We start from the raw sequence: 220,973 nt of genomic DNA on the forward strand, positions 1-220,973 counted from the left end.
GAACTCGATCACCGGCCCCTCGAACATCTTGAGCGCATCGAGCAGGGCAATGGAGGTGAAAGTGAAGGCCGCAGGATTGATGAGGATCCCTGCCCCCTCGTCAATCGCCTCATGCACCCAGTCAATCAGCTGTTCTTCGCTGTTGGTTTGCCCAAAGACGACCGGACGCTCGCCCGCGGCGCTGCGGCAGATCTGCTCCACTTCCGCGAGGGTCGTCGTGCCATAGATCGCCGGTTCGCGCTTGCCCAGCCGGTTCAGATTGGGGCCGTTTAGAACATAGATGGGCTTCATTGCACGGCTCCATAGCCAAACATCCTGGGCAGCCAGAGCACGGTGTCGGGCACGAAGGTAAAGAGGATCAGCGCGCCGATCAGCGTCCACAAAAACGGCATGACATCGCCGATGATCGCCCGCATCGGTGAGCCCGAAATGCGCGTCATGATGAACAACAACATCCCGTAAGGCGGGGTGATGAGCCCGAGCATGATGTTGACCACGGCAACGACGCCGAAATGCACCATGTCGATGCCCAGCGCTTGCGCCGTCGGGATCAGCACCGGCACGATGACGAGGAGGATCGTCGTGCCTTCCAGCACGCAGCCCAGCACCAGCAGGATCAGGTTGACGATGATGAGGAAGGTCACCGCGTTCAGATCCCACGACAGCAGGATGGTGCTGATCGTGCGCGGGATGTTTTCGATGGTGACGACATAGTTGAACACCAGCGCCCCCGCGATCAGCATGCCGATCGAGGCCGTGGTCTTGGCGCTAACCAGCACCGATTGGTAAAGGTCCTTGGACTTCACCGCCCGGTAGATCAGCACCGACACCAGCAGCGCATAGGCTGCGGCAACAGCGGCCGCTTCGGTTGGCGTCGTGATGCCCCCATAGATGCCATACATCAGCACGACCGGCATGAAGAGGACGGGCAAAGCCTGCCAGGTCATGCGCGGCAGCTGGCGCACCGGCACCGGCGGCTCGATGGGGAAATTCTTGACCCGTGCCGTGACGGCAATCAGCACCATCATGAAACCGGCCATGAGAAGGCCAGGGACCACGCCGCCCAGAAACAGGTAGCCAATCGAGGTATCGGCCACCAGCGCGTACAGCACCATCGGAATGGAGGGCGGGATGATGGGGCCGATCACGGCAGTGACGGCGGTGAGCGCCGCGGCATAGGACGGGGTGTATTTGTTGTCCTTGGTCATCATGTACTGCATCATCTTGCCCGAGCCGGCAGCGTCCGCCACGGCCGAGCCGGACATGCCGGCAAACACGATGGATTGCAGCACATTGACCTGCGCCAGCCCGCCACGGAACCGGCCGACCAGCGCGTCGCACCATTTCAGCAGCCGCTCGGACAAGGTGCCTGAATTCATGATCTCGGCCGCCAGGATGAACAGCGGCACCGCAAGCATGATGTAGTTGGAGTACATGCCGTTGAGAAACTGCTCGGCGACGATGCCGGGGTCCTGCCCTTTCATCAGCAGATAAAGGATCGAGCCACAGATCATCGCCAGCCCCATGGGCAGGCCGAGAAAGGCCAGGACCGTCAACAGCCCCAGCGACAAGCCGAATGCCAGGGAAATGGTCATATGCCCGAACTCACCTTGGTGTAGTCGAAATCGTCCGCGCTCCGGCCCCAGGCCGCCTGCCAAGCGAGGTGGAGCTGGCGCACGATCATCGCCACGGCAAAAATGCCGTAGATGGAATAGAGATAATCGAATCGGATCTTGAGATAGGCCGTCTTCTCGACCTTCATGAAGGCGATGTAGTCGACCACCGCCGGCAGCGAGAGGGTGAACAGCACAACGAGGGTGAGCGAGGACACCAGCACCATCGCCCGCTTCACCTTGCCACGCGCCGCGCCGTAAAAGATGTCGAAGCGGATATCCTCGTCGTCGCGCACCACGAAGGCGGTGCCGAACAGCACCATCCACAGCCACATCACGACGCTGATTTCATGCGTCCAGCCGATGGGCAGGTTGAGCAGGTAACGAAAGACGATCTGGATGATGAAGACCACGAACATGGTGGCCAGCATGGCGGCCAGCAGGTTTTCGGCGCGCGCATGCAGCCACCGGCCGATGCTGGAGAAAGAAGAAGGCATGGCGCAACTCCCGGTGCGCAGCCGCAGCGGCTGGCCAGACATGGATGCTGGGGCGGCACCCCTTGGGAGTGCCGCCGTCGTGAAGTGTGCGGCTAGAGCGCGTTGATGCGGTCGACCACGCCTTCGGGCCAATCCCTGGCCAGATCCGATTCCAGGTATTTCTGCTGGGCAAAGGTGCGGAACGCCTCGAGGTCTGGCTCATAGACGTCAAGTCCGGCCGTCTTGAAGCGCTCGACGAGCTCGGCTTCGCGCGCCAGATGCTCCTTTTGGCTGAAGTCGATCGCGTCCTTGGCGGCGGCGTCAAAGGCAGCCTGCTGCTCGGGCGTCATCGCGTCCCAGCTCGCCTTGCTGATCACCAGCAGGTCAAAGCCCACCAGATGCGAGGTCAGCACGATCTGCTTCATGACTTCGTAGAACTTCATGTTCTCGACATTGGGCAGCGGATTGTCCTGGCCGTCGATGGCCCCGGTCTGCAGGCCGGTATAAACTTCGGCATAGGCCATCGGCGTTGGATTGGCGCCGATGGAGGTGCCGAGGAACTGCCAGGCATCGCCACCGGGCATACGCAGCTTCACGCCGGCCATGTCCTCTGGCGTATTGATCTTCTTGTCGGTGATCAAACCAACCTGGCGGGCGCCGAAATAGGTCGGCCCAAGGATGCGGATGCCAAGCTGGTCTTCCGCCATCTGCTTGAACTCGGCACCGACATCGCTGTCAAAGAAGGTGCGCAGGTGATCGGCGTCGCGGAACAGATAGGCCGAGGTCAGTACCGACCAGGCCGGAATCTGGTTGGAGATATCCTGGGGCGCGATATTGCCCATCTCGAGATTGCCACGCTGCAAGGCCACCAGTTCGGTGCCCTGCTTGAACAGATTGCCCCCGAAATAGGGCTCGATGGTCGCGATCTCGGCGATACCCTCGCTCAAGCGGCTCATCATTTCGGCTCGAATGTCCTGTTCGGTGAACACTGCCGAAAACCGGAGCACAGGCTTGCTCTCCTGGGCTGCCACCGGCATGGCCACTGCCAACAACAGGCCGCCGAGCACCACTGCGCGACGCGTAAATCCAAAACGCATAGTCATCCTCCCATGTGGTCGCCCGCTATCAGGCGTAAAGGACGCACGGTTTGCCACCGTCGTTTGTTCGTCCTCGCTGCACAATGTACGAAACAGTTCGTTCATGTCAATGCGGCTTCTGATGCATTCGAAGCTAACCGGTTAAATCGTCTTTGTCATTGATTTTTCTTTTCGTATGATGATCATGAGGTCAGAACAACGCGGGAGACGACGTGGCAGGCGAAGGGCAGCAATTGGATGAAGGCGTAGCGGACCTCACCTTCCGTCGAATTCGCGGCGACATCATCGCCGGCACGCTCCCCCCTGGCCGCAAGCTCAAGCTCGACACCCTCAAGGCACAATATGGGGCCAGCGTCAGCACGCTACGCGAAATCCTCAACCGGCTTGCGAGCGAAAGTCTCGTCGTCGCCGAGGGGCAGCGCGGCTTTGAGGTGGCGCCCGCTTCAGCCGAAAATTTGCTTGAGGTGGCCGACCTGCGCCTCCTGCTCGAGAGCCACGCCATCCGCCTGTCGCTGGCCAGCGGCGATCTCGATTGGGAGGGCCGCGTCGTCGCTGCTCATCACAAGCTTTCGGTGGTCGAGGCGCAGTTGCTGCGCGGGGAGATCGAGCGAACCGCCCAATGGGTGCGCTATGACTTCACCTTCCACAATGCGCTGATCTCGGCCTGCGGCTCCCAGACGCTGCTGGCGCTGCATGCCTCCGTGTTTGACCGCTTCATTCGCTATCATATGCTGGCGGCAAGCTTTCGCGGCGCTGATGTGATGAGCGACCACAAGGCGCTGTTCGAGCTGGCGATGGAGCGCAATGCCGACGCCATTGTCGCCAAGCTCGCGACCCATATCCGGAGCGGCGTCGATTATGTGCTCTCGACCGGCCGGATCTAGCCGGTAATGGCAGCGTTGAAGCTGTCCGCCATGGCCCGGGGGTCGGGCTGGCATCCGCTAAACAGCGCAAAAGCGCGCACCGCCTGGTAAACCGCCATGCCGCCGCCCGGCATCACCGCGCAACCCTGCGAATAGGCATGCCGGATCAACTCGGTTTGCAGCGGGAAATACACCACATCGGCAATCCAATGCCGCGACGAAATCAAGGCCGGATCGATCGGCATGCCTGGCAGCTTGGTCATGCCCACCGGGGTGGCGTTGACAATCCCATCCACCCGCCCCGCGACCTCTGCCACATCGCTGATGGCATGGACATCGGCATCGAGCCGCTCACGCAAGCGGCTCACCGTCGCCTGCGCCCGCGCGGCATCGGTGTCGTAGATATCGAGCCGCCCGACCCCGCATTGCAGCAGCGCCTGCGACACCGCGGCCCCCGCCCCGCCGGAGCCGAGCTGAAGCACCCGCTGGCGTGCGGCCGACGGCAGATTGCGCCGGAAGCTTTCGGCAAAACCCCAGCAATCGGTGTTGTGCCCGACCATACGATCACCCAGCACCACGGTGTTAACCGCGCCGATTGCGGCGGCATCGGGCGCCAGGTCATCAAGCAGCGGCAGCACGGCCTGCTTGAAGGGATAAGTGACGTTGAGGCCGGCAAAGCCCAACTCCCGCGCTTCGGCGAGGACTTCCGGCAATTGCGCGTCAGTCAGGCCAAGCTGGTCAAAATCGATCAGGTGGTAGCGGTAATTGAGCCCCAGCCTTTGCCCTTCACGCTCATGCATCAGCGGCGACAGGGACCCGCCAATGCCGCGACCCACCAGGCCGATGGTGATCCCGTCGCGCGCGGGGAGTTCCCCGTTCAGCACCAGGTGGGCCAACGGCTGTGCCGGACTAATGGCGATGTGCAAAACCCGTCTCCCCGCCCGCCACTTGCCGTTGCAACTGGGAGTGGCCTTGTGTTTCACGCCGGCCAGCCGATAAATGCTGTTGAGCGATTTGCGGCAGAATGTACGAACCGGTTAGTTTAGTCAATTGCCGCGCCGGAGGAAGGTGTTGCTGATATGAGTACCCGGCTCGAAACCACCAAGACCCGCGCCCGGGCCGCGCCAAGCCGCGCGCAGGATCCCGAGGGCACCCGGCAGAACATCATTGAAGTGGCGGCGCAGGAATTTGCCCTCAACGGACTTTCCGGCGCCCGCATCGACGAGATCGCCGCCAAGACGCGCTCCTCCAAGCGCATGATCTATTATTATTTCGGCAGCAAGGAAGGGCTCTATCTCAGCGCCCTTGAAAACGCCTATCGCCAGGTGCGCGAGGGCGAAGCCCAACTCGACGTGGCGGGCCTGCCCCCGCTCGATGCGCTCAAGCGCCTGGTGGAATTCACCTTTGACCATCACCATCAGCATGAGGAATTTATCCGCATGGTGATGATCGAGAACATTCATCATGGCGAGTTCCTCGAGCGCTCCGGCGTGATCCGCGAACTCAACGTCACCGCCATCGGCAATATCGAAGCCATCTATGCCAAGGGCCTGGCGGACGGCGTGTTCCGTCCCGGGCTCGACCCGCTCGAAGTCCACTGGCAGATCAGCGCCTTGTGCTTTTTCAACGTGTCCAACCGCGCCACCTTTTCCAAGATCTTCGGCAAGGATGTGGGCAGCCCCGCCGCCCAGGCCTCGCTGCGCCAGCAGGCCGTCGAGATGGTGCTGCGCTTCGTCACGAGGCCCGACAAGCTCCCCTGACCCCAGCATCGCCACCGCTTCGGCCACCATTCGAACCTGCATTGCAAATGTACTAACTAGTTCGTACTCTCCTCTCAGAATGGGGAGAACGGCCATGAAGACCTCGATTGCAACCGTGTCGATCAGCGGCGATCTGCGAGAAAAACTCGAGGCGATTGCCGCCGCCGGCTTTGCCGGGGTCGAGATTTTCGAGAACGATTTCCTCGCCTATGACCATTCCCCGCGCGATGTGGCGGCGATGGTGGCCGATCTTGGCCTCAGCATCACCCTCTTCCAGCCGTTCCGAGACTTTGAAGGCTTGCCCGAGCCGCAGCGCAGCCAGGCGTTCGACCGGGCCGAGCGCAAGTTCGACCTCATGGAGCAGCTGGGAACCGACCTGATCCTCGTCTGTTCCAGCGTTTCCCCCCTTTCGCTCGGCGGCATCGACCGCGCTGCCGCCGATCTGCGGGAACTGGGTGAGCGAGCCGGGCGCCGGGGCCTGCGCATCGGCTACGAGGCACTAGCCTGGGGCCGCCATGTCAACGATCATCGCGATGCCTGGGAAATCGTGCGCCGCGCCGATCACCCCAATCTGGGCATCATCCTCGATAGCTTCCACACGCTGTCGCGCAAGCTCGACCCCAATTTCATCCGCTCCATTCCCGGCGACAAAATCTTCATCGTGCAACTGGCCGATGCCCCTCTGATCGACATGGACCTGCTGTATTGGAGCCGCCACTTCCGCAACATGCCCGGCGAAGGCGATCTGCCGGTCACCGAGTTCATGCGCGCCGTCGCCGCCACGGGCTATGACGGCCCCATTTCCCTCGAGATCTTCAACGACCAGTTCCGCTCCGGCTCGCCGCGCACCATCGCGCTCGATGGCCATCGCTCGCTGGTTTACCTGATGGATCAGGTCCGCCAGGCCGAGCCCGATATCGCCATCGCCGTGCCCACACTGCCGCCGCGCGTCCACGTCAAGGGCGTCGCTTTCGTGGAGTTTGCCGCCGACGAAACCGAAGCGGGCGTGCTGGCCGGTTATCTGCGCCAACTTGGCTTCCGCCTCACTGGCCGGCACCGGGCCAAGGCCGTCGAGCGCTTCACCCAGGGCGAGATCAACATCATCATCAACACCGAACGCGAGGGCCTTGCCCACTCCGCCTACCAGACCCACGGCACCTCGGCCTATGCCATTGGCCTCCTCGTCGATGACGCTGCCGCGACGGTCGAACGGGCCCGGGCTCTGGACGCCCAATTGTTCAACCAGCGAGCGGGACCCGACCAGCTCAGCATTCCCGCCATTCGCGGCGTTGGGGGTGGGGTGATCTATTTTCTCGACACGAGGAGCCGGCTTGGTCAGGTCTGGGACATCGAATTTGAGACCGTGAGCGATCCCGACCCGCTGGAGGGCGCCGGCCTCGTGCGCATCGACCACCTGGCGCAAACCATGAACTACGAGGAGATGCTGACCTGGATCCTGTTTTATCGGTCCATCTTCGTGACCGACAAGAGCCCGATGGTGGATGTGGTGGATCCCTCGGGCCTGGTGCGAAGCCAGGTCATCGAAAATGACAGCGGCTCGTTGCGGCTGACGCTGAACGGGGCAGAAAGCCACCGCACTCTCGCTGGCCGCTTCATCGCCGAAACCTTCGGCTCGAGCATCCAGCACCTGGCTTTCGCCACGCACGACATCTTCGCCGCCGCCGATGCGCTGCGGGCCAACGGCATGGCGACGCTGGAAATTTCGCCCAATTACTATGAGGATCTGCGGGCGAGACTGGGGATCGAGCAGGCCATGCTTGATCGCTTGCGCGCCAGCAACATTCTTTACGACCGCGACGCAGACGGGGAGTTCTTCCAGCTTTATTCCCGCAATATCGGTGAAGGCTTCTTTTTCGAGATCGTGCAACGCCGGGGCAGCTATCGCGGCTATGGCGCCGTCAACGCCCCATTCCGCATTGCGGCGCAGAAACGGGCGATGGCAACGCTCGGTGGCACTTGAAGGCGGGCGATCTGCATTGCCGGCGCGTGTGCCGAGTGCGCTCGCTTGTAGTTGTGAACTTCGCCCCGCGCCGACAATCTACTGTTCCGTTGATTCACTCGACCGTATCAAAGGCGTTAGCTCAATATGTCGACGCCAGAAACAGCACGGAGATCATCGGCAGGGTGATACAGCTGCTGCGAGGTGAAGAGGTCATCTGCTGGGAACGCGACCTAATCACCATTACGGACTGGGACCGACTGGTTGAGATCGGCGAGCTCGAACCAACCTATCTTCGGATACCGCAAGGAGATGTCGTCAAGCCCACGGTGATTTCTTCGGCAGCGAATTGACGTTCTTAACCTTTGCAAATGCGCAAGGTCACGACTGCCGTCAAAGAGGTTCCCAGATGTGGAGGCTACCATGATTGAGGTCACACCAAGGCTTGCTCAGGCCATCGATGCCGCTATTGCTGACAATCTGCAGTCCACAAACAGTCCTCATGCCGTCGTTTCCGTCCACGGCGTCGCACAGGCGGTCATGAATGCATCAGGTGCTTCGGAGGACGATCTGCCGGCGATCCTGCACTTGATCTGCGAGGGCAGCATCTATCGTGGACATGTGCTTGCTTTTGCAAACACGCAAAGCGGGGCCCTGGACCTGCGTTCCTGAAGCCGCGCGGGATTTTCGCATTTGTCGTCACTGCCCGTCACGGTGCAGTCCCCGGACTACGTCGGTAAGCTGACCAACATGAGTCGGAAAGAGGTCCGCTTTCCAGGTTCGCGGGCTGGTGCCGTTCGGCTATCGGGTGGAAAACCGCAAGCTCCGGGTGCGAGAAGACGAAGCTGAGATCGTCCGCACCATCTTTGCCCGCTTCCTCAAACTCGGCTCCGCCACACTCCTTGCCGATGAACTCGGAGAGCAGAACCTCTGCACCCGTTCGGGCAAACCGATCGACAAGGGGTACATCTACAAACTTCTAGGCAACCGCACCTATCTTGGCCTGGCCGTCCACAAAGGCACTGCTTATTCCGGCGAGCACGAGGCGATCATCAGCCAAGAGCTGTGGGACAAGGCGCACGCTATCATGGAAGAAAGCCCCCGCTCCCGTGCGTGCAAAACCAGGGCGCAAACCCCTGCCCTGCTCAAGGGCTTGGTGTTCGCGCCCAACGGGATGGCGATGACCCCAACCCACACCCGCCGCCGCGGCAAGCTCTACCGCTACTACGTGACGATGTCGGTGCTGAAGCTGGGACCTGAGACCTGCCCCATCCGGCGCATTAGTGCTGCCGAGATCGAGCGCGTGGTCATCGATCAGCTGCGAGGAATCCTGAGGTCACCCGAAATCATCGCCAAGACAGCAGCGGCGGCACGGCAGCAGAATCCAAGCGTGACAGATGATGAGGTTACGCTCGCCCTACAGCAGTTCGAAAGCGTGTGGGATCAGCTGTTCCCGGCCGAGCAGGCCAGGATCGTGCAGCTGCTGGTTGAGCGAGTGGACCTGAGCACCGAAGGCGCAAGGATTCGGATCAGGAGCGAGGGACTGCAAACCGTCGCAGCCGAACTGCCGACTACCAGCAAGCACCAGCAGGCAGCATGAGCAGAACACATCAGAACGAGGCGGCAGACACGCTCACAATTGCCGTTCCGCTAACCATCCGCAGACGCGGCGGGCGCAAGCTGGTGCTGTCGCCAGCAGGAGAAGAAATCACCACCTCTGCCCGCCCGCGGATCGACAACACTCTAGTCAAGGCCCTCGCGCGAGCCTTCCGGTGGCGCAAGCTGCTGGAGAGTGGGGCCTACGCCGCCGTGGCGGAGATGGCGGATGCAGAGGGGATCGATAGATCCTATGTTAGCCGGGTGGTTAGGATGACCCTTCTCGCGCCCGAGATTATCGAGGGCATCCTGGAAGGACAGCGAATTGATCTGCTCCTGCCAGCGCTGCTGTCGCTCAAGACCGAGCTGTGGCATGAGCAGGAGCGGAGCTTGGCCGGCTAATCGATCTGCTCGGTCTCGTATTCCTGCACATCTGAAATCTTTGCATATTCCCGCCAGTCGGCTCCATGCAGGCTACCGCGCCAAGTGCGGAGTTCGTCGCGGCGGTCCTTGGCGACTTGAGCATTATCGTGGCTGAGAGTGGTGAACCGCTGCCGCACCTCAGACTCTCGGATCTGTGGGGAGAGGTGACCGTACGTCCTCAGAACCGTGGTAGGGTCAGCATGACCTAGCTGCTCGGCCACCGCGTACACGGTTGCTCCGGCTTGGATGAGCTGGCTGGCATAGGTGTGGCGCAAGCCATGAAACGTGAACTCTTCTGGCAAAGCAGCAGCGCGGACAGCCGCCTTGAACAGGTGCTTGTAGTTGCCGAACCAGGGTTTGCCGCTGTCGCGGATAAACACCAGGTCTGAGCGCTTGCGGTCCTTGGTGAGGTCCAGAAACCAGGCCATGGCTTCATCGGGCAGGAACACGAACCGGGGCTTGTACGTCTTGAGCGGCGCCACATAGATGCCGTATCCGTCGCGCCCGACATCGCCGCAGCGCAGGCGCAGCAGTTCAGTAGCGCGGCAGCCCGTGTACAGAGCGCCCAGAACCAAGCGCTCCACGTCCGGCCGGCACTGCGCCAGAAGTTCGCGGCATTCAGGTCGGGATAGATGCAGCACGCGAGGCCGGTCCACCGCAGGGATGCGCCTCAAGCACCGCCAGGATCGATCGCTTTCGACCTTCCTGCTTTCCCACGCCATCTGGAAAGCGACGCGGAGAATGCCAATCAGCGTGTTGACCGTCTTCTTCCGTTTACGCAGTTGCTCATCATCAAGGTTATCGATGCTGCGCTTCTTGCCCACAGCCTGATTGCCGCGCTTGGGTGGCGTTTCCAGCACCTGCTTGATGAACATCCGGAGGTGCTCGCCGGTGAACTCGGCAACGAGCACATGAGCGAGACGTGGAACGATGTGGTGGTTGATAAGGGACAGATTTGTCTCGAAATGGCTCTTGGCCGCAGCCAGCCGCTTCCACTCCACGTAGTCGTTCATTGCATGGGCGACGCTATAGAGCCCCGGCACAGGGCAGACCACAAGCTCTTGCCGAACCCCAATGCGCTTCTCATCCGCGGCATGGGCGTGAACGACGGGACGAGCGAACCACTGCCGAGCAGCAGCTAAGGCGTCCGCATAGGTCAGTCCCGAGCCAGTGCTGTCAACAGCTGGGCCGATGCTCCGCCGGTAGTACCCCCCTGCCCTGGTGCGAATGCGGGCAACCCAGTAGTCGCCCTCTGAAGATCGCCTCAGGCCGATGTGCCGGCCATAGCCGATCAGGTGGTAGTATGGGGTATCGCGAACGGCCAGCTGTGTTCTCACCTCCTCACGGCTTAGGTCGGGGCGATTTAGACGGGTAACGCTCATGGGGAATCCTGCAAAAGCAGGCTGCATCACGGGTCGTGAACAAAGGCGTGGTTACCAGCTTGGCGGAAACCCTCGCTTTCCCCGAGAACCTCACTTCCCCTGCCGGATAATTTCTACCGCCTGCCAGTGCAGCAGCAGGCTGCCTGCCGCCGCGGGTACAATCACCCAGATCGGAGCGCCTCCGAAACCTGCTGACAGGCTACTCCCCAGCAAAGTTACTGCTATGCCGTTGAGGTACTGGGCTCGGGTGCGACTAACTTCTTGTGACATGGCGACCTCCTGTATGGAGGTAGAGTACCCCTGTTTCTGGCTGCGGGGATAAGCAGGGCTGATTTGGGGCAGGAAGCGGTCTGTCAGCTCTGGGCGGCGGCGGTGTCGAAAGCAGCAGTTTGGCTTGCCCACACGTCCATGGCTCATTTGGGGACGGCAAGTGACCGGCCGCATCCGCGACCGTCAATCCGCCGTTCGCATGGCGACGTGGGGTCGCGCTTCTGTTGCATGTTGTTCCTGTTACTCTGCTTTATACAGCTGACGTGGCTGGGAGCTGATGTGCAAGCGCAGTCTCACCGTCTCGGAACAAAACAGCCGGAGAGCCAGGTGCCAAGGAGAGGGGCAGGCCCCGGCTAAGCCATAGGAAAATGTATGAGCAAGCGCCTCGAGCACGATTCAATTGGGGAACTGCCCCTTTCAGCCGATTCCCTATATGGTATCCACACCGCGCGGGCGGTGACCAACTTTCCCATCACGGGCGTGAGGCTGTCGCACTTCCCTGAGCTACCGCGCGCATTGGCTATGGTGAAGAAGGCGGCGGCGCTGGCAAACGCCCAGGTGGGAGCGCTGGCCCCCGAGCTCGCCGAAATCATCGCCGCTATCTGCGACGAGATCATCGACGGGATCGTTGCCGACGAGACGCGAATTGCGAGCCTTTTGAGCAACAGCCTCGTTGCTGTAACAGCTTTAGTGCCTCGTATCGGCTACGAGAACGCGGTCGCCGTTGCGAAGGCGGCGCAGGGGAGCGGACATTCCGTCGAGGCGACGGTGGTCGCTCTAGGTTTTCTAACTCACGAGGAGTTCGCAGCCTTGATGCGGCTCGAACCTCTCACAGAGTCCGCAGCGAGAGCTGACAACAAGCGAAAGGAGGAGAAAAGCTAGCCGGTGTTGCGGTTAGTGGAGAGCTTTGTCAGGCAGCCCCGTTTTCGAGTGGCACTTTGGGGGCCGACAGCGGTCTGTCTGCTTTTGGTCTAGGCTCGATGGAAAGCAGCCATTCGGGGGTGGGGGCCATCTCCAGACTGTCCGGTTGTGGTGAGGTTATTAGGTGAGCTGCCGTTTTGCGGTCGACCATCTGACCGCCGCCTCCTTACAAAGATCATCGAACTGCCGTAGCTCCCAGGCAGCTTTGTACCGGACAGCCAAACGCTACTTAGACTGGAGGATGCTTTGCTGCCCGGGCGGGGCCAGAACCAACCTCGCTAAAAAATTCCGAAACTGCTCTCACGATCGGGGGCCAACCAGACGAAAGCGTGAGGATCGAGGTGCTCTTCTATTTGGGCGTGGTAGCGGCGTTTGACCGCCACCTTGGGCTGGTCGATGCGCCTTCTGGATTGGGAGCGCCGTTCGTTGAGAGCAGGCAAATGCGGGCGAGTTGATCTGCCGCGCTATGTGCACAAGGTCACCAAGACCCCAAAGCACGGCAGGCAGCAGGACTACTACTTCTATACCCGGCACCGGAACACGGCCGAGGCATGGCCATCCACGCCCTCTACAAGCTCAGTGATGAGCTGTACCCTGTGGCGCCGTCCAACATGCCGCCGTACAACATCGCGCCGACTCAAGACGTGCAGTTTGTTCACCTCGACAAGGCCGGCAACCGGGAACTGGACCAAGGTCGCTGATGGCTGGTCCCGTTCTGGGCCAAGGAAGTGCCAAAGGCCACGATGTTCAACGCCCGTCTCGAGACGATCGACACCTCTCCGGCGTTCCGTGAGCCGTTCAAGAAGCGCCGCTGCCTGATCCCAGCCGACGCTTATATCGAGTGGACCACGAACCCTGCCCTTCGCCTCGTGCTTGTCGCTGACGGGGATGGTGGAGGGCTGCGGCTCGGGCGCGAGCGGCGGGGATACAGGTTCCGGCATAAGCACCCCTGCCGACATTGCCTCGCGCAGGATGGCCTCCACTGCCTCGGGCTTCACCAGCGACTTGTTGAGCCCGTCACCGGCGTAGTAGCTCTGGCCCCGCACAACCTGACGCGAACCGCCCTTGGTTGCCGCAAGGACCGGTAGTGACGCCCATTCCTGAGCCCGGCGCTTACCGAACTCGAGGCCGTCCATCTTGCCCGCCATGAACTGCTCATAACCGCGGCGCTTGAGCAGGTGATAGGCGAGTCGGTCCTGCAGATCGGGGCCGAAAATCTGCTCGCCACGCAGCCCGAGCTCCTTCTTCAGGTCCTTGAGCGTGGCGTTCATGAACTGGTAGGGGGCCTTGGGGGAAGCGCGGATAGTGTGAGCTAACTCAGATCGATACGGTGCGCCTAAATGGAGTAGCCGCATTACCGCTTGCCCCGGAAGGACAGGTTCATGACCACCGAGACTCAAGCGACGCGTGCTTTACGCAGAGACTGGCACCTGCGCCTAAACATAGCGTCCGCGCTGAGTGCAATTGCCCTCGGCGCACTCCAGTGGACTGTTCCCTTAGGCGGACTTGCCGTACTCATTTTCTTGATTTGCGGCGGACTGCTGATGGCTAGCATTCCGCAGCACACCATTCGGGCGATAGTCCGGTTTTGGTATGTGCTGTTGCTACCCGTATACTGCATGGTTTCAACTTTGTGGTCGGAAGCGCCATCACAGTCCTTTAGAGGATCAATCCAACTTACGCTAACATTCGTCCTTAGCATAACGATCGCCGCCCGAGTTCCGCCGCGCTCGCTGCTCCGCGGAATGTTCATTGGACTTTTTCTTACAATGCTAGCTTGTGTGCTTTTCGGTCGTGTTCGGGCTGATATCGGAGCCTGGGTGGGTATCTACGGCAGTAAGAACGCCTTTGGGGCCGTTGTAGCTCTTTTCTCGCTGGCATCACTCGCGACCTTTGCGGATAGTGACGCCAACCCTGCTGAACGGCTATTCGGGTTAGCGGGACTGCTGTTGTCAGCGGCGTTGATAACATTTGCGCAGTCCGCCACCGCAATCATCGTGGCACTCCCCGGTGCTGCAACGATAGCAGCCGTACTCGGTCTGAGGTGGCTGAGGCCCACGCATCGCCTTGTAGCCGTTGTTGGATTTCTTATGGTGGGCGTGCTGCTTTGTTTAGTGTTGGCTGCTTACTCGGCTGAGTTGCTGCACTTGGTGCTGGAAACCTCCGGCAAAGATGTAACACTGACAGGCCGGACCGATCTCTGGGCCACTGCACTCGATCTTATCAGCCAGAAGCCTCTGTTCGGCGTTGGCTACCAAGCGTTCTGGGTGCAAGGCTTCGCCCCCGCCGAAGCTATTTGGTATGAATTCGGAATTGCCAGCCGAAGCGGATTTCACTTCCACAACATGTACCTATCGAACGCCGTTGATATTGGGCTTGTTGGAGTCGGTCTTCAAGCTGCCCTGCTGCTCTCGGCTTTGACGCTTGTTCTTAGATGGTGCCTATTTGCCCCTTCCTCAGCCAATGCATTTCTCGCGGGATTTATTGTTATGACTATCATCACGAGTTGGGTTGAGGTCCCGTTGTTTTCTCAGTTTGGTCACGGGACCATCTTGGTGATTTCGGCCTTTGTATACTCCGTGCGGTATCGATCATAGGTTGGCACATTGGGATCTTTGTTAACGGCCAAGCCGACCGGGTTTGGCTCGGAGCATTGCTGCCAAACAATGACTAGAGCAAATTCGAGATCCAACGCTTGGCCGCAGGAGTGGGAGCTTCTGTAGCCCAAGAAAACGGAATGGCCAGGACAACTGCCGCAAGTCCGCATTAGAGGGATGCTTATCATGCAGCTAGATTGCGGATCGGATATCGTATAACGGAGGCGCAGCGAAAATGCTTACAATATGTATAGCAGAAAACCGCCCGACCTGCGAGCCAGCACTTCGCATTTTGATTGCAAGCTTAGCAGAGCATTGTCCGGGAACTCGGTCCTTAGTTTTTTGCCCAACTCCCAGCGCTTCTTTTAGGGGATGGATCGCCCGTTATCAAAATTGTGCTCTTAACCCTTGTCCTCTCGACGGGCCGTGGACAAAGTACGACATTAAGCCACTAGCGTTACTGACCGCGCTTCGCTTTGGTGCCGAAAACGTGGTTTGGATTGACTCTGATATCCTCATAGCGCGCGATTTTCGGCCTCTATTTTCTACCTTGTCAAACGAAACAATCGCGGTAACCGAAGAGGCGCTTAGTGGCACCTACGCGGACCCGGGGGCGCTGCGGGCCCGAATGTGGGGCATGCCTGTCGGCCGCATCCTTCCATTTTGCGCGAATACCGGAGTTGTTCGCGTTACTCGTGCCCATATCGATTTGCTTAAGACTTGGAATGAGCTGTTGCAAAGCCCAGAGTACCGAGAAGCGCAGGTGAGGCATTGGACTGAACGGCCAACACATCTTGCTGGCGATCAAGAGGTTTTAACGGCACTATTGTCGAGCACTCGTTTCGCGGATCTGCCGATCAAACATTTACGACGAGGTCCCGACATCATTCAGTTCTTCGGTCCATCAGGATACACGGTAGTTGAACGCTTGGGTCACCTACGACGCGGTCTCCCCTTTTTTGTTCATTCCCAGGGTTATCGCCCTTGGTGGCCCAAAGGCGAAATGCCGGCTGGCTGGACAGCGCGCTTCCAGTATAATTACAATCTTCGGTCCCCATACACAACGCTAGCACGAAGCTACGCGAGCGAACTGGAAGACGATAGTTGGCTTAGGTCAACTAGTCCCTTCGGGCCATCAGGTTTGGCCAGAACTGGCCATAATGCGCCGTTGACAGGTCTCCCCCTGGCAGTTGTAGCGGACGCTGTTCGGGGTGCGAAATCCCTTGTTGCAAAATTAAGAGGCTAAATAGGTACCTTCTACAGCCTTAATATCGCTACATTGCTGCCACCGCTTAACGAAGCGGCAACGCGCGTTGCGGCAGGGGCCATGGTTACTGAGAGTGTCCCCCCTCCGACCAATCCATCCATTTGGCGTGATGCTCGGGATGTATGGGCCTGACAGCTATCCATTGATTTTTGGCTACACCGCGCGGATTGACGCCGCCACGCGTGCGAATCACCTGATGTGAGGGCGTGGCGGTGGGTGATACCCCAAGTAGGAAGCCTATCTTGGCGGCACTAGGGTGTCCGCCGGAGGGCCTGAAAATGGTTGCACAACTAAAGGTGCTTAAACACGCCGTAATACGAATGCTGTGGCAGCGGCGAGGAGCGAGCGTCGGTCACGGTACCCGGTTCTATGGCCGCCTACCCAAACTTTCCCTCGACGGCGAATTGATCATTCAGCGCGGAGTGACGTTCGTCGGAACCTTGCATAGACCCAGCTTGCAAATACGGCGAGGAGCCGCGCTCGCAATTGGGGAGAGAACATTTATCAACTCAGGGGTCCAGATCAATGTCAGTGCGGCCGTCACCATCGGGCAGGGCTGTTTGATCGGTGACGAGGTAGTGATCCAAGACAACAGCTTTCACGAGGTAGACGAAGGATCTGTGCCCAAGGTCGCTAATATTGTGATTGGACGAAACGTTTGGATTGCTCGCGACTGCATCATCCTTCCCGGAGTGACGATTGGTGACCACAGCGTTGTTGGTGCAGGTTCAGTGGTCACCAAGAGCGTCCCCGAGCGAAGCCTCTATGCCGGTAGCCCGGCCGTTTATAAACGAGCGGTGCACGCGAGTGACTCATTTTCGCGCTAGCTTCCCGATGCGAGGATATGGGGGTAGCGCTAAGTAGCACCCGAACGGGCAGCTCGATACGCTGCAGCAAACAGAGGAAGCTGCATGGCCCCCCGACATCTAGAAAATACCATCTTAATCTTCTTCAAGGATTATGAAGCCGACAAGTTCTTTCTTGGAGATCGCTACCTTAAACGGATCGTACGCCCGCTCTATGAACGGCTACATCACCGGCAGAAGATCACTGGGTTCGGTATGTCGTTCCAGTTACTTAAGAGCGCCCTTGAAGGCCACGGCTTTGAAGTCCGTGTCAACGACTATGCTTTCGCCAAACGCCACCCAGAACACCCTGTCGGTGTGATTGGCTTCCCGTTGATCCTAGATGGCTGGGAATTGCCAAACCCAGCGCTGTTGGGTCCATCCCTTTATGACCACCCGGGGATGCGACCCGGCCTGTTTAATGATCCGCGCTTCAAGAAGTACCTTGTACTTGCGGACTGGACTTTCGACATGTTCGCGCCCGTGTATGGACCAGATAGATGCATCCCCTGGTTTGCTGGGATAGACACGCACCAGTGGCCGGATCTCTCAGCCGAGCCAAAGTCCGTCGATTTCCTCATCTACGATAAGGTTCGATGGGAGCATGACGCGTTTCAAAGCTCTCTCATTGAGCCGATCCGCGCCGAACTCACAAAACGAGGTCTGTCGTTCGAGGTAATGCGGTACAAATACCATGATCACGCCACCTACCAGCAAGCTCTTGCCCGGTCCCGCGGTATGATCTTCTTTTGCGAGCACGAGACTCAAGGGCTTGCCTATCAAGAAGCGTTGGCCTCTGGCCTGCCCATCCTTGCTTGGGACCGTGGCTATTGGGCTGACCCGCTTTGGCAGAAATTTAGCGGTTCAGCGCCCAAAGCGTCATCAGTGCCGTTTTTCTCCAGCGATTGCGGGGAGCGGTTTGCATCGTTACCCGAGTTTGCCTCGACACTCTCGTTATTCATAGAGCGGCGGAGCGATTACACACCTCGTGCTTATGTACAAAAGAACCTCTCACCGAAGACCTCGGCACACATCTACGCTGCGGCCTACTTCAACTGCTCATCTCAAAGCGCATAAGCCCCATAGTCTTCGAGGGCCTCCTGCCCCGCTGTTCCCCATCCATTTATTAGGACGCCACAGCGGGTGGACGACGGGGGCGGACTCGCGACCACGATAGCCTCAGCGTCATACGCGGCCTGGGTCAGCTTCACCCCGACCACGTAGGTGCCACCGGTCGGAGCCGGATCCCCCTTGAGCGCTTCAGCAAAAGCCTTTGCTTCCCCGGACAGATCAACTGGCGGGCGCTCGTATGGCGCACCATTCAGTTCCAGAATGCTAGCACTGAAGAGCGTACCGTCTTCACCGCCGACAACATCAACGATTTCGATTTCTGATCCAACATCGCAACCATCGCGGCCGCTCCCTGGGAGCGGCCCGTCTTTCTTCGAGGATTTTACTATGCAAAGCCGTTGGCGCGACACGGATGCGGAAGAGTTTGCCGAGCAAGCCCGCAGCGACGGCCACGATCCCCAGCTCGGACTACGCATCTACACGTCTCGCCTGATCGGGCAGGATCCGGATCTTGTACTGCATGGCGGCGGCAACACCTCGGTGAAACTCAAGGCCGACAATGGTGAAGCGCTGATGCATATCAAAGGCAGTGGCTGGGACCTTGACACCATCGCCGCTGCAGGGCTACCGGCCGTGCGTCTTGCTCCCATCCTTGCCGCGCGGACGGGCCCAGCGCTGACCGATCCGGAAATGGTGGGGCTGTTGCGGGCCAACCTCGTTGATCCGTCAGCGCCGAACCCTTCTGTGGAAGCGTTGCTGCACGCTTTCATCGACCATGCATTTGTTGATCATAGCCACTCGAGCGCCGTGCTTGCGCTCGCGAACCAGCCGGATATGCGTGACCGCGTTGCCTCTATGTATGGATCGCGCGTGGCCTTCGTTCCCTATGTCATGCCCGGCTACGACCTCTCTATGTAGGGCGCCAGGATTTACGACACCAACCCGGGTTGCGAAGGCCTTTGGCTCGAAAATCACGGCATCTTCTCGTTCGGACCGGACGCACGCACATCCTATGAGCTGATGACCGAGTTCGTGACCATCGCCGAGGCTGAACTTGCGAACAGCGACGCTGCCCTCGTGCCTCAGCAACAATCGGATCGTGCAGCGCCGGCCGGCCTGCTGGTAAGCCTCGGGCGCGAGCTCGACCAGCGCTCAGGCGCCAACAAGCACGTTTGGGACTTTCGCTCCAACGAAGCCATCCGCGAATATCTCGCGCTGCCCAACCTCGATGAAATCGCGCACCGCGGCACCGCAACGCCCGACCATGTGATCCGCATAAAGCCATTCCCATTGATCCTGGACGCCGATGACGGGGAAGCGCACATCGCCGCGGCTCTCGACAGCTATGCGGCGCGGTATGGCGCCTATTTCAGCCGCAACGCTGCACGGGCCAGCGAGGCCAAGACCATGCTGGACCTGCTTCCTCGTGTTGTCCTTGTGCGCGGACACGGGCTCGCCGGCATCGCGACATCATTCAAAGCGGCCTCCATCGCGGCGGACCTTGCCGAGCAGACCTGCCGCATCGTCTTGTCCGCCGAGCGCTACGGTAGGTTCACTCCGCTCGATGAAGCCGCCTTGTTCGATATGGAATATTGGCCCCTTGAGCAGACCAAATTGCAAACGAAAAGCCAAGGTTATGAGTGCGGATGACATCGTTTGCTAAAGTGCTCTTGGACTGTGGCACGTTTGAAGCTGTGTCCGCTTTTGGCTCGTCGGCTCATTTGGATCCACGACCGAAATGGGCGCAAAGCTGCCCTCGGAGCTACATGCCCCGCACCGCTTCAAGCGCGCGAACACGCGATGTATGCAGGTCAACGATTGGCAAAGGGTAATTGAAGCCCAACTCGACCCCTGCCCTGCTCAGTACCTCCGGGGGCGCTTCGCTCGGCCGATGCACCCATTTGTCAGGCAGGAAGAGCAACTCCGGTACCCGGCGGCGGACATACTCACCGCCGCCATCGAACTTTTCCCCTTGAACTACCGGGTTGAAGATACGGAAGTACGGGGAGGCGTCGAGCCCAGAGCCGGCGATTCACTGCCAGTTCCCAGGATTGTTCGCCTCGTCAGCATCAAACAGGCAATCCCAAAACCACTGCTCCCCGCCTCCAGTCCACCAGGAGGTTCTTGGTCAGGAAAGACGCCGTGAGCATTCGCACCCGGTTTTGCATGAAACCTGTTGCCCACAACTCCCGCATGCCAGCATCAACAATTGGGATGCCGGTCAGGCCGCGGCTCCAGGCCTTGAACTCTTCCCCACCCTCTCGCCACTGCATTCCTCCATACTTCACCTGCATAGCGATAGTTTCGATGTCTTCCCGATGGTACAGCTGGTGATAGTTGAAGTCCCGCCATGCTAATTCGGAAAGCAGCTTGTGCACGGCGTCCCCCTTGTCTGGATGGGCATGACTGAAAGCCTGGGCCGCATGCCATATCTGTCGGGACGTGATCTCACCAAAGCGTAGATGCGGTGATAGCCTTGTGGTACCCTCCCGCTGAGGAAAATCCCGTCCGAGCGGGTAATCACCAAGAGCGTGCTCCAGAAAGCGGTGCAACTTGGCGTGCGCTGCGGCTTCTCCGACTTGGCTAGAGCCGGCGAACTTTTCGGACCAGCGTGGAGCACGATAGGCTTGGTCGACCGCAGCGGGTCGCAGCGGCTCATGACGCTCAGGCAAGCCGACCGGAACCGTAATATGCTTCTGCTTAAGCGCATTCCAGAACGGCGTGTAGACCGAGTAAGGTCGGCCCTGCCCTGTAGCCACGGTCCACGGTTCGGTGAGAACATTGCCCGGAAATGACTCCGCTAGGATGCCCTGCGCTGTCAGCTTGTCCTTGATCCTGGCATCAACAGCGGACGCCGACGGCGCGTAGCGACGGTTCCAGAACACAGCTACAGCACCATAATCGGAAACGGCTTCAGCAAGGACCTTCTCGGTGTCACCGGTGCGGACATCCAGAATGATGCCGCGCTCGGCAAGAGCAGCACTGAGCTCTTGCAGACTCTGATGCAGCCACCAGAGTCCCGCGGCCCCCACCGACCGAATGCCGCTGGTTGTTTCGTGCACATAGAGCGCTATGACCTTGCGGCCACCGCCGGCCGCGCGCATCAGCGCTGGGTTATCCGCCACCCGCAGATTGTTACGCAGCCAAGCAATTGCTGTTTGAGCCATAAACACCTCCGCTAGGCCATACGCCTGAATCCGCCGGGAAGTTTCAGCTCACATGGAAAGCGGTCCAGCAATGCTCCCTCCCTATACTCTTTGCTGCGTAAGAGATTGGCTGTCGCTCGAATGCAATTCAGCGACAGCACCGGCATAGAGCTGACTTGGGAGGGGCAAATTGCCCGTGCTCCTGTACTGCATCCACTATCGTGCACGTGCACGTTTGGGGTTGGCTGCTGCCAGTTAAGTGCGACGCTTCGTTGTTCGCAAGCGGCACTAACTGCGAAAGTTCTACGCCAAGCTCTGCTGCCATCCAACAGCCGGCTCTCCAACTCAAATCAGGGGCCCGGCCTAAGTACCTGAGATGCCACGGCTAAAAAGCTGGGGACTAAAATGCGGAAGTCCCCAGCTTTGGAGAACAAACAGGTCAGAGAGAGCATTTCGGGCGTTTAGGCCAGATGGGCAGTCACCAGGTACACCCGCAAAGGCGCACAGAAGCTGGGGTTCTCACCCCTGCCCTACGCGTTGGAGAATGTTTGCTACTATGGAATTGGCGGGTAGGGAGGGATTCGAACCCCCGGAACGCTTTCACGTTCGCCGGTTTTCAAGACCGGAGCAATCAACCGCTCTGCCACCTACCCGACGCGCCAGCGTTTAGCCGCTGGCGGTTTGGCTGTCCATCCCCCTATGGCAGCAGGATCACCGAGCCGGTGGTTTGCCGATCCTCGAGCGCGCGATGTGCCTCGGCTGCTTGCGCGAGGGGGAAAGTGCGTCCGATATTGACCTTGATCGCCCCCGACCTGATTGCCCCGAACAGGGCCTCGGCGCCCTCGAGCAGATCGCGGCGTTGGGGGAAATAATGCACGCTGATCGGCCGGGTCACGAACAGCGAGCCCTTACGTGACAGCACGGTGAGGTCGGGAATGGACACCACGCCCGAGGCATTGCCGAAGCTGACCATCAATCCGCGGGGGCGAAGGCAATCAAGCGACTTGTCGAACGTGGCCTTGCCGACGCCGTCATAAACCACATCGACGCCGCGTCCCTCGGTTAGCTCCCGCACGCGGGCGGCAAAGTCCTCGCTCTTGTAATTAATGACCGCATCGCAGCCGTGCTGTAGGGCGAGGGCGACTTTTTCCTCACTCCCCGCCGTGCCGATGACGCGCACCCCCAGGGACCTGGCCCACTGGGTGGCGATCTGACCCGTGCCGCCTGCGGCAGCGTGCCATAGAATGGTTTCTCCTGGTTGGACCGGCCAAGTCTTGAACAGGAGATAAAAGGCAGTAAGCCCCTTGAGCATCACCGCGGCCGCGGTTTGGTCGTCCACGCCATCTGGAATGCGCACGATACGGTCCGCAGCCAACAAGCGCTGCTCGGCATAGGCGCCGACCTGCCCCTGGTAAGCCACCCGGTCACCAACGGCGAGGCCCTGCACGCCTGGGCCAACTTCGGTAACAACGCCGGCGCCTTCATTGCCCGCAACAAACGGGGTCTGCAGCGGATAAAGGCCCGAGCGCTGGTAGGTGTCGATGAAGTTGAGGCCGATCGCGGTTTGGCGGACGGCGACCTGCCCCTCGCCCGGGCTGGCCACAGGCCAGTCCGTCCACTCCATGACCTCTGGGCCACCGGTATTTCGAACGACGATCGCCTTGCTCATGCTCAGCTCCGAGGCTTGCGGGGCGCAGATTTGGGGCGCGACTGCGCGCGGCTCACGGGCGTTGACTTGCCCGGGGAGCGAGTCGTTGCCGCAGCCGCGCCAGAGTTGCCGCTGATTGCGCCGCTAGGTCCGGTGAATGGAGCCACGGGAGCGGCACTCTTGGCCTTGCGGCTCTTGGCGATGATATTGATCGCCTCAACCAGCACCGAGAAGCCCATGGCCGAATAGATATAGCCCTTGGGAATATGGAAGCCGAACCCGTCGGCGACCAAGGACATGCCGATCAACAGCAGGAAGGCCAGCGCCAGCATTTTGGTGGTGGGGTGATCGGCAACAAACTTGGCAACCGGGCCGGATGCGACAAACATCACGCCCACAGCCACGATCACGGCCGCAATCATCACCTCGACATGGTCCGCCATGCCAACCGCCGTGACGATGGAATCGATGGAAAAAACCACGTCGATTACGATGATCTGCCCAATAATCGCAGCGAAGGCCGCGGTAGCCTTCTGCGCGAGATCGGCCTCATGAGGCTCCTCGATGGCAGCATGCATTTCGTGGGTGGCCTTGTAGACGAGGAACAGGCCACCGGCGATGAGGATCAGGTCCTTCCAGGAAAGCTCAAGTCCGAAAGCGCTGAACGCAGGCTGGGTGAGGCTGATGATCCAGCTGATCACCAGCAGCAGCAAGATGCGGAAGATGAGAGCCAGCGCAAGACCGATCTTGCGCGCCCGGTCCGCCTGCTCCTTGGGCAGGCGTGACACCAGCACGGAGATGAAGACGATGTTGTCGATCCCCAAGACGATTTCCATCGCCGTCAGGGTACCAAATGCGATCCATACATTGGGATCGGCGAGCAGCTCCAGCATTCAAGACTCCATCTCGGCTGTCAGGCCACCATATCTAGGCTGCTCCGCTCTCCTAGAGAAGTGCAAGTCTGTGTTTTCCCGCTCCTGCTGGTTAGGCAGCAGTTTGCGGGAGCGCTGGCTTCACCGGGCCGGAAAGTGCTAGTTCAGCCTAACGTCGAACCGAGGTTTCTTATGTCCGACCTGCCAAATCCGAGCGCGTCAACGAGTGCCGATGCCGATGCCATCGTTGTTGGTGGCGGGCTTGTTGGCTTAGCGGCGGCTATCGCCGTTGCAAAAACGGGTCTGCAGGTCATTCACCTTGCGCCTCCTGCCCCCGTCGATAATCGCACCTCCGCCTTGATGATGCCGAGCGTCGAATTTCTGCGCTCAGCGGGTTTGATCGAGCAACCAGAAGCCTTGGGGCATCGGCTGAGCGAAATTCGGATCATCGATGCAACAGGCCGCTTGATCCGGGCACCCGAGACCTTGTTCGAAGCGCGCGAGTCCGGATTGGAGGCCTTTGGCTGGAACTTCGCCAATCAACGCTTGCTGGCCCAGTTCCGGACCCGAGCCGCCGAGTTGCCAAACCTGGAAACTCGCCCGCTCGGGGTTGCCGAATTTGCTTTCGAGGCGATTTTGCCGGAACTCACACTCACCGGTGGATCACGGCTGCGCGCTCCTTTGATCGTGGGCGCAGATGGCAAGAAGTCATTGATCCGGTCGGCGGCCGGATTTCGCGCACGCGAGAACGGTTTCACCCAGGCGGCGCTGGTGTGTGACCTCGAGTTAGCGCGACCAATCGGCGGCATGTCGGTTGAGTTTCACTACCCGCAAGGCCCATTCACGCTGGTGCCGGCCGGGGACAATCGCGCCAATCTTGTCTGGATCGATGATCGTGAAGTGCTGCGAGGGGCCCAGGCAGGCGGGGCTGAGCGGCTGATACCGATCTTCCAAGCAAAATCGCAGCACCTGTTCGGCCCGATCACGCTGGCGACACCCACGCATGTGTTTCCGCTCAGCACGCTGAGTGTCGAGCGGGCGGGCTTCCGCGGAGTGGTGTTGGTGGGGGAAGCTGCTCACGCATTCCCGCCGATTGGGGCGCAGGGACTAAATCTCGGGCTGCGCGATGTAGCTGATCTGGCGGCGGTGCTGAAGGGCGTTGCCACGACGAACCCCTCTTGGGCTGAAGCGGTCAGCAACGCCTATTCTGATCGACGGGCGGCGGATTTGGCCCGCACCGGCGGCATGGTGGATGCGTTGTTCCGGTCGCTGTTGGCAGACATGCTGCCGGCCCAGGCGATGCGTTCAGCCGGACTGTGGGCGCTCAAGCTGCTCCCAGGGTTGCGCCGGCAGGCATTCTCGCTCGGCATGGGCATTCGTTAGGCTGAAAACACAAACGGCGCGGTTTGCCCGCGCCGTTTGCTTGTTCTGAGTTGCAGATTACTGCGCTGCTGCTGGAGCGGGCGCAGCATCTGCGGCAGGCGCGGCACCGTCGGCGGGTGCGGCGGCGCCACCATCAAGCTGCTGGCGCAACTGCTCGGCGCGATCCTGCAGAACCTGCTCCAGGGCGTTTTCGCCGCTGGTTTCCTGGCGGAACTGGTCAAAGGTCAGCGAAGCGTCGCCATCATAGGCGGCGGTGAAGCCGGCGAGGTTGATCTCGATCACCAGATCTTCGTTCTGGCGGTTCTTGGCGGTCAGCTTGAGCGTGCTGCCCTTCTTCAGGGAATTGACATAGGCCTCGTTGATCACGAGCTGGGTCGCGCAAGAGGTGGGGTCACACAGCATGAACGGCACGCGTACCGGCTTGGAGCCGTCGATCTGCCAGGTCAGGCCGAAAGGGAGCAGCACGCCGAGCGGCACGGCTGCGACGGCCAGCAGGCGGCTTTCCTGACCGGGATCATCACGCAGCAGGAAGGAACCCAGGAATTGCCCGTTTGCCAAGACGACCTGACGCATAATGCAGGCCTTCTGGTTGTTGGGCAGCGGATCGCAAACCTTGAGCCAGTTCTGCGTGGGACCGCCCGCTGCTGGAGCGGTTGCAGCTTCGGCGGGAGCTGCCGCATCCGGCGTAGCTGGAGCTTCGGCTGCCGGAGCAGCTGGAGCGGGAGTCTCCTGCGCAAAGGTGGAGAGAGGCGAGAGCAGAAGCGCTGCCGCGGTAATTCCGGCTACGAGAGGTTTCCTGAAGATCATAAACGTTCCTTGGCTTTCTGGCGGAGCCGGTGACGAGGGTGCCACCCAATTCTTGGTAGCCCTTCAAGTGCTGAAATCGGGCAATAACATGACGTTCTTGCCAAAGGATTATGCGGCGCCTCTCACCCTTGGGCTGCGGCGAGCTTGGCGAGGCGAGACAGGATGGCCGCAGCACCCTTGAGGCGAGCCTCGGGAGTGGGCCAGTTGCGGGCGAAAACGAGTTTTTGGTCGGGCTTGACGCGAACCTGACTGGCAGGATCGGCAACCATTCGCACCAAAGCCGTTGGATTGGGGAATTCGTTGTTGCGCAAGGTTAATACCGCGCCCTTGGGACCGGCATCAACCTTTTCCACATTGGCCTGGCGGCACAGAGCCTTGACCAGAATGACCTTGAGCAGCGCTTCGACTTCCTCGGGCAAAGGACCAAACCGGTCAATGAGTTCGGCGCCGGCGGCGTCAATCTCACGGATGTCGGTCAGGTCACCCAGACGCCGATAGAGCTGCATGCGCAGCTGCAGGTCAGGGACATAGTTTTCCGGGATCATCACCGGCATGCCCAGCGAGATCTGTGGGCTCCACTCGTTGGTGTCCTCGTAATCGGCGTCGCCGTTCTTGAGATTGGCGACAGCTTCCTCAAGCATAGCCTGGTAAAGCTCGAAGCCGACTTCGCGTATATGGCCCGATTGCTCGTCGCCGAGGAGATTGCCGGCGCCACGGATGTCGAGATCGTGACTGGCGAGCTGGAAGCCGGCGCCCAAGCTTTCGAGCGACTGGAGCACGCCCAGACGCCGCTCGGCAGTGTCAGTCAGCTTTCGATCGGGCGGCACAGTGAAGAGTGCATAAGCGCGCGCCTTGGCCCGGCCGATACGGCCGCGGATCTGGTAGAGTTGGGCGAGGCCGAAATTGTCGGCGCGGTGCACGACCAGCGTATTGGCATTAGGGATATCGAGTCCCGATTCGACGATCGTCGTGGCGACCAGCACGTCGAACTTGCCATCGTAGAAGGTGTTCATGATGTCGTCGAGTTCACCCGGCGCCATCTGGCCATTGGCCACGACGAAGCTGACTTCGGGCACCTGTTGGCGAAGGAAATCAGCGATTTCCGCCTGATCCTTGATGCGCGGCACGACATAGAAGCTCTGGCCGCCGCGGTATTTCTCGCGGAGCAGTGCTTCGCGGATCGACAGGGGATCGAAGGGCGAAATGAAGGTGCGGATCGCGAGGCGATCCACCGGTGGGGTTGCGAGCAGTGACAGGTCGCGCACGCCCGTCAGCGCAAGCTGCAGCGTGCGCGGGATGGGCGTTGCGGTGAGCGTCAGGACGTGGACATTGGCTTTGAGCTCCTTGAGGCGCTCCTTGTGGCCGACGCCAAAGTGCTGCTCTTCATCGATGATGAGGAGGCCCAAATCCTTGAACTTGATGGTCTTGGACAAGAGGGCATGGGTGCCGATGACGATATCGACCTGCCCATCGGCGAGCCCTTCCTTGGTCGCCTTGAGCTCGGCGGCCGATACCATGCGCGAGGCGTGGCGCACCTTCACCGGCAGGCCGGCAAAGCGCTGCGAGAACGTCTTGAAGTGCTGGCGAGCGAGCAAGGTCGTGGGCACAACCACGGCGACCTGCTTGCCCGAGAGGGACACCGCGAAAGCGGCGCGCAGCGCCACTTCTGTCTTGCCAAAGCCCACATCGCCGCAGACCAGGCGGTCCATGACCCGACCGGAGGTAAGATCATCGAAGACTGCCTCAATGGCGGCCATCTGGTCTTCGGTTTCCTCATAGGGGAAGCGCGCCGCGAACTCGTCATAAGCGCCCGGGTTGATCTCGACCACATCGGCATGGGTGAGCTGGCGCTCGGCCGCAATCTTGATGAGCTGTTCCGCCATTTCGCGGATGCGCTTCTTGAGGCGACCCTTCTTGGCCTGCCAGGCCACGCCGCCCAGCTTGTCGAGCGCGGTGTTCGCATCGTCGGCGCCATAGCGCGACAGCAGCTCAATATTCTCGACCGGCAGGTAGAGCTTGGTGTCGCCGGCATATTCCAGCTCCACGCATTCGTGCGGCGCGCCGCCGGCTTCAATGACCTTGAGGCCGAGGAACCGCCCGATGCCGTGATCCACATGCACGACAAGGTCGCCGGCCGCGAGGCTCGCCGCCTCGGTTAGCGCGTCGCTTGCCTTCTTTTTGCGCTGAGGCCGCAGGATGCGCTCGCCCAAAATGTCCTGCTCGGACAGAACGAGCAGGTCCTTGGTTTCGAACCCGGTTTCGAGCGGCAGCACCACAAGCGAGGTCGTGGCGGCGCTAGTGGTTTCGGCGTCGCGCCAGTTCTCGGCGAGGCGAGGGTTCGTCAGTCCATGGTCCTTGAGCACCTGGGACATGCGGTCGCGCGTGCCCGCGCTCCAGCAGGCAATGACCGTGCGACGACCCTGCCGGCGTTCGGCTTGGAGGCGATCCACCACGGCCTGGAAGAGGTTGGTGTCGGTGGCCTGCCGCTCGGCGGCAAAGCTGGGTGCGATATGGCCGCCTGCATCGTCGGCGCCCTTGGTGTTAGGCGACAGAAAGGGCGAGAGCTGGATAACCGAGGCGCCGGCGAGCTCATAGGGATGCTGGTCAACGGCATAAAGCAGCTCGGGCTTGACCGGCTTGTAGGGCGCCCCTGCCCCGGCTACCGGCTTTTGCGTGCGAGCTGATTCACGCGCCTCGTAGTAATCGCGGATCTGGGTGACGCGCTCGCCATAGGCTTCGGCCGCCTGGTCATCAAACACAAAGGGCGCGTCCCCCGTAAAGGCGGAGAGCATTTCCAGGTGCTCGTAGAAAAACGGCAACCAGTGTTCGGTGCCCGAATAACGCGCGCCGCCGCTGACGCTGGCATAAAGCGTGTCGTCGACCGTGTTGCCGCCAAAGGCGGCGGTGTAATTCTGCCGGAAGCGACGGATTGTTTCTTCGTTGAGCACCAGTTCGCTCATCGGCGTCAGATCAACGCGCTTGAGCGTGCCGGTGGTGCGCTGGGTGTCGGCATCGAAGGTGCGGATGGATTCGAGCTGGCTGCCGAAGAAGTCGAAACGCAAGGGCGCTTCGGCACTGGCGGGGAACAAGTCCACGAGGCCGCCCCGGACGGCGTATTCGCCCGACTCCCGGACCGTTGGGACACGCAGATAGCCATTATTGGCAGCCCAGGCGATGAGCTTTTCGCTATCGACGATGCGACCGGTCACGGCCGAAAACGACATGCCGGCAACCACGTCCCGGGGCGGCAGGCGCTGGATCAGGGCGTTCACGGCGGTAAGCACCACCACGCCACGCTCATTGCCGGCCGTGAGTGCGGCCAGCGTGTTCATGCGGGCGGCGATGGTCACATTGTTCGGCGATACGCGGTCGTAAGGCAGGCAGTCCCAGGCGGGGAGTGTCAGCACGGTATGACCGGGCAGCATGGGCCCCAGAATGTCGGCGATGCGCTGCATGCGGCGGCCATCGCGGGCCACGAAAACCAGGCTCGTGCCGTCCTCGGGCGCAGCCTTGAGGCGCTGCTCGACCAGCTTGGCCAGCACCATGGGCTGCATGCCATCGGGCACATTGGAGATGATACGGCTGGGACGAACCACGGGTTTTTGTTCGTTCATTTGGCCATGCGGCTCCTGTGATCGGCGATAACCCGGCCTAAAAAGTCGAGGTCCACACCGGCCGGCGGGGCTTCCTGGTCGAGCACCCATTTGAGCAAAGGGGGATCTTCCTCATCGAGGAGCGCTTCGAAGCGGTCGAGATCCTCGGCGCTCAGCGTATCGACATGCCGATCGGCAAAGGGGCCGAGTACAAGATCCATCTCGCGGGTGCCGCGATGCCAGGCGCGGTAGCGGATCTTCTTGCGGCGCATGGAAATGTCCTCACCGGCAGTCATTTGAGCGCCATGATCCTGGTTGCGGTTGATTGAGCGGGCTTCTTATCGTCAATAGGGTGGCTTGTCAGCAGGACTCGTCCCTCGCGCTGTTTCAGGAATTCGCCGTTGTCCCGTCCAAGTTCGCTTGATCCACTGTTTCGCTCGCTCCACGCGATCAAGGGCGTCGGCGACAAGCTGGCGGCTTTGTTGTCGCGCTTTTTCGGGGCGCCGGAGGGGCAGGAAGCGATCGCGCTCGATATCCTAATGCATATGCCTTCGGGCGTCGTGGACCGCTCCCGACAAGTAGGTATTGCCGAGGCCTATCTCAACCAGATCGTCACCTTGCGCCTTCACATCGACCGGCACCAGCCCCCGCCGCGAGGCAAGCCGCATGTGCCGCACCGGGTATTTGCCCATGACCAGACCGGGGATGTGCAACTGGTATTCTTTCGCGCCCAAGGCGGCTGGGTGGAAAAGGCGCTGCCCGTGGGTGAGGAGCGCTTCGTTTCCGGGCAGATCGGGTTTTTTAACGGCGAAAAGCAGATCACCCATCCCGACTATATCGTGGAAGCCGACAAGTTCGACACGCTGCCGCTGGTCGAACCGGTGTACCCCCTCACCAATGGGCTGAGTTCCAAGGCGCTGGCCAAGCTGGTGCGGCAAGTGGTGGAAACGGTGCCGGCGCTGCCGGAGTGGATCGATGATGCCACGATAGCCGGGCGGCTCTGGCCCAGCTTTGGCGAGGCAATGCGCGCGGTGCATCTGCCCGCCAACCCGGCTGAAGCGGAATTATGGTCCCCTGCCCGCATGCGGCTGGCTTATGACGAGTATCTCGCGGGCCAGCTGACGCTGCAACTGATCCGCTCCAGCATGGTCGCCGCGCATGGGGTGGCACGCCAGTTCACCGGCGAGATCACCGAGAAGGTCACCGCCGCCCTGCCCTTTTCGCTGACCGAAGGCCAGCAACTGGCAGTACAGGATATTCGCGCGGACCTCGCCAAGCCCGAGCGCATGTCGCGGCTGCTCCAGGGTGATGTGGGCGCGGGCAAGACGGTGGTGGCGCTGATGGCCATGGCGGCGGCGGCGGAAAGCGGCGCCCAGTCGGCGATGATGGCACCGACCGAGCTTCTGGCGAACCAGCATTTCCGCACCCTCAAGCCGCTCTGCGAGGCGGCGGGGCTGGGATGTGAGCTGTTGACGGGCAAGATGCCGGCTGGAGAGCGGCGGGCCATCCTCGCCCGGATCGCAAGCGGCGAGACGACTATTGTCGTCGGCACGCATGCCTTGTTCCAGTCGGGGGTGGTGTTCCACGATCTTGGACTGACCGTGGTGGACGAGCAGCATCGCTTTGGCGTGCACCAGCGGCTCGCCCTGTCCGACAAGGGGCGCCACACCGATCTGCTGGTGATGACGGCGACGCCGATTCCGCGCACGCTGGTGCTCACCCATTTCGGCGACATGGCGGCGAGCGTGCTGCGGCAAAAGCCCAAGGGGCGGCAGCCGATCGACACCGCTGTGCTCCCGATCAAGGATTACGGGCGGGTGGTGGCACGGCTCCAGGCGCGACTGGCCGAAGGGGCACAGGCCTTCTGGGTTTGCCCGCTGGTGGAGGAAAGCGAACATCTCGAGGTCGTGGCGGCCGAAGACCGGTTTGCCGAGCTGCGCAAGGTGTTCGGCGATCAGGTGGCGCTGGTGCATGGCCGCATGAGCGCGGCAGCAAAAGACGAGGTGATGAGCCGCTTTGCCGCCAATGAACTCAAGCTCCTAATCGCAACGACGGTGATCGAGGTGGGCGTCGATGTGCCCAATGCCAGCATCATGATCATCGAGCATGCCGAGCGGTTTGGGTTGGCGCAATTGCACCAGCTGCGCGGGCGCGTGGGGCGGGGCTCGCAACGCTCGGCTTGCCTCTTGCTCTACAAGGAGCCACTGAGCGACACGGCACGCGCGCGGCTCGATACGATCAAGAGCACGGAAGACGGCTTCGAGATCGCCGAGCGGGACCTGGAATTGCGGGGGCAAGGCGATGTGCTGGGCACGCGGCAATCAGGCATGCCGGGTTATCGCCTGGCGGTGCCCGATGTGCACCGCCACCTGCTGGATTTTGCCCATGAGGATGCCAAGGCGGCGCTGGCGGCCAATCCTGGACTTGTCGGTGAGCGCGGCGAGGCACTGCGCACCCTGCTCTACGTGTTCCGCAAGGATCAGGCGATCCAGCTGATCCGGGCGGGCTAGCCTTATTCCACCGTTACCGACTTGGCGAGGTTGCGGGGCTGGTCCACATCGGTGCCCATGAATACGGCGGTGTGATAGGCCAGCAGTTGCACGGGAATACAGGCGAGGATTGGCGCGACGAAGCCGTCGACATGCGGAATCTCGATGATGTCGGCCACGCCGTGACCGACAGTTTTGGCGCCCTCCGCATCGGTGATCAGAATGATCTTGCCGCCGCGGGCCGCTACTTCCTGCATGTTGCTCAGGGTCTTGTCGACCAGCTCGTCCGACGGGGCGACGACGATCACCGGCATGTCCTCATCAACCAGGGCAATGGGGCCGTGCTTGAGCTCGCCTGCCGCATAACCTTCGGCGTGGATGTAGCTGATTTCCTTGAGCTTGAGCGCGCCTTCCATGGCGATAGGGAACATGGGACCGCGCCCGAGATAAAGCACGTCCTTAGCCTTGGAGAGACGCTTGGCAATGTCGTTGATCTGCCCTTCGGCAGCCAGGGCGTGCGAGACGGCGGCAGGCAAGCTGATCAGGGCGCGCACGAGCTCGGCTTCACGGTCGGCGCTGAGCACGCCACGGGCACGGCCGGCGGCGATGGCAAGGCTCGCTAGCGCGGTCAGTTGCGCGGTCAGCGCCTTGGTGGAAGCCACGCCGATTTCGGGGCCGCAGAGGATGGGGAACACCACGCCCGATTCCCGCGCGATAGTGGATTCCAGCGTGTTGACCAGCGAGGCGACATGCTGGCCCTCACGTGCGCAATAGCGCAAGGCGGCCAGCGTGTCGGCGGTTTCACCGGACTGGGAGATGAAGAGGGAGAGCCCGCCCTGCTCCAGCGGTGGTTCGCGATAGCGGAACTCGGACGCCACATCGATGTCGACCGGCAGGCGGGCAAAGCGCTCGAACCAGTATTTGGCGACGGCCCCCGCGAGATAAGCCGTGCCGCAGGCGCTGATGGTGAGGCGGGTCAGGTCAGCGAAGCTGAACGGCAGGGTTTCGCGCAAGGAGACCGCTTCGGCGCCCATATCCACATAGTGGCTGAGCGTGTGGGAGATGGTTTCGGGCTGCTCGTAGATCTCCTTGGCCATGAAGTGGCGGTGATTGCCCTTGTCGACCAGGAGCGCAGAAGTTTGGGAAATCTGCTGCTCGCGCTGCACAATGGCGTCGCGCCCGTCGCGGATGGTGACGCCCTCAGGAGTGATCACGGCCCAATCGCCGTCTTCGAGATAAGTCAGGCGCGAGGTGAAAGGCGCCAGCGCCATGGCGTCGGAGCCCAGATACATTTCGGTCGTGCCATAGCCGATGGCGAGGGGCGCGCCGTGCCGCGCGGCGATCAGCAGGCCGTCGCGATCCTTGAACAGGAAGGCCAGCGCAAAGGCACCGCGCAGCTGCTTGAGCGTGCGCGCTACCGCCAATTCAGGATCGGCACCATTGTCCAGCTCGCGGCTGGTCCAGAGCGCCACCGACTCCGTGTCGGTCTGGGTTTTGGGCAAATAGCCGTCCTTGGCGAGATCGGCCAGCAATTCGCGAAAGTTCTCGATAATGCCGTTATGGACCACCGCGACGCGGTCGGTGGCATGGGGATGGGCATTTTGCTCGGTGGGTGCACCATGCGTGGCCCAGCGGGTGTGGCCGATGCCAATCCGCCCACCTAGGGGCTCAAAGGCGAGCTTTTGCGCGAGATTGCCGAGCTTGCCTTCCGCTCGCCGCCGGGTGATCGCACCCGCTTCCAGGGTGGCGACGCCGGCGCTGTCATAGCCGCGGTATTCGAGGCGTTTCAGCGCATCCACGAGCCGGGTGGCGACGGGTTCGCTGCCGACAATGCCGACAATGCCGCACATGCTATTTTCCCTTTGCCCCTTTTTTGGCGAGCGCCTGCTCGCGCAGCCGCGGCGCATAGCCGGGCTTGTTTTCCTGACGGGCGCGGCCAAAGGCCAGCGCCTCTGCGGGCACGTCCTCGGTGATGACGCTCCCCGAGGCCGTGTAGGCGCCATTGCCGATGGTGACGGGGGCCACCAGGGAGGCGTTGGAGCCGATAAAGGCATTGTCGCCGATCACCGTCTTGTCCTTGTTCACCCCGTCATAATTGCAGGTGATTGTGCCCGCTCCGATATTGGTGTTGGCCCCAATCTCCGCGTCTCCTAGATAGCTAAGATGGCCAGCCTTGGTGCCTGGGCCGATCCGCGATTTCTTGACCTCGACGAAATTGCCGAGATGAACCTTTTCCCCGATCTCGGCGCCGCCGCGAATGCGAGCAAACGGGCCAATGCTGGCGCCCTCGGCAATCACCGCATCCTCGATGTCACAGAAGGCGCGGATTTCCACATTACTGGCGATCTTGACCCCGGGGCCGAAGACCACATTGGGGAAGATCGTAACGTCCTGGGCGATCTCGGTGTCGTAGGAGAACCAGACGCTGTCGGGATCGCGCAGCGTAACGCCGGCCCGCATGAAATCGTCGCGGCGTACCTGCTGGAACAGCTTTTCCGCATGCGCCAACTGGCGGCGATCATTAACGCCCATAACGTCGTTTTCCGGCGCCACACCGAAACCGACGCGTTTGCCGGCCTTGTTGGCCAGCTCCACCAGATCGGTCAGGTAGAACTCACCCTGGGCATTGTTGGTCTCGACCTTGTCGATGAGGTCGCGGAACACTTCAGCCCGGAACGCCAGGATGCAGGCATTGCAGAGGCCGATGCGGCGCTCTTCTTCCGTCGCATCCTTGTGCTCGCGGATCGCGACCAGCTGATCGCCCTCAGTGATGAAACGGCCGTAGCCAGTGGGGTCGGCGGGCTCAAAGCCCAAAACGGCCACGTCGAGCCCGGCATCAAGGCGATCTAGCACGAGGCGGAAGTTTTCTCCGCGCAACAGCGGGTGGTCGCCATACACCACGGCAACATAGCCTTCGGCGCTGTTGAACAATTCGCGCGCCATTGAGGCGGCGTGTGCGGTACCCCGGGGCACGTCTTGCTGGAAATGAGTGACTTCAGGATCGATGCGCGACACCGCATCGCGGATCGACTGGTGTCGCGGCCCGGTGACAAGCGCCATCCGCTGGGATCCGGCCGCACGGGCGGCGCGCACCACATGGCCGACTACGGGCAATCCCCCCACGGGGTGTAGAACCTTCGGGATTGCCGAGCGCATTCGGGTCCCCTCGCCCGCCGCAAGAATGATCGAAAGCAGTTCAGTCATGATCGTCTTCTCCGGACCGCGTTGTTGGGAACACGCGTTGGCAGGAAATTATGGCAGGCAAGCGTTGGCGAAGCGATAACAGCGCCGCAGTGCTAAGCTCCATTAACCGCGCGATTCGGCGGGCGGCAAGAGGGCTGAAGTGGCTAACCCTTCCGGGCATTTTCGGCAATCGGACGTAACACGCTGGGCTATCATAGCCCTGGTGTGCAGCGCCCTGGCCGTATTGGCCGCGAATGTGTCGGCCCTGTTGCCCCCTAGCGTGCTCAACGGCCTGCATAAATCGCGGCTTGGGGGCGCCAGTCTCGAGCAGTTGCAGGACCAGGTTGCTGAGCTCAATTCCGAGACCGTGCGGCTGCGCCGCGACAATGGAACGCTGTTGAACCGCTTTGCCCTGCAAGAGCAAGCGGACCGCCAAACAGTTCAGCGCGTTGGGGCACTTGAGGTCAGCGTGCCCAATCTCCTCGAAGCTCTGCCGGCAGGATTGGGCATTGATCGCGAGGCGGTCACTGCCTCGGTAGGGGAGGATGGAAGCGTTGTAGAGGAAGCCCAAGGCGGCTCAGTGCGCATCCGGCGAACCCCGCTCCCGGCGCTGCCGAGTTTATCGCCCAACCAACCCTTGCCGGAGCCGCTCGGCGTCCAGCAAGCCGCCACGGGCGAGGGGTCGGCGTTCGGCGTGGCTGTGGGGGATGCGATCGCGCCTGCCGAAGCAAACGCCGCCTGGCGCGAACTGCAAGATAAGGTGGGACCGCTGTTGCTCGGCCTTGTTCCGCTGCTGGGACAGCAAGCGGGGAGCGAACAGGAGCGCATCATTGCGGGTCCGATGGGCGAAGAAGGCGAGGCAGCGGCGCTGTGCGCTCGTCTGCAACAGGTATCCATTGCCTGTTCACCGGCACCATATCGCGGTACAGGTTTGTGATTGCGGTTGACAGCGGGCAGCCACTGACTATGTTCCGCCGCAACGCCGCAAGGCGTCCCCTTTGGTTTGTGCCGGTAGCTCAGTGGTAGAGCATTCGACTTTTAATCGAATGGTCGAGGGTTCGACCCCCTCCCGGCATACCATCTTTCTTATCCACGTCACTTATATGCTGAGTTAAGCTCGGTGTGCATAGCCGAAGGGCTAGGCGCAATGTGTTTGGCGCGCGTGGACGTGCTCATTGAACGGAGGCGTGCGTGGCGACGATGTATCTGGTGCAGGCGTTCAAGCAGGTCGGCAAAAAGCTCGTGGCCGAGCCGGTGCAGCAGGTCAAGAGCGAGGACAAGGCCTTGTTGACAGCCGAACGGCTGGCCCCTTCACGCGCTGGGGTCATTGCGTTTTCCCAAGAAGTCGACATCGAAACCGACACCTATGACGAGCCCCGCGTGCTGGTTCGGCTCGGCACCCTGCCCCCGGGGTTGCTTGAAGGCTAAGTGTTTTGGCAGCCTTGATTTGCGGCGCAGGAAACTTGAACGCTCGTTTCCCGTTGTGTCGACAACAAGCAGAAAGGCATGTGCATGAACAGGCGTGTGATCGGGGCGATCATTGTTGTTGTGGTTATCATTGCGGTGGCAACATTGGTGTTTACCGGTGTGAACCAGGCTCCCAGCGGCGGCGCGGGAAATACTGAACTCGAAAATGTCGAAGCCGGCGAATCCGAAGGCCCCTCCAATCCCGGTGGCCAGTAGCGGCAGCCTACCAGAGCCGCGCTTTACCTCGCGGTGAGATTCGGCTGCTAGAGCTGGGCGGGTATTGATCGGCACTTCGATCAGCATCCCTCCATCAGCCGGACTTCTCCGTGTCGCAGGAAAATATCGAACTGATCAAAGTCTGGGTGGCGACGGCGCTGGTTTTCGCCGTCGGCACCCTGGTCATGCTGTATGTCATCCTGCTGCTGAGGCGCTACGGCGGCGACCTGCCACTCATCGGCAACCTGCCCCTCGCGTCTCCTCCTGGAATGGTGCCGCTGCTGGCGGACCCACGGCTGTTCGTGATCCTGGTCGCGGCCCATGTCAGTGCCAGCGGCGTGGCCCTGTTGCTGGCGAGCCAGACGATCGATCTGGCCCTTTTGATCGCGGCGAAGGCCATGACGGTGCTGATCGTGGCCCTGCTTGGTTGCTGGGCCGGGCAGACGGCCTATGAGCAACTCACGTACGGCGCGGCGATATCCACAGCTGGGCTACTGCCAATGGCGATTGCGCTAGCTGCATTCGCCGCGCTGTCGACAATTCTCAGCATGGCGTCGCTGCGAGCGCTGGGCAATCTGCGGTTTCTGGTGGCAATTGCTGCTATCCTCGCTGCCCCGATGATCCTGAACGCCGTATAGGCTCAGGCGGCCAGCGTCACCACCAGCGCACCGCGGGGCGTGGCTACCACTGTATGCTCATATTGCACGCAGGGGGCCGACGGTTTGCTGACCAGCGTCCATTCGTCGTCTTCGGATTTCTGCTCCGCCCAGCGGCCACCGAGCGACAGGAAAGGCTCGATGGTGAACACCAAGCCATTGGTGATGCGGCGGCGTTCGGAGCGGTCCGGCCAGGTGGCGATTTCACCGGGTTCGTCGTGCAGGCTATCACCCACGCCGTGGCTGGCGAGATTGCGGATCAGGGTGTAGCCGCCTTTCTTCGCGAACTTGCCGATGGCATTGCCGATCTCGTTGAACCCGGCGCCGGGCTTGACGGTGCGGATGCCGGCCCACATCGCCTTCTTGCCGTCGCGGCAAAGGGCATCGAGCCGGGCGTCCCCCTTGCCCAGCACGAAGGACGCGCCAGTATCGGCAAAAACGCCGTTCTTTTCGGCCGAGACGTCGATATTGACGAGGTCGCCCTCGCGCAGCACGCGGTTGCCCGGGATGCCGTGGGCGATTTCCTCGTTGACGGAAATGCAGGTGGCGCCGGGGAACTCATAGGTGATCTCGGGTGCCGAGCGCGCGCCGTGCTCGGTGAGAACGGCGCGGCCGATATCGTCGAGCTCAGCCGTGGTCATGCCCGGCCGCATCGCCGAACTCATAGCGTCGCGGGTGATGGCGCAGATCCGCCCGATCTCCTTGAGGGCTTGCAGCTGCTCTTCGGTGCTGACGGTCATGCCGGTCCGCCCTTGTTGGCGTGGAAATAGGCGAGCAGGCCTCGGGTTGAGCTGTCATGGTCCTCGGCGCCGCTGGTGCCCTCTACCTTGGGCAGCAGGGCCTTGGCGAGTTGCTTGCCGAGCTCGACGCCCCACTGGTCATAGGAGTTGACGTTCCAGATCACACCTTGGGTGAAGACCTTGTGCTCGTAAAGAGCGACGAGCGAGCCCAACATTTCGGGGGTGAGCTGGGGATAAAAAAGGGTGTTGGACGGTCTATTGCCCGGGAAAACCTTGTGGGCAGCCAAAGACTTGATGGCTTTTTTGTCGAGGCCCTGTGCCTTGAGTTCAGCCACAACCTCTTCTTCGGTCTTGCCCAGCATCAGCGCTTCGGACTGCGCCAGCACATTGGCGACGAGCTTGGCGTGGTGGGGCGGCATGGACTCGTGTGGGCGGGCAGCGACGAGGAAGTCGGCGGGCACGACATCGGTGCCCTGGTGGATCAGCTGGTAAAAGGCGTGCTGGCCGTTGGTGCCGGGCTCACCCCAAACGATGGGGCCGGTGGACCACGCCACGGGCTTGCCGCTGAGGGTCACCGACTTGCCATTGGATTCCATATCTTGCTGCTGCAGATAGGCGGGAAAGCGTGACAGGCGCTGGTCATAGGGCAAGACGGCGTGAGTGGAGAAGCCCCAGACATTGCGGTACCAAACACCCAGCAAGCCCATGATAACAGGCAGGTTTTTCTCAAGCGGGGCGGAGAGGAAGTGCTGGTCCATGGCGTCGGCCCCGCGCAGAAAGGCCGAGAAATTGTCGTATCCGACCGCTAGAGCAATGGGCAGGCCGATGGCCGACCAGACGGAATAACGACCGCCGACCCAGTCCCAGAAGCCAAAGATGCGATCCTCCCGGATGCCGAAGGCGGCGCAGGCGGGGATGTTGGTGGAAACGGCGGCGAAGTGGCTGGGGACGGCTTCCTCGCCCAGCGATTCGGCCAGCCATTTGCGGGCGGAGCCTGCATTGGTCATGGTCTCGTCGGTGGTAAAGGTCTTGGAGGCAACGATAAAAAGCGTTGTCCCCGGGTTGAGGCGCTTGAGCGTGTCGTGAATATGGGCGCCATCGACATTGGAGACGTAGTGCGCGCGCAAGTCGGGACGGGTATAGGGCTCGAGCGCGAGGGTCACCATGGCGGGGCCGAGGTCGGAGCCGCCGATACCGATATTGACGACATCGGTGAATTGCTCGCCGGTATGGCTGCGGATCTCGCCGGAGCGGATGGCGTCGGTGTAGGTCTTGATGGCCGCAAGCACTGCGCGCACGTCCGGCATGACGTCCTTGCCATCGACAGGAACAGGCCTATCCCCTTGATATCGCAGGGCCATGTGCATGACCGCGCGGTTCTCAGTGAGGTTGATATGCTCGCCCTCGCACATCTGGGTGCGGCGCTCTTCGAGGCCGGCGGCGCGGGCGAGGTCGAAGAGCGCGGCCATGGCTTCTTCGTCGATGCGGTTCTTGCTGTAGTCGAGCAGCAGGTCGCCCGCACGGGCGGAAAAGCGCTCAAAGCGGTTGGGATCCTCGGCGAATTGCAGCCGCATGGGCTGGGTTTCAAGCCGCTTGCGATGCTTGCCGAGATCGGTGAAGCTGGCCTTGCGCCCTGATTTCGCCATGAAGATGAACCCTTTCTGAACGTCAAATAACCTGCAGATCGCCCGCAGCCCAAGCAGCGCGAGTTTCGGCGGCAAAATCGGCGAACCGACCCGCCTCGATTGCCGCGCGAGCACCACTGACCAGTTCTTGATAGTAGGCCAGATTGATCTGCGAAAGGATCATGGCCCCCAAAATTTCCTCCGTCCGCACCAGATGGTGAAGATAGGCTCTGCTCCAGCGGCGGCAATTGCGGTTGGGAGACTGCTCGTCGATGGGACGAGGGTCATCCTTGTGGCGGGCATTCTTGAGATTGATGACGCCAAAGCGCGTGTAGACATGGCCGTGGCGGCCGGCGCGGGTGGGATGGACGCAATCGAACATATCGATGCCCCGGCCGATGGCGCCCAGGATGTCGTCGGGCTTGCCGACGCCCATCAGATAGCGTGGACGGTCGGTGGGCAGTTCGGGGGTGATTTCGTCGAGGACGCGGAACATCACTTCCTGCGGCTCGCCGACGGCGAGGCCGCCGACGGCGTAACCGTCAAAGCCGATGCTGCGCAGCCCCGCGGCGGAGCGGGAGCGCAGCTCGGGGGAGTCGCCGCCCTGCACAATGCCGAAGAGGGCGCGGTTGGCCTGGTTGTTGAAGGCGGTCTTGGAGCGGTCGGCCCAGCGCAGGGACAGCTCCATGGCGCGTTCCATCTCCTTGTACTCGGCGGGCAGCGCAATGCACTCGTCGAGCTGCATGATGATGTCGCTATCGAGCAGCGTCTGGATCTCGATCGAGCGCTCGGGGGTGAGCTGGTGGGCGGAGCCATCGATATGGGATTTGAAGGTGACGCCCTGTTCAGTCAGCTTGCGCAGCTGGGCCAGCGACATGACCTGGAAGCCACCGCTATCGGTAAGGATGGGGCGCTGCCAATCCATGAAGTCGTGCAAACCACCCAGCGCGGCCACGCGCTCGGCGCCGGGGCGCAGCATCAGGTGATAGGTGTTGCCCAGCAAAATATCGGCGCCGGTTTCCCGAACCTGATCGGGATACATGGCTTTGACGGTGCCGACGGTGCCCACGGGCATGAAGGCGGGTGTCTGGATGTCGCCGCGGGGCGTGTCGATGCGGCCCCGGCGGGCGGCGCCGTCGGTGGCAGCAAGGGTGAAGGTGACCTGTTTCATGGCGCTGGGTTGTAGTGGGTTGAACTGCGAGTGGGAAGAGCCCGTCGTCGTGCCACGCCCTCGTGGTTCGAGGGTCGCTGCGCTCCCGCCTCACCATGAGGGCTACGGAAGCTGAAGACCACGGGGTTCAAAATTCCCGAGTGCCCTTAGGGTGAGGCGCTAATTCTGTACGAGCCTGCAGCAGGAGGGGCGTGGAACTCGGGCGAGCACTATTGCGCTCGCAGCAGCAGCGATGAGTCGCCGTAGGAATAAAAGCGATAGTCGCTCTCGATGGCGTGCCGGTAAGCGGCCTGCATGGTGTCAAGCCCGCTAAAGGCGCTGACCAGCATGAAGAGGGTCGATTTGGGCAGGTGGAAGTTGGTCATCAGCAGATCTACGCAGCGGAACTGAAAGCCCGGGGTGATGAAGATATCGGTATCGCCCACAAAGGGGGCCAGCGTGCCGGTGGGACGGGCGGCGGATTCGAGGAGGCGCAGGCTTGTGGTGCCTACGGCAACCACGCGGCCGCCGGCGCGCTTGGCCGCGAGGATGCGCTCGACGGTCGGGGCGTCGATCTCGCCCCATTCGGCATGCATCACATGGTCTTTGGTGTCTTCCGCCTTCATCGGCAGGAAGGTGCCGGCGCCGACATGGAGGGTGACGGGCTCGATGGTGACGCCCCTGGCCTGGAGCCGGTCGAGCAGGTCCTGGGTGAAATGGAGCCCGGCGGTGGGGGCGGCGACGGCGCCATCCTCGGCGGCATAAATCGTCTGGTAGTCGGTCTTGTCGCGCTCCTCGAGCGCGCGCTTGGCGCCGATATAGGGGGGCAGCGGCATGGCGCCGTGGGACTTGATGGCTTCATCGAGCGCGGCGCCGCTTTGGGCAAAGCGGAGGATGATTTCGCCGCCATCGCCCTTGCCCGCAACGGTGGCGCGGAGCGGCTCGGTTTGGCCGTTGCCCAGCTCGAGCTGGTCGCCGAGGGTGAGGCGCTTGGCGGGGCGGGCGAAGGCGCGCCAGGTGCTGGCATCGTCGCGCTTGTGGAGGTTGAAGGACACGCTTGCGCGGCTCTCGCCCCGGATGCGGGTGCCGCGCAGTTCGGCGGGCAGGACGCGGGTGTCGTTGACGACGAGGACATCGCCGGGGTGGAGGAGGTTAAGCAGATCGGGGATGTGGCGGTCGGAAAGGCCGTGCTGCGGGTCCACGACCAGCAGGCGCGCGGAGTCGCGGGGTTCGGCTGGGTGGAGGGCGATGGAGCTTTCAGGGAGCTCGAAGTCAAAATCGGAAACGCGCATGCGGGGGGATTAGCATGGGGGTGGGGGGGGCGGAAGGGTGTTGGGCGTCGCGGGGGTGCCACAGGAACCCGGTTCGCGGGACGGCCGGCACCCCACCCTCCATCCCTCCCCTCAAGGGGGAGGGAGGATGAGCACTGAGGGTGGTGGGTGGGGGAACGTCCTGTTTGTGATGGGGCAAACCTCAACACCGAACTTGCCGCACGGCCTGAACCCCCACCCTTGATCCCTCCCCTCAAGGGGGAGGGAGACGATGGCACTGAGATAGGTGCTTGTGCCGCTATCGGCATCAGAGGGATCGGTGCAACAGCACGGCGACCCCCTCCCCTCCCTCCCCTCAAGGGGGAGAGAGGGCAAGAGCACCGAGGGTGGTACTTGGGGCTGGAAGCGAGGCTGCAGACACAAAAACGGGCGCCCTGGTGGGGCGCCCGTAGAAGTTGGTCGAGAAGAAATGCCTTAGGCGGCGATGTCGGCGGCGACTTTGACGGAGTTCATCTTGTCGGGGTTCTGGACGGGTTCGCCGCGCTTGATCTGGTCGACGTTTTCCATGCCGGAAATGACCTGGCCCCAAACGGTGTATTGCTTGTTGAGGAAGGACGCGTCGTCAAAGCAGATGAAGAACTGCGAATTGGCGCTGTCGGGGCTCTGGGCGCGGGCCATGGAAACCGTGCCGCGGACATGCGGCTCGTTGTTGAATTCCTGCTTGAGGTCCGGGTACTTGGAGCCGCCGGTGCCAGTGCCGCGCGGGCAGCCGGTCTGGGCCATGAAGCCGTCGATCACGCGGTGAAAGACGATGCCGTCGTAAAAGCCTTCACGCACGAGCTTCTTGATGTGGGCGACGTGGTTGGGGGCGAGGTCCGGGCGCATCTGGATAACGACTTCGCCCTTGGTGGTGTCAATGACGAGGGTGTTTTCGGGATCGGCGTAATCGGCCATGGTTTTCGCTTTCGTTGATTGATGGGGCGGGATGTAAGGGCATTGGGCGGCGGGTGCAACCGCTGGGGGCGGTTCACCCGGCGCTGCCGTGGTGATGGGTCTCAGGATGGATCCCGGCTCGAAGCCGGGATGACATTGCGTGCGTGGAGGCCCGAAGGGTCAGCCCGGTTCGAGTTACTTATATTCGATCTTGGCTTCGACGATCTTGTCGGGGTTCTCGACCTGGCCATTAGCCGACTTCGGGCCTTTTTCGAGGGCATCCACGGCTTCCATGCCGGAAACGACCTTGCCGAACACGGTGTATTGCCCGTCAAGAAACGAGGCATCGCCGGTGGTGATGAAGAACTGGGAATTGAAGGAATTGGGGTTCTGCGAGCGGGCAGCGCCGACAACGCCGCGGCCAAAGCTTTCGCTGTTGAACTCGGCTTCGACATCGGGCAGTTCCGAGCCGCCCATACCGGTGCCGGTCGGATCGCCGGTCTGGGCCATGAAGCCCTCGATCACGCGGTGAAAGACGAGGCCATTGTAGAAGCCCTCATTGGTCAGGCTGACCACGCGCTCGACATGCTTGGGCGCAATCTCGGGCAGCAGTTCGATATCGACTACGCCATCTTCGAGCGTCAGCAGCAGGTGCGGGGTGCCGCTGGGCGTTTCCTGGGCAAAGGCGGGAGCCGCGCCGAAGGCGAGAGTGGCAAGCGCCAGGGCGCTGAACAGGCGGCGGGTCGGGCGAAAAGCATTGGTCATCTGGATTGCAGAGCCTTGAGCACAATGGGAGGAACAAAGGCGGCGATATCGCCACCCATTTCGGCAATTTGCCGCACCAATGTGGCCGAGATGTGCCGCACGGGCGGGCTGGAGGGCAGGAAGACGGTCTGCAGATCGGGCGCCATCTGGGCGTTCATGCCCACCATCTGCATCTCGTAATTGTAGTCGGTGGTGTCGCGCAGGCCGCGGATGATGAGCTTGGCGCCGTGTTCGCGGGCGGCATTGACCATGAGGCCGGAGAAATCAACGACACGAAACTCGGTATCGGTGCGCTTGCCGATGGGCGCGAGCACCTGGTTGAGCAAGGCCAGTCGGTCGGCATGGGCAAAGAGCGGCGACTTCTTGCCCGGATTGATGCCAACGGCGACAACCAGGGTATCGACGAGCTTGCAGGCGCGCTCGATCACATCGAGATGGCCATTGGTCACCGGGTCAAACGATCCGGGATAAAACCCTACCAGCCTGCTCATGCGCCCCTCCCCCAGTTTTGCGGTGTTTGTGTCACGGGCGGGGGCGGAGTGCAAGAATGACGAGGCCGGCAAAGGCGAGCAGAAGCAGCACGCAGGCGCCGGCAATAAACGCAGCGGCGTTGCCCCAAAGGGTGGCGATGAAGCTGCCGAAAAATGGCCCGGACAGCATGATGGCGGTGGTAACGGCCTCACCCGCGGCCGACACGCGGGCGATGCGGTCGGGCGGAGTTTCAGTCTGGATGATCGTGCGATAGGGCACGAGCATGAAAGCCGTGGAGCCGCCCATAACCGCCATCAGCGCGAGGTAAGCCGGGAGCGGCAGGCACAGTTCGAGCGCGGCGCCAAGGCCGAGCGCACCGACCGCCAGCCCAGCTATGAGCGCGCCGCTGATCATGCTGGCGAGCGGGTTCTCCGGAGGCATCCGGGCGGCCAGCACGGCCCCCAACAACCCGCCAAGGCCGGAACAAGCCAGCGAGAAACCCAGGGCGGATGGTCCATAACCGAGATCATCGAGCAGCAGGGCAATAAAGGTGTCGTAGAGAAAGAACGCGAAGAACGCGATGGCGGAGAACACCAAGGCGGTCAGCAAGAGGCGGCTGCGGCCGAACTCGCTGACTCCGGCGAGGAGCGCCACCGAGAAGCGTTCCGGGGTGGTGGTGGGCTGGCGCGAGGCGAGTTGCAGCGGGAGCACGAGAAGCGCGGCAAGAAGTGAGAAGCCGGCATTGACGGCAAAGACGCCCTGGGGCGAGAGCGCAGTCAGCAAGAGCCCGCCCAAGGCCGGCCCGAGGATCTTGGAGCCCTGGTTGATGGCGTGGTGGAGGGCATTGGCATGCGGCAGGAGGTCGGCCGGGGTGGAGGCCTGAATGGCGGACTGGCGGGCGGGATTGAAGGCAGAGTCGATGCAGCCGCGGACGAAGACCAAAAGGAGCACAACTGCCGTGTTCGGGGCGATCAGGAGGGCTGAGGTGGCGAGGGCGCGGGCGAGATTGCTCCAGAACAGGACGCGCCGGAGCGGCAGGCGATCCACATAGATGGCCAGCACCGGCCCGGCAGTGAGATAGGGGAGCGCCAGGCAAAGCGCAAAAAGGGCGAGTGCGAGTGGGCCTTGCTGCCAGGTAAAGACGAGGAGCGCCACCACTGCGGCGTAATCGAGCCAGTCGGCGAAGTCGGCAGGCAGGCTCGCGAGCGCCAGCCAGCGGGGGGCAGGCAGCGCCAGGAGTGTTCGATACCCCGGCGCTGCCCGCATGTTTGGTTATTCGCCCGAGGGGGCGATGGCGTCGCTGCCGTCGACTTCGCCGGGGTCGTCGCCTTCGGGCTCGCTGATGCGTTCCACGGAAACGACCTTTTCACCCGCGCCGGTCGAGAAGATGCGCACGCCCTTGGAGGCGCGGCTCGAGAAGCGGATGCCGTCGACCGGGACGCGGATCAGTTGACCGCGATCGGACACGAGCATGAGCTGATCGCTTTCCTCCACTGGGAAGGACGCAACGAGATGGCCGATCTCGTCGAGCTTGCTTTGGTCGGTGGCGCGGATGCCCTTGCCGCCGCGGTTGGACAGGCGGAAATCGTAGGAAGACGAGATCTTGCCGAAGCCCTTTTCGTTGACGGTCAGGACGAACTGCTGGGCGGCGTCCATTTCGGCGTAGCGCTCGACGGACAGTGCGGTGACGCCCACATCCTCTTCGCTGTCCTCGCTGCCGGTGAGCTCGACCTCGGCCTCTTCACCGGTCGCGGCACGGCGATTGGCGCCGTATTGCTTGATGAAGGTGTTGCGCTCGGCCGGGGTGGCCTCGAAGTGGCGCAGGATCGACATGGAGATGACGGTATCGCCCTCGCCCAGCTGCACGCCGCGCACGCCGGTGGAATCGCGGCCCTTGAACACGCGCACATCATTGATGCCGAAGCGGATGGCCCGGCCCAGTGCGGTGGTGAGCATGATGTCGTCGGTGGCGCTGGCGGTTTCGACCGAGACGATGCGGTCGCCCTCGTCGAGCTTCATGGCGATCTTGCCGTTGCGGTTGACCGAGGTGAAATCGGCCAGCGAGTTGCGGCGCACCGTGCCGCGCGAGGTCGCGAACATGATGTCGAGATCGGACCAGGTGGCCTCGTCCTCGGGCAGCGGCAGGATGGAGGTGACGCGTTCGCCCTGCTCGAGCGGCAGGATGTTGATCAGCGCCTTGCCGCGGGCATTGGCGGCTGCGAGGGGCAGGCGCCAGACCTTGAGCTTATAGGCGATGCCGCGCGAGGTGAAGAACAGCACCGGAGTGTGGGTGCTGGCGACAAAGAGGCGCGAAACGAAATCCTCGTCGCGGGTCTGCATGCCCGAGCGGCCCTTGCCGCCGCGGCGCTGGGCCCGGTAGGTCGAAAGCGGCACGCGCTTGATGTAGCCGCCATGGGAAACGGTGACGACCATGTCTTCGCGCGCGATCAGGTCCTCGTCGTCGAAATCGGCGAGGCTGTCGGCGATTTCGGTGCGGCGCGGGGTGCCGAACTGGTCGCGGATGGCAACCAGTTCGTCGCGGATGATCTCGATCACGCGCTCGCGCGAGCGCAGGATATCGAGGTAATCGCTGATCTCGGCGCCAAGGCCGTTGAGTTCTTCGCCGATTTCGTCGCGGCCAAGGGCGGTGAGGCGGGCGAGGCGCAGCTCGAGGATGGCGCGGGCTTGTTCCTCGCTGAGGTTGAAGGTGCCGTCCTCGTTGATGCGGTGGCGTGGATCATCGATCAGCGCGATGAGCGGGGCTACATCGGCAGCCGGCCAGCGGCGGGTCATCAACTGCTCGCGCGCGGTCGCGGGATCGGGCGCCGTGCGGATCAGGGCGATGACTTCGTCGATATTGGCGACGGCGACGGCCAGACCAACCAGGATATGGGCGCGGTCACGGGCCTTGTTGAGGAGGAACCGGGCGCGGCGCGTCACGACTTCATGGCGGAAGGCGATAAAGGCCTCAAGGATTTCCTTGAGGGTCATCAGCTGCGGCTTGCCACCATTGAGGGCGACGAAGTTGCAGCCAAACGAGGATTGCAGCTGGGTGTAGCGGTAGAGCTGGTTGAGCACGACGTCGGGCAGCGCGTCGCGCTTGATCTCGACCACGACGCGCATGCCTTCGCGGCTGGACTCGTCGCGCATGTCGGAGATGCCTTCGATGCGCTTGTCGCGCACGAGTTCGGCGATCTTTTCCACCAGCGTCGCCTTGTTCACCTGATAGGGCAACTCGGTGATGATGATGGCTTCGCGTTCCTTGCGCACTTCCTCGATGGCGACGCGTCCGCGCACCAGAACCGAGCCGCGGCCCGTTTCATAGGCGGCGCGAATGCCGGCACGGCCTAGGATGATGCCGCCGGTCGGGAAATCGGGGCCGGGCAGAACTTCGAGCAGGTCGTCGACCGTGGCCTCGCCATTGTCGAGCAGGATCAGCGCGGCGTTGATGGTCTCGGCCAGGTTGTGCGTCGGGATATTGGTGGCCATGCCCACCGCAATACCGCCGCCGCCATTGACCAGCATATTGGGGAAGCGGGCCGGCAGCACGGAAGGCTCGCGCTCGGAGCCGTCATAGTTGTCGCGGAAATCGACGGTGTCCTTGTCGAGATCGTCGAGCATGCTGTTGGTGATGCGCTGCATGCGCACTTCGGTGTAACGCATTGCGGCGGGCATATCGCCGTCCACCGAGCCGAAATTGCCCTGCCCTTCCACCAGCAGCTGGCCCATGGAAAAATCCTGGGCCATGCGCACCAGCGCCATGTAAACGGACTGATCGCCGTGCGGGTGGTATTTACCGATAACGTCGCCGACCACGCGGGCCGACTTGCGATAGGGCTTGTTCCACTCGTAGCCATTCTCGCTCATCGAGAACAGGATGCGCCGGTGCACGGGCTTTAGGCCGTCGCGCACGTCGGGCAAGGCCCGACTCACGATCACGCTCATGGCGTAATCGAGATAGGATTTGCGCATCTCGTCGGTGATGGAGATGAGGGCGATATCGTCGGAGGGCGGGGGCGCGCCGGTTCCGGTGTCGGGCGTATCGGTCACGGTATCGATTCGGGTTGATTCAGCTGAGTAGTAAATAGGTGATTTCGCGCGAAATTACCAATCGCTGCGGTGGGACCCCTTGTCGCCGGGCCTTGATAAGGTGGGGGGCGGTATAAGGCGGGTGCCTTCTTACAAGTCCGCTGCGCGCTCATTAAGTCTGGGGCGAGGGCCAAGTGCCGGGCGGCACCTGCCTCACGCCCGAACAAGGAGCACGATAATGAGCCGTTTTGCCGACAAAACACTGCTGGTAACCGGGGCCGGTGGCCAGTTGGGCCGGCTGGTGGTGGAGGAATTGCTGGCCAAGGGGGCGCGGCGGATCATTGCGGGCTCCCGCGAGCCAGGCAAGCTGGCGGAATTCGAAGGTCGCGAGGTCGAGTTGCGGCAAATCGACTTCGATGACCCCGATCTCGCCGCCAAGCTGGACGGCGTCGAGCGCATGCTGATGATCAGCACCGTCGCGGCCAACCGGGCCGAGCAGCAGAGCGCAGCCGTGCAAGCGGCCCGGAGCGCTGGCGTGCAGCACATCATCTATACTTCAGCCCCCAATCCCCGGCCGAACGCCAGCGGCGGGGGCATTGCCGATCATTACTGGACCGAGCAGGCGGTGGCGGCATCAGGGCTCGAGTTCACTGTGCTGCGCAATCACATCTATGCCGAGGCGGTGCTGATGGGCGCCGGGGGTGCGCTGCAATCGGGGCAGATGTTCGATGCCACGGCGGGCAAGGGCCGCGCTTATGTGAGCCGGGCCGACTGCGCCCGCACCGCGGCGGGCGCGTTGCTCGAGGCGCAAGGGCAGAACATTTTCGATGTGACCGGCCCTGCCCCGGTGACCCAGGAAGAAGTTGCGCGTCTGCTCAGCGAGCTGTCCGGCAAGAGCATTGCCCGGATCGGGGTGACGCCCGAGCAGTTGCTCGAAGGCATGCTGGCAGCGGGCCTGCCGCCCTTCATGGCCAATCTGCTGGTGGCGTTTGACCGCGATGCTGCCGAGGGTCACCACGCCATTGTTGCCGACACGGTGGAGCGGTTTACCGGCCGCGCGCCGCAACACCTGCACGCGGTGCTGGCCCTGCACCGCGAGAGTCTGGCAAGTTAAGCCAGCGCTTTTCCAAGCACACACCAACAACATTGCGCCCAGCACTACAGTGGCTGCTGGACGCAACTGCCGCAAAGCCGTAGAAATCGCGCCAATTCGTCGCCTTATACGTGGAGACCGGGTGTCTTGGCCTTTTCTGCTTTGCTCCAGCGCGCCCTGGCCCGGGTGACGCATGACCGCTCCATCGGCTTTGGGCTTGAACATATCGGTTTGACCACACTGCGCTATCCGCTGGCGGTGGCGCTTGCCGTGCTGGCGATTACGGCCCTGGCGTTCAGCCAGATTCCACGCGCCAATGTGGATGGGGACCTACTGCGGGTGTTTGCCGATTCCGGCGAGCATTACGACGCCTATCAGCGGCTGTCGGAGAATTTCGGCACCTTTGAAAACGACATCTATGTGCTGGTGACCTCGCCTCGCCTGACCGATCCGGAAGTGCTCGAGCGGGTGCGCGAGCTGGCCTTCGAGATGGAGCTGAGCGAATACGCAGTGGGCACGATGTCGCCCTTTACGCTGCGCAAGCCTGATGGCGGCGGCGGCTCGGTGCCGGCAGTGCCTGAAGGGATGACTGATCCGGCGGAGGTTGCGGCGGCGCTGAGCGAGCTGCAGCAGAACGACCCGATGATGCGCAACCTGATCACACCCGATTTGTCGGGCGTGGTGCTGATCATGTTCCCCAACCGCGATGCGGTGCAGGAAAACGGGGAAAAGGCGATGATCGCCTCCCTGCGCGAAACCATCGCCCTTTACCAGGACGCTGACATCCAGGTGGAGCTGACCGGCCCCCCGGTCTGGACCACGGAAATGCTGAACGCGGCGGTCAGCGACCAGCTCAAGTTCACCGTCTGGGGCTTTGGGCTGGGGTCGCTGATCGCGCTCCTCGCGCTGCGCTCGCTGCCGGGAGCCATTCTCGTTGCCGCGACGCCGTTTGTGGCAGTGATGTGGACGATGGGAATCATCCTGCTGTTTTTCGGCTCGTTCTCGTTCCTCACCATCCTGGTGACGACGCTGGTGCTGGTGATCTCGTTCGCCGAATCCATGTTCTTTGTTTTCAACTGGCTAGCCTTTTGGCGCGACGACGGGATGGAGCCCAACAAGGCGGTGGATGCCACGGTCAAGCTGGTGGGGCCGGCCGCGGCGTTGACCATGCTAACGACACTGGTGAGCTTTGCGTCGTTGTCGCTGACCCCAGGCCAGGGCGTGCGCGAGTTTTCGATCGCGGGGGCGATCGGCTCGTTCCTGCTGTTTGTGTGCCTGATGACCTTCATGCCGCTAATGCTCAAGCTCTCGCTGCGGCTCGGTTTCAAGGCACCCAAGCGCTCGAGCCTGGTGCTGACGGCTCCCCTGCCCCTGAGCTGGTTTCTGGCCCGGCGCTATGGACGACTGGTTTCAATCGTCGCCATCGCGGTCACGCTCGTTCTGTTCGTCCCCTACTTCCTGATCAAGCCGCATTTTGCCTTCGAGGATTTCACCGCGCGCGAATCCAGCGCGATCACCGCGGCGCAGCAGATCGACCAGGGCGTGGGAGGGGTGGCGCCGCTTTATGTGCGGGTGCCGCTGCAGCAGAACGATCCCAATGTCGCGCCCGAGGATTTCGAGACGATCGGGCGCGTGCACGAGATCATGGAAGCCCACCTAGGGGAGAACAAGGTCATCTCCGCCGCGAGCCTGACCAATTACACCGAAGCGGGCTTTACGCGCGAAGAGGTGTTTGAGGCCGTGGGCCCGTTCATGAAGCGGCGCTTCATCAATGACGACGGCTCCCAGGCGCTGGTGACCGGGTTTATGCCGACGATCCTTGATTCGGATTCCCTCAAGGACCTCGTCACCGATGTGACGGCGGAACTGAGGGCGGCGGGGATCGAGGGCGCTGAAATCGGCGGGTTCCGGGTGATGACGACCTTTGCCACCGACCAGATCGTGAGCGGGCTGCAGCTCGACCTGACGTTGTCGGTGCTGGTCAATCTGGGGCTGATCGGCTTTGCCTTCCAGAGCTTCCGGGTGGCGCTGGCTTCGGCCATTCCCAACCTCTTTCCCGTGCTGGGGACGGAGGCGTGGCTGTATTTCTCGGGCGCCGGGCTGCAACTGACCACGGTGATTGCGCTGACCATCGCCTTTGGCATCGCGGTGGACGACACCGTGCATTTCCTGTCGCATTATCTGCATGCGCGACGAGAGGAAGGCATGGAGCACCTGGCGGCGGTCAAGCACACGCTGGACCGGATCGGCGGGGCGATCGTGGCGACGACGATCATCCTCTGCGCCGGGGTGGTGATCGTGACCTTTTCGGAGCTGCCGCAGGTGGCGCTGTTCGGCAAGCTGTTCGTATCGACGCTGGCCTTTGCCGTGATCGGGGATTTGTTCATCCTGCCGGCCTTGCTGGCCGCGGGCGGCAAGTTCTTTCACCCGCTGGGCAAGATCAAGGTGCGCATGGCCGATCATGAGTCGACGCCCGATGATCCGAGCGGAGAAGCGGCCTCGCGCGGCGCGGCGCCGTCCTCGATCGTGTCGTAGCGAGGGGCTCGCTGGCGTGGGATGCGGGTTGTTCACATTGTGGCGAATTTTGCCGCGCGGCAGCAGGGTTTTGCTAAGCTCGGCGCAGTCGCCGGGGGGCAGTTTTCCATTCGGAGGGTTAGGATGAACTATTTCGGGCCTGTGGCGCGTGCCCTGGCATTCGCGGGTCTTGCCTTGTCTGGCGTTGTTGGTGCGGCGCCGGCCTTTGCCGCGCCGGCCGACGTGGCCCTGCTCCAATCCTATATCGGGGATTGGCGCGGCCGCGGCACGCTAACCGGGGATCGCTCGGAAACCGTGGTGTGCCGGCTCAAGGTCAGCACCGGCAATAGCGACAAGGTCAATTATAGCGGGCGCTGCACGCTAGCCGGCAAGGTGCTCTCGATCAATGGCACGCTCGCCTATGTGGACGCGCAGCGGCGGTTCGAGGCGGCGATGACCTCCAACGCCGCTTTTTCGGGCATTGCCGTGGGGCAAAAGCGCGGCAAGGGACTGCTGTTCAACCTGCGCGAACGCGACCAGGACGAAGAAGGCAAGGAATACGATATCTCGGCCGATATCGCGCTCGACCAGGACGAGATCACGGTGGGCTTCAACGTGGTTTATGTTGAAACCGGCGAAAGCATCCGCGCCAATGTGCCGTTCAGCAAATAGTCTTTGAGCCATCGGATGACTGCAAGGGGCGGCCGGGTGGTCGCCCTTTCGTATGTGCTCCGGCGTCATTGGGCGGTGTAGCCACCATCCAGCGCGTAAACCCCGCCAGTGGCGAAGGCGCTGCGCGGGGACAGCAGGAAGAGGATGAACTCGGCGACTTCGTCGGGTTCGGCCAGCCGCCCCATCGGGTGGCTTTGGCGGAACAGGGTCAGCGCATCTTCGCCGGCGGCGAGCACTTTGGGCGTGGCCACATAGCCGGGTGCGACGGCGTTGACGCGAATGCCGGCGTTGGCGAGCTCCAGAGCAGCGCTGCGAGTAAGACCTACGACGCCGTGCTTGGCGGCAGTATAGGCAGCCATGCCGGGAATGCCGACCACGCCATTAGCCGAGGACATGTTGACAATGGCCCCAGTGCCAGCCGCCGCAAGCGCCGGGACCTGGTATTTGAGGCAATGGAACATGCCGGTGAGATCGGTGGCGATGACTTCGGCCCAAACCGCCGGATCGTAATCGGCAATGGGGGTTGGCGCGGGTCCGGTGATGCCGACACAGTTGACGCAAAGCTCGAGGCGGCCGAACGCCGCTGCGGCCTGCGCCACCATGCGCTCGACGGCAGCGGGGTCCCGCACGTCGCAGGGCGCGGCAACGATGCCCGGCAGTTCGCGCTGCAGGCGCTGCGCCTGTTCGAGCGTGTGCACGCCACCAAACACCCGCGCTCCCGCCCGGTACAGGGCCCGAGCCGTCGCTTCCCCGATGCCCGAGCCGGCCCCGGTGACCAGGGCGGTTTTATCCGCAAACTCACTCATCTCCGTGCCTCCTGATTGATTGCTGCTGGCGGTTTAAGGGCCGCGCGGGACAAGTCTTGTCAGGAGGGCGCGAATTGGCGCCGCCAGCGTGCGCGCGCGGCCAAGTGGTGGCAGATTGGTGATCGGCTGAGAGGAGGACGCGGATGACGGTGCCAAACGAATACCGGCGGGCTTCGGCTGAGTTCGATGCGTTGCTGGCGGCAATTGCCGAGCAAGCGGGTCTGACGACGCGGCATCAGGCCTATACTATGCTGCAGGGGGTGTTGCTGGCGTTCCGGCGACGGTTGACGCTCGAGGAAGGGATCGTGTTCGTGCAGATCCTGCCGCCAATGCTGCGGGCGCTGTTTGTAATGGACTGGGACCCCCTCGCCGCTCCCGCTCCGGTGCTGGACCGCGCGGCCTGGCGCCGGGAGGTACGGGAGTTGCGGCCCAACCATAATATCTCGCCCCCGAGCGCGATCGAGGATGTGGCGACGGTGCTGTGGCGCAGCATGGATCAATCGAGCTTTGCCGAGTGCCTCGACAAGTTGCCCCCGTTCGCCCGGGAGTTCTGGGGGCCGGCCGGCAGCCGAGACCTCAGTTCTGCATCTGGATCTGCTGGCCCTTGATCAGCGGATAGGCGGCAAGCGCGGAGCCGTCGAGGTCCTCCTTGCGCATGTCGACCCCCGTGACCTGGCTGTTCTCGTAGGTCGTGTAGTAATAGATGCCCTTGTCGGTGTTGCAGCACGACGAGTAGATGGTGATCTCGTATTTGCCGTTGCCGACGTCCACGCAGCCGCGCTGCTGGGCCACCGACTCCAAGATCTTGAAGAACTGGCTGATCGATTCCGACTCGGAGTCGCCCGAAATCGCGTTCAGCTTGGTGAAGGCGGCCTTGACGAAGCGGGAGGACGAGGACAGATCGCCGGGCAATCCGATCGCGCCCATGCCGCGGCTGTAGACGTCGAAGCTGAGCTGGTCCGAGAAATGCGGCTCGGGCGGATTGCGCGACAGGTGCATGAAGTTGTTGAGGTTGAAGGACTGGATGTCAAAGGTCGGGTTATTGGTGAGCACGCCGATAGGGTTGTCGTAGACCTTCAAGCCGTCGCGCACCGACTCCACAGTGATGGACTTCTCGCGGTCCGAGATGATCCAGTGCAGCGGCGAGAGCGGGAAGGCCTCGCTAAACGAGATATCGACAAGGTTGAACGCGCGCAGCTCGTCCTTGACCTGGTCCACCGTTTCGAACTTGCCCAGGATCCAGGGGATGAACTCGAAGGGCGTGATATTGGTCTGGCCGGGGGCTTCGGGCTTGTAGTCGGCATTGCCGGGGAAATTGAGCCCCGCCATGCTGAGCCCCTTCTCGTTGGTCGCGTCGTAGTACAGCGGATAGCCATCCGAGATGGTCGCCATGCCGATGATGGCGTGGTGCGTGTCGAGCCTGGGCATTCTGCGGAACTCGAAGGGGAAGTTGCGCGGCGTAACCGTGACGGTCTCGTTATAGGAGAATTCCAGATCGAGATTGCGGCCGAAATAATGGTCTTTGGTGGTGTAGTTGGCGCCGGTGCACATCTGCCGATCTCCCGTTCTGCCGACCGCGACGGGCCTGCAGTGCCTGTAAATAGATCAATGGCTTACTGGTGTTTCTCAAACTCGGCCTGGAATGCCGTGCGGGCATTATGCAGGCCCTCGACGAATTGCTGCCAGGAGGCGTCGGTCGCGGCGCCCAGCCGGTCGAGTTGTTCGCGACTTTCCTGCAGCCGGCCTTCCAGCGCTGCCTTGCGCGCGTCGAGCCCGGTCTTGGCGCCTGCAGCCGCATTAGCGACCGATTGGTCGAGGTCCTCGATTTCCTGCCTGAAGGCGGCTTCCTGCGCCTCGGCCCGCGCGATGAATACGGCGCGGCGAAGTTCGTGATCAGCCTTGGCGGCGTCATAATAGGCGGCCAGATCGGTCTCGAAGTCGTCCCAATGGGTGGCGAGCGCACTGCCCAGCCGCTCGGTTTCCTCGCGAGTCCTGGCGTCCGTGGTGGCCAGCGCCTCCTCGAGCGAGCGCTGATACTCCTCCCGCACGGCGCGCAGCTTGTCGAGTTCCGCTTCGGCCTTGGTGCGCGCGTCGCCCGCGAGTTGTTCGGTGTTTTGCTCCAGAACGGTGATGGCGGCATCCATCTCCTGCAAATGGGCTTGCGCCCAGCGGATGGCGCGGTGCGCTCCATCAGGCTCCTGAGGCGCGGCTTGCGTGGTGGCGGGGGTCGCATTGTCCTGCCCCACCGCCAGCGGGGACAGGGCCAGTGAGCCCGCAAGGACGGTCACGAGCAGAGCTGCAGATGCCTTGGACGTCAACATGGTGGTTCCTTCCGGTCAGGGCTCTTGCGTGCAATCAGAGATCGGCAGCTCGGTGCCACCGCGCCAAAGTCTGGGCGACTCTTGGATGGTGCGGGCATGCACGCCTCATTTCACCGTGAAACTAGCCCGTCGCGGGTGCCGCAAATTGAGCAAAGTCAATAATGGGGCTTTTTCCCAGGGCCGCGCTGTCGCTTCATGCCTTTGAAGCCGGAAAGGCTTTACGGCAAAAAAAATGGGCCGCCGAAGCGACCCACTTTCCTGGTTTTTATGGAGGCGTCGGGCCTCAGAACGGTAGTGCCCGGCAACAAATGCAACTGTGTGTGTTAGTGCGTTGGCAAAGCACATGCATTTTCGGCCTTCGAAATGGTCGTGTGTAAAGAATCAGGAATTCAGGTTCGTCTAGGTTCGCCGACAGGTTCCTGAACCGCAAGGACAATCCTTCCCAACCTTTGTCACAAAGCCTGGGAGATCGTCGGCTCGGCTGGGCTGGTGGGGTGCGGCCGGCAAAGCAGGCGATTGGCGTTGGTGAGGTGACGTATTCGTCGCGATGTCACGCCCTGATCCAGGGTGGTAAGGTACGAAGTAGACATCAAGCGAGCCCGGCGTGGTGCACCGGCGCTGTAGGCCGATGGACATGTGTTTGTGGACGAGAAGGTTATCTACTCAGCCAAAGATCTCAGGGTCGGGATGATCAAGCCGGAGGTTTGAAATGTCGGCCTTCGGGTCAGCAAGATGTCTGCCGAAGGGTCGCTTTGGGGGATCTCTCTTTTAGGGTCCATCTCGTTGATCCCCAATCCAACTATTCACTTCAACAGAGGGTCGTTAGCGGCCTGATCGATCCTAAGCTACGCATCTTGGTTCCTGAAACCGCCAGTTAGCGCAGCACCGTTGGTCGTCACCTCACCCAGGAGCTGGACGCATCGACGGTACCTATTTAAGGTCCCCTGCTAAAGAAGCAGCCCGAGCCGTGAAAGCGTCAGCCTTGATTGTCGACAGAGCAATTCATTCTTGCCGCCGCGGTAATAGCTTAGCGCAATAACCGCCCCGTAGATCGCCCAGCCCTGCGCCCGCAGCCAATCACTGTCATCCAGATTGAGCCTGTCGCGGAACACCGTGCGAGCGGACGGGTCCACCCAGAACCATGCTGTCGCAAAGTCGGCTGCAGGATCGCCTACAGCGGAAAGCCCCCAGTCGATCACGCCACGCAAGACCCCGTCACGGAGGATCAGGTTGTCCGCCTTGAGATCACCGTGGAGCCAAACCGGTTGCCGGCGGAACTCTGCAGCGCAAGCCTCGTCCCACAGGTCATGAGTGCGGCGGGAGTCTATCTCGTCGGCCACAATGTTGATTGCCGGCCGGATCGCCTCGCTCAGTTCGCGAAGCGCGATCCCCCGCTTCTTGTTTGGGTCTCCAGCCGGGGGCGCGCCGTTGGTGTCCTTAAGGTGCAGCGCCTTGAGGAAGTCCGCGAGGATAGTAGCGGCATCTCTCAGGTCGGCTACCCGCTCTGGCAAGGCGACCTCACCTTCCATCCAATTGAATACCCCGAAGTCGAAACCGCGATCCGCCCACCCGCGAAATTCCAGCACTGGCAGGTCGAGAGGCAGGCCCTGAAGATGTGGTAGCCAGTCAAGTTCCTTTGTCAGCAGGGCCACGGCAGAGGGCCGCCGCGGTAACCTGACCGCCAGGTTATCCCCCAGACGGAAAATCGCGTTGTCCGTTCCGGACGAAGCGATGCGGTGAAGAGGGAGCTTCGCCCATTGGGGCGCCTGTTCGCTGAGCAAACGAGCAACAAACGTATCATCAATGGAGATCTCGTCTGCATGTAGTCTCATTCGAACCCTCACGATGCCTAAGTAGAGCCAGATAACAGAGATGATCCTGCAGTTAAGACTTGATCACACATGCACGCACCTGATCCAGTGTCTGGGCATCGGTTCGACGCTTGGCGGCGCCATTAAGGGCCGGCAACTGGAGAAGGCGTTAATCACGACGATAGTGCAGATGAACTCTCGGTGGACCGATTACTTGAGAGCAGGGGAAATCATTGGGATCAGCTGAAGAGATCGTGGGGCGGTACCGGCGCTTCGCCGTGCGGGAAGCGCGCGGAAAGTCACCGCTATACGAACAGCTCTCCGCCTGCGTCGCCGACGACCCCGAGATCATCGGGTTCCTGGAGGAGCTTCCGAGTGCCAAGCAGCAGCCGAACCTGCTGTTTGCATCGTACCGGCACGTCCTCGGCGTGCCTCAAGGCTTTGCCGCCTTTCGCGCCGGCCTCCTGGAGCACCTCGGCGCGGTTCGTCAGGTAATGATGGAGCGATCCACCCAAACCAACGAGCCACACCGCTGTGCCGCGCTCCTGCCCATCCTGGGGGGCTTGCCGCAACCCTTGGCCTTGCTGGAGGTAGGTGCATCCGCCGGTCTGTGCCTGTTCCCCGACCGCTACGGCTACGATTATCCTGGGCGCAGCCTTCGACCGTCGCACGGCATGGGCCGCTATCCGGTGTTTCCCTGCAGGGCGAATGGGTTTGCCGTTCCCGACACCTTGCCTGAGGTCGTCTGGCGCGCCGGCCTCGATCTCAACCCTCTGCGCGCCGATGATCCTGAGGAGGCGGCTTGGCTGGAGACCCTAGTTTGGCCCGAACAGCAGGAACGCTCTCAGCGTCTCCTCCTGGCCCTGGACATCGCTGCGGCCGCTCCGCCAAACATCATGCGGGGTGACCTGCTCGGATCGGAGTTCGAAATTCTCTGCCGCCAGGCTCCGTCCGAGGCCACCCTCGTCGTCTTCCACACGGCCGTTCTTGCTTACGTATCGAACCCGCACGACCGCATGGCCTTTGCCGAGCGTGTTGATGCAGTCGCCGACGTGTGGATCTGCAACGAGTCACCGGGCGTCATGCCGCCTACCGACATGGCTCTCGCGACTGCGCCAGAGCCTGGAGCGTTCCTGCTGTCGGTGGACCGGATCCCGGTCGCGTGGACCGACCCGCATGGAGCATGGATGGCAGGACTCCAGCATGACAGAACCGACTTCGAACAACGAGCTCTTCAGTGATCGGTGGGCCGAATATCCGCAACGACTTCAAAGGGGTGGGAAGGGGAAAGGCGGCTTTCGGATTGGCAGGCTATAGACCTGACTTCAGGCCTCGAACAATTCCTCAGCTTCACCTAATTTTCCCATGGATTTTCAGAGCGACCGATCTGTCACTAAGTTCACGACAGATCTACGAGCGGAAATGCGCTCAAGGCGCCTGGTATCGTGACCGGGACTGCCGGATGCAGATAAGACCGATCCAGCTCCCCAATGGTTGAAACACCAAGCAGGGCCATGGAACGGAGCATTTCGTCTTCCATTAACTCAAGCATGCGAGTAATTGCGGCCTCACCTCCCGCAGCGAGGGCATAGCATTGCATGCGACCAAGGCCCACTAGGTTCGCACCGATCGCGAGGGCTTTTAGGATATCTGACCCGCGACAGAAACCGCCATCGACCATCACCTTTGCGCGGCCGGCTACGGCATCAATGATTTCAGGCAAGGCATCCATCGTACCTCTGCCATGGTCGAGCTGGCGGCCACCATGGTTCGAAACGTATATCCAGTCCACGCCATGATCGACCGCGATACGAGCATCTTCGACCGTGGCAATGCCTTTGAGCGCGAGTGGAATGTCGTAGGTGTCCTTGATCAACTTGACGGTTCGCCAGTCGAGGCCGGCCTGATGGGCCTGACCTTGCCACTTTCCCAATCCAGCCGTGCGATAGCGGTTGGCTATGTCTCGATCACGACGAGCGAGAACCGCGCTATCGACAGTCAGGCAGACTAGGGCACAATCGCATGCGAGCGCGCGACCAATATACTCATGCACGAAAACATCATCACCTCTGACATAGAGCTGCGCCATTCGCAGAGCTGAGGGAGCCACCTTGGCAACGGTCTCAAGCGGTGTGCATCCCGAGCTGAGCATGTGGCCGATGCCGAAAGCTTGAGCGGCCGATACAACAGTTGCTCCTCCGCCAGAGTCGAATAGGCTCAACGGACCAGTAGGTGCGAGAAACACGGGCAGTCGAAGCTTGCGGCCGAAATGCTCGACGGAAAGATCTACGGTGCCGACGTTGCGTAACACACGCGGTTTGAAGGCGATGGAATCTATGGCCAGACGGTTGCGTTTGAGGGTTGTTTCCGTTTCCGCCCCACCTGTGAGGCTATCCCATTTTTCTTTCAGCAGAACCTGGTGAGCCTTCCCCACGATCTCGTGCAGGCTCTCGAATTCGCTTGTTGCGGAAGCAGCACCTACAACTTCATCTCCTGCGCTCATCACGCCTCCTCGGCGGTTGATTTCGCTATATTCCCGGTCAAAGCGACAGTTCTGCCCCCCCCGATCTCAACAGATATGATCCATGAAAAACGGCCACCTGCAAGGTTCGCTTTCAAAGCCGACACGTCCTGATATCAACAGCGCAGACCATCTTGTTTCGAGTGAGTGCTCAGACAAACATTCGCCATTGCGCTTACAAACCTGTAGGGTCGTGACGGTTGGCGTGTGGAATGCGTGTTCATGGCTGTTGGGTTCCGCTCCGGGCTGTGCTCCGATCCAGTTCGCTCGAACTGGGAAGGAACGGACACTCGCCCACTGACGTGGTCGGCCTGGTATCCCTGCGCAGGCGAAGACCCAAAGACCCATCCAGAGCGCGCGCCTTGGTTTAAGCTCCGACCTGCTGCCCTTGACGCACCGCCGCTCGAGCCATCCAGGCCTCATCCCCTGGTGCTGTTATCTCATGGCAGTGGCGCAAGCGCGCTCGCCATGGACTGGCTTGGTCACAGACTGGCCGCACGCGGCTTCGTTGCGGTAGGCCTCGATCACCACGGGCATACGAGTACGCAAGCGTACCGTGCGGAGGGATTCTTCTGTCTCTGGGAGCGAGCACGGGATTTCACCGTCCTGCTTGACCAACCGTCCTGGCGAGCCGAGCTTGGAATGGTGGTAGAAGATCAGGCCTGCATCGCCGGCTTCTCGGCTGGTGCCTACACGGCGATGCTGCTGGCCGGAGCGCGTGTATCCTATTCGCAGTTCGAACCGGACAACCCCGTCAAAAGTCCGATCCGCGGCCCCCGCGAATTCCCCATGCTCGCCGACGAGTGGCCGCAGTTGCAGACCAACCCAGTGTTTCGAAAATCCTTTGACAGGCGTCGCGATGACTACCGCGACGAACGAATCCACGGTGCTGTAGCCATTGCTCCCGGTCGGTCGGTGCTCGGGCTCTCTAAAGCAAGCCTAGGGGCCATAACCTGTCCCGTCCTCCTCATTGGGGGCGACGCGGACACGACGGCGCCAACAGACCTATGCTGCCAGCCGCTCAAGGAGAGCGTTACGACCAGCATCTTCGAGATGATCCATGGCGGAGTAAACCACTACACCTTCTTACCAGAAGGTAGCGGCAAAGGACGGGAGGCGGCTCCGGAGCTGTTCGAGGATGCTCCGGGGCTTGATCGCTCAAGCATTCACGACCGTGTGGCCGATATGGTTGAGGAACATGACGCCTATGTCCGTTCTCGGATAGCCCGCGCATAGATCTCAACGTCTCGGATGGGCAATGTCGCCGACCCGCAGTAGCCGAGGCGCTAAAGCTTCCGCTTCATTCTCGGCGTGCGGTCGCAATGCTTACGGCACCCAGGATGATTAGTAGACATCCCCCGACCAGGAACGCCGCTGGAGTTCCCCAACGTGCAGCGATCGCGCTGCCAATCAACGGGGCTGACAGCATAGCGAGGGTGACCACTGCCTCTCCCGCAGCGAAGACTGGACCTATGCGATCAGGCGGGGTCTCAACCTGTATAATGGTCCGGTAGGGCACCAGCATGAATGCCGTGGCCCCACCCATCAAGGTCAACACCAGAAGGAATGTCGCCAGATGCAGCTGCCAGCCTGCCATCGCCGCCGTTGCAAGGGTGGCGGTAGCAAGCCCTGATGCTATGGCCGCAACTGCCATGGTCGCAATCGGATGTTTCGCTGCGATGCGCCCTGCTACCAAGGCGCCGATCAATCCGCCGAGTCCTGATGCCGCGATGGAAAGACCAAAAGCCGTTGCCCCGAACCCAAAACCTTCGGCAAGAAGAGCGATGAGCGCATCATAGAGAAAGAAAGAAAAATAGGCGAAAGCCGAGAAGACGAGTGCCACGAGCAGACTGCGGCTGCGCCCAAACTCGGATATTCCCGCGAGGGCTTCGATGAAGAAGCGGCCACGCTCGTTCCTGGGCTCGTGTGGCACAATTGTTAGGGTGAGCGCGATCAACGCAGCAATGAGCGACAGTCCAGAGTTGAGCATGAACACGCTCTGTGCGGGCCAAAACGCCAATAACAGGCCGCCGATTGCCGGACCGGCAATTTTCGACGTCTGATTGATGGCTTGGTGCAGCCCATTGGCATGACCTAGCAAATACGCTGGGGTCGTTGCCTGAACAGCTGCCTGCCGTGCAGGCGTAAAGGCGGAGTCGATCACCCCTCTTAAGAACACCAGCGCCAGCAAAGCCGCGGCATCGCCTGTAAAGGCAAATGCCAGTGTCACTACGGCCCTTCCGATGTTGCTAATCACGAGAACGCTTCGGATCGGAGCCCAATCCACAATCACTGCCACGAATGGTCCGGCCAGAATATAGGGAAGGCTCAATGCGAGGGCGAAGCCTGCCAGAACAAACGGCCCGTGTCCCCAGCCGTAAACCAGAAGGGCAACTATGGCGGCATAGTCCAGCCAATCGGCAAAATCCGCTGGCAAGCTGGCCATAGCTAATCGCCTCGGCACGGGCAGACGGATCAGGGCAAAGTAGCTCGCATGATCCGCCATCACACCTCAGCATCAAGGATATGCGCATATCGGCATCGCATCCCCGGCTTCCTGTCACGCTCCAGCTACAAGTTGCAAGCTCCGCCCGGATCCGTGGGAGGGACTGCTTCGGAGCAAAAGCTGGCGTGCGCGGAGCGGCTGAAAATGGGGTCGGCTCCGGACCGGCATCTTGGGGGTGGGTTGCTGCCTGGCTGCTTCTGGGTAGGTGGGGATTGGAAGCGGACGATCCGGCCGGCGCCTGCAGTCCAGGAGGAGCTCGATAGAGCATCTTGAACTCATCACCCAGCGTTTGCTTATGCGTCCTTTGGCAGCCTCGCGAGGGGCCTTTTGCCACCAACTGTGAGCCTGCCGTCTATAAATTCCTTGGGCCTCTGACCCCTTAGATTAGGTCACAAGAGGTAGCCGGCTGCGTCATACCGTTTTTGCTGAACGGGCAAATAAAGGATGCATAGAGATCAGTTGCGGCCTGCTGCCGTGAATTTGCTGCCTATTATTTTAGCTTCAGGGCTTCTCCAAACCGGGGATGTGCTCCGGCAGATCAACTAGGAAAAGGTGTGAGGGATAAAATTCCTGGCTTTCCCCAACAAAAATCACATCGAACAAGTCGTTCCCCTTCCACACACAAGAATTAACAGCACTACAAAGATCCATGGTGCCGGTATCAAGGTTCTTGTCGGGCGGTCCTTTAGATTTTAATTCAGCTAACATCTTCTCTACGTCTGCATAAAGATAACTACCTCCACTTACAGCGCATTTGTTGATGCGCAGGCGAGCCTCAGCGATCGTGAAAGTAGACGCCGTAATCGCGATTGTTTCGTTGAGCAGCCAAGCTGTTGCCTCTTCCGTGTCCTCGTCTTCGACTAGAGCAGCGAAGGCTCCCGTTTGTGGTTTCAATCTCCTATGCTGTGCTATAGCGGCTACCGCACTCGGATCCGCATCGGTTCGCCAGCAGAAGGTAAGAAATGCATCTATTTCGGGCACGGTTGTAGCTATTGCCTCCTGAGGTAGTGCGGGCTGCGCCAATAGCAACGCGGCTGCGGCGAGCCATAGACAGCGACGCCGCATGATCACCTCCTGCATCTCAAGATTGATGGAATGTTTTTGCTGCCATTTTGGTATTTCAATGAACTGGCTTGTAAAAAAGTACAAGCTCGCACTCGGCTAAAGATATCGCGCGGCTGCTTCATCAGCGGTGCATCCATTGGGAGGCAGGTGCCCTAATACACTTGCTGCTTCCACGGTCTTGGTCTGCTTTTGAGCTCGCCAGTTGCAACCTTGAACGCCCGAAATGGGGTCGGTATCAGACCGGCGCCTCCGGCTGCATTGCAGACTGACGGATTTCAGCGAAACACGTGCGTCTTCATGCGGGAACTCTCGGTCGATCAGCTGAATATCAGCTCCCGCCGTTCTCCAACCTGCCACTTTGCCAAGATCTCGGGGACTTTGCTCTCTTTGACACCGGAGAGGCTGATGGCGTGCAGAAGGTCCTCCATCGTCGGAATGGAGCCGTTTCTCATGTTCTCGTAGGACCACCACTTCAGATCCTGTGGCATGCGCGCGCGGCGCAGTGGCTCGGCCTCCGTGAAGATAAACCGGCGCCGGAAGGCCGCCGGGCTTTCGGCAAGCAAAAAAGGCTTGTCGCGCTCGGCGCCCAGGAAGAATGGACGCGAAAGGAAGCGGTGTTGCTCGTGCACCCAATCTGGAGCGTCGCCCAACATCCATCTGGCGGAAAGGTGCTCGGCTATGGCCGCCAAGTAGGCCTCCCGGACCATATCGTCGCACCTATCGGGACGTTCTGCCAGCCGGCTTGCCCGCGAAGACACGTCACCATCGAGATAGAAGTCGTCAAGAAACTCGGCCAGGGCGTCCCTAAAAAGACTTTGGCCGCTATCACGCGTTGCTGGACCTGTGCCAGCGTTCCAGGACGGAGAAGGTTCTTTCGCATTGAACTTATCCAAAACCCCTCTGATCTTCTGGTCGATCCGCGGGTGAACCCTAGGGACGACGGTGTTCGGTATATTAGGGTAGCATTCTTTCATCAGTCGAATTAGCCCAACTTGAGCGTTTCGCCCACCCTCCTCGCCGCTAGCTCGCGGTGTTCCTGAAAACCCGCCGCCAGAGCCTTGAGTTGCTCGACATGCGTCGGCTCGGCCTTGGCGACGGAGCCGCTTGGGAAGGGCGGCTGCGGATCGTATTCCATAGACAACTGGATGAGCTGGGCGCGTTCGTCGCCGAATATTCTGGCCACCAGTGCGAGTGCGAAGTCGATCCCCGAAGTCACCCCTGCCCCGGTTACACGATTGCGATCGATAACTACGCGTTCCTGCACCGGCACTGATCCCATCAATGCAAGCTGTGATAACGACATCCAGTGGCAAGTCGCCTGATAACCCTGCAGCAACCCGGCAGCCGCAAGAACGAGGGACCCTGTGCATACCGATGTCACGAACTTGGCCTGTTTCGCCCTTTGACGCAGGAAGGTCAGCGTCTCAGCGTCGTCCATCAAAGCCAGTTGCCCTGGGCCGCCCGGAACAAACAGAATGTCAGTAGGCGGTGCATCGTGGAAGGCGTGAGTGGCAAACAGGCGAAGACCCGAGGCGTCCACAATCGCCATGCGTTCCTTCCAAACCAAATCAATTGAAAGACCAGGTACGCGAGCGAAGACTTCAAAGGGGCCGGTCAGGTCAAGTTGTGTCAGGCCTGGGTAGAGGAGCATGGTCACGTGCATGGGCATCACCATTCAAGTCATGGAATTGCCCAGGCGAGCGGCACCGCAAGGTTGCGCTTCCCGATGGTGTCCCATCTCGTTCGCCAGTTACGCAACGAACGCAGTATGCCAGAGCCTGTCCGAACCGCAAGCTGAGCGGCTCCCGCTTGGGCTTTATCCATTTCAGACGGAATGGGTGGCTCCCTAGGTCGCCCACCGCGTCCGCTATTCAGAAAAACCGAAGAGTGTCAAACGGCCGAATAGGGGTCGGTTCCTGCCGGGATGCCCACATTCTGGATTGGTAATGGGCCGTCCAACGGCCGAAATGGGGCAAGCAGGCAATCAGGCAACGGTACTTGCCAGACGCCCTGATAACCCTGTCTCCCGCCTCGAGGCCACTGGCGGCGCCATAATCGCCTCCTGTAGCACCGGCAGGTCTCCGACCAACACCACGTGCTCTGTGGCACGAGTGACCGCCGTATAAACCAGGGTACGATCCAAGACCCGGCTCCGCTGGATCGGCACGATCACCCGTCGAAACTGCGATCCCTGGGATTTGTGGACGGTCATGGCGTAGGCCAGCTGAAGGTCGGCGAGGTCGCGGCCGCTGAAGACGTGCCGCCGGCCGTCGAAATCGCACTCGACGCCATCCTCGAGCGACACAACCGTTCCCAGCGAACCATTGCGCAAGTCCCGGCGGTAATCGTTCTTGAGGAACATGATCGGCTCACCAACGGCGTACCCGGAGACCACCCGGCGGCCGCGGGCCACAAAATCATGCAATCTGCCGTTCAGCCCGTGCACTCCGGCGTCGCCGGCCTTCACGGCGGAAAGGATGCGGAGGTCGTCGCCGATACCGCCAAGATCGGCAGCAATGTCGGTGATGATGTCCGCCATCTGGCTCTTCGGCGCCTGGACGAAGCTCACCCCCTGGCCGGAGCCCCTGAACTGGTCGAACTCCGGCATCGACCCGGCCCGGATCACGCGCGACACCGCCGGTATGCCGTTGTCGCTGGTCTGGCGGTAGATTCGCCTCAGCTCGACCTTGGTCATTTCAGGTGTCTCGGCCAGGACGTGGAAGGTCAAACCAAATCCGATCGGCGGCAACTGCCCGGGATCGCCGACCAACATCAGGCGGGCGCCCTCCGGCAATGCGCGCAAAAGCCGGTAGAGCGTCGGCAAGTCGAGCATCGAGCTCTCATCGATCACCACCAGGCTCTCGGGTCCCAAGGCGATCTGGCGGGCCTCGCAGCCCTTCAGGAAGGCCGCGATGGTCATTGCCGGACGTCCGGTCGACTGGCTGATGCGCACGGCTGCACGGCCAGCCAGCGCCGCCATATGCGTTACCCGGCCGAATGTCTCACAGGCCGCGGCCACAGCATTCAGCACAGTGGTCTTGCCGACACCGGCGCCGCCCAGCACGAGCGAGAACCGACTGCGCACGCCGAGATGCACCGCATCGCGCTGGTCTTCGTCGAGGACCAGGCCCCGGGCCCGTGTCCACCCGTCGAGAAACTGGTCGACCTCTTCGGCCGACACCTCTCGGGCGATCAGATCATCCATCTCCGGAGGCGCCGCCATGGCGGCAATGCGGTCCGCCACATAGGCCTCCATCATGGCGGCGCCGGCGGGCTGGTACCCCGATCCGGATTTGACTGCCGCGCCAAGCTCGGCCGCGAGATCGATCGCGCGCAGGGCGTCATGCTCCTCCACACCGAGAATTGCCTTTGTACCGGCAGCTAAGTCGTCTGCCGACATCCACGTGTGGGCCTTGTCCAGACGCAGGTAAAGGACGCCTTCGACGGCCGCGACCTGCCGGCGAGGATCATTAGGATCGATCCCCAGCTTCGCCGCCGCGGCGTCTACGGTCGGAAAGGCCGCCAAAGCCATCATCGCGTAAGGATCTGCGTGGAGCCGCTCGGTGGCGGTGTCGCCCCACAAGTCGACCACCTTGCCGGCGAGATGAGGGTCGAAGCCGAGCTCGGCGAGCCAGACGACGACATCGCCTTTGGCAAGGTTCCGGCGCCATGCGGCGACCAGCGTGTCTGCCGCTTCCTGGCCCACGATAGGCGCGAACGGTCCGGGGTCGCCGTCCGCCAGCATCTTGGGCAGCTCGCTACCGAACTTTTCCGCGAGCTTGCCGGCTTTGGCGTATCCGATACCGATGAATTCGGGATCGGTGGCCAGGTGCTTAACGATGACGCTCAATGCACCAGCGTTCGACCCGACTGCATTCGACGATACCGCCGTGCTCGCTTCGGCAAGAGGTTCCCGCACCACTCCGCGCTGAAGCGCGGACCGGGTCACCTCTTGCCTATCGCTGCGCGCGGCAGTCCCGCCAATGGCAGGTCGGCTCCGAGGGACGGTCACGGCTTTCCGATCTCTCCAAGGGACGGCCCGGAAAGAAAGGGAGCACGGACGCCGCGACCGGTGGAGATGACGTGCTCTTCGATATGCCGGTATCGCCGCAGTTGTTCACGCAAGCCGGACACTTCGGCCCGGGCCGCGGCGAGCTGCTGCTCGAGTTGACGGATGCGGTTGTCGCGCTTGTCTGCCGTTGGCTTGTCTTCGCGATCGACGACGACGTCCGTACCCGACCCAGCGATCGGATGTCGGGCAATGAAGTCTTCGAGCAAGGATGCCGCCGCAGGGTTCTTGTAGAGCACCTGACGGTCGAACGAACAGGCGATGGCGATAGCAGACATGTTGGGTTTGCCGCCGCGCACCGGCAAGCCTATGCCTGCGGTCTCCAAGCCCGACAGATACTCTGCAAGCCGACTGGCATTGTTGGCGCCGATGTCCGCCCCGGAAAGTGCGTTCAATCCAGGCCTCTGCGATGCATCTTCTTCTTGAGGGGTTGCTCGAGCTGGTCCGGCGGCTTCCCTACTGCAGCGTTATGCGTCATGAAGGCAATGCGCTGCCGGTACTGCTGGATCTGCTCGATTAGCTGGGCATTCTCGATCTTGAGGGCGTCTCGCTCTCGGCGCAAGACGACGATCTCAGGATCCCGGTTTCGCGCTGGGTTTTTCTTGACGCGCTCGACCTCGACCGCCAATTCCGTCCGTCGCTCGAGATAGGCTTTCTTGATTGCAGGCCGGCGGGAGAGGCCCTGGCGGGTCCAACCGCCCAGACCTGATTTTTTTCCTTCCGGATCGGCGACAGCGAGTTCACGCTCCACCTTTTCGACAATGAGTTCCCACGTTATTGGAGCAGTAGGCCAATTGCGCACGATCTGCACGATCGTCCTCATGTCGTAGTCGGTGATGCGCCGGCGCCCGGCGACCCGTAGCTTCGGTCCCTCGGCGTTGCGCAACGCTACTTTCGACATCGGCTTGGCCAAGGATCGGCTCCCACTTCTATGGGATGCATAGAGCGATACCTTTAACGAAGGTCTGACCCGAATGGATTGCAGGACGGATTCCAGCATGAATTCACGTACCTTAAGGATAGCCGATGCCGTCCCCGAAGATCACTCAACGAGCCTGGCAGCGCATGCCGACACGACGGGGGCAACCGCCGCCCACCGACATCGTGACTTCACTATGAGCCGCCTGCAACGTAAGTGATTGTCATTAAAAGGCAATTTTCGTAAGGCTTGCCGAATTCCGGGAATGCCTGGGAATACAGTGGATAGAATATTTTACCTGCCACTCGTCCGTTTTACCGGTTCGGCCGCCTGCTCACCCAAATGCACCAGTGTGCCGTCTGGGATGGACTGATCTTCGTGCACCGCCAACACAGCTTTCAGATCATCACGCTGTCGCACGTGCGCGTCCAACCATCGGTTCGCACCATAGGTCCCGTCTTCAGCCTCCACCACCGACACCGCAATCAGACCTTCGACATCGGCAAGCAGATCAATCGCCGCCTGCTTCTGGAGTTCGTTTCCCTTGTCGATCAGGTGCTCACCGCAGCTCGCGCAATCCCCATGCACCGGGCACGGAGCGAGCCCCCAATCATGAGAGCATAGACCGAGATCGGTGACGTGCGCGGTCGCGAGCTGCGTTGCCAGGAAGTCCTTGCGGTCGGCCGGCGGCAAGCCTTCGCCGACTTGGATGAGGTGGCCATGGACCCGACCGCTGTCGGCCATCGCTCGAACCTGTTCGGCCAGCTGGCGCCCGGTCATATGATCGTATGCCGCGTTCTGTGCCATGTCCTTCCGTCCCGACCAGCGCGCGATCAGCTCCTGGCTCATCCCGCCTTCCTGCGCCAGGGTGTTGAGCCAGTGCCGAAACTGATGCGACGTCACCCTGATCGGCGACCCGTCGGATTCGAACATGCCGAAGCGTTCGAACACATTCCTCACCCCGGCGCTGCCGACTATGAAGTTCGAGATCATCGCGTCGGTCAGGTGTCGGACCGTTCCGGGAAGGGCTCCACGCTGCGCGTGCATGCCGTTTTCTCGGATCAGGAAGAGGTACTTGTGAGCGGGATATTCTCCTTGAGCGATCGGGCTCTCGCGCAGGAGCGCTTTGATGATGTCGCCTGCCTTCGCAGCCACTTCCCCCCGAGGCCCTCCGGTCTTGAAGATAGGAACGCTGCGATCTCCAAAAAACTGAGATTTGAGGCCCGTGATGGCTTCAAATTCCTTGGTTTTGATCAACCGTTCCGGATCTCGGTGCAGCTCGGGAATATTGATGGAGTCAGGGTTATCCAGCATCCATAGGGCATCGTCCCGCACCGGCTGGGTGATCCTGGTGATGTCAGCGACAGCTCGGCGAGCAACGTCGACCATTCCGGTCGGTATCCACTTGATAGTCCAGCTGAAGCCTTTCTCCGCCTTGTAGCGGATGCCGTACCGGACGGCCGGTGAACCGTCGTCGTTTTCGGATGGCCGGCCGTGCTTCAGTGTTGCCTCCTCCACCTCGCAATCGAGAGGCAGGTTAAGCAACTCGTTGATACGCCATCCCCCACAGACCAGAAGCTCGATGGCGCGCATGCGGAGGATGTCACGATCTTCCGCGACCAGATTAGCTATTGTCGGAAGCGCATCCAGCGCCGCCTGCGTGGGCAGGCGTTTGGTACGGGTCGCCACCGCTTCATCGCTCACACGGTCCTGACTATGAGGGCGGCGGATGGTATTGGACCAGTCGATGCGAACACGCGCCAGGTTGTATTGCGAGACGATCGCCGCCACGTGAGCCAAGGCCTTGCCGGTGCCGTACGCCGTCAAAGGTGACAACTGTTCCAGTGCTCGCCGGGCGGCTGCATCGAAATGATCTGCGATCAGGTATGTGGGGTCATAGCCGAACTGCTCCAACTCCGGGAGCAGGTACCGGCAAGCGCGGATTAAGACGCGATGGTTCTCGATCGCCGTCGGCGTCCATGTCTCCCGCATCCTGACCACAGCTTTGACGAACGCGCCGAACGGTTCCGGGAATGGTACCGGAGCGCCGGCACCCTTGCCACCGCCATTGGTCAGGAAGTGCAAACCCTCTGATACCTTACCGGCCGTCACACGCTTTTTGGTGCGAAGAGCGACGGCTTCCCACACCGGTTCTTGGAAGACGACAGGACCGAATGCGCCACTTTGCCGGGCTTTGTCGATGAATGCGGTTAGATTTGTACGGGCATCCCGCTCGCGAGCTGACGGAAGGATGATGACATTCATTTGCCAGCCTCCCTGGTCGCTTCCTCAATTCGGTTGATGACATCGGCGATCGCCAGGATGGTGCTGTCGGCGATCGACACCATACGGGCGTCCATACCAGCCTTCTGCTTGCGCTCACGATCTTTGAGAAGATCATCGAGCAGCAGGTGGTGAGGTGCGTCCATCCAAGGCTGGAAGTCTTTGCAGGTGTAACAGGCGATCGGGGCCATCAGGCGACAGAACGAGAATGAGCCGCAGCTGCCGACTTCGCGTATGGCGTTCCGCTCCTTGTCGATCGTCGCCACCTTACTGGTGGGATCGGTGCCACGCGTGGCCTGGTCCGAGCCCTGGACCACCTTTCCCATGAAGGCTTGAGCGAGCGGCCCCAGCGTCATCGCCATCGCCTTGTCGAGATTGTCGACGATATCGGACTTGATGTCGAAGTAGACCTGGACGTTCTGCAGGTCACTGTGGTCGAGCAGATCCGCCACTTCGCGCTTGGAAACACCTTCGCGCACCAGGCGAGTGGCGAAGGTATAGCGCAGGCGCCGAGTGGTCACCTTGAGCGGCCGCCCGGTGCGGTGAGAGATAACGCTAAGTTTGTCGACGGCACTGGCTATGAGGCGGGTGAACTCCGGTGGGGTCATATGGGTAGCGTAGTCAGCCATCGGCCCGTCTTCGATCGAGTGCCTCACGGCAGGCCGAGGAAACATCGGGCGGATCTTCTCACGCACGTGCTTCGAGCTCTTCCGCATTCGTGCGTTGTGATGAATGAGACGAAGGACGCTCGCAGCAATCTGAGTGTTCAGCGGCCGTCTACGGAAGCCGGCCCTAAGGCCGAGGCCCGCCTTTTTCATGCGCGGTACGTCCATGTGAAAAAACGCCGGCTTTCCCCCATCGTCTTTGAAGATTTTGAGGTCTTCCTCACGCAAGGTCGACATCTGCACGGAGTTTGGTCCCAGGGCGATCGACAGCCACAAGGCGGCCGCTTCATCTGGATTGAGCGACCCTGAGTCCTCGGCCGCCTTAAGCGCGTTCAATAGGCCCGTGATTTCCAGATCGGTAAGAGGACCAGCTTCTGGGTCTGCCGACAGGACAGCACGCCCCTTTTCGTTGCCGCCAATTCGCATTTGGTTGGCTTCGAAGGCGACTTCAGCCGAAAAATTGGGGTAACCCCAATCCGCCGCCCAATTGTAAAAGTGGCGGACGTAGTGGGTACGCCATGTGTCATTTGCATCTGCCAGCAGCAATTCGGTGAAGGCGACCAGCGGAATGACATCGTCGGACTCATCAGCATCCACGAATGCTGGGCTGCGATCCAATGTCTGGATGGCGTGGAAGGTATTGAAGGCCGATACTGGGGCCTGTGTGGCCACGACAGACTTCATGAACCCGATCGCTGCATCCAAAATGGAGGGCGACGTAAAGGGTACACCCGCCCAATTGAGCACGTGGTTGCCGACACTGTTCAAGCGCCACTTTTGGGTGGTTGCATCGACCGGCAGATTGTCCAGGTCGTAGATGACGCCCTGAGAGCGATACCCGGCATGGGCCTGCTTGCTGTTGGGGTTCATCATGGCGCAAACCCTCCGCGCACACTACGATCTTGCATTGCCATCGACGCCCGGGCGGCATCTTCACGCGTGCTACGATTGGTGTACTTCTCGCCCTGGTCCGACGTTTTTGCCCAGCCGAACATGTAGTTGCGATTGCGTTTGGTGGTCGCTTCATCCCACCCCTGCTCCTTTGCAAATGCGGTAAAGCGGTCATTCGCATTGTGGCGGGTATGGTGGACCGTGAAGTCAGGCGGCAATCCAGGGACTTTGGTCCTCATCAGCAGGAACATGTCGTTGACGGTGTTCATCGACAACGGCCGGCCCGTCCGAGAGAGAAAGAGGTAGGGCGACCGTTTTGCTAGCGGGTAATTCTTGGATCTGTCAGCCAACCATTTTTTGGTAGCCGAGACGAGAACTGACCCCATCGCCAGGTCGCGCGCATAGGTCTTGAACCTTGGCTCCCTCGACCGGGGATCTTCGATTTCGTCCTTGCGGTCGCGCAGCATTAGGATGGGGTGGGTGCCGTGCAATGCAAGATCTTCGCCCTTGATCTTCAAGGGCTCTCCTCGCCGCAATCCAAACTCATGATAGTATAGCAAGAGGCAGTAGTTCCGGATTTGGTAGGGCGGCTTGAAAGGGTTCGTCAGGCTGCCCGGAACTATCGCGTCCAAGAATATCTGCTGGATCTCGTCCGACAGCCCATTTCGCTCCCTGATGCGTGCCGACGGCAAGTCGCTCGTCATTAGGCGTTGAAAATCATCCAGGCGACGACGGGCCTCGAGAACGCGGTGCACACCGCTGGCAGGAATGCGCTGGATCACTCGCTGGACGTGCCAGGCCACATAATCTCGAACGGCGATAACGCGATTGGTATAATGCGAGGCGCTAACGAGTTCCTGGTCGCGACGCTGCCCGTTGCCGGTGTGCATGCGCAGGGCTTCTTTCAGGGCGTGAATTTCCTCGACCAGAAAGAGGTCACAGGTCCCTATGCGCTGCTCGATATCCAGGTTGCTATCGACTGCCCAGTTCAGAAGCATCGTGACCGCCTGCATCTGCTTGAGCATGGTGTTCGGCGACAGCCCATGCGAGCGCAGGTTAATGGTGATATAGATCGAGGCCGGCTCGTAGATGATACCGTGCGGCGGTCCTTCAACAATGACGATGCGCTCGCCTGTGGACGGGAACGTGAACGGCTGGGCGGTGAACCGGATCGGCCTTGACTGCATGCGCGGAACTCAAATGGAAAACTCCCATTCAGGCTCTCACGAGTGCATGGCTTGGTCTAATTGCAATGCTAAAACACATTGATGATGGCTGAATCTGCTTTGGATTCAACCGCTTGCGCCGATTTAGTTTACACTCGGCGGATATCGGGTTCTAGATCCAGAATTAGTTTACAAAAATGGCCACTCGAAAGCGGCCATTTCCTGTTAGATATCAATGTGTTGTGGCGGCTTGATTTACACCCGCCGGATACCGGGCTCTAGAACGGGATGTCGTCGTCCATGCCGCCGGACTCAAAGGCCGGGGCGCTCGGGGATGGACGGCGGCCGCCGCCACCGCCCCCATTGTCGGACTGGCGGGCGCCGCGGAAGCCGCCGGGCTCGCCGCCCCCTGCCCCTTCACCCTCGCCGCGGCCGTCGAGCAGCGTAAGGTTAGAGTTGAAGCCCTGCAGCACAATCTCGGTGGAGTATTTGTCCTGGCCGCTTTGGTCCTGCCATTTGCGGGTTTGAAGCTGGCCTTCGATGTAAACCTTGGAGCCCTTTTTGAGGTAACTTTCGGCTACACGCGCCAGACCTTCCGAAAAGATCACCACCCGGTGCCATTCGGTCTTTTCGCGCCGCTCGCCGGTGTTCTTGTCTTTCCAGTTTTCCGAGGTGGCGATGGACAGATTGACCACCTTGCCGCCGCTGGGAAGATTGCGCACTTCGGGGTCGTTGCCCAGATTGCCTACCAGAATGACCTTGTTGACGCTGCCTGCCATGACATGCTCCGTTTCGCTTTGCTTGGCCTGCGGCCCGCTTGGGTTCTACTTAACGCCCAAAACCGCGGCCGCTCAGCCTTTTTTGGCGTTTTGAACCGGTTTGTGCCGGCTGCGCCTGACCGCTGGACCCCAGTAGATGGGGATTGCCCTTTAACTTCGTTCATCTTATGTTCTCAGCGCAGGGTGAGTCAAGGATGGCGGAAGGGGCCGCTCGGGAGGTGCGCGATGGGGACGCTACTGACACGCTGTGTCAGCAGCCCTGCGGGATGGAGTGGCTCCAAGGGGGTGAGCGCCTGACCCCGGGGCTTTGTTGGGCGCGTTGACAGCGGGTGCAAGGCCGCCATGCCGGCCCTTTGCCTTGCCTGCCCGGTGGCGCGCCCCTATTTGTGAGTTCCCGCCGACCGTCCGGCCGTTATATGCCGACACCTGTCTGGCGCAGCCTTTATGAACATGGATCGTGATGCCCAATCCCAGCCTTAATCGTGAAATCGTGGTGCGCGGCGCGCGCGAACACAATCTCAAGGGCATCGATGTCCGGCTGCCGCGCGACAGCCTGATCGTGATGACGGGCCTGTCCGGCTCGGGGAAGTCCTCGCTGGCGTTCGATACGATCTATGCCGAGGGGCAGCGGCGCTATGTGGAGTCGCTGTCCGCTTATGCGCGGCAGTTTCTCGAAATGATGCAAAAGCCCGATGTGGAGCATATCGAGGGGCTGTCGCCCGCGATTTCCATCGAACAGAAAACCACCTCGCGCAATCCGCGCTCGACGGTGGGCACGGTCACAGAAATCTACGATTACCTGCGCCTGCTGTTTGCTCGCGTAGGCATTCCTTATTCGCCCGCCACGGGGCTGCCGATCGAGTCCCAGACCGTGTCGCAAATGGTGGACCGGGTGCTGGAGCTGCCCGAGGGCACGCGGCTTTATCTGCTGGCGCCGATTGCGCGCGGGCGCAAGGGCGAGTTCAAGAAGGAACTGGCGGAACTGGGACGCAAGGGGTTCCAGCGCGTCAAGATCGACAGCGAATATTACGAGCTCGAGGATGCCCCTACCCTCGACAAAAAGTTCAAGCACGATATCGAGGCGGTGATCGACCGGGTGGTCGTGGGCCCCGACCTCAGCGGGCGCTTGGCGGAAAGCTTTGAAACGGCGCTCAAGCTCGCCGACGGCATTGCGTTGGTGGAACTGGCCGACGAAACCGATGAGAGCGGCAAGCCGCGCCAGATCACCTTTTCGGAAAAGTTTGCCTGCCCGGTTTCCGGCTTCACCATTGCCGAGATCGAGCCGCGGCTGTTTTCGTTCAACAATCCATTTGGTGCCTGCCCGGTGTGCGACGGGCTGGGGACCGAGCAGAAGATCGATCCGGGCCAGGTCGTGCCCGATTCAAGCCTCAGCCTGCGCGACGGGGCGGTGCTGCCCTGGGCCAAGACTTCGGCGCCCTATTACCTGCAAACGCTGAGCGCGGTGGTCAAGCATTTCGGCGCCTCGACCGGGACCGCCTGGGCCGACCTGCCCGACGAGGTGCGGCAGGCGGTGCTCTATGGCACCGGACGGACGGCAATCGAGTTCGTTTATGACGACGGCTTGCGGCAATACAAGACCACCAAGCCCTTTGAAGGGGTGATCGGCAATCTCGAGCGGCGCTACAAGGAAACCGAAAGCGCGGGGATGCGCGAGGAGATCGAAAAATACATGTCGCAGGCGCCATGCGTTGCCTGCAACGGGTATCGGCTCAAGCCCGAAACGCTCGCGGTCAAGATTGCGGGGCTCCATATCGGGCAGGTCACCGAAATGTCGATCCGCGCCTCGGATGAATGGTTTGCCGGGTTGATGGCGCAGCTGACGCCTAGCCAGAAGCAGATCGGCGAGCGCATTCTCAAGGAAATCCGGGACCGGCTGACCTTCCTGATCGATGTGGGGCTCGATTACCTCAGCATGTCGCGCAATTCGGGCACGCTGTCGGGCGGGGAATCGCAGCGCATTCGCCTCGCCAGCCAGATCGGCTCGGGGCTGACGGGCGTGCTGTATGTGCTCGACGAGCCCTCGATCGGGCTGCACCAGCGCGACAATGCGCGCCTGCTCGATACGCTGCGGCGGCTGCGCGACCTCGGCAATACCGTCATTGTCGTGGAGCATGACGAGGATGCAATCCTGACGGCCGACTATGTGGTCGATATCGGCCCGGGTGCCGGGGTGCATGGCGGCCATATCGTGGCAGAAGGCACGCCCGACCAGATCCTGGCGCATGAGGACAGCCTCACCGGCAAATATCTGTCGGGCCGGATGGGCATTGCCATTCCGGCGGAGCGCCGCGAGGGCAAGACCGGCAAGTATCTGTCGGTGCGCGGCGCCACGGGCAACAACCTCAAGGATGTGGATGTGGATGTGCCGCTGGGCATGTTCGTGGCCATTACCGGGGTGTCGGGCGGCGGCAAGTCGACCCTGATGATCGACACGATGTATACCGCCATCGCGCGGCGCCTCAACGGGGCACGGGTGATGCCGGCGCCGCACAAATCGCTGACCGGGCTCGAGCATCTGGACAAGGTCATCGATATCGACCAGTCCCCCATCGGGCGCACGCCGCGCTCCAATCCGGCGACCTATACCGGCGCGTTCACGCCGCTGCGCGAGTGGTTTGCGGGCCTGCCGGAAGCGAAGACGCGCGGCTATGGGCCGGGGCGGTTCTCGTTCAACGTCAAGGGCGGCCGCTGCGAGAAGTGCGAAGGCGATGGCGTGCTCAAGATCGAGATGCACTTCCTGCCCGATGTTTATGTCACTTGCGATGTGTGCAAGGGCAAGCGCTACAACCGCGAAACGCTGGAAGTGCAGTTCAAGGGCAAGTCCATTTCGGATGTGCTCGACATGACCATCGACGAGGCGGTGGAGTTCTTTTCCGCGGTGCCGACAATCCGCGACAAGTTCACGACGCTGCAGCGGGTGGGGCTGGGTTATGTCAAGGTTGGGCAACCGGCAACGACGCTGTCGGGCGGCGAGGCGCAGCGCGTCAAGCTATCCAAGGAGCTGTCCAAGCGGGCCACCGGGCGCACGCTTTATATGCTGGACGAGCCGACGACGGGGCTGCATTTCCATGATGTCGCCAAGCTGCTCGATGTGCTGCACGAGCTGGTGGATACCGGCAATACGGTGGTGGTGATCGAGCACAATCTCGAAGTGATCAAAACCGCCGACTGGGTCATCGATCTGGGCCCCGAAGGAGGCGATGGCGGCGGCGAGATCGTGGCGCAAGGCACGCCCGAAGAGGTGGCGGCGAGCCCGCGCTCACATACCGGCACCTTCCTCAAGCAGGTGATGGAGCGGCGGCCGGCCACGGCGCGGCGGGCGGCGGAGTAGCCAGCCATGCGGAGGGCGCATGTCGCGCCTGCCCGATGAGCAGTGGAAGGTGACAGCGAAGCTCGGCATGCTTGGGTTTGTCGCGATTTGGAACAGGAGCACGGGCCATGTTCGTGCGTGCCGTCTGGTGCATCAAGCGCCCTGTCGAGATCAAGCAGGACCGCCGGGAAATCAACCTCCCCTGCCGGCGAGAGCCTGATCCGCTGGGGCTTTGCGGGCCGGAGTTCAACAAAATGACGCGCGGGCTGTTCGACCGCTGAACACGCCAAGCGCAGAAATAAGCACCGGCCGTGGGATCTCCATCCCGCGGCCTTATTTTTGACCGGAGCTTTAACCGGAAATGAACGGCGGTGGTTAAAGCCGCGCTTGGCGTGCATGGCTCGTTTGACCAATCACCCACTGCAAGTGTCGTGCGCAATGGCCTAGATATATCGGCGTAGACGCAAGGAGAAATCGAATGGACATCCGCAAGACTTTCAAGAAGTGGGCCGCTTACCAGCAGACCGTCCGTGAGCTCACCGCTCTCGACAATCGCCAGCTGAACGATCTGGGTATTTCGCGTACCGATATCACCCGTGTTGCTCGCGATCATGCCAGCACGCTTTAAGCATTACTGCCCAAGCATCAGGTTTGACATAGACCGAACACCCGCTTCTCTGTGAGATGCGGGTGTTTTGCTGTTCAGGCGAGCCTGCTCGTTTGACAATCAGCTGCAAAGATTCGCCCAGCAATAGGGCAAAGCAGGATTGCCGTTCACGGCGATGAACGCCTGCTGAACAAGTGCTCAAGCGCAATTGAGCGCCTGGCAGCACGGCCGCGAGACGCGGCAGTTGCACTGAGGCAGCGGCCTTGTTATGGGCGCGCATGTCCTCATCAGAACCTATCCATATCATTGGCGGCGGTCTGGCCGGCTCCGAAGCTGCCTGGCAGGCGGCACAGGCCGGCGCGCGCGTCATCGTCCACGAAATGCGCCCAGTGCGCGCCACCGATGCCCACCAGACCGAGAGCCTGGCGGAGCTGGTGTGTTCCAACAGCTTCCGCTCGGACGACCATGAGCAGAATGCCGTGGGGCTGTTGCATGAAGAGATGCGGCGCTGCGGCTCGCTGATCATGCAGGCGGCCGACCAGCACAAGTTGCCGGCCGGCGGTGCGCTGGCGGTGGACCGGCACGGCTTTTCGGCCGAGGTGACCAAGGCGATCGAGAGCCACCCCAATATTTCCATCGAGCGCGAGGAAGTCGCCGGCTTGCCGCCAGCGGACTGGCGCAATGTGATCGTGGCGACCGGGCCCCTCACCTCCCCGGCACTGGCCGAGGCGGTGCTGAAGCTGACGGGCGAGGATGCGCTGGCGTTTTTCGACGCCATAGCGCCCATCGTGCACTACGACAGCATCAACCAGGACATTGTCTGGGCGCAGTCGCGCTATGACAAGGCGGGGCCGGGCGGCACCGGGGCGGACTACCTTAACTGCCCGATGGACCAGGAGCAGTATAACCGGTTCGTCGACGCGCTGATCGAAGCGCCGCTGCACGAGTTCAAGGATTGGGAGAAGGTGCCCTATTTCGATGGCTGCCTGCCGATCGAAGTGATGGCCGAGCGGGGCCGCGAAACGCTGCGCCACGGACCGATGAAGCCGGTCGGTTTGACCAATCCGCGCAACCCCACGGTCAAGCCCTATGCGATCGTGCAGTTGCGGCAGGACAATGCTTTGGGGACGCTGTGGAACATGGTCGGGTTCCAGACCAAGATGCGCTATGGCATCCAGGCCGAGATCTTCCGCATGATCCCGGGGCTCGAGAACGCGCAGTTCGCGCGTCTCGGCGGCCTGCACCGCAACACTTTCCTTAATTCCCCCAAGGTGCTGGGCGCCGATCTCAAACTCAAGGCTGATCCGCGGCTGCGCTTTGCCGGCCAGGTGACGGGCGTTGAAGGCTATGTGGAAAGCGCGGCGATCGGGCTGCTGGCCGGACGCATGGCGGCGGCCGAAGCGCGTGGCGACACCCTGCCCCCGCCCCCGATCACCACGGCACTGGGCGCGCTGCTCGGCCATATCACGGGCGGGCACCTCGAAGCCGAAGGCTATAGCGGAGCACGCTCGTTCCAGCCGATGAATGTCAATTTCGGGCTGTTCCCGGAAGTGACGGTGACCAAGCCCGAGGGCGCGGGGCGCTGGCGCGGCAATGACAAGGTGATCGCCAAACGGCGCATGATCACGGCGCGGGCGCTGGACGATCTCAAGAGCTGGGCATGACGAACGAGGCGCTGCAAGCCTATCTGCATGAACATATCCCGCTGTCGCGGGCGATGGCCGTGCAGGTGGTCTCGAGCAGCGCCGAAGCCGTGACTTTGGGCGCGCCACTCGCGCCCAATATCAATCACCGCGATACGGTGTTTGGCGGCAGCGCTTCGGCGCTGGCGACGCTTGCGGCCTGGTCGCTGCTGCATGTGAGGGTGACTGCGCAGGGGTTGCCGAGCCGGCTGGTGATCCAGCGTAACAGCATGGAATATTTGCGCCCCATTGCCGGAGAGTTCACGGCAACGGCAACGCTGGATGGCGACTGGGCGGCGTTTACGCGCATGCTGGCGCGCAAGGGCGTGGCGCGGATCGCGGTCGTCTCGCGGCTGGATTATGCCGGTGAGATGGCGGGGGCGTTTCGCGGCGAGTTCGTGGCGTTTGGCGGGGAGCGGGAGTAGCCGCGCGTCGTGCTTAGGCACCGCCATCTCGGGATGGGCCGCGGCTCAAGGCCGGGGTGACAGCTAGTGGGTGGGGCGGCCTCGGAAGTCCGCCCGGCCGCAGGGGCGCTTAGCGGTTGCGGAATGTCCACCAGGAGAGGCGGGCGATTTTCTGCCAGTCGGGCAAGTCAGGGGGAATCGCGAAGAGACCCTCCCCTGAGCTGTTGATGCGCTCGAGCTGGGCGCGCAGCGTGGTGAGCGGGGCAAAGGCGGGGCGCAGATCTCCGGGCAGCGCTGCAATAGCAGTCTCGGCCTTGGCGAGGTGGTCGGCGGCGAGTTCGGCGATCTGGCCGAGAGCAGCGGCAAGGCCGTCGCTTTCGGTGCCGGTAAAGATCTCGCTTTCGCGCACACCGTTGGCGGCAAAAATGGTCCAGGGCAGCATGATGCGCCCTTGCCGGGCGAGGACACCAAAGGCGCGGCGGTGGCCGATCAGGGCGTGCGCGACGCCGAGATGACCGGCGGCGTCACCGGGCTCGACGAGCTGGCCGTTGTTGAGGACCATCGCCGCGAGCTGGTACAGGGTCGAGGCGGTTTCGCCGGCATAACCCTCGAAGCTTTCCAGATCGGGCATGGGATCGTCATAGAGATCGAAGCGCCGCGCGCCCAGCAGGCGCTGCAGGGTGCCGGCGGGAATGGCGTAGCGCTCCACAGTTTGGAGCAACGCGTCGGCTACCGGGTTCTGCCGCAGCTCGCCGTGCCCTTCTCCGCTCAGAGCGTCATTCCACCACTGGAGGCGAATTTCGCCGGGCGCGGGATTGGAGACGCGCTCACGAATGGCGGCGACTTCGGCGCTGAAGGCATAAAGCGCGGTGACGGGGTCCCGGTGCTCGCCCAGCACCAGGGTCGAGAGATAACGGTCGCGGTCGAGTTCGCGCAGGCTCGTGGCGGCATGCCTGAAGCTTTGATTGCTGCCAGTCGCCTGGGCCTGTGCCATCACCGGACCCGGTCGACGGCCAGCAGCGCGGCGCCAACGGCGCGTTGCTCGGCCAGCAGAACATTATAGGTGCGCACGGCGCCACCAGTGGCGATGGCTTCGACGATGATGTTGCACTCGCGCAGCGCTTCGCGGATGCCGCGGGGTAGCCCGAAAATGTCAAAGCCGAGCCCGATCAGCAGAACATCGATGGCGTCGGCCGCGGCAAAAACCGGAGCGAGGCTTTCGAGCGTGATGTCACCGGGCTCGGTGACGTCCCAGGCGTGCATGCCCGTGGGCAGGCAGAGGAGCGAGCCGCGATGGGACAGGTCGGCAAAACGGAACCCGCCTTTGCCATAGGCATCAATGCCGACCTGTTGCGGGTAAAAGCCGCTGCCGCGCCCTTCCTCCGACATGGCCTCAGACAGCCGGCTCGTCGACGGGCTTCTTTTCGGCCAGATCGGTGCGCTCAGCCCGGGACTTGAGGCCGAAATTGATCAGGATCGGGCCGGCAACGATGATCGAAGAATACATGCCCACCAGCGAACCGAAGGTCATGGCGATGGTGAAGGAGCGGATCACTTCCCCGCCAAACAGCACCAGTGGAATGAGCGCCAGGAACACGGTGAACTGGGTGAGCGAGGTGCGCACGATGGTCTGGTTGATCGACAGATCAATCAGCTCGGGCATGGGCATGCTCTTGTACTTGCGCATGTTCTCGCGGACGCGGTCCGAGATCACCACGGTTTCGTTGAGCGACAGACCCACCAGGGTCAACACCGCCGCGATGGAGGTCAGATTGAACTCCAATCCGGTAATGGAGAACAGACCGATGGTCATGATGATGTCGTGCGTGGTGGTCGTGACCGCGGCCATGGCGAACTGCCATTCGAAGCGGAACCAGAGATAGAACAGGATGGCCACGAGCGCGATGATCACGGCGATCGTGCCCTTCCACGCCAATTCGCTCGAAACGGTGCCGCTCACCGCTTCGGTGCGGCGCACTTCGTAGTTCTCGGTAGCGAGGGCGTCGACGACCTTCTGGACGGCGACCTGATCGGCATCCTGGCCGCCTTCCTGGGCCTGGACGCGCACCAGCACGTCCTCGGGCGTGCCAAAGCCTTGCACCTGCACTTCGCCGAGGCCGAGGCCCTCAAGCAGCTCGCGCACCTGCCCAACATCGGCGGGGCCGCCGACATGCTGGATTTCGATCGCGGTGCCGCCCACGAAGTCGATGCCGAGATTGAAGCCCTTGAAATAGGCCGAGCCCAGCGACAGCACCGAAGCGACCAGCGAGAAGGCGATCACATAGCGCGAGATCTTCATGAACGGGATCTTGGTGCCGTCCGGAATGAAGCGGAAGTGCTGGATCTTGAGGGTCTTGGGGCGACGCCAGTTGTACCACAGGCGCACGAAGTAGAGCGTGACCGTGTAGGAGGTGAAGAGCGAGGTCACGATGCCGAGCGCGAGGGTAACCGCAAAGCCCTGCACCGGACCCGAGCCGAGGAAATAGAGCACCACGGCGGCAACGAGCTGGGTCAGGTGCGAGTCAACGATCGTGCCCCAGGCCCGTTCGAAGCCGGCATTGATGGCCTGCAGCGGGGTCTTGCCCGCTTTCATTTCTTCGCGCATGCGCTCGTAGATAAGCACGTTGGCGTCCACGGCCATGCCGATGGTCAGCACGATGCCGGCGATGCCGGGCAGCGTCAGCGTGGCGCCGAGCATGGACAGCGCGCCAAAGATCAGGACGATGTTGAGGATCAGCGAGATGTTGGCGAAGACGCCGAACAGCCCATAGGCGATCACCATGAAAGTGATCACGAGGACGGCGGCGACAATACCAGCGGTGAGGCCCGAGCGGATGGAGTCGGCGCCAAGGCTGGCGTCAACGGTGCGCTCTTCGACCACATCGAGCGAGGCGGGCAAGGCGCCGGCGCGCAGCAGCACGGCAAGATCGCTGGCGCTCTGGGTGGTGAAGCTGCCCGAGATCTGGCCGGTGCCACCGGTGATGGGCTGCTGGATCACGGGCGCGGTGATGACCTGCTCGTCGAGCACGATGGCAAAGCGCTGGCCGACATTGGCCGAGGTGATTTGGCCAAAGGTCAGGGCGCCATTAGTGTCGAAGCGGAAGGAAACGACCGGAATGCCGCGCTGCTGGTCGTAGCTGGGCTGGGCATCAACGAGCGACTCGCCGCCAAGGGCCACGTCTTCAAAGATCAGCTCGGCGCCGCCATCCTGGCTGGGCAGGATCATGGTGCCGGCCGGCAAGCCCTGGGCTTCCGCCTGGGCAGCAGTCAGGCCGGGATAGACCATGTGGAAGGTCAGGCGCGCGGTCTGGGAAATGAGGTTCTTGAGGCGCTCGCTATCGCCGAAGCCGGGAACCTGGACAAGAACGCGATTGGTGCCCTGGCGCTGGATGGAGGGCTCGGTGGTGCCAAGCTCGTCGATGCGGTTGCGAATGACTTCGATGGACTGGGACACGAGCGAAGAGGTGCGCTCGGCGATGCCTTCGCGGGTCAGGGAAACGGTGAGCTTGCCATCGGGGGTTTCGCCAAAGGCCAGTTCGTTGACGCCGGCGGCCGCGAACATGGAATTGCTGACGGTGTTCTGCAGGCCCTGGAGGGCCGTACGCGCCGCTTCGAGCTGGCCGGGATCGGTCAGCTCGATGACGAGGCTGTTGTTGGCGGCATCGGTGGTGATGAGATTGCCGATGCCGTTCTGGTTGGCCAGGACGTTGCGCACATCACGGCGCAGGCTTTGCAGCCGTTCGGACACGATGCCTTGTTCGTTGACCTGAAGCAGCAGGTGCGAGCCGCCCTGCAGATCAAGCCCCAGCACCACGGTCTGCTTCGGCAGCCAGCCGGGCCAGTTCTCCCTCACATTGTCCGGCAAGAAGCTCGGCACGGCAAAGAGAATGCCCATCAGGGCAACAATGACGATGATAGCGGTACGAACGGGCGAGAACTGCATCAGGTGTCCTAGAGACGAAAAAACCGGGGCAGAGCCCCGGCATGATCCTGCTTAGACGACAGGCTTGTTGTCGTTGACGGGCTCGGCTTTGGTGCGAACATCGGCAACCATGCCGCGCACCAGCTTGACCTTGACGCCCTGGGCGATCTCGACTTCGAGGTCTTCGCCGTCAACGGCCTTGGTGACCTTGCCGATGATGCCGCCAGTGGTCACAACGGTATCGCCACGACGGATCGCCGAGAGCATTTCGCGCTGCGCCTTGAGGCGCTTCTGCTGGGGGCGGAAGATCAGCAGCCAGAAAATCACCACGAGCAGCAGAATGGGCATCATCTGGATGATGATGTCCTGAATTCCACCACCGGCGACGGGGGCGCCTGCCGCCTGGGCAAAAGCGGGCGTAACAAACATCGGCGAGCTCCTTTAGGTTTTCTTTTTTGGCTTTGCTGGAGAACGGGCGCCTAGCCGATTGGCATGTAGGGCGCGACTGGACGCAAATCTAGGCTGCAGCACTTGCGCCCGGATCAAAATCGCGCGGAGTATACCCGCGGCCCCCTTCCATTGCAAAGGCAATCCGGGAGTCACACATTGCCGCGGCAACAACAAAGGAAGCCCCGTTGACCAGCCAAGACTATCTCGCCGAGATCGCCCAGTCCCTCGCCCGGATCGCCCAAGCCTTACAGCCAAAGGATGCAGGCGTCGACCAGGCGGCGGTGTTGGCGAGCGCTTCGGCATTCCACTGGGACGGTGCTGCCGGGCAGTTGATGCCGGTGCCGCGGGTAAGCCGGGTGCCGCTGGCCATGCTCAAGGGAATCGATGCGGTGCAGGATATCCTGCTGCGCAATACCGAGCAGTTTGCGCGCGGGCATGGGGCCAATAATGCGCTGCTCTGGGGCGCGCGAGGCATGGGCAAGAGCTCGCTGGTCAAGGCCATCCATGCCGACATCGTCGAGCGAACCGATGAGGGCTTCCTGCGGCTGGTGCTGATCGAGATTGCGCGCGAGGATTTGGAATCGCTGCCGGTGCTGATGCGGCGGATCGCCAATGCCGAGGGGCGGTTCATCGTCTTTTGCGATGACCTCAGCTTTGACAGCGGGGAAACCTCCTACAAGTCGCTCAAGACCATTCTGGATGGCGGGCTCGAGGGGCGCCCGGACAATGTGCTGTTCTATGCCACCTCGAACCGGCGGCACCTGATGCCGCGCGACATGATCGAGAACGAGCGCGCCACTGCGATCACGCCGGGGGAAGCGGTGGAGGAGAAGGTGTCGCTGTCGGATCGATTCGGATTGTGGCTGGGGTTCCACAATTGCGACCAGCCCACGTTCCTCCTCATGGTCAAAACCTATGCCGAGCATTACGGGCTCGACATCGACGAGGAAACGTTGCGGGCGCGGGCGATCGAATGGTCGGCGACGCGCGGGGCGCGGTCAGGCCGCGTGGCGATCCAGCTGGTGCGGACGCTGGCTGGAGAAATGGGCAAGGCGGTATAAACCGCCCTGCCCTTCAAGCAGTCTCCGAAGCTGTCAGGCGATGCCTAGCTGGCGAGCAGCGGCATCGGATCGACCGGGGTTGCGCCCTTGCGCAGCTCGAAGTGGAGCTGGGGCTTGGACACCGAGCCCGACATACCGGCGGCACCGATGGTGTCGCCGCGATTGACCACGGCACCCTTGGCAACGCTCATCGACTTGAGGTGCGCATAGGCCGAGACATAGCCATTGGGGTGGCGGATCAGGATCAAATTGCCATAACCCTCGACGCCCGAGCCGACATAAATGACGGTGCCATTTTCGGCGGCGGCGACAGCGCTGCCTTCGGAGGCCTCGATATTGATGCCCGTGCCCTTGGACGAGGCAAAATCGGTGAGGACGCGACCGGTGACGGGCCAGCGGAACTTGTCATTGCCCGACATGGCCGGCTCGGCGGCGGGCGCCGGAGCCGTGGCCGTCTTGGTGGGCGCTGCCGGTGCCGCCGCGGGCTGGCTCGGAGCGGCGGGTGCCGCAGCCGTTGGAGTCGGCGTCGTGGGCAGAGTGGCGATGGTGGCGGCGGCAGGCGCGGCAGTCGGTGCAGCGCTGGCCAGCTGGGTCACCGGAGCGGCTGGCTTGGCCAGATCCGAGCGGCCCGGAATGATCACGGCCTGGCCCACAACGATCTTGTCGGGTGAGGACAGGCCATTGGCCTGCACCAGGGCCTGGGTGGTCACGTCATAGCGACGGGCGATGGTGTAGAGCGACTCGCCGCTGGCAATGGTGTGGGTGTAGGCGCCATTGGCACTGGCGGCGGGAGCCGTTGGGGCCGGAGTGGCAGCCAGCTGGGGCCGCTGGGCTGCAAGGTTGGACGGCGGAGCGCCCATGGCAACGGCGGGAGGAAGGGGAGCGACGGGGGCAAGGCTGGTCTGGGCTTGCATGGCGGGTTGTGTTCCCATTGAAGACTGTGAACTCAGTACTGGAAGGTCTTGGGACTGCACGGACGGCATCGAGCCCGTCGGCGCAACCGGCGCCATTGCGGTCATCGGTTGTGGGTAGCCTGAGGGAGGCGAATTCCAGCCGCCGCCACCGCCGCTAACGTTAGCGGGGGGCACGAACGAGCCTTCGGCAACCCGGGTGGACGCGCCCAAGCTCGATGGCATGGGCTGGTTGAGCGAAGCCGGCGAGGACTGGCCCACAGAACTGGTGACCGTCGAGTCACCAAAGCTGCGACTACCCAGGCTCGAACAGCCCGAAAGCGCAACCGCACCGACCACAAGGCCTCCGATCGCGACGGCATTCTTTAAGGCCCGGCGGGATACGCGTGTACTCATTATTCTCATCCGTACGCGGCTACTCAACACGAGTTTGAATCTAGGCCGGTAAGGTAAAGACGAGTTTAAAGCCGTCGCGATTTGCATAAAATCCGAACGGGTTTTGTGTTCGGTAAGGTTAAGGCGCGGAAAGGCCGCTCAGCCCTGGGCGAGCGTCAGCGTTCCGGCGATGCGCAACAATTCGGCGGTGTCGGTTTGCTGCAGGCCCAGTGGGGTTACGGTTACCGCATGGCCTTGGCGCAGCTGCTCGAAATCGGCGGCTGGATCCAAGGGCATGGGAGTTTCGGGAATGGCGACGAAGAACTTGCCGGGATTGTCGCTGGCGTAATAGCGGAAGGGAGAGCGCGAAAAGCGCTGATGCCGCACCACGGCGAGGCCGCTGACTGCATCGGGAGCGCAGGTGGGAAAGTTGACGTTGTAATAGATGTCGCGCGGCGGGGACGCAGCGAGAATTGCCCGGGCGGCAGCGGCGCCATAGCGCCGGGCATTGGACCAATCGATGGCGTGGCCCTGCTCGTAATTGATGGCCTGGCTCATGGCGATGCCGACTGCCCCCTGAAGCGCGCCTTCGCGCGCCCCGCCAGCGGTGCCGGAGCAATTGATGATATCGCCCAGGTTCTGGCCGGCATTGACGCCGGAAAGAACGAGGTCGGCGGGGTGATCGCCCAGGAGGTGGGTCATGCCGGCCACGACGCAATCGGCGGGCGAGCCGCCGACCACGGCAAAGCGGCGGGGCCCGCGCTCGTCGATGCTGAGTTCGCGCCCGAGCGTGAAGCGGTGCCCTGCCCCGCTCTGGTTGCCATCGGGCGCGACGATCCAGACATCGTCGCTCAGTTCGCGGGCGATGGCGGTCATCACTTCGATGCCCGGCGCATCCACACCGTCGTCATTGGTGATGAGGATGCGCAAGGCCATTATGGGCGTCCGATCGTGGTGAGGCCGCCCATATAGGGCTGGAGCACAGCGGGAATGGCAATGGTGCCATCTTCCTGCTGATAGTTTTCCATGACGGCAATAAGACAGCGGCCCACGGCCGTGCCCGACCCATTGAGGGTATGAACGAAGCGCGGCGCCTGCTTTTCGCCGGCGGGACGATAACGGGCATCCATGCGGCGGGCCTGGAAATCACCGCAGACCGAAACCGAGGAGATTTCGCGATAGGTGTTCTGGCCGGGCAGCCAGACTTCGAGGTCATAGGTGCGCTTGGCGCCAAAGCCGATATCGCCGGTGCACAGGTTCATGACCCGATAATGCAGGCCCAGGCGCTGCAACACGGTTTCGGCACAGCCCAGCATGCGCTCGTGCTCGTCGACCGAGGTTTCGGGCGTGGTGATCGAAACGAGCTCGACCTTGTTGAACTGGTGCTGGCGCAGCATGCCACGGGTGTCGCGACCCGCAGAGCCCGCTTCGGAGCGGAAGCACGGGGTGAGCGCGGTGAAGCGCAGGGGCAGTTCTTCCTCGCTAAGGATCGCTTCGCGCACGAGATTGGTGAGCGGCACTTCGGCGGTAGGGATGAGTGCCAGGCGGCTGTCGCCATGCGGGGTGAAGAACAGGTCTTCCTCGAATTTGGGCAGCTGGTTGGTGCCAAACAGCGCCTCGTCCTTGACCAGCAAGGGCGGCTGCACTTCGAGGTAGCCATGCTCGGTGGTGTGCAGATCGAGCATGAACTGGCCGAGGGCGCGTTCCAGGCGGGCCAGCTGACCCTTGAGGACAACAAAGCGGCTGCCCGAGAGCTTGGCGGCAGTTTCAAAGTCCATGGCGCCCATGGCTTCGCCGAGCTCAAAATGCTCCTTGGGGGCAAAGCTCAGGCTCGGCTTTGGCGCACGCACCTGCGCGGCGGTTTCGGCGGTGCCGTTGCGGCCGAAATATTCGACATTGCCGGTTTCGTCGGTCCCATCCGGCACATCCTCGAAGACGAGGTTGGGCAGCACCGACAGAGCGTTGCGAAGCTCAAGCTCAACGGCGCGCTCTTCGGCTTCGCCCTGAGGGATGAACTCCTTGAGGCCGGCGACCTCGGCCATCAGCGCGGCGGCCTTGGCTTCGTCCTTTTGTGCCTTGGCCTGGCCGATCTGCTTGGACAGGGTGTTGCGCTTTTCCTGCGCGTCATTGAGGCGGGTGATGATGTCGCGGCGGCGATCATCAATGGCCAAGAGATCGGCCGCGCGCACAGGCACGCCCTTGCGGCGCGACATGCCGGCATCAAAGGCTTCGGGATTGGCGCGGATCCATTTGATATCGAACATGGCTAGAGGGGCTGCACCCCACCTCTTCAAGGGTTTCGGGACGCGGGGGCCAGCCGCCAGCAGATGCGGCAGGCAGGCCCCAAGCGGGTCGGTCAGTTGCCGGCGATCAGGACGAGAGTCCGCTCGCCCGAGCCGCTTCGGCGGCAGCGCGGCGCCGCTCGATCATGCGCACTGACATGATCGAAAGCTCGTAGAGCAGGTACATGGGCACGGCAAGACCGATCTGGGAAATCGGATCTGGCGGGGTGATGAAGGCGGCAAAGATCAGGATGCCGACAATGGCGTAGCGGCGGCCCTTCTTGAGCATGTCGACATGGACCAGATCGATCTGAGCCAGGAGCGTCAACACCACGGGCAGCTGGAAGCAAACGCCGAAAGCCAGGATCAGCGTCATGGCTAGGCCGAGATATTCGGAGACGCTGGTGAGCATGCGGATCTCATCGGTCTGCATGCCCGCAAAGAAGTGCAGCGCCATGGGCAGGACGACGAAATACACCATGCAAGCGCCCAGAATGAAGAAGATGGGCGTGGCAATGAGGTAAGGGATAAAGGCGCGGCGCTCATGCTTGTAGAGGCCGGGCGCCACGAACATGTAGATCTGGCTGGCGATAAACGGGAAGCCCAGGAAAATGGCACCAAACAGGGCGAGGTTGAGCTGGGTGAAGAAGAATTCCTGGGGCGCGGTATAGATCAGCTCCAGATCGCCCGGATCGGAATAGATCGAGCGATAGGGTCCGAGCAGCACATCGAAGATGTTGCCGGCGAAAACAAAGCACAGCATCATCAGGGCGACCACGGCGATCGCCGAATAGATCAGGCGCTTTCTCAGTTCGACCAGATGCTCGAGCAGCGGGGCTTCGCTACCCGCCAGCTCGTCTTCAGGCTCGGGCGCCGTGCCTTCGATCTTGAGCTTCTCGTCGGCCATCAGCTGTTCTCAAGCGGCGTTGGAGCTGCCGGGCTATCGGCAGGCTCGCCGGGAAGCGCGGGCACTTGTTCGGTTTCGCTCGGTTTCTTGGAGCGCTTGCGCGGCTGGCGGGGCGTTGGGGCCGCCGGCGAATCGGCAGGCTCGGTGGGCAGAGCATCGGGCACTTCGCCCTCAGATGCCGCCTTCTTGGTGCGCGGCTTGCGCGTCTTGGGCGTGGCCGGGGCATTGAGGGGCGCGAGTTCGGTGGTGGTGACCGGCGCGGTAGGGGCTGGGGTGGCTTGCACAGGCGCCTCAACAATCTGAGCGGGAGGGAGCGGGGCGGGCGCCGAAGCAGTCGCCTCGGCGGCGGGCGTTTGGATGCCAGCGGCAGCGCGTATCTCGTCGACCACGCTTTCGGCCGCCGGATCGGCAGGCTTGATGATCCCGCTGGGCTTGGGCCCCGTCGGGGTCATGGCGTTGAACTCACGCCGGATTTCTTCACTGGTCTTTTTAAGCGGCGCGGTGATGGAGTTGCGCAGATTGCGCACCTCGTCGAGCCCCGTCGTCTTGTTGATCTCGCGCTGGAACTCGTTGCCCATGCGACGGATCTGGCCGACGATCTTGCCGACGCGCTGCATCACTACGGGCAGGTCCTTGGGGCCAATGACGATCAACGCCACGACCCCGATGACCAGCATCTCTGTCCAGCCCAAGCCGAGCATATAAGTATCCTTGCCTACGAACGCGTCGTCTAAACGGACCCGATGACCGGGACCTTAGAGCTCGCGGGTCTTTTCGGCTTCGCGGGCTTCGATATCAGCGGTGGTGGTGACCCGGTTGACCGGCTTGTCATCGTCGTCGCGCATGCCTTTCTGGAAGGCTTTGATGCCGCTGGCGACTTCACCCATCATGCCGGAAATCTTGCCACGGCCAAACAACAGGATGACCACAACGGCCACAACGAGGATGCCCCAAATTCCTGGCGCGTGCATATCAATCTCCCTTGAACTACGTCCATCGCGATAGCCTGACAGATATAGCGAGAAATAGGTTTAATCGCGGGCAAACACAAGAACGTGTTGCTGATTGCACACCCCGTAACGCCGCAGGCGACTATTGCTCAGCGGAATCGAGGTCTTGCAGCGGATCTTCATCCTCGTGCAACGGGCCATCAAAGGGCAGGCGCAGCGAAGTTGGCGGGCGCGAAACCAGCAGCCCTGCCCCCTTGAGGTCTTCGATGCCAGGTAGATCGGCGAGGCTTTCCAGCCCGAAATGGTCGAGAAAGGCTGGTGTGGTGCCATAGGTCACCGGGCGACCGGGAACCCGGCGACGGCCGCGCAGGCGAATCCAGCCGGTTTCGAGCAGGATGTCCATGGTGCCCTTGCCAACGGCGACGCCGCGGATTTCCTCGATCTCGGCGCGGGTGGCGGGCTGGTGATAGGCGATGATGGCAAGGGTTTCGAGCGCGGCGCGCGACAGGGTGCGGCTCTCCTCCTGCTCGGCGCGGAGCAGGAAGGACAGGTCGGGCGCGGTGCGAAAGGCGTAGGCGTCACCACGGCGGACGAGATTGACGCCGCGGCCGGCATAATGGCGGGCAAGCTGATCGATTGCGGCCTCGACATTGGCGCCTTGGGGCAGATGCGCGCCCAGCTGGGCCGCCGTCAGCGGCTCAGCCGAGGCGAAGAGCAGCGCTTCGAGGATGCGCAGCGCCTGATCGGGCGCGAGAGGATCGTGGTTGGTCAAGCGCCCTCCCCGCTCCGGCGGCGGAGCATCAGCGGGCCAAAGGTTTCCTTTTGGCGCAGCTCGATCTCGCCTTGGCGCACCAGTTCCAAGCTCGAGGCAAAGCTCGAGGCGCGGGCGGTGACCCGCTCGGCGGGATCATCGATATAGGCGGAAAGGCAGGCGTCGAGGCTGACCCAATCACCGGTTTCTCCCACAAGAATGCGCAGCCGGTCGCGCGCATCCTGGAGCGACCAGACGACGCGGATGCGGGGAGAATAAGCGGGCGGATGGACGCGCTCGCGCTGGGTGGCATAGGCCTTGAGCAGATCAAGCAAGCTCGTGTCCCAGCGGGTGTGGCGGGCGATCTCGACCGGCTCTGGATCGCCGCGGGGATGCACCGCAATGCCGAGGCGCGGCCGATCGCGCAGGCGAGTGGCGGCCTGGCGCATGGCTTCGAGGCGACGCAGCCGCCATTGCAGCCGGGCAGCCATTTCGGCGCCACTGGGCGCCTCGTCGGCGGGCGCGGCGGGCAACATCAAGCGGCTCTTGAGATAGGCGAGCCAAGCGGCCATCACGAGGTAATCGGCGGCGAGTTCGATGCGCTGTTCGCGCTGTTCTTCCACAAAGGCGAGATATTGGTCGGCCAGTTGCAGCACGGAAATGGCCGAGAGGTCGACCTTCTGGCGGCGGGCCAGATCGAGCAGGAGATCGAGGGCACCCTCGTAGCCGTCCAGATCGACATGCAGCACCGGGCCGTGGTCGGGCTTGGGGTCGAGCCAATCGGTGGCGATGCTGCTGGTCATAAAAGGTTCTGCGGGTGGCTGGGCGCGCAAGCTGGCGCCTCAGCCGATCAAGGTCAAGCGGAGCCGGCCCGCAGCAAGGCGATACGCACGACTAAAGCGTGAAGCAATCGCCGCCGGCCGATTTCAGGCTGGAGCAGAGCTGGTTGGCGTCGGCGGTGGAGTTGGCCGGGACGCGAACGCGATAGAAGATGCCCCGTTCGCCCAGATCGACGCGCTGCACTTCCAGATTGGCCCCCTTGAACAGCGGGCCGTACTGGTTGGCGATCTGCAAGGCGCTTTGGCGGGCGGCTTCCTCGGTGCGCTGCGACGAGAGCTGCACATAAGCCGGCGCGTTGCTGAGGGGCGTTGCAGCGCTGGCCTCGATCACGGTTTGCGCAGCCGGGGGCTGAGCGGCAGCCTGCGGCGCCGGTGCGGGGTCAACCAGCGCATTGACCGGCGAAGTTGCGGCCGGTGGCGGCGCGAGGTTGGCGCCGCCCGCCGCAGCAGCTGGCGCTGCAGCGGTTGGCCGGGCGGTGAAAGCGGGACGATTGAGCGGCACTGGCGCGGTCTTGCCCGGGATGGGCGCACCGCTGACGTCAACAGCGGGAACCGTGGAGCCAGGCACAACGGGGGTGACCGGTGGCCCCGCGGGGACTTGCGCCTCGGGAGGGGCGGCAGGCGTTGCAGGAGCAGTGCCGCCCGGCGGAGGAGCGAGGCCGGGCGCGGGATCGGCGCCAAGGCTGCCCAGCAGGCTCGGCTCGGTGGGATTGGCGCCCGGAACTTCCGGGACATTGGGGCGGTCCACCGGCAGCATGGCGCTGCCGGCGACACTGTTGTCACCGCTGACAATGGTGCCGTCCGGACGAACCGTAACGGTGCGGACCTTGCGATTGACCACGCCTTCAGGTACGGGCGCAGCTGCCGGGGGCGGCACCTGGGTGACTTCGTTGACATCGGCCTGGTCGCGCGACACCAGCTGTTCTTCGGCGCCGGGCACGACGCCATCGATCTCGTTGAAGATCACCGATTGCTGGGGGGCTGCGGATTCATCGACCGGAGGGGGCTCTTCCTTGACGGGGGTGGCGTCAGCGGTGAGCAGCGGCGCAGGACCGCTGTCGCCGTTATTGCCAAGCACCCAGTAAAGGCCGCCACCGGCCAGCAGGAGCAGAACCAGGGCGACGCCGGGACCAACAAGGGCGCGGCTCCAGCCAAAGGAGCGCGGGGCCCTGTCCGCGCGGTCGGGCTTGACGCGGCGGACGCGCGGCGGCTTGGGCGCACGTTCGGGCTTGGGTGCCCGCTCGGCCTTGACGCGGCGGCCACGGGGCGCAGGTTCAACCGGTTCGGGATCATCCACCCAACCCACTTCCGCACCGGTGGCGGCGGCAGCGGCGAGGATGGCCTCGTCGGCGCCAGAAACAACGCGCTTGCCCGTGGGCTGAGGCGGCAAAGTGGGCGTCGCAAGGCTGCGCTGCGGTGTCGCGGGCGCGGGGCGAGGGGGTGGAGTTTCCATATCCACGCGGGCGGCGCGCCCGATCAGATCTTCGATGTCCCTGATAGGATCACCCGAGGCGCCGGACTGGGGCGTACCCCGCACCGGCGCTGCGGCAGCGGATGGCAATTCGGGCTCACGCGGTGGCGGGTTCACGGGTGCCGGCGCGGGCTCCGTCGTGCGCGACATATTCACGGGCGGCGCGGCCCATTGCGAAGCGGATGGCGGCGGAGCCGAAGGCATTGGCCGCGTCGCACCCATGGAGGGCTCGATGCGGGCGCCCGATTGTGGCTGGCCTGGCTCGCGGCCGGTTTCGGGCTCGACGCGGGACTGGGTGCCCGGCGTCACCACGTCGGGCGCTTGCCCGGGCGAAGGTTCGTCGCGGGTTTCGCCAAACAGTTCGGCGGCGATCAGATCGCCAATGGAATCGTGCTCGGGCGTCGGCACGGGATCAGCAGCGGGAGAAGTGGAGACAGCGACCGGCGCCGCCGCTGCCGGTTGAGCCGGTGCGGTGGGGGTGCCAAAGCCGAAGTCAAAATCAAAGGGGTCGTGGCGCGGGGCCGGCTCGGCTGCGGCGGTCTGAGCGGGAGCAGACGGCTCCACCGGCTCAGGGGGCGTGGGTGCTGCGGCCTGCGGCCGTGGCTCAAGGCGGAACTGATCGGGCGCGGGCTCGGTGCGCGGTGCTGGGGCCGGGGTGAAGCGGCCGAAATCATAGCGCGACGGCGATGCCGGAGCGGCTGGCGCCGCCGGCACAGGCTGGCTCGGCTCAGGCGCATGGGCGCCCGGTACGCGCACGCCAGCAGCGGACGCAGCCGGTGCGGGCGCAGGCGGAGCGGGTGGAGGGCTGGGCTGGGTCGGCGTGGCATCTTCGGCCATGAGACGCGCGAGTTCAGCGATCAGATCATCAGGGGATGTGGACTGTGCACCCATTGGCTGCGGTTTCGCTGTCGTTATTGGAGCAGCGCCCTCTAGGTTCCTGCAATAGCCGAAGCCCGGCTATTGGCGGCGAGACAACATAGTATTACGCCCGAATTATGAAAGCTCCTCGGGCGCAGACACGCCCAAGATCGCCAAGCCGTTGCCAAGCACCTGACGAACGGCATCAACAAGCGCGAGCCGCGCCAATGACAGCATTGGATCTTCAGCGTTAACAAAGCGTAAGCGCGCATCTTCATTGCCCTTGGCCCAAAAGCCGTGGAACGCCGCGGCCAACTCGTGCAGGTAGAAGGCAACGCGGTGCGGCTCGTGGGCGACTGCGGCTGCGGCAACAGAGCGCGGCCAGGCCGCAAGGGCGCGGATCAGTTCGAGATCGGCCGCAGAATCGAGGCGATCAAGCTGGGCAGTCGCGAGCGCTGCCGGTGACACATCCATTTCTGGCAGGTCGCGCGCAGCGGTGCGGAACACCGAGAAGGTGCGCGCATGGGCGTATTGGACATAGAACACCGGATTGTCGCGGGTCTGCTCCTTGACCAGCGCAAAGTCGAAATCCATGGCCGCATCGTTGCGCCGGAACAGGAGCATGAAGCGCACGGCATCGGCGCCCACTTCCTCGACGACGTCGGCAAGGGTCACGAGATCGCCCGAGCGCTTGCTCATCTTGAACGGCTCGCCGTTCTTCATCAGCCGCACGAGCTGGCAGATCTTGACGTCCATATCGGCGGCGCCACCGGACACGGCCTTGACGGCGGCCTGCAGGCGCTTGACATAGCCGGAGTGATCGGCGCCCAGCACATTGACCATGTGCTTGAAGCCACGCAGATATTTGTTGCGGTGATAGGCGATGTCGGCGGCGAAATAGGTGTAGCTGCCGTCCGACTTGACGAGCGCACGATCGACGTCGTCGCCCCAATCGGTAGCGCGGAACAGGGTTTGCTCGCGGTCTTCCCAATCCTCGGGGGTCTTGCCCTTGGGCGCTTCGAGCCGGCCCTGATAGACCATGCCCTGCTCGCGCAGCCATTCGAGGGTGGTGTCGATGTCCCCGCCCTGCCCGTGCAGCGTTTTTTCGGAAAAGAACACGTCGTGGTGGATGTTGAGCTTGGCCAGATCGCCCTGGATTAGTTCGAGCATGGCGACAAGGACGCGATCCTTGACCAGTGCGAGGGCTTCGGCTTCGGGCATGTGGAGCAGCTTGGGGCCGAACTCGGCGGCCAGGGCCTGCCCTACGGGGACCAGGTAATCACCCGGGTAGAAGCCCGAGGGGATCTCAATGGTTTCGCCCAGGGCCTCGCGGTAGCGCAGGAGGGTGGAGCTGGCGAGCGTATTGATCTGGCTGCCGGCGTCGTTGATGTAGTATTCGCGCGTCACCTCAAAGCCCGAATAGGCCATGAGCGAAGCCAGCGTATCGCCAAAGACCGCGCCCCGGGTGTGGCCCACATGCATGGGGCCGGTGGGGTTGGCCGAGACATATTCGATGTTGACCTTTTCGCCCTTGCCGAGGGTCGAGCGGCCGAAATCGGGGCCGAGCTCGGCGACCGAGCGCAGCACCTGGAACCAGATGGCGGGGGCGAGGCGGAAATTGATGAAGCCGGGGCCGGCCACTTCAACCGAGCTGACGTCGGTATCGGCCTTGAAGTGCTCGACGATGGCATTGGCCACTTCGCGCGGATTCTTGCCCAGGGGCTTGGCCACGATCATGGCGGCATTGGTGGAGAGATCGCCATGGGCGGGATCGCGCGGGGGCTCCACGACGATGCGCGCCAGCAGCTCGGGGGCAAGATCGGGGTAAAGCGATGCCAAAGCATCGGCCACTCGTGCGGCAAAGAGCGCGAAAACGTCCATGATTCAACCTGACAGGGAATATAGGGTCGGGTTAACGGAATTCCGGGCGAGCGTCAAACAGGCGGGCATATTCATCGAGGGCATAGGGGTCGGTCATCCCTGCGATGAAGTCCGCGACCACGCGGGCAAGCTCGGCCTGCGTCGACGCGTCGGCGGCGAGAGTGCCCCAGCGGCCGGGGAGATCCCGGGTCGCAAGATAATGATCAAAGAGGGCTGCCACGACGTCCTCACTTTGGCGCACCGGGGCCATGACGCTGGGGTGGCGATAAACCTGCTCGAAGAGGAATTGCTTGAGGCCCTGCACCTGCGTCGCCATGGCTCGGGAGAAGTTGACAAGGGTCGTGCCGGCATGGCGCACATCCTCGGCGGTCTCGATCCCCGCGGTGGCGATATTGGCGGAGGACGCGGCGATAACATCCTCGATGCTGGAGGTGATGAGGCGGCGCTGCACTTCATGGGCCTGGCGCTTGGGGCTGACCTCGGGATAACGGGCGCGCACTTCGGCGATCATGGGGCCGACCAGGGGAACGGGCGCGAGGGCATCGAGGGTTAAGAGGCCGGCGCGCAGGGCATCGTCGATGTCGTGGGCGTTGTAGGCGATGTCGTCAGCGACGGCTGCAGCCTGAGCTTCGAGCGAGGCGAAGGTGGACAGGCGCAGATCGGCGCTGGCGGGCAGATCATGGAGGCCAGCGGGCAGGCCTTCGAGCGCATATTTACCAAAGGGGGTGCCATCGGCATTGATGAGGGGGCCGTTGTGCTTGAGGATGCCTTCCAGGGTTTCCCAGGTGAGGTTGAGCCCGTCATGCTCCGCGTAGCGGTTTTCGAGCCGGGTGACGACGCGCAGGGCCTGGATGTTGTGGTCGAACCCGCCCCAAGGGGCCATTTTGCCCTGCAGCACCCGCTCGCCGGCATGGCCGAAGGGCGTATGGCCCAGATCATGGGACAGGGCGACAGCTTCGGCGAGGTCTTCGTCGAGCCTCAGGGCCCGGGCGATGGAGCGGGCCATCTGGCTGACCTCGAGCGTGTGGGTCAGCCGGTTGCGGAAGTGACGGCCTTCGTGGTGCAGGAAGACCTGCGTCTTGTGCTGCAGGCGGCGAAAGGCGGTGGAATGGATGATGCGGTCACGGTCGCGCTGAAATTCCGAACGGGTCGGACTGGGCCCGGTGCCGTAAAGACGGCCCAGGGATTGTTCGGGTTTGGAGGCATAGGGCGCGGTGTCGCTCATCGGTGATCGCAGGGCTCTTTCCAATTGGCCCAAAGGTTCCTATTTTAGCCTGACCGTTATGTCCCCCTAAAACGGCATGGAATCGCAAATGTCAGCTATCGCCCTCGCTCCGGAAGTTGTGCTCACCGATCGGGCCGCCAAGCGCGTGTCGCGCATCCTTAGCAAGGAGCCGGACGGCACGGTGCTGCGTATCTCGGTGGCCGGCGGGGGCTGCTCGGGCTTCCAGTACGAGTATAACCTCGTGCAAGAACAGCCCGCGGCCGACGACGTCGTGCTGCAAAAAGGCGATGCGGTGGTACTGATCGATGCCATGAGCCTTGAATTCATGGGCGGCGCCGAGATCGACTTTGTGGACGATTTGATCGGGCAAGCGTTCCAGATCCGCAATCCCAATGCCGTGGCGTCCTGCGGCTGTGGCACGAGCTTTGCCGTTTAAGCACTTGCGATTGAGCTGATTTCGCGGTGATCGTTTCTTCCTCAGGGGGAGAATCGATGTGCCAATAGCCGAACGCCTCGACGCCACGATCAAGCGCGCCATCAGCGACAATCGCATTGTCGGGGCGGTGGTGATCGCCAAGGAGCGTGGACAAACCATCTACGAGAACGCGCTGGGGCTGGCCGACCGGGAAGCCGAGCGCCCCATGGCGCTCGACACCGTGTTCCGGTTGTCCTCGCTGACCAAGCCTATCGTTGCCACAACGGCGCTGGCGCTGGTGGATGCCGGGCTGCTCGAGCTCGAGGCGTCGGTGAGCCGGTATCTCCCCTATTTCCGACCAAAGCTCGCGAGCGGCGAAGGCGCCGAGATCACGATCCGGCAGCTGTTGACCCACACATCGGGGCTCGGGCGCGAATACGTGCTGTCGGAGACTGATCTGGCGGAGTCGGCCGTGCAGGCGGTGGGAGGCAATCGCTGGCACTTGTCCCTGGACGAGAACATGGAATTGCTTGCCGGCGTGCCGCTGCCCTTTGCGCCCGGAACGGGCTGGGCTTATGGGCAATCCACCGATCTGTTAGGTGCGGCGGTGGCGCGGGTCACGGGCACGACGCTGGGCGAAGCGGTGGCGCGCTATGTGACCGGGCCGCTGGGCATGGCGGATACGGTGTTTCTGCTGCCGCAAGGAGAGCCGCGGCTGGCGGCGGCTTATGCCGATAATCCCGAGCATGGCGAGCCGCCGGTGTTGATGGGCGATCCCCATAGCGTCCCCAATCCCGCCGGTACACTCACGACCTATTCGCCCGGGCGCATCTTTGATGCCAACGCCTATCATTCCGGAGGCAGCGGGATGGCCGGCACGGCGCCCGACTTCATGGTGCTGCTCGAAGCGCTGCGCACCGGCGGGGGTGGCGTGATCAAGGGGGAAACCACCGCAGCCGGGCTGGGCAACCAGACGCCGCAACTGGAGCATGCGAGCGGGCCGGGCTGGCAGTTCGGCTATTTCGGGGCGTATCTGGTTGATCCGATCGCCGCTGACAGCCCGTGCGCCGTGGGCACGATGCGATGGGGTGGGATTTATGGGCATAGCTGGTTCATCGACCCGGTGGCGGGGCTTTCGGTTGTGGCCATGACCAATACGGGCCTGGAAGGCAGCGACGGGATTTTTCCACTCGATATCCGCGACGCCATCTATTGGCCGACCTGAGGGCGGTTGCGGCGCGCGGCGTTGCGGACTAGCTTTCGCGCGCCCGCAAGGAGTTGACCATCGCATGCGCATCGCCACCTGGAACATCAATGGCATCAAGGCTCGACTGGGGCTGCTGCTGCAGTGGCTTGAGCAGGAAAAGCCCGACATTGTCTGCCTGCAGGAGATCAAGAGCGTCGATGAAGCGTTCCCGCGCGCCGAAATCGAAGCGCTGGGCTACCATGTGGAAACGCATGGGCAGAAAAGCTGGAATGGCGTGGCGATCCTGTCGCTGATGCGCTTTGATGAGGTGACTCGCGGCCTGCCGGGCGATGACGAAGACGAGCAGGCGCGGCTGATCGAGGGCGTGTTCTCGGTGCCCTCAGGCGCCATTCGCGTGTGCAATATCTACCTGCCCAACGGCAATCCGGTGGATAGCGAGAAATTCCCCTACAAGCTGCGTTGGATGGAGCGGCTGACGGCGTTTGCCGAGGAGCGGCTCAAGCTCGAAGAGCCATTCATCATCCTGGGGGACTATAATCTGATCCCCGCCCCCATCGATGCGCATCACCCGGAAAACTGGTGGGGCGACGCGCTTTACCGGCCTGAAAGCCTTGAGCGGTTCCGCACGCTGGTCAACCTGGGGTTCACCGATGCCCTGCGCGCGATCACGGCAGAGCCGTCCTATACGTTCTGGGATTTCCAAGCCGGCGCCTGGCGGCGCAACCACGGCATCCGCATCGACCACCTGCTGCTGTCGCCGCAGGCTGCCGACCGGCTCGATGACGTGGTGGTGCACAAGGATGTGCGCGGCTGGGACAAGCCGAGCGACCATGTGCCCGTGGAAGGCTGGTTTACCTTCTAGCGCCGCTCAGAACGAGGCGAATTGCGGCGCAACGCTGGCGGCCAGTGAACCGGCTTCGGCGCGCTGCTCGGGCGTTGCCACGGACATGGCATTGCTGACCAGTTTGTTGACCCAGCCCTCGTCGGCCGTGCCGGCGACCCGGGCCTGCGCCAGGGACAGCCACATCAAGCCTTCGACCTGCTGGGGCACGAGCCCGGCAACGCCGTGGAACAACAGATCACCTAGATGGGCCTGAGCCGCGCCATGGCCCTTGCGGGCGGCCAGCGAAAACCAGCGGGCGCTTTGCAAAGGGTTCAGGCCCAGTTCATTTTCATCGAGATACAACAGGCCAACGCGATATTGCGCATCCGCATCGCCAAAATAGGTGGCGGCATGGAGGAGCAAAGCATGGGAGCGATCCGCATCGGCCTTGATGCCGGCATCGGGCAAGCCGTCCCGGAAATAATCGCCGATCTTGACGAAGGACTGCGCGACGATGTCGGATTCGACGCCCTTGGGCGCGGCATCGGCATGCTGGTTGGCAATCTGGGCGAAATAGCCAAAGGCCTTGACCGGGTCCCGGGCGACGCCTTCGCCATTTTCATACATCGTGCCAAGCTGCCACATGGCCATGGGCTGGCCCGCGGCAGCCGCATCCTCGAGCGCTGCCACGAGGTCGTCGCCCGACACGCCGCCCCCTGCCCCGTCGAGCATCTTGGCCATATCCAGCGCTGCATCTGCCGCAGTCTGCGCCTGCGCGGGTACCAGCATCGCCAAAGCGAATACCGCGCCCATCGCGACGGAGATCAGGGAATGTTCCCCCATGATCCGCATCTCACTCCTTTCGCCCACTCCAAGGTGGACGTCGTCGAACCATGGCCCGAAACCGCGGACCCATCCCCGCATGCTGATCAACTGGGAACCGCGATCCCCTAGGTCAACGCCCATGCCTGTCATGACTTGCTTCATACCCAAACATTGTGGCGGGAAATGTCGCTAAATCGTTGCATGACGATGTTAATGCAGTGAATCAACTGCGCTGTTGCGCAATAAGCACAAAGCAGGAATGCGCCTAATGCTTGCTGGGCAAAATCGTATGTGTTTGGAAGCAGTAAGGTCGGGTGGCGCAGAGTTTGATTCAAGCCCTTGTGCCGCGGACAAGCAGGCTCTCGGAGCGAAATCGGACTAGAGCCAGCGCCTTCTGCGCATCCACCCAACAATCACCAGCGCCAGCACCAGGAGCATGACACAAACGCCCCAAAAGGCGTGGGCACTTTCGGAGAACGGAATGCCCGCCACATTCATGCCGAGCACACCGGTGAGCAGCGTCAGTGGCATGAAGACCGCCGTGACGGCGGCAAGAATCAGCATGGTGTGATTCATCTGCTCGGCCCGTGCGTCGGCCAGTTGCTCATGGACCAGAACAGCACGCTCCGAAAGGGCGGCGAGTTCCTCGCCAATTCGGCCGGTTCGTCCCGAGGCTTCGCGCAGGCGCAGCCGGTCCTTGGCGGTGAAGAACGAGAGGTCCTCGATTTCGAGCGTGTTGAGCACGTCGCGCTGCGGCCAGATCAAACGGCGAAAGCTGATCAAGGTACGTCGCAGATGCGCCAGCCGGCTACGCGACTTTGCCCCATTTTCGGAAAGCAGCTTTTCTTCAATCTCGTCCAGTCGCTCCGCAAGGCGCTCAACCAGCGGCTCCAGCCGATCCGCGGCCCGCAGGCCTAGCCGCGCAATCAGGTCCGCCGGGCTGAGGGGAGCGTGGTGAGAGGCTTCCCATTTGGACACACCAAGAAAGTCGATGATGTTGAGTTCGGAGGCGATGATAACGCGGCCGCGCTCGATCCATAAGGTCAGCAACTGACGGCCAATATCCTCCGGCTCGGCACCAGGCCGGGCGACCCGCAGGACGACCAGCGCCTTGTCTTCCAGCACCGTGCAACGGGTGCGGGTGCTGGGTGTGGTCAGCAGGCCGGCATTGAAGTCGCCAAGGTCGGATTTTAGCCAGGCGGCGAACTCGGGCGACTTAGGATTGCCCGAGATCAGCTTGAAACCCCGGCTTGGCACCATTGGCTGGTCGCCGCCGGGGCCTTGGCGGCCAACCCCTCCCTTGCCGTCAAAGACGAGCACCGTGCCCACGCCAACCAGACCGTTCTGGATGGCGCGGGCAGTCGGCTCGGGAGGATGACCATCCATCGCGGTCAGCTGAGCCGCTGCAGGGCGTCGCCGATGCGGCTGCGACGGTCGGCGGCCGCCTGGCGACGGGCCTTTTGTTCTTCGATTACCTCTTCGGGCGCCTTGGCGACGAACTGCTCATTACCCAGCTTCTTGTCGATCTGGCTGACTTCGGCGTCGAGCTTGCCGATTTCCTTTTGCAAACGGGCCTTTTCGGCGGTGATGTCGATGAACTCGGCCAGGGGCAGCGCCCAGGTGGCTTCGCCCACAACGAACTGTGCCGATTCGCCGGGTACCGTCACTTGCGGGCTGATGGCCTCGAGCCGCGCGAGGCGGGTAATGAGGCTGGTGCCGGCCACGAGGCGGCGCAGCGTGGTGTCGTCGGCGCCGATCACGGCCAGCTGCAGCTTGGCGCTGGCGGGCACGTTCATTTCGCTGCGCACCGAGCGGATATTGGTGATCACTTCGATCAGCCAGCTGAGCTCGGCATCGGCGGAGGGATCTTCGAGACCATCGAGCTCCGGCCAGGTCGAGAGAATAAGCAGGCCGTCGCGGGCCGGGCCGAGGGCGCCGGTTTCCGCCCAGAGCTCTTCGGTGACGAAGGGCATGAAGGGGTGCAGCATTTTGAGGATCTGGTCGAGCGCCCAGGCGGCAGTGGCGCGAGTTTCGGCCTTGGCGCCCTCATCGGTGCCCATGAAGACGGGCTTGGCAAATTCCACATACCAATCGCAGAAGGTGCCCCAGACAAAGTCATAGGCCGAGTTGGCGGCTTCGTTGAACTTGTAGTCCTCGATGCCGCGGCGCACCGCAGCGACGGCACGGGCGGTGGCACCAACGATCCAGCGATTGAGCGGGAGCGTATTGGCCTTGGGATCATAACCCTCGACGCGGCGGCACTCGTTCATCTCAAGGAAGCGCGCGGCGTTCCAGAGCTTGGTGACGAAGTTGCGATAGCCCTCGACGCGGTTGATCGAGAGGCGGATGTCCCGGCCCTGCGCGGCCATGGCCGCCAGGGTGAAGCGGGTGGCGTCGGCACCATATTGGTCGATGAGCTGCAGGGGGTCGATGACGTTGCCCTTGGTCTTGCTCATCTTCTGGCCCTTTTCGTCGCGGACCAGGGCGTGCATGTAGACGGTGTGGAAGGGCTCTTCCTCGAGGAATTCAAGGCCCATCATCATCATGCGGGCGACCCAGAAGAAGATGATGTCAAAGCCGGTGACCAGCACATCGGTGGGGTAGTAGCGCTTGAGCTCGGGGGTTTCGTCGGGCCAGCCAAGGGTCGAGAACGGCCAAAGGGCCGAAGAGAACCAGGTATCGAGCACGTCTTCGTCGCGCTTGATCGGGGTGGGCGCACCATAATGGGCGTCGGCCTGGGCCTGGGCTTCGGCTTCGCTCGAAGCGACAAAGGCGTGGTTGTCGGGACCATACCAGGCGGGGATCTGGTGACCCCACCAGAGCTGGCGCGAAATGCACCAAGGCTTGATGTTCTCGAGCCAGGCGAAATAGGTGTTTTCGTATTGCTGGGGCACGAATTTGGTGCGGCCCTCGCGCACTGCGGCGAGCGCGGGCTGGGCGAGGATATCGGCCTTGACCCACCACTGGTCGGTCAGGAAGGGCTCGATGACGACGAGCTTGGATTTCTCGTCATGGGGCACCATGATCTTTTTGTCCTCGATGTGATCGAGGCCACGAGTGGGATTTTCCTCGGCGAGCGCGGCGAGATCAGCGACGATGCGCTTGCGGGCGTCGAAACGATCCAGGCCACGATAAGCGGCGGGGATGAAGGGCTCATCGACGATGGCGCCGCGCGTCGTAAAGACGTTGATCTGTTCTAGGTTGTTGCGAACGCCGACCTCGAAGTCGTTGAAATCGTGGGCGGGCGTGATCTTGACCGCGCCGGTGCCGAGAGCGGGGTCGGCATATTCATCAGCAACGATGGGGATGCGGCGCCCGACCAGCGGCAGATCGACGAACTTGCCGACGAGATCGGCATAGCGCGGATCTTCGGGATGCACGGCAACGCCGGCATCGCCGAGCATGGTTTCGGGGCGGGTGGTGGCGACGATGATGTAGTCGCGCGTTTCCCACTCGGTGGGCTTGCCCTCTTCGTCATGGGCAATGGGGAACTGATAGGTGACGCCATCCGCGAGCGGATAGCGCAGGTGCCACATATGGCCCTTGATCTCGATATTCTCGACTTCGAGGTCCGAGATCGCGGTTTCGAGGCCCGGATGCCAATTGACGAGGCGCTTGGCGCGATAGATGAGGCCGCGCTTGTGCAGCTCGACAAACACCTTGGTGACGGCGCGCACCATCTGGTCGTCAGCCGAGCCATTATCGCCCATGGTGAAGCGTTCGCGGCTGAAATCGGCTGACGCGCCCAGCCGCTTGAGCTGGTTCATGATGGTGCCGCCCGATTCGGCCTTCCATTCCCAGACGCGCTCGATGAACTTTTCGCGCCCCATGTCGCGGCGGTTCATCTGCTTGGCGGCCAGCTGGCGCTCGACGATCATCTGGGTGGCAATGCCGGCATGGTCGGTGCCGGGCTGCCAGAGGACATCCTTCTTGAGCATCCGGTTGAAGCGGATCAGGATGTCCTGGATGGTGTTGTTGAGCGCGTGCCCGATATGGAGCGAGCCGGTGACATTTGGCGGCGGAATGACGATGGTGAAAGTTTCCGCACCGGGTGCGGCCCCTGCCCCGGCGGCAAAAGCGCCAGCCTCGAGCCATTGCTCGTAGATGCGTCCTTCAACGGCGCCGGGCTCATAGCTCTTTTCAATCATAGCGTCACTCGCAACAACAATGACCCGCCAGTTCGCACTGTGCGGGCCGTCTCTAAATCTGTCGGTGTATCAACCAAATGCGCGCCGGATGGTCAACAGCGGCGCGCGCAAGGGTGCATTAACTTATTCGCCGCGCGAAACGCGGGCAATCTCGCGCTCGACCATGCGCTCGACCACGGCGGGCAGGTTTTCGTCCAGCCACTCCTTCAACATGGGGCGGAGCATGTCGCGCATCAAGGACTCGATGGTGAGCCCGGCATTGCCAAGGCCAATGGCGTTGAGCTTGGTGATGGAGCCGCGCACAGCAGCCTTGGTGGCGGGCCCGAGCAGTTCTTCGGCGAAATCGCTGCTGAGCGTGGGATCGGGCAAGGCTGCAGCCTGGGCACTTGGCGCCTCGGGCCGCGGCGGCTCGGGCACACGTACGGTTTCGGCACGAGCGGGCTCAGGCGTGGGACGTGCATCGGAGCCAGGCACACGCAGCGGCGCAGCGGTCGCAACCGGGCGTTCCTCGGGTTCCTCGGGCTCAAAGCTTACGGGTTCGGGTGCGGCCAAGGGGGCCTCCTCTTCGTCTTGAGCATCGTCCTGGCGGGCGGACGGCGTTTCAGCGAGCATGTTCTCGAAGCTGAACGGGGATGGGGCCTCTTCGGTTCGCTGCTCGATGATCTGGGCGGGGGACAGGGCCAGGGGCTCGGCGTCCTCGAACTGGTCATCAAGGTCGATGGGTGCGGGGGCGCTATATGCTCGCGCGAAAGCGGAGGCGGGCTGCATTGGCGCCGGCGCGGCCTGAGCCGAGGAGCGTCGCGGAAGCCCCGCCGCATCATCATCGGCGATGATCTGGCGGATGGACGACAAGATCTCGTCCATGGAGGGTTCTTTGGGTGCAGGCTTGTTCATGATGGGCCTCTCGCTTGCGCTGGACGAGGGCTGCTCGCCGGCGCAGCCGCATGATTCGTCAACAACACATTAACTCCGGGCGCAGCGATGGGGAATCACCCGCGAGGCCGCCCGGAGAGATGTCCCCTAAAAGTTGTGGCCGAGCACTGCCCAGCCACCAGAACTTGTTGCGATGCGCCTGGACCTACTCGTCCTTGACGACCCGCAGCTCCTGCCAGACATCTTCCACTTCCTGGGTGTAGTTGACGGCAGTCTTGGTTTGCACCGGCAGGCCAAGATCGCCCGCGGTCAGGCGACCGATCGAAGCGAGGAGCGAGAAGGTAGCAATAACCTTGCTGCTCGAGGCATTGATCAGGCCTTCGCGGGCGCTGATCAGTTCGGCCTGGGCATTAAGGACGTCGAGCGTGGTGCGGGTGCCAAGATCGCGTTCCTGGATCACGCCATTGACCACTTCCTGGCCAGCCGAAACGGCGGACTGCGCCGCCTGGATCTGGGCATCGGCATTCTGGATGCCCGCCCAGGCCGAAATCACGGCTTCCCGAATCTGGTCATAGATGGACATGGCGTCAACTTCAGAGCGGATCTGATCGAGATTGGCCTGGCGGACGCCCGAACCCAGGGCACCACCGGCATAGATCGGCACGCTGATGTTGAGGCGCATCTGACCGCTGACGGCTTGGGGAGTGCCTTGCCTGGACGTGCCATCGCTGGCGCCGATGCTGCCGGTGACATCGATCGTGGGACCAAAGGCACCCTGGGCGGCATCACTGCCAGCCTGGGCGGCGCGGATCGCAGCCTTGGCGGTCAGGATTGCGGGGTGACCGCTTTCGGCTTCGGCAATGGCAGACTGCAGCGAATTGGGGATCAGCCGGGCAAAGCTGTGCGAGCTTTGCAGGTCCCGAGGGGCCTGGCCGACATAGCGCTGGAAGGTGGCTTCGCTGACTTCAAGGCTGTTGACCGCGGCCTGATAGGCGGCCTGACCCTGCGCCAGACGCGCATTGGCCTGGGCAACGTCGATCCGGGTGCCCTCGCCCACTTCGAGCCGATCGCGAGCCGAAGACAGCTGGGTGTTGTAGAAGTTGACGTTTTCCTGGCGCAGGCCGACCAGCTGGCGGTCGCTCAGCACCGACATATAGGCCTGCACCACATTGAGCAGCACGTTCTGCTCGGTGTTGCGGATCTGGTATTCGGCAGCCTCCGCACCGGCGCGCGCCGCTTCGATCTGCGCTTCGGTCTGGAAGTTGTCGAAAAGGGTCTGGCTGTAGGACAGCCCGGCATTCAAGGAGGTGCTGTCCTGGAACTGGCCACCTGCAATGCTCCAGTTATAGGTGCCGTTGACCGATGCACCGATGGTGGGGAGCTTGCGGGACTTGGCCTGGACGATATTCTCGGCCCGGGACTTGGCGTCAAGCACCGCCGCCTGCAAATCGGGCGCATAGGAATATGCAGCCGTCAGCGCCTGAGTGATGGACTGCGCCTGCGCGGCGGTCCCACCCATTGCCAATGCAATAGCCAAGGCGCTCGCGGTTAATTTAACGCGTATGCTCATCGCGCGCCTCCAATACTCAAAAAACTGTACGCTGCACAGCCGCGGCAAACAACCGGCGGGCAAGAGCTAGCACGACAAGGTGCACGAATCGTTGAAACTCGTGCTTTGAACGCAACACTCCAGACACCTCAAAACACGAAGTTTTCTTCGGGTTTGGCGAGCCAGAGCGGCGGCAAATGGGCGTTGAACTCGGCCCGCGCCGCGACGGTGCTGCCGGTGCGAACAAAGAGGTGGGCTACCGCCACGCCTCGATCGCGAATCAAGGCGACCATGCGCCCGTGATCACGCAGCAGCGGATAAAGGTTCTGGGGCGCGGCATCGAGCGTGCCCTCAACGATGATGACGTCGAAATCGCGCCCGGACAGCTGTTCGGGTCCGCCGGCCAGTATCTCAGCATTGGTAATGCCGAGCTCACCGAGGGTCGCGGCAGCCGATTGTGCCAGGCTCTCATCCTCCTCCAGACCCACTACGGAAGCGGCAAGGCCAGCCAGAACTGCAGCCGAGTAGCCGGTGGCGCAGCCGATATCGAGCACAGCGTCCCCCGGCTGGACGTCCGCAAGCTGGGCCATGCGGGCAAAAGTGAGTGGCATGGAAAGGAAGCGCTGGCTGTTTTCGCCGAGCGGCTGGATGTCATCGATATAGGCGACCGGCTGGCGCTCGGGCGGAACAAACAGTTCGCGCGGCACGTGGCCCATCTGAGCCAAAAGGCGCCGGTCCACCACGCTGTTGGTGCGCAGCTGATTCTCCACCATCTGCTTGCGCGCGCGTTCGTAATCGGTCATCGGCTGGACGTCCTGGCAGGTGATATGCCGGACGTGAATATCCCTGCCCCGGACCGCTGGCAAGCCGCTGGTTTTAACCATGACCGAAAGAATGGTTAATTTTTAGTTAATGTGTCCGGATCGAGCCGTTGCGCCACAAGGGACCCGGCAGGGGAAGCGTTCCGGAGCTTTGGCGAGCCGCTCCTGTCCGCACCTAGGTAAGCTCAGGCTAGAGAGAGTATACAGCCAGACACAGTGCAGATGAATTGTTAAGGGTAGGAACAATCCAACCAATCAACTTAACCTTTTCTTGGTGACGGTGCAGCGACATGGTCCAGGCCCGCGTTCAGGAAGTGAGTTCGCAGTTGTGACCGGTGAGTTCATTTTCGCGCTGTTGAACCCAGCATTATCGGCTGTTTTGGGGCTAACCTTCCTGTTGCTGTGGCGCCTCCGACCCAACCATGATTACCTTTGCGTTCTGGCGCTGGCCTTTGTGTGCTGCGGAGCGGCCTTTGTCGCCAATGACTTCCTGCAACACTGGGAGGGACCGGGGCTTCGGATCGCGGTCAATCTGCTGTTCACGGTAGCCGTGGGCGCGCTTTGTGTGAGCGCCATGGTGCGTGTTGGCGCCCCGGTTCCGGTTGCGGCCTTTGCCGCCACTAATATGCTCGGGGCGGTGTTGTTCCTGTGGTTCTTGCTGGTTGCCCCCTCAACGGAAGGGCGCATCTATACGGCAAACACCACCCTGGCGATCATGGGTGCCGTGACAGTATGGCAATTGTTGCAAGCGACACCCAAATCAGCGGTGGACTGGTTGTTTGTCGGGCTGGGTGGGCTCCTGGTTACCCTGGCACTGGCGCGCCCGCTTGCCACCGTGGCGCATGCGCTCGACACCAATGCGGGCGGCTCGCTGCAGGCCTCCGATTATTGGGCGACGGTGCAGGCCATGACCCCGGTGCTCGCCACCACGACGGCCCTGGCATTCTTTGCCGCCTGGACGGTAAGGGCGCTGAGCGAGTTGCGGATGGAGGCCGACCGCGACCACCTGACCGGATTGCTGAACCGGCGGGGATTTGATGCCGGCGTGCACGCCGCAATGGCGGCCCCAGGCGCGGGACGAGCCCAGGCGGCAATCATGCTGGTCGACATCGACAACTTCAAACAGGTCAATGACAGCTTTGGCCACATTGCCGGCGACAAGGTGATAGCGGCGGCGAGCAGGGTGCTGGCCAGCTTCGGGCAGACCCCATTGGTGGGCCGGACGGGGGGCGAAGAATTCGCTTTGTTCTTTCCCCAATGCCAGCGCAGCGAGTTGCTGGCGATCGCCGAATCCATCCGCGCCGCATTTCCGCGGGTCCAGATCGCGGGCATGCCCGACGACTATCCCCTCAGCATCAGCATCGGGATCCACACAAGGCACCAGTCCGAGCCACTCTCGGCCATGGTGGCAAGCGCGGACGAAGCGCTTTATCACGCCAAGGCCAGCGGCAAGAACCGGGCCGTGATGGCTCCGATCGCGCTGAAAACCGTCGCCGCCGCTGGGTAGCGGAACTCACCTGTCGTCGAACTGAAGCACAAGGCCGCGGCGAATGCCGTGGTCGCAGACCAGGCGAGACACCATCGCCCGCTCCTTGTCCGCCGCCTTCATCCGCTCCATGGCCAGGCTCACGGCCCGCGACACCGGCAGTACCGGGTGCCTGGAGTTGCGCTCCCGCACGGCCGCCGTGATTGAAGTCTCGACAATGTTGGAGATTTCTCTGCCGTTCATCGCTGCGCTCCGCTGTTGCAGGATACCGGACGAGGGAAACGCGGTGGCGCTTGGTTCCGAAGCGGCCACGAAGTTCAACATCTCTTGACCTGCGATTGCAGCGGCGGCACCGGCCAGTTGACTGCTAATCGCGAATGGCGAGCGAAATTGCATCAGCGCTCTTGCGCAAGCCAAGGGCCTAACTTAGAAACCTCGCCGGTGAGGCCACGTGGCGGAGTGGTGACGCAGCGGATTGCAAATCCGTGAACCCCGGTTCAATTCCGGGCGTGGCCTCCAAATCATCATCCCAGGAGCCCGAGCAACCGGCGCCTTGTTGCGGCGCAGCTTGGGCGGTCGCCACTGGGAAGAGCAAGCGTGTCCACCAACACATCAACACAAGACCCTGGCTGGCGAATCTATCTGCAGCCAATCATGGCTGGCGCGCTCGCGGCGGTGGTTGGCTATGCCAGCACCTTTACCGTGGTGCTGGCGGCGCTGACCGCAGCCGGCGCTTCGCCCCAGCAGGCCGGATCGGGGCTGTTCGCTGCGTGCCTGGTGATCGGGGTCCTCAACATTGTGGGCAGCGCAAGGCTGCGCGTGCCGGTGAGCTTTGCCTGGTCAACACCGGGCATGGCGTTCTTGCTGACGGCGGGGGCGACCGAGGGTGGGTTCCCGGCGGTGCTGGGCGGGTTCATGGTGGCAGCCGGGCTGATCGTGCTGACGGGGCTGTTCAAGCCGCTGGCGCGGCTGGTGGGCGCGATCCCCGCGCCAATCGCCAATGCGATGCTCGCGGGCATGTTGCTACCGCTCTGCCTGGTGCCGCTGACCGCCGTAGCGGAACTGCCGGCGCTGGCGCTGCCGATTCTGCTTGCCTGGGTGGTGGCGCTGCGCTATGCGCGGCGCTATGCGGTGCCGATTGCCGTGGCGGTAACGGCGGCCATGCTGGCGGTATCGACGCATCTGGCGCCCGGCTCGCTCGACGGGACCTGGCCCGCCTTGCTGCCCGTGATGCCGCACTTTACGCTCGATGGCGCGCTGCGGCTGGGCCTGCCACTCTTTATCGTCACCATGGCGTCGCAGAATCTGCCCGGGCTCGCAGTGCTGCAGGCCAATGGCTACCACCCGGCGCCCGCGCCATTGTTCACGGTGACGGGGCTGGCCAGCGCCGTTTCGGCGGTGTTCGGCGGGCATACTGTTAATCTGGCCGCGCTGACTGCGGCGATTTGTGCCGGCCCCGAATCCCACCCGGAACCGCAGCATCGCTGGCCCGCGCCAATCGCTGCGGGTGTCGTTTACCTGTTTCTGGGCTTGGCCGCGAGCCTGGCGGCGGCGTTCATTGCCGCTTCGCCGCCCTTGCTGATCCAGACGGTGGCAGGCCTCGCGCTGCTGTCGAGCCTCGTGGCGGCGCTGACCGGGGCGCTGGCGGAGGAAGAGGTGCGGCTGCCGGCGATGATGTGCTTCATCACCACGGCTTCCGGCATCACCATCGCCGGACTAGGCGCCCCCTTCTGGGGTCTCGTCGGTGGCATCGGCATGCTGGTGCTGCTGGGCTGGAAGCTGAACCGCAACACAGCGACGCGCTCGTGAGCCTCCCCTTCGGCGTCATCATCGCCGGGGGTGCGGGGCAGCGGCTGGGTGGGGTGCGCAAGGCGGAACTGCGCGTGGGCGGGGTGCGCCTGCTCGAGCGGGTGGCAGCCGCGTTCGGACTTGTCGCTGCGCCCTTGTTGATTTCGACAGGGCCTCATCGAGCACCGGCTCCGCTGCCGGACGGGGCGCTCGCCGTCCCAGACCTCCCTGCCGCGGTTGGCGGCCCGCTGGCTGGGCTGGCGGCTGCGGTGGCAGCACTGAAGCAAAGCGGCATCGAATCGGGGGTGCTGGTGTCGGCACCGGTGGATACGCCGTCTTTGCCGGCCGGTTTTGCCCAGATGATGGCCGATGCGCTGGGGCAGGCAGAGGCGATCTATGCAAGGCATGGGCAAGACTTCTACCCGCCGGTTGCCGCGTGGCGGCTGGAGGCGCTGCAATCGCTGCCCGGTGATCTTGGCAGGGGCTGCGCGCCAGCCAGCCTCAAGGCGCTGCACCGGCAGCTGGGTTCGGCGGAACTGGACTGGCCGGCGGGGGAGAGTAATCCATTCATCAACATCAACACGCTAGCCGAGTTGCTGGCGGCCGAAAAACGCGAGCGCCAACATAATCCACCGCAAATTTCGTGAACTGGTGGCTTAGGGGGTTGGCAAACCAAATCACATTGGTTACACGGACCACGCCTTCGCAAGAAGGCCACCGAATGTCTTCCGCGATAGCTCAGTTGGTAGAGCAAGCGGCTGTTAACCGCTGGGTCGTAGGTTCGAGTCCTACTCGCGGAGCCATTCGTTTTTCAAGGGTCGAGCCCAGCTCCCCATCTTACCCAGCACCGCATTGAACCAGTTCAGCGACCACGACATTGTGGCCGATGACGCTGGCTCGCACAGAAAGGCTCCACGATGAGCGACGGCATGGACCTCGATGGCGAAAGCCAGATCACTTTGACCCGCACCATCGATGCCGAACTGGCCGATGTGTTTGCCGCCTGGACCGATCCGGCACTGATCGAGCAGTGGCAGGCCGACTATGCCGAGTTCGACGCCTTTGAAGGCGGGGAATATCGGTTCGTCACCTATGGCGATGACGAAGACCCCGATGAGCATGTGGTCAGCGGCGAAGTTCTGCAATTCATCGAAAACCAGCGGCTGGTGCTGTCCTGGGTGCACAAGGACGAGGACGACGAGGAAGAGAACGAACTTATCTTTGTGCTCGATATCGTCTTCGAGCCGGCCGGCGAAGGCAGCACCCGTATCACGCTGACTGAGCGGGGCCTGCCCCATGCCGATCCGCAAACGCGCATTTTTTCGATCGAGGCCTGGAGCGCGGCCATGGAGCAGTTGGCCGAAGTGATGGGCTGATCGACGCCGCGCCGGAATACGGTTCTACCCAGCCGGTCCTGTCCAGCACCATGGCCCAGCGCCGCGCTTTATGGGGGAACGCCCTTCCCGGGTGCACCCTTCTTCCTTGTGGCTCGTTGGGTGCACACCTACACTAAGCTTCCCCCAACCGAACGCACGCGATCCATGGCCAAGCACAAAGACCTGATTTCCGCTATCGGCAACACGCCGCTGATCCGCCTCAACCGTGTTTCCGAGCTGACGGGCTGCGAAATCTGGGGCAAGGCCGAGTTTTTGAACCCCGGCCAGTCGGTCAAGGACCGGGCAGCGCTGTTCATCATCCATGACGCGGTAAAGAGCGGGGCGCTCAAGCCCGGCGGCACGATCGTTGAAGGCACGGCTGGCAATACCGGCATCGGGCTGACGCTGGTGGCTAATTCGCTCGGCTTCAAATCGGTGATCGTGATCCCCGAAACCCAGAGCCAGGAAAAAAAGGACGCGCTGCGCCTGTTTGGCGCCGAGCTGATCGAGGTGCCGGCCAAGCCCTACCGCCACCCCAACAACTATATCAAGGTTTCCGGGCGCCTGGCCGAAAAGCTGGCGCGCGAGCTGCCGGGCGGCGCGATCTGGGCCAACCAGTTCGACAATGTTTCGAACCGGCGCGCGCATGTGGAAACCACCGGTCCCGAAATCTGGCAGCAGACCAATGGCCGGATCGATGGCTTTATCTGCGCGGTGGGCTCGGGCGGCACACTCTCCGGGGTCGCCGAAGCGCTACGCGCGCGCAGCTCGGATGTGCGCATCGGGCTGGCTGACCCCGAAGGGGCGGCGCTTTATAGCTATTACACGACGGGAGAGCTGGCGTCCTCGGGCGATTCGATCACCGAGGGCATCGGCCAGGGCCGGATCACGGCCAATCTCGAAGGCCTGACGATCGACAATCCCTACCAGATCCCCGACGCAGAGGCCCTGCCCTATGTGTTCGACCTGCTCGAGCATGAGGGCATTTGCCTTGGCGGCTCCAGCGCGATCAATATTGCGGGCGCCGTGCGCATGGCGCGCGACCTCGGGCCCGGAAAGACGATCGTCACCATACTTTGCGATTACGGCAATCGGTACCAGAGCAAGCTCTATAATCCCGAGTTCCTGCGAGCAAAGGGGCTGCCGGTCCCCCGTTGGCTCGAGGAGCGCCCCAGCATCGACATTTCCTCGGTGATGGAAGCAGACCCGGCCTGAGCCACTCAACCATTGTGCCCGGGCCGGCGCCTGCTAGATTGACGCCGCAACAGGTTCGGGCACAGCATTGTTTAGTTTAATAGATATTCTCGACATGGTGGCGGCCGATCTGCACCTGATCGCCATCGCGTCCGCACTGATCTACCTTTTGGCGCTGGTCTGCGCCGTGCGCGAAATCATGAATTCGCGCACCTCGCAGGGCTCCATCGCCTGGCTGCTGTCGCTGCTGCTGCTGCCCTTCCCCACCGCGTTTCTCTACCTGATCTTTGGCTGGAAGTTTTTTGACGACTACGCCACCGACCGCATCCGCAACGGGCGTTCGGCGCGGCCGTTGCGGGCCAAGGATTTGTCGCTGATCGACCGGGAAACCAGCGAGCGCTGGCCGGTGCAGAGCAAGGTTTCCGAAGTGCCTTTTCTCAACGGCAATGAGGTGGAACTGCTGATCGATGGGCAGGCCACCTTTGACTCGATCTTTGCCGGCATAGCGCGGGCCAAGTCTTATCTCCTCGTGCAGTTCTATATCGTGCGCGACGATGCACTGGGTCAGGAACTGGCAGAGCGGCTGATCGAGCGCGCCAAGGCGGGCGTCAAGATCCGACTGCTCTATGACGATGTGGGCAGCACCGGGATGCCCCGGAAGTATCGCAAGCGCCTGCGCGAAGCGGGTATCAGCGTTGCCGGCTTCAACCAGCGGCACAAATTCCTGCGCATGTATGGGCCCAGCCGCATCAACTATCGCAACCACCGCAAGATCGTGGTGGTGGATGGCGAGGAAGCCTGGGTGGGCGGGCACAATGTGGGGGTGGAGTATATCGGCCTCGACAAGCGGTTCGGCCATTGGCGCGACACCCATGTGAAGGTCTCGGGCCCTGCCGCGCTTGGCTGCGCGCTGCTGTTCCGCGAAGATTGGGAATGGGCGACGGGGGAAGTTCTGCCCTCGACGCCCCCCGAAGTGGTCAAGACGCCGGGCGACGAATCGGTGCTGGTGATGGGCAGCGGGCCGGCCGACAAGCTCGAGGAATGCGCCATCGCCTTTACCGATATCATCGGGCGGGCGCGTGAGCGGCTCTGGATCGTCAGCCCCTATTTCGTGCCGGACACCGATATCCGCACGGCGCTGTTTGCCGCACGGCTACGGGGCGTTGATGTGCGGATCATGCTGCCCAATGTGCCCGACCACAAGATGGTGTGGCTCGCCAGCATTGCCCATGCCGATGCAATGGTGGAGCATGGCGTGTCGATCTACCGCTATGTGAACGGCTTCCTGCACCAGAAGGTGGTGCTGATGGATGACCAGATCGCCTCGGTGGGCAGTGTCAATTTCGACAACCGGTCCTTTGCGATCAATTTCGAGATTACCTTGTGGTTCGCCGATCCCAAATCGATCCAGGCGGTGGAATCCATGCTGATCCAGGATTTCGAGGGATGCCGGCAGGTGGACATGGAAGAAGTCACCACCCGCAGCCTGCCGATGCGCTTCTTGACGCAGGCGGCGCGCCTGCTTTCCCCCCTGCTTTGAGTGCCGAGATGACCCAGTTCCTGTTTCGCGACGACAGCTATCTTCGCTCCACCCCTGCCACCGTGACGGCGATCACGCCCGAAGGCGGGATCGTGCTCGACCGTACGGTGTTTTATGCCACCTCGGGCGGACAGCCGGGGGATAGCGGCAGACTGCAGCGGGCGGACGGGCCGGCAATCAGTATTGCGACGGCCGTTCACCCCGATGGCGACAAGACGCAAATCGTGCATGTGCCCGAGGCTGGGGCGGCGCTACCGGAGGTGGGGGAAGAGGTGGCACTCGAGCTCGATTGGGAGCGGCGCTACCGGCTGATGCGCATGCATAGCGCGCTGCATCTGTTGTCGGTCGCCCTGCCCTTCCCCGTGACTGGCGGCTCGATCGGCGCGGACAAGGGGCGGCTCGATTTCCAGATGCCAGAAGTGCCCGGGGACATGGCGGCAGTGGAAGCGGCGCTCAACGCCATGGTGGAAGCGGCGCACCCCATCAGCCAGGAATGGATAAGCGACGCTGAAATGGAAGCCAATCCCGAGTTGATCAAGACCATGAACGTCAAGCCACCGATGGGGCAAGGCCGGGTGCGGCTGATCCGGATCGGCTCGATCGACCTGCAGCCCTGCGGGGGCACGCATGTGGCCAATACGAGCGAGATCGGGCCGCTGCGGATCGGCAAGATCGAGAATAAAGGCAAGCAGAACAGGCGCGTAAACCTGCTTTTTGCCGACTAGATTCCGCTACAAGACGGGGGGTGCATATAGGAGCCCACCATTGCTCCAGAGCGCGTTTTGACCGCGCAGCAGCGCCGCCCCGGTTTGCGGGCCAAAATGGCGGTCATAGAGTTCGGCATAGTTGCCGACCGCGCGGACAACATCGCTCATGAAGGTGCGCCGGAGGCCCAGCGGCGTGCCGAAATCACCATCCACCCCCAGCAGGCGCCGCACGGCGGGAGTGCGGGCATTGGCCAGGGAGTTGGTGTTAAGGGCGGTGATGCCCACTTCCTCGGCGTTGATCAGGGCGAAGATGGTCCATTTAACGATGTTGAACCATTGATCGTCACCGGCGCGGACGGCCGGGCCCAACAGCTCCTTGGAAATGCGCTCGGGCAGGATGCGATGGTTGGCCGGCTCGGGCAGATCGCGGCGCATTGCCTGCAGTTGGCGGCCTGATGCCGAGACGGCCTGGCAAAGCCCGGCGCGATAAGCAACCGCCAGATCGGCCACGTCCTCATAGGGCACTTCGGTATAGCTGGCCTGGTTGAGGAAGAAGAACTCCTGCACCCGCTCGAGCTCTTCGCCGCCATCGATCACGCAGATGCTGATCTCGTCGAGCTCAAAGGCGGAAACCACGCCCAGCGACTGCGGGACCATGAAGGCTTGCCCGTCGAAAAAGGCGGTGGCAACAAAGCTCGCGCCAAAGAGCGTATCGCGCCGCTGCGTCCAAGAGCCGTTGCGGGTGAGCACATCGACCTGCCCTGTTTGCAAGGGGGCAAAGCGGCTTTCGCCGCGCAGGGCGCGAAACTCGATGAGGTTGGGGTCACCGAACACCGCGGCAGCAATGCCACGGCACAAATCGACGTCAAAACCCGACCAGCGCCCTTCGGCATCCTGCTGGGCAAAGCCGGGCAAGGGGCTGGTGGCACCGCAGATCAGAAAGCCGCGGTCGCGCACGGTTTGCAGGGTTTGCGCCTGCGCCGCGCCAGTGCTGGCGAGCGCCAACGCGCAAAGACCGGCCAGCGCTATGGCAATCCGCAGCAACAGCTTGGAAAAACGGCTCAATACGATGTCTTGCTCCATTGCGCGCCCATATTGGACCGGGCCGCCAGTGGGTCAATCCATCAGTGGCTGATCTTCACCAAAGAGCGTGCGGCATTAATGCAGGATCTGGCTCAAAAAGAGACGGGTCCGCTCATGCTGTGGCGCCGAGAAGAAGGCTTCGGGCTCGTTCTGCTCGATGATCTGGCCCTGGTCCATGAAGATGACCCGGTTGGCGACCTGCCGGGCGAACCCCATTTCGTGGGTGACGCAGATCATGGTCATGCCTTCTTCAGCTAGGGAGATCATCACATCCAGTACTTCCTTGACCATTTCAGGGTCTAGCGCGGAGGTCGGCTCGTCAAAGAGCATGATCCGGGGCTGCATGCAGAGGGAGCGGGCAATGGCGACACGCTGCTGCTGGCCGCCCGACAGCTGGCCGGGGAATTTGTTGGCCTGTTCGGGGATCTTGACGCGCTCGAGATAATGCATGGCCGTGGCTTCCGCCTCGCCCTTGGGGATGCCGCGCACCCAAATGGGTGCGAGGGTCAGGTTCTGCAGAATGGTCAGGTGCGGAAAGAGGTTGAAGTGCTGGAACACCATGCCGACTTCCCGGCGCACCTCATCGATGCGCTTGAGATCGGCCGTCAGTTCGGTGCCGTTGACGATGATCCGCCCTTCCTGGTGCTCTTCGAGGCGGTTGATGCAGCGGATCAGCGTCGACTTACCGGAGCCGGAGGGCCCGGCGATGACGATGCGTTCGCCCTGCATGACACGGAGGTTGATGTCGCGCAGGACATGGAAGTCGGCATACCATTTGTGCATGCCGATCACGTCAATGGCCACGTCCGTCTTAGAGACCTGCATGCCCTCGGTGCGGATATCGCGTTCCACCGTGGTTTCGGAAACTTGGCTCATAACTTACCTCTTGTGCCCGGTATCCAGCCGACGCTCCATCCAGAGCGAATAGCGGGACATGGCGAAACAGAAAATCCAGAACATGAAGGCGGCAAAGATGTAGCCGGTCACGGCCTGGGTTGGAGATGCCCAATCAATGTCGGCGCTGGCGGCCTGAACGGTGCCGAGCAAATCGAAAATGCCGACGATGGAAACCAGCGACGTATCCTTGAACAGGGCAATGAAGTTGTTCACCAGGCCCGGAATGACGTGCTTGAGCGCCTGGGGCAGGATGATGAAGTACATCCGCTTCCAGTAGCCCAGCCCCAGGGCCGCCGCCGCCTCGTACTGCCCGCGCGGTAGCGCCTGAAGGCCGCCACGAACCGTTTCGGCCACATAGGCCGAGGTGAAGAGCGTGACGCCCACCAAGGCGCGCAGCAGCTTGTCCACCGTCGTGCCGGCCGGCATGAACAGCGGCAGCATGATCGATGCCATGAAGAGCACCGAGATCAGCGGCACGGCGCGCCATAGCTCGATGAACATGACGCAGAGCGTCTTGATGATGGGCAGCTTGGACTGCCGGCCGAGGGCAAGCAGGACGCCGATCGGGAAGGAGCAGATGATGCCTACCAGAGAAATGATGAGCGTAACCATGAGGCCACCCCAATCACCGGTCGGCACGGTGCGCAGGCCGAAAACGCCGCCATGCAGAAGGTAGAAGCTGACCACCGGGAACACCAGAAAGAATAGCAGGGCCGTGGTGCGCTTGAAGGGCGCCGCGGGCGTCAGCAGCGAAACGATGAGCACCGCCAGCAGGGCAAAGACGAGGTTGGGCCGCCAGTACTGGTCGATGGGGTAGAAGCCGTAGATGAAGAAGTTGAAGCGGGCATAGATATAGGCCCAGCAGGCGCCTGCCCCTTCGGCGCGGCATTCAAGAACGGTCCCGGTTGGGCCCACAGCGTGGCCGATGATGAAGTTGTAGATCGGCGGGACGGCCCAGAGGAGGAACAGCATCCCGATAATGGTGTAGAGCGCGTCGGTCGGAGTGGCGAAGAGGTTCCGCTGCAGCCAAAGGATGGGGCCGCCGGTGCGGCCGGGAGCCGGTTTGGAAGCGATGAAGTCCTTGCGGACAAAGCCGAGATCTGTGGTCATGGCTCTAGCGCTCCACCAGGGCCACGCGGCCATTGTACCAGTTCATGAATGCCGAGGTGAGCAGCGAGATGGTGAGATAGACCGCCATGGTCAGGGCAACCACCTCGATGGCCTTGCCGGTCTGGTTGAGCGTAGTGCCCATGAAGACGTTCACCAGTTCGGGGTAGCCGATAGCCGCGCCAAGGGACGAGTTCTTGGTGAGGTTGAGATATTGGCTGGTCAGCGGCGGCACGATGACGCGCATGGCCTGGGGGATGATGACCAGGCGCAGCCGATCACCTTCCTTGAGGCCGAGCGACTGGGCCGCCTCGGTCTGGCCCTTGCTGACGGCGCGAATGCCGCCACGGACGTTCTCGGCAATAAAGGCGGCCGTATAGATGGCCAGCCCGAAAACCAGGGCGACAAGTTCGGGCGGCAGCTGGACGCCGCCGCGGAAGTTGAAGCGCTGCAGTTCGGGCACTTCAAAGGCCAACTCGGCACCGATGAGATAGTAGAGCAGCAGGGGAATGCCGGCGACCACCAGGATGGGCAGCGCCGTGGGGAACTTGCTATCGTCGGCGGGCGTGTCGCTGATGCGGATCAGGGTGAGCCAGCCGACGGTCAGCCCGAGAAGCGCCGCACCGACATAGATGATCACCGCTGGCAGCCACGCGAACATGCCCTGCAGCAGGAAGACCAGGACGATCCAGCTAAGGGCGAAGGCGACGAAGGCGCCGGCATAGGGGCGGAACGCCGTAAAGGTCAGGCCCGCCAACACCGCGCCGCCGAGCGCGGCAACGGCCGGCTGGCCGAGGGCGGGCAGCAGCGTGCCGATCAGGGCGAAGGCAAGGTAGCCCAGGGCAAACATGACGATCGCATTGGCAATGCGTGCCGCCAGCACAATGGCGGCAGGATAGTGCCCGGTCAGGGTGCGCTGGCGAGTGGCCCAGACACCAATAGCAATGGCGGCGACGAGGCAGATGCCGAAAGCCACCGCAACCCAGATGAACTCGTGGTCCGGCAAGGGTTTGGGCACCATGATGCCGCGCTGATTGACATAGACTCCCAAGGGCAGCAGGAAGCTATCGCGCACGGCCGGCATGGCCTTGAGCACCGCGAAATACCAGAAGAAGAGCTGCAGCAGCAGGGGGATGTTGCGGATGGTCTCGATATAGACCGTAGCCACACGGGCGATCAGCCAGTTGGAAGATAGGCGCGCGATGCCAAGGGCAAAGCCGATGATCGTAGCAAAGAAGATGCCGATCACGGCGACAACCAGCGTATTGAGCAGGCCGGCGAGAAAGGCCTCCCAATAGAGCGACGTGCGGCTCCAGGGGATCAGCGTGAAGCTGATATCGAAACCAGCGGTGCGGAACAGGAAATCGAAGCCGGTGGTCTTGTTCTGGGCGGCGAGGTTCTGGGCGGTGTTGAGAATGATCCAGCCGAAAAAGGCGATCACCGCCGCCGCAACGAGAACTTGGTAGATAATGCCCCGGATTACCGGGTCATTCACCAAGGAGCTGCGCGGCGCTCTGGTGCCGAGGGTTTCTTGCATGGCCATGTGGCATGCGGTCCTTTCATGATGAACCCGGGTTGCAAAAGGATATGGAAGCACAAGGCAGTCGGCCCTGCATGGCAGAAAAACCAAATCTTCCGGCAACCCAATAGTCGGTTCGAATCAAAACCGGCGCTTTCGTGGGAAAGCGCCGGCTGGTTACTTCAAGGCTTAGCGGATCGGCGGGGCGTACTGCAGACCGCCATCGGTCCACAGCGCATTGAGGCCACGCTCCAGCCCGATAGCGGTGTCGGGACCGACATTGCGGTTGAAGGCTTCGCCGTAGTTACCCACGAGCTTGATGATCTGGTAGGCCCAGTCCTTGGTCAGGCCGATCGGGGTGCCGAAATCGCCTTCAACGCCGAGCAGGCGCTTGATGGCAGGATTGTCCGAACCCAGCATTTCATCGACATTGGCGGAGGTTACGCCCAGTTCTTCAGCTTCAAGCAGGGCGAAATAGGCCCAGCGGTTGATGTTGAACCACAGATCGTCGCCCTGGCGCACCACGGGACCAAGCGGCTCCTTGGAGATTATCTCGGGCAGGATGATGTGCTCGTCGGGATTGGCGAACTTGGAGCGCTCGGCAGCAAGCGCCGAAGCATCGGTGGTATAGACGTCGCAACGGCCATCTTCATAGGCCTTCACCACTTCGTCCTGATCAACAAAGACGACGGTGTTGAATTCGAGATTGTTGGCCGCGAAGTAGTCGGCGGCGTTGAGTTCGGTCGTGGTACCCGATTCGATGCAGATGGCAGCGCCCGAAAGGTCCGTGGCCGCAGCGATGCCATCGGCCTCGCGCACCATGAAGCCCTGGCCGTCATAATAAATCGTGCCGATGAACTTGATGCCCAGATCGGTATCGCGGCTCATGGTCCAGGTGGTGGTACGCGACAGGATATCGATTTCGCCGGCGGACAGGGCGGCAAAGCGCTCCTGGGAGGTCAGGGGCGTGTAGCGGACGGCTTCGGCGTCGTTGAAGATGGCGGCAGCCACGGCGCGGCAGAAGTCGACCTCGAGGCCGGCCCACTTGTTGTTGGCGTCCGGTGCCGAGAAGCCGGCAACACCGCCGGTAACGCCGCATTGAACATAGCCCTTGGCTTTAACGTCGCCGAGCGTATCGGCGTAGGCGGCAGTTGCTGTGAGGCCAAAAGCGGCAGTCACAGCGAACTTGACGAGCGTCTTGTGCATTCGGTTGCCTTTTGTTTCCTGACTAGTGTCCCACAGCTCGTTCGGCGCAGGCGCCCGGCTCTGGTTGCACCGCCGCTTGGTTGGGCGGCTTTGATGCTGATATGCATCGAACCGACTAAAGCCATTTGCGTCAAGAGCCCAAGCTAGCTCTCCCGCGATGATTTGGCGTATATTTAGTCAGAACAGCGATTTGACGTGGAAGTGAGCATAGATGCATCGCCAAAATTCACCGGACGAGACGCCGAAACTGTCCGTCGAAACCTTGCTCACCCATGCTGGCCGCTCGCCCGAGGATCAGTTCGGGTTTGTGAATACCCCGGTTTATCGCGGTTCAACCGTACTGTTCAACAGCCTGGCAGATCTAGAAGCCCAGGAGCAGCGCTTCTTGTATGGTCGCGCGGGAAATCCGACCACCGCAGGCGTTGAAGCTGTCGTCACGGCGCTGGAAGGCGCGCATCGCACGCTCCTGCTCCCCTCGGGCCTTGCTGCCATCACCGTGGCGCTCCTGGCCTGCGTCAAGGCGGGTGATGATGTGCTGATTTCGGACAGCGCCTATGATCCGGTGCGCAAGTTTGCCGATGGCTTTCTCGCGCGAATGGGGGTGACAGCGCGCTATTATGATCCGCGGATTGGGGCGGGTCTTGCCGCGATGATGCAGCCTAACACCAAGGCGGTGCTGGCGGAAAGCCCGGGATCACTGACCTTCGAGGTGCAGGATCTGCCGGCGCTCGCAAAGGTGGCCCATGACGGGGGGGCGCGGCTGCTGGTGGACAATAGCTGGGCTAGCCCGCTTTATCATCAGCCGCTAGCGCTGGGCGCTGATATCGTCATGCATGCCGGCACCAAGATGTTTGTGGGCCATTCCGATGCGTTTGCCGGCACGATTTCCACCACAGAAGCCGTTTGGGCCGATGTGTTGAAGACACGCACACTGCTGGGCTTTTTCACCTCCGGGGACGAAGCCTTCCTTGTGGCACGGGGTTTGCGCACGCTGGCGATTCGAATGGCGGAGCACCAGAAGCGGGCCCTAGAGATGGCGCGCTGGCTCGAGGAGCAGCCTGAGGTGGCGGCGGTATTGCATCCGGGCCTGCCCAGCCACCCCGACCATGCGCTGTTCCAGCGCGATTTTACCGGCTCGGGGAGCCTGTTCAGCATTGTGCTGGCCCCTGCCCCGCGCGCGGCCCTCGCCGCGTTCGTTGATGGGTTGTCGCTGTTTTCGATGGGCTATTCCTGGGGCGGGTATGAAAGCCTTTGCCTGCCGATCAAGCCGGCTGGGAGCCGCACGGCGGTGCCGTGGACGCAGAAGGGCAGTATGTTGCGGCTCCATATCGGGTTCGAGTCGATCGATGATCTGAAGGCGGATCTCGCGCGGGCACTGGAGCGCTATAGCGCCGCGCGGTGAACCAAATCGCGTGATACACGATTAGTGTGAAATGAGGGGCACGGGTGCCTTGCCCTTTGCGCCGGAACAGGCTAACCACTGCCCGGCGATCTCGGAGTGTAGCTCAGCCTGGTAGAGCACCGGTTTTGGGAACCGGGGGTCCAAAGTTCGAATCTTTGTACTCCGACCATCGCACCGCATAGTCTTGAGGTTGTTCCATGACCGCTCGCATCTACCGTCCTGCCCGTAGCGCGACGCAATCGGGCAAGGGCAAGTCCAAGCAGTGGGTCCTGGTGCATGAGCAGGCAACGCCCCGCTCGATCGAAGGACTGATGGGCTATACCAGCTCAGCCGATACGCGCCAGCAGATCCGCCTGTCGTTTGAGACCCTGGAAGCGGCCGAAGCCTATGCGCAAAAGAATGGCATCGCCTATTCAGTGCAGCCGGCCCATGAGCCCACCGTCAAGCGCGTGAGCTATCCCGACAATTTCCGCCACGACCGCAAGGCTCCCTGGACGCACTAGGCGTTCCATTGCCGACGGGGTGTTGGCTGCCCCTGCCAGTGATGGCGGGGGTTTTTGCACGCCCGTCTGGTTTGGTTTTTTGATGCGCGGTCTAGGCGGGTAGTCGTTGGGAAGCTTTCCCGAGGCATCTCGGGATGGGCCCCGGCTCAAGGCCGGGGTGACAGGTGTGGGTGGGGTTAGCGCGGTGCGCCACCCCGGCTGGTAGGCCTAGCGGGGCGTACGGCCCTGGCTCAGGCGTCGCGTGCCAGCTCCAGGCCTTCTCACACTTCGCTGAGCCTGGTCCACTTGCCGTCATTGCGGCTTGATTGCACCGAAGCGGTGATGAACTGCATGCCTTCGACGCCATCGGCGAGGCTCGGGAGCAGGCCTTCGTAAGCTTCCCCGTTGCCGCGGATCACTTCGGCGAACTGGCTGTAGAGCGTGGCGAAGGCTTCCAGATACCCCTCGGGGTGGCCGGAAGGGATGCGCACATTCATGGTGGAGGCAGCGACCTGGGAGATGGCGCCGCCGCGGGTCAGCAGCTGGCGCGGCTTACCGAACTCGGAAAACCACATGTAGTTGGGGTTGTCCTGCCGCCATTCGAGGCCGCCCTTGTCGCCATAGACGCGCAGTTGCAGGCCGTTTTCATTGCCGACGGCGACCTGGCTAGCCCAGAGCATGCCGCGGGCGCCGCCGGCGAAACGCAGCATGATATGGACGTTATCGTCGAGCTTGCGGCCGGGAACGAAGCTGGTCAGGTCGGCCGACACGGCTTCGGTCTCCAGCCCGGTGACGAAGCGCAGGAGATTATAGGCGTGGGTGCCGATATCCCCGATGGCGCCGCCAGCGCCTGAGCGCTCGGGGTCGGTGCGCCATTCGGCGCCCGGTGCGGTGCCGGATTGCTCGACAGGCTCGGTTAGCCAATCCTGCGGATACTCGGCCTGGATGACGCGGATCGTGCCCAGAGCGCCTGATTCCACCAGTTCACGAGCCTGCCGGATCAGGGGATAGCCGGTGTAGTTGTGGGTGAGCAGAAACTTGGCTGATTTGGCCGGCTTGATTTCGGCAAGCTTGCGCGCATCCTCGAGGGTCGAGGTGATCGGCTTGTCGCAGATGACGTGGATGCCGGCCTCGAGAAAGGCCTTGGCCGGGGCGAAATGGAGATGGTTGGGGGTGACGATCGAGACCGCTTCGATGCCGTCGGGACGAGCCGCTTCGGCGCGGGCCATGTCCTCAAAGCTGGTATAGATGCGGTCAGGTGCGAGCCCCAAATTGCGCCCGGATTCCTGGGCGACTTCGGGGCGCGACGAGAGCGCGCCGGCCACCAGTTCATAGTCACCATCGATGCGCGAAGCGACGCGGTGCACATAGCCGATAAAGGCTCCCTTGCCGCCGCCAACCATGCCCAGGCGAATGCGCCTTGCGCCGTTTTCAGCCATGAAATGCCTCCCCTTGTTCTTTGATTACTGTGTTCGGGGGCGATACCCCCACCCAGCCTCCCCCAAAAGGGGGGAGGTGATGGGCCCTTAATGAGCCATGTGAGGTCGCGGAGCTTTACTCGAGCCCAAGCATGCGCCGGTTGGCCGCCTGATCAGTGCCAGCAGCGGCAAAATCGTCAAAGGCGCGCTCAGTGACGTGGATGATGTGGTGTTTGATGAACTCGGCGCCTTCGCGCGCCCCATCCTCGGGGTGCTTGAGGGCGCATTCCCATTCGAGCACCGCCCAGCCGGCGAAGTCATATTGCGCCATCTTGGAGAAGATCGAGGCGAAATCCACCTGCCCATCCCCCAGCGAACGGAAGCGCCCTGCCCGGTTGATCCAGCTCTGGTAGCCCCCATAAACGCCCTGGCGGCCGGTCGGGTTGAACTCGGCATCCTTGACGTGGAACATGCGGATGCGCTCGTGGTAGATGTCTAGGTATTCGAGATAATCGAGCTGCTGCAGCACGAAGTGGCTGGGATCGTAGAGCAGGTTGGCACGCGGGTGGTTGTTCACCCGCTCGAGGAACATCTCGTAGGTGACCCCGTCATGCAGATCCTCGCCCGGGTGGATCTCGTAGCAGACATCGACGCCCGCCTCGTCGAACGCGTTGAGGATGGGCGTCCAGCGGCGCGCGAGCTCGTCAAAAGCTTCCTCGACAAGGCCGGCCGGGCGCTGCGGGAAGGGGTAAAGGAACGGCCAGGCGAGCGCGCCCGAGAAGGTCGCGTGTTCGGTCAGGCCCAGGTTCTGCGAGGCCTTGGCGGCCCACAGCATCTGCTGCACGGCCCATTCCTGGCGCGCCTTGGGATTGTTGTGCACCGAAGCGGGGGCAAAGCCATCCAGCATGGTGTCGTAGACGGGATGGGCGGCGACGAGGTGACCCTGAAGATGGGTCGAGAGTTCGGTGATCTCGACGCCGTTCTCGCGGGCGATGCCGGCGATTTCATCGGCATAGGTCTTGGAGGTCGCGGCCTTTTCCAGATCGATCATGGCGCCAACGCCGGTCGGGACCTGTACGCCCTTGTAGCCCAGCCCCGCCGCCCAGGCGCAGATGCTGCCGAACTCATTGAAGGGGGCGGTGTCGCCGGCGAACTGGGCCAGAAAAATGGCTGGACCCTTGATGGTGCGCATGAAGTTTCTCCTCGATTATCCGTTCCCAAGCCGGGCAAGTCATGTCGCCAGCTCGGGCTCCCCAGATGCAATCGGCGGCACGCGGCCGCCGATCCTCGTTGGTGTTACGCTATCGCCCGCGGCGACGGTGTCAAGCCGACGCCTTGAGCAGCGCCTGGGCCTGTTCGGGCTTGAGCGCCTCGGGCCGCTCGCAAGTGGTGGCGAGCGTCAGTACCTGCCCGCTTTCCCCGGCCTTGAGCAGCGAGGTCATGACGTCAACGGCATGGAGCGCGACATCCAGGCCACAACGCGCGCGATAGCCGCCCTCGATTGAGGCCATCATGTCAGCAAGGCCCGCCGTGCGGTAATTGGCGCGCGGATTGGGCTTATCCTGATCCTGGTTGACCTTGCCGAAGGGATGATCCCAGGGCGTGACCGTGGTCTTGGTGCCTTCGATATCGGTGGTGACGAGTTCGCCGCCAAAGAAGTTGGGATCGGGCAAATAAATCGTGCCTTCGGTGCCATAGAGCTCGATATTGTGGTGGCCGTGGCTGGCCACGTCCCAGCTGGCGCCCATGGTGACGATGGCGCCGTTGTGGAACTCGAGCACGCCATGAACCGTGGTGGGGGTGCCAACCTTGATCTTGGTGCCCTGGTAGGGACCGGGTGCCGTCACTTCACGCTCGGTGCGCGCCATGTTGGTGAAGGCGGAGACGCGCTTGACCGGGCCGATCAGGTGGATGAGGTCGGTCACGTAATAGGGGCCGACATCGAGCACCGGGCCGGCGCCAACCTGGAAGAAGAAATCAGGATTGGGATGCCAGTGCTCCATGCCGCGGCTCATCACATGGGTGGTGCCGCTCATGATGCGCCCGAGGGCACCGGAATCAATGATGTCGCGCGCCTGTTGATGGGCGCCGCCCAGGAAGGTATCGGGCGCGCTGCCAACCAGGAGATTGCGCTCGTCCGCGGCCTTCTTGAGCGCGAGGCCTTCTTCGAGCGAGAGCACGAAGGGCTTTTCGGAATAGGCGTGCTTGCCGGCCGAAACGATGTCCATGGACACCGAATAATGGGTCGAAGGGATGGTCAGATTGACGATCACGTCGAGTTCGCTGTTCTTGAGCAGCTCGTCGGGCGTCTGGGCGGCGACACCGAACTCCTCGGCGCGCTTGCGGGCGGCTTCGGGGATGATGTCGGCAACCGCGCGCACTTCGAGCCCCTTGAACAGGGGGGCGAGGCGCAGATAGGCGCTCGAAATATTGCCGGCACCCATGATGCCGACGCCAAAGGTCTTGGCCATAGCGGTTACTTCCAGTTCTTGGCGGTAGCGATGGAGCGGCGAGCAAAGCGCTCGGCGTCGGAAGGCTTGTCGTGCTCGGCGACGAAATACTGGGCCTTGGTGCGGCTGGTGACCTCGTTGATCAACTGGTCCCAGTTGAGGACGCCAAAGCCGACATCGGCCCAGCCGTCTTCATCGGTGGCTTCCCCGGCCGGGGCAATGTCCTTGACGTGCACGGCGGTGATGCGGTCGCCATAGCGGTCGAACCACTGCACAGGGTCAGCCTTGCCGCGGGCGATCCAGGCAACGTCCGCTTGCCATTCCAGCGCGGGGGCAGTTTCGAGGATGATTTCCATCGGGGTGCGGCCGCTGGTGGTGGGCACAAATTCGAAATCGTGGTTGTGCCAGCCAAAGCCATAGCCTTCACGAGTGAAGGTTTCCCCCAGACCCGCAAGGGTTTCAGCCAGCTCGACCCACTTGCTTTCGTCTTCGCTGCGCCCTTCAGGGCCGATATGGGGGCAGTAGAGGCGCTTGACGCCAAGGGTTTCGGCGGTCTTGAGCGCCGTATCGGTGTCCTGCAGCTGAGCAAGACCGAAATGGCCGGTCGGCATGGACAGGCCATTGCGCTTGAACTTTTCCGCCAGTGCGGGCGCATCGGCGTAAAGACCGCCATAGCCTTCCACCTGGGTGTAGCCGAGAGCCGCCAGCTTGGCGAGGAAGTCATCGAGATCGGGGTAGTTGCGGGCGCTATAAAGCTGGAATGACAACTCGGTCATTGGGGCCTCTTGTTCGAAAAATCTGGCGTGAATAGGGGGCCCCGCCGGACGGCGGAGCCGAAGCGGTTGTCAGAGCCGGTTGGTGCTCTGGGTATCGAAGATGGAGCCACGAGCCGGATCAAAGCCAACGAGCAGCTTCTGGCCGACATGAAGCTGCACATCGCTATCGGCGCGGAAAGTGACGGGGTGGCTGGCAATCCGCGTCCAGGCGAGCGTGTCCGAGCCCATCGGCTCGACGATCTCGATCTCGACTTCGGTGGAGAAGGGCATCGTGGCGGCGACATCGCCAAGCACGATATGCTCGGGCCGCACGCCCAGCACGGTCTTGGTGGTGCCTTGCGGAGCGGCCGCAAAGTCATAGGTGCCCATGGAAACCCGGGTGCCGTCTTCGGCCACGAAGAAGGGCTGCTCGCCGGCATGAAGCGTTCCGTTGATGAAGTTCATCGAGGGCGAGCCGATAAAGCCAGCCACGTAGAGGTTCACGGGCTTGTTGTAGATGGTGTGCGGATCGGCCAGTTGCTGGATTTCGCCGCTCCGCATGATGGCGATGCGGTCGGCCAGGGTGAGCGCCTCGATCTGGTCGTGGGTGACGTAGATCATGGTGTTCTTGAGCCGCTGGTGGAGCCGCTTGATCTCGACACGCAAATCGCTGCGCAGCTTGGCATCGAGATTGGACAGCGGCTCGTCGAAGAGGAACACGTCCACGTCGCGCACCAGTGCCCGCCCGATGGCGACGCGCTGGCGCTGACCGCCCGACAGATTGGCGGGCTTGCGCTGCAGCAGCGGCTCGATCTGGAGGATCTCGGCGGCGCGGGCGACGCGGCGCTGGATTTCATCCTTGGGCATGCCGGCGACGCGCAGGCCAAAGGACAGGTTCTTTTCCACGCTCATCTGCGGATAAAGCGCATAGGACTGGAACACCATGCCGATGCCGCGGTCCTTGGGTTCAGACCAGGTGACGTTCTTGCCGCCAATGAAAATCTGGCCGCCCGAGACATCGAGCAATCCGGCGATGCAATTGAGCAAGGTGGACTTGCCGCAGCCGGAGGGCCCGAGCAGGACAATGAACTCGCCCTGCCCCACTTCGAGGTCGAGGCTCTTGAGCACCGGCACGGCGCCGAAGTTGAGCGTCAGGTCCTTGATGGAAACACTGCTTTGCATTGCTTTATCCCTTCACCGCGCCAGCGGCGATGCCGCGCACGAACCATTTGCCCGAGACGAAATAAACGATCAGCGGTACCGCTGCCGTCAGGATCGTCGCGGCCATGTTGACATTGTATTCGCGCACGCCCTGGGCCGAATTGACGATGTTGTTGAGTTGCACGGTCATTGGATTGTTCTGCGTGCCGGCAAAGACCACGCCAAACAGGAAGTCGTTCCAGATACCGGTGACCTGGAGGATGATCGCCACGGCAAAGATGGGCAGCGACATCGGCACCATGATCTGGAAGAAGATGCGCCAGAACCCGGCCCCATCGACGCGAGCCGCCTTGAACAACTCCTGGGGCAGCGAAGCGAAGTAGTTGCGGAACAGGAGTACGAGGATGGGCATGCCGAACACGGTATGCACCAGGATCACGGCCCAGAGCGTGCCGAAGATCTTGAGCTCGCGGGTGATCATCACCATGGGGTAGAGCATTACCTGATAGGGGATGAACGAGCCCAGCAGCAGGCAGGTGAAGAAGAACTCCGAGCCCTTGAAGCGCCAGTTGACGAGCGCATAGCCACTGACGGCGGCCACGAAGACCGAAACGACGGTGGAGGGCAGCGTAATCTTGACCGAGTTCCAGAAGCCGGGCGCCAGACCGTTACAGGTCAGGCCCGTGCAGGCGCTGGTCCAGGCCTTGACCCAGGGCTCGAAGGTGACTTCGAGCGGCGGGGCGAAGATGTTGCCGAGACGGATCTCGGGCAGGCCCTTCACCGAGGTCATGATCATCACGTAGAGCGGCAGCAGGTAATACAGAGCCGCAACGATGATGATGCCGTAGATGATGATGCGGGTTGGCGTGAAAAACGGACGGGGGCGAGGACCAAAGGGCTCGGCGGGAGCGGCAATAGTGGCCATGGTGTTCTCCTAGCGCGCCTTCTTGGGTCCGAATTCGATGACGATCCAGGGGATCAGGATCACGAACACGGCCGCAAGCATCACTGTCGAGGCCGCCAGGGCCTGGCCCAGATTGCCAGCGTTGAACATGTAGTTGATGACGTATTTGGCAGGCACTTCGGAGGACAGGCCGGGGCCGCCATTGGTGAGTGCCACAACGAGGTCATAGGTGCGCACAAGGCCCGAGCCCACGATCACCAGCGTGGTGACGATGACGCCGCGCATCATGGGCAGCACGATCTGGAGGTAAGTGCGCCAGGTGGGAATGCCATCGACGCGCGCGGCCTTCCAGATTTCCTCGTCCACCCCGCGCAGGCCGGCCAGCATCAGCACCATGACAAAGCCGGTGCCATGCCAGGTACCCGCGATCATAAGTGCATACAGCACCATGTCGGTATTGGTGATCCAGTCGAAGGTGAAGTTGGTCCAGCCGAGGCCCCGCATCGTGGATTGCAACCCCAGCGTGGGGTTCATGATCCACTGCCAGACAAGGCCCGTGACGATGCCCGAGAGGGCAAAGGGATACAGAAAGATGGTGCGGAAGCCGCTTTCAAAGCGGATCTTCTGGTCCATCAACACGGCGAGCAGGAAGCCCACAACCATGGTGAAGACCAGCGAGAAGATGCCATAGGTCAACAGATTGGTGGCCGAGATGCGCCAGCGCCGGGCGGCAAAGAGGCGCTCATATTGTTCCCAGCCGATAAAGGCGCCATTGGGCAGCGCGCGTGAATCGGTAAACGAAAACCAGACGCTCCAGAGCGTGCAGCCGATAAACACCACCAGCACGATCACCACCATGGGTGTCGCCGCAATCTTGGCGCTGATATTGCGCACAAACAAATTGTGCAGGAATCCTGGTGGCTTGTCGGCCGCCACCGGCCGACCCAGAGCACCAGCGTGCCGGATGTCGGTCATAGCGCTTCCCCTTTAGCGAAAACTTGGGCGAAGCGGCCAAGGAGCCGCCCGCCGCGCCGGTGGGGACCGCCACAGGCGGCCCCCGTTCGGCAGGACCAGCTTAGTTGGCGGACTCGATGATCGAAGCGTATTCTTCGATGTAGTCGTCAACCGAGAAGCTCTTGTCGGCGAAGAATTCCTGGTTGAGGTCGTCCAACTGCTGCTGGGTGTCGCTCGAGTTCAGGGTTTCGCCGGAAGGCAGCAGGCCTTCGGGGCTCTGGAGGATCGCGATGGCCTTCTGCATGCAGGGATTGGCCGTCGACAGGTCGATATCGGTGCGGATGGGCATGGAGCCCTTCTTGAGGTTGAACGCCACCTGGGCTTCCTTGCTGACCAGCAGCTTGGCGAGCTCCACCTGAGCATCCAAAACGTCCTGCGAGGTGCCCTCTGGCAATTGCGGGAAGTAGAAGGCGTCGCCGCCACCCTCGATGCGCTGGGTCAGACCCAGGCCGGGCAGGCATTCATAGTCTTCGCCAGGAACGGCGCCGGCAACCTGCAGGTCGCCCTGGATCCAGTCGCCATGGATGTTGGCGGCAGCTTCGCCGGCAATCAGCTGATTCGCGACGTCGCCGAACTGTGGCACGACTTCAGCCGGGTCAACAGCATCGCGGATGGTGGCCCAAGCTTCGGCAACCTTGCGGAACTCGGGGCCACGAACGGCTTCGGCGTCGTGTTCGCCCCAAACCTTTTCGTAGAGTTCGGGACCACCAACGTCAGCCAGCAACACACCGGGAATGCCGTTCAGCGGCCAGCCAGCAGCAAGGCCGAAGGGGATGACGCCAGCTTCACGCAGCTGGGGAATGGCCGCGGCATATTCATTCCAGTCCTTGGGAACAGGAATCCCAGCCGTTTCGAAGGCCTTGGTGCTGAGCCACAGCCAGTGCCAGGAGTGGATATTGACCGGCACGCAATAGATCTTGCCTTCATAGGTGCAGGCATCAAACAGCCCGGGATCGGCGTAGAATTCCTTCCAGCCCTCTTCTTCGGCAATGGGAGTGAGGTCGCGGATCAGGCCGGCCTGGATGAGGCCTTCGGCATCGCGGCCGGTGTTCATCTGGGTGGCGCCCATCGGATTGCCGCCCAGGATGCGGCTGATGATGACGGGGTTGGCGCCGGTGCCCGAACCAGCCAGGGCGCTATCGACCCATTTATTGCCGGTCGCGTCGAACAAGCGCGCAAACTCTGCCACGGCAGCGGATTCACCGCCTGAAGTCCACCAATGGGTGACTTCCAGCTCTGCAGCCATTGCGGCAGTCGAGCTCATCAAGGCAGCCGCCATCGCGGCAGCCACGGTAAACTTTGTCATCGATGCATCCTCCCAAGGATCCTGGAGCGAACCGCTCCGCAAATCTGCCAGCCGCAAGGTTATCTTCTTGTGAGATATCCCGAGCTGGCCGCGTTTAAATCGATTTCATTGGCGTTCATGAGACCTCTGCAATCGATTGCATTAGTTTCATACACGTACCTCATTGCTGTCAAGGTGCATTTGAACTCGGAGCGAAAACCCGGAAAACCCGGCTCTTGCGAGCAGGAGCGTAGGGGCACCGTCTGCCGGGATCGACAAAATTGCGCGTGGTGACTGCTGTCGCGACGCCCCGTACAAAGATGGATGCGCCGGAGACCAAGAGGCGGGTTTTTTTCTGGCCGAAATCGGGTAAAGGAGGGCTTGGCCGAGGTCCCGTAGCTCAGCTGGATAGAGCAGCAGCCTTCTAAGCTGTTGGTCGCAGGTTCGAGTCCTGCCGGGATCGCCAATTTCACCAGATTTTGCGAGCACACTCCCCTGCAGGACTTGGCGCTCCGCGCGTTGACCTTTTTCAACAGCAAGTGAGCGCGGGGAACTACGCTAGGTCATTGGCATTGGTCTCAACCAGAGGAGATCCTAGAATGGCCATTTCGACAATCGACCGCATCCCTGACCCGCTCATCGACCGGTTTGATTTGGATGAACTGCCCCGCGTGGCGCCTTGGGTTTATGACGAGATTACGTCGATTGGCGTAAACGAGGTCAGGGACACGATTGCAGATATGGGGGAGGATCCAACCGAGTCTCTGCTCATGCGCACTTGGGTGGAAGCGGTGACACAGCACCGATCAAAGGTTTGGCGAGCGCTGGCCCAGGCTTGACCGCTCCTGGCTTGGCCAAATCGGACCGAACCGGCGTCTAATTCCGGATCGCAATTCGGCTGAGCTGCTTTAGCGGAAAAATCTCAGCACCGTGGAACGTTAGGAGCTCGTTTAGGTTAACAGGCCATGCTGAGTTACGGCTGCAAGGCCTGCGTGAGGAGTATCCCGGAATGTCCGAATTGTATGTGTGCGCCACTCTGGCGATTGCCGCTTACTCGACCTGGCTGTTTTTCGAGCTTACCGGCGACCGATCCGACCAGCAGTAACACGGAACTGCCGGTGCCGCTGACAGGCGGGGCGTGCGGACGAATTCATTAAGCCGTTCACGCGGTGCATGTCTAGGCTGGGGCTGATCTCATGTTCGAGGATCGGATCGGCTTCAGCGGGCTTGGCCAGTCCAACTGCTGCTCAGTCCAGTGCAGGGTTCGGTTGAATCCCCTCGGATCAGCATTCTCGCTTTAGCGCACGGCCCTGCCGGGATCGCCACGCGCCGCAACTTCGGTGCTCATGGTAAGGGCCGGGAGGGGGTGGTGTCCCCTCCCCGCACAATCGCGAAACAGCGCCGCCGCTACTTCTCGATAACAAGGCCCGCCAGGGCATCGAGGTTGTCGGGCAGCGGGGTGGTGCCGGGCTGGACGCCGTTCTTAGACAGAATATAGGCCGTCAGTTCGGCATAGGTTTTGTCGCTCAGGCGACCCGGGCGGTCGGGCGGCATGGCCGTCTTGATGAAGCCAAACAGACCATCGGCGGTGAAACCGAAATAGGTGCCTTCAAAATTGCTGCCGCGCAGGGGCGGACCACCAAACTCGCCATCGTCGAGATTGGCACCATGGCAATCCAGACAGCTCTTTTGATATTCCGCGCGTCCAGCATCGGCCTGGGCGGCAGTGAAGCTTGCCTTGGGCAGGTCTTCCTGGGCATTGGCCAGTGTTCCAGACAAGGCGAGTCCGGCCATTGCCGCCGAGATGGCGAAGGTACGAAGCAGCATCGAAATTCTCCTCAGAGCGTCACAGGCTAGTTGCCGGGCTTGGTTACCCGGTCTGGGCAAACTCAAGCGTGAAGCAAACGGCTGCGCAGGACAACAAGTTTATTTGTGATGCGGCGCGGGTTTACCGCCGGGCCTAGGAGTCGCAGGTGAGCTTCATACTTTAGTTGAATGCGACGCCGGGTGGACTTGCTGCGGCAGGCCGCCGCAGCCGCCGACGAGCACGGCCCATGGCCCGGCACAGAGGGGTTTGCGCCCGAATCACCCCCGTCGATATTGCCGTCCGCGCCCACACGGAATGGCGATCACGCTTAGCCTGACCAAGGTTGACGGCTCCAAGTAACGGGGCGCATGATCGGTGTAACGCTGCCAAACCATTGCGTCGCGAGGGCACAAAGCCCGTGACGAAAATCGGGCTTTCAGCGTCTACGGAGGAAATACTCAAATGCAAAAGCGGTTACTGCTCGCCTCATCAGCGCTCGCGAGCTCATTGCTTGTTCTTGCCTCGGGCATTGTTCATGCCCAGGAAACGCCGTCCCGGCTCGATAGCTACACCCCGGTGACCGACGAAACGTTGTTGAACCCCGCCGATGGCGACTGGCTGCACTGGCGCCGCACCTATGACGGCTGGGGCTATAGTCCACTCGAGCAGATCAACAAGGACAATGTCAGCAACCTGACCGTGGCCTGGACCTGGTCGCTGACCCCGGGCGCGACCGAAACCACGCCGATCGTTCACGACGGCATTCTTTACGTGCACAACAACCTCGACAAGGTCCAGGCGCTCGACGGCGCTACCGGTGACCTGCTCTGGGAATATGTGCGCGATCTGCCTGAGGACGTTGTCGCGGCTGGCACCGGCAACACGGCCACCAAGCGCAACATGTCGATCTACGAGGACAAGATCATCCTCGCGACATCGGACACTCATATCATCGCGCTCGACGCCAAGACCGGCCAGGTCGTGTGGGACGTGCAGCCTGCGGACTGGAACAAGGGCTGGCGCTATTCAGCTGGTCCGCTGATTGCCGACGGCGTGGTGATCCAGGGCATGACCGGTTGCGGCAATGCCCAGCCTGGCGGCTGCTTCATCACCGGACACGACCCCTCAACGGGCGAAGAAAAGTGGCGCTTCTACACCATTGCTCGCGATGGCGAAGCCGACAAGACCTGGAACGGCATACCGCTCGAAAGCCGCTTTGGCGCATCGGTGTGGCTGGCCGGGACCTATGATCCGGAAACCAAGACCGTGTTCAGCGGCGTGGGCCAGCCTTATCCCTGGATCGCCGAGATGAGCGGCCTGCTGCCGGCATCCGAGGAAGAAGGCGTCACCAATGACGCGCTTTACAGCGACTCGACCCTGGCCCTCGATCCGCAGACGGGCGAGCTCAAGTGGCACCACCAGTATCTCAAGAACGACACCTGGGATCTGGACTATATCTATGAGCGCATCCTGATCGATCTTCCCCATGATGGTACCGATCGCAAGCAGGTCGTGACAGCCGGCAAGCTGGGCATCATCGAATCGCTGGACCGCGAATCGGGTGAATGGCTCTGGGCCAAGGAAACCGTGCCGCAGAACGTGGTCGCTTCCATCGACCAGGAAACCGGCGAAAAGACCATCAACCCTGATTCCATCCCGAAGATCGGCGAAACCACGCTCAACTGCCCGGCTGACCCCGGTGGCCGCGCTTGGCCAGCAACGGCTTACAGCCCGCGCACGCAGATGCTTTATCTGCCGCTCAACGAGTACTGCTCGAACACCACGCCGCAGCCGCTTGACGCCGGCCAGATCTATACCGGTGGTGGTCGTGCGACCTTCTCGCGTATTCCGGTTGACGGCAGCGACGGCAATATCGGCCGCGTGGATGCCGTAAGCATGGTTGACCAGGAAACCGCTTGGTCGCATCGCCAGCGCGCACCGATCGTCTCGGCCGTGCTGCCCACAGCAGGCGGCGTCGTGTTCGCCGGTGACTGGAACCGCTGGTTCTATGCGTTCGACGACGAGTCGGGCGACGTGCTCTGGAAGATGCGCACCAACAACGCGATCAACTCCTTCCCCGTCAGCTACGAAGCCGATGGCAAGCAGTATGTCGCGGTTGCCGTGGGTAACGGCTCGAGCATGGCGCGCTCGGTAGCGACGCTGACGCCCGAACTGGTCGTGCCGACCGCTGGCTCGGTGCTCTGGGTGTTCGCCCTGCCTGACGCCGCAGCAGGTGCTGCCGACACGCAAGCTGCCGCAAACTAGGCAGTTGGACGCGGGCGCTTCGGCGCCCGCGGTTTTTCTTGAGGAACCAACCTGATGGTTTTGCTATCCCGCCTTCGCCGCCACGGGCGGGTTCTTGCTTCGTGCCTGCTCTGTGCGGCTGCCCTTTGTGCGCCGGGACTGGCGCAGGATCGCCCCAGCCTGCCCGACCAAGAAAAGTTCGGCCGGGCCAGCGACGAGTATTCCTTCCGCTTTTGTGTTGATCCGCGTGATCCCGGATGGGAGTTCGACAAGGCGGTTGGCCTTGCCATTGCCGATAGCCTCTTGCTCGAGCCGCGCATGCATGTGGTGACCGACACCAATGAGCGCGCCGAATTCGAGGATGTGTACCGCCACCTGCTGGCCGATTGCGCGGTGTATTTCGGGTTCAAACTGTTTGCCGGCGGTTATCCCGAATGGGTGACAGTCACCCGGGCTTATTACGAAACCGGCTATGTGTTTGTGGCCAAGTCCCCTGCCCCCGCGACCCTCGGCGCCATCGCCCCGGGCCAGGCGCTTGGGGCCACGATCGGCTCTGCGGCAGATTTCCGCCTCGTGCAGTTCAACAATTCCCGCCCGGCCGGGGAGCGCTGGCGGCGTTTTCCGATGGCGACCGACACCCAGGCGCTCGACGCCGTGCTGAGCGACACTGTCGCCGCCGCCCTGGTTTGGGCACCCTCGTTTTATGCCTTGGGCAAGAGCCGCCCTGATATCGCCGCGCTCGACATCATCGCCTCTCCCAGCCCGCTCAACCTGCCGCCGGTGCCCATTGGTGGCGTCATGCTTAGCCGGGACACCTTCTTGCGCAACAATATCGACCAGGCGATTGCGGCGCTGGTGGCGGATGGCGTCGTCGATGAGTTGCTGACGCAAATCGACATGCCCGGTGCGGCACCCTCCAATCCATGACTCCTGCCGTCGAACTGCACGACCTCAGCAAGCGCTATGGCCGTCATCTGGCGCTCGATGGGGTAGGCCTGACGATCAACCGCGGCGAGGTCTTTGCCCTGCTCGGCCCCAACGGCGCCGGCAAGACCACCTTGTTGCATATCCTCTGCACCCTGCTGGCGCCCGACAGTGGCACGGCCAAGGTCGGCGGGGCCGATGTGATGCGCGACCCATTACGGGTGCGGCGCAATCTCGGCGTAGTGTTCCAGACCTCCAGCCTAGATGGACGCCTGACGGTTCGTGAAAACCTCGAGTTCCACGGCATGGTCTATGGCGTGCCCAAGGCTTTGAGGCGGGACAGGATCCAGGAAATGCTGGCGGCGGTCGAGCTTGCGGATCGCGCCAACGCATTGGTGCAGACGCTTTCGGCCGGCATGAAGCGGCGGCTCGAAATTGCCCGCGCCCTGGTGCATGACGCGCGGATCCTCGTGATGGATGAACCGACGGTGGGGCTCGACGCCCGTTCGCGCGACGCCATGTGGGACTATGTCGCCAAGCTGCGCGCTGAACGTGACCTGACCCTCATCATCACCACCCATTATGTCGAAGAGGTTGAGAACTGCGACCGGGTTTGCATTATCGACCAGGGCAAGGTGGTGGCGCTGGACACCCCACATGCGCTGAAATCGCGCTATGGCCAAGAATATATGCGGCTGCGCCCGGTGGATGCGGCGGCAGCACAGGCTATTCAGTCGCGCTATCCTGAACTGGTGACGCCTATCCCAGAAGGGCTGCTGGTTCGCATCCCACAATCGCAGTTCACGCGTGAATTCCTGGGCGAATTTGGCGATCGGCTCACCGACTTGTCCTTTGATCGCTCGAGCCTTGCTTCCGTGTTTCTCGCCATTACCGGTCGGCAACTGGAGCGCCCGGAACCCGTCACGCCCAAGCGGGAGGGACGCCGATGAGCCTGGTAGATGACTTTCCCCAAACCACACCGCTGGGGCCGCGGGCTTTGGCCAGCGGGGTGTTTGCCATTTGGCTGCGCGAGATCAAGCGGGCCGCGCGGGACAAAGGGCAATTAATCGGTGGGGTCAGCCGGCCGCTGCTCTGGGTTCTGGTACTAGGGATCGGGCTTAACCCTTATTTCCGCGGCGAGGTTTATGGCGCGGTCCGCTTTGTGATCCCATTCACCTATCTGCAGTTTATCTTCCCGGCCGTTATCGCGCTCAACATCATGTACACTTCGGTGCAATCGGCGGTGTCGCTGATCTGGGACCGCGAGTTCGGCTTCTTGCGGGAAGTGCTGGTATCGCCCATGCCACGCTCGCTGGTGCTGCTCGGCAAGGTGCTGGGCGGCGCGACGGTGGCCATGTTTCATGGCTGCCTCGTGCTGATCCTGGCGTTTTTCGTCGATGTGCCCATCGCGCCAGCCGATATCGCCATGGGCCTGCTGTTGATGTTTCTCCTGTCCTTTGGCCTGACGTCGCTGGGGATCGTAATTGCGCATCGGGTGCGCAGTTTCGAGGGCTTCGGTGTGTTTTCGAATGCCGTGATCCTCCCGCTGTATTTTCTCTCGAGTTCGGTGTTTCCGCTCGATCCAGCGCTGTCGCGGGCGCAGGCGGCGATCATCTATCCGGAATGGCTGGTGTTCCTGATCCACGCGAATCCGATGACCTATGCCGTTGATGCACTAAGGAAAAACTTCATCGGTTTCGCCCAGTTCGATCCAGCCCTGGGGCCGCTGGTGCTGGTGGGCATGTGCGTGGTCTTTTTTGGCTGGGCGCTGTTCGACTTCCGCAAGAACTGAGCCATGTTGCGCCGCCTCCTCGATATTGTGTCGCAATATGCCTGGTTAATCGGGGGAGTGGCTCTGTTGCTGGCGGTGTATTTGCTCCCGCCCGATACCTCGCTTTCGGAGGTGCGGCGCCAGGGTCTGTTGAGCGCCTGCCTGCCCGTGACGCGGCCGCCGCTCGTGACCGCTGACGAGGCGGAACCGGGGCTCGAAGTTGAACTGCTGCAGATGATTGCCGAGGAAATCGGCGTCCGGTTCCGGCCGGTCACAGTGCCCGCCATGGGTGAGGATTTTGATCTGAGCCTGTGGCGGATCAGCCGGGCGCAATGCTCGGTGGTGGGTGGTGGCACGCTCGACACAGCAGCCACCCGCGCCTTTCTGGATGTAACGCCACCATTTGGCGAGACGGGTTGGGTGGTTCTGTCCCGGGCAGCGGGCGGACTGCAGCCCGGGACGACAGTGGCGGTGCTGGCCAATGTGCCGGGTGCCGACCGGTTGGGCCTGTCGCGGTTCTTGCGCGGGAAAGGCGTTACCCCCCAGCTGGTGCGCTCGCCCGATGATCTCGCGACCGCAATTGCAGACGGTTCGGCCGATGCCGGCATTGCCGACGCGCTTTATGCCCACGCGCTGGCGCGCGAGGCTGGCTTGGTCATGACCGATCTGCCGCCGCCGCTCGGGCATGACGCTTTGGTGTTTGGCCTCTGGAAAGGGGACTTAACCCTCAAGCGCGCCATCGTTGCTGCCTTGGCGCGCATCCGTGACGACGGGCGGCTCAATGACTTGACCGTCAAGTACCTCGATTAGCCCGAACTCAGTCGATCAGCGCCAAAACCGCGGCGACGACTGGGGCCAGCCAGAGCTGGATTTTGCCGGTCGCGAACACCACAAGAATGGCAAGGCTGACCAGCAGTTGCCGCCGCTCCAGCCAGCCGGCAATTTCCGATGTCCGCCCGAGCAATGCGCTGGCCGCCAGCGGCGGCACGGGCACGAGGTTGATCAGCGCAAACAGCACGGCGCTGCCCGAAAGCGCTTGCAGACCACTGGTGACGATGGCGCCCCAGGCCAGCGAATCCATGTTGATCGCGAGGGGGATCAGCCGCTGGGCGAGCCAAGCCAACGCCAGCATGGCTAAGCTTGGGGTGAGCATGGCCGCAACTGCGCCGAGAACGGGCGGTCGCATACGTGCCGGCGTCAGGTGCAGCGGCGTCATCCACCCCAGGCCCGACACCAAGAAGGCCACAGCGCCGATTAGATCCAGATGAGCAGCAGGGTTGAGGGTGAGGCGGCCGTCTTGGGCGGGGCCTTCGTCGCCCAGCAAACGCGCGGCACCCGTAAGGGCAAATCCGTAGATGGCGAGGATTGGGACCAGCACCGCAATGCGGGTCAACAATGTCGGCAGCGTCAGGTCGAACATGCTATTCCTCCCCGGCTGGTCGAACATGGAACGGCCGGTCGGGTCAAGCGATTGCGGGCCGGTGGGACGGAGCGCCAAGGCCGCTCGTGGCCTTCTGGCCTGCGGCACAGGCGCACGCGCTGCAACTCTGTGGCTTATCAGTGCGTTGGCAACCTGGCAGCAACAGGCTCGCCGCAGGAGCCCGTAGTGCAGCACCCCGTTCAGCAGTCCCCGTCCTATTCCTGGTGGAGCCGCGAGCAGCGTCCTTATACCCCGGCCGAACTGGTGGCCGATGGTCTGGTGCATGTGTTCGGGCTGGTGGGGGCGCTTGTTGCCGGATCGTTCCTTCTGGTATTTGCCCTGACGCACACTGCGCCGGAGGCGTTTCCGGCGCTTGTGCTGTATGTGGCAACGCTGATCTGCGTGCTTGGCGTGTCGCTGGCCTATAATCTATGGCCGGTTTCGCCGATCAAGATGCACCTGGCGCGGCTCGACCAGGCCGCCATTTTCCTGTTCATCGCCGGCACCTATACGCCTTTCCTCGCGGTGCTGGGCGGCACGACCACGGGCATGGTGATGACCACCTTCGTATGGGCCGCCTCGCTGATTGGCGTGGCCCTCAAGCTGCTGGTGCCGCACCGCTTCGGGCGCCTTGCCATTCTGCTGTACCTGGCAATCGGCTGGAGCGGCATCCTGGTGTTCCAGGCGCTGGCCACCGCCCTGCCCGCCTCAACACTGTGGCTGATCCTGGCGGGCGGCGTCGTATATTCGCTCGGGATTATCTTCCACTTGTGGGAAACGCTGAGATTTCAGAACGCCTTGTGGCACGTCTTCGTGGTCGCGGGCGCCAGCCTGCACCTGTGGGCCGTGCTTGATTGCATGGTGTTCAAGCGGCTCTAGGATCAGGGCTGTGGCGCCGCCTCGATGAGGTCATGCTCGACGGTGTCACCCGGCTTGAGGCCAATCTCCTGGGAGCGCCCGCCGGGGATCTCCAGCACATAACGCACCGGAACCTGCGAGGGGATCGAAGTAGGGTCGTGCGGGCGGGCATTCACATGCACGGTTTTGACGACACCCTTGCCATCGATGAAGATCATGTCGAGCGGAATAAAGGTGTTCCGCATCCAGAATGACACCTCCCGCTCATCCACGAAGTCAAAGAGCATGCCTTCGTCATCAGCCAGTTCCTGGCGGTACATCAGGCCCTTGGCGCGGCTTTCGGGCGTATCGACGACTTCGACTTTGAAGGCGTGATCGCCGGTCGAGGTGTGGAGAACCAGTTGGCCCTCATCGCTGCAGGCCGCCAGCGGCGCGACCGCGAAGAGAGCAGCCACGAGCAGACCGGAACGGCGCACCACTTGGGCGGCAGCGGGAGGCGCGGTGAAGGCGGTAAGCATGGATGGTGATCCTAGTGCGAAGACGGTGCGTCGCCCCATCCATCGGGCCGAATCTCGGCAACCATAAGGCCCTTGGGGCCATCGCCATAGCGAACCAGCACGAACTGGCCGGGCCGCAACTCGGTGATGCCGAAGCGGCGCAAGGTTTCCATATGGACGAACACGTCAGGCGTGCCCTCGCCCGCGGACAGAAAGCCAAAGCCGCGAATGCGGTTGAACCATTTCACCTCGAGCCGGACCATGCCCGAAGTTGGCTCCACCACCACATGGGTGCGCGGCGCCGCCATCTGCGAAGGATGCCGCGCGGTGGATTCGTCCATGGAAATAATGCGAAAAGCCTGTAGCCCGCCGGGGCGGTTAAGGGCCTCTACCACGATGCGGGCGCCTTCATAGGCGGTTTGGTAGCCGTCGCGCCGTAGACAGGTGACATGCAGCAGCACGTCGGCCATGCCATTATCGGGGACGATAAAGCCAAAACCCTTGCCAGCGTCAAACCACTTGATGGCACCGGAAACCTCGATGGTATCCATGCTGCCGTCAGTCGCTTGCGGGCGATCGGTCACCGCCCCGGTAGACAGGGTCGTAGGCTCGTCGCCCTCGCCGCTCAGTTTGGCCCCCATAGATGCCGCCTTTTCGTACTCGCCTCGCGCCGCGAGGTACTCCACTAGCCTTAGCACTGTGTCCGATTCAGTGGCAAAAGTTAAGAAGGTGTTTCGAAATAGTTTAGGTGTGGCAGTTGCGGCTCACGTCTTCACTTGTTAGGCGAGTTGCCCGAACTGCAGAGGAATTACCCCGATGAAATATCTGCACACCATGGTCCGCGTGACCGATGTGGAAGCGAGCCTGCGATTTTATTGCGAGGGGCTAGGCCTAGAAGAGGTCAAGCGCAGCGAAAACGAGAAGGGCCGCTATACCCTGATCTTCCTGCGCGCTCCGGGCGACCAAGGTGGGGAAGTTGAACTCACCTATAACTGGGATCCCGAAGAATATACCGGCGGGCGCAATTTCGGGCACCTCGCCTATCTCGTCGATGACATCTATGGCTTGTGCCAGCACCTGTCGGACATGGGTGTCGTGATCAATCGGCCGCCGCGCGACGGGCATATGGCCTTTGTGCGTTCGCCCGATGGGATCTCGGTTGAGCTGATCCAGAACGGCACCCTGCCCCCGCAGGAGCCCTGGGCTTCCATGCCAAATACCGGCAAGTGGTAAGCTAGCGAATCCCGATTTTTGTCTGCCGGCCAAGGGCCGGTAGACAGCTTCGTTAACCCTGATGCTTAGGCGCGGGTTAGCAATCTCGATCGTATTTTAGTGGCTTCGCAAACCATCAGTTGCTGTGTTGCTTGTGCGCAACTGGCCGACCTGAGTGGACGCCATGAAAACGATCGCCGCCCTCCTCACCTGTGTTCTGGTTCTGACTGGCTGCGCGCCAATGGCGATGTTCGCCAGTGGCAGCGGGCAAGCCTATTCCGGCAAGCGCTCGGACTGGGGCACTTATGTTGCCAGCCGGGAGGTGAATGCGTTTTGCATCAGCCCGCAGCTGCGATTCCTGATCTGGGAGTTCGAGGGGCATTTCGGGCGCAAGGTGATCATGAGCTCGGGCTATCGCGATGGCCGGCACAACAAGGCGGCGGGCGGCGCGGACAATTCTTTTCACACCAAATGCATGGCGGCGGACTTCTATATCCCCGGGGTGGACAAGCGCGAGCTGATCGCTTTTGCCATGCGCACGCCGGCGGTTGGCGGGCTGGGGTGCTATCCCGGTAAACCCTTTATTCATGTGGATGTGCGTGAGCGGCCCAAGGGCTATCGGCGGCCGGTGACTTTCTCAGGCTGTTGAAAAAGTTGATGGAAAGCGCGCAAAGGTGTTGCACATCCAAAAGGGTCCGACTATACGACCACCAGCGCTTAGGCGCCCTTCGTCTATCGGTCAGGACGCCACCCTTTCACGGTGGAGAGAGGGGTTCGATTCCCCTAGGGCGTACCATTTTCCTTGCTGCTGTTGCGAGGATAAGCTAGCACTAAGACCTCCTCCGCGCCCATCGTCTAGCGGTCAGGACACCGCCCTCTCACGGCGGGAACAGGGGTTCGATTCCCCTTGGGCGTACCAGGGTCTTGCTTCCAATTTATTGCCGCTTGTGCTGATCGCGTCAGGGAACTGACGGATCGGATTTTTGCGTGTTTGCACCCCCTTTGCCATTTTTGCGCCGGGTTGATGAACGGCGGCTGTCAGTTTGTTCATCGCGGTTTTTGGCGCCGAAGTTATGCCCGGTTGGGTCGGGTTGGGTGATGATGGGGCGGTGATTCTGATTGGAATCAGGGGTGACTGAGGGACCCCTTCCCCCAGCCCCTCCCCTCAAGGGGGCGGGGAGGATTTGGGGCGGCAGAAGGGGCTAGTCTCGGCCTAGAGCCGAGGGGCGGTTGGGAGCGATGGCATGACCGAAAAAGTTGCTTGGATCATTGGGGGCGGTTCGGGGATCGGGGCGGCGGTGGCGCGGGTGCTGGCGGACCGGGGCTGGACGGTTGCGGTATCAGGACGGCGGGTCGAGCGGCTGGCCGAGGTGGCGAATGGGGAGCGCATTCATGCCTTTCCGCTCGATGTCACCGATGGGGTGGCGGTGGATGCGGCGGTGGCGGAGGTGATTGCACGACTGGGGCGAATCGATCTCTTCGTCTTTGGGGTGGCGGCCTGGCAGGCGCGCAAGGTCAGCGATTATGCCATTGAACCCTTCAGCGCGGTGGTGAACGCCAATTTCCTGGGGTTCGTGCGGTTTCTCGATCCGCTGCTGGCGCAGATGCGCCGGCAAGGCGGCGGGCAGATTGCCGGGATCGCCTCGGTCGCAGGTTATTTCGGCTTGCCGCGTTCGGCGGCGTATTCCTCGACCAAGGCGGCGATGATCGCGCTGCTGCAGACCATGCGCACCGAACTCACCGGCAGTGGGATCGGAGTGCGGATGATCGCCCCGGGCTTTGTGAAATCCGAGCTGACCGCCCGCAACGATTTCCCCATGCCCTTCCTGCTGGAAACCGAGGATGGGGCGCGGCGGATCGTTGATGGCCTGTTGGGCTCGGATCGATTCGAGATCGCGTTTCCCCGGCGGCTGGTGTGGCCGATGAAACTGCTGCGGATGGTGCCCTATCCGGTGTTCTTCTGGGTGATGGGCCGGCTGCCCAAGCCCAAGGATTAGAGCTCAGGCCGGACGGCGGTACTGGTAGATGCCAACATCGATGCAGCCCTCGGTGAAGCCCGCCTCGCAGTAGCTGAGATAATAAATCCATTTGCGGCGGAAGTGCTCGTCATAGCCGAGCGGCGCGATCATGGGCCAACGCTCAAGGAAGCGCTCGCGCCAAAGCCGCAGGGTGCGGGCATAAGAAAGGCGGAAGGTTTCCACCTGTTCGAGCACAAGGCCGTGCTGCTCGCCGCATTCGCGCATCGCCGTCTTGGTCAGCAGCATGCCGCCGGGGAAGATATAGCGCTGGATGAAATCGGGCCCGCTGCTATAGCCGGCAAAATCGGCCTCATCGATGGTGATGGCCTGAATAGCGGCGGTGCCGCCGGGCTTGAGCCGGTCATGGACCGTCTGGAAGTAGCTCGGCCAGTGTTCCTGCCCGACCGCTTCGATCATTTCGATCGAGCCGATATGGTCGAACTGGCCGGTGGTGTTGCGATAATCCTCGAAATGAAGCTTGGCGCGGTTGTCGAGCCCCTGGCGGCGCAGGCGCTCCTGGCCGAAGCGCAGCTGTTCGGCGGAAAGAGTGATGCCGCGCAGATTGGCGCTATAGTCTCGCGCGACGGTTTCGGCAAAGCCGCCCCAGCCACAGCCGATTTCCAGAACGCTCGAGCCGGGGGTGATGCCGGCCATGTCGGCGACGCGGTGATATTTGGCGAGCTGGGCTTCCTCGAGACTTTGGTCCCCGGAGGTAAAGACCGCCGAGGAATAGGTCATGGAGGGATCGAGCCACTGGCCGTAGAAGTCATTGCCGAGGTCATAGTGCTCGGCGATGTTCTGCTTGGAGCCATCGAGCGTGTTGCGGCGCGAGAGATGATAATGCAGATCGCCGGCCGCCTTGCGGAAGATGCCGGGATTGGCGCGCTGAATGATATCGCGGTTCTGCAGAAAGAAGCGGAACAAGGCGGTAAGGTCATCGACCTCGATGTCGCCATTCATATAGGCGGCGGCAAAGCCAACCGTGCCGCGCTGCATCGATTCGCTCAGAACCCGGAAATTGTTGAGGCGCAGCACGGCATGGAGCCCGGTGGCCGGATTGCCCAGGGTTCGTGTGCGGCCATTGGGGAAGATGATCGTGACGCCGCCATGCCGGGGCGCGTTGACGACGCGGGAGCCGATTTGCTCGACGGCCCAGGACAGTATCGCCGTCAGAGGTTTGCTGCCGGCGGCGGTATTCGTGACTGCAGTTTTACGCATAAACGCTTGCCCAGCTACCTGGCAGCGCTGCAGAGCGACTGCCCCGAGATAGAACCCCCTCCCTGGCGCGCTGTCGGCAGTGCGACAAAGAGGCCCATGCGCTTAATTTACGCAGCCCACAAGCAGATGCAAGCCTCAGTTCACCTCACGGGGCAGGCACGGCTAGATCGGTGAGGCGAAACTGCACCTGTTCGCGGCCCTGATAATGGTCGATCGAAAGCCCGCCGGCAAAATGCAGCGGGCGATCGGTATTGCCAAGCAGGGCATCGCCGATCGGGGTGCCCGCAGCACGAAAGGCAATGGCCTTGAGCCGCGCGCCATCGCCCGAGGTCAGTGAAAAGCTGACATGGCCGCCTTTGCCGACAATTTGGGCGAACTTGGCGCGATGGGCTGGAAAGGCAAAGAGGGGCGAAGGATTGCCGGCGCCAAATGGCCCTGCCCGCTCGACTTCATGCACAAGTTCAAGCGTGGCGCCGCGGCTGGTGAGCGCGGCATCCACCGGCAGGCTCGTGGCGCGGCGGGCGGTGCCCACAGCGGACCCCAGCGCTTCAAAAAGGAAGGAGCGGAAGGGGCCGAGCTGGCCGGGGCGGATGGTGACGCCGGCTGCCATGGCATGGCCGCCACCCTTGGGGATGAGGCCGGTTTCCACCGCTTCGATCACGGCACGCCCCAGATCGACGCCGGGCATGGAGCGACCCGAGCCGGTGCCAGAGCCATCGGGCTGGAGCGCAATGGCAAAGGCGGGGCGCTCGAAACGCTCGCGCAGGCGGGCGGCAACGAGGCCGACAATACCGGGGTGCCAGGCGGCGGAAGCCAGCACCAACACGGGCGGGCCCTCGCCAGTACCGATCTCAAGCTCGGCGACGCGCGTGGCTTCTTCCACCGCTTCGATCTCGATGCGCTGGCGCTCGTTATTGAGCTCGTCAAGGCGAGCGGCGATGGCGAGGGCGTGATGCTCATCGGTAAGGGTGAGGAGTTCGGTGCCGAGCGCGGCATTGCCGATGCGTCCCCCCGCATTGATGCGCGGGCCGATCAGAAAGCCGAGGTGGTAGGGATTGAGCGGACCGTTCACTCGGGCGGCGAGCGCGAGGGCGGCAATGCCCAGATTGTCGCCGCGCCGGGCGATCTGGAGCCCACGCACCACAAAGGCGCGGTTGAGGCCCACCAAAGGGACCACGTCGCAAACAGTGGCGAGGGCGACAAGATCGAGGAGGCGCATCAGATCGGGCAGACCGGTATGGCCGCGCGAGCGCAAGAGGCGATTGACGCCAACCAGCACCATGAAGGTGACGCCGGCGGCGCAGAGATAGCCAAGGCCCGAAATGTCGTCGGGCCGGTTGGGGTTCACCAGGGCGGTAGCGGGCGGCAAATCGTGGTCGGAGAGATGGTGGTCGATCACCAGAACATCGACGCCGCGATTGCGGGCATGGGCGATGGGGGCATCGCTGGTGGTGCCGCAATCGAGGGTGATGATGAGGCGCGCGCCGCTATCGATGAGCTTGTCCATGGCGGCAATATTGGGGCCATAGCCTTCAAAGATGCGGTCGGGAATGTGAACGTCCGGAGCGGCGCCGAAATGGTGGAGGAACCGGGCCATGAGGGCGCAGGAGCAGGCGCCATCCACGTCGTAATCGCCGAAGAGGGCGATGGGCTCGCCCGCCTCGATTGCCGCGACGATGCGCTCGGCCAAGGCGTCCATATCGGTGAGGGTCGACGGGTCGGGCATCAGCTCGCGCACGGTGGGCTCGAGATGCCTTTCGGCATCGTCGAGACCGACGCCGCGGGCGGCGATGATGCGCGCGAGGATTTCGGAAATGCCGGTGCGCTGGCCGATGGCGGTGGCAATGCGCGTGGCATTGGGATCGAGGCGATCGACCCAGGCACGGCCGGACAGGGAACGGGAAACGTCGAGAAAGTGGCGGGGAAGCTCCAGCATGGCGCAGAGTTAAGCTATATTAGCGGCAATTTCGAGGGGCCGCCCGCCGGGCGCGGCAAAGCGGCCCGCCCCGGTCGGCACGGATCAAAAGCGCGAACTTTGCGGGCAGCTCGGAAAGTTCGGTTTCAGCGGGCGTGGCGGGCGCGGATCCAGCGGACGGTCTGGGACCAGGAGCGCATGACGATGGTGGAGGTTTCCACCGCATTGCGGCTGAGGCGGATGCCATCGAGCAAGGTGCCATCGGTAACGCCGGTGGCGGCAAACAGCACATCGCCGGCGGCGAGTTCGCCTGCCTCATAGATCCGCGCCGGATTGGTGATGCCCATGCGGTGGGCGCGCTCGCGCTTGGCGGGGGTATCGAGAATGAGCTTGCCCTGCATCTGGCCGCCGATGCAACGCAGGGCCGCAGCCGCGAGCACGCCTTCAGGAGCGCCGCCGGAGCCGAGATAGATATCGACGCCGGCCTGGTCGGCATTGACGGCGTGGATGACCCCGGCAATATCGCCATCGCTGATGAGCTTGACGGCAACCCCGGCCGTGCGCAGTTCCTCGATCAGCGCGGAGTGGCGAGGCCGGTCGAGCACGATGGCGGTGATTTCGCTCAGCGGCACGCCCTTGGCCTTGGCCAGCGCGGTGACGTTTTCGGTAGCGGTCCAATCGATGTGGACGGTGCCGGGCGGATAGTCCGAGCCGATGGCGATCTTGTGCATGTAAACGTCGCGCGCGACGTTGAGCAGGCCGCCGCGCTCGGCCATGGCGAGGACCACAATCGAATCAGGCTGGTTCTTGGCGCAAAGGGTGACGCCTTCGAGCGGATCGACGGCGATATCGACCTGCGGCCCCGCACCGGTGCCGACGCGTTCGCCGATGAACAGGCGTTCGCATTCATGCTCTTCGCCTTCGCCGATGACAATACGGCCATCGATGGCAACGGTGGCAAGCTCGTCGCACATGCCCCCGACCGCGGCCTCATCGGCCGCTTGTTCATTGCCCTTGCCGCGCCACTGGGCCGCGGCGATGGCGCCCCGTTCGGTGACGCGGACGAGCTCCAGCGTCAGGCTGCGGTGAAGATTGGCCGGGCTCTCGGCCTCGACCTTGCTTAGTTTCATGCTGGCTCCCCCCGGGCCCTGTTCTTATCCCGGTGGGAGTGTCAGAGCATTTCGATCCGGATCAACTGCGGTTCACCCACTATGAACCCGTCAGCGGCGATCTGCGCAAGCGATTCACGCACATCCGATTCCAAAGTCCGCTGGGTGATCATCACCACAGTGCGGACAGGCGTACCGTCTTCGGCCACAGCCTTAACGCCAAGATCGGACCGTTGAATGACAGAATCGATGGAAATCGAGCGCTCACCCATGCGGGTGGCGATGGCGGCGAGCGCGCCGGGCACGTCCTTGGCGCTGAGGCGGATATAATAGCCGCCCTCATGGGCCCGCATGGGCGCCTGTTTATAGGGCATCAACTCTTCGGAGGGCACGCCGAGCGGGGGCACGCGGGTGCCGCGGGCGATGTCGAGAATATCAGACAGCACCGAAGCGGCGGTGGGCGGGCCGCCGGCGCCGGGGCCGGCGAGGAGCAGTTCGTGGACGTGATCGGTTTCGAGCGCGATGGCGTTCATCACCCCGTCGACGCCGGCAATGGCCGAGCCTTTGGGCACGAAAGTGGGGTGAACGCGCTGCTCGATGCCGTCTTCGGTGCGCTGGGCAATGCCGAGGAGCTTGATCTTGTAGCCGAGCTCGGCGGCGACCTTGATGTCGTGCTGGGTGATGCGCGAGATGCCTTCCACATGGATCTTGTCGGGGGCGATCTCGTAGCCAAAGCAGAGGGTGGCGAGGATGGAGAGCTTGTGGGCGGTGTCAAAGCCCTCGACGTCAAAGGTCGGATCGGCTTCGGCATAGCCCAGGGCCTGCGCGTCCTTGAGGCAATCGGCAAAGGAAATGGCCTCATTGCCCATGCGGGTGAGGATATAGTTGCAGGTGCCGTTCATGATGCCAAAGACCTTGGCGATGCGGGCCGAGCCCAGGCCTTCACGCAGGGTCTTGATGACGGGAATGCCGCCGGCAACCGCGGCTTCGAAGCCGAGCTGGGCCGAGGATTCTTCGGCAAGGCGCGCGAGGGCAACGCCGTGCTTGGCGAGGAGCGCCTTGTTGGCAGTGACGACGGGGCGGCCGATCTCGAGCGCGGCTTTCACCGCAGCAAAGGCCGGGCCGTCTTCGCCGCCGATCAGCTCGACGAAGAGATCGATGCCGTCGGATTTGGCCAGGGCCACGGGATCGTCGAACCATTCAAGGCCCGAAATATCAATGCCGCGGTCGCGCGAGCGGGAGCGGGCGGCAACGGCCGTGACGACGATCTGGCGGTTGAGCTTGCGCGTGAGTTCGGCACCGTCGCGCTGCAGGATGCGCACGAGGGTCGCACCGACATTGCCGAGACCGGCGACGCCGATGCGCAGGGGCGGGGCGGTTTCCCCTTCCCCGAATTCCTGCATGGCGCGCAGAATACGGGCGCGCGTTTCGCTGCGCGGTTCACGCCCCTCGCGCAGGTCGAACACAAACAGCGGATCGCCCGCCACCGTGCGCCCGAACCGGGTCGGGGTCCAGCCGCGTGCGGCAATGAAAGATTCAACAGACTGGCGGAAAGACTTGATATCGCTCATGGGCGCGCATCTGCATAGGAAATGACCTAGAGGTCAATAGGAGTTGGCGAGCACCCCCGATTGGCGCAGGATTTGCGCCTCGAAAGGTGCTCAAACCGGCCTGGTTTTACCACCGACCGCGGGCAGAGAATCCGCCGCCCCTGCCTTAACTTTGCCACACGGGGGACAGGACAGCATGCCGCACCCCCGGGTAAAACCGGAAAGGCTTTTATTAACAAGCATTTGCGCCAATTGCAGTGTTCTTGACACCCGTAGGGGGCGCCACTATGTTGCGGCCACTTAGAAAAGGGCGCCCTGCCAAGTGCAGGTTCAAGCCGGCCAAGGGGAAGAGGCGGATGCAAGAGCCGCAAGATACCGAAGGTCGGCCCAGTGCTGCAGGGGTAACGCGCGATCTGGCATTGCGCATTGCCCAGGCCAGGCGGGAACGGGAGCGCGAGGACAACAGAGCCTCGCAGGACCATTCCAAGCAGATGAGCGGACTGGCGCGCGGCATGCGCATCGGCACCGAATTCGTCGCCGCCATCATGGTTGGTACAGGTCTTGGCTACCTGATCGACCTGGGATTGGGTTCAAGCCCCTGGGGCATGCTGATCCTGCTGTTGGTGGGCTTTGCTGCCGGAGTATTCAATGTCATCCGCGTGGTGACGGAAATGAACGCCGCTTCACCGCCTCCGCCGGGCTCCGATATGGGGCCCGAGCCGGATGAGGAAGAGCGGATCGATTAGATGATGACGCGCAAGGGGCTCTCCATTGGCCGGTACTGATCCGATCCACCAGTTTGTCATCGAAGACATTTTTCCCATTGCCACGATTGGTGGCGATGGCACCCCCGGTTCGGGGCTGAATATCGCCTTCACCAACTCCTCGCTTTATATGGTGCTGGCAGTGGTGGTGATCACGGGCTTCTTGCTGCTGGCAACGAGCCGGCGCAGCATCATTCCCGGCCGGCTGCAGCTGGTGGCGGAAATGGGCTATGAGTTCATAGCCAATATGCTCAAGAGTTCGGCCGGCACCGAAGGCATGCGCTTCTTCCCCTTCGTGTTCTCGCTGTTTGCCTTCGTTCTGGTGGGCAACCTGTTCGGCATGATCCCCTATGCCTTCACCTTCACCAGCCACATCATCGTGACCTTCGCGCTCGCCATGCTGGTGATCAGCGTGGTGTTCATCTATGGCGTGATGCGCCATGGCCTCAAGTTCTTCAAGCTGTTCGCCCCCGCCGGCATCCCGACCCCGATCCTTTTCATTGTCGTGCCGATCGAAATCGTGTCGTTCCTGTCGCGTCCGATCAGCCTGTCGGTTCGTTTGTTCGGCAATATCCTGGCTGGCCACATCACGCTTAAAGTGTTCACCGGCTTTGTGGTGACGCTGGGTGCTGCCGGGTTCCTTGGCTGGATGGGCGCCATCCTGCCGCTCTTCATGGGCGTTGCCCTGACAGCACTCGAATTCCTCGTGGCAGCAGTGCAGGCCTATGTGTTTGCAGTGTTGACTTCGATGTATCTCAACGACGCGGTTCACCCTTCACACTAGGCGTTGAGTTTTTCCCCGGCGAACCCGCCAACTTCTTTGACCCCTCGAAAGGACTACCCAAATGGACGCTGAAGCCGCAAAGTTCATCGGCGCTGGTATTGCAACCCTCGGTATGGCCGGCGCTGCCCTTGGCGTGTCATCCATCTTCTCGAACTTCCTGACGGGCGCACTGCGCAATCCGTCCGCTGCTCCTTCGCAGGTCGGTAACCTGATCTTCGGTTTCGCCGTGACCGAAGCACTGGGCATCTTCTCGTTCCTGGTCGCCCTGATCCTGCTGTTCGTCGCCTAATCCAAGGCAGCACGACGCTGATGCAGCCGGGGCTCTAGACCCGGCTGCCTTTTCTCGACCGGCCGACCGCCGGTTTCTCCGGATCGAACGGAACCAAGCCGATGGCCACGCAAGCCTTCGCCCAAGAGGCGGAAACACCGAGCGAGCAAAACCTCGACACGGTTATTGATGTCCCCCATGGGGAGCCTGTGGAAGGCGCCACGGGGCATGACCCCGCTGCCGAACACCACGGCACCGGAGTGGGCGCCGATGCCCATGACACCGGCGTGTTCCCGCCCTTCGACCCCGCAACATTCCCCTCACAGCTGTTGTGGCTGGCGATCACCTTCGCCGCGCTCTACCTGCTGATGAGCAAGCTGGCCCTGCCCCGCCTCGGTTCGATCATCGACGAGCGCAAGGCACGGCTGGATGCCGACCTGGCTGCCGCCGATGCGAGCCGCCAGAAAACCGATGCCGCCATCGCTGCCTATGAGGCGGCACTTGCCGCCGCCAAGAGCAAGGCGCAGGGCATTGCCACCGAAACGCGCGAATCCATCCAGACCGAACTGGCCGCCAAGCGCCAGGCCGTGGAAGCGGACCTTGCCGGTCGCATGACTTCGGCGGAAGCCCGCATCGCCCAGACCAAGGCCGCCGCCCTCACCCAGGTCGACGAGATTGCCGCCGAAACGGCGCAGACCATCGTCGCGCAGCTGGTGGGCGAAGTTTCGCCTGAAAGCGTTCGCGCTGCAGTCGCCAAAGTTGGCAAGGAGTAAGCAGCATGGAATGGATGGATAACAGCTTCTGGGCCACCGTCGCGCTGGTTCTGTTTTTTGCCGTGGCTGCCTATTTCGGCATTCCCAAAACCATTGCCAAACTACTCGACGGCCGGATCCGGCAGATCGCCGATGAGCTGGACGCAGCCAAGCGGTTGCGCGAAGAAGCCGCCGCATTGTTGGTGGAATATGAGCAAAAGCGTGTTGCGGCCGAAAGCGAAGCGGAGAGCATCATCGCCACCGCTCGGGAAGACGCCGTGCGCCTGACCAATGAAGCCCAGGCCTCGCTGGCTGAACTTGTCGCCCGCCGCACCAAGACGGTGGAGGACAAGATCGCTCAGGCAGAGGCCCAGGCCATTGCCGAAGTGCGCGCCCGCTCCGCCGATGTCGCCATTGAGGCTGCGCGCGTGGTGCTCACCGACGAGATGAACAATCGCGGCGGCCAGGTGGTCGACCGTGCGATTGCCGATGTGAGTTCGCGGTTGAACTAAGGTTTTACGCGAGGGAAGATTGAAGAAGGCGGGTTTTCGGACCCGCCTTTTTTGTGTCTTTTGGACCGGGTTGGCAGAAACCGCGGATTGGACTCCAGGGCTAAATGCAGGACCAGCGGCCCTTGGGCTTCCCTCCCCCTTCAGGGTGGGGGATCGGGCTCTTCCGTCCAGTGGAGCCCTGTCGAAAGCACCGATAACTTCTCGTGACCTCCACTCCTGTCCATCCACCTGAACCCCCACCCCTCACCCCTCCCCTCAAGGGGGAGGGGAATGGACAGGCTGGTGGGCTGAATGGGGAACTGGCCGGTCAGACTCAGCTGTTGGTTGGGTAGTTGGGCTTAGTGCGGAGACAGCGGTTCTTGTGCTTCCCTCCCCCTTGAGGGGAGGGATTGAGGGGGGGTGCTGGCTCCTCCGCCCATTGGAGCCCTATCGGAAGCGCCGGTAACCCATCGTGACCTCCACTCCTGTCCATCCACCTGAACCCCCACCCCTGACCCCTCCCCTCAAGGGGGAGGGGAACGGACAGGCTGGTGGGCTGAATGGGGAGTTGGCCGGTCAGCCACAGCTGTTGGCTGATAGTTGGGCTTGATGCGGAACCAGCGGTTCTTGTGCTTCCCTCCCCCTTGAGGGGAGGGATTGAGGGTGGGTGTGCAGGCTCCTCCGCCAGTGGAGCCCTGTCGGAAGCACCGGCAACTCCTCGTGACCTCCACTCCTATCCATCCACCTGAACCCCCACCCCTGACCCCTCCCCTCAAGGGGGAGGGGACGGAGGGCCGGTGGTTGGATAGGTATGGATCAGCCAGTCAGCCTTAGCTCGGGATCGGTAGCTTGGCTTAGTGCGGGACCAGCGGCTCTTGGGCTTCCCTCCCCCTTGAGGGGAGGGATTGAGGGTGGGGGTTCGGGCTCTTCCGCCCAGTGGAGCATTGTCGAAAGCACCGGTTAATCCTAGCGCCTCCCACTGCTGCCGATCGGCCTGAACCCCCTCCCTTGGCCCCTCCCCTCAAGGGGGCGGGGAGGCAGGCTGATGGGGTGGTGCAGGATGGTCGATACTGCTGGTGCCCTACAGAGACACCAGAGAGCGCCCAGGCGCCTGAACCCCCACCCCTGACCCCTCCCCTCAAGGGGGAGGGGGACGGAGGGGCTGGTGGAGTTAGGCGGACCGAGGGGTTGCGCGTGGGTTAGGTGGGGCGGAAGTGGATTAACCCCTGCCCTGCCCAAAATCAGGCGGTCAGGGGGACGACGTTGCCGGTGCCGGTTTTGGTGCCGAGGAGTTTTTTGACGTTGCGGGCGGCCTGGCGGATGCGTTGTTCGTTTTCGACGAATGCCAGGCGGATATATTGGTCGCCATATTCGCCAAAGCCGACGCCAGGGGCCACGGCGACGCCGGTCTCCTGGATCAGCATCTTGGCAAATTCCAGCGAGCCCATATGGGCGTACTGGGCAGGAATGGGGGCCCAGGCGAACATGGTCGCCTTGGGGACCGGGATGTCCCAGCCGGCGCGGGCAAAGCTTTCCACCATGACGTCGCGGCGCGCCTTGTAGATCTTGCGCACTTCCTCGATCACCTCATCGGAGCCATTGAGGGCGGCGGTGGCGGCGACCTGGATGGGGGTGAAGGCGCCATAATCGAGATAGGATTTGACGCGCGCAAGGGCGGCAATCAGGCGCTCATTGCCGACGGCGAAACCGACGCGCCAGCCGGGCATGGAATAGGTCTTGCTCATGGAGGTGAACTCGACCGAGATGTCGATGGCGCCCGGGATCTGCAGCACGGAAGGCGGCGGGTCCTTCTCGTCGAAATAGATCTCCGAATAGGCGAGATCGGACAGGATGAAGATGTCGTTGGCGCGGCAGTACTTGACCACTTCGGCATAGAAATCGAGCGAGGCCGTATAGGCGGTCGGGTTGGCGGGATAGTTCAAGACCAGCGCGATGGGCTTGGGGATGGAGTGGCGCACGGCGCGATCGAGCGAGCGCATGAAATCTTCATTGGGATCGGCGGGCATGGAGCGCACGACGCCGCCGGCCATGATGAAGCCAAAGGAATGGATGGGATAGGTGGGATTGGGCACCAGCACCACATCGCCCGGGGCGGTGATGGCCGAAGCCATATTGGCAAAGCCTTCCTTGGAGCCAAGGGTGGCGACTACTTGGGTATCGGGGTTGAGCTTGACGCCAAAACGGCGGCCATAATAGCTCGCCTGCGCCTTGCGCAGCCCCGGAATGCCACGCGAGGTGGAATAGCGATGGGTGCGCGGGTCCTTCACCACTTCCTGGAGCTTGTTCACGATGTGCTCGGGGGTGGGCATATCGGGATTGCCCATGCCCAGATCGATGATGTCGACGCCATCGGCGCGCGCCTTGGCCTTGATCGGGTCGATATGGGCAAAAACATAGGGCGGGAGACGGCGGATGCGGTGGAAATCTTCGCTCATGGAATCCTCGGGCGGTCCGGGGTGGGACCTTGCTAGCGACAACGCGCTGGGGCCGCGCAGTCTGCAACAGACTGGCTTATTGTCGCGGAATTATGGTTTGAACAGGGTTAAGCGTTCTCGAAGGGATCGCAGATTTGTTCGGCTCTTCCCGGCCAACACCGTGGCCCAGCGGGAAGAGCTAGCGGGCGTTCGCCGCTGCCCCGACCGTGGCGGCTGCCACGGGACTGCCGGCGAGCAAGGCTCCAACCAATGCAATCATGTGGGGAAACGGCATGACTCTTGCCCTTAAGATGCGACGTAGTTATGAAAACCGGCTAAAGGTTCGTTGTTCATAAATGCTGACCCGGGTATTGTAAATGGTCTGCCGCAGGCCGATTTCCGCACCACATGCAGCGGATGACGAGGTCCAATCTTGAAGCGCATAGCCTTGGTGACGATTGGAACGCAAGGCGACGTTCAACCTTACCTGGCCCTCGCAATCGCCCTGCAGGAGCGCGGTTACGAGACGGTGCTTGGGGCTTCCGAAGAGTTCAAGGACCTGATCGAAAGCCGGGGCGTCGAATTCCATTCCCTCGGACCCTCCATCCAGGCATTTTTGCAGCAATCGCGGTTCGAGAACGCGATGAGTCAATCCATGCTGATCAATGCGCCCGCGCTGTTGCGCCAGGGCCAGCAGATCGTGGATACGGCGGCGCGCCACGCCTGGAATATGTGCCAGGGGTGCGACGCGATCATCATCAACATGAATACCAGCTTTGGCATCGACATTGCCGAAGCGCTCAAGATCCCCGCGATCATGACGGCGCTGCAGCCGCTCAACTCGACCAGCGAGTTTCCGCTGTGCATGTATTACGTCGGCAATGATCTGGGGCCGGCGCTCAACAAGCTGTCCTATACGGCGGCGACCGTGCAGCAGGCTTATTGGAACCTGCCGCGCAACAAGCTGCGGCGCGAGCTGATGGGGCTCGATGCGCGGCTGATGGGCGGGCTGTTCACCAATACCGAAGGCACGCCGCTGACGACGCTTTATGCCTATTCGGAAGCTGTGTCGCCGCGGCCGCGCGACTGGCCCAAGACCGCGCTGGTGACGGGGTACTGGCAGCTCAAGACGCATGATGACTGGCACCCCTCCCCCGAGTTCCAGCGGTTTTTGGCTGCCGGGGACGCGCCGGTTTATATCGGCTTTGGCTCCATGCCATTCGGGGCGGAGCGCAATACGCAGATTTTGAAAGAGGCCGTGCGGCTCTGGGGCGGCCGGGCGGTAGTGGCGCGCGGCTGGGGCGGGATCGATCCGTCCGATCTGCCGGACAGCATCTTTGCGTTCGAGAAGGCGCCGCATGACAAGCTGTTCCGCTATGTCAGCGGGGTAGTGCATCACGGCGGGGCGGGCACGACCTCGGCAGGGCTGCATCTGGGGCGGCCGACCTTTGTGGTGCCGCAGGCGATCGATCAACCCTATTGGGGGCGGCGGGTTTATGAGCTGGGCTGCGGACCCAAGCCGGTGCGGTTGCGCAAGCTGACCGCCGAAATTTTGGCGGCGGCGCTGCAGGATCTGAGCACCAACGAGACCTATCGGCGCAATGCGGGCGAGATCGCCGAATTGCTGCAGGCGGAGGACGGCACGGGCAAGGCGATCGATGTGATCGAGGGCGTGATGGCCAATTACAAGCCGGTGCGCACCAAGCCGCGGCGCCCGGCGCTCAAGCTCGTGGGCTAAAGCGCGTTGCGCGACATGAAAAAGGGGAGGCACTGGCCTCCCCTTTTTTGTTGGTGCCGGGCTCCGTTACAGGCGGCGCGTCAGTGCACTGAGGGTCGCGCCCAGCAGGGGAACGGCCAGCAGGCTCGCGCCCATGGAGAGCACCAAGGGACCGGCCCCGGCATCCATCCAGCCGAGCCAAAGCAGCAGGCAGGCCAGGGCTGCGCAGGACAGGCCGGTGAGGCGGTGGACGAGGCGCCAGGCGCGGTCGGAGGCGATCGGCCAGGGCAGGCGCAAGCCGCGATAGGTGTGGCGCTCAGCCTCGAACAGCACTGCTGCCAGCACGAGCAGGACGGCCGCCAGCACAAAGGCGGTGCCGCGGAAAAAGTCGAGATCGGAGCCGACACCCTGCATCAAGAGGGCAAACTGGCAGGCCGTGGCAATGGCGAGCGCGAGGGTCAGGGCGGGATCGAGGATGTGCCGGGTATCGGCCAAGTGCTTATTGGACAGGCGGCGACCGAGCAGCCAGAAGCCGCCCATCAGCGCCAGTTCAACCAGTGGAGCGACCGCCAGGGCAATGTCGCGCGGCCAGGCCCAATCGGGGGTGCTGCCATGCCAATGGGCCACAAAGACATAGCCCTCAGGCACATGGATGAGGGCGACCCCGGCAATGGCCAGGGTGATGCCAAACAAAAGCAGGTGGAAGCGGGTAACGAGGCTGGGCATGGCGGGGGTCCGGAGGCCCGTCACATATAGGCGGGTGGGGGGAGATGGGAAGTGGGGATGTGGGACGTGTTCTCGGATCGGGGTTGGCAGCGGGGCTCCACTCGGTGGCTGGGCCGGCACCCCCACCCTCTCAGCCATTCGAGCGCAGCTCTCATGGCCTTCTCACCTGAAATCGGTCCACCGGAGCCATTTCACCTGCGGCCGGTTCGAAGCCCCTCAAGGGGGAGGGAGGCGATGGGGTGGAGAGATCTGGGACGAGCATCTGCAGCGGGACTAAGCAGCACACGCCTTCCCCGCAAAAGAAAAGGGCCGGTTGCCCGGCCCTTTTGGTAGTCGCGAAGATAAAATCCGAAGCTTAGCGCTTGGAGAACTGGAAGGACTTGCGGGCCTTGGCCTTGCCGTACTTCTTGCGTTCGACGACGCGGGCGTCGCGGGTCAGGAAGCCGCCCTTCTTGAGCACGGGACGCAGGTCCGGCTCGAAGAAGTTGAGGGCCTTGGAGATGCCGTGACGAACGGCACCGGCCTGGCCGGACAGACCGCCGCCGGCAACAGTGACGGTGACGTCATACTGGTCGGTGCGTTCGGTCGCGACGATGGGCTGCTTAACGATGAGCTGCAGCACGGGACGAGCGAAATAGGCAGCGAATTCGCGGCCATTGATCACCAGATTGCCCTTGCCGGGCTTGATCCAGACGCGTGCAACGGCGTTCTTGCGCTTGCCGGTGGCATAGGCGCGGCCCTGCGCGTCGAGCTTCTGGACATGGACGGGCGCGGTGTTGACGGCCGGGGCAACAGTGGAAGTGCCAAGGTCTTCAAGAGAGTTGATGGTCTCGGCCATTACTTAGCCCTCACGTTCTTGGAGTTCATCGCGGCAACATCGAGCTGCTCGGGAGCCTGAGCCTCGTGGGGATGCTCGGCACCCGAATAGACGCGCAGATTCCTGAGCTGGGCGCGGGTCAGCGGGCCACCAGGCATCATGCGGCGCACGGCGTTCTCCAGAACGCGCTCGGGGAAGCGGCCTTCCAGCAGCTCGCGGGCAGTCCGGTCCTTGATGCCGCCGGGGTAGCCGGTGTGCCAGTAGAAGCGGTGCTGATCGAGCTTGCGGCCGGTCAGCTTCACCTTGTCGGCATTGATGACGATGATGTTGTCACCCATGTCCATGTGAGGCGTGAAAGTGGGCTTGTGCTTGCCGCGCAGACGCGAAGCGATGATGGACGCGAGGCGGCCGACGACCAGCCCTTCGGCGTCGATCAGGAGCCACTTCTTGTCGATCTCGCTCGGTTTTGCCGAGTAAGTGGTCATGTTGATATCCTTAGAAAGCTATGCCTGCCGACGACCACTCGCGAGCGGTTTCCGACATGTTCGAGTGGCCGTGTAGTGGGAGAACGAGCTCCCGTCAAGTACGAATAAAATCGCCAACAGAAACAAGCGCTTACAGACGCGGTATTATATTACCGCTTCGATTCTGCAAGGCCGACTGAGACGGGGGCAGCCCTGCGCTGGACACCAGCTGAGCGCGCGGCGCGTAGCAGATCGGCCAAGTATAGCGTTACCACGCCGGCCAGGATGAAGGCCAGGGCCTGGTGGGCCACGGCAAGGTCGATCTGCACCTGCGACAGGAGGGTGGAAATGCCCAGGACTACCTGGAGCAGCACGATAAGGCCAAGACGCGGCAGCCAGCGGTGAACGCCGGCAAAGCCCCCTGCCCTCGCCTGCGCCCAAAGCAGCCAGACCATATACAGCACGATGCCGTAGGCGATCATGCGGTGGTTGAACTGAACGGTCAGGTTGTTTTCGAAAAGATTGCGCCAGCCCGGCTGCATGGCCCCAAGGCCGTTGGGAACAAGGGCACCGTCCATGAGGGGCCAAGTATTATAGCCCATGCCGGCATCGAGCCCGGCAACAAAGGCGCCGGCCGCGATCTGGATCATGATGAGGACGAGAAGCAGTCCGGCGCTCCAGAGGTGCTTGGCACTCACCTGCCCCGTTACCGGCCTTGGATCGATGGAGCGGGGCACATAGGTCAGTGCGATCAGCAGTACGCCGGCAGCCGTGAGGTGAGCGGCGAGGCGGTATTGCGACACCGAGGTGAGTTCCGTCAGCCCCGAAGACACCATCCACCAGCCCAGCGCGCCCTGAAAACCACCGAGCAGGAAAAGGCCGAACAGCGGCAGCGCCAGCGTGCGCGGCAGGCGCTTCTGGAACAGGAAAACAACGAAGGGCACAATGAAGAGGAAGCCCAGCACCCGGCCGAGCAGGCGGTGGAACCACTCCCAAAAGAAGATCATCTTGAAGTCGGCCAGCGACATCCAGGTGTTGTTGACCTGATATTGCGGGATCTGCTTGTAGGCTTCGAATTCTGCGAGCCAATCGGCTTCGGTCAGCGGGGGAATGGCGCCGGTGATCGGCTTCCAGCTGGTGATGGACAGGCCCGATTCGGTTAGCCGGGTGATGCCGCCCACAACCACGATCAGCAACACAAAGGCGGCCAGGCCATAAAGCCAGATGCGCACCGGACGCAGGCGATCGGCGGCTGGCGAAATGGCAGGGCTCAGTGCGGCATCGTGGACAAGAGTCACGGGCGTATTCCCGGTATCGTGAAAGGCAGGCGAGTGGTATGCCCGGCCATCATTTCTCGCAACAGGCGCGTTGCCGCACATGACCCAGCGTAACCGCAAGTTGATCGGCATCGTTTTGCTGCTGGGATCCATCGTGGCCTGGTTGTGGATCGGCACGGCGATCTATCTGCAACTTCCGCCGGACCTGCATCCGCTGGTGTTGATCGTTTATTTTCTGGTGGTGGGCATGGGCTGGTGCTTGCCAGCCATGGCGATCATCCGCTGGATGGCCAAGCCCGACAGCGCTTAAGCGCCGATCTTGCCCAGCCAGGTGAAGAGCGCCCCGGTGGCAAACACATCCACATAGCGACGGTTTTGGAAGAGGCCATTGAGCGACACGCGTGGGAGCGCGTGGAGCGTCTCGGCGTGGTGCGGGTAAAGCCCGCCCGGCCGGGTGGTGACGCCCGAAGCAAAGCCGAGATCGCGGGCGGCGGCGAATTCGCGCTCCCCAGCCGCGGCCGGGCCCCCGATGGGATAGGACAGATGGATTGGACGGGTGCCGAGGCGGTTGCCGATGATTTCGGCGGAGCGCTGCATTTCCTCGCGGGCCTCGTCCGGGGGAAGCTTGGCGAGCTCATAATGATGCACAGTGTGGGCGCCGATGGTGCAAAGCGGGTTGGCGGCGACCGTGGCGAGTTCGTCCCAATCCATGATCAGTTCGCGGCAATGGGCGGCCAGATCAAAGCCGTGGTCGGCGGCGAAACGATGGAGCAGCACGACGCGGTCGGGCTCGGGCATCTGGCGCATGCGCCAATATAGGGCATCGTAGGCGGCTTGTTTTTCGGCGGTCGTTAGGGTGTCGCGCGGGCTGGACTCGCCCGCGATCGCGATGCGGTTGTTGGCGGCGATGATGTCCTCGATGGCCTGCCACCAGACATCACCGGAGCCATCAACCAGGGCGGTGGGCACATAAAGGGCGAAGGGGGCCGCGTGGCGCTCGAGGATGGGCAGCGCGTAGTGCAAATTGTCCTTGTAGGCGTCGTCAAAGGTGAGGACGGCAAAGGGGCGGGTCTTGGCGGGGGCCGCCAGGCGCGCGATGGCCTCATCGAGGGAGACAATGTCGACCCCGAGGTCGCGCAGCCGCTCGATCACGTAGTCGAGGAAGGCGGGCTCGATCTGGAGGATTGCGTTGGGCGAGAAATCGGGCGGGGTTTCGGGCAGGACGCGGTGAAGCGTGAAGATCACGCCCCGCGCGTTCGACAGCGTACGCACAAGGCCCGGTAGCCGGGACAGCCACAAGGCCTCGAACATGGCCCGGATGGCGGTGTATTTGAGCGACATGGCGCGGTTCAGGCCGCGACACGTTCTTCGGGGAAGGACGCAACTTCCACCAGCCCGAAACCGGCCTCCAGCATCTGTTCGCGGGTTTGCTCGATCTGGTCGACATTGTCGATGGATGCGGTGACGAGGATAACCCGGCCATCGAGCGCCTCGAACATGGGCAGGGTGGAATTGGGGCCAGCGGGACCGGTCAGCAGCACCACGACCTCATAAATGTCGCCCAAAGCTTCAACCAGGGTCACGGGCCTCGTGGATCGGCGATCGAGCATCGGGGACTGGCCCCAGGGCACTTCGGCAAAGCTGTTGTCGGCCGATTTGTGCACGACTTCGCCAAAGCTTGCCGCTTCATTGGTCAGATCGGACAGGCCGGGCTCCTCGGTGAGGCGGGCGCTGCCCGCATCAACCAAAGCGACGCTGAGACCCCTAGCAAGGGCGTCGCCCACCAGTTCCTCGGCCATAGCGGCGCTTTCGTCATGACCGGCGAGACCGGCCAAGATCACGAGGCGGGTGCGGCCGAGTGCGAGATCGGCAGCCAGGTCGCTGAAGGCAACGGTGTCGGGCAGTTTTTCATCGCGGTAGTGGAGGCGCGGCGTGTCCAGATGGGATGCGGCATAGGCGTGGGCCAGGGCGTCGGGAATGGTTTGCTGTTCGGGCTCGTCCTCGACCACGAGATCGGGCGCGACTTCAAGCAGGGCACGGCGCAGGCGGGCATGGCCGTCTTCGGCGGAAACCTGCTCGGGGGCGGGAACGTCCGCCTCATCTTCGTCGCTCGCAACAGGCTCGGGCTCGGCTTCGTCGGCTGGCGGCGGCGCAGCGAGGACGGGGACCACCACGACGGGTACGAGGGGCCCGGCCTGGGCGACCACAGGAACCTCGATCATGACGGGCTCATCCTCGTCCTCGGCGTCCTCATCCTCGTTGTCCTCGGCCTCGGCCTCGTCAGCGAGCGTAACGACATCGGGCTCGTCGGCAAAGACGGGCTCGGCATAGCGATGCAGGGGCTCGTCGGCGTCGATCAGGTGCGCGGCTTCGGGGCCCAGTTCGGCGGTGGCGGGCTCGGGTTCTTCCCAACGCTGGTCGGGCTCGAGCTCGGCTTCCTGGAAGGGGACGGCGTCGAGCTCATCCTGGTTGCGCTGCACAACGACGGTGCGCGCGGGGGCGATGGCGCGGCCCGAGATCAGCTCGTTGAAGATGACGAGGCCCAGCTGGAGCAGCAGGGAAGCCAGCCCCACCAGGATCAAGGTGAACTGGGTGCGTGGCGAAGAAGGGGTGACGGCGGGAGCGGCCATGGTCACCACCCGCACATCGGGGAGAGTCGAGTTGGTATCAGTGCGCGACGCGGCTTCGCTGTAGCGCTGCAGGTAGCCTTCGAGCAGATTGCGCTGGGCCGCGGCTTCGCGCTGGAGGCTGTCGAGGGTGACGGTGTCCTGGGTCGCGGTGGAGGCCGAGGTCTTGGCGGTGGTGAGATCACCACGGAGCGACGCTTCCACATCAGCTTCGATCTGGGCTTCCGCTTCGAGCGCTTCGGCGACGCGGCGGCCCTCGATGGCGATCTGGTTGTTGAGCTCGTTGATCTGCGCGTCGGCGGCGCGGATATTGGGATGGTTGCCGAGCAGGGTCGCCGAAAGCTGGGCCCGCTCGCCCTGGAGGCGCGCCTTTTCCTGGCTGAGCTGCTGGATCACGGCGGAGTCGCGCACATCGGCGACGCCGTCGATGGGCTGGCCGCGCTCCAAGAGGCCGCGAATCAGGGCAGCGCGCGACAGGGCGGCGTTCTTGCGCTCCTGGGCGGCGTTGATCTGGGTCGCAATGGTGGAAAGCTGCTGGTCGACGAGACTGGTATTGTTGTTGCCAACAAAGAGGTCGTTGTCGACCTTGAAATTGGCGACGGCGGCCTCGGCTTCGGTGACGCGGCTGCGCAGTTTCTGGATCTCGGCATCGAGCCAGCCCGATGCCTCGGCGGTGTCGGAAAGAGACAGCTCGGCGCGGCGCGCCACATGGGCCGCGGCAATGGCATTGGCGATATCCGCGGCCCGCTGCGGATCGGTCGAGCGGAAGATCACCGAAATGATGCGCGAGTCGCGCTCCTGGATCACGGTCAGCCGATCATAGATATTGGCCAGAACGGTTTCATCGATGTTGTTGGGGGCGCTGGGGCGGCCCAGCATCTGGGTCAGCATGGCGAGCGGGGAAAAGCCGGCACTGCCCCCATTGAATTCGGCAACCGAGCGCAGACCGAGCTGGTCGATCACGCGCAACAGGGTGTCGCGCGATTTGATCAGTTCGATCTGGCTGGATACGACCCCGGCTTCCGCGCCGGTCACCGAAGGAGCCTGCTCGTTGGCCGAGCGGGTATAGATATTGCTGCGCGGCTCAACCAGGATCCCGGCCGTCGACTCGTAAAGGCGCGGCATGAACATCAGGATGGCAAAGGTTGCGGCGAGCAGCACCAGGGTGACGAGGATGATGCGCGGAAGCCGCCGCAGGACTGCCCCGCTCAGCGCAGCCATATCGATCCGTGCGTCCTGCACGGTTTGCGCCTCATAAGACATCGCCTACCTCGCCCAAGTTCTGCCTTGTTATTGCGCCGGCGTGGTAAGCAATCCGTTAAGCTGCTCGCAAAGCGCGACCGGCAAGCGACGAACTAAGCAAAATCTTAACCATGGCAGGACAAAAGTAGCGCAACTCAAATGCCGAGATTTGCATGCGCTGGCTTCCAATACTTTCCATTGCCCTGGTGATGCCTCTTGCAGCCTGTGCAACCACACGCGACGCAACCTATCTGGTCGAGACCAAGGGGCCCTATCAGCTCGACACCGGCGATACTTTGCGCGTGACCGTTTATGGCGACGAACAGCTGACCGACACCTACCGCGTAGACGACAGCGGCTCGGTGGCGTTTCCGCTGGTGGGTCCGGTGCAGGTGCGCGGGCAAACCACCCAGACCGCAAGCCGGCGGCTGGCCGGGGCGCTGGCCAATGGCTATATGCGCAACCCCGACGTGGCAGTGGAAGTGGCGGAATACCGGCCGTTCTTTATCCAGGGCGAGATCGGCAATTCCGGCCAGTTTCCCTATATCCATGGCATGACCGTTCGGGCCGCGATCAGCACGGCGGGCGGGTTCAGCGACACGGCGGATCGCAACAAGGCCGTGGTATATCGCCGTCAGGGTGACCAGATGGCCAAGGGCACGGTCGACCTCGACTTCCCCATTTATCCCGGCGACACGATTGTTGTGCTGGAGCGCTGGTTCTAGGGGTGGCGGGGCGCCAAACAGGCAAGCTGCGGATCCTGCAAGTGATGCGCGCCCCGGTGGGCGGGCTGTTTCGGCACGTCGCCGACTTGACGCGGGCCCTTGCTGGAATGGGGCATGAAGTCGGGCTGGTGGTCGACAGCCTCGCCAATGACGCGCAGACCGAAACCAGGCTGACCGCCCTCCTCCCTCATGCAAGCCTTGGCATTCACCGCTTCGCCATGCCGCGCGTGTTGGGCGCGGGCGACCTCGCCACGCCGCTGGCAGTGCGCCGGCTCGCGGGCAAGCTCGATATCGATGTGCTGCACGGGCATGGCGCCAAGGGTGGCTTTTATGCGCGGTTGGCACGGCTTGCCGGGGCGAGGGCCGCGGCGGTTTATACGCCCCATGGCGGAGTGCTGCATTTTTCCTCGTCCAGCCGATCAGGACAGGTGTTCCACCTGCTGGAGCGGGCGCTGCTCAGGCAAACCGGCGCCATCATTTTTGAGAGCGCCTATGCCAAGGCCACCTATGCCGCCCTGATCGCCGAGCCGAGTTGCCCGACCGTGGTGATTTATAATGGGCTGACGCGCGAAGAGTTCGTGCCCCTGCCCCCGGCTCCCGATGCGGCGGACTTCGTGTTCGTGGGCGAGCTGCGCCAACTCAAGGGCATCTTTGTGCTGGTGGAAGCACTGGTGGATGTGCGCCGCCCCGATGGATCGCCGGCAAGGCTGGTGATGGCGGGGGATGGTGGCGACCGGCAGGCGCTGATCGAGCGGATCGGGCAATTGGGACTGAGCGATCGCGTCGTGCTGCCCGGCGCAATGCCGGCGCGCCAGGTTTTTCCTCAGGGCTGGTGCGCGGTGGTGCCGTCGCTGGCGGAATCACTGCCCTATGTGGTGCTGGAAGCGGCGGCGGGGCAGCTGCCCGTGATCGCCACCCGCGTCGGGGGCATTCCCGAAATCTTCGGGCCGACGGCCGGAAGTCTCGTCGCACCCAACGATCCGCTGGCCTTGCGGGCAGCAATGCAGCAGGCGCTGGATCATCGTGAACAAGCGCAAGCAGAGATGGCAACGCGGCTCGATTTTGTCCGCCAGAACTTCTCGCTCGAGCAGATGAGCGGGCAGATCGAAGCCCTTTACCGCGGCCTGTTAGATAAGCCTTAGCGTCATAATTTCACTGAGTTTTCATTCCTTTTGACCCACACTGCTCCCTTCCCAGGGAGTAGTTACTGCGCCATGTTTCGTGTCGATCCCCACCAGGCCGTGGTTGAACACGTCAATAAGGCCTTGGGAGAAACACCTGGCCCACGCGCGCTTTCGCCCCAGGCTGAAGCCATCATCGCCCAGCCGGTGGAAGGGGTGATCTCGGGTCCCGTGATCGTTGGCGTCGCGCAGATCATCGAAGCGCTGCTTTTGGCGACGCTGGGCTACGGCATTTATCATTTCTATGTGCAGCTCGATGAACCCGGCTTTTACGTACCGGTGATCATTGGCGCTTGCCTGTTGGCCAATGTGCTGTTCAACGCGGCGCGCACCCACCGCATTGCCGCCTATCGCACCATCTTCAACCAGATCAGCCGCGTCCTTGTGGGCTGGACGCTGGTGATGGTGGCGCTCACCGTGGGCATGTTCTTTTTCAAGGCCGGGGACATGTTTTCCCGCGTCTGGCTCATTGGCTGGTATGGAGCGGGCGCGGCAACGCTGATCGCTTATCGGCTCAGCCTGCGCGGGGTGGTTGGCTATTGGACCGAGCGGGGCCGGCTCAAGCGCCGCACCGCGATTGTGGGCGGTGGCGCCGACGCTGAAGTGCTGATCCGCCAGATTCGCGCCAGTGCCAACAACGACATCAAGCTTCTGGGCCTGTTCGATGACCGGGTGGATGATCGCTCGCCCGACACGGTGGATGGGTGCCCCAAGCTGGGCAAGGTGGCCGACCTCCTCGAGTTTGCGCGGCGCACGCCGGTGGATCTCGTGATCGTGTCGCTGCCGCTTTCGGCCGAAAAGCGCGTGCTCGAAATGCTGACCCAGCTTTGGGTGCTGCCGGTGGACATCCGGCTATCGGCGCATATGAGCAAGCTCAAATTCACCAACAAGGCTTACTCCTATGTCGGGGATGTGCCGGTGTTCGACATGGCCGACCGGCCGATTTCGGACTGGAACCTCATCTTCAAGTGGCTGTTCGACAAGCTCGTCGCGCTGGTGGCGCTGATCCTCCTGTCGCCGGTGATGATCGCCACGGCAATCGCCATCAAGCTCGAAAGCCCGGGGCCGGTGTTCTTTATCCAGAAGCGGCATGGCTTCAACAACGAGCTGATCCGCATCTTCAAATTCCGCTCCATGCGTACCGACATGATCGACCAGAGCGCGAGCAAGCTCGTGACCAAGGATGATCCGCGGGTGACCAAGGTGGGGAAATTCATCCGCCGCACCTCGATCGACGAGTTGCCGCAGCTGTTCAATGTGCTGCGCGGGGAGCTTTCCATTGTCGGCCCCCGCCCCCATGCGCTGCAGGCCAAGGCGGAAAACCAGCTTTATTACGAGGCGGTGGAAGGCTATTTCGCGCGGCATCGGGTCAAGCCCGGGATGACCGGCTGGGCGCAAGTGAATGGCTGGCGTGGGGAAACCGACACGATCGACAAGATCATGCAGCGCGTGAACCACGACCTTTATTATATCGAGCACTGGTCGATCCTGCTCGATCTTTACATCGTGCTGCTGACGCCGGTCTCGCTGGTGTCCAAGAACGAGAACGCCTACTAGCCCGGCCAGAGCGCGCCGCCGAGATAGCGCTCGGCGAGCTCGGCGGTGCCTTGGGCAAAGCCGGGCAAATGGGTTTGGGCGAGCTCGGTTTCGATATGGGAGCCGATAAAGGTCAGCAGCGCCATGCGGCGCAGCATGACCATGGAATCGATCGAGGCAATATCGGCCGGGGTGAGTGAGCGTTTCGCTGTGTAGGCGGCGAGCCAGGCCTGGCGCAGGTCGGGCACCGAAGCATGGGTCTCATGAAACGAGATCGCCGCAGCGAAATCATAGGTGAACCAGCAAAAGCCGCAGTCATCGAAATCGATGAGGCTGACGGTGTCGCCATCCACCAAGAGATTGCCCAGCCGCATATCGGCATGGATGAGGCCGTAGCGTTCGCTCGATGTGCCATAAGCCGCAAGGCGGGCGCGCAGTTCGGTATCGAGTCGGTCGAGCAGCGGGCGGATGGCGCCGTCGACGCCTGGGGCTACGCGCCAATCGCCCCAGAGGCCATCGGGATCAAGAATGGTGGCGGCGTTCCATGCCTGGCGGACAAAGCCGGCGGGGCGCGGCCAGGCCAGCGCATGGGCATGGAGGCGGGCGGCATAATCGCCGAGAGTAGCGAACAGCGGCGTCAGCTCGGCGTCGATGGCTGGCTCGGTGCCGGCAATGAAGCGGAACAGCACGGCATTGCGCGATTCTCCCGCCGCCGTGGTGACGGTCTGCAAGAGGCGCTCATTGGCGCCCGGCACGGGTTGGGGCAGCGGCAGATCGGTGTCGCGCCCGAGGGCGGCGAGCCAAGTCAGTTCACTCTCGATGGTCACCGGGCTTTGATAGGCCGGGCGATGAACGCGCAGGCAAAACCGCTCGCCACCGGGCAGATCGGCGCGAAAAGTGTGGTTTTCGGAATGATTGATGAGGGTGAGGGTGGCCGTGCCGAGCTGCGGCCAGAGCGTTCGCACGGATTCGAGATCGCGCTGATGCAACGGCATGGCGGGTGTGCCCGCTTCTTGAAGCGTGAATTGAAAATGGTCGGAGCGGCCGGATTTGAACCGACGACCCTTTGTCCCCCAGACAAATGCGCTACCAGGCTGCGCTACGCCCCGACTGCGCGGAGACATAGAGAAACAGGGCTTTTGGCGCAAGAGGCAAAATCGAGGGGTGCAAGAACGATGTGGAAACATCGGCCCGCTGTGGCGGAGGGAGGTACCGAAATTCACACGAAAACCGCCACGCCTGTTCACGGAAGGTTCCGAAGGGACGATATATGAAGAGCGACCCCACCAGCGTCTACATCATCGCCAGCGGCGACTTCGTGAAGATTGGTGTCTCACGCGATCCGGTGAAGCGGATGCGAACGCTCAAGACTGGCATGCCCGGTGGGGCTCGCCTCTATGCGGTGCGCGAGTTCCGCTCGGCACGATCCGCTTACAACGTCGAGGGTCGGCTGCACCGATACTTCCACCGGCATAGGCAGGCCGGGGAGTGGTTCTCCGTGTCCCCTTCGGCCGCCAAGGCGCGCCTCAAAGAAATAGCTGAATTGGACGACGAGGCCTTGGCGGGGCCGAAGCGCGTCGTCTGGAACGAGGTAACGCTGAAAGAGGCGCACGACGCAGTGGCAGCAGCATTCGCTGCCGGTCGTTCACGGTGATGGAGCAAGGCAGATGACGAAAGCGGGCGAGCGGATTTTAGACGGCGCGAGGGAGGCAGTTGCCATTGCGCGCGGAGAGAAGCCGGCGGCACGGATATGGCAGAACGGCTTTGCCTATGTGCCGGAGCAGCAGTGGCAACCAGCAGAGACAGCGCCAAAGGATCGGTGCATTTTGGTCTATGGCAAGCCCACAGATATCGACGGCATGAAGTTTACCGACCCTGGAGTTCACACTGCTTATTGGGACAGCATCGACAGCGCCTTCTGCATTAAGGGCGCAACTTGGTTGGGACCATTCATCGAACCGATGTGCTGGCACGAGGAGCCGGAGCCGCCCAAGATGGTTCCAGCCCTCCCCACCCCTCCCGTCCAAAGCTAATGGGGAGAGAGATGGTGGAGGTTAGTCCTTGGCCTTCTCACGCCGCTGTAGTTCGGCTTCGACGGCTTCCCGCAACAGGTCGGTTTTATCCTCACCTTCAGCCAACACGGCTTCCATCCGCTTCAGCGATCCCGCTGGCAGGGGTGCAATGATCTTGTCTGGATAACGCAGTTTCCGACCCACGCGCGGGGTATCGCATATGGGAATTTGAGTCGCCACCGCTGAATTACGCATATGCGCTATTGCCCTATTAAGACATATGCCTTATGTATATCGCATATGCTTTATGGAGGCAAGCAAATGGCCGGCGATACCACCCCAAATTTCGAGCCCAAGCTCTACCCAATCCCAGGGCAGGAGTTCCAGATTTACTGGGTTGTGAAAATGAAGGAAGCGGGTGGCCAATTCTTGATCCTGACCGAGCCGATGCCCAAGAGGCAGGCCGCGCAGCAGATGCGAAAGATCAGGCAGGAAATGGCCCGGCTCTACGTCAAGGAACACATGGGGCTGGCGATATGAGCCGGCCCTCGTCGCCCCCGCCCGATCCAATCCCCCAAAGGAGGGAGAGAATGGCTGATATGGTGGAGATTGTTGCACGAGCCATTTTGAGCGCACACGACTGGACCAGCAACCCGGTTAGCGACGAGGACGGGAGGCAGGTAAACCCCGCAACCTCGGGATGGGAAACGCTTACGCCAGAGTGGCAAGAATGCCTCCGGGGAATGGCCCGCGCGGCGATAAGAGCTATGGCGAACCCGTCCCAGCCCATGAGGCAAGCGATCTGGCGCCAACTGGAGCTGAGCGCCAAGGTGGGGAACCTGCGCGCCGGCCACATCGCAGGCGAGGGGCACCCGGATGTTCTCATGGCTGCGGCCTGCAAAGCCGCCCTTGCCCGCCCCGATCCTACCGATATACCTTGAGACAAAGGAGACGATGATGACCAAGGACGAACTAGCGCACAAGGACGCGCTGATTGCTGAGCTGGTGGAGGCGTTGAAGCCCTTAGCTGCGATGACGAGCAGGCTAAGGCTGAACAACGTCACCATGCAGGACGCCAATAATGCCTTCCGGGTCCTGGAAAAAGCTAAGCAGCGAACAAGCCCCCCCGAGTAAGCGTCGAGTGGCGCCCTACTCCGCCCCAGCCTGCAACCCCACAGGAGGCGCAGCAACCCCCGTATTGTTCGGACTGACCTGTAGCTGGATATTCTTCTCACCACACCTAGCACAGCGCAGCCGTGCCATTAGCGTCAGACGGTTGGGGCCATACAAAGACCAGTCACCGCCGAACCGCTGCTCCAAAGCATCCAAGTCCACCACTGCTGAGTGATTGCACGCTATCCCGCCATAGCTCGCCATGCAGAACGCCGTGAGCGTGTAGCCCTCACGCTTGAAGTCGGCAATGGTATGGATGCGGATCGTCATGGCCGCTGTTGTTCACCAGCTCGGCGGCGCGTGGCAAGGGTGGTGGAGCCCAGATGACTTCAACTTCCCATGAGTGCCACGGTCCTGCCCCGTCACACTCGCAGCGATACCAGATGACGAGCCGCCCGCTGATCTTGCTGGGCTCCCACTGGCATTGCTCGGAACACTTGGCGCAGTAGATCACGGGTAGACTTGGGAGACGGTGGTCCACATTCCGTGGCAGCGGGAGTAAATTTCCCCCACGAGCGAGGTGACAATCTCATCGGCGGGGATCTCAATAATATAGGGCAGCGACACATGCTTGCCCGGTAGCAGGGCTTCCTCTCGGGCGCCCGCGACATTGAAGTTCACATGATGGCTTACGCCGGCCTCGCCATCAAACCAGGACAGGCCACGGGGTTCGCATTTGCGGCGCTTCGTAAACTCAAAGACCACCTGGGATCGCAGGGTGTCAACAGGCGTGATTGAGACTATCTTGAACTTGGTATAGGGCGCGTACAGGGCGGTCTCCAACTTCGGGCCGATGGTGAAAAACGCCATGATTGAGACCATGGCGGCTGTCAGATAGAGCGCGGCATACATGGCCGTTTTGCTGCTCATATGACCAACCTCCCACTCATGGCAAAGGTCACGAAGGCCAGGAGCACGGCACCAGCGATGATCCAGAACGCCTTCATGCCGAAGTCCTTGATCTCCTTGGTGCCCGCCTTGCTCTCAGCCCCAACGGTGTCGATCTTCTTGTTGATCACCTCCAGTTCCTTGTAGAGGGATTTGTCGCGCTCCTCCTGCCGAGCCTCCGAAAGCATGCGCGCGTGGCGGTCGTTCTCGAGCGCGATGACGCGCATGTCCACCTCACCCACAGAACTTACAATGCTGGAGATGCTATCGCTGTGCCTCGTCATATGCTGCTCGGTGGCACTAGCTCGGCGCTCTAGTTCCTCCAGTCTGCGGGCTGTGCTCTCGGGTGTGTCTGGCATGAACCTACTTTCCGCGGATGTGCGCTACTTGCCGAGCACCAGGTCAATGATGGTGCGCGAGCGCGGCACGGGGGCAGTCTTGGCAATTGCCTCGACCTTGGCAGTGGCCACGCTCTCCTTCGGCAGGATGATCTGCTGCGCGTCGGCGGTGACCACCTGCGGGCGCACAGTGGAGCGCCAGGACTTCCACTGGCTCCAGAGATAAAGGGCAATGGTGGCTACAGCGCCGAGGGAGACGTTCTGCCAGCCACCAGCGAAAATCTGGTTGATGGCGTCCTTACCTTCGGGCGGCAGGGACAGATAGAGGAAACCGAGAGTGCCGCCGAGGCCGCCCAGTTCCTGGGTCCGACGCCAAAGCCAGCCCAGAACGATGTTGTTGCCGATCATGTTGGTGCGCCTCCTAGCGCGAACCGAAGTAGAAAATGAGGATGATGGCCACGAGCACCACGACAGCACCGATGGCGAGGAAGCGGAGATTGCCGCCGGTATCCTCCGCAATGGGGTCGGCCTGCGCGGCCGGCTCGGGATAGTGCGGGATGTCGGGCGGGGGAGGCGCTGAAACCGGGCCGCTGCCTGCCGCTTTGACCTTGGCCAGCAGCGCCTCGATGGTTTCGGGCGTCGTCAGCGACTTGTTGAGCCCGTCGCCGTCGTAATAGCTCTCACCTCGTGAATTGCCGTTGGCGGGCGCAAGGAGCGGCAGCGAGGCCCATTCCTGGGCGAGGCGCTTGCCGAACTCCACGGTGCCGATCTTGCCGGCCATGAACTGGTCATAGCCCCGGCGTTTCAGCAGATGGTAGCCGAGCCGATCCTGCAGATTGGCGTCGAACACCTGTCCGTCGAGCAGGCCAAGCTCCTTGCGGAGATCCTTGAGGGTGGCGCGCATAAACTGATAGGCCCCAGCCGCCGTAGACTTGGCTGGCCAGTTCTCCGTCTGGTAGTGCTGGAGCTCCGCGACGGTCATGCGGGTGATGGGCTTGGGGAGCCGCCCCTGAGCATGGGCATAGATCACGTCATAGGCTGAGGCGTCGGCTTTGCCAGTCTCGATCTTCCTGATGAAGTCGAGAAGCATCGCCGCTCCTTTCGGAACGGTCGGGTCCATAGGGCACCTGTGTGTTCGGGGAAAAATGCGGGTAGGTTGCGGCTGCTGGGGCCGGATATTCATGCGCGTGAAACATTCCTGTGTTTCACGTGTTGTTCAGGCCTATTGCGCTATCGATATGTTTCGTGCTTGAACTCGCGTCATTACCGGAGCCAACACATGCAAAAGAAGTTTCTCGTCACTGCCCAATGGGACAGCGAGGCGGGTGTGTGGGTTGCAACCAGCGACGACATTCCAGGCCTTGTAACCGAGGCAAAAAGCCTCGATGAGCTGCTCGAACGCGTTCTAGCGGTCGCGCCCGAATTGCTGGAAGACAACGCTCACTTGATCGATGATGCCGAACATCCAGGCGATCTGATCGACGTTTGCATCCTGTCGCATTTCCGCATGGAAGCTGCGCACGCACACTAATGGGTCAGGGCTTCTACCGTCAGATTGTAGAGGCCCTCAAGGCCGGCGGATGCAAATTCCAGCGACAGGGCAAGGGCGACCATGAGATTTGGTACAGCCCGATTACTGGCCGCACCTTCACAGTCGACAAGGGTTCGCTTTCCCGGCACACCGCTAACGCGGTAATGAAGCAAGCTGGCATCGACGTGCATTTCTAAGCCTCGCTCAAAAGCGGGGCTTTTTGCTGCCGTCATGGTTCACCTATGGGATGGGGTCAAAGAAAAAGGCTCCCGGTGAGGGAGCCTGAGGGGTTGCCATTTGATACGAGGGTGATGGGTGGGCGAAAGGCCCGCTTCGACGCTTCTAACTGGAAGCTGGGATATTCTTGATAAATCGAGCCGGCACCCCGCCGACTAACGTATGGGGCGCAACATCACTCACAACAACCGCCCCAGCCCCCACAACAGCACCTTCTCCAATAGTGACCCCGCCTACAACGATCACACCTGCCCCAAGCCAGCAACGGTCGCCTATCTTTATGGATTTGGACACGTGCCCCCAGCCTTTTTCTGGGGTCCAACTTAGACTGTGACCCATTGTCTCCATAGTGACATCAGGACCGATCAGACACTGGGCGCCAATATGGATCTCAGCTGGGCTAACGACAGCAAGTCGAGCGCCGGCGTTTACGAAAGTTGAATGGCCGATGTGGATACGGTGGATATCACCCGCCCTGGTCAGACCCCTAGGCGGTCGTATCGCGCAGTCGGCGCCGATGTCCATGCCGGCGCACCGCAGCAAGCGAGCACGTAAGTTGACATCAACCCAAAAAGAACGACCAAACCAGCCCGCTGCCCAGACGAAAAAATGTTCACGCAAGCTAGCCATCTTAATAGCCCCTCCCCATACACTTTCACCTACCATTCTAATGAGCAGGCTTGGAAGACAGTCGTGCCAAAAAGCTGCCAGCGTTTCGGCATATGTGAGGGCATGGGGGCAAAGAGAGGGCTGCCCCCATCAAGGTTACGGCACACCCGGAGGTGACCCTTCTGCACCAGCCGATATCATCGGCAGGTCAGCACGATCCAAGCCATAACTAGGTGGCCAATAAGCAATCTGCGTCACCCGCCCAACAAAGCGGTTAGAGACTGTAGCACCGTTGATTTCCGAACCAACCCTAACAGTCGTGATGGTCGGCATGGTCGCTGAGGTATCGAGGGAGGGTGACGTGCCATCTGGGCTAGAACAGACATAGTTGGTCCCGAAAATGAAGGCCGAACGCCTGAGATTGGTGCTATTCCAGGGAATGGTGCCGCCGCTAACCGCTTGAGTAACACCTCCATCTACAACCAATATCCCCGGGCCTTGGGTATTATTCGTCCTTCTGTAAATGGCCCGATCAGAACTTGTGCCATCACCCGCATACAAAATTACTCCACTAGCAGTGCTCGCACCGTCTGCTACCTTAGCTTCGATGAACCATGTGCCACCTGGTTCACTCAGCCAAGACAAGTCTGTGAAGGCGTGAGATGTGCTGGAAGTGAGAACAAGCCCGCCAGCATCTACCGTTGGGTTCCCACTTAGATCAGAGAGGTCCGCTCCAAAATACTTACCGTTCACAAAGTCCATAAAGAGGGTGGCGCCTGCCGACCCAGCGGGAACGACCGTAACCGCAACGGATGCTGCAGCCGTGTTGCCAGCAGGGTCCGACACCGACACTTGAACATCATAGACATTATTCGCGCCGGCATCGTCGGGAGCGCCTAAGTTTTTGATCGCGTCACCCGCAAAGCGCAAATAGAGGCTGTTGTAGATTTCAAACTTCGATGCATCCGCTCCACCCGAGATAGACCACTTGGGATGGACTGTGTTTGATCGGAGACGAACCAAGAGGGGCTCGCCCTCGGGCAGAGAGTGGATAAGCTCGTTGGTAATGGTGGGTGCTGTTACATCCGGAACGATAGCGGCAACCGATCCTCTATTCTCAAGTTCCAGTGGCAGGCTTGCCGTTGGAATTGTCGGATCAACCACGTTGGCGGCAAGGAGCCCAGCATTAAAGCCGCTCAGCGTGACATCCACATAGAACTGGAGATACTGAGTGTCTCTGTCTTTTGAAGCACGATCAGCTTCATTGAACCAGAGCCGGGATTTCCAGACTCCATTCTCGTTGAAGCACCCGTTACGCTCTACAAGCTGAATGCCAGTCATGTTAATGTTGGTTTTAATGAACGGCCAATCATTCGAGGTAAAGGTGGTGAAGCTCTCACTCGACTGATGATCGGGCCAATAGCGCACCCCAAGAGTATCAACGATCCTACCCTTGAAGCTGATGTCCCCTTTGCCTGTGGGTGTGGCAACCAGAGAGGCGCCATCTGCTAGTTCAAAGAACGGAGCCTGTGAATAGTCGGGTGGCTGCCCGTTCTTCATCAAGCCGCCGGGACCACGAGGAGCGGCGGGGTACAACCGAGACTCAGACAGCTCCACTGGGCTGCTGGTAGAAACCGACTTCCAATCCCGCACCGTTCGGGTGGCAGACCCACCGGGTGTCCATGGCCCATATACGCCGTTAAACGGGTGAGCATCAGCAGCAGCTGAGGATGGGAACGTGGCAATGAAGTCAGTGAATTGCGTTGTCACCGCTTCAAAAGCGATGTCCGACCATGTACCGTTCCAATTTAGCCCCAAGCCGTTGTTATTGAAGCCAATGTCATAGTTTTTAAGCTTCAGGTTGGCAAAGACCAGCACCGAAGCAACGCTGCCCAAGAACGTGGCGCTAGTCCCTCCGGGGCCAATCCACAACGCGTCCATAAACCAGTAATGGAACGTATAGTTCACCAGATTGAAGGCGCGGTTCGTAGCAATACAGTGATTGCCCCTACCGATCATGGGCGTGGTTTCATTCCGGTCAGTGAACTGCCGATGGGCAACAAAGAACGCGTCACCAACCCCGAAGCTCAGATTGTCATAGAAGTCAGGAATTTGCGCCTGTTCGATCCCGTAGGTGTCAGCGTCGAGCGTCATATAAACGGGGTTCAGCCCATCCGTTCCCGCTCCCTGAGTAATTGGGTCAAGCAGCCGAAGCGACTGAGCGTCAGGAACGCGTTTCAGGATCGTATTGGTGGAACTGCCCGCCCGCTGGTTCTGCTGCATGAAGGTCCAGCCATGATGTGAGCTGGTGGCAATGTTACCGTGCCGTAGAACTTGTCGAGCCTGACATTCAAAGCCTGTGCCGTGGTGCCCATTGTGGTTCTGTGCCCATTCGGCGCGAGAACCCCAGTCGATCTCGAAACCGTCGCCACGGTTCCAGATTGAGATATTCTCAATCTCCTGCCCGATCTCGTTACCAAGCTCTGTCACCCACCCAGCGCCGCGCACGTTGAAGCTGATGTTCCTTTCAGCGGCCATGCGGGAACCGTGGTTGGTGAAGCCCCAACCAGGAACAGGAATGGCGGTATCCAGCCTCTGCTTGGCTGTGAGGCCGGGCGCGGGTGTTTGCCCCCGCACCACGTTGCCGACAAGCTTGACCTGTTTGCGCCCGAAGTACGGACCGCTCCAGTGAACGTGCATTCCATAGCGGCCACGAACATTCAACGGATCGGCAATGTAGGCGCCGCCATTAGAAGCGCGCAAAGGCATTGACCAATAGCCATTCGGCGTGTCGGAAATAACCAAGCTCGGGTTGGTGTCGGTGCGGCCCACGTCCTTGTTGTCGGTCCAGCGCACATCAACATCATCGCTGTGCATGAACATGATGTGGGGGCGGTTCTGCAGAACGTTTAGATTGAGGGATGGATCAACACTGCGGCGGATGGAGCGTGTCAGGTTAGCGACCATCACCGGGATGTTTACAACCTGCCCAAGTGGCAGGGTGTCCACTGTTGCGGTATGGGCGAAGTCCAAGGGCGCACTGAGAGTCAGCGTATTGCCGCTGATTGTTGCGGTTCGAACTTCATCGTGGCTAAGATGGAAGCCTTTGGTCTGCGTCCATAACTGCGGATTGTCTGGAGCGTTTTCCAGAGAGCCACCAGTGTTTCCATAGAAGCTCGTTGGGCCTTTGTAGGTGGCGTCGGTTGACGAAGTGCCGGCGTTGGTCGTGGCGAGAATAAGAACCTCGTCCCCGTCACTCCAATTAGACCCCGCCAACCCTTCCAGGGTGATCGTGGTGGCGCCGGCGGAAAGACTGCCAACGGCGTTCAGCTTGTGAGCCTTTTCCTGCCCCACGATACGCACCGGCCCCATGGTCATCAGGCCGTACTTGGTGGTGGTGCCGGGCGCGTATGCAGCGTCGGTTGGATCGCGCCAGAACACCATCTCAAACGGGTTATTGTGCGGGATCGGGGACGTGCCGGCATCGTTGGCCGCCTCGATGTAGGTGCCATGAGACATGATCGTCCACACCCAGATCTTGGCACCGGGCGCCATGCGCAACTTGGCCGCGCCGCCCACATGAATGCTCTTGATCTTGACGGTGCTGTTCAGGTCATAAACGACACTGTGAGTGCCGCTGATGTTCACGGCGGCAAACTGCCCCGGCACGGTGCCAGTGTCCCAAATAGCAGGGTTTGACCAGTTGCCGCTGGCAATCGCGTTATGTGTGGCCGTGCCCAGGTGCGGGTGATTGTTGGCGTCATTCGCCTCGACGGCGGTGAGGTCATAGAATGACTGGGGCACAACTGCCGGGCGACCGCCATAGGTCGTCGTTATCTCGGCAATGCGGTCCACCAAGTCAGGAGGGAGAACGATCTCTCCGCCGCCGGTGGCAGCCGGGAAAACCGCCCGCGACGGCAGGCTAAGCGTCAAACCGAGCTGCATGGCCGCGCCCTAATCGATGGTCGCTGGAAAGTCGCTTCCGCGTTCATGGTTCACCTATGGGATGGGGTAAGAAAAAGGCCCCCGGTTTAGGGAGCCTTGGTCGTTAGATTGGAACGGCAGATCAGGCCTGGGCAAACTTCCACAGCGCATCCAGTTCGGCCTCGCTCATGCCTATTGCGATGCGGGCGTCTTCAATGAATGGGTGGCCGCGCTCAAAGAACTTGGCGAACTGGAGTTTGGACGATGCCGCAGCCCAATTGACCGGGTTATAGGTCGAGCTTTCGGGATCGTTCATGGACGCAACCCAGGCTAATAGGTCTGGCTCATAGCCCGATGCCCGCACCACGAACCAGAACTGATCCGGCTCGAGGTTGGGGAACTCCGGCCCGGCAGGAGCTTCTGGTTCAATGGCAGCGGGCGGCGGCGAGAAAGCCCCCTGCGCATAGGACCAGCCGATCTGCGCTTCATCATGGGCGAGCCATTTAGCCTTGTCTGGCCAGTCCTCGGGTATGACCCCTTCGAACACCAGCCGGTTGGTGACCTGGCCCTTTTCGACCTTGCAGTAAATCATCCGGTCACTCCGAACAGTATTCGATGATGGTCACAAGGCCGCCACTGCCGTTGCCGCCCGCTCTGTTGCCTTGCGTACTGTAGTCAGAACCACCGCCACCGCCCGCGCCGAACCCGCTGGCGTTGCCACCATTGCCGCCCGGCACAATTTCCCCACCGCCACCGTATGGGGAAAAGCCGCCGTTTCGGCTGTAAATCACGGTGGATGTATTGACGGATCGGGTGCCGGTGACGCCAGAGTTGCCGCCGATCTTGAGATCGCCAATGCCCCCAGCTTCTGACCCACCTGCGCCACCACCCCCGGAACCACCAGAAACGGCGCCACCACCCCCGGAACCACCCTTTGCCAGACACAGCCCGCCAACGCTACTGTCGCCGCCCGTTCCACCGGAGTTGTTGCCTCCCTGCCCGCCGCCGCCCGGCGCCCCTACAGCAACGGGCTGGCTCGCGCCGATTTGCTCGCGGGTCACTGTCCTGCGCGAAAGTGCGCCTGCCCCGCCGCCACCAGCACCGTTGATAGTTCCCGAGCCCGTCTGCGCCGCACTGCCACCACCACCCCCAGCGCCAAGGCACTCAATCTCGCAACAAATCATGTTTGGATGCGGGGTATAGGTGCCTGATGCCGTGAAGGTCCGGACGCGGACAACTCCAACGGCGCCGGTCCCTGTCCGAAGCTGTGCGCCGGTCAAATCCTCTACCGGGCCATCACCGGGCGCCACCCGACCCTTGAACCGCGCGGTTGGCATTTGATCGGACAGCGCACCCAATCCGACCAACGCGGTGGCTTTGTCGGTATCTGAGCCGAGCCGAGACACCCAAAACGGCGTCACGCCGCTGATATCGCCAGTTGGGCCGCGCGGGATGGCGATGTCCAACCGATAGCCGCCCGGCACCGGCACGAACGTCACTGCCGCTGGCTGATCTGGTGCGAGCGTCGTCGTCGCACCCGGCTCGATGATCATCCCACGCGGAATTTCGAAAGCCAGATCATAACCGCCTGCACGCGGTGTCAGCGTCACATCTGGTTCAGTGCCGTAGGGCACCTCATCAACTTCGCTCACATTAAGCGTAATCGAAGGGCCGGTGAGATACGCGGGCGCAGACCAATCGCCGGAGGTGTCTGTATTCTTGGCGTAGATAGCGGAGCGCCCATCGCCGCTGTTCGCCACCAACACCGCGAAACCGGCCGGGCGCGCGTTGTAGGCAGCACGAGCGGCCAAGTCATTGACCTGAACATCGTAGGCGGCGCCGGCCACCAGCTCGGTCTTGGGGACAACGCGGGCGCCGCCACCAGGCAATAGCTCAATGACGCCTGGCCCCGCCAAACCGGCAACCGAGGTGAGCGTGCCATCGCCAAGCATCTCCACCAGGTTGCGCGCTTGCGCCGAAACGCGGGCACCATCCGGCTGGTAACGCATGCGATAGGCGACGTTGGTTAGGGTTGGGCCTTCCCATGGCTTGGTGAGCGACCCTGCCGTGTTGCTGCTGATGCCTGCAACCACCGCAGTGCGCCCGCTTGCGCCAGCAATGTCGAGGATGGTGTCCCCTTCCTTGAAGCCGGCCAGGAGCCAGCCGGTATTAGCACCCGTGAATGCCGCGACCCCATTGGTCAGAGTGATCGTGCCGGTCACATAGTCGGAAAGGGCGGCCATGGATGCTCCAATAGAAAAAGCCGCCCTGGGGCGGCTGTGAGATGCGATGTGTTGGTGGGGATTATTTCCGGGGCACGACGATGGAGAAGATCGGCGCCTGCGTGATAGTTCCGCTGCCCGTACCGTCCCCCCCGATAAAGAAAGAGACGCGGTAAGTCTGCCCGTTGTTTAGAGCCCGGATGGTTGTGAAGTTCACCGGGCCACTCTGAATGCTGGTGAGTAGCTCTTCCCTGCCACCAGTGCTGACATTTTCAAGATATATTGCCCAGTACCAGTTTGCGTCCGATCCGGAGTTAGAAATGCTGACCCTGCCAAATGTAGAGATCATCGTCGGCTTAGAACCAGCCACGAATTGATCCGAATAGTAGTTCCTGCCACTTCCACTTCTGCCGGTGTAATAATCGGCAAAGGCCCCCTCGGCCAGCTTGTCGCGGCCGATCGTCAGATCCTGAATGTTGGCAGACCGGACAACCAGGTTGCTAATGAAGGCATTCGACGCAACCAGTTGCGCGACGTTGATTTCGGCCGAGGTCAGTGTGCCGGCTGCGATCTTGTCCCCGGTCAGGGTTCGAGTGGCAATGTTGACTGCGGTCAGTTCGCCAATAAAGGCGTTCGCCACCCGGATGGCTGAGCCGTCGAAGATGAACGGCGTGGCAACCACCGAGCCGGCATTGATGATGAACTGATCGACAGCGAACACGGCACGACTGAGCGAACCGTTGGTGTCGATGAAGAATGCGCCCGAGGACCAGCCTCCCTCGGTTCCGGTCTTCACTTCCACAGCCCACCGGGACCAGTTTGCGATCGGCGAAGCCTGAGCCGTGCCCCGGACGGTTACGAGCGAGGTAATTCCCCCAGTCGTCGCTTCCAGCTCGGTAACCTGATCGGCAATGGCGGTGAGTTCCCCTTGCATGGGGATGATGGCCGTTGTGATCGTTTCGTCAAACGAGGCTTTCAGATCGCTCGTAACGACGGACATAGAGCGGCGCATCTCATCGAACTGGAAGGCATTTGCCAGTTCCTGGTCCGCGCCGCGAGTGTCCTGCTCTTGTGCCTTCTCGTAGATCTCTCGGTAGTTGGTGCCCAGCCAATCGAAGTAACCCTCGATCTGCACCCCTAGACCATCAAGATCGAAGTCGCCGTAGATGACATCCAGGGCGGAGAGTTTTACGTTTGGCGTCGTGACCGTCAGCCAAGCCCCTTCAGTGCCATCCTGATCTTGGTTAGACCATCGGGTGACGCGGCCGGAGAACGGAACGTAGATCGCCCGCACTTCGTAGACGGAATTCGGCAAAATCGCCTGATTGCTGATGACGGCGGAAGGCGATGCTAGATCGATGTCATACTCGATCGTCGCGTCAGCAATGACGATCTTAGTGCCCCAACTTTCGCACACCTGAATGCGGACAGCACGGACGTCATGCAAACCGTTGTCCCAGAATACCTCGATAGCGGGCCGGCGTTGATTACCGTTCCCGTCCAGCACGATGTAGGGCGCGGCAGAGAAGCCCGTAGTGACCTGCGGCGCCGGCCGCGAGATCACCAGCGGCACCACGTCCCACGGCAGCACGTAGTCGGTCTGCCAGTCGTAGTCGGCGGGGTCCTGCTCCTGCAGCGACACCACCTGGTTGCTGTTAGGCAGATCGTCCTGTGCGGTGATCAGGAAGACCTTGTTGGCATAACCATTGCGCTCGCTGGTCCACACGGCGGCGTCCAGTGGTTCATACTCCCACCATTCGGGGGGCATGGTCAGGACATGCTTGCGGAACCGGCGGGTCTCTTCGATGGCAGCGCGCATAAGCCGCTGCACCTGCACCGCATAGGGCACGGCGCCATAGCTGGTCGAGAACGGCAGGCGGCGATTGTCGTCCAGCAGTTCAAGGTCGCTGCGATACCGCGGAGGAGCTTCCTTGTTCTCCCAAGCCTCTGCCGGCTCAGGATAGGTGGCCGTGATACCGTTGAACGTTGCCTCGAGGCCGGGGAACGGATCGATACTTTGTCCCTCGGTGATCACACCGTCTTCGTCGGTGAAGCTAACCACCGGGGCGTCAGGACCACCCACCAGCACCTTGTAGATGCCACCGATCTCGGCAATGCGCCCTTCGCAAGCCTTGAGGTATTCGCCGATAACGACGTGCGGCTCCTGGTCTACAGTGACCTCATAGCCGAAGCGGAAGGCTTTGGCGCCGCCCACAAGCACGTCGCACTTGTTCATCTGGGGACGCCACTGCGCCAGGGGCCGCCTGGCGGCGCTGATGCTCTGCGGACCGTAGACCCACTGGCCGCCGTAGGAAAAGCCGCCCAGTAGGTTGTCTATGCCCACGATCGGGTTGTCGTGCTGTGCCGTGCCACCACGACGATCAGTCAGCGGAATGCCGTCAACTTCGATCAAGTAGTCAGGTAGACCCGAGAACAGTTCGCGGTTCACCAGAGCAGTGACAACTGCATAGGCAATGCCGCGACCGATCATGTCCGACTGCCATGGGCGATCTGGATCGTTGCCAAACTTCTGGAGCAGGAAGGCGTCGACTACAGTCTGATGCCCTTCATAGAACTTGATCCAAAGGTGATCCTTGCCGTCCACCCTGTACTCTTGCACTGGAGCGCCGTTAGGACCGACCTGATCCCAAAGGATATTTACCCGCTCGCTGCCCACGAACAACCCAGAAAGCCCTCGCACCGGCAGGTCGGACACCGAAATGACCTTGGTGAGATAGGCGTTCGGAGTGTCGCCGTCCTTGCCCCAGGTGCCGATATATTCCAACTGACCGGCTGTAGCGTAGCGCCCCATGATAAAGGCCAGCGGATTGTCCCCGCCGGTCTGGATGGAGCCGCGCACACCGGCTTTGTCCTGCTTCTTGTCCTGCGCGAAAATCTGCTGAACGAGGGTCGCCGCGACCGAGAGCGCAACGCTGATGAGGGCGTTGACGATGAACGGGGCAATTAAGAACATTAGAACAGCCCCTTCTTGCGCTTCTTGCCGCCGCCTTCTTCAGAGGCTTTGTTCTCGCCCCAGAAAATCTCGACCTTGCCGGAAATACCGCTGTACCGACGGAACCTGTCACCTCCGCGGAGCCGCTGCGTTTCGTCGCTGCGCTTGGCGGTGTTGGTGCGGGTGAGTTCGCGGGTGTGCGAGACGATGCGGAGAGTGGTGTCCCCTTCCCCGCCCGCGGCGCCAGTACGGGTCGGATTGGTGTTGACCTGGCCAAGGCGCCGGCAGCGCGGATTGGCCGCGAGCAACATGCTGGTGGGGTCAAGATAGCCGCGGAAGATTTGCACCCGCGCATTGCGGATATCGTGGCCTCGCGTCACCAGCTGCACCACCGGATGCAGATGGTTGAGCACCACTTGGGTAGTGTCAACGTCCAGCCCGATCTTGAGCGGAATGGGGTCCATCTTCTTGATCGGGGCGTTATCGCCGTAGAACGTGTAGTTCTCGACGGCACCGGTTTCGCCGTTGACCACGTTGACCGCCACGTCCTCGCCGAAGTCGGTGAAGCCAAACGGGACTTCCCCACCCCCGCCGATCGGCTTGGCCCAGATCAGCACGAAGTTGCGCGGAATAACGGCCGAGCGATTACGTATGGCGCCTTGGGTGGCGACATCGAGAACACGAACCATGTAGTTGGAACCTTAGTTTGCAGCCAGGGTCTGCCGCATTGTGAAGGACAGAGTTCCTGTCACCATCAGATCATGATCGGTGGAGAGTGAGCCCGGCACGATCTTGCACTTCATAGATGGCTTGCGGAGCATCACAGGCAGAGTTGTCGTGATGCCGGGGCGCAAGTGTGGGCGAACCTCAAACAGCGGCGTAAGGCCGGCACTGCTCGCCGTGGCGCCCGTCACAAGACGCACCAGCGCGCGGCGCGAGGGGCTGCCATAGTCAACCGCCAGCATATCGCCGGCAGTCAGCACATAGTTGGGCGGTAGCCCGGCGATCTGCAGTTCTTTGCGGTTCGCAGCAATCGTGTGGATGGCTGGCGCGGCAGAGCCTAGCTTGGAGCCATCTGGGTCTGCTGCGGGGAACGGCCGAGATGGGTTGTACGCGTAGAAGGTATTGATCGCGCCATCTAGGGCGTCGATCCGCGCCAGTATCGCCTGCGCTTCCTCCAGCGGCATCGGCGCGCTCTGCACAGACGCCTCCCACAATCGAGGCGCTAGGTCGTGTGCGAGGCCTTCGCCAGTCCCTAGCCCCGAATATTCCTGCTGTTCAACCAGCAGGAACGGTGCCGATCTGACTTTGAGTGTGTCGAAAAAAGCAGACAAGGAAAGGGGCAGCGCTAAAGCCATATCAGCCCCTTTCCACCAATGAGGTCCCAGAATGATGCCGGATTAAGTCTGGCAGTCGGAAGCGGATCATGTCTTCGATCTGCTCTGCCACCCCCATTTGCGCGCCGCGGGCATCGATGGTCACGCTTATGCCACCTCCGCCGCCTAGTTCATGGTTGGGAATAACCTGAGAACCGCGAGGCAGATTGACCAGCTCCGGGCCACGCTCGCCGACCAGCGCCATGCCGCCAGGTGCGAAATTCGTACCGTTTGCATAGCCTGGCAGGTTGAAGCCCAAGCGAACCGGACCGCCGCCGACGCCACCACCAAGGAATGACCCAAAGAGCATTTCAATGCCCTTCGTGATCGCCATCTTGGCTAGGGCTTGGATGAGGCTTTCGACCGCATCAATCGCCTTGCCCGAGCCATCAACCACGCTGCCAAAAACGTTCGCCAGACCATCGGACAGTGTGGTTGCCCACTCGTTGCCAGTGGAGCCAGCACTTTCAAAAGCATCTTGGGCCTGCATCACAGCGCGGTTGTAGGTGTCCTGATCGATTGCACCCTTTGCGAGCAAGCCGTTTAGCCGTTCGACTTCTAGCGCATAGGCTTCTGCCGGTGTGCGGGTCGCCTCAAACACGGCCCTGCCCTCGGCCATAGCTGTGTTGAGCGCAGATGTTGCAGCGGATGCCGACGATGCGGCAGCGGCAACCTCTTTGGTATTCGCTATGACAGGGACGAAAGCATCTGCAACCGCCTGAGCCTCTGCCGCAACCTCAGAAGCCGGGGCACCAAAGATGCTCTGCATAAAGGCTTCATCGGGGGCCTCAGCGTCGCCTCGGCCAAGTTGCCCACGCAACTCAGCCATTGCGCCGCCTTTGCGTGCCTCCATCTTTGCGGGATCGACCTCGCCAGTAAACCAGTCGTGCGAGGACATCCATTCTAGAAGTTGCCCGAATTCGGAGAGCTTCTTGCCTGCTGCGGCGATGGCGTCGATGACCAGATTGATCGCCCCGATAATGCCTTGCGCGAGGGCCTGCGCAGCCGCCGCAAATGACGGATCAGCTAACTTGTCAGCTAAAGCGTTCAGCGAAGGCAAGGCGCCAGCCATGATGGTGTTGATCACGCCTTGGAACGTCGCCTGCATGCGGGTGATGCTATCGTTGAACTGCTCGGCAGCTCGGCCTGTATCGGTGCTAAGCGTGATCCCGAGCCGGTCCGCTTCGGCTGCAAGGTCTGCAAGACCGCTTTTGCCCATGTTGAGCATAGGGATAAGATCGGCGCCCGAACGCCCAAACAAAGCAATGGCAAGTGCGGTTTTCGTGGCGCCATCTTCCATGCGGGCGAAGCGGTCGGCAACATCGGCCAACACCTGCTCAGAGCCGCGTAACTGGCCAGATGCGGTCAGAGCTGAAATACCAAGAGCATCAAGTGCGACCTTGGCCTGCCCGCCCGAGCCTTGGGCGACCTGCGACATGCCCTGGGTGAGGCGCCCCAGTCCGGTGGCGAGTTGGCCTAAGCTGACATCCGACAGACTGGCAGCATAGTTGAGGCGCGATAGAGCTTCGGTAGTGACGCCAACTTTCTGCGCGGTCTTGCTCAGCTCATCTGCGTTGTCGATGGCACCTTTGACAGCAACCCCCAGAGCAGCGCCGGCGGCCGCAGCGGATGCAGCAACAAGTGCAAGCCCCGCTCCAGCCACCTTGGCAAAATTTCCGATGCCCGCCTGCGCTTTCTTGAGCCCCGCAGAAAACTCGGCTGAGTTGAGCCCAAGGTCCACCCTCAGAGCGCCAATGACAGCGGCCATGTTTTACCTCATAAGAAAAGGTGGCCAAGGAGAGCCGCCCGCTAACGCCGACATCGGAAGGACTAAGAATGCGCCGTACTATTCTCGCGCTTGCGCTGATCGCAATCTCCAGCCCTATGGCGCTCGCCGCAGAGCCAGAGGAAGTTTGCCCGTCAATCGGAGAGATGGCGGAGAACATTATGCGGGCTCGGCAGAGCGGTACGATTATGTCAACGGCAATGGCTGCTGTTCCAGCCAGCAGTCTGCTGAAGGACTTGGCTACCGACCTGGTAAAAAAGGCTTACGCGGTGCCTCAATACAGCGTTGACGAAAACCAAGAGCGGGCTGTGACGGAGTTCAGGAATGACACCGAGCTGGCCTGCTACACCAGCGCCGGCTAGCGGTGCCGCGAAGCCATCCATGCTCGGGCAATAGCAAGCTGTTGCTCTGGCGTCTGCTGGCTGGGTCTGGGCTTGGACACTAACAGAGCGTCCAGTTTGGGGATTTTCTTCATGAGCGGGATTACCGCGGCGAAGTAAGCCTGCGTGATCCGCTCGTTCCGCTCATAGATGCGTCGCTCTGAAGCGGATTTCATTCGGAGGGACAATTGACGTGGTGTTAGTCGCCAGAACTCTTCGGGGTCGTTGCTGACAGAGGCAAACGTTACGTAGAGCGCTTCCCATTGCCAGCCCGACCCCGCTTCGGAGAAGGGGTTTCCTTATCCTCCGCTGGTGGGAAAGCAGCCTGGAGAGCGCGGCTCACATGCTCGATCGTGGGCTGCAGCCGCGCCTCGGCCATAATGTTGCCGGCGCCAATGATGTCGATCTCGGGATGATGCTCGCGCAAGGCTCCCCAAAGAACAGCGCGGACGCTGCCAGCCGTCAGGCCCTCCACATCGTTGAACATGTTGGCGATCCTGACGATGCCGACCCCAAGCAGGTCCTCGACCTGAATAATCTCATTAATCGAGAGGCGGAGCCGGTAGGTGCTGTCACCCACCGGGAAGTCCACCTCACCTCTGATGGGGTTCGCCATTTAAGCAGCCGTGCCCCAGGTTTCAGCACCGGACACCGCTAGGGTGATCGTGGCCGTCATACGGTCATCGATTGGGATCACCTTGCTGAAACCAATGATCGAAGCGTCGTAGGCGAGCGTAACGCCGCCGGGGAATGTGATCTGGTGCTGAACGATTTCGCCAGACGTGAACAGATCGCGGAGCATCACGTCAGTGTCGCTGCCGGGGATCCAGTTGATTTCGAAGCTGGCCTCCCCGTTATCGATCAGGCCTGAGATGTACTCGCGGCGGCGACCAGGGCTCTGCATGTGCGTGGCGTCCACGCGGTCAGCGGTAGCCTCGCCGGGCGTGATATTGATGACTTCCGCCACCTCAACGAAGGCTGGGACTGTCAAGGATGCGTCCCAAATGGCGTACTTGGACCCATAGCCAATCTTGGCCTCAGTCATGGGAATTTCTCCAACGATGTCAATGAAGGCGCCAGCCCACGGCGCGAAAGGGCTAGATCAGGCCGGAGCCCAATGAATTACGGCGTCTCTGCTGTCAGTGAACCACTCGGCGGGACCGTCCTTGTCGTGACGGGTTCCCTGGCCCTGCATGAAGATGCCTTGGAAGTGGAAGCCTTGGTACGTGCCGCGGTAGCCCGACAGGAACGCCTCTAGGACATCGGCAATGGCGCGGGCCTTTGCGGCCGTATCCCCTCTGCAATCGAACTGCACACGGGTTGCCACATAGCCGGAAGCCCCAGCCATCGTGTAATCGGTCACGCCGCTAATGACGTACATCACGACGCTGCCTTGGGCCGAGCCTTGGGGCAGCGTGTCCCAGGCAATGCGGTTGCCGATGATCGCCTTCAGGGGCTCATGGGTCAGGAGCAAGGGCATAAGCTTGGTCTGCATTACTTAGCCCTCAGCGCCCTACGTGCGGCGGCCTTTGCTGCCTTGTCGATACCGACCCAAAGCTCATCGCCAATGCGGCCCAGCACCTTCTCTTTGGTCTGGTCCCAGGCGGGGCGCATGAAAGGCTGTGGCGGGTTTCCATCGCTGCCGAACTCGCGCAGGTGGCCTTGCGGCCGGCTGTCTGGCCCGATGAAACGCTCTTGTTCTGCGGCCTTCGTGTGTTCGGACTTCTGCCGCTTGCTTAGGGTGCCCGACACGTCGATGCTCTCGCGAAGGCCGCCGGTGTCCACCGGAACCAGAGAGCGCGCTGCCTTCGCGGTAATCTCGCCGGCGTTATCCAGCGCAACACGGCCGATGGCCCGGCGCTTGGTCGGCGTGAACTGATTGAGCGCCGCGTCGAGTTCCTTGCCGCCGGCAAAGGTCACGCGGACTTTCATGGCGCCGGCACCAGCGTGTCATTGGGCCTCGATGCGCTGATCTCGATGCCCTCGCGACGGCCCAGCTCCTTGGTGCCGGCAATGTCATAGGTCTTGCCCTCGCATACGATGCGATCGGCCGCGGTGAGCGTGCTGGTCAGGCTGTCCCAGCGCACCTGGAAGCGCGTCGTAACAGTGGCACCAACCTCAGCCGCGCGGATCTTCTCGCCGTCGCTGACATCCTTCTTGGATGCCGAGCGCTTGCCGATCTCTGCCCATCCCTCAATGGGCTCGTTGTCGTCGTTGTAGGTAATTCCATACCGTTCGATCGTGATGCGGCGGTCGAGTGCTCTGCCGAACATCAGAGAGGAAGCCCGCGATAGGGCCAAAGAAGCTGACGGGCCACGCCGGGAATATCCTCGGCGGGCTGCTCCTGACGCTGATCGTAAAATGAGCGAACGACGAAGAACCCAGCAACCTTGAAGACAGCCTGCTCGCCATACGGCACCAGCGTCAGATTGCAGAAGCGCAGCATCGCTCGTTCAGCCGCCTCCATATAGGCGGTGATAAGGGCGTCGTTGGCCTCGTCTTCCACATTGAGGTCAGCCTTCACCTCATCCAACGTCCAGAGCGGCCCTAGTTCAGTGATGACAATATCGGCCATGATCGGCTCCTAGTAGAGCGCCCAGATGTCGGCTGCGGTGCCGCCGGTACGAACCTGCTTGCACGCCAGCGGGTTGTATCCGGCCTGCAGCGGGACATTGGCGCGGATCGTGCCATCGATCTGCTGCAGGTTTGCCGTCCCAGCCGTGCCAACGAGCAGCCCTCGACATGGCCCGCTGGGCAGGTTGGCGTCAGCCTTGGTTACTGGCGCGTACACATCGGCCGGCGCCTCGGAAATATCGCCGCCGTTGCGCCGGATCGCCTCTGGGTTCTCGGCCATGGCTTAGCCCGCCTTGTTCTTTGCTGGAGGATCGGCCTTGTTGGGAAGCGGCTTCTCCGCCTTCGGCTCTGCCAGCACGCCGTTGTCGATGAGGTGCTGAACGTCGCTCTTATTCGCCTCGCGGGTGTCCCCCGGCATGTAAAGCTTGTCGCCAAGATGCTGGCGCAGAACATCGTATTTCATAGGGTCCTCCTATCGGCTCATAGAGAGGGCGGCCGAAGCCGCCCTCCTTGATCAACCGAACTGTTATTGCGCTGCCGGTGCCACGTTGCCGTAGATGAAGGCTTCGGGGCGGTAGACCGCCAGGGCCAGGCGCTCTTCGGCAAGAATCGTGACGAGGTTCTTGATGAAGTCGTCGTTGACGTAGCCGAGCTCGACCCGAGCATCCCAGCGGTCAAAGACTTGGGCGCCGAGCCGGAACGCGCCGGTCAGGAACTTGCCGGCCGCGAGGGCCTGGGTCGCCACCACGGGCAGGCCCCACATGGTCGGCTGCGCCGTGCCCTGAGGATTGCCGATGATGTAGCGGCCTTCGCTGTCCTTGGTCAGCTCGATGCTGGCCCAATCGATCGGGTTCAGCACATGGCCGGTCGTCGGGAACTCGGCAAGGGCGGCCTGCAGCATCGCAACACGCAAGATGTCGATGCGGGTTACCGGCGTGGGAGCGCCAAAGCCGGTGGGAGCGGCGTAGGCGGTGGCCTGCGGCACGATACCGTGCAGGTTCTGGCCGGTGCCGTCGCCGTTGAGCAGCTGCTGCTCTTCCACATATGCCAGGCCGTAAAGCAGGCGCTGATCGATGATGGAGCGGAGCTGCGAAAAGTCATCCAGGATCTGGCGCGAGGCCTTCATCCAGTGAGCGATGACCTTGGCCGAGGTGTTGATCAGGTCGAACTTCAGATCAGAGCTGGGCTTGGTTGCGCCTTCCGCTACGGGCGCGGCGTTGTTCACAAAGCCGGTTTCACGCACGTACTCGAGCGTGTTGCCGTCCATGCGGCCGGGGGTGATGAGGTCACGAACGGTCAGGCGGCGCTGGGGAATTTCCAGAATGCCTGGCAGGCGGGTGACCTGCACACCGGCGCCGGCGGAACCAGCGGCGTTGGTGGTAGCCGAAGTGATCGTGGCCTTGACGCGCATATCGACCCGGCCGCTCGACGGCTGGGAGGCCATGAACGCCTTGACGCGCTCGTCCTCAACGAACTGCTCGCCCAGGGACTTTTCGCCCTCGTCGGCACCATCGCCAGCACGCGCGAGCTTCTGCTCGATCTCGGCCAGGCTTTCCGTGAGCCCGTTCATCTTGACCAGGGCTTCGTCGGCCTGCTCCTTGAGGGAGGCAGTCAGCTCCTCGCCCTTCTTGGCCTTGCCGAGGGCGTCCTCAGCGATCGCCTTGACGGCATCGACGGCCTGCTTGTGCTCGGCCTTGATTTCGGTGGCCAGCTCGGCAGCAGTCTTGGAGCCCTGATCGTTGGGCTTGTCGAATACGACGCGCGGGGCGCCGAAGTAGTTGAATGCGGGCATAGCAAAGAGCCCGCCGGCCGCCAGAGCGACCAGAACATTGCGTTTCATAGCTGAAACTCCGGTGGGGTTGAGTTAGGCCGAGGCCTGAAGTGCCCGAAGAAATTCGAGCGTTTCCGCATCGGCAGGTTCCCCCTGCCCCTTCAGGTGGACGCGTGCGGCGCGCTCCGCCTGCGAGTTCGAGAAGCCCAATCCCTTGAGCCACGTCTCGAACTCCCGCTCGGTCAGCCGGTCCCCGGCCTTGAGCTTGTCCATCAACTCGGTGGCGGCCTTCATGGCCTTAACACTGCCAACCGTCGCGTTCTCATTCGCGCCGATGCTGACCACCGAGACTTCCTTGAGGTCGAGCTTTTCCAACGTCCAGACGCCGGTTTCCGTATCGACCGAATATTCCTTGATGCGGTAGCCGATCGAGAGCCCATCGATGTCGCCGGCCTTGAGCAGTTCATAGGCCTCGCGCGCCCGCTGCACGCCCATGTTGAGCTTGCCCTTGAGCAGAAGGCCTTTGGTGTCCTCGCTCGCCTCCAGCCACTTGCCGATCGGCTCGGCCGGATTGTGCTGCCAGAACATCTTCGGCATCGTGCCGGCGGCGCGGTGCTGGCTGAGGCTGTCGCTGTAGGCGCCAGGCGCAATCACATCGCCGTAGGTGTCGGGCTCGCCGCCGAAGGTGGAGCCGTAGCCCTCGAATTCGCCCGTCTCCTTGAGCGCCTTGATATCGAGCAGCGGCGCGGCTTGGGTAACGGTCGCGCCTGCGTCCTTAAACATCAGCATTGGGCGGCTCCTCGTTGCCGGCTTGGTCGATCGGCACGTTCTGCATTTGCAGGCGCACGATATCGCCACCCTCAACAGGCGGCAGGTTCTCGAGCTGGCGGATTTCGTTGATCGTCATGCCGCCGATAGACGACATGGTGCGGTAGAACTCGGCGCGGGCCTTGCTGTCGCCCCGGAGGAGCCCTTCAAGGCTGAACTCTATGGTGATCCCGGCGGCGCGATCGGCTGGCGTCAGCAACTGCTTGCGCATGGCCTGCTCAATGCGCGCGAGGCGCCGGCGAAGCGTGAACTTCTGGAAGCCCAGTGTCTGCTGTTCCAGACCCGTGCCCCAGCTGGTGCTTTTCTCAGTGTGACCGATCATAAACGGGGGCACGCCAAAGAACCGGCACACCTCCTCGACCGAAAAGCCGCGGGACTGCAGCATCTGGGCGTCTTCGGGCTTCAGAGACAGCGGCATGACCGTCTGGCCCCCTTCGGCAACAAAGGGCCGGCCCGCGTTCATCGCGCCGGTATATTTCTCCTCGAGCTTGCCCTGCGCCTGGTCGCGCTGCTCCGGCGTCAGCCACTCCTTGTAGGAAATGACAACGCTGGGTCGCATCCCGTTGGCAAAAGTGGTGCCGGCCGAGCGGTCAATGGCCTTGGCCAAGCTGAAAGTGTGCCGCCCGTAGGTGAGCGTGGACAGCCCACCCTCCGGCCCACCCCCGAAACCGCGAATATGCAGAACATCGTCCTGGCCGAGGTCATAGCTCCGGCCGCCTTCGGTCCAGCGGTAGCGAAGCGAGCCGTTCGCCGCCCGCACAACCTGAACAATATCGGCCCGCACCGGCGTCAATCCCATGACCTGGCCGCGGCTCTTATCCTTGCGGGCGAAACCATTTCCCTGCAGCTCCAGATTGGCCGAGAGGAACTCCAGAAAGTCGATCGTCGTCTGATCGGCGTTCGGGCTTTCGTGCAGCACCCGGAAAAGCGGGTGATCCCGCGCTACCGTGCGCCCGCCGTTGGCATCGGTCCGATAAACCAGCAGCGGAAGGGTGCCGATGGTGCCGGCAATGAGGTTGATGCAGGCCCAAGCCGCCGAAAGCGCCAAAACGTCTTGGGTCACCACAGTTTCACCGGCATAACCGGTCTCAGCGGGCCAATTCGGGCGGTTTACCAGCGACAGTTGCTGTGGTTCGATGCGCTCAACTGGCGCAGACTTGCGGAATGGCGCAAGCATCGTGTCGATGAAGCTCATGCGGCCCCCGCTAGGCTCTTGATATAGTCGTCTAGGGCACCCGTATTCCGTGCCTCCGGGTTCCGAACCATCACCGTTACGGCGTCGAAAAGGGCCATGACGGGGTCAATTTTGGCATCACCGGCGTTCTGTTTGGTCGCCCGAATGGCCGTAGCTGTGGGTTCGATCTTCAAATTGCCCACGCACCAGTCCATCAGCTTGGAACCCGAGTGGCGAAGCGTGCCATTGGCCAGCTTTCGCTCTGCGGTCTTGATGGCGTTCATCAGCTGGTAGCCCTGCGGCGCCCCGATCAGCTGCCCTGTCTCTTGTGTGATGCCAATTTCGGCCAGAGCCTCGATCATTTCGCCCAGGCCGGCCGGATCGACCGCAACAGCAGCCAGAAGGCCGCGCTTGTTCACTTCATCGATACGGCTGACGATCTCAGCGATGTCCTGCAGCTCGTCATCGACAATTGTCAGCTCGCCGGCCTTCTCGAAGTCCCGTAACCGACTGGCGATGCTCTTGCGGCGCTCCAGAACGCCCTTGTGGCACCACGCATGGGACCAGCAGAGCCAATCGCGCGTGTCTTTGTGGCGCCCGACCATGGTAAAGCCGAACAAATCGTCTAGGCCGCCGCCGTCCTGGCCAACCACAATCACCTCGGATTGGTCCAAAAGACTCTCGAATGTCAGGGTCGGATCAGCTCGATGGGGCCAAAAATCAGCGCCGGGCCATCGATTGGCCCGCAAATTCATGCCGATTTCAACGTTCAGATGCTTGGCAAGGTGCGTTCTGAGCGCATCCCCATCAGCATTTCGGACCTTCACCAGCTCTTCCTCGAGCCATTCTTGGCTAACCGAGCGCCCCATGTTCGGGTTGGTGATGTAGAAGTTGTCGGGCTCCAGATAAGCCTGGTTCTCGACCATCTTGGGCGGGAACTCGTAGAGCACGCCGAGCGATTTCGGGTCTTGTATCTTGCCGTCCCGCACATCGCGGAAATAATCGAGCTTTGCCTTGAACACGCCGGCCGGGGGCGCGTCCGATTGTGTGGAAAGGTAGATCACGAAGCCCTCGGGCCGAGAAACCAGCCCCCCAGTCGCCTCCCGCAGCATTGCGTCGGCCTTGGGCTTGGACCCGAACACCCAAAGCTCGTCCACCAGCACAAAAGCGGCCTTTTTGCCCGATACCGTGTCGCTGTCGGCCGCGACCACCTTGAGAAAGGCCTTGGTGGTCCGATGGGTGATAGTCCGAACGTGATCCTGCACATGCAGCAGCACGTCGAGTTCAGGATCGTTGCGCACCATGTCGGCCGCAGGCTTGAACGAGTTGTCCGCCACCTCGATTGTCGGCGCCAGGATCAGCAGTTCGGCCGACATGCGCCAGTTGCGGATCAGCGCCGTGAGCATGATGCCCGCGGCGATGGTGGACTTGCTGTTCTTTTTCGAAATCAGCAGGAAGAACTCACGGATCAGGCGCTTGGCACTGTCCCCGTCATAAGCGCCGAAGATCGCCGCAACGAAGTCGAACACCCACTGCTCGCAAGCCTCCCCGAATGTCGGGCTACCAGGTGCATCCACGATGCGCAGCGCCTTGAACACCTCCAGCGCGGCTGCGGCCTCATCAGGGAACAGCGGCGCGAAGGTGATCAGCGGACGCTGAGCAACGATGCGCTTCTCCCAATCTGCGCAGGCTGTGGACCAAGCCTTCATTTAGGGTTGTTGACGACCAGCTTAGGGGCGGTAGGGACAGCAAACTTACCGCCGGCCGCCTTCTCCGCCTCAGCCTGGCGCTGTTCCTTCTTGCCCGGCGCTGCATCAGCGGCCTTGGCATGAACATAGGGGGCCGCAGCCTGGGCCATGCGATCGCGACGTTCGCTCTCGGCGTCGTCATCGTTCATCACCGCCAGCATGTATTCCAGGGGCGACATTCCAGCCTTGCGGCTTTCCCGTTTCACCTCTTTAGCAACGTCCTTGGCGCTGGCACCACGAGGGCGACCAGCCCCAGCGCGATAACCACCACGGGGCATGTTTTGATTTCCTGAATGCGTTTGATTTCAGCGGGTCAAAATCAAACAGAGGGGATTTAATCTCTGCGTGAGGGGGACGCGGGTCCAGACGGCGATGGCCTTCCAGACTTTTGGCCACCCCCCGGCGCACTTGGTGACTCGACATGGAGCTCAGCCACATGCTCTCATCGCTCTCGCATGGGGAGGATGCAGATGGAGTTGGTGATTTTACTTGGGATCGCTGTGGTTGCGCTGGTTTGGGCAGCACAGCATCACGGCACGAAAAGAGCTGCTGAGCAGGAGGCCGCCGCGCGGGAGGCTAAGTACCAGCGGCTGTCCTCCAAGTATGCTGGTGACCCATTCCTCAAGGACATACTGGCGGGCAGCATCCGGCAGGGCATGACACGGGAGCAGGTCATTGATGCCTGGGGGCCGCCGGCCGCAGCTGAAGAGCGAGTGCTAAAGACCAAGGTAGTGCACACGCTCAAGTATGGACAGACCGGATCAAGGAGCTTCAACCAGCAGGTTAAGATCGAGAACGGCTACGTTGTTGGATGGAGCCAGCGCTAGGCCCTGCGCTCCTGTGCTTGTGCCTCGCTGTCGTGCCATTCCTTCGACACGGCCTCGAGGTTGTTGATGTCCCAGAACAGCAGCTCGTCACCCTTGTGCGGCACCTTGTGGTGGACCACTGGGCTATCCGGTGCATTGGCCATGCCGCTAAGGATCACGCCTGTGTGCTGGCAGGTGTAGAGATCGCGGGCCAGTACCTCTTGGCGTAGGCGCTGCCATCGTGCGCTCTTGTACCACTGGCGGTAGGCGTTGAGGTTGGGCTGCACTTGCGCCTTGTCCCTTGTCTCTCGCTGCGAGTGGATGCGAGGGGGCATGGTGGCAACGAGGGGGCGGAGGGTCTTGAGCTTAGCCATCTACCCACGCGACCAGGATATGCTCACAGCCCAGCATCACAGCAGCAATGGCCTCGTGCCGCCCATCGATGATCCAGAAGCGCTCGCCTCGCCACTCACCTCGGGGGCAAGGCCAAGGCTGGGAGGGCGCACATGACATGCGGCGCTGCATTGCGCGCTCTACATCACCCACCGCCATGCGGTCACGGCAGGCCAGAGCTATCTGCTCTATCGGCACATAGTCAGTGATCACCTTGGCGCCGGGAGGGACAACCATGCTGCGGTCTTCGGGGATGGAGACGCTGTGCATGGGCACCCCTGTTTCTAGGCATTCTCCCGGCTTCCCACCGGGTTTGACGCAAGGCTCCGTGCGCTGCGGAAGGGGTTGTGAGAGCCCTTTACGCTGCAGAAACAGTTGCGCGGCCCGAAGCTCGTATATCGTGGTCGTCGGCTCGCTTTATCGGCGCTAAGCGCTTAGCGAAGGGCACTCTTGTGGTGAGAGTGCGCGGGCCTTGAAGCCGACCGGTGAGTTCCTGGTAGTTCCCGCTGGTCGGCTTCTGATCGCGCTCCCCAAGATCAAGGGTTGAGGCACTGAAGGTGTTTTCAGATGCGCAGTAGTCAGTAGCAGCCACTAGCCTTCAGTGGCACCGCGCACCGGCCTCAAACTGATTTGAGGGGCGAGGCCTGCTGCACCGTCTGAGACCCAGGGGCCTATAAGCGACGGGCAAGGGCTGCTCGCAACGCCTCAAACACAAAACCCGCCGGTTAGGGCGGGTCTGTTGGTGGACACAATGTGTCACTCTATATTTGTGACAGTGAACCGATTTGCGGTTGATTGCAAGCCCTGTCAGGCTGCCTTTTTCGCTTCCAACCCGAAATGTTTGACCAGCCCATTGAGAGCCGTGCGCAGGGCGCCGTTCATACGGTCGGCCGGCATCTCTTCGACAATGACCGTGCGCAGGGCAATGAACCGCTCGCGGGCTTCTTCCATGGGCGCATGCCCCTGCACTGCCTTGTTGGCGTCATCCATCCGCTTCTTGGCTGCGGCGCAGCGCCTGGCATGTTCCTCGTCCGTCATGGTGCTGGTGCCGCTTGTGTGGGTGGAGAAGCCGCGAGGCGCATTGATAGCGGCATGGTAGGCACTGAGCAGCTTTAGCCAGTCCTCCCCTGCCTGCCATTGCGCATCGCTGATGGAGCCGGTCAAGCACATGCGGCCGAGCAGCGTTGCGGCCTTCTGGTCCTTGGCGTCTGCAGCGGAAACACCGAACACCTTCTGGCGGTACTCTACGGCCGTCTGCATTTCATCGCGTGCCTTGGTCTCGACTGACTGGCGCTGTGGCCGGCCGTTTGCTTCCCGTTTCACGCCTACTTTTCGTTTTCTGCCGCCGCGCGCCATTGTCTCTGCCTCTATGGTGTTTGGGTGGGGGTGGGACGCGGATCGAATGAGTAGGCGATCTTCCGCAGGGTCAGTTTGTCGTTGCGGGCCATGATCTGGCCGGACTGCCACCAGATTTCCTCGCCAAGCTCCAATTGCTCGGCGGCGGGCTCCGCATAAACGGCAGTTTCGTCCCCGTTTCGGTCCAACACCCAGAGACGCCGCACATCTTGCTGCAATCCCGGATACGGGCCAGCCAAGATGTTCATGCCGATGTTTTCGATAATGCGTCCGCCTACGCTCATCCCTGCTTCTCCTTGTTGGTGTTCACGCGTTGGGTGGGGTGTTGGAGGCAGGTTCCCGCAGTTGCAACTTCACAGGGATAGCGTACCGGGCGAGCCATATTCCCCGCGCCCGCAGCTGTTCCAAGATCAGCTTGTCGTCTGTTGGATTGCCGAACTTGATTGCACTAATCGCCTGCCAGAGCTCAGTCTCGGCGTCGTCTTGAGACAGCCAAACATCACGCAGTGTGTCTTCGCTCATTCACTCGCTCCTTGCGCTTCGTTGGGGGTGGGGCCGTAGTTCTCGCTGATGAATTCCTCGATCAGCTCCGAATTCAGGTACTGCCAGCGCTTGCTGACTTGCCGATAGACGAAAGCGCGGGCGCGCCGGGTGTCCCCTTCGCTGAGCAACTGCCGTGCGCCAAAGAGTGCTTTGCGGAAAACCTTCTTGGGGATGTTCTCAAGGTGATAGAGGCGCTTCGCTCCGCCGAACCAATGCCCGATCTGCTGATCCAGAGTTCGCACGACTACAGTCATTCGCTCGCTCCTTGCTTGTTCACGCACTGCATGATGCCGCCGACCTGCCCACAGTAGGTCAGCAGCTTGCCTTCCTTGGTGAGGAGGCCGAAGGGGGCACGCTCGGTGCCGCAGCCTTCGCATTTGTGGATGAGTGCGCGGGGCTCGATAGTCTGCCCGCCGCGCTCGAATGCAGGACCAGAGCGGCGGAGAACGGATGGCATCACCACTTCGCCCTCCGCTGCACTGGCATTGGCGTGGGCTTGCGAACGTCCTCGGTCAGCATCGCGATCTGGCGCTTGACGCGATCAAGGCGGGTACGGAGTGGATGAGCTTCGGGCGCGCGGAGCGGGATGTGGCGCAGGTCAGCGCTCAGTTCCCGTTCCTCGGCATACAGGGCCTCTAGGCGTTGCTGGGTGCTCATGCTGGAGCCCTCATGCGCAAGAGCCCGGTGGGGACATTCGTCCCAGCCTCCGCGAAGCTACCCACGGGCAGATCGCGCCAATCACCCTCAAGCTCCTTGTGGTCGTAATGGGCGGTAGCCGGGAGGATGGCGACGAGGACGCCGCGAGGCTTCAGGAACTTGAGAGCATGGCGCACGTGCTTGACGTAGTGCCGGCCGTAGAACGGCGGGTTCATCACCACGGCGTCAAACTCAGCGCGGGACGGGCATTCGAGGAAGTTGGCTGCAAGAACGCTGTGGCCCTTTGCTTTGGCTTGGTCTGCGCGGCCGGCGTGGTACTCGATGCCAAGCGCCTGATGACCCAGCTTCGCAACGGCGTCCAGGATGCGACCATCACCACAGGAGGGCTCAAGAATGCGCCAGGTTGGCAGATCACCGCTGTAGCTGTGACGCGTCGGTATCCCGGCGAACTCAATCGCCTTGGCAATGACGCTTTCTGGCGACCAATAGAACTGTAGGTCTTTGGAAACGGCGGTGCTCGGGGCGCGCTCGGGCTGCTCCGGGTCCACATCCGGCAGAACGTCCCCGTAGAACTCTGCAAGGCCGCGGTTAATGTCCAGCAATGCCGTGGGGCCGAAGTAGAGATGGCCGTTGCCGTTCCCGTACTTCTTGAGCCACACGTCCCGCTCTGGGGTCATTCCGCCGTCAATGATAGCATTAAGCTCGGCATGGTCTGTGAGCGGTTTGCCCTGGTAGACGGCTAAGGCGTTTATGATATCACGAAGCTTGTCCTTGCCGTAGCTGCTGTACCCGCCCACGTTGTGCAGGATTACACGCTTGGGCAGCCCTTTGACGCCGATCTTGACCTTGGCGTGAGACTTGTAAGCTGGGTCCAGATCAACGAAGGCTTCCGCGAGTCCGCGCAAGATATGCTGGCGCGGGTTCTCGTAGTAGTGCTTGAACGTCGAGCGGACCACTTCGGCGGTGAGCGGCGGCGGGTCGGCCAAGGTGCGCTCGAACAGGCGCTTGTCATTGGCACTCGCGATCATGTCGATGTTCAGGCGGTTGTAGATCGCCTTCCAGCCAGACTTGAGCAGGTTCTTGCGCATGTCATTGGCATGAACATATGCCCTGCCCCGCAGCACGGGTTCGGCGTAGGTGCCCATTACGGTGCCGGCCATCTCGACGCCCTTGCAGGCATCGTCATAGGCCTTAATCACGGTATCAATGTTGGCGACCTTCTGGTCGTACTCGTCAATTAGATCCAGGACTGTGCGGGCGGTTGCGAGTTCGGTGCTCATGCTGCGGCACTCCCGCCCATGTCCCCTTCGGCGTCTGGATCGCCAACGCTGATCCGAGCGATGCGGGACAGCCGGATGCGGTTGGCCTCCATCTGCGCCTCGGTCATTGGCGCCGGCAGGGCGATCATGGCGGCCTCATCGACCACGGCATTGTCGAACCACCAGCCCTCAACACCGTCCTTGACGAAGGTAGGCAGCATGGGATCATTCTTGAGCATCGCGATCTGGTGCCAGGCTTGGCTATCGACCTGGATGAACTGGCGGTTGGCCTTCCAGCTTTCCATGACCAGCTCGTGCTCGAACTCCTTGACCACCTGCACCAGCCGGGGCGCGGTCGGGGCGAAGTCGGGATTGTGCCCGGCCACCTGCCCCCGCACGAATGCCCGGCAGGCGCGCTTGACGGCCTCGAGCGAGCAATCCTCGATGGCAAAGCGGTAGACCTTAGCGGTAGCGTCGGTAATCCGAGATTGTGAGGACGGGAACGCCTCCAGCATCATGCCGATTGCCCTGGTCGCTTCTGAAAGCTCGTTCTGGTTCATCGATGGTTTCCTCAGCGAGGCGGGTGAAATGTTCGGATCCACGGGGCGCGGCTTGGCGAGGTGGGGAGCCTCTGGTCCGCTGGTTCTGGAGGTATTCGGGCTTGAAGCCCTGCCAGGAGTTCAGCACCATGGCGTCGGCCGCCTCGTTCGGGTCGGGCCACTTGGCCAACTGCACAGCGAGCAGTTCGGCGCCACGGGTGGTGAGCGGCTTGCGGATCCGCTGCCGCATCTCGATCACGTCCCCTGCCCTCTGCCGATCCAAAACCGTTTCGAGCGCAGCCCGTGGGTTTTTGGAGGAAACGTTAGTTTCCGACTGGGAAGGGGTTATTTCTTTAGGGGGTGTGGGGGGGATTTCTTTAGGGGAAGGGGTGTCCCCCACTGTCCCTGTATGTCCCTCTGTGTCCTCGGGACATACGGGGACGTTGGCGCGTTGGCGGCGCTTTTTGGCAGCTGCACGAGCACGCTTTTCGGCCTGTGCCGCCTCGGCCTGCTGGTTGGCCGCCTTCATCGCTGCGGCAAGCTGCTCAGCCGAGCAACCGGCGGCAACCATTGCGTCAATGACAGCGGATGGAAGGCTCACTTGTTCACCCGAGCCCGCATGGCGCCGTCCTTGGCGCGCTTCCATGCGATGAACTGGGCCGACAACTGCCGGTGGCTATGAACAGGCTCGCCAGCCACGGTAATGGGCTTGCTGGTGCGTACCGTGGGCTTGGGCGGGAACTTATAGGCGTTGACCCACTCGACAATCTCGTCGGCGCTGCAGCCGATCTCGGCGGCGATTTCTTCCCACGAGTGCTTTTTCTCGATCCGGTTGCGAACGAGCGCCCACAGATCGTGGTCGTTGGGTTTGAGCGTGACGACACCGCGCCAGGTAGATTTGCTTGCTGATGCGCTCATTGCGTAGCTTCCTCGTATGGAGCCACGAGCACCCGCATGCCGCCCTTGGCCTCGCCCCATTCAATGGTGGCGCGCTCGCAGTGGCGGTCGTTGTCGATGATGCCGTGCTCTTGCAGCAAGTCCAGGACGGGCTTGCAGCGGTTGTCGATATCGGACAGGACGTGGCGGGTGCCGCGATCAATGGTGATCGTGACAGTGAAGGCGCCGGGCACCTTGCCCTTGCGCTTGCAATCCCATCCGGCGGCGGTCGCCCATTGGCGATAGCGCTCAGTGCGGATGCGGCCCTTGCCCTTCACATTGGAAAAGCAGGCGTTGACGCTCGGCGGAATGTGCTGGGTGAAGATCACGACTTCGCTCATGCGTCCTCGCGCCACTCGTATTGTTGGGAGTGACCGGGGAACAGGCCATCACCTGTGGCGACTATGTTGGGGTTGGCGAGCGCCTGATTAGCGACTGACGCCTTCACCACGAGCCCGGTCTTTGACAGGCTGTACTGGGTGCAGTTTTTCTGGCGCTCATCCTGTGTGTAGGTCCGCAGCAGTCGCTCCCCACCAAACTGCAGGGCGTAAAGCACGTCTTTGAACGTCACATCCTTTTTGGACCGGCTCATTCCGCCTCTCCTTTGTTGGTGTCAGTCGGCTGGATCAGTCGAGCGGCGAAGCGGATGGCTTTGGCCTTCTCGATGTGATCCGCCGCTTGTTGTTCGTGGCGCTCCGAAGTCGCCCGCCAGTGCGAGGCGATCCACCAGCGCACGGACGCCGGCAAGCTCTGCTTCAAGTGAAGCAATGCGCTCCGCAAAGGCCCTATCTGACGCAGCACTGGCCTCCTCCTTCTGCCCGATGAGGGCTTTGATGCGCGCTTCCTCGTCCGCCCGGAGGCGCGCTGTTTCTTCGGCTTCGTAGATGGATTTGACGCGGCGCTCGCTCATCCCCAGAAGGGAGGCGAGACGGGCCTTGCGCCACTTGTGGTTCATCGTCGGCCACTTCTGGCCGGCAAACACACGGAGGTCTGTAGCAAGGGCTGCGGTCACTTCACGCGGCTCCGACTTGTCCTGCATTCCCAATTATTTGTCCTCGCTTGCTGGCATTTATTGAACCAGCAAGTGAAGACGGATTGGAAAGGGCAGACGAATGACGATGCGACCCTTGAGCGAAGCCTTGGACAGCGTGCTCTTGGGCCTGGGTATTGACGCGCGGACGGCGGGAACCGGACGTGCGGGGAATAAAGGAGCCGGGAGCAGCCGCAATGGCGCTCGCCGGCAAGTGGCAGCGGTCAGGGAGTCGAAACCCGCTGCTGTGAGATTGGTCTGGACAAACCCGACCATGAGGAAGCGGCGCAGCGAAGGATCGCGCCCCTTGCTGATGATCGTGTGCAATTGAGCAAATGGCCTTGGGCGACACCGCCCGGCATGCGCCAGCCATGGATGGTGCGGAGGGCATTACACCCCCGCCGCCAAACGAGTGATGGCCGCAAGGAGGTGGCCGGCCACAGCCACGAGGAGCCACGATGCAACGACCGCCCCGAGGATTGCCCACCCGCGAGGGATGGTATCGAGCGATAGACGGCGGCGTTGGGTGTGGGTGCGGTTGGGCACGCGGAGAGTGGTCATGCGTATCTCCTATCCATGATGGATTGGCCGGTAGCGTTGGTGAGTTCATTGGCAATGTTGGCGGCGCCAGCGGCGTAGAGGTTGGCCTTGACGGCATCCCACCATTCAGCGGGGACGTACTCGGCCAATATCTCGGCAATCTCTTTGGCGGCCCGCGCCTTCACGTCAGCGTCGATCTTGGAGCGGGCGCGCTCGGCCTGCACCCGCTCGGGGTTGAGGGCGCGGCGCACCGTGTCAGCACTTACGCCAGTCTCCGCTGCGACCAAGGAGGCAACGCCCTTGGGCCTATGCCCCCGACCGTCCTCGCGCTTGCTTTCAATCGACGCAGTTTGCGTGGATTGACCGCGCAATTGCATCAGCTCAGCGTATCGGCGGATTTGTTCGTCGCGCTGTTCCTTACTCAGATCGGCGCGGTGCAGGTTTTCCGCGATTTCCCAAAGCTCAGCTTCAACCAGATCGCACTCGCGCACGATGGCCGGGATCTTCGTCTCGCCCATGCGGCGGAATGCTTCGAGCCGGTGATGGCCAGTAATGAGGCCGTAGGCAGTCATCAGCTCGCCGGTGTCGGGGTCAGTGACTTCCTCGACCCGAACCGTGATGGGGGTGCGCAGCTCGATTGCTTTAATCGAGGCCACAAGGCGATTGACCGCCTCATCGTCCAGTGGACGGCGATCACGCACTACAAAGATATCGTCTACCGGGATGCGTTGAACATCGAACGACAAGGCGGCCATGGCTCTTTACTCCGGCTTCGGGAAAGGCTGGCCGCTCGACCACCCCAAGCCCGCGAGGGAGCCCGACTTGCCGCGCAACCACAGGTTCCAGGCTTGGATGATGGCACCCGTCACCATGACGCCTTTGATGCCGGGGTGAGCGCGGCCGACGATATCCCCGCTCATCAGCCCGTCGCGCAGAACAAGAACCGGACTGCGCCGCTGCGACACGTTCCCGTCCTTCATGCCAGCCTGAAAGCTCTCAAGCCTGCGAGCGGACGCGGACAGGGTATCGATCAGGTAAAAGGCAGCGGTGACGGCGGCCGGCGAGGATTTGAGCTTTTTGCCGATCGTGCCGCCGGCGGTGGTGTAGTTTTCAAGATCGGGGTGAGCATCCACCCATTGCTTGACCACATCGTTGGAGAACGATGCGTTGCCCGATGGGTCGGTTTCGATAATCATCACCAGCCGCGCGGACGCCGCCAGCAGAGCGGTGTTCTTGTAGCCTCCGACATGGAGAGTATCGCTGGCGCCACGAATGCCGCCGGCGTCCAGTACGTCGAACACCGAGCGATCCTCGCCAAAAGCCACTGTCATCTGAACAGGGCGAGCGGCGGCGATAATGGCGTGGAGACGGTGCTGGCCGTTGTTCAGCAGACCTTCACGACTGAAGGAAATGCCTTGGGCGGTGAGTTTCCACCGGCCCTCACGAATGGCTCCAGCATAGAGGTTCACCCGAACCTTACGAAGAGCGCGGTTGCCCCGATTACACCGCTCCAAAATGACTTCGGCGGCGGCTGGGGTGATGGTTACGACTTCGGAGAACAGGTTCCCCGGAGCCAGATCGGCGGATTGCTTAAGGCGGCTGTCGAGCCACGCAACGGCGCGGCGGGTGTCGGCCACATCAGCGGCGGAAAACAGGCTAGTGACGTTGCCCGAGTCCATGCTGTCCTTGATCGGCTTGGGCTTTGCAGCTATATTCATGATTGCGAAATCCTGAATTGGGGCAGTGTCAGCTACGGCTGCGCTGCCCTTTCTTTTGGGCGCGTCCGTGGCCGCGATTTGGTTGGCGCAGCTCAAGCCGCTTCCCCTGCTTTGGCGGGGGCCGCCCCAAAGATGTCCGGGCGCAAGTCGTGCTTCGAAACCTTGCCGCCGGTAGCCGCATCGACCTTGAGCGCCATCTCGGCGGTGATGCTGCTCGCCTTGAGCAGGTATGCGATCTGCTGCTGCGAACAGCCCATCTTGCTGGCCAGCTTGGCCTGCGAGCCGAGGTCGTTCACCGCGCGTTGAATGAGGGTCTTAAGCTTTGCCATACAAGGAAACTAGTAGAACTCGCGGCGGCAGTCAACTAGGAAACTTGTGTATCCAGATACAAGCAGTCTGGTAAAATGAGCCGATGAGCAATATCGGCCTTAATCTCAAACGCTTACGCGCTGCCGCGAAGAAATCGCAGGTGCAGCTCGCGGCCGACGCTGGCGTGAGCCAGCAGCTCATCTCCCAGATCGAGAATGGGAAGAACTCCAGCACCAAGGAACTGCCGGCGATTGCCCGCGCCTTGGGCGTGAACGTGGACGAACTCGCCCCCGAGTATGTGGTCTCCATCCCAGAGGATCGCGTGCCGCTGAAAGGTGATATTGGCGCGGGTGCTGAGATCTTGGCTTTGGAGGATGACGGGCACCAGACCGCCCCTGCCCCATCCATGCGCCATCCTACAACTGTGGCGGTTCGTGTGATGGGGGACTCGATGTTCCCGGCCTATGAGCCAGGCACCCTGCTTTATTACTCAAGGCTCTTGCCTCCGGAGAGCATGAGGAACCGGCGTGCTGTCGTGCAGCTGGGCGATGGCCGCATCTTTGTTAAGGTGGTCCGCGCAGGCTCCAATCCCAACACTTGGAACCTACAGAGCCTCAACCCCCTGTACCCCGAAATGGTGGACCAGATCGTAGAGTGGGCAGCGCCTATCGAGTGGGTAAAGCCCCTCGAATGACCGAGGAGCCCCGCAAGCCAGACATCCTCTACCGCCTCCGCTTCTATGCGGATCACGTTGACGATGTGCCAGTGGCCGAACTGGAGGCGATCCTGAAGGAGGCGGCGGAGGGGATCCAGAGCCTACGGAGGCTGGCGGGCGTCAGTGACAAGATATGGCTTGAGGATGTCGAGCCGGAGGGGAATGCTTAATGTCGGAACGAAACGCGTCGTTGGATCTGATAGCCACAGCCAAGCGGGAATTCACGGGAGACACACGACCAGCGACAGTAGAGATGCTGGCCCAAGTTTATGGGCCAGTAGCGGCCTTACTGGACAGCGTGATCACCCTGACTGCTCTCGCCAGACAATCTGATACCAGCCTAGGTCCGAAAGATGAGTGGGAAGACCTCGAGGCTTCGGTGAGGATTGCAGTGAAAGAAATTACGGCGTCACTGATTTTCTTGGTAGAGAGCCGGGGGAAGCAAGATTGAGCCCCGCATCGTTCCCAAAGTTCGCCCATAGCCTTGAAGAGTTCCAGGTAAATTCCGAGGCTCGCTTGAAAGGCAGCGGCGGAGGTGGCAGATATGACGACATGGAAGCACGCGTAAAACGCCTGGAAGATGACAGCAAAGAGATGCGGGCGGACCTCACGGCCATTCGCGTTGACGTTGCCGTTCTGAAAGAGCGCGTCAGCAACTTGCCCAGCAAGGGTTTCATTGTGACAGCCACGATGACCAGCTTGGCGGTGTTCGGCGCACTGGCCGTTTTCGGCCAACGGCTGCTCGGGCTCATTAGCGGCTGACCTAGCCCCCATCTCCAAAGCCCCTAGCCCGCCCTAACCGGCGGGCTTTTTGTTGCGCGTGGTGCCGCTGGCTCGCGCCTACTAGTTTCCTTGTTGACATTACTACTAGTTTGCTTGTAGGGTCTACTCAACAACCGAACACCGGAGTTGAGCAGATGGCCATCAATGACCGCACCGACAAATCCGACAGCCCGAAGTGCAATCAGTGCGGCAGCACCAGTCCCGAGCACGGCTTCACCACGAAGAATGTAATCCACCGTGGTCGCGACGAATGGACGGGCAAGGCCTGCGTGGTCACTAGCCGCTTCACAGTCTGCAAGGGCACTGACTGCGGCGGCAACCTCCAGATGGCCTACGAAGGCTAACCCCTCCCGCCCAAGGAGGGCACCCATGACCACCGACCAGCACACATCCCCGGCAATGGCCCGCGCTCTCGCTGCGATTGTCGAAGAGTTCGACCACAAGCCAGCACGGATGCTCCAGAAGCTGCGCAGCGATACCCGCGCCCGCGCCCTCGACAGCCTGATCGTGTCGCTCGCTGGGCCTCGGCTCGCTGACGGAATGTTCGGCGGCATCCAAATGCTGGTGGGCAACACCTCCTCGCAGCACTGGCGGCAGATGCGCGCCCGCGCCCTCTACATGGCTCGCGAGCACCAGATCATGACGCACCGCCCATCGGTTCGGATGTGGCTCAAGAAGGCCGCCGAACACCGCAGGGAAGAGCTGGCCGCCCGCTACCGGGAAATCAGCTTCCGCAACATGGACGCCATGGATCGTGACCTCTCAGCCATGGCTGAACCCCTCTCACAGAAGGTGGCGTGACCATGGCACAGGCAAGCATCTATCGCCGCCGCAATGGCGAGTACGGGGCGAGGTGCGACGGCGTAGCCGACACTGGCCATACGATCCTGGAGGATGGCGGAAAGTTCACCGTCTTTGAGGATGGCGACGATGAGCCAATCATCAGCAACGCCACCATTGATGAAGCCGAGGAAGCAATCGCCGCGAATTGGAGGTCCAAGTGATGGGCATCCTCACAGCCGCTCGCATCAACACCACCCAGAAGATGATCCTCTACCGGGACTTCGTGATCCAGGAGTCCACCGAGGGCTGGGAATGGACCCATCAGAACTATGGCCGTGGCGTCCCCGTCACCGGCACCGAGCAGACCGTCTTTGAGTGCATCGAGGCCGTCGAGAATTGGCAGGACACCCGCCAGTCCGAACAGAGGGGAGTGGCCGCATGAGCCAGAGCAAGCACACGCGGGGGCCATGGTCCGTAATCACTGACGACTGGAAGCCGTGGGAAGGAGCTATCGGGATCAGCGGCAACGGCGAAACGATCGCATGGACGCCTAGCGGCGGTAACGAACAAGCCGACGCCCATCTGATCGCCGCCGCTCCTGATCTGCTGGAGGCGTTGAAGGCTGTTCGCGCCGAGTGCATGGGCTTTGTGCCGCAGTGCGCCGGCCAGGTGGACGCCGCCATCGCCAAAGCCGAGGGCCAGCCATGACCCTCTCATTCCGAGATCAGCTCATCCAAGCCGCCTGGATTGCAGGGACAGGTGTTCCCAAGGCCGGGGCGCTGCTTGCCTTCCTCTACTTCGTCGCCGGCGGGCACATGGTCCTGCCGCTCAACACCATTCTGGAGACACTGAAATGGCTTTGAAGATCACTCGTGCCGCCGACCCTATCACCGTGGAGCGCCTGAACATGGTGATCTACGGCCCGCCTGGCATTGCCAAGACTTCGCTGGCCTTCACCGCCGACGCTCCCTTGCTGCTCGACTTTGACAATGGCGCGCACCGGGCGGCGAACCGCAAGGACGTTGTGCGGGTTGCCGAGTGGGGTGACGTGGCCGGCATGACGGCTGAGGATCTGGCGCCCTTCAAGACGGTCGTGGTGGACACTGCCGGCCGCGCTCTGGATGCCCTGTCCCAAGACATCATCCGCAGCAATCCAAAGCACGGCCGTGGTGGGGCATTGACCCTGCAGGGCTACGGCGAACTCAAGTCGCGGTTCGGTTCATTCCTCAAGCTCCTGAACAGCTTCGGCAAAGACGTGGTGTTGATTGCTCACATGGACGAGCAGCGCAACGGCGATGACGTTGTGGAGCGCCTTGACGTGCAGGGCGGGTCCAAGGGCGAGATCTACAAGAGTGCCGATGCAATGGGCCGACTGGTAATCCTGAACGGGCAGCGCTGGCTCCGCTTTTCCCCCACCGACGCCGCGTTCGGCAAGAACCCCGGCCAGTTGGAGCCCCTGCAGGTGCCCCACTTTGAGGCTCCTGAGTTCGCCACGTTCCTGGCTGGCGTGATCCAGACCACCAAGGACCGGCTAAACGCCCTCTCCGAAGAGCAGAAAGCCGCGCAGGAGGAGCAGGAGTGGTTTCGTGCCACCTTGCCCAACGTCGCCACCGCCGAGCACCTGAACGGGCTTCTGGTTCGCGCCAAGAACGCTGGCCAAGCCTGCAAGATCATGGTCCGCGACCGCGCCGCCGCGCTCGGGCTCGTGTTCGACAAGACCGCCATGGTCTATGTGCCGGCCAAGCAAGACGAGGCGGCCTAATCATGCTGGCGCGCGTCTCCAACATCGAAGCTTATCGCCGGTGGTTGAACTGGAAGCCCCTGTTCGAAGGGCAGGACGAACCCACGCTTGACGACCTGGTGCGCCAGCTCACCACCGACGAACCCAGCGAAGCGATGATGGCGGGGACGGCGTTCCACGCTGCCATCGAGACGGCTCAGGATGGCGACCATGAAGCCTTCGAGGCCATGGGCTACACTTTCCACCTGCCCGATGCGGAACTCGCCCTGCCCTCGATCCGCGAGCTTCGCGGCTACAAGGATTATGGCGCCCTAAGCGTCACCGGCAAGGTTGATTGCCTACAAGGCAAGGTGGTTATCGACCACAAGACCACCTCGCGAGTGGACTTCGAGCGCTACCTGGAAGGGTGCCAGTGGCGGTTCTATCTCGACATCTTCGATGCCGATATCTTCCGCTGGCACATCTTCGAAATCAAGGAACTGGGGGAGAAGGTCTACGAGGTCAAAGCGCCTCAGACGCTCGAAGCCCGCCGTTACCCAGAGCTTGGCGCCGACTGCGCGCGCCTTGCCGATGAATTCCACGAATTCGCAATTCGCGTTGGCCTGCCGGACTCCCGGCTGGAGGACGCAGCCTAGTTCCCCAACCCCCAGGGACGGCGGGCTTGGGCTGAGAGGTCCAAGTGCTGATAAGGCAACCGCCGATTTATTCAATGATCGTGCAGATAGACGAACTGGAAGTGTTCTTCACCCTGCTCCTGCGGGTGATCGGTGACGCGACCGCCAAGCGAGATCAGGTCATGCTGAACCGAGCGGATGGCATGATGCGCGCGCCGGAGTTCATGGCTCTGACCGAGCGCAAGCAGCAAGCGGCAATGGAAGCCTATGCTGCGGCCGACTGGACCATCAAATACCCGATGGCGGGCTGAGCCATGAGCAGCCGCACCATAAAGACCAAGGACGATATCAAGCTGCTCGCCGTCTATCTCGAAGGCAAGAAGCTCCCCGTCACCGTCGATATCGAGGATGGCCGCGACCGATCCGCCGAGCAGAACCGGCTTTCCCATAAGTGGTACAAGGAAATCTCCGAGCAGACCGGGGAAGCCGTCGAGGACGTGCGCGCGCGGTGCAAGCTGGAAATCGGCGTTCCGATCCTGCGCGACGGCTCAGAGCAGTTCCGCAAGACCTATGACCGGCTGATCCGTCCGCTCGACTATGCCGACAAGCACGCGATGATCCGCGACACCGACATGCCGATCACCCGGCTGATGAAGGTCGAGCAGATGAGCCGGTACATGGATGCGGTGTTCCAGCACCATGCGGAGTTCGGGATTGTTCTGACGGTTCCGCCGGACCGCTTTGCCTTCAACCCAGAGGGGAGGAAGGCAGCATGAGAGTGCTCGTTTGCGGCGGCCGCGATTACCGGAATGACACGAGGCTGTTTGCTGTTCTCGACAAGCTCCATGAGGCGAACGGCATTGACCTTTTGATTGAAGGTGGGGCCAACGGAGCGGACCATCTTGCGTGGGCATGGTCGCAGCTCCGACACGTCGCTAGTCAGCGCTTTGAGGCCGATTGGGAGAACCAAGGCAGCTTCGCCGGCCCTGCCCGCAACAAGCGCATGCTTGAAGAGGGTCAGCCGGATTTGGTTATCGCCTTCCCCGGCGGGCGGGGCACTGCCGACATGGTGCGCAAGGCGCGCAGGGCAGGCGTGGAAGTCGTGGAGATCAGCCATGGCTAGATCCCGAAAAGCACAGGGCTGGGTAGCTAAGCACGACGACCAAGCCGTCCCGGAGTCGGTGCAGCGTCACATTCTCGAACGGCAGATGAACGCTGACGGGCTGATTATCTGCCCCGATTGCGGCAATCCCATCCGCCCAGGTCAGAAGAAAGCTTTCGACCATCAAAAGCCACTGGCCGATGGCGGGGAGCATTCCGAAGCAAACCTTCGCGCCATCCATGAGAGGCCTTGCCACGCCATCAAGACAGTGGTGGAGGCCAAGGCACGGACTAAGGCACGGAGCCAGTTCGCAGCCGTTCATGGCATCAAGCACGCCGGCACCATGCCCGGCTCCCGCATCAAATATTCCCGCGCCCGCGGCGTCTATTACGACCGCTTCACCGGCGAAATCTTGGAGGCTCCCCAGCCATGACCGAACAAACCGCAGCGCATACGCCTTGGACCACGAAAGGCGACGATAGCGACTGGGATATGCCCAGCCATGCCAACGTCGAGGTGTCAGGGGCGGCGCCATTCTTCGATGCACAAGGGGAACTGGTTGGCTTCACCGTTAATGTTGGTTGGAACGACAAGGACGCTGAGCGCCGAGCCCTGATCATCAATGCCGTGAACAGCCACGCAGATATGTTGCACGCTGGCCGCTCGATGATCGCAGCCTTCGATCCCGACGCGATGAACCCCGAGCAGTTCAACGCCTGGTCCGATCTTTCCGCCGCCATCTCCCGCGCCGAAGGCCGCACCGAGCCAAAGGCAGGTGAGTGATGAGTGACATTGCAGCACTGCTGGAAAGGGTGAAGGCGGCGACGGGGCCGGATCGGGAGTTGGATTTTCTGCTGCAAATCCATGTGGTCGATCCGCTTACCGGAACCGAGCCCTACACCCTGCAGGACGTATTGGATGACTATGCTCTGCTTGGCCCAGAAGGCATGGTGATCGACGCGCCTTACACCGCCTCCGTCGATGCCGCCCTTGCTCTTGTGGAGCGCAAGCTGCCGGGGTGGGGTTACGATCTATCGATGATCAATGGGAAGGCACGTGCGGGCATATGGAGGCCCCGCGCTCTTGGCCCAGCGTTCCACGGCTTTAATGACGGGTCGATGCCCCTCGCCATCATCGCCGCCGCGCTTTCCGCCCTCCAAGCCCTCAAGGACTCCAGCCATGAATGAAGAAAATGCCGGGCGCGTGAGCAAGTTGAAACCCTGCCCTTTTTGCGGCGTGGATATGGTGCTCACCGAACGCAACGCGTGGGTACACCCATGGGATGACGACTGCCCTGGGGACATGATCAAGATCCACGCAACAAGCGCGGCAAAAATAGCCGCATGGAACCTCCGCGCCGCAGATCATCCCGCAGTGGTGGTGAGGGACGATGCACCAATCACGACGCCCCTGCGGGAGTCTGAAACCGATCCAGCGTGGTTGCAGCTGATAAAGCTGTTCCAACAGCACGGACAGCCGGAACCACCTGTTCGCCTACGCGACGAACTCGTGAATTTTATGGCGTGGGCTTGGTACGGCCAACGGCTCGCCGCCCTCGCGACAGAGCAAGCCGGTGGTGAGGTGGTGGCGCTAGACGGGGAAGGCTGGGTCTACTGGAACCCTGACAGCGGGGAGGAATATAGCGATAGCCACCCTGTTCGCAGTGGCGAATGCGTAGACGCCGAGCGGATCAGGTCGTCCACGTCGCAGGAGGATTTGCTGTGGTGCGCTATGCAGAAATACTTCACAGAGTTGCACGAATTGCGAACCGCCTCTCCCCAGCCCCCAGCAGCGACAGAGCAAGCCGGTGGTGAGGTGGAGAAAACCAGCCGCGAAGCCGGGCCCGGTTTCGAGTGTGATTGGGATGACGGTGAATATGTCATTCGCTGGGATAGCGGGAAGTTCTTGCACGCCTTCGCCAACGGCAAGGTTGTGGTCACTAATGTGCAGGGCAAGACGTTCGCCGGATACACCATTGACGGGCTCGCCTCACCAGCAGCGACCCAATCTGCCGTGGTGAGCGAAGAAGCGCTCGACAAGGTATTCAGCCCAAACAAGACCTATGGCTATTCCGGCAACCGCATGGAACTGGCGGCCTATATGCGCGGTCGCGAAGACGCACGCAAAGCCCTCCTCGCCGCCCTCTCCAACCCCGGAGCCTCCCAATGAGCACTGATGAGCAGAAGGCAGACGTGGTGGCGTGGAAGTGGCACGATGGGCTGGGTTGGGGCATGTCAGATCGGAAGGAACTCGCTGACCACGCAGCATCTAAAGGTTGGCCGGTAACTCCCCTTGTCCCAGCTACCACCATCACCGCCCTACAGGAGCGCATCAAGGAACTGGAACTGGAGGTAACGAAGGCAAATCGTCTGGCCGCCGACCGTCGCTACATGATGGAAGCCTACCACAGCATGCTAGGCGAGAACGGGCTCAAGATGGCGGCGATCTGGACAGCCAAGCGCGTTCATCGTGTCCATTATTCGTGGGGGCCGGAGGCCTTCAAGATGACCGGCGAAGAGCGGGCCGCTTACATGCTTGAGTTTGAGAACGCGCCTCGCACCATCATCACTGACGTAGACGCGCATTTGGACACCCTCAAGGATAGCGGCAATGGCTCGGAGGTCGCGCGATGAGCAAGGTGGAGGCCGAACGACAGGGCGTGACCAGCGTCAGCTTCGCAGACAAGACCAAGATCAACATCCGCTTTCAGGCCCTCTACGACGAGGGCATGAGGAGGGGAAAACACGGTCACATGGAGACGATCTTCGTCGCCATGCACACCGCCTACGATGAATATCTGAGGAGCGCCAAATGAGCGTAGGTGGCCGCATCATCGAGAACATCGGTATGAATGTTTTGGCGGGGCCTTACCCAGGCGAGCAGCAAGATGTTCGCCGCTTGTGGGTTATGGATCGGAACGGCGATGAAACAGCCGTCTATGCCGAACCTGCCGCCGAGCAATTGAAGCTTGGCGAGGAAATCTGGTGGCAGTCCGGTCAGATCATGGCGCGGGACGACAAGCTCGTCCTTCGCAAGATCGCCTATTCGTTCGATCCTCGTCGGTCGGAGCCCTCCCCATGACCCTAGTGCAACTGCATCTCAAGCCGGGAGAGAAGGGGGGTGGGGAATGCCACTAATGACACCCGCCCAAGTCGCGGACGAGCTTTGCATTTCAGATCGCCAGTTGCGGAAGTTGACGGCCGCCGGTGATTTGCCGTTCATTAATATCGGCGTCGGGAAGCGCGCTGCCCCTCGGTTCGACCCGAGCGATGTGCAGGCATTCCTAGCCGAGCGAAGGAGAGTATCATCCCCGTCTTCAAAAGGCCCGGCCAGAAAACGTACAGCTTCGACTTCCGGTACAAAGGTAATCGGTATTCAGGAGCTACTACTGCAACGTCAAAACCAGAAGCCCTCGCCATCGAAAGGGCAGAGCGCAAGAAGGCCGAGGCCGCGGCAGAAAGAGCCAGTCAGCCCATGAGCGTGAAAGACGCCACGGCACTGTACTATGCCGAGGTGGGGCAGCACCACGCCAATCACGGCACCACGATGGTCAATCTCGGCTGGCTTGAAACCCAGCTGGGCCGCCACCGGATGCTGTCTGCGATCACGGACGCGGATGTGGCGAAGGCTGTAGCGAAACGACGGGGGGATGGTTTGAAGCCCGCCTCGATCAACCGTGGGGTGACGGAGGTTCTGCGCAAGGTCATGACGCGAGCGCGAAAGACCTGGGGCGTCGAAGTGCGCCAGATAGACTGGCGGGCGCATATGCTCAAAGAGCCTGAGGAACGCGTCAGGGAATTAGCCGACGATGAGGAGGAAAAGCTCTTTGCTGCCCTCCGCCCCGACTATGCCCCCATCGTGCGTTTTGCCCTTTTGTCGGGCTGCCGGATGCAGGAGTGCCTAGACCTGACGTGGCGCAACGTGGATCTAAACAATCGCCAGATGCGCGTCAAAGGCAAGGGCAATAAGACCCGCACGGTTCCGATCAGCGACAGGCTGCTCGAGCTACTGATGGGCGAGCGCTCCAACCGCGACCGCATACCTCAGAACGACGAGGCCGTGTTTACCTTCATCGTCAAGCGCGCCGACCATGCGGAACGAGGAAGCCGATTGCCAATCGAACGCGAAGGGCTAAAGGCGACATTCCGGCGGGCAGTGACAAATGCAGGGTTGGTGGATTTCCACTTCCATGACCTGCGCCACACATGCGCGACGCGGCTGCTGCGCAAGACGGGCAACCTGCGGCTGGTCAAAGACCTGCTAGGGCACGAAGACATGAAAACCACGCTGAAATACGCCCACGTGACCACTTCTGATCTGCTGAACGCAATGAACGCCACGGAAAACGCCACAGCAGCTATAGACACAGGCGCTAACAAGTTGGAAAATCAGGGGTGATTTGGTTTGGGGCACTGTTTCCCCCAGACAAATGCGCTACCAGGCTGCGCTACGCCCCGACTGCGCGGAGACATAGAGAATGCTCGTGGCGGAGGCAAGTGTTGATTTGCTTTTGAACAGGCTTGGTGCGTGCGGGGTGGGCGCCGCAGGCACAAGCCTGTCCCCGTCTTGTCTGGGGCGCTCCCCTGCCCTATGTTTGGCGATGCAGGAGATGTTTCCTGCATTCGTTCTCAGGGCGGGGTGTAATTCCCCACCGGCGGTAAGGGGAAACCCAAGCCCGCGAGCGCCCGGCGCAGGTCGGGGTCAGCAGATCCGGTGTGATTCCGGAGCCGACGGTTATAGTCCGGATGAGAGAGAACGGGTCTGGCTATGGAGCTTGAGCTTCGTTGCGGTTGTGCCGCTGCGGGGGGTGAGCGCCATTCCTTCCCGTAAACCCTGAGGTAGCTGGGTCTTACGCGAAAGGATAACTCGTTGAGCCAGATTGCCTCCGCCTCCCCCCGTCGGCAGATTTCACCTTCCATCCAGGGCGCCATGCTGATGCTGGGCGCCGGGATTGCCTATGCGGGCGTCAATGTCGCCACGCCCATTGCCACTTATCAGTTGGGCTTTCCCTCCACCTCTGCCGTGTTCTGGCAATATCTAATTGCGGCGCTGCTCTGCATCCCATTGGTGTGGAACATGGGGCTCAAGGCGCTAAAGACGCGTCATCCCGTGGTGCATCTCGTGCGCATCGTGCTGTCGGCCGCGGGGGCGCAGGCCTTTGGCTTTGCCTTTGCCTTGGGCGTGCCGCTTTGGCAGGTGATCGCGCTCGTCATGACCTCGCCGTTCTTCATTATCCTGGGGGCCTGGTTGTTCCTGGGCGAGCAGGTGCGGTTGCCGAGAATCCTGGCCACGGTGACCGGGTTTGCCGGCGCGATGATTATCCTGCAGCCCTGGAGTTCGGTGTTCACCTGGGCGGCACTGCTGCCGATCCTGGCGGCGGCGCTGTGGGCGGGATCGTCGCTGCTGACCAAATATCTCACTCGGTTCGAAACGCCCGAATCAATCACGCTCTACCTGATGCTGCTGATGACACCCGCCAATGCGCTGTTCCTGATCCCGACCGGGTTGGCCATTCCGGGCGGCGAAGTGCTGTGGCTGATGGTGCTGATCGGGTTCTTGTCGGCGGCAGCGCAATATCTGCTGGCCAAGGCCTATGCGGTGGCCGACGCGACCTATTTGCAGCCCTTTGATGATCTCAAGTTGCCGCTCAATGTGCTGGCGAGCTGGCTCATCCTGTCGCAGGCGCCAGATCTCTGGTTCTGGCCCGGCGCGCTGTTGATCGTAGGGGCATCGCTGTTCATCATGCGGCAGGATAACGGGCGCAGCGTTCCGGCGTCACGCTGAGCCGGGGCGCTACGGCGCCCCGGCCTCTCCCGGGAGGCGATTGATTCGGAATGATTGAGCATTCCGCCGGGAAAGCGTTGTCGATCGTGCCGGGGGGCGCTATCTCCTCGCCAGCCCAAGAACAAGGCGGAGGGAATCAATGGCGCCGACAAGCGAGCAACAAGCTGGATATGTGCTGACCCTAAGCTGCGTGGACAAGCCGGGCATTGTCGCCGCGGTGACCACCGAATTGGCGGCGCTGGGCGCCAATATTGCCGAAAGCAACCAGTTCTGGGATCGCCAGACCGGCACCTTCTTTATGCGACTGGCCTTTGCTGCGCCCGAGGGCGTCGATCGCGATGCGCTGGAGCGGGCGCTACGCGCCCCGATTGCGCGGTTCGGGATGAAGACCACGCTGGTGCCGCTGTCGCGCCGGCCCAAGATCGTGATCATGGTCTCGAAGTTCGACCATGCCCTCCTGCACCTGCTCTACCAGATCCGCGTTGGGTGGCTCGATGCCGAGGTGGTAGCTATCGTGTCCAACCACCCTGAGGCGCAGCGGATCGCCGATAACGAAGGCATTCCGTTCCATCTGTGGCCGGTGAATGCCGGCAACAAGGCCGAGCAGGAAGCCAAGGTGCTGGCTTTGGTGCAGGAAAGCGGCGCCGACCTGGTGGTCCTGGCGCGCTATATGCAGGTGCTGTCCGATACGCTCTCGACGCGTCTCTTTGGCAAGATCATCAACATCCATCACTCCTTCTTGCCCAGCTTCAAGGGCGCGAAACCCTATCACCAAGCCCATGAGCGTGGGGTCAAGCTGATCGGGGCCACGGCGCATTATGTGACGCCGGACCTCGATGAAGGCCCGATCATCGAGCAGGAAACCGCTCGGGTGACCCATTCGATGAGCCCTGAGGATATGCTGGCGGCTGGCCGCGATATCGAGAGCCGGGTGCTGGCGCGGGCCGTCAAGCTGCACCTCGAAAACCGGGTGATGCTGAACGGGCATAAGACGGTGGTGTTCGGCTAGATCAGGTTTCGCGCGCCCGCTCGAGCAGGCGCTTGCATTCCAGGAGTTCGCGCAGCACGTCGGAGAGCTTGTTGCGCGCCTCCTTATCCAGCGCGGGGCTGGCGGTCATCACCGCTTCTTCGATCTCGGCTTCGTCGCCGGCTTCTTCGGCCATCTCGATCATGGGCAAGATGTCTTCCACCGGCTTGCCCTCGCCCACAGCGATGACATAGCGACTACCCTGATCCTTGAGAATGCGCTGGACGCCCTTGATGGTAAAGCCCTGATCATAGAGCAGATGACGGATGCCGCGCAGCAGCAGCACGTCTTCGGGTCGATAATAGCGGCGCCCGCCGCCGCGTTTGAGAGGTTTGATCGTGGAGAATCGCGTCTCCCAGAACCGCAGCACGTGCTGGGGCAGGTCGAGCTCTTCAGCGGCCTCGGAAATGGTCCGGAAGGCGTCGGGAGACTTGTCCAACACACACCCCTTGGCAAA

Annotated in this window: 232 protein-coding genes, 9 tRNA genes, 1 pseudogene and 2 riboswitches (1 of these 244 only partly in view); of the genes and pseudogenes, 101 read left to right on the forward strand and 141 right to left on the reverse strand. The window is 62.1% G+C overall.

Annotated elements, in window-relative coordinates:
* The 4 genes from AC3YOG_RS09405 to dctP all read right to left on the reverse strand — a co-directional run.
* On the reverse strand, positions 1-291 hold the 5' portion of the coding sequence (locus tag AC3YOG_RS09405) for a type II 3-dehydroquinate dehydratase (protein WP_127751915.1). 147 nt of this gene lie to the left of the window's left edge; the window shows 291 of its 438 coding nt (coding positions 1-291); the start codon lies at positions 289-291; the stop codon falls past the left edge of the window.
* Entirely contained in the window at positions 288-1,595 is a 1,308-nt protein-coding gene (locus AC3YOG_RS09410) for a TRAP transporter large permease (RefSeq protein ID WP_127751914.1), read from the reverse strand. Before AC3YOG_RS09410 ends, AC3YOG_RS09405 begins: the two co-directional genes overlap by 4 nt.
* Complete coding sequence (locus AC3YOG_RS09415; RefSeq protein WP_127751913.1) at positions 1,592-2,110, reverse strand: TRAP transporter small permease; 519 nt, start codon at positions 2,108-2,110, stop codon at positions 1,592-1,594. The genes AC3YOG_RS09410 and AC3YOG_RS09415 overlap by 4 nt, the downstream gene beginning before the upstream one ends.
* 92 nt (positions 2,111-2,202) lie before the next feature.
* Positions 2,203-3,186, reverse strand: a complete 984-nt coding sequence (gene dctP, locus AC3YOG_RS09420) for a TRAP transporter substrate-binding protein DctP (protein ID WP_489934860.1) — start codon at positions 3,184-3,186, stop codon at positions 2,203-2,205.
* Positions 3,187-3,398: 212 nt separating this feature from the next.
* Here dctP and AC3YOG_RS09425 point away from each other — a divergent pair, with 212 nt between their 5' ends.
* Positions 3,399-4,070, forward strand: coding sequence for a GntR family transcriptional regulator (locus AC3YOG_RS09425; protein ID WP_489888464.1), 672 nt, complete (start codon positions 3,399-3,401; stop codon positions 4,068-4,070).
* Here AC3YOG_RS09425 and AC3YOG_RS09430 read toward each other — a convergent pair.
* Positions 4,067-4,975: a shikimate dehydrogenase gene (locus AC3YOG_RS09430; protein ID WP_489934861.1), complete on the reverse strand. Its 909-nt coding sequence runs from the start codon at positions 4,973-4,975 to the stop codon at positions 4,067-4,069. The two genes, AC3YOG_RS09425 and AC3YOG_RS09430, sit on opposite strands and share 4 nt — an antisense overlap.
* Positions 4,976-5,128: 153 nt before the next feature.
* Here AC3YOG_RS09430 and AC3YOG_RS09435 point away from each other — a divergent pair, with 153 nt between their 5' ends.
* The 5 genes from AC3YOG_RS09435 to AC3YOG_RS09455 all read left to right on the forward strand — a co-directional run bounded on the left by AC3YOG_RS09435 (position 5,129) and on the right by AC3YOG_RS09455 (position 9,767).
* The gene (locus tag AC3YOG_RS09435) at positions 5,129-5,809 is read left to right on the forward strand and encodes a TetR/AcrR family transcriptional regulator (protein ID WP_489934862.1); all 681 of its coding nucleotides are present in this window, start codon (positions 5,129-5,131) and stop codon (positions 5,807-5,809) included.
* A gap of 94 nt (positions 5,810-5,903) precedes the next feature.
* Positions 5,904-7,790, forward strand: coding sequence for a bifunctional sugar phosphate isomerase/epimerase/4-hydroxyphenylpyruvate dioxygenase family protein (locus tag AC3YOG_RS09440; protein WP_489934863.1), 1,887 nt, complete (start codon positions 5,904-5,906; stop codon positions 7,788-7,790).
* A gap of 402 nt (positions 7,791-8,192) precedes the next feature.
* Complete coding sequence (locus AC3YOG_RS09445) at positions 8,193-8,441, forward strand: hypothetical protein (RefSeq protein WP_489934864.1); 249 nt, start codon at positions 8,193-8,195, stop codon at positions 8,439-8,441.
* A 118-nt stretch (positions 8,442-8,559) separates the two neighbouring features.
* A complete protein-coding gene (locus AC3YOG_RS09450; protein WP_489934865.1) occupies positions 8,560-9,369 on the forward strand; it encodes a recombinase family protein in 810 nt (269 codons plus the stop codon).
* Complete coding sequence (locus tag AC3YOG_RS09455) at positions 9,366-9,767, forward strand: hypothetical protein (RefSeq protein ID WP_489934866.1); 402 nt, start codon at positions 9,366-9,368, stop codon at positions 9,765-9,767. Before AC3YOG_RS09450 ends, AC3YOG_RS09455 begins: the two co-directional genes overlap by 4 nt.
* On the opposite strand, the gene AC3YOG_RS09460 is transcribed toward AC3YOG_RS09455, so the two are convergent.
* Positions 9,764-11,170: a tyrosine-type recombinase/integrase gene (locus tag AC3YOG_RS09460; RefSeq protein ID WP_489934867.1), complete on the reverse strand. Its 1,407-nt coding sequence runs from the start codon at positions 11,168-11,170 to the stop codon at positions 9,764-9,766. The genes AC3YOG_RS09455 and AC3YOG_RS09460 overlap by 4 nt on opposite strands.
* A 642-nt stretch (positions 11,171-11,812) precedes the next feature.
* On the opposite strand from AC3YOG_RS09460, the gene AC3YOG_RS09465 reads away from it, so the two are divergent.
* Positions 11,813-12,322 carry a lyase family protein gene (locus tag AC3YOG_RS09465; protein WP_489934868.1) on the forward strand — a complete coding sequence of 170 codons (510 nt, stop codon included), beginning with the start codon at positions 11,813-11,815 and terminating at the stop codon, positions 12,320-12,322.
* 560 nt (positions 12,323-12,882) lie between these two features.
* Here AC3YOG_RS09465 and AC3YOG_RS09470 read toward each other — a convergent pair.
* On the reverse strand, positions 12,883-13,716 hold the full coding sequence (locus tag AC3YOG_RS09470; protein ID WP_489934869.1) for a lysozyme family protein: 834 nt from the start codon (positions 13,714-13,716) through the stop codon (positions 12,883-12,885).
* 27 nt (positions 13,717-13,743) lie between these two features.
* On the opposite strand from AC3YOG_RS09470, the gene AC3YOG_RS09475 reads away from it, so the two are divergent.
* The 4 genes and pseudogenes from AC3YOG_RS09475 to AC3YOG_RS09490 all read left to right on the forward strand — a co-directional run bounded on the left by AC3YOG_RS09475 (position 13,744) and on the right by AC3YOG_RS09490 (position 19,791).
* Entirely contained in the window at positions 13,744-14,958 is a 1,215-nt protein-coding gene (locus AC3YOG_RS09475) for an O-antigen ligase family protein (RefSeq protein ID WP_489934870.1), read from the forward strand.
* A 1,545-nt stretch (positions 14,959-16,503) separates the two neighbouring features.
* The gene (locus AC3YOG_RS09480) at positions 16,504-17,052 is read left to right on the forward strand and encodes an acyltransferase (RefSeq protein WP_489934871.1); all 549 of its coding nucleotides are present in this window, start codon (positions 16,504-16,506) and stop codon (positions 17,050-17,052) included.
* 84 nt (positions 17,053-17,136) lie between these two features.
* Positions 17,137-18,147: a glycosyltransferase gene (locus AC3YOG_RS09485; RefSeq protein ID WP_489934872.1), complete on the forward strand. Its 1,011-nt coding sequence runs from the start codon at positions 17,137-17,139 to the stop codon at positions 18,145-18,147.
* Positions 18,148-18,528: 381 nt separating this feature from the next.
* A pseudogene (locus AC3YOG_RS09490) lies at positions 18,529-19,791 on the forward strand (class II aldolase/adducin family protein).
* A gap of 112 nt (positions 19,792-19,903) precedes the next feature.
* On the opposite strand, the gene AC3YOG_RS09495 reads toward AC3YOG_RS09490, so the two are convergent.
* From AC3YOG_RS09495 to AC3YOG_RS09515, 5 genes are all read right to left on the reverse strand, one after another.
* Positions 19,904-20,173: an FAD-binding domain-containing protein gene (locus AC3YOG_RS09495; protein WP_489935269.1), complete on the reverse strand. Its 270-nt coding sequence runs from the start codon at positions 20,171-20,173 to the stop codon at positions 19,904-19,906.
* A 37-nt stretch (positions 20,174-20,210) separates the two neighbouring features.
* Positions 20,211-21,308 (reverse strand): cryptochrome/photolyase family protein, encoded by a 1,098-nt coding sequence (locus tag AC3YOG_RS09500; RefSeq protein ID WP_489934873.1) that lies wholly within the window; start codon positions 21,306-21,308, stop codon positions 20,211-20,213.
* Positions 21,309-21,850: 542 nt separating this feature from the next.
* Positions 21,851-21,940 (reverse strand) — tRNA-Ser (locus AC3YOG_RS09505).
* 44 nt (positions 21,941-21,984) lie between these two features.
* Complete coding sequence (locus tag AC3YOG_RS09510; protein ID WP_489934874.1) at positions 21,985-22,956, reverse strand: quinone oxidoreductase family protein; 972 nt, start codon at positions 22,954-22,956, stop codon at positions 21,985-21,987.
* A 2-nt stretch (positions 22,957-22,958) separates the two neighbouring features.
* Positions 22,959-23,828 (reverse strand): TerC family protein, encoded by an 870-nt coding sequence (locus tag AC3YOG_RS09515; RefSeq protein ID WP_127752656.1) that lies wholly within the window; start codon positions 23,826-23,828, stop codon positions 22,959-22,961.
* Between the two features lie 171 nt (positions 23,829-23,999).
* Here AC3YOG_RS09515 and AC3YOG_RS09520 point away from each other — a divergent pair, with 171 nt between their 5' ends.
* Positions 24,000-25,190 (forward strand): FAD-dependent monooxygenase, encoded by a 1,191-nt coding sequence (locus AC3YOG_RS09520; RefSeq protein ID WP_489934875.1) that lies wholly within the window; start codon positions 24,000-24,002, stop codon positions 25,188-25,190.
* 57 nt (positions 25,191-25,247) lie between these two features.
* Here AC3YOG_RS09520 and AC3YOG_RS09525 read toward each other — a convergent pair whose 3' ends face one another.
* The 3 genes from AC3YOG_RS09525 to AC3YOG_RS09535 all read right to left on the reverse strand — a co-directional run bounded on the left by AC3YOG_RS09525 (position 25,248) and on the right by AC3YOG_RS09535 (position 29,886).
* Entirely contained in the window at positions 25,248-25,997 is a 750-nt protein-coding gene (locus tag AC3YOG_RS09525; RefSeq protein WP_127752654.1) for an invasion associated locus B family protein, read from the reverse strand.
* Between the two features lie 122 nt (positions 25,998-26,119).
* Positions 26,120-29,611, reverse strand: coding sequence for a transcription-repair coupling factor (gene mfd / locus AC3YOG_RS09530; RefSeq protein ID WP_489890524.1), 3,492 nt, complete (start codon positions 29,609-29,611; stop codon positions 26,120-26,122).
* A complete protein-coding gene (locus tag AC3YOG_RS09535; RefSeq protein ID WP_172122991.1) occupies positions 29,608-29,886 on the reverse strand; it encodes an FAD assembly factor SdhE in 279 nt (92 codons plus the stop codon). Before AC3YOG_RS09535 ends, mfd begins: the two co-directional genes overlap by 4 nt.
* A gap of 105 nt (positions 29,887-29,991) precedes the next feature.
* Between AC3YOG_RS09535 and recG the strand changes: the two genes are divergently transcribed.
* On the forward strand, positions 29,992-32,100 hold the full coding sequence (recG, locus tag AC3YOG_RS09540; protein ID WP_489934876.1) for an ATP-dependent DNA helicase RecG: 2,109 nt from the start codon (positions 29,992-29,994) through the stop codon (positions 32,098-32,100).
* 2 nt (positions 32,101-32,102) lie between these two features.
* On the opposite strand, the gene glmS is transcribed toward recG, so the two are convergent.
* Both glmS and glmU read right to left on the reverse strand, forming a co-directional pair.
* On the reverse strand, positions 32,103-33,929 hold the full coding sequence (gene glmS / locus AC3YOG_RS09545; protein WP_489934877.1) for a glutamine--fructose-6-phosphate transaminase (isomerizing): 1,827 nt from the start codon (positions 33,927-33,929) through the stop codon (positions 32,103-32,105).
* 1 nt (position 33,930) lies between these two features.
* Positions 33,931-35,283 carry a bifunctional UDP-N-acetylglucosamine diphosphorylase/glucosamine-1-phosphate N-acetyltransferase GlmU gene (glmU, locus tag AC3YOG_RS09550; protein ID WP_489934878.1) on the reverse strand — a complete coding sequence of 451 codons (1,353 nt, stop codon included), beginning with the start codon at positions 35,281-35,283 and terminating at the stop codon, positions 33,931-33,933.
* Positions 35,284-35,422: 139 nt separating this feature from the next.
* Here glmU and AC3YOG_RS09555 point away from each other — a divergent pair, with 139 nt between their 5' ends.
* The 5 genes from AC3YOG_RS09555 (at position 35,423) to AC3YOG_RS09575 (ending at position 37,583) form a co-directional block, all read left to right on the forward strand.
* Complete coding sequence (locus tag AC3YOG_RS09555) at positions 35,423-36,199, forward strand: hypothetical protein (protein WP_489934879.1); 777 nt, start codon at positions 35,423-35,425, stop codon at positions 36,197-36,199.
* A 68-nt stretch (positions 36,200-36,267) separates the two neighbouring features.
* Positions 36,268-36,342 (forward strand) — tRNA-Lys (locus AC3YOG_RS09560).
* Between the two features lie 120 nt (positions 36,343-36,462).
* Positions 36,463-36,690 carry a hypothetical protein gene (locus tag AC3YOG_RS09565; protein ID WP_172124907.1) on the forward strand — a complete coding sequence of 76 codons (228 nt, stop codon included), beginning with the start codon at positions 36,463-36,465 and terminating at the stop codon, positions 36,688-36,690.
* A gap of 84 nt (positions 36,691-36,774) precedes the next feature.
* Complete coding sequence (locus AC3YOG_RS09570) at positions 36,775-36,945, forward strand: hypothetical protein (protein WP_164854774.1); 171 nt, start codon at positions 36,775-36,777, stop codon at positions 36,943-36,945.
* Between the two features lie 110 nt (positions 36,946-37,055).
* Entirely contained in the window at positions 37,056-37,583 is a 528-nt protein-coding gene (locus AC3YOG_RS09575) for a hypothetical protein (protein WP_489934880.1), read from the forward strand.
* A 2-nt stretch (positions 37,584-37,585) separates the two neighbouring features.
* Here AC3YOG_RS09575 and map read toward each other — a convergent pair whose 3' ends face one another.
* The 9 genes from map to gyrA form a co-directional block, all read right to left on the reverse strand.
* The gene (gene map, locus AC3YOG_RS09580; RefSeq protein WP_489934881.1) at positions 37,586-38,341 is read right to left on the reverse strand and encodes a type I methionyl aminopeptidase; all 756 of its coding nucleotides are present in this window, start codon (positions 38,339-38,341) and stop codon (positions 37,586-37,588) included.
* Complete coding sequence (pgi, locus tag AC3YOG_RS09585; RefSeq protein WP_489934882.1) at positions 38,338-39,987, reverse strand: glucose-6-phosphate isomerase; 1,650 nt, start codon at positions 39,985-39,987, stop codon at positions 38,338-38,340. The genes map and pgi overlap by 4 nt, the downstream gene beginning before the upstream one ends.
* A gap of 22 nt (positions 39,988-40,009) precedes the next feature.
* Complete coding sequence (gene tgt / locus AC3YOG_RS09590; RefSeq protein ID WP_489934883.1) at positions 40,010-41,137, reverse strand: tRNA guanosine(34) transglycosylase Tgt; 1,128 nt, start codon at positions 41,135-41,137, stop codon at positions 40,010-40,012.
* 209 nt (positions 41,138-41,346) lie between these two features.
* Positions 41,347-42,408: a tRNA preQ1(34) S-adenosylmethionine ribosyltransferase-isomerase QueA gene (gene queA, locus AC3YOG_RS09595; protein ID WP_489934884.1), complete on the reverse strand. Its 1,062-nt coding sequence runs from the start codon at positions 42,406-42,408 to the stop codon at positions 41,347-41,349.
* Positions 42,409-42,861: 453 nt separating this feature from the next.
* The gene (locus tag AC3YOG_RS09600) at positions 42,862-43,341 is read right to left on the reverse strand and encodes a peptidylprolyl isomerase (protein ID WP_172122980.1); all 480 of its coding nucleotides are present in this window, start codon (positions 43,339-43,341) and stop codon (positions 42,862-42,864) included.
* 174 nt (positions 43,342-43,515) lie between these two features.
* Entirely contained in the window at positions 43,516-44,085 is a 570-nt protein-coding gene (locus tag AC3YOG_RS09605; protein ID WP_489934885.1) for a peptidylprolyl isomerase, read from the reverse strand.
* Entirely contained in the window at positions 44,082-44,576 is a 495-nt protein-coding gene (gene coaD, locus AC3YOG_RS09610) for a pantetheine-phosphate adenylyltransferase (RefSeq protein WP_127752640.1), read from the reverse strand. Before coaD ends, AC3YOG_RS09605 begins: the two co-directional genes overlap by 4 nt.
* A 31-nt stretch (positions 44,577-44,607) precedes the next feature.
* Positions 44,608-45,822, reverse strand: a complete 1,215-nt coding sequence (locus AC3YOG_RS09615; protein ID WP_489934886.1) for an MFS transporter — start codon at positions 45,820-45,822, stop codon at positions 44,608-44,610.
* A 6-nt stretch (positions 45,823-45,828) separates the two neighbouring features.
* Positions 45,829-48,606, reverse strand: a complete 2,778-nt coding sequence (gene gyrA / locus AC3YOG_RS09620; protein ID WP_489934887.1) for a DNA gyrase subunit A — start codon at positions 48,604-48,606, stop codon at positions 45,829-45,831.
* Positions 48,607-48,823: 217 nt separating this feature from the next.
* Here gyrA and AC3YOG_RS09625 point away from each other — a divergent pair, with 217 nt between their 5' ends.
* From AC3YOG_RS09625 to AC3YOG_RS09635, 3 genes are all read left to right on the forward strand, one after another.
* Entirely contained in the window at positions 48,824-49,699 is an 876-nt protein-coding gene (locus AC3YOG_RS09625) for an SDR family oxidoreductase (protein ID WP_489934888.1), read from the forward strand.
* A 126-nt stretch (positions 49,700-49,825) separates the two neighbouring features.
* A complete protein-coding gene (locus AC3YOG_RS09630; protein WP_489934889.1) occupies positions 49,826-52,213 on the forward strand; it encodes an efflux RND transporter permease subunit in 2,388 nt (795 codons plus the stop codon).
* A 123-nt stretch (positions 52,214-52,336) separates the two neighbouring features.
* Entirely contained in the window at positions 52,337-52,864 is a 528-nt protein-coding gene (locus tag AC3YOG_RS09635; protein WP_127752636.1) for a hypothetical protein, read from the forward strand.
* Between the two features lie 65 nt (positions 52,865-52,929).
* Here the strand turns inward: AC3YOG_RS09635 and AC3YOG_RS09640 are convergent, their stop codons facing one another.
* Complete coding sequence (locus AC3YOG_RS09640; protein ID WP_489934890.1) at positions 52,930-53,670, reverse strand: SDR family NAD(P)-dependent oxidoreductase; 741 nt, start codon at positions 53,668-53,670, stop codon at positions 52,930-52,932.
* 143 nt (positions 53,671-53,813) lie between these two features.
* Between AC3YOG_RS09640 and AC3YOG_RS09645 the strand changes: the two genes are divergently transcribed.
* Positions 53,814-54,278, forward strand: a complete 465-nt coding sequence (locus AC3YOG_RS09645; protein ID WP_489934891.1) for a DUF2267 domain-containing protein — start codon at positions 53,814-53,816, stop codon at positions 54,276-54,278.
* Here the strand turns inward: AC3YOG_RS09645 and bsh are convergent.
* The 3 genes from bsh to AC3YOG_RS09660 all read right to left on the reverse strand — a co-directional run bounded on the left by bsh (position 54,247) and on the right by AC3YOG_RS09660 (position 57,823).
* The gene (gene bsh, locus AC3YOG_RS09650) at positions 54,247-55,221 is read right to left on the reverse strand and encodes a choloylglycine hydrolase (protein ID WP_489934892.1); all 975 of its coding nucleotides are present in this window, start codon (positions 55,219-55,221) and stop codon (positions 54,247-54,249) included. The two genes, AC3YOG_RS09645 and bsh, sit on opposite strands and share 32 nt — an antisense overlap.
* Positions 55,222-55,283: 62 nt before the next feature.
* Complete coding sequence (locus AC3YOG_RS09655) at positions 55,284-55,991, reverse strand: hypothetical protein (protein ID WP_489934893.1); 708 nt, start codon at positions 55,989-55,991, stop codon at positions 55,284-55,286.
* Positions 55,992-56,938: 947 nt separating this feature from the next.
* Entirely contained in the window at positions 56,939-57,823 is an 885-nt protein-coding gene (locus AC3YOG_RS09660) for an aminoglycoside phosphotransferase family protein (RefSeq protein ID WP_489934894.1), read from the reverse strand.
* Positions 57,824-58,035: 212 nt separating this feature from the next.
* On the opposite strand from AC3YOG_RS09660, the gene AC3YOG_RS09665 reads away from it, so the two are divergent.
* A complete protein-coding gene (locus tag AC3YOG_RS09665; RefSeq protein ID WP_489934895.1) occupies positions 58,036-59,043 on the forward strand; it encodes a DUF2332 domain-containing protein in 1,008 nt (335 codons plus the stop codon).
* Between the two features lie 158 nt (positions 59,044-59,201).
* Here the strand turns inward: AC3YOG_RS09665 and AC3YOG_RS09670 are convergent, their stop codons facing one another.
* The gene (locus AC3YOG_RS09670; protein ID WP_489934896.1) at positions 59,202-60,305 is read right to left on the reverse strand and encodes an alpha-hydroxy acid oxidase; all 1,104 of its coding nucleotides are present in this window, start codon (positions 60,303-60,305) and stop codon (positions 59,202-59,204) included.
* A 240-nt stretch (positions 60,306-60,545) separates the two neighbouring features.
* On the opposite strand from AC3YOG_RS09670, the gene AC3YOG_RS09675 reads away from it, so the two are divergent.
* The gene (locus AC3YOG_RS09675; RefSeq protein ID WP_489934897.1) at positions 60,546-61,559 is read left to right on the forward strand and encodes an alpha/beta hydrolase family protein; all 1,014 of its coding nucleotides are present in this window, start codon (positions 60,546-60,548) and stop codon (positions 61,557-61,559) included.
* Positions 61,560-61,623: 64 nt separating this feature from the next.
* Here AC3YOG_RS09675 and AC3YOG_RS09680 read toward each other — a convergent pair whose 3' ends face one another.
* The 11 genes from AC3YOG_RS09680 to ssb all read right to left on the reverse strand — a co-directional run bounded on the left by AC3YOG_RS09680 (position 61,624) and on the right by ssb (position 74,666).
* Positions 61,624-62,829 carry an MFS transporter gene (locus AC3YOG_RS09680; RefSeq protein WP_489934898.1) on the reverse strand — a complete coding sequence of 402 codons (1,206 nt, stop codon included), beginning with the start codon at positions 62,827-62,829 and terminating at the stop codon, positions 61,624-61,626.
* A 501-nt stretch (positions 62,830-63,330) separates the two neighbouring features.
* On the reverse strand, positions 63,331-63,978 hold the full coding sequence (locus AC3YOG_RS09685; RefSeq protein ID WP_489934899.1) for a hypothetical protein: 648 nt from the start codon (positions 63,976-63,978) through the stop codon (positions 63,331-63,333).
* Positions 63,979-64,211: 233 nt separating this feature from the next.
* Entirely contained in the window at positions 64,212-64,787 is a 576-nt protein-coding gene (locus AC3YOG_RS09690; RefSeq protein ID WP_489934900.1) for a hypothetical protein, read from the reverse strand.
* Between the two features lie 89 nt (positions 64,788-64,876).
* A complete protein-coding gene (locus tag AC3YOG_RS09695; RefSeq protein ID WP_489934901.1) occupies positions 64,877-65,557 on the reverse strand; it encodes a DJ-1/PfpI family protein in 681 nt (226 codons plus the stop codon).
* 20 nt (positions 65,558-65,577) lie between these two features.
* Positions 65,578-65,658: riboswitch (ZMP/ZTP riboswitch) on the reverse strand.
* Positions 65,659-65,878: 220 nt separating this feature from the next.
* Positions 65,879-67,744: an AAA family ATPase gene (locus AC3YOG_RS09700; protein ID WP_489934902.1), complete on the reverse strand. Its 1,866-nt coding sequence runs from the start codon at positions 67,742-67,744 to the stop codon at positions 65,879-65,881.
* Positions 67,745-67,902: 158 nt separating this feature from the next.
* Positions 67,903-68,358 carry a hypothetical protein gene (locus AC3YOG_RS09705; protein WP_127752628.1) on the reverse strand — a complete coding sequence of 152 codons (456 nt, stop codon included), beginning with the start codon at positions 68,356-68,358 and terminating at the stop codon, positions 67,903-67,905.
* Positions 68,355-68,876, reverse strand: a complete 522-nt coding sequence (locus tag AC3YOG_RS09710; protein WP_489934903.1) for a hypothetical protein — start codon at positions 68,874-68,876, stop codon at positions 68,355-68,357. The genes AC3YOG_RS09705 and AC3YOG_RS09710 overlap by 4 nt, the downstream gene beginning before the upstream one ends.
* Before the next feature lie 300 nt (positions 68,877-69,176).
* Positions 69,177-71,147: a hypothetical protein gene (locus tag AC3YOG_RS09715; RefSeq protein ID WP_489934904.1), complete on the reverse strand. Its 1,971-nt coding sequence runs from the start codon at positions 71,145-71,147 to the stop codon at positions 69,177-69,179.
* Positions 71,144-72,703, reverse strand: a complete 1,560-nt coding sequence (locus tag AC3YOG_RS09720; RefSeq protein ID WP_489934905.1) for a site-specific integrase — start codon at positions 72,701-72,703, stop codon at positions 71,144-71,146. Before AC3YOG_RS09720 ends, AC3YOG_RS09715 begins: the two co-directional genes overlap by 4 nt.
* Entirely contained in the window at positions 72,700-73,908 is a 1,209-nt protein-coding gene (locus tag AC3YOG_RS09725) for a tyrosine-type recombinase/integrase (RefSeq protein ID WP_489934906.1), read from the reverse strand. Before AC3YOG_RS09725 ends, AC3YOG_RS09720 begins: the two co-directional genes overlap by 4 nt.
* A gap of 257 nt (positions 73,909-74,165) precedes the next feature.
* Entirely contained in the window at positions 74,166-74,666 is a 501-nt protein-coding gene (ssb, locus tag AC3YOG_RS09730) for a single-stranded DNA-binding protein (RefSeq protein WP_172122972.1), read from the reverse strand.
* A 460-nt stretch (positions 74,667-75,126) separates the two neighbouring features.
* On the opposite strand from ssb, the gene uvrA reads away from it, so the two are divergent.
* The 5 genes from uvrA to AC3YOG_RS09755 all read left to right on the forward strand — a co-directional run bounded on the left by uvrA (position 75,127) and on the right by AC3YOG_RS09755 (position 80,711).
* Positions 75,127-78,018, forward strand: a complete 2,892-nt coding sequence (uvrA, locus tag AC3YOG_RS09735) for an excinuclease ABC subunit UvrA (RefSeq protein ID WP_489934907.1) — start codon at positions 75,127-75,129, stop codon at positions 78,016-78,018.
* Between the two features lie 107 nt (positions 78,019-78,125).
* On the forward strand, positions 78,126-78,278 hold the full coding sequence (locus AC3YOG_RS09740) for a hypothetical protein (RefSeq protein WP_164854773.1): 153 nt from the start codon (positions 78,126-78,128) through the stop codon (positions 78,276-78,278).
* A gap of 197 nt (positions 78,279-78,475) precedes the next feature.
* On the forward strand, positions 78,476-78,625 hold the full coding sequence (locus AC3YOG_RS09745; RefSeq protein WP_127752621.1) for a DUF1127 domain-containing protein: 150 nt from the start codon (positions 78,476-78,478) through the stop codon (positions 78,623-78,625).
* A 257-nt stretch (positions 78,626-78,882) separates the two neighbouring features.
* Positions 78,883-80,268: a methylenetetrahydrofolate--tRNA-(uracil(54)-C(5))-methyltransferase (FADH(2)-oxidizing) TrmFO gene (gene trmFO, locus AC3YOG_RS09750; protein ID WP_489934908.1), complete on the forward strand. Its 1,386-nt coding sequence runs from the start codon at positions 78,883-78,885 to the stop codon at positions 80,266-80,268.
* The gene (locus AC3YOG_RS09755; protein ID WP_489934909.1) at positions 80,265-80,711 is read left to right on the forward strand and encodes a YiiD C-terminal domain-containing protein; all 447 of its coding nucleotides are present in this window, start codon (positions 80,265-80,267) and stop codon (positions 80,709-80,711) included. Before trmFO ends, AC3YOG_RS09755 begins: the two co-directional genes overlap by 4 nt.
* Positions 80,712-80,820: 109 nt before the next feature.
* Here the strand turns inward: AC3YOG_RS09755 and AC3YOG_RS09760 are convergent, their stop codons facing one another.
* From AC3YOG_RS09760 to yajC, 4 genes are read right to left on the reverse strand one after another with little or no spacing between them, the layout of a single operon-like run.
* Positions 80,821-81,684: a phytoene/squalene synthase family protein gene (locus AC3YOG_RS09760; protein ID WP_489934910.1), complete on the reverse strand. Its 864-nt coding sequence runs from the start codon at positions 81,682-81,684 to the stop codon at positions 80,821-80,823.
* Positions 81,684-82,079 carry an Mth938-like domain-containing protein gene (locus AC3YOG_RS09765; RefSeq protein WP_127752617.1) on the reverse strand — a complete coding sequence of 132 codons (396 nt, stop codon included), beginning with the start codon at positions 82,077-82,079 and terminating at the stop codon, positions 81,684-81,686. The genes AC3YOG_RS09760 and AC3YOG_RS09765 overlap by 1 nt, the downstream gene beginning before the upstream one ends.
* A gap of 4 nt (positions 82,080-82,083) precedes the next feature.
* A complete protein-coding gene (gene secD, locus AC3YOG_RS09770; protein WP_489935270.1) occupies positions 82,084-84,636 on the reverse strand; it encodes a protein translocase subunit SecD in 2,553 nt (850 codons plus the stop codon).
* Positions 84,637-84,684: 48 nt separating this feature from the next.
* Entirely contained in the window at positions 84,685-85,041 is a 357-nt protein-coding gene (gene yajC / locus AC3YOG_RS09775; protein ID WP_127752615.1) for a preprotein translocase subunit YajC, read from the reverse strand.
* A gap of 206 nt (positions 85,042-85,247) precedes the next feature.
* Between yajC and AC3YOG_RS09780 the strand changes: the two genes are divergently transcribed.
* Positions 85,248-86,123 carry an ATP-binding protein gene (locus AC3YOG_RS09780; protein ID WP_489934911.1) on the forward strand — a complete coding sequence of 292 codons (876 nt, stop codon included), beginning with the start codon at positions 85,248-85,250 and terminating at the stop codon, positions 86,121-86,123.
* Positions 86,124-86,167: 44 nt separating this feature from the next.
* Here the strand turns inward: AC3YOG_RS09780 and AC3YOG_RS09785 are convergent, their stop codons facing one another.
* From AC3YOG_RS09785 to AC3YOG_RS09835, 11 genes are all read right to left on the reverse strand, one after another.
* Positions 86,168-87,037: a peptidoglycan DD-metalloendopeptidase family protein gene (locus AC3YOG_RS09785; RefSeq protein WP_489934912.1), complete on the reverse strand. Its 870-nt coding sequence runs from the start codon at positions 87,035-87,037 to the stop codon at positions 86,168-86,170.
* A gap of 531 nt (positions 87,038-87,568) precedes the next feature.
* Positions 87,569-88,345, reverse strand: a complete 777-nt coding sequence (gene surE / locus AC3YOG_RS09790; protein ID WP_172122963.1) for a 5'/3'-nucleotidase SurE — start codon at positions 88,343-88,345, stop codon at positions 87,569-87,571.
* Complete coding sequence (gene serS / locus AC3YOG_RS09795) at positions 88,345-89,673, reverse strand: serine--tRNA ligase (RefSeq protein WP_489934913.1); 1,329 nt, start codon at positions 89,671-89,673, stop codon at positions 88,345-88,347. The genes surE and serS overlap by 1 nt, the downstream gene beginning before the upstream one ends.
* A 106-nt stretch (positions 89,674-89,779) precedes the next feature.
* A complete protein-coding gene (gene tatC / locus AC3YOG_RS09800; protein ID WP_127752610.1) occupies positions 89,780-90,598 on the reverse strand; it encodes a twin-arginine translocase subunit TatC in 819 nt (272 codons plus the stop codon).
* Positions 90,598-91,299: a Sec-independent protein translocase protein TatB gene (tatB, locus tag AC3YOG_RS09805; RefSeq protein ID WP_489890496.1), complete on the reverse strand. Its 702-nt coding sequence runs from the start codon at positions 91,297-91,299 to the stop codon at positions 90,598-90,600. The genes tatC and tatB overlap by 1 nt, the downstream gene beginning before the upstream one ends.
* A gap of 54 nt (positions 91,300-91,353) precedes the next feature.
* Positions 91,354-91,569, reverse strand: a complete 216-nt coding sequence (gene tatA / locus AC3YOG_RS09810) for a twin-arginine translocase TatA/TatE family subunit (protein ID WP_127752608.1) — start codon at positions 91,567-91,569, stop codon at positions 91,354-91,356.
* 121 nt (positions 91,570-91,690) lie between these two features.
* Positions 91,691-92,320: an SMC-Scp complex subunit ScpB gene (scpB, locus tag AC3YOG_RS09815; RefSeq protein WP_489934914.1), complete on the reverse strand. Its 630-nt coding sequence runs from the start codon at positions 92,318-92,320 to the stop codon at positions 91,691-91,693.
* Positions 92,317-93,102 carry a segregation and condensation protein A gene (locus tag AC3YOG_RS09820; protein WP_489934915.1) on the reverse strand — a complete coding sequence of 262 codons (786 nt, stop codon included), beginning with the start codon at positions 93,100-93,102 and terminating at the stop codon, positions 92,317-92,319. The genes scpB and AC3YOG_RS09820 overlap by 4 nt, the downstream gene beginning before the upstream one ends.
* A 91-nt stretch (positions 93,103-93,193) precedes the next feature.
* On the reverse strand, positions 93,194-95,500 hold the full coding sequence (locus AC3YOG_RS09825; protein ID WP_489934916.1) for an SPOR domain-containing protein: 2,307 nt from the start codon (positions 95,498-95,500) through the stop codon (positions 93,194-93,196).
* A gap of 102 nt (positions 95,501-95,602) precedes the next feature.
* Positions 95,603-97,348: an arginine--tRNA ligase gene (gene argS / locus AC3YOG_RS09830; protein ID WP_489934917.1), complete on the reverse strand. Its 1,746-nt coding sequence runs from the start codon at positions 97,346-97,348 to the stop codon at positions 95,603-95,605.
* Positions 97,349-97,379: 31 nt separating this feature from the next.
* Positions 97,380-98,573 (reverse strand): deoxyguanosinetriphosphate triphosphohydrolase, encoded by a 1,194-nt coding sequence (locus AC3YOG_RS09835; protein WP_489934918.1) that lies wholly within the window; start codon positions 98,571-98,573, stop codon positions 97,380-97,382.
* A gap of 88 nt (positions 98,574-98,661) precedes the next feature.
* Here AC3YOG_RS09835 and AC3YOG_RS09840 point away from each other — a divergent pair, with 88 nt between their 5' ends.
* From AC3YOG_RS09840 to xth, 3 genes are all read left to right on the forward strand, one after another.
* Entirely contained in the window at positions 98,662-99,009 is a 348-nt protein-coding gene (locus tag AC3YOG_RS09840) for a HesB/IscA family protein (RefSeq protein ID WP_172122954.1), read from the forward strand.
* A 58-nt stretch (positions 99,010-99,067) separates the two neighbouring features.
* Positions 99,068-100,213: a serine hydrolase domain-containing protein gene (locus tag AC3YOG_RS09845; RefSeq protein WP_489934919.1), complete on the forward strand. Its 1,146-nt coding sequence runs from the start codon at positions 99,068-99,070 to the stop codon at positions 100,211-100,213.
* A gap of 64 nt (positions 100,214-100,277) precedes the next feature.
* Positions 100,278-101,057 (forward strand): exodeoxyribonuclease III, encoded by a 780-nt coding sequence (gene xth / locus AC3YOG_RS09850; RefSeq protein ID WP_489934920.1) that lies wholly within the window; start codon positions 100,278-100,280, stop codon positions 101,055-101,057.
* Between the two features lie 6 nt (positions 101,058-101,063).
* Here the strand turns inward: xth and AC3YOG_RS09855 are convergent, their stop codons facing one another.
* The 6 genes from AC3YOG_RS09855 to AC3YOG_RS09880 form a co-directional block, all read right to left on the reverse strand.
* Complete coding sequence (locus tag AC3YOG_RS09855; RefSeq protein WP_489934921.1) at positions 101,064-101,861, reverse strand: tetratricopeptide repeat protein; 798 nt, start codon at positions 101,859-101,861, stop codon at positions 101,064-101,066.
* A 360-nt stretch (positions 101,862-102,221) separates the two neighbouring features.
* Positions 102,222-103,229: a CorA family divalent cation transporter gene (locus AC3YOG_RS09860; protein WP_489934922.1), complete on the reverse strand. Its 1,008-nt coding sequence runs from the start codon at positions 103,227-103,229 to the stop codon at positions 102,222-102,224.
* A 5-nt stretch (positions 103,230-103,234) separates the two neighbouring features.
* The gene (locus tag AC3YOG_RS09865) at positions 103,235-105,991 is read right to left on the reverse strand and encodes a valine--tRNA ligase (RefSeq protein ID WP_489934923.1); all 2,757 of its coding nucleotides are present in this window, start codon (positions 105,989-105,991) and stop codon (positions 103,235-103,237) included.
* Positions 105,992-106,114: 123 nt separating this feature from the next.
* The gene (locus AC3YOG_RS09870; protein WP_489934924.1) at positions 106,115-106,885 is read right to left on the reverse strand and encodes a PopZ family protein; all 771 of its coding nucleotides are present in this window, start codon (positions 106,883-106,885) and stop codon (positions 106,115-106,117) included.
* A gap of 184 nt (positions 106,886-107,069) precedes the next feature.
* Positions 107,070-108,434 (reverse strand): TolC family outer membrane protein, encoded by a 1,365-nt coding sequence (locus AC3YOG_RS09875; protein ID WP_127752596.1) that lies wholly within the window; start codon positions 108,432-108,434, stop codon positions 107,070-107,072.
* A gap of 128 nt (positions 108,435-108,562) precedes the next feature.
* Entirely contained in the window at positions 108,563-109,216 is a 654-nt protein-coding gene (locus tag AC3YOG_RS09880; protein ID WP_489934925.1) for a protein-L-isoaspartate O-methyltransferase family protein, read from the reverse strand.
* A gap of 346 nt (positions 109,217-109,562) precedes the next feature.
* Between AC3YOG_RS09880 and AC3YOG_RS09885 the strand changes: the two genes are divergently transcribed.
* A complete protein-coding gene (locus tag AC3YOG_RS09885; RefSeq protein ID WP_489934926.1) occupies positions 109,563-110,741 on the forward strand; it encodes a GGDEF domain-containing protein in 1,179 nt (392 codons plus the stop codon).
* A 6-nt stretch (positions 110,742-110,747) separates the two neighbouring features.
* Here the strand turns inward: AC3YOG_RS09885 and AC3YOG_RS09890 are convergent, their stop codons facing one another.
* Positions 110,748-111,116, reverse strand: a complete 369-nt coding sequence (locus AC3YOG_RS09890; RefSeq protein ID WP_489934927.1) for a hypothetical protein — start codon at positions 111,114-111,116, stop codon at positions 110,748-110,750.
* Positions 111,117-111,165: 49 nt separating this feature from the next.
* Between AC3YOG_RS09890 and AC3YOG_RS09895 the strand changes: the two genes are divergently transcribed.
* From AC3YOG_RS09895 to AC3YOG_RS09930, 8 genes are all read left to right on the forward strand, one after another.
* Positions 111,166-111,239 (forward strand) — tRNA-Cys (locus tag AC3YOG_RS09895).
* A gap of 135 nt (positions 111,240-111,374) precedes the next feature.
* The gene (locus AC3YOG_RS09900) at positions 111,375-112,529 is read left to right on the forward strand and encodes a benzoate/H(+) symporter BenE family transporter (protein WP_489934928.1); all 1,155 of its coding nucleotides are present in this window, start codon (positions 111,375-111,377) and stop codon (positions 112,527-112,529) included.
* Positions 112,526-113,155, forward strand: coding sequence for a molybdenum cofactor guanylyltransferase (gene mobA, locus AC3YOG_RS09905; protein WP_489934929.1), 630 nt, complete (start codon positions 112,526-112,528; stop codon positions 113,153-113,155). Before AC3YOG_RS09900 ends, mobA begins: the two co-directional genes overlap by 4 nt.
* A gap of 80 nt (positions 113,156-113,235) precedes the next feature.
* Positions 113,236-113,311 (forward strand) — tRNA-Asn (locus tag AC3YOG_RS09910).
* 114 nt (positions 113,312-113,425) lie between these two features.
* Complete coding sequence (locus AC3YOG_RS09915; protein ID WP_489934930.1) at positions 113,426-113,884, forward strand: SRPBCC family protein; 459 nt, start codon at positions 113,426-113,428, stop codon at positions 113,882-113,884.
* A gap of 165 nt (positions 113,885-114,049) precedes the next feature.
* Positions 114,050-115,099 (forward strand): cysteine synthase A, encoded by a 1,050-nt coding sequence (locus AC3YOG_RS09920; RefSeq protein ID WP_489934931.1) that lies wholly within the window; start codon positions 114,050-114,052, stop codon positions 115,097-115,099.
* 67 nt (positions 115,100-115,166) lie between these two features.
* Positions 115,167-116,618 (forward strand): cardiolipin synthase, encoded by a 1,452-nt coding sequence (cls, locus tag AC3YOG_RS09925; RefSeq protein ID WP_248305255.1) that lies wholly within the window; start codon positions 115,167-115,169, stop codon positions 116,616-116,618.
* A gap of 8 nt (positions 116,619-116,626) precedes the next feature.
* Positions 116,627-117,343: an alanyl-tRNA editing protein gene (locus AC3YOG_RS09930; RefSeq protein ID WP_489934932.1), complete on the forward strand. Its 717-nt coding sequence runs from the start codon at positions 116,627-116,629 to the stop codon at positions 117,341-117,343.
* Between the two features lie 6 nt (positions 117,344-117,349).
* On the opposite strand, the gene AC3YOG_RS09935 is transcribed toward AC3YOG_RS09930, so the two are convergent.
* The 5 genes from AC3YOG_RS09935 to AC3YOG_RS09955 all read right to left on the reverse strand — a co-directional run bounded on the left by AC3YOG_RS09935 (position 117,350) and on the right by AC3YOG_RS09955 (position 123,137).
* Complete coding sequence (locus AC3YOG_RS09935) at positions 117,350-118,390, reverse strand: amino acid ABC transporter substrate-binding protein (RefSeq protein ID WP_489934933.1); 1,041 nt, start codon at positions 118,388-118,390, stop codon at positions 117,350-117,352.
* 93 nt (positions 118,391-118,483) lie between these two features.
* Complete coding sequence (locus AC3YOG_RS09940; protein ID WP_489934934.1) at positions 118,484-119,284, reverse strand: amino acid ABC transporter ATP-binding protein; 801 nt, start codon at positions 119,282-119,284, stop codon at positions 118,484-118,486.
* A gap of 3 nt (positions 119,285-119,287) precedes the next feature.
* A complete protein-coding gene (locus AC3YOG_RS09945) occupies positions 119,288-120,415 on the reverse strand; it encodes an amino acid ABC transporter permease (RefSeq protein ID WP_489934935.1) in 1,128 nt (375 codons plus the stop codon).
* 4 nt (positions 120,416-120,419) lie between these two features.
* A complete protein-coding gene (locus tag AC3YOG_RS09950; RefSeq protein ID WP_489934936.1) occupies positions 120,420-121,955 on the reverse strand; it encodes an amino acid ABC transporter permease in 1,536 nt (511 codons plus the stop codon).
* Between the two features lie 165 nt (positions 121,956-122,120).
* Entirely contained in the window at positions 122,121-123,137 is a 1,017-nt protein-coding gene (locus AC3YOG_RS09955; protein WP_127752581.1) for an amino acid ABC transporter substrate-binding protein, read from the reverse strand.
* Positions 123,138-123,348: 211 nt separating this feature from the next.
* Here AC3YOG_RS09955 and metC point away from each other — a divergent pair, with 211 nt between their 5' ends.
* The 3 genes from metC (at position 123,349) to AC3YOG_RS09970 (ending at position 125,042) form a co-directional block, all read left to right on the forward strand.
* A complete protein-coding gene (gene metC, locus AC3YOG_RS09960) occupies positions 123,349-124,539 on the forward strand; it encodes a cystathionine beta-lyase (protein ID WP_489934937.1) in 1,191 nt (396 codons plus the stop codon).
* Between the two features lie 92 nt (positions 124,540-124,631).
* Positions 124,632-124,708: transfer RNA gene (locus AC3YOG_RS09965), tRNA-Pro, on the forward strand.
* Positions 124,709-124,736: 28 nt separating this feature from the next.
* Positions 124,737-125,042, forward strand: a complete 306-nt coding sequence (locus AC3YOG_RS09970; protein ID WP_173087540.1) for an ETC complex I subunit — start codon at positions 124,737-124,739, stop codon at positions 125,040-125,042.
* Between the two features lie 260 nt (positions 125,043-125,302).
* Here AC3YOG_RS09970 and AC3YOG_RS09975 read toward each other — a convergent pair whose 3' ends face one another.
* From AC3YOG_RS09975 to AC3YOG_RS10010, 8 genes are all read right to left on the reverse strand, one after another.
* Positions 125,303-126,460: a Gfo/Idh/MocA family protein gene (locus AC3YOG_RS09975; RefSeq protein ID WP_489934938.1), complete on the reverse strand. Its 1,158-nt coding sequence runs from the start codon at positions 126,458-126,460 to the stop codon at positions 125,303-125,305.
* Positions 126,461-126,575: 115 nt separating this feature from the next.
* Complete coding sequence (locus AC3YOG_RS09980) at positions 126,576-127,631, reverse strand: sugar phosphate isomerase/epimerase family protein (RefSeq protein WP_127752577.1); 1,056 nt, start codon at positions 127,629-127,631, stop codon at positions 126,576-126,578.
* A gap of 130 nt (positions 127,632-127,761) precedes the next feature.
* A complete protein-coding gene (locus tag AC3YOG_RS09985; protein WP_489934939.1) occupies positions 127,762-128,910 on the reverse strand; it encodes a Gfo/Idh/MocA family protein in 1,149 nt (382 codons plus the stop codon).
* Positions 128,911-128,915: 5 nt separating this feature from the next.
* Positions 128,916-129,665, reverse strand: coding sequence for a sugar phosphate isomerase/epimerase family protein (locus AC3YOG_RS09990; RefSeq protein ID WP_489934940.1), 750 nt, complete (start codon positions 129,663-129,665; stop codon positions 128,916-128,918).
* 69 nt (positions 129,666-129,734) lie between these two features.
* On the reverse strand, positions 129,735-130,826 hold the full coding sequence (locus tag AC3YOG_RS09995) for an ABC transporter ATP-binding protein (protein ID WP_489934941.1): 1,092 nt from the start codon (positions 130,824-130,826) through the stop codon (positions 129,735-129,737).
* A gap of 4 nt (positions 130,827-130,830) precedes the next feature.
* Positions 130,831-131,730: a carbohydrate ABC transporter permease gene (locus AC3YOG_RS10000; protein WP_489934942.1), complete on the reverse strand. Its 900-nt coding sequence runs from the start codon at positions 131,728-131,730 to the stop codon at positions 130,831-130,833.
* Positions 131,731-131,739: 9 nt separating this feature from the next.
* On the reverse strand, positions 131,740-132,684 hold the full coding sequence (locus AC3YOG_RS10005; protein WP_489890468.1) for a carbohydrate ABC transporter permease: 945 nt from the start codon (positions 132,682-132,684) through the stop codon (positions 131,740-131,742).
* A 100-nt stretch (positions 132,685-132,784) separates the two neighbouring features.
* On the reverse strand, positions 132,785-134,029 hold the full coding sequence (locus AC3YOG_RS10010; RefSeq protein WP_489934943.1) for an ABC transporter substrate-binding protein: 1,245 nt from the start codon (positions 134,027-134,029) through the stop codon (positions 132,785-132,787).
* Between the two features lie 368 nt (positions 134,030-134,397).
* Between AC3YOG_RS10010 and AC3YOG_RS10015 the strand changes: the two genes are divergently transcribed.
* Together AC3YOG_RS10015 and AC3YOG_RS10020 are read left to right on the forward strand one after the other, a co-directional pair.
* Positions 134,398-134,474 (forward strand) — tRNA-Arg (locus AC3YOG_RS10015).
* A 133-nt stretch (positions 134,475-134,607) separates the two neighbouring features.
* Positions 134,608-134,847, forward strand: coding sequence for a hypothetical protein (locus AC3YOG_RS10020; RefSeq protein WP_489934944.1), 240 nt, complete (start codon positions 134,608-134,610; stop codon positions 134,845-134,847).
* A gap of 568 nt (positions 134,848-135,415) precedes the next feature.
* Here AC3YOG_RS10020 and AC3YOG_RS10025 read toward each other — a convergent pair.
* Positions 135,416-135,835: a c-type cytochrome gene (locus AC3YOG_RS10025; RefSeq protein ID WP_127752570.1), complete on the reverse strand. Its 420-nt coding sequence runs from the start codon at positions 135,833-135,835 to the stop codon at positions 135,416-135,418.
* Between the two features lie 442 nt (positions 135,836-136,277).
* On the opposite strand from AC3YOG_RS10025, the gene AC3YOG_RS10030 reads away from it, so the two are divergent.
* The 5 genes from AC3YOG_RS10030 to AC3YOG_RS10050 are packed head-to-tail and all read left to right on the forward strand — an operon-like array spanning position 136,278 to position 141,564.
* A complete protein-coding gene (locus tag AC3YOG_RS10030; RefSeq protein ID WP_489934945.1) occupies positions 136,278-138,080 on the forward strand; it encodes a pyrroloquinoline quinone-dependent dehydrogenase in 1,803 nt (600 codons plus the stop codon).
* Positions 138,081-138,134: 54 nt separating this feature from the next.
* Positions 138,135-138,986: a substrate-binding periplasmic protein gene (locus AC3YOG_RS10035; RefSeq protein WP_172122928.1), complete on the forward strand. Its 852-nt coding sequence runs from the start codon at positions 138,135-138,137 to the stop codon at positions 138,984-138,986.
* Entirely contained in the window at positions 138,983-139,933 is a 951-nt protein-coding gene (locus AC3YOG_RS10040; RefSeq protein WP_489934946.1) for an ABC transporter ATP-binding protein, read from the forward strand. The genes AC3YOG_RS10035 and AC3YOG_RS10040 overlap by 4 nt, the downstream gene beginning before the upstream one ends.
* A complete protein-coding gene (locus AC3YOG_RS10045) occupies positions 139,930-140,775 on the forward strand; it encodes an ABC transporter permease (protein WP_489934947.1) in 846 nt (281 codons plus the stop codon). The genes AC3YOG_RS10040 and AC3YOG_RS10045 overlap by 4 nt, the downstream gene beginning before the upstream one ends.
* A 3-nt stretch (positions 140,776-140,778) precedes the next feature.
* Positions 140,779-141,564, forward strand: a complete 786-nt coding sequence (locus AC3YOG_RS10050) for a transporter substrate-binding domain-containing protein (RefSeq protein WP_489934948.1) — start codon at positions 140,779-140,781, stop codon at positions 141,562-141,564.
* A gap of 7 nt (positions 141,565-141,571) precedes the next feature.
* Here AC3YOG_RS10050 and AC3YOG_RS10055 read toward each other — a convergent pair whose 3' ends face one another.
* A complete protein-coding gene (locus tag AC3YOG_RS10055; protein ID WP_489934949.1) occupies positions 141,572-142,174 on the reverse strand; it encodes a zinc metalloprotease in 603 nt (200 codons plus the stop codon).
* Positions 142,175-142,360: 186 nt separating this feature from the next.
* Between AC3YOG_RS10055 and trhA the strand changes: the two genes are divergently transcribed.
* Positions 142,361-143,053 (forward strand): PAQR family membrane homeostasis protein TrhA, encoded by a 693-nt coding sequence (gene trhA / locus AC3YOG_RS10060; RefSeq protein ID WP_248305252.1) that lies wholly within the window; start codon positions 142,361-142,363, stop codon positions 143,051-143,053.
* A 2-nt stretch (positions 143,054-143,055) separates the two neighbouring features.
* Here the strand turns inward: trhA and AC3YOG_RS10065 are convergent, their stop codons facing one another.
* Together AC3YOG_RS10065 and AC3YOG_RS10070 are read right to left on the reverse strand one after the other, a co-directional pair.
* Entirely contained in the window at positions 143,056-143,550 is a 495-nt protein-coding gene (locus AC3YOG_RS10065) for a DUF192 domain-containing protein (RefSeq protein WP_210258526.1), read from the reverse strand.
* Between the two features lie 11 nt (positions 143,551-143,561).
* Positions 143,562-144,080, reverse strand: coding sequence for a cold-shock protein (locus tag AC3YOG_RS10070; RefSeq protein ID WP_248305320.1), 519 nt, complete (start codon positions 144,078-144,080; stop codon positions 143,562-143,564).
* A 265-nt stretch (positions 144,081-144,345) separates the two neighbouring features.
* Here AC3YOG_RS10070 and AC3YOG_RS10075 point away from each other — a divergent pair, with 265 nt between their 5' ends.
* The 5 genes from AC3YOG_RS10075 (at position 144,346) to AC3YOG_RS10095 (ending at position 146,738) form a co-directional block, all read left to right on the forward strand.
* Positions 144,346-144,762, forward strand: a complete 417-nt coding sequence (locus tag AC3YOG_RS10075) for a VOC family protein (RefSeq protein ID WP_127752561.1) — start codon at positions 144,346-144,348, stop codon at positions 144,760-144,762.
* A 163-nt stretch (positions 144,763-144,925) separates the two neighbouring features.
* The gene (locus tag AC3YOG_RS10080) at positions 144,926-145,390 is read left to right on the forward strand and encodes a YcbK family protein (protein WP_489934950.1); all 465 of its coding nucleotides are present in this window, start codon (positions 144,926-144,928) and stop codon (positions 145,388-145,390) included.
* A gap of 72 nt (positions 145,391-145,462) precedes the next feature.
* Positions 145,463-145,537: transfer RNA gene (locus AC3YOG_RS10085), tRNA-Glu, on the forward strand.
* A gap of 48 nt (positions 145,538-145,585) precedes the next feature.
* Positions 145,586-145,660, forward strand: a tRNA-Glu gene (locus tag AC3YOG_RS10090).
* A 325-nt stretch (positions 145,661-145,985) separates the two neighbouring features.
* The gene (locus AC3YOG_RS10095; protein WP_489934951.1) at positions 145,986-146,738 is read left to right on the forward strand and encodes an SDR family NAD(P)-dependent oxidoreductase; all 753 of its coding nucleotides are present in this window, start codon (positions 145,986-145,988) and stop codon (positions 146,736-146,738) included.
* 3 nt (positions 146,739-146,741) lie between these two features.
* Here the strand turns inward: AC3YOG_RS10095 and AC3YOG_RS10100 are convergent, their stop codons facing one another.
* From AC3YOG_RS10100 to AC3YOG_RS10115, 4 genes are all read right to left on the reverse strand, one after another.
* Positions 146,742-147,977: an SAM-dependent methyltransferase gene (locus AC3YOG_RS10100; RefSeq protein ID WP_173087534.1), complete on the reverse strand. Its 1,236-nt coding sequence runs from the start codon at positions 147,975-147,977 to the stop codon at positions 146,742-146,744.
* Between the two features lie 145 nt (positions 147,978-148,122).
* Positions 148,123-149,913, reverse strand: a complete 1,791-nt coding sequence (gene recJ / locus AC3YOG_RS10105; protein ID WP_489934952.1) for a single-stranded-DNA-specific exonuclease RecJ — start codon at positions 149,911-149,913, stop codon at positions 148,123-148,125.
* Positions 149,914-150,038: 125 nt separating this feature from the next.
* Positions 150,039-151,022 carry a class II fructose-bisphosphatase gene (glpX, locus tag AC3YOG_RS10110; RefSeq protein ID WP_489934953.1) on the reverse strand — a complete coding sequence of 328 codons (984 nt, stop codon included), beginning with the start codon at positions 151,020-151,022 and terminating at the stop codon, positions 150,039-150,041.
* Positions 151,023-151,063: 41 nt separating this feature from the next.
* Positions 151,064-152,404: a homoserine dehydrogenase gene (locus tag AC3YOG_RS10115; RefSeq protein ID WP_248305319.1), complete on the reverse strand. Its 1,341-nt coding sequence runs from the start codon at positions 152,402-152,404 to the stop codon at positions 151,064-151,066.
* Between the two features lie 503 nt (positions 152,405-152,907).
* On the opposite strand from AC3YOG_RS10115, the gene AC3YOG_RS10120 reads away from it, so the two are divergent.
* The 5 genes from AC3YOG_RS10120 to AC3YOG_RS10140 all read left to right on the forward strand — a co-directional run bounded on the left by AC3YOG_RS10120 (position 152,908) and on the right by AC3YOG_RS10140 (position 155,631).
* Entirely contained in the window at positions 152,908-153,297 is a 390-nt protein-coding gene (locus AC3YOG_RS10120; RefSeq protein ID WP_489890438.1) for an AtpZ/AtpI family protein, read from the forward strand.
* Between the two features lie 25 nt (positions 153,298-153,322).
* Entirely contained in the window at positions 153,323-154,099 is a 777-nt protein-coding gene (locus tag AC3YOG_RS10125) for a F0F1 ATP synthase subunit A (protein ID WP_127752553.1), read from the forward strand.
* A 61-nt stretch (positions 154,100-154,160) separates the two neighbouring features.
* Positions 154,161-154,388 carry a F0F1 ATP synthase subunit C gene (locus AC3YOG_RS10130; RefSeq protein WP_127752552.1) on the forward strand — a complete coding sequence of 76 codons (228 nt, stop codon included), beginning with the start codon at positions 154,161-154,163 and terminating at the stop codon, positions 154,386-154,388.
* Between the two features lie 101 nt (positions 154,389-154,489).
* Positions 154,490-155,140 (forward strand): F0F1 ATP synthase subunit B, encoded by a 651-nt coding sequence (locus AC3YOG_RS10135; RefSeq protein WP_489934954.1) that lies wholly within the window; start codon positions 154,490-154,492, stop codon positions 155,138-155,140.
* Between the two features lie 5 nt (positions 155,141-155,145).
* Positions 155,146-155,631: a F0F1 ATP synthase subunit B family protein gene (locus tag AC3YOG_RS10140; protein ID WP_489934955.1), complete on the forward strand. Its 486-nt coding sequence runs from the start codon at positions 155,146-155,148 to the stop codon at positions 155,629-155,631.
* 1,220 nt (positions 155,632-156,851) lie between these two features.
* On the opposite strand, the gene AC3YOG_RS10145 is transcribed toward AC3YOG_RS10140, so the two are convergent.
* Positions 156,852-158,066 carry an LL-diaminopimelate aminotransferase gene (locus AC3YOG_RS10145; RefSeq protein WP_489890437.1) on the reverse strand — a complete coding sequence of 405 codons (1,215 nt, stop codon included), beginning with the start codon at positions 158,064-158,066 and terminating at the stop codon, positions 156,852-156,854.
* 412 nt (positions 158,067-158,478) lie between these two features.
* On the opposite strand from AC3YOG_RS10145, the gene AC3YOG_RS10150 reads away from it, so the two are divergent.
* Positions 158,479-159,783 carry a glycosyltransferase gene (locus AC3YOG_RS10150; protein ID WP_489934956.1) on the forward strand — a complete coding sequence of 435 codons (1,305 nt, stop codon included), beginning with the start codon at positions 158,479-158,481 and terminating at the stop codon, positions 159,781-159,783.
* Between the two features lie 66 nt (positions 159,784-159,849).
* Here AC3YOG_RS10150 and AC3YOG_RS10155 read toward each other — a convergent pair whose 3' ends face one another.
* From AC3YOG_RS10155 to AC3YOG_RS10170, 4 genes are all read right to left on the reverse strand, one after another.
* Positions 159,850-160,488, reverse strand: coding sequence for an SdpI family protein (locus AC3YOG_RS10155; protein ID WP_489934957.1), 639 nt, complete (start codon positions 160,486-160,488; stop codon positions 159,850-159,852).
* A gap of 355 nt (positions 160,489-160,843) precedes the next feature.
* Entirely contained in the window at positions 160,844-161,326 is a 483-nt protein-coding gene (gene rpsI / locus AC3YOG_RS10160; protein WP_127752546.1) for a 30S ribosomal protein S9, read from the reverse strand.
* The gene (gene rplM, locus AC3YOG_RS10165; protein ID WP_489934958.1) at positions 161,326-161,790 is read right to left on the reverse strand and encodes a 50S ribosomal protein L13; all 465 of its coding nucleotides are present in this window, start codon (positions 161,788-161,790) and stop codon (positions 161,326-161,328) included. Before rplM ends, rpsI begins: the two co-directional genes overlap by 1 nt.
* A 149-nt stretch (positions 161,791-161,939) precedes the next feature.
* On the reverse strand, positions 161,940-163,067 hold the full coding sequence (locus AC3YOG_RS10170; protein ID WP_489934959.1) for a COX15/CtaA family protein: 1,128 nt from the start codon (positions 163,065-163,067) through the stop codon (positions 161,940-161,942).
* Positions 163,068-163,146: 79 nt separating this feature from the next.
* Between AC3YOG_RS10170 and AC3YOG_RS10175 the strand changes: the two genes are divergently transcribed.
* The gene (locus AC3YOG_RS10175; RefSeq protein WP_127752543.1) at positions 163,147-163,356 is read left to right on the forward strand and encodes a DUF2842 domain-containing protein; all 210 of its coding nucleotides are present in this window, start codon (positions 163,147-163,149) and stop codon (positions 163,354-163,356) included.
* Here AC3YOG_RS10175 and AC3YOG_RS10180 read toward each other — a convergent pair.
* On the reverse strand, positions 163,353-164,387 hold the full coding sequence (locus AC3YOG_RS10180) for a polysaccharide deacetylase family protein (protein ID WP_489934960.1): 1,035 nt from the start codon (positions 164,385-164,387) through the stop codon (positions 163,353-163,355). The genes AC3YOG_RS10175 and AC3YOG_RS10180 overlap by 4 nt on opposite strands.
* Positions 164,388-164,395: 8 nt before the next feature.
* On the reverse strand, positions 164,396-166,936 hold the full coding sequence (locus AC3YOG_RS10185; RefSeq protein ID WP_489934961.1) for a Wzz/FepE/Etk N-terminal domain-containing protein: 2,541 nt from the start codon (positions 166,934-166,936) through the stop codon (positions 164,396-164,398).
* A 152-nt stretch (positions 166,937-167,088) separates the two neighbouring features.
* Here AC3YOG_RS10185 and AC3YOG_RS10190 point away from each other — a divergent pair, with 152 nt between their 5' ends.
* From AC3YOG_RS10190 to AC3YOG_RS10200, 3 genes are all read left to right on the forward strand, one after another.
* Complete coding sequence (locus AC3YOG_RS10190; protein ID WP_127752540.1) at positions 167,089-167,640, forward strand: polysaccharide biosynthesis/export family protein; 552 nt, start codon at positions 167,089-167,091, stop codon at positions 167,638-167,640.
* 44 nt (positions 167,641-167,684) lie between these two features.
* The gene (locus AC3YOG_RS10195; RefSeq protein WP_489935271.1) at positions 167,685-168,782 is read left to right on the forward strand and encodes a glycosyltransferase family 4 protein; all 1,098 of its coding nucleotides are present in this window, start codon (positions 167,685-167,687) and stop codon (positions 168,780-168,782) included.
* A 72-nt stretch (positions 168,783-168,854) separates the two neighbouring features.
* Positions 168,855-170,378 (forward strand): undecaprenyl-phosphate glucose phosphotransferase, encoded by a 1,524-nt coding sequence (locus tag AC3YOG_RS10200; protein ID WP_489934962.1) that lies wholly within the window; start codon positions 168,855-168,857, stop codon positions 170,376-170,378.
* On the opposite strand, the gene AC3YOG_RS10205 is transcribed toward AC3YOG_RS10200, so the two are convergent.
* Together AC3YOG_RS10205 and AC3YOG_RS10210 are read right to left on the reverse strand one after the other, a co-directional pair.
* Entirely contained in the window at positions 170,375-171,352 is a 978-nt protein-coding gene (locus tag AC3YOG_RS10205) for a phosphotransferase enzyme family protein (protein ID WP_489934963.1), read from the reverse strand. The two genes, AC3YOG_RS10200 and AC3YOG_RS10205, sit on opposite strands and share 4 nt — an antisense overlap.
* A gap of 37 nt (positions 171,353-171,389) precedes the next feature.
* Positions 171,390-171,466: transfer RNA gene (locus AC3YOG_RS10210), tRNA-Pro, on the reverse strand.
* Positions 171,467-171,627: 161 nt separating this feature from the next.
* Between AC3YOG_RS10210 and AC3YOG_RS10215 the strand changes: the two genes are divergently transcribed.
* A complete protein-coding gene (locus AC3YOG_RS10215; RefSeq protein WP_489934964.1) occupies positions 171,628-172,011 on the forward strand; it encodes a GIY-YIG nuclease family protein in 384 nt (127 codons plus the stop codon).
* A gap of 13 nt (positions 172,012-172,024) precedes the next feature.
* On the forward strand, positions 172,025-172,390 hold the full coding sequence (locus AC3YOG_RS10220; RefSeq protein ID WP_489934965.1) for a hypothetical protein: 366 nt from the start codon (positions 172,025-172,027) through the stop codon (positions 172,388-172,390).
* Between the two features lie 21 nt (positions 172,391-172,411).
* Here AC3YOG_RS10220 and AC3YOG_RS10225 read toward each other — a convergent pair whose 3' ends face one another.
* Positions 172,412-172,624, reverse strand: coding sequence for a hypothetical protein (locus AC3YOG_RS10225; protein WP_489934966.1), 213 nt, complete (start codon positions 172,622-172,624; stop codon positions 172,412-172,414).
* A gap of 66 nt (positions 172,625-172,690) precedes the next feature.
* Here AC3YOG_RS10225 and AC3YOG_RS10230 point away from each other — a divergent pair, with 66 nt between their 5' ends.
* Both AC3YOG_RS10230 and AC3YOG_RS10235 read left to right on the forward strand, forming a co-directional pair.
* Positions 172,691-172,909, forward strand: coding sequence for a hypothetical protein (locus AC3YOG_RS10230; RefSeq protein WP_489934967.1), 219 nt, complete (start codon positions 172,691-172,693; stop codon positions 172,907-172,909).
* A 417-nt stretch (positions 172,910-173,326) separates the two neighbouring features.
* Positions 173,327-173,503 (forward strand): hypothetical protein, encoded by a 177-nt coding sequence (locus AC3YOG_RS10235; RefSeq protein WP_489934968.1) that lies wholly within the window; start codon positions 173,327-173,329, stop codon positions 173,501-173,503.
* Between the two features lie 15 nt (positions 173,504-173,518).
* On the opposite strand, the gene AC3YOG_RS10240 is transcribed toward AC3YOG_RS10235, so the two are convergent.
* From AC3YOG_RS10240 to AC3YOG_RS10260, 5 genes are all read right to left on the reverse strand, one after another.
* Positions 173,519-173,812, reverse strand: coding sequence for a hypothetical protein (locus tag AC3YOG_RS10240; RefSeq protein ID WP_489934969.1), 294 nt, complete (start codon positions 173,810-173,812; stop codon positions 173,519-173,521).
* A gap of 180 nt (positions 173,813-173,992) precedes the next feature.
* Positions 173,993-174,412, reverse strand: coding sequence for a hypothetical protein (locus tag AC3YOG_RS10245; RefSeq protein ID WP_489934970.1), 420 nt, complete (start codon positions 174,410-174,412; stop codon positions 173,993-173,995).
* Entirely contained in the window at positions 174,409-174,714 is a 306-nt protein-coding gene (locus AC3YOG_RS10250; RefSeq protein WP_489934971.1) for a hypothetical protein, read from the reverse strand. Before AC3YOG_RS10250 ends, AC3YOG_RS10245 begins: the two co-directional genes overlap by 4 nt.
* A 99-nt stretch (positions 174,715-174,813) precedes the next feature.
* A complete protein-coding gene (locus tag AC3YOG_RS10255; RefSeq protein WP_489934972.1) occupies positions 174,814-175,176 on the reverse strand; it encodes a hypothetical protein in 363 nt (120 codons plus the stop codon).
* A 13-nt stretch (positions 175,177-175,189) separates the two neighbouring features.
* Positions 175,190-175,858 (reverse strand): hypothetical protein, encoded by a 669-nt coding sequence (locus tag AC3YOG_RS10260; RefSeq protein WP_489934973.1) that lies wholly within the window; start codon positions 175,856-175,858, stop codon positions 175,190-175,192.
* Positions 175,859-176,047: 189 nt separating this feature from the next.
* Between AC3YOG_RS10260 and AC3YOG_RS10265 the strand changes: the two genes are divergently transcribed.
* Both AC3YOG_RS10265 and AC3YOG_RS10270 read left to right on the forward strand, forming a co-directional pair.
* Positions 176,048-176,299 carry a DUF1902 domain-containing protein gene (locus AC3YOG_RS10265; RefSeq protein WP_489934974.1) on the forward strand — a complete coding sequence of 84 codons (252 nt, stop codon included), beginning with the start codon at positions 176,048-176,050 and terminating at the stop codon, positions 176,297-176,299.
* On the forward strand, positions 176,299-176,496 hold the full coding sequence (locus AC3YOG_RS10270) for a type II toxin-antitoxin system HicA family toxin (RefSeq protein ID WP_489934975.1): 198 nt from the start codon (positions 176,299-176,301) through the stop codon (positions 176,494-176,496). Before AC3YOG_RS10265 ends, AC3YOG_RS10270 begins: the two co-directional genes overlap by 1 nt.
* A 145-nt stretch (positions 176,497-176,641) precedes the next feature.
* On the opposite strand, the gene AC3YOG_RS10275 is transcribed toward AC3YOG_RS10270, so the two are convergent.
* From AC3YOG_RS10275 to AC3YOG_RS10310, 8 genes are all read right to left on the reverse strand, one after another.
* Complete coding sequence (locus AC3YOG_RS10275; protein ID WP_489934976.1) at positions 176,642-177,202, reverse strand: acyltransferase; 561 nt, start codon at positions 177,200-177,202, stop codon at positions 176,642-176,644.
* 99 nt (positions 177,203-177,301) lie between these two features.
* On the reverse strand, positions 177,302-181,090 hold the full coding sequence (locus tag AC3YOG_RS10280) for a hypothetical protein (RefSeq protein ID WP_489934977.1): 3,789 nt from the start codon (positions 181,088-181,090) through the stop codon (positions 177,302-177,304).
* A gap of 121 nt (positions 181,091-181,211) precedes the next feature.
* Positions 181,212-181,661: a hypothetical protein gene (locus AC3YOG_RS10285; protein WP_489934978.1), complete on the reverse strand. Its 450-nt coding sequence runs from the start codon at positions 181,659-181,661 to the stop codon at positions 181,212-181,214.
* 4 nt (positions 181,662-181,665) lie between these two features.
* Positions 181,666-183,312: a glycine-rich domain-containing protein gene (locus tag AC3YOG_RS10290; RefSeq protein ID WP_489934979.1), complete on the reverse strand. Its 1,647-nt coding sequence runs from the start codon at positions 183,310-183,312 to the stop codon at positions 181,666-181,668.
* A gap of 61 nt (positions 183,313-183,373) precedes the next feature.
* Complete coding sequence (locus AC3YOG_RS10295; RefSeq protein ID WP_489934980.1) at positions 183,374-186,265, reverse strand: hypothetical protein; 2,892 nt, start codon at positions 186,263-186,265, stop codon at positions 183,374-183,376.
* Positions 186,265-186,933: a hypothetical protein gene (locus AC3YOG_RS10300; protein WP_489934981.1), complete on the reverse strand. Its 669-nt coding sequence runs from the start codon at positions 186,931-186,933 to the stop codon at positions 186,265-186,267. Before AC3YOG_RS10300 ends, AC3YOG_RS10295 begins: the two co-directional genes overlap by 1 nt.
* 12 nt (positions 186,934-186,945) lie before the next feature.
* Positions 186,946-187,602, reverse strand: a complete 657-nt coding sequence (locus AC3YOG_RS10305) for a hypothetical protein (RefSeq protein ID WP_489934982.1) — start codon at positions 187,600-187,602, stop codon at positions 186,946-186,948.
* Position 187,603: 1 nt separating this feature from the next.
* Entirely contained in the window at positions 187,604-189,388 is a 1,785-nt protein-coding gene (locus AC3YOG_RS10310; protein WP_489934983.1) for a hypothetical protein, read from the reverse strand.
* A gap of 68 nt (positions 189,389-189,456) precedes the next feature.
* Between AC3YOG_RS10310 and AC3YOG_RS10315 the strand changes: the two genes are divergently transcribed.
* On the forward strand, positions 189,457-189,768 hold the full coding sequence (locus AC3YOG_RS10315; protein ID WP_489934984.1) for a hypothetical protein: 312 nt from the start codon (positions 189,457-189,459) through the stop codon (positions 189,766-189,768).
* A 262-nt stretch (positions 189,769-190,030) separates the two neighbouring features.
* On the opposite strand, the gene AC3YOG_RS10320 is transcribed toward AC3YOG_RS10315, so the two are convergent.
* From AC3YOG_RS10320 to AC3YOG_RS10380, 13 genes are all read right to left on the reverse strand, one after another.
* Positions 190,031-190,402 carry a GTA-gp10 family protein gene (locus AC3YOG_RS10320; RefSeq protein WP_489934985.1) on the reverse strand — a complete coding sequence of 124 codons (372 nt, stop codon included), beginning with the start codon at positions 190,400-190,402 and terminating at the stop codon, positions 190,031-190,033.
* The gene (locus tag AC3YOG_RS10325; protein ID WP_489934986.1) at positions 190,403-190,831 is read right to left on the reverse strand and encodes a phage tail tube protein; all 429 of its coding nucleotides are present in this window, start codon (positions 190,829-190,831) and stop codon (positions 190,403-190,405) included.
* Positions 190,832-190,888: 57 nt separating this feature from the next.
* Positions 190,889-191,281, reverse strand: coding sequence for a tail completion protein gp17 (gene gp17, locus AC3YOG_RS10330; protein ID WP_489934987.1), 393 nt, complete (start codon positions 191,279-191,281; stop codon positions 190,889-190,891).
* Positions 191,281-191,718, reverse strand: a complete 438-nt coding sequence (locus AC3YOG_RS10335; RefSeq protein WP_489934988.1) for an HK97-gp10 family putative phage morphogenesis protein — start codon at positions 191,716-191,718, stop codon at positions 191,281-191,283. The genes gp17 and AC3YOG_RS10335 overlap by 1 nt, the downstream gene beginning before the upstream one ends.
* Positions 191,715-192,059 (reverse strand): phage head closure protein, encoded by a 345-nt coding sequence (locus tag AC3YOG_RS10340; RefSeq protein WP_489934989.1) that lies wholly within the window; start codon positions 192,057-192,059, stop codon positions 191,715-191,717. Before AC3YOG_RS10340 ends, AC3YOG_RS10335 begins: the two co-directional genes overlap by 4 nt.
* Complete coding sequence (locus AC3YOG_RS10345) at positions 192,059-192,361, reverse strand: head-tail connector protein (RefSeq protein WP_489934990.1); 303 nt, start codon at positions 192,359-192,361, stop codon at positions 192,059-192,061. The genes AC3YOG_RS10340 and AC3YOG_RS10345 overlap by 1 nt, the downstream gene beginning before the upstream one ends.
* Before the next feature lie 9 nt (positions 192,362-192,370).
* Positions 192,371-192,640: a spike base protein, RCAP_Rcc01079 family gene (locus AC3YOG_RS10350; RefSeq protein WP_489934991.1), complete on the reverse strand. Its 270-nt coding sequence runs from the start codon at positions 192,638-192,640 to the stop codon at positions 192,371-192,373.
* Between the two features lie 3 nt (positions 192,641-192,643).
* On the reverse strand, positions 192,644-192,823 hold the full coding sequence (locus AC3YOG_RS10355; RefSeq protein WP_489934992.1) for a hypothetical protein: 180 nt from the start codon (positions 192,821-192,823) through the stop codon (positions 192,644-192,646).
* Positions 192,824-192,886: 63 nt separating this feature from the next.
* Positions 192,887-194,152 carry a phage major capsid protein gene (locus AC3YOG_RS10360; protein ID WP_489935272.1) on the reverse strand — a complete coding sequence of 422 codons (1,266 nt, stop codon included), beginning with the start codon at positions 194,150-194,152 and terminating at the stop codon, positions 192,887-192,889.
* Between the two features lie 72 nt (positions 194,153-194,224).
* Complete coding sequence (locus AC3YOG_RS10365; RefSeq protein ID WP_489934993.1) at positions 194,225-194,920, reverse strand: HK97 family phage prohead protease; 696 nt, start codon at positions 194,918-194,920, stop codon at positions 194,225-194,227.
* Positions 194,907-196,154 carry a phage portal protein gene (locus AC3YOG_RS10370; RefSeq protein WP_489934994.1) on the reverse strand — a complete coding sequence of 416 codons (1,248 nt, stop codon included), beginning with the start codon at positions 196,152-196,154 and terminating at the stop codon, positions 194,907-194,909. Before AC3YOG_RS10370 ends, AC3YOG_RS10365 begins: the two co-directional genes overlap by 14 nt.
* Complete coding sequence (locus AC3YOG_RS10375; RefSeq protein WP_489934995.1) at positions 196,151-197,842, reverse strand: terminase large subunit; 1,692 nt, start codon at positions 197,840-197,842, stop codon at positions 196,151-196,153. Before AC3YOG_RS10375 ends, AC3YOG_RS10370 begins: the two co-directional genes overlap by 4 nt.
* Complete coding sequence (locus tag AC3YOG_RS10380) at positions 197,839-198,159, reverse strand: hypothetical protein (RefSeq protein ID WP_489934996.1); 321 nt, start codon at positions 198,157-198,159, stop codon at positions 197,839-197,841. The genes AC3YOG_RS10375 and AC3YOG_RS10380 overlap by 4 nt, the downstream gene beginning before the upstream one ends.
* A 192-nt stretch (positions 198,160-198,351) precedes the next feature.
* Here AC3YOG_RS10380 and AC3YOG_RS10385 point away from each other — a divergent pair, with 192 nt between their 5' ends.
* Positions 198,352-198,708, forward strand: coding sequence for a hypothetical protein (locus AC3YOG_RS10385; protein ID WP_489934997.1), 357 nt, complete (start codon positions 198,352-198,354; stop codon positions 198,706-198,708).
* Here the strand turns inward: AC3YOG_RS10385 and AC3YOG_RS10390 are convergent.
* The 19 genes from AC3YOG_RS10390 to AC3YOG_RS10480 all read right to left on the reverse strand — a co-directional run bounded on the left by AC3YOG_RS10390 (position 198,705) and on the right by AC3YOG_RS10480 (position 207,987).
* Complete coding sequence (locus AC3YOG_RS10390; protein ID WP_489934998.1) at positions 198,705-198,974, reverse strand: HNH endonuclease; 270 nt, start codon at positions 198,972-198,974, stop codon at positions 198,705-198,707. The genes AC3YOG_RS10385 and AC3YOG_RS10390 overlap by 4 nt on opposite strands.
* Before the next feature lie 79 nt (positions 198,975-199,053).
* On the reverse strand, positions 199,054-199,350 hold the full coding sequence (locus tag AC3YOG_RS10395; RefSeq protein ID WP_489934999.1) for a hypothetical protein: 297 nt from the start codon (positions 199,348-199,350) through the stop codon (positions 199,054-199,056).
* A gap of 537 nt (positions 199,351-199,887) precedes the next feature.
* Positions 199,888-200,436 (reverse strand): hypothetical protein, encoded by a 549-nt coding sequence (locus tag AC3YOG_RS10400; RefSeq protein WP_489935000.1) that lies wholly within the window; start codon positions 200,434-200,436, stop codon positions 199,888-199,890.
* Positions 200,437-200,447: 11 nt separating this feature from the next.
* A complete protein-coding gene (locus tag AC3YOG_RS10405) occupies positions 200,448-200,720 on the reverse strand; it encodes a hypothetical protein (protein WP_489935001.1) in 273 nt (90 codons plus the stop codon).
* 22 nt (positions 200,721-200,742) lie between these two features.
* Entirely contained in the window at positions 200,743-200,958 is a 216-nt protein-coding gene (locus AC3YOG_RS10410; RefSeq protein WP_489935002.1) for a hypothetical protein, read from the reverse strand.
* Positions 200,955-201,233, reverse strand: coding sequence for a hypothetical protein (locus AC3YOG_RS10415; RefSeq protein WP_489935003.1), 279 nt, complete (start codon positions 201,231-201,233; stop codon positions 200,955-200,957). The genes AC3YOG_RS10410 and AC3YOG_RS10415 overlap by 4 nt, the downstream gene beginning before the upstream one ends.
* Positions 201,230-201,436 carry a hypothetical protein gene (locus AC3YOG_RS10420; RefSeq protein WP_489935004.1) on the reverse strand — a complete coding sequence of 69 codons (207 nt, stop codon included), beginning with the start codon at positions 201,434-201,436 and terminating at the stop codon, positions 201,230-201,232. The genes AC3YOG_RS10415 and AC3YOG_RS10420 overlap by 4 nt, the downstream gene beginning before the upstream one ends.
* The gene (locus AC3YOG_RS10425) at positions 201,436-201,636 is read right to left on the reverse strand and encodes a hypothetical protein (RefSeq protein WP_489935005.1); all 201 of its coding nucleotides are present in this window, start codon (positions 201,634-201,636) and stop codon (positions 201,436-201,438) included. Before AC3YOG_RS10425 ends, AC3YOG_RS10420 begins: the two co-directional genes overlap by 1 nt.
* Positions 201,633-202,916: a DUF4942 domain-containing protein gene (locus tag AC3YOG_RS10430; RefSeq protein ID WP_489935006.1), complete on the reverse strand. Its 1,284-nt coding sequence runs from the start codon at positions 202,914-202,916 to the stop codon at positions 201,633-201,635. Before AC3YOG_RS10430 ends, AC3YOG_RS10425 begins: the two co-directional genes overlap by 4 nt.
* Positions 202,913-203,455, reverse strand: coding sequence for a hypothetical protein (locus AC3YOG_RS10435; RefSeq protein WP_489935280.1), 543 nt, complete (start codon positions 203,453-203,455; stop codon positions 202,913-202,915). Before AC3YOG_RS10435 ends, AC3YOG_RS10430 begins: the two co-directional genes overlap by 4 nt.
* A complete protein-coding gene (locus AC3YOG_RS10440) occupies positions 203,358-204,080 on the reverse strand; it encodes a phage replication initiator YdaU family protein (RefSeq protein ID WP_489935007.1) in 723 nt (240 codons plus the stop codon). The genes AC3YOG_RS10435 and AC3YOG_RS10440 overlap by 98 nt, the downstream gene beginning before the upstream one ends.
* The gene (locus AC3YOG_RS10445; protein ID WP_489935008.1) at positions 204,032-204,352 is read right to left on the reverse strand and encodes a hypothetical protein; all 321 of its coding nucleotides are present in this window, start codon (positions 204,350-204,352) and stop codon (positions 204,032-204,034) included. Before AC3YOG_RS10445 ends, AC3YOG_RS10440 begins: the two co-directional genes overlap by 49 nt.
* Positions 204,349-204,711, reverse strand: a complete 363-nt coding sequence (locus AC3YOG_RS10450; RefSeq protein ID WP_489935009.1) for a RusA family crossover junction endodeoxyribonuclease — start codon at positions 204,709-204,711, stop codon at positions 204,349-204,351. Before AC3YOG_RS10450 ends, AC3YOG_RS10445 begins: the two co-directional genes overlap by 4 nt.
* On the reverse strand, positions 204,708-204,962 hold the full coding sequence (locus tag AC3YOG_RS10455) for a hypothetical protein (protein ID WP_489935010.1): 255 nt from the start codon (positions 204,960-204,962) through the stop codon (positions 204,708-204,710). The genes AC3YOG_RS10450 and AC3YOG_RS10455 overlap by 4 nt, the downstream gene beginning before the upstream one ends.
* Before the next feature lie 21 nt (positions 204,963-204,983).
* Positions 204,984-205,409 (reverse strand): hypothetical protein, encoded by a 426-nt coding sequence (locus AC3YOG_RS10460; RefSeq protein WP_489935011.1) that lies wholly within the window; start codon positions 205,407-205,409, stop codon positions 204,984-204,986.
* Between the two features lie 381 nt (positions 205,410-205,790).
* On the reverse strand, positions 205,791-205,961 hold the full coding sequence (locus tag AC3YOG_RS10465; RefSeq protein ID WP_489935012.1) for a hypothetical protein: 171 nt from the start codon (positions 205,959-205,961) through the stop codon (positions 205,791-205,793).
* Positions 205,958-206,695 (reverse strand): ParB/RepB/Spo0J family partition protein, encoded by a 738-nt coding sequence (locus AC3YOG_RS10470; RefSeq protein WP_489935013.1) that lies wholly within the window; start codon positions 206,693-206,695, stop codon positions 205,958-205,960. Before AC3YOG_RS10470 ends, AC3YOG_RS10465 begins: the two co-directional genes overlap by 4 nt.
* Before the next feature lie 6 nt (positions 206,696-206,701).
* Positions 206,702-207,658, reverse strand: coding sequence for a hypothetical protein (locus AC3YOG_RS10475; protein ID WP_489935014.1), 957 nt, complete (start codon positions 207,656-207,658; stop codon positions 206,702-206,704).
* 92 nt (positions 207,659-207,750) lie between these two features.
* Positions 207,751-207,987, reverse strand: coding sequence for a transcriptional regulator (locus tag AC3YOG_RS10480; RefSeq protein ID WP_489935015.1), 237 nt, complete (start codon positions 207,985-207,987; stop codon positions 207,751-207,753).
* 83 nt (positions 207,988-208,070) lie between these two features.
* On the opposite strand from AC3YOG_RS10480, the gene AC3YOG_RS10485 reads away from it, so the two are divergent.
* The 25 genes from AC3YOG_RS10485 to purU all read left to right on the forward strand — a co-directional run bounded on the left by AC3YOG_RS10485 (position 208,071) and on the right by purU (position 220,498).
* Positions 208,071-208,661, forward strand: a complete 591-nt coding sequence (locus tag AC3YOG_RS10485) for an XRE family transcriptional regulator (protein WP_489935016.1) — start codon at positions 208,071-208,073, stop codon at positions 208,659-208,661.
* On the forward strand, positions 208,658-208,852 hold the full coding sequence (locus AC3YOG_RS10490; RefSeq protein WP_489935017.1) for a hypothetical protein: 195 nt from the start codon (positions 208,658-208,660) through the stop codon (positions 208,850-208,852). The genes AC3YOG_RS10485 and AC3YOG_RS10490 overlap by 4 nt, the downstream gene beginning before the upstream one ends.
* A gap of 277 nt (positions 208,853-209,129) precedes the next feature.
* Complete coding sequence (locus AC3YOG_RS10495) at positions 209,130-209,444, forward strand: hypothetical protein (RefSeq protein WP_489935018.1); 315 nt, start codon at positions 209,130-209,132, stop codon at positions 209,442-209,444.
* Positions 209,445-209,599: 155 nt separating this feature from the next.
* Positions 209,600-209,809 (forward strand): hypothetical protein, encoded by a 210-nt coding sequence (locus AC3YOG_RS10500; protein WP_489935019.1) that lies wholly within the window; start codon positions 209,600-209,602, stop codon positions 209,807-209,809.
* Between the two features lie 25 nt (positions 209,810-209,834).
* A complete protein-coding gene (locus AC3YOG_RS10505; RefSeq protein WP_489935020.1) occupies positions 209,835-210,266 on the forward strand; it encodes a hypothetical protein in 432 nt (143 codons plus the stop codon).
* Positions 210,267-210,268: 2 nt separating this feature from the next.
* Entirely contained in the window at positions 210,269-210,469 is a 201-nt protein-coding gene (locus AC3YOG_RS10510; protein WP_489935021.1) for a hypothetical protein, read from the forward strand.
* The gene (locus AC3YOG_RS10515; RefSeq protein ID WP_489935022.1) at positions 210,469-210,690 is read left to right on the forward strand and encodes a hypothetical protein; all 222 of its coding nucleotides are present in this window, start codon (positions 210,469-210,471) and stop codon (positions 210,688-210,690) included. Before AC3YOG_RS10510 ends, AC3YOG_RS10515 begins: the two co-directional genes overlap by 1 nt.
* A complete protein-coding gene (locus tag AC3YOG_RS10520; RefSeq protein ID WP_489935023.1) occupies positions 210,687-210,956 on the forward strand; it encodes a hypothetical protein in 270 nt (89 codons plus the stop codon). Before AC3YOG_RS10515 ends, AC3YOG_RS10520 begins: the two co-directional genes overlap by 4 nt.
* On the forward strand, positions 210,953-211,111 hold the full coding sequence (locus AC3YOG_RS10525; protein ID WP_489935024.1) for a hypothetical protein: 159 nt from the start codon (positions 210,953-210,955) through the stop codon (positions 211,109-211,111). Before AC3YOG_RS10520 ends, AC3YOG_RS10525 begins: the two co-directional genes overlap by 4 nt.
* Complete coding sequence (locus AC3YOG_RS10530; protein WP_489935025.1) at positions 211,102-212,010, forward strand: ATP-binding protein; 909 nt, start codon at positions 211,102-211,104, stop codon at positions 212,008-212,010. The genes AC3YOG_RS10525 and AC3YOG_RS10530 overlap by 10 nt, the downstream gene beginning before the upstream one ends.
* Positions 212,011-212,012: 2 nt before the next feature.
* On the forward strand, positions 212,013-212,624 hold the full coding sequence (locus tag AC3YOG_RS10535; RefSeq protein ID WP_489935026.1) for a hypothetical protein: 612 nt from the start codon (positions 212,013-212,015) through the stop codon (positions 212,622-212,624).
* A 74-nt stretch (positions 212,625-212,698) separates the two neighbouring features.
* On the forward strand, positions 212,699-212,914 hold the full coding sequence (locus tag AC3YOG_RS10540) for a hypothetical protein (RefSeq protein WP_489935027.1): 216 nt from the start codon (positions 212,699-212,701) through the stop codon (positions 212,912-212,914).
* Positions 212,915-212,917: 3 nt separating this feature from the next.
* Positions 212,918-213,379 carry a NinB/YbcN family protein gene (locus tag AC3YOG_RS10545; protein WP_489935028.1) on the forward strand — a complete coding sequence of 154 codons (462 nt, stop codon included), beginning with the start codon at positions 212,918-212,920 and terminating at the stop codon, positions 213,377-213,379.
* Positions 213,376-213,726: a DUF2493 domain-containing protein gene (locus tag AC3YOG_RS10550; RefSeq protein ID WP_489935029.1), complete on the forward strand. Its 351-nt coding sequence runs from the start codon at positions 213,376-213,378 to the stop codon at positions 213,724-213,726. The genes AC3YOG_RS10545 and AC3YOG_RS10550 overlap by 4 nt, the downstream gene beginning before the upstream one ends.
* Positions 213,719-214,138, forward strand: a complete 420-nt coding sequence (locus AC3YOG_RS10555; RefSeq protein WP_489935030.1) for an HNH endonuclease signature motif containing protein — start codon at positions 213,719-213,721, stop codon at positions 214,136-214,138. Before AC3YOG_RS10550 ends, AC3YOG_RS10555 begins: the two co-directional genes overlap by 8 nt.
* Positions 214,135-214,488 (forward strand): hypothetical protein, encoded by a 354-nt coding sequence (locus AC3YOG_RS10560; protein ID WP_489935031.1) that lies wholly within the window; start codon positions 214,135-214,137, stop codon positions 214,486-214,488. Before AC3YOG_RS10555 ends, AC3YOG_RS10560 begins: the two co-directional genes overlap by 4 nt.
* The gene (locus AC3YOG_RS10565) at positions 214,488-214,892 is read left to right on the forward strand and encodes a hypothetical protein (RefSeq protein WP_489935032.1); all 405 of its coding nucleotides are present in this window, start codon (positions 214,488-214,490) and stop codon (positions 214,890-214,892) included. The genes AC3YOG_RS10560 and AC3YOG_RS10565 overlap by 1 nt, the downstream gene beginning before the upstream one ends.
* The gene (locus tag AC3YOG_RS10570) at positions 214,885-215,874 is read left to right on the forward strand and encodes a hypothetical protein (protein ID WP_489935033.1); all 990 of its coding nucleotides are present in this window, start codon (positions 214,885-214,887) and stop codon (positions 215,872-215,874) included. The genes AC3YOG_RS10565 and AC3YOG_RS10570 overlap by 8 nt, the downstream gene beginning before the upstream one ends.
* Positions 215,871-216,338, forward strand: coding sequence for a hypothetical protein (locus tag AC3YOG_RS10575; RefSeq protein ID WP_489935034.1), 468 nt, complete (start codon positions 215,871-215,873; stop codon positions 216,336-216,338). The genes AC3YOG_RS10570 and AC3YOG_RS10575 overlap by 4 nt, the downstream gene beginning before the upstream one ends.
* A complete protein-coding gene (locus tag AC3YOG_RS10580) occupies positions 216,335-216,520 on the forward strand; it encodes a hypothetical protein (RefSeq protein WP_489935035.1) in 186 nt (61 codons plus the stop codon). Before AC3YOG_RS10575 ends, AC3YOG_RS10580 begins: the two co-directional genes overlap by 4 nt.
* Positions 216,517-216,786, forward strand: a complete 270-nt coding sequence (locus AC3YOG_RS10585) for a hypothetical protein (RefSeq protein ID WP_489935036.1) — start codon at positions 216,517-216,519, stop codon at positions 216,784-216,786. The genes AC3YOG_RS10580 and AC3YOG_RS10585 overlap by 4 nt, the downstream gene beginning before the upstream one ends.
* A gap of 55 nt (positions 216,787-216,841) precedes the next feature.
* Positions 216,842-217,183, forward strand: coding sequence for a helix-turn-helix domain-containing protein (locus tag AC3YOG_RS10590; protein ID WP_489935037.1), 342 nt, complete (start codon positions 216,842-216,844; stop codon positions 217,181-217,183).
* Positions 217,180-218,103: a tyrosine-type recombinase/integrase gene (locus tag AC3YOG_RS10595; RefSeq protein WP_489935038.1), complete on the forward strand. Its 924-nt coding sequence runs from the start codon at positions 217,180-217,182 to the stop codon at positions 218,101-218,103. The genes AC3YOG_RS10590 and AC3YOG_RS10595 overlap by 4 nt, the downstream gene beginning before the upstream one ends.
* A gap of 222 nt (positions 218,104-218,325) precedes the next feature.
* Positions 218,326-218,466: riboswitch (FMN riboswitch) on the forward strand.
* 168 nt (positions 218,467-218,634) lie between these two features.
* Complete coding sequence (locus tag AC3YOG_RS10600; protein WP_489935273.1) at positions 218,635-219,489, forward strand: DMT family transporter; 855 nt, start codon at positions 218,635-218,637, stop codon at positions 219,487-219,489.
* Positions 219,490-219,628: 139 nt separating this feature from the next.
* Positions 219,629-220,498 carry a formyltetrahydrofolate deformylase gene (gene purU / locus AC3YOG_RS10605; protein ID WP_489935039.1) on the forward strand — a complete coding sequence of 290 codons (870 nt, stop codon included), beginning with the start codon at positions 219,629-219,631 and terminating at the stop codon, positions 220,496-220,498.
* A gap of 1 nt (position 220,499) precedes the next feature.
* Here the strand turns inward: purU and AC3YOG_RS10610 are convergent, their stop codons facing one another.
* Entirely contained in the window at positions 220,500-220,955 is a 456-nt protein-coding gene (locus AC3YOG_RS10610) for a MerR family transcriptional regulator (RefSeq protein ID WP_127752533.1), read from the reverse strand.
* Between the last annotated feature and the right edge of the window lie 18 nt (positions 220,956-220,973).

The sequence above is a fragment of the Devosia sp. Z6_126 genome (genome assembly GCF_058133495.1).

Coding starts and splice junctions, on each gene's coding strand:
- uvrA (WP_489934907.1), top strand. CDS start 75,127: ATGCCCAATCCCAGCCTTAATCGTGAAATCGTGGTGCGCGGCGCGCGC.
- AC3YOG_RS09675 (WP_489934897.1), top strand. CDS start 60,546: ATGGCTGTTGGGTTCCGCTCCGGGCTGTGCTCCGATCCAGTTCGCTCG.
- AC3YOG_RS09945 (WP_489934935.1), bottom strand. CDS start 120,415: ATGACCACAGATCTCGGCTTTGTCCGCAAGGACTTCATCGCTTCCAAA.
- AC3YOG_RS10065 (WP_210258526.1), bottom strand. CDS start 143,550: ATGCTTACCGCCTTCACCGCGCCTCCCGCTGCCGCCCAAGTGGTGCGC.
- AC3YOG_RS09415 (WP_127751913.1), bottom strand. CDS start 2,110: ATGCCTTCTTCTTTCTCCAGCATCGGCCGGTGGCTGCATGCGCGCGCC.
- AC3YOG_RS09465 (WP_489934868.1), top strand. CDS start 11,813: ATGAGCAAGCGCCTCGAGCACGATTCAATTGGGGAACTGCCCCTTTCA.
- AC3YOG_RS10005 (WP_489890468.1), bottom strand. CDS start 132,684: ATGACCGACATCCGGCACGCTGGTGCTCTGGGTCGGCCGGTGGCGGCC.
- AC3YOG_RS09660 (WP_489934894.1), bottom strand. CDS start 57,823: ATGAGACTACATGCAGACGAGATCTCCATTGATGATACGTTTGTTGCT.
- AC3YOG_RS09600 (WP_172122980.1), bottom strand. CDS start 43,341: ATGGCCGATTACGCCGATCCCGAAAACACCCTCGTCATTGACACCACC.
- AC3YOG_RS10310 (WP_489934983.1), bottom strand. CDS start 189,388: ATGGCCGCTGTCATTGGCGCTCTGAGGGTGGACCTTGGGCTCAACTCA.
- AC3YOG_RS09915 (WP_489934930.1), top strand. CDS start 113,426: ATGAGCGACGGCATGGACCTCGATGGCGAAAGCCAGATCACTTTGACC.
- AC3YOG_RS09940 (WP_489934934.1), bottom strand. CDS start 119,284: ATGAGCCAAGTTTCCGAAACCACGGTGGAACGCGATATCCGCACCGAG.
- AC3YOG_RS10215 (WP_489934964.1), top strand. CDS start 171,628: ATGAAGAGCGACCCCACCAGCGTCTACATCATCGCCAGCGGCGACTTC.
- AC3YOG_RS09755 (WP_489934909.1), top strand. CDS start 80,265: ATGACGAACGAGGCGCTGCAAGCCTATCTGCATGAACATATCCCGCTG.
- tatB (WP_489890496.1), bottom strand. CDS start 91,299: ATGCTCGGCTTGGGCTGGACAGAGATGCTGGTCATCGGGGTCGTGGCG.
- AC3YOG_RS10600 (WP_489935273.1), top strand. CDS start 218,635: ATGCTGATGCTGGGCGCCGGGATTGCCTATGCGGGCGTCAATGTCGCC.
- tgt (WP_489934883.1), bottom strand. CDS start 41,137: ATGAAACAGGTCACCTTCACCCTTGCTGCCACCGACGGCGCCGCCCGC.
- AC3YOG_RS10350 (WP_489934991.1), bottom strand. CDS start 192,640: ATGGCCGAGAACCCAGAGGCGATCCGGCGCAACGGCGGCGATATTTCC.
- AC3YOG_RS10460 (WP_489935011.1), bottom strand. CDS start 205,409: ATGCAGGACAAGTCGGAGCCGCGTGAAGTGACCGCAGCCCTTGCTACA.
- AC3YOG_RS10260 (WP_489934973.1), bottom strand. CDS start 175,858: ATGCTTCTCGACTTCATCAGGAAGATCGAGACTGGCAAAGCCGACGCC.
- AC3YOG_RS10595 (WP_489935038.1), top strand. CDS start 217,180: ATGAGCGTGAAAGACGCCACGGCACTGTACTATGCCGAGGTGGGGCAG.
- AC3YOG_RS10240 (WP_489934969.1), bottom strand. CDS start 173,812: ATGACGATCCGCATCCATACCATTGCCGACTTCAAGCGTGAGGGCTAC.
- AC3YOG_RS09860 (WP_489934922.1), bottom strand. CDS start 103,229: ATGGATGGTCATCCTCCCGAGCCGACTGCCCGCGCCATCCAGAACGGT.
- AC3YOG_RS10580 (WP_489935035.1), top strand. CDS start 216,335: ATGAGCAAGGTGGAGGCCGAACGACAGGGCGTGACCAGCGTCAGCTTC.
- AC3YOG_RS09535 (WP_172122991.1), bottom strand. CDS start 29,886: ATGACTGCCGGTGAGGACATTTCCATGCGCCGCAAGAAGATCCGCTAC.
- AC3YOG_RS09410 (WP_127751914.1), bottom strand. CDS start 1,595: ATGACCATTTCCCTGGCATTCGGCTTGTCGCTGGGGCTGTTGACGGTC.
- AC3YOG_RS10485 (WP_489935016.1), top strand. CDS start 208,071: ATGAGCAATATCGGCCTTAATCTCAAACGCTTACGCGCTGCCGCGAAG.
- AC3YOG_RS09500 (WP_489934873.1), bottom strand. CDS start 21,308: ATGGCTCAAACAGCAATTGCTTGGCTGCGTAACAATCTGCGGGTGGCG.
- AC3YOG_RS09900 (WP_489934928.1), top strand. CDS start 111,375: ATGGCTGGCGCGCTCGCGGCGGTGGTTGGCTATGCCAGCACCTTTACC.
- AC3YOG_RS09715 (WP_489934904.1), bottom strand. CDS start 71,147: ATGAATGTCATCATCCTTCCGTCAGCTCGCGAGCGGGATGCCCGTACA.
- coaD (WP_127752640.1), bottom strand. CDS start 44,576: ATGAGCAGGCTGGTAGGGTTTTATCCCGGATCGTTTGACCCGGTGACC.
- AC3YOG_RS10080 (WP_489934950.1), top strand. CDS start 144,926: ATGAAAACGATCGCCGCCCTCCTCACCTGTGTTCTGGTTCTGACTGGC.
- AC3YOG_RS09930 (WP_489934932.1), top strand. CDS start 116,627: ATGACCCAGTTCCTGTTTCGCGACGACAGCTATCTTCGCTCCACCCCT.
- AC3YOG_RS10270 (WP_489934975.1), top strand. CDS start 176,299: ATGGGTCAGGGCTTCTACCGTCAGATTGTAGAGGCCCTCAAGGCCGGC.
- dctP (WP_489934860.1), bottom strand. CDS start 3,186: ATGCGTTTTGGATTTACGCGTCGCGCAGTGGTGCTCGGCGGCCTGTTG.
- AC3YOG_RS10100 (WP_173087534.1), bottom strand. CDS start 147,977: ATGCGTAAAACTGCAGTCACGAATACCGCCGCCGGCAGCAAACCTCTG.
- rpsI (WP_127752546.1), bottom strand. CDS start 161,326: ATGGCCGAGACCATCAACTCTCTTGAAGACCTTGGCACTTCCACTGTT.
- AC3YOG_RS10400 (WP_489935000.1), bottom strand. CDS start 200,436: ATGGCGCGCGGCGGCAGAAAACGAAAAGTAGGCGTGAAACGGGAAGCA.
- AC3YOG_RS10045 (WP_489934947.1), top strand. CDS start 139,930: ATGAGCCTGGTAGATGACTTTCCCCAAACCACACCGCTGGGGCCGCGG.
- AC3YOG_RS09680 (WP_489934898.1), bottom strand. CDS start 62,829: ATGGCGGATCATGCGAGCTACTTTGCCCTGATCCGTCTGCCCGTGCCG.
- AC3YOG_RS10540 (WP_489935027.1), top strand. CDS start 212,699: ATGATCGTGCAGATAGACGAACTGGAAGTGTTCTTCACCCTGCTCCTG.
- pgi (WP_489934882.1), bottom strand. CDS start 39,987: ATGGCGAAATCAGGGCGCAAGGCCAGCTTCACCGATCTCGGCAAGCAT.
- AC3YOG_RS10480 (WP_489935015.1), bottom strand. CDS start 207,987: ATGGCAAAGCTTAAGACCCTCATTCAACGCGCGGTGAACGACCTCGGC.
- AC3YOG_RS10335 (WP_489934988.1), bottom strand. CDS start 191,718: ATGAAAGTCCGCGTGACCTTTGCCGGCGGCAAGGAACTCGACGCGGCG.
- AC3YOG_RS10515 (WP_489935022.1), top strand. CDS start 210,469: ATGGGCATCCTCACAGCCGCTCGCATCAACACCACCCAGAAGATGATC.
- AC3YOG_RS10455 (WP_489935010.1), bottom strand. CDS start 204,962: ATGAGCCGGTCCAAAAAGGATGTGACGTTCAAAGACGTGCTTTACGCC.
- AC3YOG_RS10140 (WP_489934955.1), top strand. CDS start 155,146: ATGGAATGGATGGATAACAGCTTCTGGGCCACCGTCGCGCTGGTTCTG.
- AC3YOG_RS10255 (WP_489934972.1), bottom strand. CDS start 175,176: ATGATCGGCAACAACATCGTTCTGGGCTGGCTTTGGCGTCGGACCCAG.
- AC3YOG_RS09765 (WP_127752617.1), bottom strand. CDS start 82,079: ATGTCGGAGGAAGGGCGCGGCAGCGGCTTTTACCCGCAACAGGTCGGC.
- AC3YOG_RS10525 (WP_489935024.1), top strand. CDS start 210,953: ATGACCCTCTCATTCCGAGATCAGCTCATCCAAGCCGCCTGGATTGCA.
- queA (WP_489934884.1), bottom strand. CDS start 42,408: ATGCGCGTTTCCGATTTTGACTTCGAGCTCCCTGAAAGCTCCATCGCC.
- AC3YOG_RS09695 (WP_489934901.1), bottom strand. CDS start 65,557: ATGCACGTGACCATGCTCCTCTACCCAGGCCTGACACAACTTGACCTG.
- AC3YOG_RS10385 (WP_489934997.1), top strand. CDS start 198,352: ATGGAGTTGGTGATTTTACTTGGGATCGCTGTGGTTGCGCTGGTTTGG.
- xth (WP_489934920.1), top strand. CDS start 100,278: ATGCGCATCGCCACCTGGAACATCAATGGCATCAAGGCTCGACTGGGG.
- AC3YOG_RS10235 (WP_489934968.1), top strand. CDS start 173,327: ATGACCAAGGACGAACTAGCGCACAAGGACGCGCTGATTGCTGAGCTG.
- AC3YOG_RS10180 (WP_489934960.1), bottom strand. CDS start 164,387: ATGTCGCTCAAATACACCGCCATCCGGGCCATGTTCGAGGCCTTGTGG.
- AC3YOG_RS09440 (WP_489934863.1), top strand. CDS start 5,904: ATGAAGACCTCGATTGCAACCGTGTCGATCAGCGGCGATCTGCGAGAA.
- AC3YOG_RS09510 (WP_489934874.1), bottom strand. CDS start 22,956: ATGAGCAAGGCGATCGTCGTTCGAAATACCGGTGGCCCAGAGGTCATG.
- AC3YOG_RS09995 (WP_489934941.1), bottom strand. CDS start 130,826: ATGCAAAGCAGTGTTTCCATCAAGGACCTGACGCTCAACTTCGGCGCC.
- AC3YOG_RS10185 (WP_489934961.1), bottom strand. CDS start 166,936: ATGTCTTATGAGGCGCAAACCGTGCAGGACGCACGGATCGATATGGCT.
- AC3YOG_RS10375 (WP_489934995.1), bottom strand. CDS start 197,842: ATGAAGGCTTGGTCCACAGCCTGCGCAGATTGGGAGAAGCGCATCGTT.
- AC3YOG_RS10135 (WP_489934954.1), top strand. CDS start 154,490: ATGGCCACGCAAGCCTTCGCCCAAGAGGCGGAAACACCGAGCGAGCAA.
- AC3YOG_RS10120 (WP_489890438.1), top strand. CDS start 152,908: ATGCAAGAGCCGCAAGATACCGAAGGTCGGCCCAGTGCTGCAGGGGTA.
- AC3YOG_RS09890 (WP_489934927.1), bottom strand. CDS start 111,116: ATGCAATTTCGCTCGCCATTCGCGATTAGCAGTCAACTGGCCGGTGCC.
- AC3YOG_RS10425 (WP_489935005.1), bottom strand. CDS start 201,636: ATGAGCACCCAGCAACGCCTAGAGGCCCTGTATGCCGAGGAACGGGAA.
- rplM (WP_489934958.1), bottom strand. CDS start 161,790: ATGACCACTTACTCGGCAAAACCGAGCGAGATCGACAAGAAGTGGCTC.
- AC3YOG_RS09950 (WP_489934936.1), bottom strand. CDS start 121,955: ATGGCCATGCAAGAAACCCTCGGCACCAGAGCGCCGCGCAGCTCCTTG.
- AC3YOG_RS10025 (WP_127752570.1), bottom strand. CDS start 135,835: ATGCTGCTTCGTACCTTCGCCATCTCGGCGGCAATGGCCGGACTCGCC.
- AC3YOG_RS10415 (WP_489935003.1), bottom strand. CDS start 201,233: ATGACTGTAGTCGTGCGAACTCTGGATCAGCAGATCGGGCATTGGTTC.
- AC3YOG_RS10555 (WP_489935030.1), top strand. CDS start 213,719: ATGGCTAGATCCCGAAAAGCACAGGGCTGGGTAGCTAAGCACGACGAC.
- AC3YOG_RS10075 (WP_127752561.1), top strand. CDS start 144,346: ATGAAATATCTGCACACCATGGTCCGCGTGACCGATGTGGAAGCGAGC.
- AC3YOG_RS10510 (WP_489935021.1), top strand. CDS start 210,269: ATGGCACAGGCAAGCATCTATCGCCGCCGCAATGGCGAGTACGGGGCG.
- serS (WP_489934913.1), bottom strand. CDS start 89,673: ATGTTCGATATCAAATGGATCCGCGCCAATCCCGAAGCCTTTGATGCC.
- AC3YOG_RS09625 (WP_489934888.1), top strand. CDS start 48,824: ATGAGCCGTTTTGCCGACAAAACACTGCTGGTAACCGGGGCCGGTGGC.
- AC3YOG_RS10300 (WP_489934981.1), bottom strand. CDS start 186,933: ATGGTTCGTGTTCTCGATGTCGCCACCCAAGGCGCCATACGTAATCGC.
- AC3YOG_RS09990 (WP_489934940.1), bottom strand. CDS start 129,665: ATGACCGAGTTGTCATTCCAGCTTTATAGCGCCCGCAACTACCCCGAT.
- AC3YOG_RS09670 (WP_489934896.1), bottom strand. CDS start 60,305: ATGAGCGCAGGAGATGAAGTTGTAGGTGCTGCTTCCGCAACAAGCGAA.
- AC3YOG_RS09645 (WP_489934891.1), top strand. CDS start 53,814: ATGACGGTGCCAAACGAATACCGGCGGGCTTCGGCTGAGTTCGATGCG.
- AC3YOG_RS09615 (WP_489934886.1), bottom strand. CDS start 45,822: ATGCGGGCAGCGCCGGGGTATCGAACACTCCTGGCGCTGCCTGCCCCC.
- tatC (WP_127752610.1), bottom strand. CDS start 90,598: ATGGCCGACGAGAAGCTCAAGATCGAAGGCACGGCGCCCGAGCCTGAA.
- AC3YOG_RS09460 (WP_489934867.1), bottom strand. CDS start 11,170: ATGAGCGTTACCCGTCTAAATCGCCCCGACCTAAGCCGTGAGGAGGTG.
- AC3YOG_RS09785 (WP_489934912.1), bottom strand. CDS start 87,037: ATGCAAGCCCAGACCAGCCTTGCCCCCGTCGCTCCCCTTCCTCCCGCC.
- AC3YOG_RS10010 (WP_489934943.1), bottom strand. CDS start 134,029: ATGACAAAGTTTACCGTGGCTGCCGCGATGGCGGCTGCCTTGATGAGC.
- AC3YOG_RS09455 (WP_489934866.1), top strand. CDS start 9,366: ATGAGCAGAACACATCAGAACGAGGCGGCAGACACGCTCACAATTGCC.
- AC3YOG_RS10275 (WP_489934976.1), bottom strand. CDS start 177,202: ATGGTAGGTGAAAGTGTATGGGGAGGGGCTATTAAGATGGCTAGCTTG.
- AC3YOG_RS10505 (WP_489935020.1), top strand. CDS start 209,835: ATGACCACCGACCAGCACACATCCCCGGCAATGGCCCGCGCTCTCGCT.
- AC3YOG_RS10040 (WP_489934946.1), top strand. CDS start 138,983: ATGACTCCTGCCGTCGAACTGCACGACCTCAGCAAGCGCTATGGCCGT.
- AC3YOG_RS10545 (WP_489935028.1), top strand. CDS start 212,918: ATGAGCAGCCGCACCATAAAGACCAAGGACGATATCAAGCTGCTCGCC.
- AC3YOG_RS10450 (WP_489935009.1), bottom strand. CDS start 204,711: ATGAGCGAAGTCGTGATCTTCACCCAGCACATTCCGCCGAGCGTCAAC.
- AC3YOG_RS10205 (WP_489934963.1), bottom strand. CDS start 171,352: ATGCCGTTGCATCAGCGCGATCTCGAATCCGTGCGAACGCTCTGGCCG.
- AC3YOG_RS09835 (WP_489934918.1), bottom strand. CDS start 98,573: ATGAGCGACACCGCGCCCTATGCCTCCAAACCCGAACAATCCCTGGGC.
- AC3YOG_RS10325 (WP_489934986.1), bottom strand. CDS start 190,831: ATGACTGAGGCCAAGATTGGCTATGGGTCCAAGTACGCCATTTGGGAC.
- glmU (WP_489934878.1), bottom strand. CDS start 35,283: ATGACTGAACTGCTTTCGATCATTCTTGCGGCGGGCGAGGGGACCCGA.
- AC3YOG_RS09640 (WP_489934890.1), bottom strand. CDS start 53,670: ATGAGTGAGTTTGCGGATAAAACCGCCCTGGTCACCGGGGCCGGCTCG.
- AC3YOG_RS09855 (WP_489934921.1), bottom strand. CDS start 101,861: ATGGGGGAACATTCCCTGATCTCCGTCGCGATGGGCGCGGTATTCGCT.
- argS (WP_489934917.1), bottom strand. CDS start 97,348: ATGGACGTTTTCGCGCTCTTTGCCGCACGAGTGGCCGATGCTTTGGCA.
- AC3YOG_RS10315 (WP_489934984.1), top strand. CDS start 189,457: ATGCGCCGTACTATTCTCGCGCTTGCGCTGATCGCAATCTCCAGCCCT.
- AC3YOG_RS09605 (WP_489934885.1), bottom strand. CDS start 44,085: ATGACCAATGCTTTTCGCCCGACCCGCCGCCTGTTCAGCGCCCTGGCG.
- AC3YOG_RS09840 (WP_172122954.1), top strand. CDS start 98,662: ATGTCAGCTATCGCCCTCGCTCCGGAAGTTGTGCTCACCGATCGGGCC.
- AC3YOG_RS10410 (WP_489935002.1), bottom strand. CDS start 200,958: ATGAGCGAAGACACACTGCGTGATGTTTGGCTGTCTCAAGACGACGCC.
- AC3YOG_RS10405 (WP_489935001.1), bottom strand. CDS start 200,720: ATGAGCGTAGGCGGACGCATTATCGAAAACATCGGCATGAACATCTTG.
- AC3YOG_RS09870 (WP_489934924.1), bottom strand. CDS start 106,885: ATGAACAAGCCTGCACCCAAAGAACCCTCCATGGACGAGATCTTGTCG.
- purU (WP_489935039.1), top strand. CDS start 219,629: ATGGCGCCGACAAGCGAGCAACAAGCTGGATATGTGCTGACCCTAAGC.
- trmFO (WP_489934908.1), top strand. CDS start 78,883: ATGTCCTCATCAGAACCTATCCATATCATTGGCGGCGGTCTGGCCGGC.
- AC3YOG_RS10295 (WP_489934980.1), bottom strand. CDS start 186,265: ATGTTCTTAATTGCCCCGTTCATCGTCAACGCCCTCATCAGCGTTGCG.
- AC3YOG_RS10175 (WP_127752543.1), top strand. CDS start 163,147: ATGACCCAGCGTAACCGCAAGTTGATCGGCATCGTTTTGCTGCTGGGA.
- AC3YOG_RS10380 (WP_489934996.1), bottom strand. CDS start 198,159: ATGCCCCGTGGTGGTTATCGCGCTGGGGCTGGTCGCCCTCGTGGTGCC.
- AC3YOG_RS10035 (WP_172122928.1), top strand. CDS start 138,135: ATGGTTTTGCTATCCCGCCTTCGCCGCCACGGGCGGGTTCTTGCTTCG.
- AC3YOG_RS10490 (WP_489935017.1), top strand. CDS start 208,658: ATGACCGAGGAGCCCCGCAAGCCAGACATCCTCTACCGCCTCCGCTTC.
- recJ (WP_489934952.1), bottom strand. CDS start 149,913: ATGCTGGAGCTTCCCCGCCACTTTCTCGACGTTTCCCGTTCCCTGTCC.
- AC3YOG_RS10280 (WP_489934977.1), bottom strand. CDS start 181,090: ATGCAGCTCGGTTTGACGCTTAGCCTGCCGTCGCGGGCGGTTTTCCCG.
- AC3YOG_RS10530 (WP_489935025.1), top strand. CDS start 211,102: ATGGCTTTGAAGATCACTCGTGCCGCCGACCCTATCACCGTGGAGCGC.
- glmS (WP_489934877.1), bottom strand. CDS start 33,929: ATGTGCGGCATTGTCGGCATTGTCGGCAGCGAACCCGTCGCCACCCGG.
- AC3YOG_RS10070 (WP_248305320.1), bottom strand. CDS start 144,080: ATGGATACCATCGAGGTTTCCGGTGCCATCAAGTGGTTTGACGCTGGC.
- AC3YOG_RS10345 (WP_489934990.1), bottom strand. CDS start 192,361: ATGGCCGATATTGTCATCACTGAACTAGGGCCGCTCTGGACGTTGGAT.
- AC3YOG_RS10575 (WP_489935034.1), top strand. CDS start 215,871: ATGAGCACTGATGAGCAGAAGGCAGACGTGGTGGCGTGGAAGTGGCAC.
- AC3YOG_RS09480 (WP_489934871.1), top strand. CDS start 16,504: ATGGTTGCACAACTAAAGGTGCTTAAACACGCCGTAATACGAATGCTG.
- AC3YOG_RS10360 (WP_489935272.1), bottom strand. CDS start 194,152: ATGCCCGCATTCAACTACTTCGGCGCCCCGCGCGTCGTATTCGACAAG.
- AC3YOG_RS09445 (WP_489934864.1), top strand. CDS start 8,193: ATGATTGAGGTCACACCAAGGCTTGCTCAGGCCATCGATGCCGCTATT.
- AC3YOG_RS10570 (WP_489935033.1), top strand. CDS start 214,885: ATGAATGAAGAAAATGCCGGGCGCGTGAGCAAGTTGAAACCCTGCCCT.
- AC3YOG_RS10320 (WP_489934985.1), bottom strand. CDS start 190,402: ATGGCGAACCCCATCAGAGGTGAGGTGGACTTCCCGGTGGGTGACAGC.
- AC3YOG_RS10500 (WP_489935019.1), top strand. CDS start 209,600: ATGGCCATCAATGACCGCACCGACAAATCCGACAGCCCGAAGTGCAAT.
- AC3YOG_RS09635 (WP_127752636.1), top strand. CDS start 52,337: ATGAACTATTTCGGGCCTGTGGCGCGTGCCCTGGCATTCGCGGGTCTT.
- AC3YOG_RS10565 (WP_489935032.1), top strand. CDS start 214,488: ATGAGTGACATTGCAGCACTGCTGGAAAGGGTGAAGGCGGCGACGGGG.
- AC3YOG_RS10370 (WP_489934994.1), bottom strand. CDS start 196,154: ATGAGCTTCATCGACACGATGCTTGCGCCATTCCGCAAGTCTGCGCCA.
- AC3YOG_RS10190 (WP_127752540.1), top strand. CDS start 167,089: ATGCGCTGGCTTCCAATACTTTCCATTGCCCTGGTGATGCCTCTTGCA.
- mfd (WP_489890524.1), bottom strand. CDS start 29,611: ATGAACGAACAAAAACCCGTGGTTCGTCCCAGCCGTATCATCTCCAAT.
- AC3YOG_RS10305 (WP_489934982.1), bottom strand. CDS start 187,602: ATGGCTTTAGCGCTGCCCCTTTCCTTGTCTGCTTTTTTCGACACACTC.
- AC3YOG_RS10225 (WP_489934966.1), bottom strand. CDS start 172,624: ATGCGTAATTCAGCGGTGGCGACTCAAATTCCCATATGCGATACCCCG.
- AC3YOG_RS10465 (WP_489935012.1), bottom strand. CDS start 205,961: ATGACCACTCTCCGCGTGCCCAACCGCACCCACACCCAACGCCGCCGT.
- AC3YOG_RS10420 (WP_489935004.1), bottom strand. CDS start 201,436: ATGCCATCCGTTCTCCGCCGCTCTGGTCCTGCATTCGAGCGCGGCGGG.
- AC3YOG_RS10230 (WP_489934967.1), top strand. CDS start 172,691: ATGGCCGGCGATACCACCCCAAATTTCGAGCCCAAGCTCTACCCAATC.
- AC3YOG_RS09875 (WP_127752596.1), bottom strand. CDS start 108,434: ATGAGCATACGCGTTAAATTAACCGCGAGCGCCTTGGCTATTGCATTG.
- AC3YOG_RS10585 (WP_489935036.1), top strand. CDS start 216,517: ATGAGCGTAGGTGGCCGCATCATCGAGAACATCGGTATGAATGTTTTG.
- AC3YOG_RS09655 (WP_489934893.1), bottom strand. CDS start 55,991: ATGTTGACGTCCAAGGCATCTGCAGCTCTGCTCGTGACCGTCCTTGCG.
- AC3YOG_RS09760 (WP_489934910.1), bottom strand. CDS start 81,684: ATGGCACAGGCCCAGGCGACTGGCAGCAATCAAAGCTTCAGGCATGCC.
- AC3YOG_RS09745 (WP_127752621.1), top strand. CDS start 78,476: ATGGACATCCGCAAGACTTTCAAGAAGTGGGCCGCTTACCAGCAGACC.
- AC3YOG_RS10590 (WP_489935037.1), top strand. CDS start 216,842: ATGACACCCGCCCAAGTCGCGGACGAGCTTTGCATTTCAGATCGCCAG.
- AC3YOG_RS10115 (WP_248305319.1), bottom strand. CDS start 152,404: ATGCAGGAATTCGGGGAAGGGGAAACCGCCCCGCCCCTGCGCATCGGC.
- AC3YOG_RS09525 (WP_127752654.1), bottom strand. CDS start 25,997: ATGATCTTCAGGAAACCTCTCGTAGCCGGAATTACCGCGGCAGCGCTT.
- AC3YOG_RS10265 (WP_489934974.1), top strand. CDS start 176,048: ATGCAAAAGAAGTTTCTCGTCACTGCCCAATGGGACAGCGAGGCGGGT.
- bsh (WP_489934892.1), bottom strand. CDS start 55,221: ATGTGCACCGGCGCCAACTACACCACCAAAGACCATTATTTCGGCCGC.
- AC3YOG_RS10535 (WP_489935026.1), top strand. CDS start 212,013: ATGCTGGCGCGCGTCTCCAACATCGAAGCTTATCGCCGGTGGTTGAAC.
- AC3YOG_RS09820 (WP_489934915.1), bottom strand. CDS start 93,102: ATGACCAGCAGCATCGCCACCGATTGGCTCGACCCCAAGCCCGACCAC.
- AC3YOG_RS09485 (WP_489934872.1), top strand. CDS start 17,137: ATGGCCCCCCGACATCTAGAAAATACCATCTTAATCTTCTTCAAGGAT.
- AC3YOG_RS09825 (WP_489934916.1), bottom strand. CDS start 95,500: ATGGGTGCACAGTCCACATCCCCTGATGATCTGATCGCTGAACTCGCG.
- AC3YOG_RS10145 (WP_489890437.1), bottom strand. CDS start 158,066: ATGAGCGAAGATTTCCACCGCATCCGCCGTCTCCCGCCCTATGTTTTT.
- AC3YOG_RS09570 (WP_164854774.1), top strand. CDS start 36,775: ATGAACAGGCGTGTGATCGGGGCGATCATTGTTGTTGTGGTTATCATT.
- AC3YOG_RS09470 (WP_489934869.1), bottom strand. CDS start 13,716: ATGCGGCTACTCCATTTAGGCGCACCGTATCGATCTGAGTTAGCTCAC.
- AC3YOG_RS10355 (WP_489934992.1), bottom strand. CDS start 192,823: ATGAAATACGATGTTCTGCGCCAGCATCTTGGCGACAAGCTTTACATG.
- AC3YOG_RS10440 (WP_489935007.1), bottom strand. CDS start 204,080: ATGGAAGCGCGCCAAGGACGGCGCCATGCGGGCTCGGGTGAACAAGTG.
- gp17 (WP_489934987.1), bottom strand. CDS start 191,281: ATGCAGACCAAGCTTATGCCCTTGCTCCTGACCCATGAGCCCCTGAAG.
- AC3YOG_RS09565 (WP_172124907.1), top strand. CDS start 36,463: ATGTATCTGGTGCAGGCGTTCAAGCAGGTCGGCAAAAAGCTCGTGGCC.
- AC3YOG_RS10435 (WP_489935280.1), bottom strand. CDS start 203,455: ATGAACCAGAACGAGCTTTCAGAAGCGACCAGGGCAATCGGCATGATG.
- AC3YOG_RS10220 (WP_489934965.1), top strand. CDS start 172,025: ATGACGAAAGCGGGCGAGCGGATTTTAGACGGCGCGAGGGAGGCAGTT.
- AC3YOG_RS10430 (WP_489935006.1), bottom strand. CDS start 202,916: ATGAGCACCGAACTCGCAACCGCCCGCACAGTCCTGGATCTAATTGAC.
- AC3YOG_RS10030 (WP_489934945.1), top strand. CDS start 136,278: ATGCAAAAGCGGTTACTGCTCGCCTCATCAGCGCTCGCGAGCTCATTG.
- AC3YOG_RS09740 (WP_164854773.1), top strand. CDS start 78,126: ATGTTCGTGCGTGCCGTCTGGTGCATCAAGCGCCCTGTCGAGATCAAG.
- AC3YOG_RS10290 (WP_489934979.1), bottom strand. CDS start 183,312: ATGGCCGCCCTTTCCGACTATGTGACCGGCACGATCACTCTGACCAAT.
- AC3YOG_RS09725 (WP_489934906.1), bottom strand. CDS start 73,908: ATGCAGTCAAGGCCGATCCGGTTCACCGCCCAGCCGTTCACGTTCCCG.
- AC3YOG_RS09955 (WP_127752581.1), bottom strand. CDS start 123,137: ATGCACAAGACGCTCGTCAAGTTCGCTGTGACTGCCGCTTTTGGCCTC.
- AC3YOG_RS10050 (WP_489934948.1), top strand. CDS start 140,779: ATGTTGCGCCGCCTCCTCGATATTGTGTCGCAATATGCCTGGTTAATC.
- AC3YOG_RS10340 (WP_489934989.1), bottom strand. CDS start 192,059: ATGTTCGGCAGAGCACTCGACCGCCGCATCACGATCGAACGGTATGGA.
- AC3YOG_RS09515 (WP_127752656.1), bottom strand. CDS start 23,828: ATGCTGGAGCTGCTCGCCGATCCCAATGTATGGATCGCATTTGGTACC.
- AC3YOG_RS10020 (WP_489934944.1), top strand. CDS start 134,608: ATGGCCATTTCGACAATCGACCGCATCCCTGACCCGCTCATCGACCGG.
- AC3YOG_RS10550 (WP_489935029.1), top strand. CDS start 213,376: ATGAGAGTGCTCGTTTGCGGCGGCCGCGATTACCGGAATGACACGAGG.
- AC3YOG_RS10245 (WP_489934970.1), bottom strand. CDS start 174,412: ATGAGCAGCAAAACGGCCATGTATGCCGCGCTCTATCTGACAGCCGCC.
- AC3YOG_RS09880 (WP_489934925.1), bottom strand. CDS start 109,216: ATGACCGATTACGAACGCGCGCGCAAGCAGATGGTGGAGAATCAGCTG.
- AC3YOG_RS10200 (WP_489934962.1), top strand. CDS start 168,855: ATGTTTCGTGTCGATCCCCACCAGGCCGTGGTTGAACACGTCAATAAG.
- AC3YOG_RS10560 (WP_489935031.1), top strand. CDS start 214,135: ATGACCGAACAAACCGCAGCGCATACGCCTTGGACCACGAAAGGCGAC.
- AC3YOG_RS10000 (WP_489934942.1), bottom strand. CDS start 131,730: ATGGCCACTATTGCCGCTCCCGCCGAGCCCTTTGGTCCTCGCCCCCGT.
- AC3YOG_RS09865 (WP_489934923.1), bottom strand. CDS start 105,991: ATGATTGAAAAGAGCTATGAGCCCGGCGCCGTTGAAGGACGCATCTAC.
- AC3YOG_RS09475 (WP_489934870.1), top strand. CDS start 13,744: ATGACCACCGAGACTCAAGCGACGCGTGCTTTACGCAGAGACTGGCAC.
- surE (WP_172122963.1), bottom strand. CDS start 88,345: ATGGCCTTGCGCATCCTCATCACCAATGACGACGGTGTGGATGCGCCG.
- AC3YOG_RS10365 (WP_489934993.1), bottom strand. CDS start 194,920: ATGCTGATGTTTAAGGACGCAGGCGCGACCGTTACCCAAGCCGCGCCG.
- ssb (WP_172122972.1), bottom strand. CDS start 74,666: ATGGCAGGCAGCGTCAACAAGGTCATTCTGGTAGGCAATCTGGGCAAC.
- glpX (WP_489934953.1), bottom strand. CDS start 151,022: ATGAAACTAAGCAAGGTCGAGGCCGAGAGCCCGGCCAATCTTCACCGC.
- AC3YOG_RS10195 (WP_489935271.1), top strand. CDS start 167,685: ATGCGCGCCCCGGTGGGCGGGCTGTTTCGGCACGTCGCCGACTTGACG.
- AC3YOG_RS10095 (WP_489934951.1), top strand. CDS start 145,986: ATGACCGAAAAAGTTGCTTGGATCATTGGGGGCGGTTCGGGGATCGGG.
- AC3YOG_RS10395 (WP_489934999.1), bottom strand. CDS start 199,350: ATGCACAGCGTCTCCATCCCCGAAGACCGCAGCATGGTTGTCCCTCCC.
- yajC (WP_127752615.1), bottom strand. CDS start 85,041: ATGTTTGTTACGCCCGCTTTTGCCCAGGCGGCAGGCGCCCCCGTCGCC.
- tatA (WP_127752608.1), bottom strand. CDS start 91,569: ATGCACGCGCCAGGAATTTGGGGCATCCTCGTTGTGGCCGTTGTGGTC.
- AC3YOG_RS09720 (WP_489934905.1), bottom strand. CDS start 72,703: ATGATGAACCCCAACAGCAAGCAGGCCCATGCCGGGTATCGCTCTCAG.
- AC3YOG_RS09920 (WP_489934931.1), top strand. CDS start 114,050: ATGGCCAAGCACAAAGACCTGATTTCCGCTATCGGCAACACGCCGCTG.
- AC3YOG_RS09985 (WP_489934939.1), bottom strand. CDS start 128,910: ATGGCCAAGACCTTTGGCGTCGGCATCATGGGTGCCGGCAATATTTCG.
- AC3YOG_RS10250 (WP_489934971.1), bottom strand. CDS start 174,714: ATGACGAGGCACAGCGATAGCATCTCCAGCATTGTAAGTTCTGTGGGT.
- AC3YOG_RS09970 (WP_173087540.1), top strand. CDS start 124,737: ATGACCGCTCGCATCTACCGTCCTGCCCGTAGCGCGACGCAATCGGGC.
- AC3YOG_RS10470 (WP_489935013.1), bottom strand. CDS start 206,695: ATGGCCGCCTTGTCGTTCGATGTTCAACGCATCCCGGTAGACGATATC.
- AC3YOG_RS10155 (WP_489934957.1), bottom strand. CDS start 160,488: ATGCCCAGCCTCGTTACCCGCTTCCACCTGCTTTTGTTTGGCATCACC.
- AC3YOG_RS10055 (WP_489934949.1), bottom strand. CDS start 142,174: ATGTTCGACCTGACGCTGCCGACATTGTTGACCCGCATTGCGGTGCTG.
- metC (WP_489934937.1), top strand. CDS start 123,349: ATGCATCGCCAAAATTCACCGGACGAGACGCCGAAACTGTCCGTCGAA.
- AC3YOG_RS09520 (WP_489934875.1), top strand. CDS start 24,000: ATGTCCGACCTGCCAAATCCGAGCGCGTCAACGAGTGCCGATGCCGAT.
- AC3YOG_RS09975 (WP_489934938.1), bottom strand. CDS start 126,460: ATGGCTGAAAACGGCGCAAGGCGCATTCGCCTGGGCATGGTTGGCGGC.
- AC3YOG_RS10445 (WP_489935008.1), bottom strand. CDS start 204,352: ATGAGCGCATCAGCAAGCAAATCTACCTGGCGCGGTGTCGTCACGCTC.
- map (WP_489934881.1), bottom strand. CDS start 38,341: ATGACCGTCAGCACCGAAGAGCAGCTGCAAGCCCTCAAGGAGATCGGG.
- AC3YOG_RS09980 (WP_127752577.1), bottom strand. CDS start 127,631: ATGCGCACCATCAAGGGTCCAGCCATTTTTCTGGCCCAGTTCGCCGGC.
- AC3YOG_RS10285 (WP_489934978.1), bottom strand. CDS start 181,661: ATGATTTACTGCAAGGTCGAAAAGGGCCAGGTCACCAACCGGCTGGTG.
- AC3YOG_RS10520 (WP_489935023.1), top strand. CDS start 210,687: ATGAGCCAGAGCAAGCACACGCGGGGGCCATGGTCCGTAATCACTGAC.
- AC3YOG_RS09435 (WP_489934862.1), top strand. CDS start 5,129: ATGAGTACCCGGCTCGAAACCACCAAGACCCGCGCCCGGGCCGCGCCA.
- AC3YOG_RS10130 (WP_127752552.1), top strand. CDS start 154,161: ATGGACGCTGAAGCCGCAAAGTTCATCGGCGCTGGTATTGCAACCCTC.
- AC3YOG_RS10475 (WP_489935014.1), bottom strand. CDS start 207,658: ATGAATATAGCTGCAAAGCCCAAGCCGATCAAGGACAGCATGGACTCG.